Consider the following 230,686-nt stretch of genomic DNA (forward strand, 5'->3'; position numbering starts at 1 on the left):
GCGGATAACGAAAAGCTGTCCTGGCTCTTGCTGCGTAACCAGTTCTGGCACCAGACGACTGTCTGAGCAGGAGATGAAAAGTGCTTTAGGATTCTGGCTGGAGGCCAGGCTGCGAAAGAGTTCCTTACGTTGAGGGAAAATCTCTTTTTGGAAGTTGAGGAAGCCCTCAATGATATGTTGCATAGCAGTGTCTCTTTTCTCTGTTTAAGCAGGTTATGATGAAGATCACACTTTCCAGTTTAACACTCGCGCAGAGAAGAGGAAGTATTTATAGCCGGTCAGGGCATATCTTTGGGGTATTTTGCCCTGACTTAGCAGGGCAAATATTGGGTATAGCGCTACGCGTCCAGCCTCTTCTGGTATGCCTTTTTGAGTCTGTCCATGGCCTCCTCCAGTACAGAACGCGGACAACCAACGTTTAATCGCATATGGCCTTCTCCGCCAGGACCATATTGATAACCTGGCGACAGGCCAAGCCGGGCATCATGGACAAAAAAAGCGCTCAGTTGCTCATCACTGAGGCCCATTTTTTCAGCATTCAGAAACAGCAGATAGGATGCGCCGCCATACAGAATCGAGATCAAGGGGCAGTGCTTTTCAATTTCATCTTTTACATACGCTATATTGTCAGCCAGATAGGTCAATAATTTCTGGTGCCAGTCACTGCAGTGAGTATAGGCACTGTAGATGGCCGCCTGCTGTAACGAATGGGTCTCGGCGAGGTAGCAGTTATCAAGAAAATGATAGAACCGTTCGCGCAGTTCATCGTTCTTGATAATGGCGATACCGCCTTGTATCGCTGCGGTATTAAAAGTTTTGCTGATAGAGGCAAGTACGATCGATTGACTGTTTAACCTTTCATTGAGGGTGAAAAATGGGTGGTGTGTTTTGCCAGGTAAGGTCAAATCGCAGTGAACTTCATCCGCGATCACGATGACGCCCGCGTCGTGACAATAGTCACTTATTCTTTCAAGCGTCTCGCGGCGCCATACCATCCCGCCGGGATTATGCGGAGAAGGAAAAAGAAACATTTTGCATGTTTTAAGCTTCTCAGTGAAATCATGCCAGTCAAATTCGTAACCGCCATCCTTCTCAATTAGGCGAGTTTGAACCAGATTTCTGCCGCTGGTTTTGACCAGGTTGGGGTAGGGGTCATATATTGGGCTGCAGGTCAATATATTGTCCCCTGAACGGGTGAGAGCCATCAATGATAGTACGATGGTTTTGATGACCCCCGGAACAAAATGCACCCAGTGCGCCTGAACGCTACTGTCATACTGTTGCGCATACCAATGAATAACCGCTTCTTTCCACTGTGGGTAATCCAGATTATAGCCCTGAACGGGCTGTTCTATAACAGCCCGTAGCGTATTCAGAATGGGTTCTGGTGTGGCAAAATCCATATCTGCAATCCACAGCGGTAATACATCATTGGTACCGTACATCTGTTGTAATTGCCCGTACTTACGACAATTAGCATCCCTTGTGACAATATCGTCAAATAAAGACATTGCTGACTCCTGGCAGGTCTCTAAAAATAAAATTTAAGTAACACAAAATTAGCGAAGTCTATTTATGTACAGAACGAGGCTAGGATTTTTGTTCAACTCTATACTCAGCGTCGTCATTGGATTCATACTTAGCGATACCAATACCTGTCGCCGCCCACAGCAGTGCAAAGATGACCCCGCTGTAGCATAAGATTGCCCAAGGTAAATAATCGAGGGTGGCGACGCCCAGCATCGTGGCACAGTAAACACCGGAAGCAGACCAGGGAATAATGGGTTCAACGACTGTCCCGGCGTCTTCTGTTGTTCGAGAAAGGTTTTTTGCCGCAAGACCCCGTTTTTTATACTCATCTTTAAAGGCATCACCACACAACAATAGAGGTAACGTGCCGTTTGCCGTACAGGCGCAGATGGTGAACGTGGTAACAATAGTGGTGGCAACCAGACGAAATGTGGATTTAACCCCTTTCGTCAGTGCGTTAATGACGGTGTGTAGAGAGCCTGTGGCACTCATCGCCCCGGCGAAGCTAAAGGCGCTGAAAACGGTAACGAAACTGCTAAACATGGAAATTGCGCCACCGCGTTCCAGTAAGCGAGCAACATCAGCTGACAGTGCAGGGACAGTATCGCCTGTGAGCATCGCGAGCTTAAAGCCACTGACCACCGATTCGCCGACCGAGGCGGCGGTAAATACCTGAAAGACTAGCGCCAGAATCATCGACACGATAGTTGACAGAAATAACATAGGAATCGCTGGTTTCTTTGACAGCGAACCGTACAAAACGATAATCGGTGGCAGCAGTAGTAGAATGTTAAAGTGATAAATCTGGCCAATAGTATTCATCAAATGGGTAATATTTTCAGGTACGCTTGACGAGGCATCAATCCCCATTCCCATATAACTGTAAATAATACAGCAGATTACAAAACCTGGACCGGTGGTCCACAGCAGATGCCCGATATGCGAGTACAGGTTTACGCCTGCCGCCAGTGCGGCCATGTTTGTGGAGTCAGAGACGGGAGAGAGTTTATCGCCAAACCAGCAACCTGAGACGATAGCCCCTGCTGCGATGGGTAGCGATACATTAAGCCCAATCGCGACGCCAATCATGGCAATGCCAACGGTACCGATCGATCCCCAGGAAGTCCCGGTACAGACGGAGATGAGTGCACCCAGCAAAAAAGCCGAAATATAGAAATATTGTGGGTTAATCCACTTCAAACCATAATAAATCATCATGGGAATGGTGCCTGACACCATCCACGCTCCAATCAAGAAGCCGATACTCGCGACAATCAGTATGACAGGCAGCGCCTCAGATATTTTATTACAAATAGATTGTAGAATATCGTCCCACGTATAGCCGTGTGCGAGAGCGATAAATGAGGCGGTCGCCGTGCCCATTAAAATCATGGGTTCTGCACGAATATTAAAAATAAAATATCCGATACTAATTCCACCTAGCATGACGACCATCGGTAACACTGACCAAAAGAAAGATAATTCCTTCCGGTTTTTTAAAGCACAGTTTTTTGGTTCCATAATTCCATCCAAATAGTTAATGATTCTACAAATCAAATAAATTCCTGCTACAGCTCATCCAATAATTGAATGACATAGTGACTCGCGTTAATAGCGAATGTTATTTTATTAACTGCGCCAGGTTTTCTATTTTTTATTTATTTTTTTTTGACTGTCATCTCCGGGTAGTAATAGGATAAATTGTTCTGATGACTCGTTATTTCTCCACATAAGGTTAATGCTTCCGCCGCTGTTGGCTGAGTTTGCGATACTGTTGTGGTGGCATACCAACGTATTTATGAAATGAGCTATAAAAACGACTACTGGAGCGAAAGCCAGCAATCGTGGCGATGTCGAGTATGGTTTTATCGGTGTCACTCAGTAACGCGCGTACATGATTAATACGCATGGCGGTAATGTACTGTTTCATGGTCAGTTGCATCACCCGTTGAAAAATGCCCATCGCGTAGTTTGGATTGAGTTTGACGTGTTCGGCAATGGCATCAACCGTCAGCAACTTGTCGCAGTTGGCGGCAATAAACTCAAGCATCTGGCTTACGTAAAACTGTGAGTGCCGTGAAATACTGTTCTTCTGGGTACGTGATGTTTTATTACCCAATAAAGGTTGCCAGCCTGAAAGGCTAAACCGCTTGAGCATGAGGGCAATTTCATCAATGGCGAGCTGGCGAATTTGCTCGTTATCACTGTTGAGTTCATTCTGCCAGCGCTGAACTTCAAACGCGCTGAGTTGCTGTGATGCTGATGATGTAATGACCATTCCGTGAGTTACATGGTTAATCAGTTCCCTGTCCAGCGGCCAGGATAAAAACAAATGCATGGGTAAGTTAAATATTGCCATTTGTTTACAGTGCCCAGGGTCAGTGAGCTGATGAGGGGTACAGGCCCAAAATAGAGTAATGTAGCCCTGCTTACTCCGAACCACTTCATCATTGAAAAGGTATTCTACGTCGCCATCAAACGGAACATTCACCTCAACCTGGCCGTGCCAGTGGCTGTAGGTCATGGCCAACGGCGCCCGCAACTCGACGTCCATACGCTGATACTCGGAATAGAGTGCCAGTGGGCTACGCGTCTTTTTTTCATAACTGCGGCACATATGTGGGTCATGTGGCAGCTGCGGGATACTTTTAGCCATGGTGGATTAGTTCCTGGGTAGTGAGTTTGACCGGGTGGTAGCGCCAAAGCATGAACATAGCTTAACCGAAAAAAAACGCCGTTTTCTCTCCGTTTTCGCGAAGTTATTCCCAAAAACTCAGATCGCCTGTCAGTCACATGAAGATCTGAGTTATCGGGAATAGCGGGTTACGTCAACAAATCTTACATCACGATGATGCCTTTTCTGTCCGGGACAGGGACCGCTTTTTTTGCACATAAATCGGAACTATAGGGATGGCTGGCATTTACGAAGTATCGTACCTTTTAAAGGTACCTCTATATTAAGGAATCATCATGTCCAGGTTTCGTACTTTAGCAACCGCTTTGGTCGCGGTTGCTGCGATGACGATGTGCGCCATGCCTGCATTCGCTAACCCGGGTAACGGAAACGGTAACAGCGGTAATCATGGTAACAAGGGTAATAGCGGTAATAGTCAGAAAGGCAATTCAGGTTCAAAAAACAATCAGCAATCTGAACAACGTAAAAATTATGGCAAGCCGGATCATGTTGATAGCGATATTAGCTTTAATGTGGCAAGACAGTATGCGGTCAGATACGGTTTGACCGGGTATCAATCGCTTCCTCCTGGCATCGCCAAAAACCTGGCGCGTGGCAAGCCGCTGCCTCCGGGTATTGCGAAGAAGAACGTTCCGGCCTCGATGCTCAATCAATTGCCCTATTACCCCGGCTACGAATGGCAGGTGGTGGGCGACAATCTGGTGCTGATTGCGCTGAGCACCGCGATTGTGACCTCGGTGATTAACGGGGTGTTTGACTAATTGTTGATGCGGTGTGAACGCAAAAAGCCACGATAAGTCGTGGCTTTTTTATTATCTTTGACCCGTCCTGATTTCCTTCGTGGATAAGTGAGTGAGAATCAACTTAATTTAAGGGGGTTATTTCTCATCCTTATGCAGTATATAGTTAATAATTCTGATGTAGATCGCAATGCCAGCCAAATACGTTGGATTGTTGAAGCGTCTTCTCCATCATGTGTATTTTTCTTAACAAGGATTCTGTTTTATGAACATTCGGCCTCTCCTCGCCTTCACTTTCATTGGCTTATTATGGGGCGCGGGAATATCGCAAGGATATGCAAAAGAGTGGAACAAAGAGCCGATGGCTGTTTTACAGCAAGGGGCCGAGGCGGGGGATGTAAAGGCGCAGTACTACCTTGGAACCCTGTATTGCGAAGGAAAAGGTGTTGCGCGTGATGATACGAAGGCCGTTGAGTGGTTGACCCGCGCGGCTGAGCAGGGAAATCCCGACGCACGTTACGTCCTCGCCTTAGTCTATTTTGATGGTGAAGGAGCACGGTGGAATGACGGCAAGGTGATTGAGTGGTTTAACCATCAAGCCGAACAGGGTAATCAGCAAGCGATCAACTGGCTCACCCTCGCTGCCGAGCGCGGAAACTATCTGGCGATAGAGTGGTTACACCAGGCGGTTGATAAGGGGAATCCCGAAGCACAGCGTGCTCTCAACAGTAAAAAGTCGCTGTCCGAGGGTTACAACACAGTTAAAGCATTGAGTAAAGCCGCTGAACAGGGAGATGCAAAAGCGCAGGGGCTGCTGGGTCGGCGCTACTTTGAAGGGCATGGCGTCGGTATGGATCGCAACAAAGCCTTTGCGCTGTTGAGTAAGGGCGTCAGCCAGGGTGATGCGCTGTCTCAGGGCGTGCTGGGCGTGATGTATTACCTGGGAGAAAGCGTCGGCGTTACGCAGGATCACAAGAAAGCATTTGAGTTATTTCAGCAGGCGGCAGCCCAGGGGGATGTGCTGGCACAAGGGATGCTCGGCATGATGTACTCAAAAGGTGAGGGAACCGCGCAGAACGATAAAAAGGCCTTCGAATGGTATCAGAAGGCTGCCGCACAAGGCGATGCGGGATCTCACACGGACCTGGGATTGATGTACCTCGAGGGCAAAGGGGTCGCTCAGGATGACAAGAAAGCCGTCGAACATATTGAGCGCGCAGCCAAAATGGGTAGTCCGGAAGCCCAGAGATTGTTGGGCAGGATGTACCTGGAAGGGAAAGGAGTAGATAAGGACTATGCGCAAGCCTATATCTGGAATGCCGTGGCCGTTGCTAACGGAAACTTTGATGCTCAGGCCGGGCTAGATGCTTCGCGGGAAAACCTCTCTCCTGCCGCTTTAGAAGAAGCCGATGGCAGGGCGCGGAAATACTTTGAACAGTATCGATATAAACCGCAAATCTGATGCACAATGTAGCCCGCGTTATGCGTTATGCGTTATGCGTTATGCGGGCTTCTTCTTTTTTAGAGCATGGACAGATGGCTTACATTCCGTACAGCTTAATTTTTCGGTAGAGCGTGGCGATGCCGATCCCCAGCTCTGCCGCCGCCTGTTTCTTGCCCTCTACGCTTGTGCCAAAACGCTGTAAAACACGCTCAATGACTTCTCTTTCGGCTTGTTTTCCCTGACTGGCAAGCTGACGTGGTTGTGCCGATATAGCGGGTTTTCTGCTGTCCGCCGCGGTGAGCAGGTATGGAGGCAGGTGGCTGGCGTTGATCCCGGTCGCTTCCCCACGCATGACAAAAATATATTCGATGACGTTACGCAGTTCGCGGACGTTTCCGGGCCAGTGCCAGGTATACAGGCGGTTGATCACATCATCGGGCAGTTTTTGTGGTGGCCGTTGGTAGCTTGCTGAGAACTCATCGGCAAAATACTGGGCGAGGACGGCGATATCCGCACGTCGTTCCCGCAGGGAAGGGAGTACCAGCGGAACCACGTTCAGACGATAAAAAAGATCTTCGCGAAACTGATGATTCTCAACCATCGTGTGAATATTTTTGTTGGTCGCTGCGATAATGCGGACATCAATTTCGATGGTGTTATTCGAGCCTACCCGGGTAATCGCTTTTTCCTGCAGTACCCTGAGCAACTTAGCCTGCAGGTGCAGCGGCATATCGCCTATTTCATCAAGGAACAAGCTGCCGCCGTTGGCCAGTTCAAATTTGCCCATTCGTCCTTTGGGGTCCGCACCGCTGAACGCCCCACGGACGTAGCCGAACAGTTCACTTTCCAGTAACTGCTCGGGGATGGCTGCGCAGTTGATCGTCACAAAAGGCGCGGTTTTACGCGGACTGCTCTGGTGAATCGCAAATGCCACCACTTCTTTTCCCGAGCCGCTCTCCCCGGTAATTAGCACGCTGGCGTAGCTGTTAGCGATTTTCCCTACGGTATTTCTGAGTTGCTCCATTGACGGGGAATGGCCAATTAACCGTACCTGAGTATCAGACTCATAAGGCGGCATCGTCATGCTGCTCAGGTAGTCATGGGCATCGCGAAAAATAACCATGGTTAAACGATCGTTATCTTGTGATGAGAGTGAAATCTGTTTGCACAAGACATGATGCTTCTGACCTTCGAGCGTTAGCCACGCCTCTTCATCGCCATACAAACTGTCACCGGTGGTTTCAATGGTGAGGGGGAGTCCCTGGACTTCCCGGTTGAGAATGCGATCGGCCGAGTGGTTGGCATGCCAGATACGGCCATGACCATCGATCGCCACGACGCCGCGATCCATCGCATCGATCAGGCGACGGAATGCGCCCAGCGTCTCCTGGGCGCGTAAGCGTTCCAGGCACTCAAAGACCTTGCTTGAGATCATGACGGCGATTTGTTCAATGAAGGTAACGAATTTATCAATCTGACTGAGCAGCGTTTCTCGCTGTGCCTGGGTTGAACAAATAATCCCGATCACCCCAATTACGCGATTATTAAGAAAGATGGGCGCGTTCAAATCCAGCATTTCTGAACAATAGCGATGTTTTTCACACATCTGGCACAGCGGATGTTCACCGGGATTTTTGATCAGCACCGTTTCGCGCACCTGCAGAACATGGCGATAGATATAGCCATTTTTTGCCACATTCTCATTGAGCATGTGCCGGTATTTTCCGGTGCCCGCAATGCGCATTAAAGATTCATCAATGATTTCAACATCGGTCCCGGTAATACCGGAAATGGCGTCAGCATAATTGCAGATATCATCCTGAATATTACTGAGTACTGAAATCATGATCCCTCTCCGGTTGGGCAGCGAATTTATCAAGGAGAATGATAAATATATGAAATACGACCCACCCGGCTTGCGCCTAATCAATCTATTGCACTGTTTTTAGATATATTTTTTGTTTTATCTTCCGTGATCACACTATTTATCATTGGTGATAATTTATCAAAATAACGCGATAAACTCAGCACGCTGTTTATATGACATCAATCCGTTTGCTATTTTTTAATTCATTGAACTCAAAGCGATTATTTAATTATTTCTCATGATTTTGTTGTTTTATAAAAAACTGGTAAGCATTTTGCTTTTAGGGAATACCGCTCGCTTAACGCTCTCTGTATGACACCGATTACAGGGAATGAAATATCAGGACAATGAGGTTCTATGATGCAGGAAAACTTATCGTTTTTTATCAACCAGACGCCGTTTACTGAACACCCCAACGCGCCGCTGGCGCCGTTTAGTCGCCAGGAATTGGTAAAAGCGCTGAATTTTCATCGCTCTATTCCGGGTTATGCGCCGACGCCGCTGTATTCGTTACCGGTTCTTTCGCAAAAACTGGGCGTTAAAAATATTTATCTGAAGGATGAGTCTCAGCGTTTTGGTCTCAAAGCCTTTAAAGCGCTGGGAGGAGCCTATGCGATGGCATGCCACATCGCGGAATTAGTGGGTAAGGATATCAGCGAATTACCTTTTGATGTGATGACCAGCGACGAAGTGCGCCGCGACCTGAAGACCGTGACATTTGCCACCACGACCGACGGCAACCACGGGCGCGGAGTGGCATGGATGGCGCGCCAGCTTAAGCAGAATGCGGTGGTTTACATGCCGAAAGGCTCATCTGAGCAGCGTCTGACCGCGATTCGCAATGAAGGCGCGACGGCGGAGATTGTCGATATGAACTACGACGATGCCGTGCGTATGACCGCAGAACAAGCTGAAGAACATGGCTGGATCGTGGTGCAGGATACGGCCTGGGAAGGCTACGAAAAGATCCCGCTGTGGATTATGCAAGGCTACGGCACGCTGATGCTGGAAGCTCTCGATCAGCTTCACCAGGTCGCGCCGACACACGTGTTTGTTCAGGCGGGCGTAGGCTCTTTTGCCGGGATGGTGCAGGGAATGGTGACGGCGGCCTGGGGGGAAAATCGTCCGAAAGTGATTGTCGCTGAGGCGTTAATTGCCGACTGCCTCTACCGTTCTGCTCTGGCTAAAGAGGGCGAGGCGGTGGCCGTTGGGGGAGATTTGCAGACCGTTATGGCAGGACTTGCCTGCGGCGAAGCCAACAGCATCGGCTGGAAACTGTTGCGTGATTATGCCGACGCATTTGCCTCCTGCCCTGATGAAGTGGCCGCGCTGGGGATGCGCATGCTGGGTAACCCATTAACGGGCGATCCCCAAATTACGTCCGGTGAATCCGGTGCTGTGACCACCGGTCTGCTGGCATTGCTAATGACCTCGCCAGCACTGGCACAGACGCGTGAACAACTGGGGCTGGATGCGCATTCTCGCGTGCTGTTGATAAGCACAGAAGGTGATACCGACCCGCAACAATATCTGGATATTGTCTGGGGCGGTCAGTACCCCGGCATTAATTAATCCATTCCTGATTGAAGTTATAACGGAGAAAACCATGTTATCTGCAAACCGTATTGAAGAAGTGATTAAGAATTGCCAGGCACTGATCCAGCAGAAAAGTTATTCCGGTCAGGAAGGGGAAGTGGTAAATGCAATAAAAACAATGATGGAGCATTACCAGTTCGATGACATTCACGTCGATAAATACGGAAATATTGTTGGCGGTATTGTCGGCAATAAACCAGGAAAAACGCTGGTGCTGGATGGACACATTGATACTGTGCCCGTGAATCCGGAAAAGTGGACCCACAATCCGTACGGTGGCGACATTGAGGACGGTAAAATTTATGGCCGCGGCACGACGGACATGAAAGGCGCTGTGGCGGCGATGATCTCTGCCGTCGGATTTTTCGGCCAGGATAATCAGCGTGAGTTTGCCGGTAAAATCTACGTGGCCTGCATCGTACATGAAGAGTGCTTCGAAGGGATCGCCGCCCGTCTGGTCAGCGAACGCTATAAACCTGACTATGTGATTATCGGCGAAGCATCCGAATTAAACCTGAAAATTGGTCAGCGTGGCCGCGCTGAAATTGTGGTTGAAACGTTTGGCAAACCGGCGCACTCCGCTAATCCGCAGGCAGGTATTAACGCGGTGTACAAAATGGCGCAGCTGATCGACAAAATCCGCACCATTACTCCGCCAACGCATCCGGTGTTAGGGCCTGGCATTCTGGAACTGACGGACATTAAATCGTCGCCGTATCCGGGTGCATCTGTGGTGCCAGATTACTGCCGTGCGACCTACGATCGCCGTCTGCTGGTGGGCGAAACCAAAGAAAGCGTCATTGCGCCACTGGAAAGCGCATTGGCCGAGCTGGTCGCTCAGGATCCACAATTTAAGGCCAGCATTTCCTACGCTGTAGGCCAGGAGTCCTGCTACACCGGCGCCACCATTGAGGGTGAGCGTTTCTTCCCTGGGTGGGTTTACGAAGAGTCCGACGAGTTTGTGCAGGCCGCGCTGGCCGGCGTGCGTGCGGCAGGGTTTGAACCGACCATCACCCAGTATTCCTTTTGCACGAACGGTAGCCACTATGCGGGCGAAGCGGGCATCAAAACCATCGGTTTTGGCCCATCGCGTGAAAACCTGGCGCACACCATCGATGAGTTTATTGAAATCGATCAGCTAACCGGTTCGGCCAGCGGGTATTACAGCATTATCCAGACATTGTATCGCCATTAAAAAAATAAAGATAAAACCCTCTTACCCTACAGGCGGTGCAGTTTATCTGCACCGCAATGGAGAATTACGATGAAAACCATTTTCAAAAACGGAAATGTGATCGATGGGACGGGCAGCGAAGGCAGGATTGCCGATGTGATGGTTGATGACGGTCGTATTGTGGCGATCGGCCAAATTGATGCTGGTGTAAATGAACAGGTTATTGATGCAACAGGAAAAGTAATTTGTCCTGGCTTTATTGATACCCACACACATTCTGATTTGTCGGCAATTATTAATCCCGCGCTGTCGGCAAAAATTCGTCAGGGTATTACCACGGAATTACTCGGACAGGATGGCGTGGCACTTGCGCCGTTGCCTGAGGAATATATTCCGGCCTGGCGTAAAAATATTGCCGGACTGGATGGCGATACCGACAAAATTGACTGGAAATACAAAAATACGGACGGTTATCTCAATTTGTTGGCCTCTCGTCACCCGGCCACTAACCTTGCGTATCTGGTCCCGCATGGCAATGTGCGTATGGAAGCGATGGGGCTGGATGGGCGACCTTCCACCCGTGAAGACGTGGCCAAGATGTGCGAGGTCCTCGAACGGGAGTTAAAGGCTGGAGCATTTGGCCTGTCCACCGGGCTTATCTATATGCCGTGCGCTTTTGGCGATACCGCTGAGATGATTGCGCTGTGCAAGGTCACGGCGAAATACAACGGGATCTTCGTGGTGCATCAGCGCAGTGAAGCCGACGACATCATCAACTCCACCCAGGAACTGATCGATATCGCTAAAGCAACCGGCGTCTGGCTGCACATTTCGCATATGAAAGTCTGCGGCAAGAAAAACTGGACGCTGATTGATCGGATGCTGGGCATGCTGGAGCAGGCGCAGGAAGAGGGGATCCGCATCTCTTTCGATCAGTATCCCTACGTTGCGGGCAGCACCATGCTTGGTGTGATCCTGCCTCCGTGGGTCCATTCGGGTGGAACCGACAAGCTGCTTGAACGTCTGGCCTCGCCTGAACTGCGGGAGAAGATGATCGCTGATATTCAACAGGGCATTCCGGGCTGGGATAACTTTATTGATTTCGCCGGTCTGGATCAGATTTTTGTTACCAGCGTGAAGACAGAAAAAAATCAGGATGCCGTTGGCCTGAACCTCGTCGAGTTGGGTGAACTGCGTGGTAAAGATCCGTACAACGCCACCTTTGATCTGCTGTTTGAAGAAGAAAATGCCGTTGGGATGGTCGATTTCTACGGCACGGAAGAACACGTAATTAAGTTCCTCTGCCGCCCGGAACAGAACGTCTGTACCGATGGCCTGATGGGCGCAGGTAAGCCGCATCCGCGCGTGTTCGGTGCTTTCCCTCGTGTACTGGGTAAATATGTGCGGGAAGAAGGCTGTCTGACCTGGGAAGCGGCAATCCGTAAAATGACCGGAAAACCTGCCGAGGTGTTGGGCTTGCAGGAGCGAGGGCTGATTAAGATCGGTTATGCTGCGGATATTGTGATGTTCGATCCGTACACCATTACCGATAAAGGCACATTTGTTGAACCTAATCAGTATCCTGAAGGGATCGAACTGGTGATGGTCAATGGACGTATTGCTTTAATTAATGGCATAGAGAGCTATGCCTGTAGCGGTACTGTTATTAGAAAACAATACTAATAAATAACGCGCAACACGCGTTGATCTCTCGCGACCATTTATAGCTGCGAGAGATCACTACACCCCAAGGACATCACAATGAACCAACAAGCATCTTTACCTTCAGGTAAACCAAAGACATGGAAAGCAAGATATACCGTCCTGTCATTAATCTGGCTGGCATGGCTGCTTTCTTTTCTCGACCGTATGGTGATGAGCGTTTCATTACCGTATATCGGTAAAGATTTAAATCTTGATACCACGCAACAAGGTTTAATTATTAGCGCCTTCTTTATTGGTTACGCGGCATTTCAAATTCCCGGCGGTTTATTGGCGGATAAATTTGGCTCGCGTAAAATTATGGCCATTGGCATTGCCTGGTGGTCAATTTTCACCAGCTTAACCGGTGCGGTACTGACGCTTCCTCTGATGCTGGCCGTCCGCTTCTTATTTGGCATCGGTGAAGGGTGCTTCCCGTCTGCGTCCTGGAAGATGATCTCGACCTACTTCCCGTCAAAAGAGCGTGGCCGCGCAACGGCGATTCAGTCGACGGTGAATACCTTAGGCCCGGCGCTGGCGGTGGTGGTTGCGGCGAGCATCATCGGGGCATTTGGCTGGCACATGGTCTTTATCGTGCTAGGTATTCCCGGTCTGTTTATTGCGGCGGGTATCTATTTCTTTACCCGGGACAACCCGAAAGATCACCCGGCTATTACGCAGCAGGATCTGGCGGAACTGGCGGCTGACGATCAAGGTAGCCAGCAAAATACCCGTGCCGTTGCGTTCAAAGACGTGCTCAGAATGCCCGTGCTATGGCAGATGGCGGCTATCTGGTTCTTGTTTGATATTACCTTCTGGGGCTTCTCTACCTGGCTGCCAAGCTATTTGATCACCGTCCGTGAGTTCTCACTGGCGAAGACCGGTGTGATGGCGGCGATTCCATTCTTGTTTGGCGCATGTGGCACATTGATCGGTGGATATTGCTCCGACAAATACAAGTCGTTGCGTAAGATGTTCTACGTTGTGACATCTGTTATTGCCGCAGGTTTCCTGTATTTGACCTTTAGCGTAAGCAGCGCGGATATGGCGGTGGTTTACCAGTGTATTTCAGCACTGTTTATGTTCTTCGCCATGGCGACATTCTGGGGGATTTTGATGGACACTATTCCCAGCAAAATCATGGGTCGCGCATCCGGCATCGTTAACTTTGGTGGGCAAATGGCAGGGGTGGTTTCCGCACCGGTCATTGGTTGGTTAATCCAAAGCAGCGGCGGCAGCTACAACAGCGCATTTATCTTTATGATTGCGGCATTGATTTGTTCGGCAGTGGTGACGCTGACCGTGAAAAACTCCCACGCTATTGGTGCATTACCCAGTCAAGCCTGATTAATGTTTGTCTCCTGTGGCTCTGGTGTGCCAGAGTCACAGGGGGACCGGCCGCGTTCCCTACTGATGTGTTTTGTAGTTTACGCATGACGTTCACGTGCACTGGTGCACTAAATCAATCTCTTAATTGAATTCTCTAATGAAAATAACACAGGGTGTTTTAAACCACAAAAATAAGACGTAGCGTTGTTTATTTTCTCCAGGTTGGGATAGGTCATGCCGTTTCTATTTTTAGAGAAACATGCAGTATAGACATCCATATGGTTTAACACTTCAGTATTTAATGGTCTGGCCTTTGTGTATATCTCCGTGGCGAAAGCACTGCATTGACTACAGTTGCAATGACATGTGGCGTAATCAGTAGAGATGATACAATTATCATTGTCTAGGTTAAATCCTAATTTCCTTCGTCGAGTATAGGCATCCATTATTCCTCTGGCTTCATGTTTCAACAACATGTTTGCCCATTCACCTCTTTTTAAATAGGGTGATAGTATATAGCTCAGTAACAAGATAGTTCTTTCATTTACCGTAGGGTAGACGTTTACGGTGTTCATTTGTTTAGTTTTGATGATGAAATAGGAAGCTATTATAAAACCAAGACAACGGGCGGTGCCGATTTCCAGATCTCTATTTCGTTTGTGTGTAGTGTCATTACCGCTTAAGGGCATAAGTGAGTTTTCGAAAGCTAAAAAATCAGCAATAAACGCCATAGTTCTGATGTAGGACGGTTGATGTCCATTGTGCTGAAAAAACGCATGATGACTGCATATTAGATGAACCAGTTCATGAAAAAAAACAAAGTTCATAAAAGATTTTGCTGTGTTCAGTGCGACGTCTAATGATTGAGTATCAACTCTATTGGCAATCATACATAGAGCCGTATCTGCTAATGCCGTGTGCTTAAAGATCGTGGATAAATCGAGGCTGATATTTAAGTTGTAGGTTCCTGCAACAATAATTACCCAAGAGTAGAATCTCCGGTTAATTGCAATAAATGCAGTATCATCTTTGATATTTATCTGGACTAATGGTTCATTCTCATAAACAAACCCCCAAACAGATGTTCGCACAGGGATTAAGGCGTTTTGTCCTAGCCAGGCGTTGAGTGTTAAATCAAGCTCAGTAAAAGAATACCAGGTAATATCGGTGTCAATCTCTGCCGGGGAACACCAGGATTGATAAGGCCAGGAGTCAGGCATGTTATCCGGGAATATAACATTGTTTAATGATTCTCGTATTTGATTCATTTTACTCTACACCATCAATCAATTGCTTCGTTTACTACCAGCAAGGCAACATGCGTTGCAATTCTGGTATCCTGTTTCTCTCCTTAAATGATGAAAAAATGCTTGATCGAAATTGTTATCACCCGAAAGTATGAAAAAGCATATTGCTGATCTGTTTTCTGCACAACGAACGATGGTGTCCAGGCGGTTCGTTCATGGGATATTCCTGCTATATATATGCGTAAAAACAAGTGTAGGATAGTTTGTCATGGAAATAAAATTCATAAAAAATTAAACATTGGCAACATATTGAAAAATAATATTTGTTTGCATTATAAATCTTATAATATATAGGAATATGTCGTTTTCTCGTGCGGATAAGGCGCTTAACGGCTCTGGTTACCCAGCGGCGCGGTCTCGCATTCTGCGGCCCTGTGAGAGAGCCGCAGATGGCCTCATCTGCCGTTTATTTTACATGCGATATTCGATCATCCCGCTTTTGCTGGCAACCCAGTCATAAAGGCGCTGCCCGCGAAGGTTCGTTTCATGGGTGTGCCAGTATAATCTTGAAGCATGGCGTTTACGGGCGTGCCGCTGAACATGCTCGATAAGCTGCTTACCGATGTGTTTGCCCCGGGCATCTTCGCTAACAAACAAATCTTCCAGATAGCAATAATCTGACTCAGACCATGTTGAGCGATGGAAGAGATAATGTACCAGGCCGACAATTTTACCGTCAGACTTCGCGACAGCACAAAAAATGGGCTCCACGGGATTGAGAAAACGTTCCCAGGTTAATTGTGTTACCTTTTCTGAAATGTTAGTGCGATAAAAAATCTGGTAGTTTAGCCATAGAGGAAGCCAGCTGGCATAGTCTTGTTGTGTGACGGGCTCGAGAGTAATGGGTGTATCAGTATTTTGGTTACTCATAGTTCTCCTGATATATTTAGTCAGCGTGTTTTGTATTGTGGTTATCCTAAATAATGTTTGAATCACCGCAAAGAGACACTTTGTATATATTGATAGGATCCACTTTTACCGTAAGAGTGAACGTCATGAAAAAAAACACGGCACCTTTATTTCAGGAGCTTTTTTTAGCAAACGGCGTTATTAAGGAACAGGTCTATTACGCTCTGCGTAACGCTATTGTGGAAGGACGCTTAGCGTCAGGTACGAAGATACCCTCATCCCGGGCATTGTCCGAGATGATGTCAATTTCACGCAACTCGGTTATTGCCGGTTATGACCGTTTATTAGACGAAGGGTATATTCTGACGCGCAAAGGTGCTGGAACATTTGTCACACAAAATATTCCTGACCGAAGCATAAGTAATGACTATCCTAAAATGAGGCCGGAGGATGAGCTGCCGTCAGAGGGGCAGGTTAATGCCGACATCGCGGCTGTGCACGACTTGTGGCCAGGGGATTATGAAGGGCGTGAACCCAATCGACTCTTCGCCATTGGCGTGGGGTGTACCGACCTCTTCCCTCATACCTTATGGGGAAAGTTGCTGGGACGAGTCTGGAGACAATCCCGGCATCAGTTGGGTTCTCACACCAGTCCCTGTGGTTTTCATCCCTTAAGAAAAGCGGTTTGCCACTATATTAAAACGACTCGGGGCGTTAACTGCAGTGAAGATCAAATTATCATCGTCAACGGTATTCAGCAGGCATTAAATATTACTGCGCGGGCGCTGCTTTCAAAAGGAAATGAAGTTTGGCTGGATGACCCCGGGTATAAAGGTGCGCGTGGGGTATTTATGTCAACAGGGGTAATAGTAAGACCCGTGCAGGTAGATAACGAGGGAATGAATGTTCAATATGGTATTACTCATTTTCCTCACGCAAAATTGGCCTATGTCGTTCCTTCAGATCAATATCCATTGAGCGGAACGCTGAGTTCATCGCGGCGACTTGAATTACTGGAATGGGCTAAGTTGAATCGGGCATGGATATTTGAAGATGATTATAATAGTGAGTTTCGTTATGCCGAACGCTCTTTGCAAGCATTGCAAGGATTAGATCAGCATCAGCGGGTCATCTATGCCGGGACATTCTCTAAAATGATGTACCCAGAGTTTCGTTTAGGCTTTTTAGTGGTCCCACCCGGTTTAAAAGAACAGTTTGTCGTGACGAAATATTTTTCAGATATTGGAACCAGCTATCTTGAGCAGGCTGTACTGGCGAGTTTTATTGAAGATGGGCACTACGCCAGTCATGTTCGTCGAATCCGTAAGGCGTGTTACGAGAGAAGGGCCGCATTGGTCAATGCTATTCAATACTATCTTGCCGATAAAATGACTGTTCAACCTTCTGATTCCGGTGTGCATATTGTGTGCTGGCTGCATAATGCCTTGACGGGAAAGGATGTTGAGGAAAAAGCCAGAATGCTTGGCATGGGAATACAATCACTGAGCCATTATTATCATGGGGAAGCTGCTCGACAAGGGGTTATGATTGGTTTTGCAAATCATCCACCCGCGGCTATTGTTGACGGTATTCGCCGTCTGGCACAGGTCATTTAGCCGACGTTTCTGTTTTTATTATGCGAAATGAGCAACGTCGCCGTTAAGGCAAGTATGCAAAATCAGCGCGTAAGATGATTGCGCTCGCGGCGTGCCAGATACCTGTTTATTGGACAACATGCTATCCGGCATTCGTCGCGGTGGAACGGCCTGGTTGCCATACTTACCCAGCCGAACGGCTTTTTTCGTTGCTGCCATCACCTAATTTGTACGCCAGCGCTACCACTAACGATTGCACCAGACACAGCGTGGCAGACTGCGATCGAAAGGCGTCGACCTGCGCCTCTTTCACCACAAAGCAGAGATCGCTGAACGTTGCCAGCGGGCTGATCTGGCTGTCGGTAATCACAATTTGGCGAGCACCGGCATTCGCTGCCGTTTCACTGACCATGACGGTCTCTTCTGCGTAAGGCGAGAAGCTAATCGACACCACGATATCGTTCGCTTTAATGCGGTTTATCTGTTCGCGCAGCATTCCCCCCATCCCGTCGAGCAGAATAGGGCGGCACTCAAGATGGCTCAGGGCATAAGTAAGATAGGCGGCTACGCTAAATGAGCGGCGCAAACCGGCGATGTAAATCGTGTCGGCATCTGCCAACAGTTGTACTGCACGTACCAGCATTTCGGGTTCAGCGCGGGCCGCCAGCTGCTGTAAGGCCTGCGCATTCGAACGGGCAAATTCCTGCAGGATGTCCAGCGGGGTTTCCGGCACCGCTTCACTTTCCATTTCACGAAACAGTCGTGCGCGGTCGCTGTAGCTGGCGGTCTCTTCCACCAGGTTCATACGAAACAGCTGTTTCATTTCGTTGAAACCGGAGAAGTCAAAGGCATTAGCAAAGCGGATCAGCGTCGATGGTGGTACTCCGGCACGCTCGGCAATGACGGCAACCGTATCGAAGGCCACGCTATTGGTATTATCCAGCACATAGCGGGACACCTGCTGCAGCCTCTTGCTCAGGCTATCGTAGCGATCGCGGATTTGCTGCTGCAGCTCGTTCAGGCTGGTTGCTGTCGTCATTTTACCTCCTGTTACATCGTTTTATGATTCTAAACGCAAAGCCGCGTCTTTTAAATGTTGATGATTCAATTGCTGTTAAAAATGAAACAAAAGCTTCAATCCTCTCTTCGCGTGAAATACACGGATAGCCAGATTATTCTGGCAATGCTGCTCGTTAACATAAAAATCCATCCTTGATCACATTAATCAATATTTGTTTTATTTCAACTTAAAATGGAATATTTGTTTCATATATAGTACACAGAGAACAGTGTTCAGGTAACAGCCACGTATCAACAGCGAGAGGTTAAGGATGGAGACGGTAGCGAATTTTATTCACGGCGAATGTGTCACCGGTTCAGGCCAGCGTGTGCAGGCAATCTTCAACCCAGCCACCGGCGAACAAATCCGCCAGGTGGTGATGAGTACGGTACAGGAAACCGAGCAGGCCGTTGCGGCGGCGCATGACGCCTTTCCGGCATGGGCGCGGCATTCTCCGCTTAAGCGTGCGCGAGTGATGTTTCGCTTCAAGGCTTTGCTGGAAGAGAACATGACGCGACTTGCCCGATTAATCAGCGAAGAGCATGGCAAAGTGTTCTCTGATGCCGTCGGCGAAATCACCCGAGGTCTGGAAGTGGTGGAGTTTGCCTGTGGCATTCCTCACCTGCAAAAAGGTGAGCACTCAGCCAACGTGGGAACGGGCGTCGACAGCCACTCGCTGATGCAACCGCTCGGTGTGTGCGTAGGGATCACGCCGTTTAACTTCCCGGCGATGGTGCCGATGTGGATGTTCCCCATCGCGCTGGCGACCGGCAACACCTTTGTGCTGAAGCCGTCGGAAAAAGATCCTTCTCTGGTGCTCGAACTGGCAAAACTGCTGCAACAGGCGGGGCTGCCGGACGGTGTGTTCAACGTGGTTCAGGGCGATAAAGCGTCGGTAGACGTGCTGCTGACCGACCCGCGGGTTCAGGCCGTAAGCTTTGTCGGTTCAACCCCCATAGCCGAATACATTTATCAAACTGCATCGGCTCACGGTAAACGCTGTCAGGCGCTCGGTGGGGCAAAAAACCACTGTATTTTAATGCCGGATGCCGACATGGAGATGGCCACCAGCGCCATTATGGGCGCAGCTTATGGCGCGGCAGGGGAACGCTGCATGGCGCTTTCCGTCGTCCTGGCCGTCGGCGATAAAACGGCAGATGAACTCTGTGCCCGACTGGAACAACAGATTGCGGCGCTGCGCGTCGGGCCGGGCCTTGACCAGACGCCGGAAAATGAAATGGGACCGCTGATCTCCTCGGTGCACCGCAGTAAAGTACTCGGCTATATTGATAGCGGTGAATCTCAGGGTGCCCGCTTGCGCGTTGACGGTCGTGGCTTTAGCGTCAAAGGTCATGAGCAGGGCTATTTTGTCGGGCCGACGTTGTTCGACAAGGTCACGCCAGAGATGACCATCTATAAAGAAGAGATTTTTGGACCAGTACTTTCTGTGGTGCGGGTAGCAGATTACGCCAGCGCGGTGGAACTGATTAACCGTCATGAATATGGTAATGGCACGGCTATCTTCACCCGTGACGGCGGCTGCGCGCGTCGTTTCTGCGAAGAGGTTCAGGCCGGGATGGTTGGGGTAAACGTCCCGATCCCGGTGCCGATGGCGTTCCACAGTTTTGGCGGCTGGAAACGCTCTATCTTTGGTGCGCTTAACGTTCACGGCAACGACGGCGTGCGTTTCTACACCCGAATGAAAACCGTCACCGCACGCTGGCCGGAAATGCAGCAGGACACGGGCGCGGCGTTCTCCATGCCGACGCTGGGCTGACAGGAGGAGCTATGCAAACCGAACGTATGACCATGGCCCAGGCGCTGGTCAAATTCCTCAATCAACAATATGTCTGCGTTGATGGACATGAAACGCCCTTCGTGGAGGGCGTGGCGACCATCTTTGGTCACGGTAATGTACTCGGAATCGGCCAGGCGCTGGAGCAGGATGCCGGGCATCTGAAGGTGATGCAGGGATGTAATGAGCAGGGAATTGCGCATATGGCGACAGGGTTCGCCAAACAGCATCGCCGACAGCGTATTTGGGCCGTGACATCGTCGGTAGGTCCCGGAGCGGCCAATATGGTGACGGCGGCGGCGACCGCCACGGCGAACCGCATTCCGCTGCTGCTGTTGCCGGGGGATGTTTACGCCAGCCGCCAGCCGGACCCGGTATTACAGCAGATTGAGCAGTATCATGATCTTAGCATCAGCACCAACGACTGCTTCCGTCCGGTCTCTCGTTACTGGGATCGTATTAACCGTCCAGAGCAGTTAATGAGCGCAATGTTAAGTGCGATGCGAATACTTACTGACCCCGCAGATACTGGCGCAGTGACGATTTGCCTGCCGCAGGATGTGCAAGGTGAGGTCTGGGAGTATCCGCTTAGCTTCTTCGCGCGCCGTGTTCACTACATTGAACGCCGACCGCCTGACCCTCAGCGTCTGGAGAGGGCCCGGGCGCTGATTGCGCGTAAACAGCGCCCGCTGGTGGTGTGCGGTGGTGGCGTGCGTTACGCCGGCGCACATGAGGCGTTTCGTACGTTTGTCGAGACGCTGCATCTGCCGTTTGCTGAAACCCAGGCCGGAAAGGGCGCGCTGGTAAGTGACCACCCACTTAACCTGGGCGGTATCGGCGTGACGGGAGGTATGGCGGCGAATCAACTGGCAACCCAGGCCGATCTGGTTATTGGCATTGGCACACGTCTCACCGACTTTACCACCGGTTCGAAAGCCTTGTTCTCGCACCCGGACGTGGAATTTCTGCTGCTGAACGTGGCGGAATTTGACGCTTTAAAGCTGGATGCTACCGCGCTGATTGCCGATGCCCAAACCGGGTTGACCGCGTTAACGCAGGCCATGACGGCGTATCGTAGCCGTTGGGGAGATGAGATTGCTGTCGCGCAATCGGCCTGGCGCGAAGAGTGCCAGCGTTTATGGACGCGCGACTGGCGTCCTGATGATGTGCCAGAAGTGGCAGGGCATCTTGATGCGCAACTGGCGGAATATGGCGACACGCTCAACACCCGCCTGACCCAGACGCGGGTACTGGGGCTTATCAACCAGCATATTGAAGATAACGCCATTGTGGTGGGCGCGGCCGGTTCGTTACCGGGGGATTTACAGCGACTGTGGCAAGTTAAAACGCCGGACAGCTATCACCTGGAATACGGCTATTCCTGTATGGGGTACGAGATTGCCGCCGCCGTTGGGGCCAGGCTGGCAAAACCACAGCAGCCGGTGTACGCCATGGTGGGCGATGGTTCGTACATGATGCTGCACTCCGAGCTGCAAACCGCCGTGCAGGAGGGCATAAAAGTCACCATTCTGCTGTTTGATAATGCCAGCTTCGGCTGCATTAACAATCTGCAGATGGGCCATGGGATGGGCAGTTTTGCTACCGAAAATCGCCATCGCAACCCGCAAACCGGGCGACTGGACGGGCCGCTGGTGAAGGTCGATTTTGCCCAAAATGCCGAAAGCTACGGCTGTCATGCGTGGAAGGTTCATGATGAGCATAGCCTGCTGGCGGCACTGGCGGCATCACGTGCGCATCCCGGCCCGACGCTGCTGGACATCAAAGTACTGCCGAAAACTATGACCCATGATTACGCCTCATGGTGGCGAACCGGCGATGCGCAGATGGCTGAATCACCTGCGGTACGCCAGGCCGCAGAACAGACGCTAACGCAGCTGAAAAACGCCCGTCAGTACTGAGGTAGAGTCATGCCGGATGGCGCTGCGCTTACCCGGCCTACGGACTATGGTTAACGGCCGGATAAGGCATTAGCACCGCCATCCGGCAATCCGCCATAACGAAATTTTCATTTCATTTCTCCTGGTTTTTCACACGTTGCCCTCTTCCCGACCGGAAGAGGGCGAATTTCCCTATCTGGCACCCGTCGATGTTGTGATATTGATAACAGATTTTGTCTCACTTATCTCAAAAGTGTTAACCCGCACCCAAAAACATAATTTTCACTATTTATAAAAATGAAATAAATGTTTTATTTATAGTGTCGTTAGTTCATCGCATTCACCAACACCGGGAGCCGTTATGTTTAACATTGCTTTACTGGGCGCTGGCCGAATTGGCCAGGTACATGCAGCTAACATTGCCAGTCACAGTGCCACCACACTCTGGTCCGTTGTCGACCCGAATCAGGAATTTGCCACCCGTCTTGCCTCGCAATATCAGGCCCGTCTGCAGAGCCTGGATGAGGCGATGACTGACCCGAACGTTCATGCCGTGCTGATCGCCTCCGCCACGGATACCCACGCGGATCTGATTGAACTGGCTGCCCGTCACGGCAAGGCCATCTTCTGCGAGAAACCGGTACATCTGGACCTGGCCCGCGTTCGCGATTGCCTGAAAGTGGTCAAAGAGTACGACGTACCGCTGTTTATCGGTTTTAACCGCCGCTTCGATCCGCAGTTTCGCCGCGTGAAAACAGATGTGCTGGCCGGGCGTATCGGTAAGCCGGAATCCCTGCTGATCATTTCCCGCGACCCGTCACCGCCGCCGGCTGAATATGTCCGTGTGTCCGGCGGGATGTTCCGCGATATGACTATCCATGATTTTGATATGGCGCGTTTTATCATGGGAGAAGAGCCGGTCTCGGTATACGCCCATGGCAGCAACCTGGTCGACCCGGCGATTGGTGAAGCCGGGGACATCGATACCGCGTTTATCGTCCTGAAATATGCCTCTGGCGCGATGGCGACCATCGTCAACAGCCGCCGCTCTGCTTACGGTTATGACCAGCGCCTGGAGCTGCACGGCTCTGAAGGGCTGCTGTGTGCGGGCAACATTCTGGAAAATCAGGTGCAGCACTATGGCAAGACCGGCTGCACCAGTGCCCTGCCGGAACATTTCTTCCTGCAACGCTACAAATCAGCTTATGCCGCGGAATGGGAACATTTTGTGGCCGTGCTGCGTGGCGAAGCGGTCCCGGATTGCAGCGGTGATGACGGTGAGCGTGCGCTGTACCTCGCGGATAAAGCGCTGGAATCCCTGCACAGCCAGCGTGAAGTTCTCCTCTGATTGTTATACCCAACCCCCCTACACAGAGAGACATAATAATGAAAAAACTGATCTTAGCTGTCCTCATCGCCATGACCTCCGGGACAGCAATGGCTGAAAACGAACAGATCGTGTTCAGTACGCCAAACCTGGCGATGCCGTTTGAAGTCCACATGCAGCGTACGGCGGTGAAAGCCGCAAAAGAGATGGGAGTAAATCTACAGGTTCTTGACGGGCAGGGTAGCTCGCCGAAGCAGGTCGCTGACCTGGAAAACGCCATCACCCGTGGGGCGCAGGGATTTATCGTCTCCCCCAATGATGTTAACGCCGTCTCCAGCGCGGTAGATGAAATCCAGGATGCAAAACTGCCGGTTGTCACGCTTGACCGCTCCGTTGACAGCCAGAAGAAAGTGCCGCACTTCGGTGCCAACAACTACAAAGGTGGCCAGGTGATTGGCGACTTTGTGAAAACCAAATTCCCTGAAGGGGCGGACATTATTCTGCTCACCGGCCAGCCGGGATCGTCTTCCAACATTGAACGGACCAAGGGTATTCGCGACAGCCTGAAAGCGGGTGGCGAAAAGTACAAAATCGTCGCCGATCAGACGGGTAACTGGATGCGTTCTGAAGGGATGCGCATTGTTGAGAGCGTACTGCCTTCGTTGCCGAAACGTCCGCAGGTGATCCTCTCCGCTAACGACGACATGGCGCTGGGGGCCATTGAAGCGCTGCAAGCCCAGGGGATGAAACCCGGTGAAGTGCTGGTAACGGGCTTCGATGCGGTGCCGGAAGCGCTGGCGCGTGTGCGTGATGGCTGGATGGCGGTGACGGCGGATCAGCGTCCTGGCTTTGCGGTCACCACGGCGATGAGCCAACTGGTCGCCAACGTGCGTGAGAAGAAGCCGATCACCGGCGCGGACTATCCGCCAACGCTTATCACCAAAGAGACCCTGCAGCAGGCTGAGCGTATTAACGAGGCCGGTAACTAATTTATACACGTCATCCTTCAAGCTGCCTCTGTGTTGGCTGCATCTGCTCACCCCAGTCACTTACTTGAGTAAGCTCCTGGGGATTCTCAGACTTGCCGCCTTGATGCAACTTGAATGATTTTGTGTATATCTGGAGCCGCCGTTACGGCGGCTCACTCTAAAGGAGGAGCAGGCTGATGTCGCAACCCTTACTGAATGTGACCGACCTGGCAAAAAGTTTTTCCGGTGTCTGGGCGCTGAGCAGCGCGCAATTGACCGTTGGGGCAGGTGAGATTCACGCGCTGCTGGGTGAAAACGGCGCAGGAAAATCGACCTTGCTGAAGGCGCTGGCGGGCGCGCAGCCGCAAACTCGCGGTGATATCTGGTTCAACGGTGAAACGTTGCCGGTGGATGATTCCCCCGTTGAGCGGCAGAACAAGGGCATTATCACTATCTATCAGGAATTTAACCTGCTGCCGAATATGACCGTCGCCGAGAATATGTTCCTCGGACGTGAACCGCGCAAACGCAATCTGATTGTTGATGAAAAGGCGGTGAATCAGGAAGCGCAGGTGATTCTGGATTATCTGCAGTTGAACGTGGCGCCAACCACCGCAGTGGCCCGCCTGAGCGTGGCACAACAACAAATGGTGGAAATTGCCCGTGCGCTGACCCTCAATGCGAAGCTAATCATCATGGATGAGCCTTCTGCCGCACTGAGCGACAGCGAAGTGGAAAGCCTGCATCGGGTGGTGCGGGAGCTTAAAAGCCGCGGTGTGAGCATTATTTATGTCACCCACCGTCTACACGAAGTGTTCCAACTCTGCGATCGGTTTACCGTTTTCCAGGATGGCCGCTTTACCGGCAGCGGCGAGGTTGCCCAGACCACGGTAGAACAGCTGATCCGCCTGATGGTTGGGCGTGACGTGGCGTTTAATCGTCGCCCGCCGAGTGAAACCCATCATCAGGACAAACCTGTCCGCCTGGCGATCAAGGGACTAAGCCGCGTAAAACCGCCGCTGGATCCGCACGGCATTGCGCTGCATGACATCAGCTTTCACGTCCATGCCGGAGAAGTGTTAGGCATTGCCGGGCTGGTGGGCGCCGGGCGCACTGAAGTCGCGCGCTGTCTGTTTGGTGCCGACGCCTTTACCTCTGGCACCTTTGAACTGGATGGTGTGCCGTACCTGCCGCGCGATCCGCTGTATGCCCTGGATCAGGGCGTGGCGATGGTCCCTGAAGATCGCAAAAAAGAGGGCGCGGTGCTGGGGTTGTCGATTCGCGACAACCTGTCGCTCTCCAGCCTCTCTTCTCTGTTGCATTGGCGCTGGTTCGTCAACACCCGCAAAGAGGATGCGCTGATTGAGGCTTATCGCCAGGCGCTGCAGATCAAAATGGTCAATAGCGCCCAGGAAGTGCGCAAGCTCTCCGGTGGCAACCAGCAAAAAGTGATTCTGGCGCGCTGCATGGCGCTCAATCCCCGCGTACTGATCGTTGATGAGCCGACGCGTGGCATTGATGTCGGCACTAAATCAGAGGTGCATCAGGTGCTGTTTGAAATGGCGAAAAAGGGCGTGGCGGTGATTGTTATCTCCTCCGATCTGCCTGAAGTAATGGCGGTTTCCGACCGGATAATCACCCTGAGTGAAGGTCGTGTGACCGGCGAGATCCACGGCGATGACGCCAACGACGAGCGGCTGATGACGATGATGGCCATCAACCACAACGCCCTGAACGCGGCATAACGGAGTTTCTCATGACGCAGATGATTTCTAAAACGCAGGTTCCGGGTAAACGTGCCGGACGCCTCGATCCCATCGCCTTTTTTGAGCGCTTCGGCGTGCTGATTTTTATGATCCTGCTGCTGATTTTCTTCCAGTTGCAGAACAGCAATTTTCTCTCTGAACGTAATATTTTCAACATTCTGACCGAAGTGTCGATCTACGGGATCATGGCCGTAGGGATGACCTTTGTCATTCTGACCGCCGGGATCGACCTGTCGGTGGGGTCCATTCTCGCGGTCTGCGCCATGACCGCCGCGTATGTGATTAAGGGCGACAACTTTACCACCGTTGACCCGAACGCCTGGGGCGGCCTGAGCTGGCTGGTTGGGCTGGGGATTTGCCTTGCGATGGGCACCGCGATTGGTTTTCTGCACGGACTCGGCGTGACTCGCCTGCGCCTGCCGCCGTTTATCGTCACCCTCGGTGGGATGACCATCTGGCGCGGCCTGACGCTGGTGGTAAACGACGGTGCGCCGATCGCCGGTTTCGATGCGGGTTACCGCTGGTGGGGACGCGGCGAGCTGCTCGGCATTTCCATTCCTATCTGGATCTTCGCGCTGGTGGCTATCGGCGGCTATCTGGCGCTGCATAAAACCCGCTGGGGTCGCTTTGTGTACGCCATTGGCGGCAACCCGGAAGCGGCGCGTCTGGCGGGGGTCAACGTCAAACGGGTACTGGTGAGCGTGTATGTGCTGATTGGCTGTCTTGCCGGGCTGGCGGGCTTCATTCTCAGCGCGCGTCTGGGCAGCGCGGAGGCGGTGGCCGGGATCTCGTTTGAGCTGCGCGTTATCGCCTCGGTGGTGATCGGCGGAACGTCGTTAATGGGCGGATACGGGCGGATCGGCGGCACCATTATCGGCTCAATCATCATGGGTATTCTGATTAACGGCCTGGTCCTGATGAACGTCTCGGCTTACTACCAGCAAATTATTACCGGGTTAATTATCGTTCTGGCGGTGGCGTTCGACACCTATGCCAAGAGCCGTCGCGGCGCATTGTGAGGGATAAATAATGAAAGAGGTACGCATTGGATTGATTGGCACCGGGTATATCGGCAGGGCGCACGCCATTGCCTATGCCCAGGCGCCGACGGTGTTCAACTTGCGCGGCAAGCTGGTGCGCGAAATGGTCGCCGAAGTTACGCCGGAGCTGGCGGCGCAGCGGGCGCAGGCGTTTGGCTTTAACCGTTCAACCGGGGACTGGCGCGCGCTGGTGGCCGACCCGGCCATTGATGTAGTGGATATTTGTTCACCCAATCATTTGCACAAAGAGATGGCGCTGGAGGCGATTCGCCACGGCAAGCACGTCTACTCGGAAAAGCCGCTGGCGCTCAATGCGCGTGACGCTCACGAGATGGTTGAAGCGGCGAAGCGGGCCGGGGTGAAAACGCTGGTGGGGTTTAATTACATGAAAAACCCGACGGCGAAGCTGGCGAAAGAGATCGTCGAGCGCGGTGAGATTGGCGAGGTGATCCACTTCTACGGCACCCACAACGAAGACTATATGGCAGACCCACTTTCGCCCATTCACTGGCACTGTTTTAAAGAGACCGCAGGGCTGGGAGCGCTCGGCGATCTGGCTGCGCATATCGTCAACATGGCCCAGTATCTGGTCGGTGATATTCAACAGGTCTGCGGTGATTTGAAGATTGTGGTGCCGGAACGCCCGGCGCAGGCCGGTTCATCGCAAAAGGTGGCGGTGGAAAACGAAGATCAGGCGCACGCGATGGTGCGTTTTGCGGGCGGTGCACAGGGCGTGATTGAAACTTCTCGCGTCGCCTGCGGGCGCAAAATGGGACTTTCGTATGTGATAACCGGGACCAAAGGGACCATCAGTTTTACCCAGGAGCGTATGGCGGAACTGAAGCTCTATCTGCATGACGATCCGGTGAATCGCCAGGGATTTCGTACGCTGCTGGTGGGGCCTGCGCATCCGGACTATGCCGCATTTTGCCTGGGGGCGGGGCACGGTATCGGCTTTAACGACCAGAAAACGGTGGAAGTGCGTGATCTGGTCGACGGCATCGCCGCCGATGTGCCGATGTGGCCGGACTTCGAAGAGGGCTGGAAGGTGTCGCGCGTGCTGGACGCCATTGCGCTCTCACACCGGGAAGGCCGCTGGCTGAACGTGAACGATATTGTCTGAAGAGGTATCAACGTGGAAAAGCAGTTTGATGTGATATGCATGGGCCGCGTGGCGGTTGACCTCTACAGTCAGCAGATTGGTGCGCGTCTGGAGGATGTTTCCAGTTTTGCTAAATACCTTGGCGGCTCGTCAGGTAATGTGGCTTACGGCACGGCGCGCCAGGGGCTGCGCTCGTCAATGCTGGCGCGCGTGGGTGACGAGCATATGGGCCGTTTTCTGCGCGAAGAATTACACCAGGTAGGATGCGATACCAGCCACCTGATAACGGATAAAGAACGCCTGACGGCGCTGGTACTACTCGGCATTAAAGACCGGGACACCTTTCCTCTCATTTTTTACCGTGACAACTGCGCGGATATGGCGATTGTCGCCAGCGATGTGGATGAACAGTACATCGCGTCTGCCCGCTGTCTGGCCATCACCGGGACCCATCTTTCTCACCCGCAAACCCGCGACGCGGTGCTGACCGCGCTCGAATATGCCCGCCGTCACGGTGTGCGTACGGCACTGGATATCGACTATCGCCCGGTGCTATGGGGGCTGACCTCATTAGGCGACGGCGAAACCCGTTTTATTGCCGCCGAGCAGGTAACGCGTCAGTTGCAGGACGTACTGCATCTTTTTGATGTGATTGTCGGTACCGAGGAGGAGTTTCATATTGCCGGTGGCAGCACCGATACGCTGCAGGCGCTGGCTCAGGTGCGGGCAGTGAGTAAGGCGACGCTGGTCTGCAAACGTGGGGCGCTCGGCTGTTCGGTATACACCGACGCCATTCCACCGCGACTGGATGACGGTCTGACGGTGACCGGCGTACGCGTGGAGGTGCTCAATGTGCTGGGCGCGGGCGATGCGTTTATGTCCGGCCTGCTGCGTGGCTACCTTAACGATGAAGGCTGGGAGCAGGCCTGTCGCTATGCTAACGCCTGCGGCGCACTGGTGGTATCGCGCCACGGTTGCGCCCCGGCCATGCCGAGCAAACTGGAGCTGGATGATTATTTATCTCGGGCTGACACGGTGCCACGCCCGGATATCGACCCGCGTCTTAACCATCTGCACCGCGTCACCACGCGTCGTCGGGAATGGCCGGAACTGTGCGTGATGGCCTTCGATCACCGCAGCCAGCTTGAAGAGATGGCCTTGCAGTGTGGCGCTTCGCTAAAACGCATCCCGGCGCTAAAACAGCTGATCTTACAGGCCAGCCGGGAAGCGGCGAGTTGCGCCGGGCTGGATGGCAAAGCCGGGCTGTTGTGCGACGGCACGTTTGGTCAGGATGCGCTGAATGCCATCACCGGTGAAGGGTGGTGGATAGGCCGCCCCATCGAACTGCCGGGCTCGCGTCCGCTGGAGATGGAGCACGGCAATATCGGCACGCAGCTGATCAGTTGGCCGCAGGAACACGTGGTGAAATGCCTGGTCTTTTTCCATCCGGAAGATGCTCACGCCCTGCGTCTGGAGCAGGAGCAAAAAGTCGCGGAGGTGTACCACGCGTGCTGCCAGTCCGGGCATGAACTGCTGCTGGAAGTGATCCTGCCCGCCAGCATGCCACGCAGCGATGAGCTCTATCTGCGCGCCATTTCCCGCTTTTATAACCTGGGGATTTACCCCGACTGGTGGAAGCTACCGCCGCTCTCTTCTGCGGGCTGGACGGCGCTAAGCGAGATCATTGCACGTCGCGATCCACACTGCCGTGGGGTAGTCATTTTAGGGCTTGATGCGCCGGCCGATCAGCTCCGTGCTGATTTCAAAGCCGCTGCGGGTCAGGCGCTGGTGAAAGGGTTTGCCGTGGGACGGACATTATTTGGCGATGCCTCCCGCGCCTGGCTGAAACACGATATCGACGATGCGCAGCTAGTGGCGCGTATTCGGGACAACTACCTGCAGCTTATCGCCTGGTGGCGCGAGCGCGGACACGCATAATTCAGGAGAAGAGAATGACGGTACAATTAGGCATTAATCCACTGACATGGACCAACGACGATCTTCCTTCACTTGGCGCTGAGACTTCGCTTGATACCTGTCTGAGCGAAGGCAAAGAGGCCGGGTTTGCCGGGTTCGAGCTGGGTAATAAATTCCCGCGTGAAGCGCGCTTGCTGGGGCCGATCCTGCAACGCCACGATCTGCAGCTGGTTTCCGGCTGGTATTCCGGTCGCCTGCTGGAGCGCAGCGTGGAGGAGGAAATTGCCGCCGTGCAGTCACACCTGACGCTGCTACGTGAGCTGGGTGCGAAGGTGCTGGTGTTCGCTGAAGTGAGCGGCTGTATTCATGGCGAGCAGCAGACGCCGGTTCATCTGCGTCCGCGATTCCCGCAGGAGCGCTGGCAGGAATACGGCGAGAAGCTGACCGAGTTTGCCCGCTATACCCAGCAGCAGGGCGTACAGATTGCCTATCATCACCATATGGGGACAGTGATTGAGTCCGCTGAGGACGTGGATAATCTGATGACGCATACTGGCAATGAGGTGGGATTGCTGCTGGATACCGGCCATCTGACATTTGCCGGTGCAGACCCGCTGGCGGTGGCGCAGCGCTGGGCATCACGTATTAATCATGTTCACTGCAAAGATGTGCGGGCCGACGTGCTAGCCGACGTGAAAAACCGTAAAACCAGCTTCCTCGACGCGGTCCTGAGCGGCGTCTTCACCGTGCCAGGCGACGGTTGCGTGGACTACCCGCCAATAATGGCGCTGCTAAAGGCAAATCAGTATCAGGGTTGGCTGGTGGTGGAGGCAGAGCAGGATCCGGCTATTGCGCATCCGCTGACCTATGCACGTCTGGGCTATAACAATCTTAGCCGTCTGGCGCGGGATGCCGGGCTTATCTGAGGAGGCGACATGTCACGTTTATTATCACCCTGGCAGCCGCCGAACGTGCAAGGGCGTACCCAGTCGGTGACGCCGGAAGGGGCGGGCTGGGGATATGTGGGCTTTGAGGCGTATGAACTGGCGGAGGGGCAGCAGTTGACGCTGCCCGCCGTCAGCGAAGAACGTTGTCTGGTGCTGGTAGCTGGACGCGCGACCATCAGCACGCCAGGGGCAACGTTTACCGACATCGGCGAGCGCATGAGTCCCTTTGAGCGCATCAAGCCGTGGGCGGTTTACGTGACCTCTCAGGAGGCTGTGCAGGTCACCGCGCTGACGACGCTTGAGCTGGCGGTGTGCGCTGCACCGGGGAAGGGTACGTACCCGACACGACTGATCGCCCCGCAGGATATCGACGGTGAAGCGCGCGGCAAGGGAAATAACCAGCGCTATGTGCATAACATTCTGCCGCAAGACAAACCTGCCGACAGCCTGCTGGTGGTCGAGGTCTGGACCCATGAGGGATGCACCAGTTCGTACCCGAGCCATAAGCACGATACCGACAATCCCCCACAGGAAACCTATCTTGAGGAGACGTACTACCATCGCCTCAACCCGGAGCAGGGGTTCTGCATGCAGCGGGTGTATACCGACGACCGGACGCTCGATGAGTGTATGGCAGTCTACAACCGCGATGTGGTGATGGTGCCGAAGGGCTATCATCCGGTGGCCACCCTGGCAGGCTATGACAGTTACTACCTGAACGTGATGGCCGGTCCGGTGCGTCAATGGGTGTTCACCTGGGAAGATGACCATGCATGGATTAACCGCAATTATCCTGTAGCAAAATAAACGAGATGCTGGCGGCAATGAGTGCGTATTTATTGCTGCCTTCATCAACAAACAGCGGCGTTGGATTTTTATTCCGATTGGCTGACACAGATGTTCGTGGGTGAAAAGGCATTCCCTAACAGGTAAGCATTGTTAATGCTGGATATTTGCGCCCGTTTCTCGGGTGTATACGGATCATAAATATTCCGGATAAACATCTCATCAGGCATGTTATCCAGACTGTGTTTGCTCAGTTTCAGATCTTTCAAAAATACAGTGCCGTTACCTCCGTTCTGATAATTAAAACTCACCGAACGTTGCAAAATAAGTCGTAGCCCTGGACGGTTGTCTGCTTTTGGCTCGGTGGTAACAATACCGGCGAATTCGATGACTCCCGCGTTATTTTTCAGCAACTGAACCATCAGGCTACCGTCGTATTTCCCACCGGCAGGCAGTTCAGGTAATGAGAACGTCGAGACGCAATGTACGCTGAGTCCCTGGTGTACCGGGATGAGCGTCATTCCATTCATACTTAACAAGGCGCTGGTGGCCACCAGAGCGGCGGACCCCACAAGCAACAGTCTCGATTTGGTTTTAGTATTCATGGATATAGAGGTCCTTGCATCCAGCAAACTTTGTTTTTTCGGCATTACTGAAAGTACAGCGGGATAAAAATACGCGGCCTTTTTCACCGTAAATATATAAACCGTCCGGTTGAAAAATAAACGATGCACCGGTCAGGCATTTCAGGTGTAATTCTGCGAGTTTGCGTGCTTGCTCAAGTTTCGCCGGTGCCACATCCTGTGAGCCTTCAGAAAGGGTGTAAACCGGACATTGATCGATGTTGCCAATCTTATGCAGATGCGCGGCGGGAAGATGTTTCTCTGTGCTGCTAAAGAGAGTATTTATCGGAAAAACGAGCATGAACAGTGAGATTCCCCCTGCTGCCAGCAACGTCATTTTTACTCGCTTTGAAAGGGTAGAGGTCGTTTTAGGGGGGGCTGGAGACACTGCGGTCGTTGAAGGCGGTGCTTCCACGGAAGTCACCAGCCCTTCGGCAATGAAAAAACCGACTCGTGGTACTGTTTGAATGATCTCGTGTTCACAGCCGAGTTCCTGTAATCCTTTACGAATTAAGGAAATATACTGGCTCAACGAATTGTTCGATGCCTGCAGGCCATTTTTCTCCCAGACATGCGTGAACATCTCTTCTCTTGATACAACTTTCCCTTCCTGCTCTAACAGATAGGTGAAGATCCGGTTTGCTGTTATCGACAGTGTGAGTGAGTTGTCAGGCACGGCCACACTCGTCAAAACTCCATCATCGCTTCTAAATGTAACTTCATTGTTAATTAAATATTTCATTTTTTTAATCATTAACAGAGCATCACTTAATTATAAACCATAGTGGCGTTTCTTCTTCACTACAGGATCACGGGCTGTTAAAAGGTCGGTTTTGTCATTTTTTAAGTTTTATTATCGCATTGAAAAAGATATTTTAGGTATAAAAATCTATAAATGCACTCATTTTCAATATAAATATCTGACTTTTTCGGATGAGACTATAATAGGGCCGCTATTTTCAGATAGGCCTTTACCCCTGAGATATCTCATCTGCTATGCCGTTTCCTGAACCGATATCCAGAGTGTCTGAATCTATAACAGGAGTTATCGCTTTTGCCGAATCGTAATTACATCGTTCTGACTCATGATGCTTACCTGCGTTGTTCTATAGAGTCGTTAATGGAAACGCGCTATCTGGATAAGACATTGTGTTTCTGCGACGTTGACACCTTTTCTTCACTTGATGAACTATCCCGCGCAATTGAGTCCAATTGTGATGATGTTCGTGTCATTATTATCTCGCGTGGATTGTGGATCTCCCGAGTGCTTGGGTCATTAGTTGATTTAGAAATGACCGATGATTTTAACAAATGGCGCTTTTGTATAAATAAAGGGAGAAAAAATTATTCGGCTAAAATAATCGAAAAACTGCATGGCATCAAGCGCCTTAATACATTAACTCGTAGGGAACTGGATGTCTTTCATTTGTTGCAGTTAACCACTACCATTAATGATGCTGCTAAGCTCGCTAATCGCGAGGTAAAGTTTTTTCAGGCGACCACCATTTCTATTGCTCGCAAGTATAATTTGCGTAATTCGAATGAGTTGCATTTCTTTATTCGGAAATTTACATTATAGGAATAATCCCATATGAATGTATTATTTTTTAAATATATGAAAGTGAGCTAATTTGGTGTGTTAGTAGAATAAATATCTTATGCGTTTTAATTAATTTGAAATGTTTGTTAGCTGTGGCGGAATTGGGTGTGGTTTATTACATTTCCAACCCAACTCATTAACAAATTCCGGCGTGTATTTGTAGTGGTTCAGCTCTTTGAATCTATAAATTTAAAATTTTTAGTTAAATCATCTATAAATCATTGTGTTTTCGATATAAATGGATGATTCGCTGTTCCGGTAATACTATGCCTTTCGTACAGGTTGCTCAGTGTTTCAGCGGGAAAGCTCCCAGCGAAGGGGTATCAACCTGCTGTGTGTTCCTGAGTTCACTACATGCTATGTGACCACGAATTTTGCCTGTAATGGCTTTTCGTGGAATTATTCGGAAAGGTATTTATGAACAAAGTTTATAAAGTAGTATGGAGCGTGTCGCGCTCGTGCGCTGTTGTTGTTTCTGAACTGGCGAAACGTTGCGGGGTTTCAGTAGAAACCGATAGCGAAGGCTGTGTTGCATCTAATACTCATCAATTTACTATCTCACGGATAGCGCTAGGTGTAATTGGCGCTATGTTGGCTACACAGTCTATATATGCATTTGCGGCTGACTATACATTACCAGATTATTTGCCATCGACTAATGCGAATGGCGTAGGGCAGCTTGTTGTTAGTGACGGCGATACAATGAATATTATCACCGGTACTAAAGGCTATGGCAGTATTAACCCGGGAGTGTCGGGTTTTAAGACGATGACCATTCAGCAGGCGATGGATAATGGTTATATATCATCAGGTAGTGAAAATATAAACCTGACGCAGACGACGTTAGGGGGCCGTACCCATAGCATTCAATATGTTGATCCGATCACCGGGGCTTCGCGTACACTCCAGGTGTATGACAGTAATAATTTTGCCTCTAATAGTGTTGGAGATCTGACGACGTATTTGGGGGTTGCCGTCGGTGATGGGCAGTATGTGAATATGAAGCTGGCGACGGTAACGTCCGGTGGTGTACTTGATGTCAATGTCGGTTCAACGGGAAACGACTGGGCCACAAATCCAGCAAATACTTTCAATGCCGTCACTAAGGTCTCTGGGATTTATAATGTCGAGACCGGCGGCAGCGACACAAAAGACGCCGTACTGAATTACAATAGCAAAACCATCGTGCAAAGCGGTAGCGTGGGCAATGTCGCGAACAATGTCGGCAAAGATTATAACTTTGACACTGCAACCTATAATGGCACCTTCTCCAGCGCGCTGGGCGACTATACAGTCAACAATCTTGATGATTTAAAAAGCTACAATGACGCTTTAGTGAAAGCCGTAGAGTCTGGACAGATTTCGCCTGCTGACTATGAGGTTGAACTTCATAAAGCCTATACCACGGAACAGAAAAATATTCACTTCGATACCAATATCCCGGATGGCGACGCGGCCCTGCAGGCTGCAAACCGGGATGTGAATAGTTTTATTAAAGCTTCCGGTGCGCATTCTGTCGTCAATATCTCTGCTGATGCCAATATTCAGGCGGTGTTCAGCGACACTTCCGTGGTGACGTTGACCGATGGCGCGACATTGAACAATAACGGTACTCTTGGTGTTGCTGCTGGCGCGTCCGGTGGTGATTATGTCGTTTCTGCGCGTGACAGTATCGTCAATAACAACGGGATTATCGATGCAGGTACTAGTCGTGATGTGAAAAATGCCTGGGTTGGCGCCCATACCGGCATCCTCGCGACCGGGACGACGAAGGCACAGAATGATGGCGTCATCAACCTCGCTTCGCACCAGGACATCTATAACGCCTATGGCGTGCTGACGAATGACACGGCAACGTTTATTAATAACGGGGTGATGAACATTGCCACCGGAGGCGAGCCAGCGAAATCTTCCGATAGCGTCTATACCTACGGCGTATTTGTTCAGCGTAATGCTGTTGCGACCAATAACGGGACGCTGTACATCGGACGTACTGCGCAAGCGGTAAAAGATGAAGCAACCAGCGACGTTCAGGTCACGCTTCCTGCCATCGGCATGTATGTGAAGAGTGGAACCATCAATAACACCGGTAATATCACCCTCGGTGAAAAAGTCGAGAATGCGGTTGCCATTCAGGCCAACGGTAGTGCGTCCCCTACGGCAATCAAGGTTAACCAGGAGGGCGTCATTGACATCAATGGCACCGGCTCTGCGCAAAATACCGGTTTGATGGGGATTAACGGTGCGAAAGGGTTGGTAAACAGCGGCACGATCAACCTCAACGGGTACAGCGCCAGCGGTATTGAACTGCAGGGCGGAAGCGAGGCCCTTCACTCTGGCATCATCAACATCACCAACGGTAGCTCAACGGACAATACCTTAAAAAATATGGGCGCCTGGGTTGAAGGGGCAGGGTCTCGACTCACGATGAGCGGGAGTGTGAACCTTGCTGCAGATAACGCCATTGGGCTGCATGTTCGTGACGGTGGGACGATCGATATTACTGATACGGGCAACGTATCGTTTAACAGTGGCAAGAACCAGATTGGCTATTTTGTTTATGGTGAAGGTTCGAAAGTCAATGCGTCCTCTACCAACACGCAGAATGTTTCGACGGAAGGCTCGACGTTATATCGTATAGAAGGCGGCGCAACCTTCGATGGCAGCGGATCGCCTGGTACGACAATGACGGCCTCTGGAGAAGACAGCACCATTCTGCAGGTGACGGGGACGGGGAGCCATTTTGATTCCGGTTCGCAGTCGCTGAGCATCACCGGGGACGGTGCGACCGGTATTCGTGTTGAAGGTGGCGCGGATGGCGTGATTACCCAGGATGCGGTGATCGTTAAACTGTCCGGGAAAGACACCACCGCCGGGATTGTTGACGGTAATTACTATGATCTGTCCGGGAATGTCGATGAAAGTCAGAAAGGGGATTCGACGCTCACCAGTTACGCCACGCTGAATACCAGCAATACGGCGGATGGTGCCTTTGGTTATATCGCTCGTAATGGCGGTACGCTCAACCACAAAGGTAGCATCGACTTTGACCAGGCGGGCAGCACCGGCGTGCTGGTTTCCGGCGGCACGTTGAACAACGACGGTGATATTAAGGTCGATGGTGTTGCGGTCAGCATTGAAGGCGCGGATTCGGTGGTGAATAACAATGCCACGGTTACCGCGACGGACGGCACCGCAGCCTATCTTGTTGGCAATGATGCGTCATTGAGTCTGACGGGTTCAGGAGAAACCAAAGCATCGGGAGATGCACACGGCATCTTGCTGGCCAGCGGGGCGAAAGGGCTCGTCGTTGAGGGTGCCACGATTACGATGGACAGCGCCGGTAAAGGGAGCGCCATCGAAAACGTCGCCAATATTGCGGGTATCCAGTTAAAAGAGACCACCATCAGCGTGGGGAATGGCATTGGTATTCATACTGGCGCATCCCTGGCGCAGACCAACTCCGGTACGATTACCGTCACGGGCAGCGGTACGGGGATCCTGTTTGAAAATATTGATGGTAGCGAAACCAGTCAAACGCTGGATATGTCTGACTCGCGCGACCTGGTTATCAATGTCGAACAGGCCGCAGGCAAAGGGATCGTCACCCATGCGTCAACCGATCTGCAAACGGGCGTCAGCGTTAACGTGCTCGACGCTAACGGTGGTGAAGCGTTGATTGTCGGAGGCTCGACCAAAAATGTTGAGCAATCTGGCGAGCTGACCTCGAAGTCAACCAGCCACGCCGTGGTGAACGTCGATAACGGTTCTCTGGAAACGTTCATCAACAAAGGCGTGATTAAGGCGCTGGATGCGTCGCAAAAAGCGATGGAAATGCTTTCGGGGGCCGGTATCTCCTTTACTAACGCTGCCGGTGCAAGCATCGTCGGGCAGGTAAACCTGATGAGCGGTGATAACACCGTTACGCTGGAGTCAGGCAGCACCGCGACGGATGTGACGACCGGTAGTGGTAACGATCTGTACGTACTTAAAGATGTTAAAGAGACAGAAACCTCGCTGTTTACCCGTCTCAACGGTGGTGCTGGCGACGATACGCTTCAGCTGCAAAACGCGCAGTACACCCTCAATCGTGCCGATGCCATCACCGGTATGGAGCATATCGATCTCACTGCCGGTTCGGTATTTACCGTTGATAACGTCGATTTCGCGCTGGGTGATAATCAAAATGATGCGGCGGGAACGGGCTACACCCTCGATGCGAGCAGCACCCTGTCGCTGAAATCCAGTGATGCGCTGTCTTTTAACAGCCACCTGGCGGGGACGGGAACCGTTGCTGTGGATGCCAACGGTAATGCGTTTGATTTCACCCGCAATAATGCGGCAGACGGATTCAACGGTACGCTGGCACTGACTAACAGCACCTTTGAACTGGCAGGGCTGAATACTCAGGCGCTGAGCCAGGCAACATTAAAGGTGGGTACGGGCAACGTGACGCAGGTGGGATCCGGTGAGCAGAATATCGGCGGCCTGGCGTTCAACGGCGGTACCGTCAGTTTTGACGGCGTGACGCCGGGGCAGAGCAGTGCTGCCGGGACGATTCATGCCGGCGCGATGGATCTCTCCGGACGCGGCACCGTGCAGGTCGATACCGGCACCGTTGGAAACGATCGTCCGCTGGCTGATACCACGCTGTCACTGCTTGAGCAGGATGACGCGCAGTCGCTGATCCAACTGGCCACCTCAGATACCCCGGTCACCGGCGGAGCGGGCAACCTGACGCTGACGGACAGCGAGGGCAATATCATCAGCGATGGAGTGGAAGCCGGTATCAGTCAAAGCGGTGAGATCGTTGCGAACGGAACCTACGATTATCGTCTCACCGGAGGTGAGGGGGATGACGGCCTGTACATTAGTTACGGTCTGACGCAGGTGGAACTGCTGGCGTCCGGAGACAATGCGCTGATCCTGGATGCGAACGGTAAAACCGGCAATGCCGCGGATCTGAGCGCTCGTATCACCGGTAGTGGCGATCTGGCGTTTGACAGCCAGAAAGGCCAGACGGTATCGCTGTCGAATCTGGATAACGATTACACCGGCATTACCGATGTGCGTAGTGGTAACCTGCTGATGAACAACGATAACGTTTTGGGGCAGACCAGTGAACTGCGTCTGGCCGCCGATACCGGTTTTGATATGAATGGCCACAGCCAGACCCTCGGTAAGCTAACGGCAGCCGCTGACTCTTTACTGAACATTAACGGCGGCAGCCTGACTCTGGAACACGGGGGAAACGCCGACGGAGTGTTGACCGGCAGCGGTGAACTGAACATCATCGGTGACACGCTGAGCATCACCGGCGAAAACAGCACCTTAACGGCAAAAACCACCATCGCAGACGGCGCGCGCGTGCTGATGAACACCACGCTGGGTCTTGGTACTGGTGATATTGTGGCGGCGGGAACGCTGACGATGAGTAAAGCGGCTGGCGTCCTTTACAATAGCATCAGCGATGCCGGACGGGTTGAACTCACTGAAAGTGATGTCGCATTGGTGGGGAATAACAGCAGTTTTACCGGTCAGTTTTCCATTGATGCGGATTCTCAACTTACGGCTTTCAGCGCAGAGAATCTCGGTAGTGCAGAGGTGAACAATATGGGCTCTCTGGTGCTGAACAGCAACACGGACTGGCAGCTTGATAACGACGTTTATGGCAGCGGCAGCGTGACCAAGCAGGGGGCTGGAACCATTACCGTGGGTGACAACGCCGCCTGGAAGGGGCAAACGGATATTGAGCAAGGTGGCCTACAGCTGGGCAGTGAAAGCGCTCCCGTTACGCTTGCCAGCACGCAGGTCAACATTGCTGAACAAGGGATGTTGTCCGGGTTTGGCGGCGTTGCGGGCAATGTCGATAACGCCGGTGTGCTGCAGGTGGGGTCCGGAACCGGCGATAATCTGCTGTTTACGGTGGGGGGCGACCTTGTTAACAGCGGCATGCTTGCCACAGGTGTCGATGGTCAGCAGGCCGGTAATCTGCTGGTGGTTAATGGTAATTACACCGGTAATGACGGTCATCTTTCCTTAAACACCGCACTGGGGGATGACAATTCCGTAACCGATAAGCTGGTGGTGAAAGGTGACACCAGTGGTACCACTTCTGTCAGTGTTACCAACGCCGGTGGGCAAGGGGCCGCGACGATCGACGGTATTGAAGTTATCCATGTTGACGGTGAGTCAAACGGTGAGTTCACTCAGGCTGGCCGTATTGTAGCTGGCGCCTACGACTACAGCCTTGGACGCGGGCAGGATGAAAACAGCGGTAACTGGTATCTGACCAGCGGTAAAACTAACCCCGATCCTGAGCCAAACCCGGGCCCGGATCCCGATAAGGATCTGCGTCCGGAAGGGGGCAGCTACACGGCCAACCTGGCGGCGGCAAACACCCTGTTCGTCACCCGCCTGCACGATCGTCTTGGCGAAACACAGTATATCGATGCCTTAACCGGCGAGCAGAAAGTGACCAGTATGTGGATGCGTCATGTCGGTGGGCACAACCGCTGGCGTGACGGCAGCGGCCAGTTGAAAACCCAGAGCAACCGTTATGTCATGCAGCTGGGGGGCGATATTGCACAGTGGAGCCAGAACGGGCTCGATCGCTGGCACCTTGGCGTGATGGCGGGCTACGGCAACGATCACAACAGCACCCAGTCCTCGCGTACGGGTTACCGTTCAAAAGGGTCAGTCAATGGCTACAGCAGCGGCGTTTATGCCACGTGGTATGCCAACGATGACTCGCATAACGGCGTATGGCTGGACAGCTGGGCGCAGTACAGCTGGTTTGATAACCATGTTAAAGGCGATGACCTACAGGGCGAATCGTACAAATCGAAAGGGATCACCGCCTCGCTGGAAATGGGTTATGCCCAAAAAATGGGGGAATTCGCCGGTAGTCAGGGCACGCTGAACGAATGGTACATACAGCCTCAGGCCCAGGCGATATGGATGGGCGTGAAAGCGGACGATCACCGGGAAAGCAACGGTACGCGCATCAAAGGCGACGGGCACGGTAATGTGCAGACTCGTCTGGGGGTGAAAACCTGGATTAAGAGCCATCACCAGATGGATAACGGGAAAGAACGCGAGTTCCAGCCCTTTGCCGAGGTGAACTGGCTGCACAATTCACACGATTTTAGTACGCAGATGGACGGCGTGAACGTGCGTCAGGACGGCGCAAAAAATATCGCCGAGGTCAAAGTGGGCGTGGAAGGACAAGTGAGCCCGCGTCTGAATCTGTGGGGTAATGTCGGTGTTCAGGTTGGCGACAAGGGATATAACGACAGCGCTGCGATGGTCGGCGTGAAGTGGAACTTCTGAGTCGGCTTTGCTGAGCAACACCCGCCGGACTGCTGAAAGGTAGTCTGGCTATTTCCCCTTAAAATAACATCAAGAAAAGCGCCCGTATCGGCGCTTTACTCAACATTCAACAACACGAGTTAACAATGTCTGTAACCAAGAAAATCACACCCATTTTGCTGGTGTTGTTTTTTCTTCTGGCCGGTGTGCTGACGTCATGGCAGCAATGGAATAAAGAGAGGCAACTTGGCAGAGAGCACGCGATAAATAGCCTGGTAGAAGAAATCGACACGATTTTTGACGATGTAAGAACGCTGGCCATATTGGCCAGTGCGCATGTCAAAGAGAATTGCACCGACGACCTGGTACGAACGCTCAGCCGTTTGACGGCGTCTGGTGAGAAGATTCGCTCAGTCAATATCATCAGGAAGGGTGAAGTGAGCTGCTCTTCTCTTGACGGGCGAGAACCATTGGGGATTATGTCTCGGGGCGCAACCACGCACTCGTTAATGATAGAACGGGTTCATCGGCATATGACGGATATGTACGTGATCTATTTTCCGTATCAGGGCCAGGTAGTGGCTGTCGCAATATATAAAGCGGCTATTGATAAAATCCTGATGGAGTTTGCGCGTAAAGAAAAAATCGATGTGCACTTTATATTACAACCGGAAAGTCACCCTGTTTTGCAGATGGCTTCGCAAAATTATCCTTTCTGGATCGTGGCGAATTCACGCGAAGGGATTACAGATTATGTGCGGAATAATCACTATCTGCTCATTTTATTTATGCTGTTGTCTCTGTTATTTTATTTTCACTTACGCAGGTTGCAGAAGATTTCACCTATAAAAATCCTGCGCCGAGCGATTAATAATGATGAGTTTATTCCTTTTTATCAGCCTGTTGTCGATCTTGTTGCCGGGAAAATTGTTGGGGCCGAGGTCCTTGTTCGCTGGAATCATCCGATACAGGGGATCATTCCTCCTAACGAGTTTATCCATGCGGCTGAACAAAGTGGCCTGATCAATCCATTGACACTCAAACTGTTGGCGCGAGTAGAAGCCGACATGCGACGTCTCAGAGAGCAAAGTGACCTGCCATTTCATATCGGTATTAACGTTCCTCCGCTTTCACTGGAAGATGCGCAATTTACCGACGCTTGCATTGCTTTTGTTCAACGTATGTACTTGCTTGATATTGGCGTAATGTTAGAAATTACCGAGCGGCAACAGAATCTGATTCGTGAAAGTGTGCTGAAACGCCTGAAGGAGGCGAGAGCGGAGCTGGCACTTGATGACTTTGGGACGGGGTATGCAAACTATGCGGCACTACAACGCATCTCACCGCGATTTTTGAAAGTTGATAAAATGTTCATTGATTCGCTGGGGAAAGGTGGGGTGAGTGATTCCATTATCAGCAATATTGTCCACCTCTCCGAAGTAGCGCGGATCCCGTTGGTGGCGGAAGGGATAGAAACCGAAGAACAAAAGGAGATACTCCGGCAGATGGGCGTCGAACTGGGACAGGGATATCTGTTTAGCAAGCCGGTTCCCTTCAACGCGTTTCTGTATTTGCTGTGAGAACGTATCATAATAAAAAACCGCGTAGCGGTTTTTTATTATTGAATATCGGCAGGGTAATTCGCTGACTTTTTTCTCGACAGCCGTTGCACCTTCTTTAGTCTTATTCCAGCCTTTCTCTGTACCTTCAAAAGCTTTCTCACGGTGCGAATAATCGGGGGTAGAATACCGATATCTGAGATATCGGCGCTGTGTTTCTTTCCCTTAGTATGGGTATAGGTGTTCCGACCTAACGGGTTGCTCAGCTGTTTTCTGCTTTACTCCAGCGCACGCCAGTAGCCAGGCATACTTTTGCAATCATCGGCAGGGGATTTTAAACGCTACCGCCCATACCTTGCGACGTAATGATATGGTGTTCGCTGGTGTTTCTGGCATTGCATTTCTATATGTCACAGTGGCAATTCTTTCTTAACTTATTGAATTATATGTTTTTTAGTACAGGGCGACATGGTAACTTTCGTTGGAGACTCTTTTATTAACAGGCACAAAAAAGCCCGCAGGGCTTGCGCCGTGCGGGCTCTTAGGACTTCATCGGATGACTCTGGTAATCACCGATGGAGAATTTTGGTGGCTGGCGGGAGTTGAACCAGCGTCCGAAATAATTTAACTACTTGTTTTTATTGTAATCGTGTTCATTTATAAAATCTGCGTAGCTTTTGCGTATCCTTTGTAATCTTCTTTGAGTCCATCTATGTTTGTCTGCTTCAAACTCTAACATACCTGCAAATGCTATTTTATTTGTTGATTTTCTCGTATCATAGATATTTAATTTGCTTTTATAATGTATTTTATACTCATTACCATCTATGTCATTATATGATAATTTAAATAACGGTCCGTCAATAACATCAATTTTTTTATTGTTTAGTTTGTTTAAAAATAACAATTCATTCACTAGTGTTTCGATGTAGAACATTGATAAATTTATACTTACTTTATTATCATTGTTGTTTTGTGGTGGGATGTACCCAAGGCTGAAGGTAGTTTCTGCTTCCTTTAACTGACTTGTACCCATTCCGTTTAGCAAGAATTTTTTCTTGTACTCTTGAGGAGCGCTTAAATCCTCAAATAGAAAATTATACTTGCCATTAAGTTTGAATTCATTTTCTGCAAAATAAAGCATTTTAGAAAGAAAATCGAACTCTACGGTTATTGTAGTGTTTAATGCAACACCTGAGCCAACATTGATTATTTCAGGCTTGTGTTGCATAAAATATTCTATGGAAACAGGGGATGAATGATATGAATTATCGTAAATCTCCTTGCTTCTTACCGGGATGTTATTAATTACTAACTGAGGCGTTATTGCGATTTTTCTTTGTTTAATTGTTTGTTTGACTGCATAAGATGCAGCGATAGCAGAACCCATAGTGCCTAATGCAGTAAGAGTAGATAAAATAATATCAGAAGTGTTTTCCATGTTTTAATCTCTGCCATATCCCAGACAGAGATTATTAGTTATTTACTGTTATTATTCAACTGCATGATAGAACTTTTACCATCATATTCTTTAAGGTAGCGACCATAGTGTCGGAATAGCATTTCAGAGCCTTTATGACCCATTTGGGCTGCTAGCCAGAATAGGTTGGCGCCACGGCTGATATGGCTGGTGGCGAATGTATGCCTTGTCTGATATGGATTTCGGTAGCGGATGCCTGCTTTTCGTAGAGTTGGCACCCATGCTTTTTTTCTTATCGCATCAGCACTAGCCCACGGTTTAATACTTTTTGGATCTTCGAAGATAGTTTCATCTTTCATGAAAGTGAACAGTTTCTGGCTGGCTAGAGCTACCAATGCCTCTTCAGTCAGTTCTACTTTCCTCGTACCGGCTTTTGTTTTTGTTCCTTTGATGACGCCAACTACACTGGCATTTTGAACGTGCGCAGTCTTCCCTACAAAGTCGATATCACGCCAGCGAAGAGCACACAATTCGGAACTACGCAGCCCAGTTTGTATCGCGAACCGGAAAAGATTCTCCCACTGCTTATTGCCAGCAGCAGAGAGCAAAGCGTCAACTTCTGCTGGTGATAGCGGATCAACCACATAACTACTTTCTGCCTCAGATTTATCACTTTGGTATCGTGAGGCTGTTACCAGTGATACAGGGTTAATCTGAAGCACACCATCCGTCACCGCTTCATCTAAAGCTGAGCGTAGGAAGGAAAGTTGGTTTCGAATAGTCTTCAATGTTGTTTTCTGGCTCTGGATCCATGTCTTCAATGTGGCTGGAGTTAACTCACTTGCAGGAAAAATATGAAGTGATGACAGCGCGCTTCGGCATTTCTTATATCCACCAATTGTTGAAGGGGATAGTTTCCTCGTTTCGCATATCACCAGATACTCGTCCAGGTACATCTTCACCGTTTTGCCTGCGGCAGCGTTGCCGAAAATTTTTAACCGGGTAGAACGGGGAAAGTATTCCGCATAAACAAATGTTCCCCTTTCGATCTTGTTGTGGATTTCGCCGAGTGTACGCTCGGCGTATTTGATGTTTTTAGGGGTTACGTCCAGATTAGAAAGGGGCTCACGGCATTTAACCCCTTTATAAGTGAAAGTAATATTGATGGTTTCGCCGTTGCGGTGTTTCCTGATGGTTACGCCGCGCGGGAGCTTAGGCGATTCTGTCGTGCCCATTTTGCAACCTCACTAAGATCAATCCATCTTTCCTTAACGCCGTCGACCTTTAGCACCTGAACCCCTTCACGCCATACTCCACGTTGCACACGTTTGTTGATGGCATCCGGGGTTTCGCCAGTCTCTTTGCAATAAGTTGAGATGGGAACACAATCGAGGCGCAGCATATATTTCTCCATACAATCCCGACTGCACTCAGGAGGTTAATTATTCTTTGAACTGTTTTTTGATAGTTCAAATTTACCATTTTTTAGTACAATATTTGAATCCTTTATACCATTAAGCAACAATTCATATGGGTGTTTTGTAGCTTGTTCCCTCATAGAATAATTTGAATTTGTTAGTTTTAAAATTGCCACATGATTCTCAGATATATCTTTGGAAATCATGTCTTTTACTATATCAATTACATCATCTTTCTTTGACATGTCTTCTTTAAGACTAAGAATTGTTAATGTTCTTGCATTGCAAAATTTTATCATGTAAATAATAAATGCTCCAAATCCAAGATAGGCCAATGAAATTGATATTGCTAATTTCGTTGGGATCTGACTATCAGTAATTTCCGTAGAGGTCAGAATCATTGTTTTCATAAAAAAGAATAGAAGCCCAGTGAAATAAATGAAATTTATCATGATAAATAAGTTACTCATCAGTTGTTTAGTACGTTGAGATGAGTAGTATTCAGAGTCAAGATGCCGCATTAAATTTTCATTATTACGTCTCTTTTGATTTAGCCTATATTGGTCATTGATTTTAGCAAATGTTTCTGAGTTTTCTAGGTATTTATCTGCAATGGCAGATACTTCTCTTTCGATTCTCTCTGATACAATACAATTAATGTTTTCATTTTTATCATCAAGATAAGATGATATTTGGTTGTTTACTTCGTGATTTATTTTTTCTTTTGCTATTTTTATATTCTCGTTTTGATCTTCGCTGATCTTAACTATTTCCTCTCTAATTAATTCAATAATCTCGCTGTTTTTTGGTGGTGCAGTTACATCGTCATTAATCGTAATTTTTTCTGGTTCTTTTATTCCCTTGTCTAGAAAGGTATTTATGAATGAAGATGTTATTTTTCGCCCAATGGGAGTTATGGCAAATAATATTATTAGCGCAAAAGGAAGAATAGATTTTATAGTGTCAATCAATATGTATTCCATGTGGAGATTTTCCTTTATAAGATAATTATTGCAAGCATTATACATCATGCAATTACAATTTGTGGCCTTGAAAAACTAGCGGTGACTGGACAAACGTAAAAACGGAGGACCACCAGATCTGGGATGCACTTGTTATTGCGTTGGTCTGTTTTTATCCACATCAGGCGCGGTGGTAGGTAGGTGGCCAGTGGCTAGCTGGCATCCCTACGGTACTTTTCACCGACAACCGCGGGTTAGACGGTTCCGTTTCGTCGGATACCCGCACCGGCGATACGGCCACCACGCTGCTGGAACTGGTAAAGGATATCCCGCAGCCGTCTGCCGTCTATACCGCGGCGGTGATGCTGGTCGGTGACAATCTGGATGGAATAAAGGGAATGATTCATGACTTCGATCCCAACGCTGGCGCTTAACGGCGAGGCTATCCAGCTGAAAAACATGCGCGTGACCGTATCGCAGCAGTTTCAGGATAAAGACCAGTCAGGCCAGACAAGTGCGACAACCAAATCAGAACAGGGGGCAAAAGGGAAAGAACTGCGTATCAGTGGTGAAATTCCGTTTAAAAGCCCGGAGATCCTGAAGCGTATTTTTGAGCTGGCCAGCGCCACGGATGCCGGAGGCAACCGCCAGAAATACCGTGTGGCGCATGAAGTGGCCAGAGCGGTGAATTTTCGCGAGGCGACATTCAGCGGGACACTTGATGCCCCTCAGCAGGACGGGAAAATGGCCTGGCTGGTCACATTCACCCTGGCAGAACATATCAGCGTGCAGGAAAAGCGGGAAGCCAGGGCAACAGGCAAAACATCTGCCAAAAAACAGACGGCTGGTAATGCGGGACAATCCGGCGGCCAGAGTGCCGGGGAAGATGAAGAAAAACTGACGTGGTTTGAAAAACGGGTGCTGAAACCCGTCAATGATGCTTTGGGTTAATGATGAAACCAGTTAAACGCCTGTACCTTTCAACGGATGAAATTCACCTGGCTGATACCAGCCTGGTGCTGGAGCTGAACAGCTGCGGCCGGGGATTTATCACTGCACAGACAGCCACAGATTACACCGGGAAACTGGTGCGGCTGGATGTGGGGTATTCCGATCTGCTTTTGCGCTGGTTTACTGGTTATGTAGAACGCGCACAACCCGCCGAAAACGGCTTTCAGCGTCTGTTTGTGCGCGAGCTAGTTGGCGTATTTGAAAGGATGTGGCCATGTTCATTTCAGCACCCCACTTTGCGCAAGGTAGCCAGCTGGCTGGAGGAAAACAGCGGAATTGCTGTCAGTGTGCCGGATGCCCCTTACAGCGATAAACCTATCCCCCATTTTACCCATAACGGCACGGGCTATCAGCTGCTGAATAATATGGGCAGGGCGTTCAGTATCCCGGACTACATCTGGTACCAGTTGCCGGATGGTTCCCTGTATGTGGGCGGTGCGGAAAAAGCGATGTTTGCCGGTCGTCCGGTCGATATCCCGGCAGCGTTCAGCCAGGGGGCTGCTGGCGGTAATTCCATTACGCTGCCGGTGATCCAGAGTCTGCGGCCGGGTGTGGAGCTGAACGGGGAACGCGTGACCAAAGTTCATCTTACCAATGACACCATGGCTGTCACCTGGACACCCAGAAACCGCGCAACAGGTCAGCCATTACAGAAAACACCGGCACAGCGACAGATTGAAAGCCATTACCCGGAACTGGCTTCCGGGCTGCACCTGCCAAAGCTGGCCAGAGTGGTGGCAGCCAGTGAGACTGTGAAAAGCGGTAATTTCGCCGATCCGTTCCGGCCGCGTTATGCCGTTGATGTGCAGCTGCTTGATGCAGACGGCAACCCGGATAACCAGACGCCGGTTTATTCTGCGGTGCCGCTGCCGGTACCTATGGCCGGTAATGACTCCGGCATGTTCCAGTTTCCGCCTGAAGGGACGCTGGTTGAAGTTGCTTTTACCGGAGGGCGACCGGATAAACCTTTTATCAGGCAGACGCTGCCGGATGGTACCAGTCTGCCGGATGTTAAACCCGGCGAGCAGCTGCAACAGCAGCGAGCGGAGGTGTCGCAACGTGTTACCCAGGCTGGTGACTGGGTGAGGCAGACCGATCAGACCATCAGCGAAACATCGATGGCGCGGACGGTTAAAGCCGATACGGAACAGCGTGATCTGGTCAGCCGTGAAACCACGATTAAGGCTACCGATAAGACCACGGTACTGGGTACCGCCACCCTGATGGCCGGAGCCATTCAGCAGGTCAGTGCCGGCGATTTTAGCCAGGCAATGAAGGGCAACAGGCTGGCCAGCATTGAAGGGAATGACGAAGCCGATATTACCGGCAAACAATCCACGAAAGTGGCCGGAGCCATGGATGTTGATGTGGGGGGAACCCTGACTGAAAAGATTGCCGCATTGCGTAAATCGGTGGCGGCGGGCGGTCAGCAGATTATGGGGCCAACCGTCCATATTGGCAGTGAGAGCGTCAACACGTTGACCATGATGCTGGACACCATTGATTTACTGGCAGAGCTGGCGCAGCAATGTGCGAGCCATTCACACCCCAGTGTGGGTACGCCAACTAATGCCGGAGCATTTACCCTGACGGCAGAGAAGGCAGGACAGACCCGGAGTAAGTACCAGAAAATAATCGCATGATCATCCCATCAGCCCGCGCATAATGCGGGCTTTGTCGTTTGCTCAGTTCCTTGTTAGGATTGTTGCGATAGGATTATTGCTGACTCAAAGGATAGGAAAAGGGATATGAAAAATTTCATTATGTTAGCTGTAGGCGCAGCAATTTCATTCAATGTGTTAGCCGCTGAAGTTTTTACTGTGCCAACGGATACGAAGGCTAGCTATACGGTCTTAGAGAAGACGCGTACCGGTGATATGGCTACGATAACAACCAAGAGAGAGGGACCATCTGGAGTGTCATATTCTAAGCGCTTGTACGACTGTACGGCCTCGACGGTCAAGTATCTTGGAAGCGGTAACACTATCGAGCAAATGAATGGTTCAGCACCAGATCCAAATATGGCACCTATAATTGACCGTTCAATTGCATACTATGTTGGTCAGAAAGCCTGCCGATAACCATAGCTTCATATCGGTTGATATAAATTGAGTATTCCGCTAACCCGCATAATGCGGGTTTTTTTGTGCCTGTTAACAGGCGGCACAGAACGCACGCTGTACGCATTGCAATGCTCAGATACCACACGAGACACCTCAATAGGAGCGAAGCACTGACGGCTCTACATGCTGACAAAAGAAATACTTCACAGACAAAAACGGCACTACACCGCACCCGCCTGCGGTTTCTGGATCGATAAAATTTTTCAGTTTTATTTTTCTACAAACCAGACCGCCAGGTAGCGCCATTGCTGGCGACTTGTTGGAAAACTCAAACTGAAAAGATTGAAAAGAATTTCAGTGTTTTTCAGTTTTAAGGAACGATAGAAGTGCTTAATGCAAAAATATCTTCATGTTTAAAAAGAATTTTTTAAATTTTATGTCATCGTAAGTATCGGTTGATGTGAGTCTGGGGGGGGGGGCGTGGAAAGCATGACAAGGCAGGAATGGCAAGGCTTAACGGTTAATTTACAATTTGGGCATTACTGAAAAACTTCGCACATCTAAATGATGTAGTACTCTATCAATGGGCAAAAATGAAATAAGACCTAGTTCAGCTATTGAATGCGATATAAACATGATTACTTCGGAGAAGTAGAAAGATTTAGAATAAATCTTTCTACTTGAATTATCGTGGTTTTGCTATAAGGTTTTCCTGCTCTCCTGTATTTCTTTTATTTTTCTTATTTTTTCTGTAGTGCCGTTTTTATGACTTTTTATCATTTCTTTGAATTCGACACTTTCATCGCTAAGTGCTTCATCATTTTCATCTATGCCAAGAGCTAGTTTTTTTTGAGCAGTATCTTGTAATTTTTTAATAACTGCATCATAACTTTTATTTAGCACGAATGGTGGAATGACGGCAGCATATGCCAATATTAAATAATAATTTTCCGCGCCGGTTATCGATGATATTGTTGGTTTGCATATATAAAAAACTATTCCGGTAACCACAGTAAGGGTGAATCCCAGTGCCAACTTTATTGATTCATGATTAGTCATAGCGAGGCCTCATCACAACTCATGAACTCTTTCGTCTATATACAAAGATGCCTCAAGTACCGCAAGTTTCATATCTGTCAGTACAAATCTTATCATCTTTTCTATTCTTTCTTTTTCTTCCTTTTCTTTTTGTATCGTTGTGTTTGTCTCATGGTTGTCGCCTGGTTCATCGTCAGCGTATAACAACATTTCATAATCACTACTAAAGTCATTGTATGCAATAAATGATGCTGTTAGCACAAATACAAATCCAAACGAAGGTTTTAATGAATAGCTCACGTTTACTTTTTTGAATTTTTTATTAATTTCGTTTGCTAGTTTTTTTAATTTTTCATAATCATTGCTTAAAGGAGAGTTATATATTGAGAGGCATAAGCCAAGTCCATCAAATGAATTATCTAAAGATATAAAGGAAGTTGTTTCATTGATTTTATTTTCTTTACTCTTGATTTCACCTAATATCATGGATAATATTTCATCATCAATCCTTTCAGGGCTTTTTATTCTTACATAGTTATTTTCATCACTTAATTGAGAAATGACATAGTTGTCTAGGTTTATCATTCGCTTAAATCCTTCATATGAACTTATAGTTAGTTTATCTGATTTATGTATGTGATTCACCTACTCTCTTTTCTTTTATGCGGGAATAACGTAGTTCAGTTCCAGCCATGCTACATACTTACCTATGCGAACTTGCTTGGGCGTCTGCCAGTCTTAACTTCGTTGTACCTTTGGACTAACTCGTAACTAATTACGAGCATTAAGATTTTATCTTGTCTTACATCAGAGACCGTCATAGCTGTAGGCTGCAAGTAATCATCTGTCGCCATTTTATCGCCATAGGCATGATAAGTTGATTGTATGTGTTTGATTTTATGGTGTTTAAATTTCAGATAACAAAAAAGCATTTACTTAGAAGCAGATGGGTTTTAGTCATTCGCTAGAAATTCTCAATGTTTCCTGGCGTTAAATCAGATCGCTTCCCCGCGATTGCCTCTACGTGAGTAAAGAGTGCATCTTCTGCTCCACCTCGTTCCTTGTGTGAATCCTCTTTCACAAAGATTTTTTCCTGTTGCATACGCAAAATAGCATCGTCAATGAGCTTATATAAGTCTTGACCTGAGTGGTTCAATTCAATGAGTAAAGCCTTCAGCGCCAGTTCTGTTTGATATTTTGTGGTCATCTGCATTAAATCCTTTAACTTGGTGGACGTAAAGTGGACATGGACAAAAAAAAAGGGCTACGTTTTCACGTAACCCCTTGTTTTATTTGGTGGAGCTGGCGGAGTCTGAATTGGTTGTGTAATTCATTGAATTAATTTGAATAACTTTTAGTTCAACTTTTCTTAGGTGCCTATTTGGGTGCCTAAAAGTTTTTTCTCCCTTTGATGAGAAAGAAGACGAGATAGGGACTGTGCGTGGTGATATCTAGTTGAGTCGTCACACTGAAAAACAGATTTGACCTGGTAACCATTTCTTGCGCAGCAAACGCGCCGCGCATATACGGTTTGGGCTTACCTTTTATCAAACGCTTAGACTACTATTCGCCTGCGAAATTTTTTGGATAAAAGCCATCATCACCAATGCAGCATCGAAAAATGCTTAATTAAAAATGCTCACGCCTGCATCCCCTTACCCCGTGCCAGGTTAATTCTTTCAACGCATTCCTTAAACGCTTTAAGTTGCTCCGTAGAGAGTTCAGATTCATCAATTTTGACCAGAAGAGCGTTGAGAGAGCATTCAATATCATTTTTAATTAACCGTAAGCAGATAACCTTAACCCAACGTGGAGAGAGCTTACTGAGGCCAATTGCTCTTGTGATTTGTAATTTCATGCGATGCCTCTCAACCGCCAGTGTGCCGGTTTTCAACCTCGGTTATAACACGCAATGGACAGGACTTCTGTTATTCCTTCGCCTAAAATTTAGCATGAAGCGCTTAGCTTGGGTGCAACCAGGATTTCATTAAACATCAAAATTAGTTTTGCATCATGACGCGCAAGCGCCACGTCATAACCAGAGTTACTAGTTCACCTCAAGGTAGTTTTTCATATTCTGACACAGGATGGGATATCTCCTTTGTGCCATAGTGGATGTTATTAATCTCATGCAGTATGGATTCACGAAAAATATACGTTAAATTTTGTCCTGATTGACACGGGATGAAAGCTCCTGATAGCTCTCTTTTCTCTCGCTGTAACGATCTGCAAGATAACCAGTTTGTCCCTTAAGCAGCACCGTGATTTTAAACAGCTCCTCGGCTACATCGACGATACGGTCATACCATGACGAAGGTTTCATTCGGCCGTTTTCGTCGAACTCTTGCCATGCCTTAGCAATGGAGGACTGGTTGGGGATAGTGAACATCCGCATCCATCGGCCCAGAATGCGCATTTGGTTCACCGCATTAAAGGACTGCGAACCACCGCAGACCTGCATCACTGCAAGTGTCTTGCCCTGCGAAGGACGAACCGCGCCTTCACTTAAGGGTATCCAGTCTATTTGCGCCTTCATCACCGCGCTCATCGTCCCATGCCGCTCAGGGGAACTCCACACCATCCCGTCACACCATCTGACCAGGCCGCGTAGTTCGGTGACCTTAGGGTGCGTGTCTGGCGCATCATCAGGCAGGGGTAAACCAGAGGGGTTAAAGAATTCCACCTCCGCGCCCATTGCAGTCAGAAGACGACCGGCTTCCTCCGCGGCAAAGCGGCTGTAGGAGCGCTCTCTTACTGAGCCATACAGGATAAGAATCCGTGGTGGCGCTTGCTGGTTCATGCGTTCAGCGATGTGTTGATCAAAGAATTCAATATTAAGGGCAGGAAATTGTTCCATTTTTCTCCTCCGGAGAGAGTAGATGATTTCAAATTTAACACATATGATTTATCATATATATATTCTAAAGGGAACGGAGTGAAAAATGCTACAACCTGTTCAGCTTTTCAAAATCCTGTCGGATGAAACTCGGCTCGCCATCGTCATGATTCTCCGGGAGTCAGGAGAACTGTGCGTTTGTGATATCTGCGCAGCCATTTCCGAATCACAGCCCAAAGTCTCGCGACATATGGCTATCCTTCGTGAGGCCGGGCTGGTTCTGGACCGTCGTGAAGGCAAATGGATCCACTATCGTCTGTCACCCCACATACCGGCATGGGCAGCTGAGACAATCACGACGTCCTGGCAGTGTATGCGGGAGGATTTGTGTAAATGGCTGGATAAATCAGCCTGCACCTCCTGCTGAGAAAAGAAATCAAATTCACATAATCATATATAACGGAGTCTGAGATGCTTTTGGCGGGGAGTATATTTTTACTGACGTTGATACTGGTGATCTGGCAACCCGGAGGCCTGAGTATTGGCTGGAGTGCGAGTATCGGGGCTGTGCTGGCGCTGGTAACTGGAGTCATCCATATCGCTGATATTCCCGTTGTCTGGAATATCGTCTGGAACGCGACAGCGGCATTTATTGCGGTCATCATCATCAGCCTGCTGCTCGATGAGTCCGGCTTCTTTGAATGGGCCGCACTGCACGTCTCCCGCTGGGGTAACGGACGTGGCCGCCTTTTGTTTAGCTGGATAGTCTTGCTTGGGGCTGCTGTTGCTACACTGTTTGCCAATGACGGAGCCGCACTGATCCTGACGCCGATCGTAATTGCGATGCTGCTCGCACTGGGATTCAGTCAGGGCACGACACTGGCCTTTGTCATGGCCGCAGGATTTATTGCAGATACGGCCAGCCTGCCGCTCATTGTTTCTAACCTGGTGAATATCGTCTCGGCGGACTTTTTCGGTCTGGGCTTTACGCAGTATGCCTCCGTGATGATCCCCGTAGATGTGGCCGCGATTACGGCCACGCTGGTCATGCTGCATCTCTTCTTCCGCAGGGATATTCCGGTGACGTATGACGTTTCGCTGCTGAAGACGCCTGCCAGTGTGATAAAGGATCCGGCAACGTTCAGGGCGGGCTGGATTGTCCTGTTTTTGCTGCTTGTCGGTTTCTTTGTTCTGGAACCTCTTGGGATCCCGATAAGTGCGATAGCCGCTACTGGCGCAGCAGTACTGTTCATAGTGGCGAAAAGAGGTCACGCCATCAACACAGGAAAAGTCCTGCGCGATGCACCATGGCAGATAGTTATTTTTTCACTGGGCATGTACCTGGTGGTCTATGGCCTGCGCAATGCAGGGCTCACGGAGTCTCTGTCTGACGTGCTAAACCTGCTGGCAGAAAAGGGGTTATGGGCAGCAACGTTCGGCACCGGCTTCCTGACCGCGTTCCTGTCGTCGGTAATGAATAACATGCCGACGGTGCTGATTGGTGCGCTGTCGATTGACGGAAGTACGGCGACAGGCGTCGTCAAAGAGGCAATGATTTATGCCAACGTGATTGGCTGCGATTTAGGCCCGAAAATCACTCCGATTGGCAGTCTGGCAACCCTGCTGTGGCTACATGTGCTGGCACAGAAAAACATGACCATCACCTGGGGATATTACTTCCGCACCGGCATAATCATGACCCTGCCCGTGCTTTTCGTCACTCTGGCCGTGCTGGCGTGGCGGCTCTCTGTCACCTTGTAGCGAGATATTGATATGAGCAATATTACCATCTATCACAACCCGGCCTGTGGCACCTCACGTAACACGCTGGAGATGATCCGCAACAGCGGCAACGAACCGACAATAATTTATTATCTCGATACTCCCCCGACCCGTGATGAGCTTATTAAACTTATTTCAGATATGGGGATTACAGTGCGCGCCTTGCTGCGTAAAAACGCTGAACCTTATGAACGCCTGGGTCTTGATGAAGAGAAATTTAGTGATGAGCAGTTGATTGATTTCATGCTTCAAGATCCAATCCTGATTAATCGGCCGGTAGTCGTTACGCCGCTCGGTACTCGTCTTTGCCGCCCTTCGGAAATAGTGCTGGATATTCTTCCGGAAGGTCAGAAAGGAGCGTTTACCAAAGAGGATGGCGAGAAGGTCATTGACGAAACGGGAAAGCGGGTTAGGTAATCTGTCCACTTCAAGATATCGGACGCCTGTTTAATCTACGATGGCGTCCGCTTGCCGTTCACTAAAGACCTCCAGCCTACTAACCCCGTCCGCATTATGCTATGAGAGGAAATACTGTGGTGTTGGCTGCATTACAACTGCGTAATGTCACCATTAATACCTTCTTTACCCAGTTTATAGCGCAACATAATCTCTTCATGAAACACCTTGTTGAAGCCGGTTACGAACCAGATGCTTCTCGACGATCCTCTAAGGATGGTTGTGGGCTATCCGTAAAAAGAGCCGGGTATGCCCGGCTCTTTTTTAGCTGATTTCGAAATCTTTTAATTCCCCACCTTCAGCAATCAGATTTGAGATCCGCTTCGGCATTCGCCCCTGACCTGACCATGTTTTTGACTCTCCAGTTTCGTCAGTATATCGATACTTCGCGGGGCGGGGGGAGCGCGTCCTTTTAGCCTTACCCGGAGAGCCAATAGCAGCTAAAAGTTCGGAGGGGTCGATACCCTCATCAAGCATCATCTGACGAAGTGTTTCCAGTTTATCGCGGCGCTGACTTTCATTTGCAAGACGTAATGTCTCTTCTTCTCGTCGTTCTATAAGAATAATTTTAAACTTTTCCAGAACATCTTCCAGTACATCTAATGACATTTCACGAGTCTGAGAACGTAAGGTACGGATATTGTTTAACTGTGTAAGAGCATCTGACATAAAGAGACCTTTTAAAGTTTTTTCGTTGTTCAGCAAATACCAATGTCGACGGTTGCTCATCAACCCGATTTTTCTTACTGAGCATTTTAATCCGATTGGTACATATTGTTATTAACGAGGTTTAGACTACTTATATAAATCTCTTATCGCAAGACAAAATTAAGAAGAATGTGCAAGAACTAAATTACAACTCCTACGAAATGTCCATGCATTTTTGAAGGTACTTAAAACTATGATGCCAGGAGTCATCCGGAGAGCCTTTTTATACCCTCATAACTTATTGCTTCAGTCACACCTGATGAGATTTAAAATGAGGAGAGGCAGCGCCGCCACTTAGCAAGGTTTTTCACAAATGGCAAGATGGCACGCAGGGGGGAGACACCTGCATTTTGTCAGAGGGTAGCGAATTACTCTCTCTTTATAGAGGCGTTTCTAAAAAAGTGTAATGTAAAAAAAAGCCTGCTGTTAGCAGGCCATAAATGCTTTTAACTCATTTTTTGTTCGATTCTGATAAATAGGGTAAGCATGCAATTAAACGTGAATCAGAGAGCATAACAAAAATGCTATAAATATTTCCTGGCCGCATCAAATATCTCCTGTGACGTTAACTCCCTGTCAGTAGCCACGTAAACAATGCCATGATCGCCAGTTAAGGAAGGAAAACCTGCAGACATAATCCGAAGATGTGTTTCTTCACCGTTTGGATATTCCTGCCTGATAGAGGATATACCTTCCAGAACGGTCATGACTTTACAGGATTCAGCATTAAAGAAAACAAGGACTTTAATCATATTCTATTACCCTGTTCTCTCGTGGATATTAACTGGCAGATGCCATTAAGGTCAAAGCCATTACGCACTTCTTATTTAACATGTGGTTAGCTTGTGCTTTTAGACTTTTTATGCAGTAGTACTGCACTTCATCACATCGCTTAGCATACTCATAATTTTGAAAAATATGCTGATCAGATATTAAAAATAAACGACTTTCATCTGATTTAAGTTATGGATCTGTCTACTCAGGAATAATCCTTCATCGTTATTGCAGACCCATAATGATTTATTTATCGCAAAGTGTTACGTTTGCAGCAGCAGGACCCTTGTCTCCGCGGTGAATGGCGAATTCAACTTTCTGACCTTCAAATAAAGTTTTAAAGTTGTCGCCATTAAGTGCAGACAAATGGACAAAGATATCTTTGCTGCCATCAAGAGGAGAGATGAAGCCAAAACCTTTGTCTTCGTTAAACCATTTAACCAGGCCCATAATTCTCGAGGTCATACTGACTCCGTTATACATGATTGTATTGATAGTAAACGTATAAGATTAAACGTATGGACTCAAAAGAGGGGATATCAACGATAGCGCCTGGTAATGAGAACTGCCCGGAAAATTTCTAACTTTCATTAGTACATCGAACTGATGGGATTCATTAAGTCACAGGGAATCGATATAAGCAAATTATCTTTTAGCCGTCCAGAGGTCCTGTAGGGAAAATAAAAGTGGCTGAATGCCATTTTCAATGTATAGTCTTTACGTGTTTTAATAAGGAATTGACTTGTCCCATAAAATGACAGGAATTGTCAAAAGCTTTGATATTCTTAGTGGTAAAGGCCTCATCATCCCATCTGATGGACGAAAAGACGTTCTGCTTCACATTTCAGCCGTTAACTCTCGCTAATCAGAATTACGCATCCCTGGAAGCCGCATAGAGTTTTGCCGGATAAACGGTCTCAGGGGGCCTGTGGCTGCGAGCATTTATCTTTCCTGATTTTCAGTATGTCAAAATAGATAGATTAAAACTTAACCACATGTGGTACGGTGAAGCTCATTCATTGAAAGGTTAATGGTTATGTCTGTTATCAATTACGCAATGAAATTCTTCAGCAGTGCGTCTACTGCCACTGCTGCCTGTCCTGTTTGTGGCTTAAAATCAGTACAACCGTTGTCAAAAATCCGGCTCAACCAGACCATGCTTTGCCCCGGATGTAAGGCTCTGTTTATCTCCCGACGCTAGCTCGACCAAAATCGCAGAACAGAGCTCATGTCCCATACTTATGTTAGATTCCGGCAGCTGTTAAATCCCTGATGCCTGACGCCCATCCTGAGAGAACGTTTCTGAACTGATTTCGCAACTGCTCCTGCGCGCTAACGTCGCATCAGAGCAATGCTATGAAAATGATCCCCAGAGCGTGGTTTAACCGCTCCCGTATTCTGATTAATGCTGCCGAAAACATAACGTTTTCGGCGAACGATCCTGCCGGTGAAAGCTCGCCGCGGTCAGAACTCTTTTCGACCGTCCAGATGGAACGCTACGGCCAGAAGCTGGCGCGGACTCATAAAGTATCACCGGATAAGCATCCTTATTATCTTCTGAAACGGCTTGGCGACAATGAGGCCGTCATTACCCAAAACTGCTATGAGCTTAACGCGGGTAAAAAGACCAGTATCATGCCCGCCGGTGAATGGCTGCTGGACAATTATTATCTGATTGAAGAACAAATCCGCACTGTCCGCCAGCATCTGCCGAAAAGCTTTGGCAAAGGTCTTCCGTCGCTGGTATCGCCGTTGAATTGCCCACGAATTTATCATGTTGCATCAGAGGCCATTGCTCACGGCGATGGCCGCTGGGATGCCGCCAGCCTGACCAGCTATCTCACTGCCTATCAACAAGTGACGCCGCTGACGCTGGGTGAAGTCTGGGCGTTACCGGGAATGCTGCGCCTTGCGCTGATTGAAAATCTTCGTCGTATCAGTATGGAAGTGATAAAAGCGCAGCAGGACAGAAACCTTGCTGATACGTGGATAACAAGGATTGTCGAATGTGCAGAGAGTGCGCCTGGTGATTTAATCATGGTGGTTGCCGATATGGCGCGCTCCCGACCTCCGTTAACCAGTGCGTTTGTCGCAGAGCTGGTGCGGCGCCTGCAGGGGCATGGCAACGCGCTGTCGTTACCTCTGACCTGGGTTGATCAGTGCCTTCGGGAACAGGGGATCACCACTGATGTTCTCATACATAGTTTCAATCAGCAGCTTGCCGCCAGCCAGCTGTCCGTCAGTAACAGCATCGCGGGCCTGCGTTTATTGAGTGAAACGGACTGGGCTGATTTCGCCGAAACGATAAGCGTTGTCGAACAGGCATTACGCAATGATCCTGCCGGCATCTATCCCCGGATGCATTTCAATACCCGGGATCATTACCGGCACGTAGTTGAGGTTCTGGCCAGAGACAGCGGTCTCAGCGAGCCTGAGGTTGCTGAGAAGGCGCTGGCGTTTTCAGAGGAAAAAGCGCCTGATACACCGGAACATCATGTTGGTTATTATCTTGCGGGCGAAGGTCGACAGGCGCTGGATATTCATCTCCTGGCAGACGCCTCAAGGCTCATACGCTTGCGGCACAGTTTCAACAGAATAACCCTGCTGTCATGGCTTGGAAGCCTGGCGTTGCTGACAACCGCAGCGACCGCAGCAATATTGCACGAAACCGCCATGCAGGGCGCAGACTGGCTATTGATCGCGGTGATATTACCTCTGATTATCGCATTAACTCAGTTAATGAGCGATTTGCTCAGTGATGCAACCACCCGTTTTCGCGTTCCTCGACCCTTGCCGGGGATGGATTTTTCAGCCGGTATTCCCGCTGACAGTGCCACCATGTTAGTCATTCCCTGCATGTTGACCAGCCACGAAAGTTTCAGCCAGCTCCTCACCAGTCTTGAAGTCTGCTGGTTGGGGAATGAAAACGAAAATCTCAGGTTCGCGCTGCTCACTGATTTTGCTGATTCTGAAAATGAACCCTCGCCGGAAAGTCACGCGCTGCTCAGACAGGCTATCGCCGATACGCAGGCGCTTAATCGCCGCTACCCCTCCGGCCGACCACGTTTTTATCTGTTACATCGCCAGCCTGAATGGAACCCCTCGGAAGGCGCGTGGATGGGCTATGAACGCAAGCGGGGAAAACTGGCGTTACTGAACAGCTGGTTGCGCCATCCCGGAACGCAATTCGTCAGCGTTGCAGAGATGCCTGCCCACCTTTTACCGGGTCACATAAAATACGTCATTACCCTGGACAGCGATACGGTGCTCCCGCGCGATACGGCACACAAACTCGTCGCGACGATGGCGCATCCGCTGAATACGCCTGAGTATGATCCGGTACGCCAGAGGGTTGTCAAAGGATTCGGTATTTTACAGCCCGGTCTTGCGGAGGAGATACCACGCAACGGTCAGGGGCGTTACGCAGCCCTGCGCAGCAGCGTACCGGGCAATAACCCTTATTCGATGATGTCTTCGGATATTTATCAGGATCTCTTTGGGGAAGGCTCGTTTGTGGGCAAAGGGATTTACGATGTTGATATTTTTATGCAGGCCACTACGAACATCTGCCCGGAAAATCTGGTACTCAGCCACGATCTGCTTGAAGGATGCTATGCACGTTCGGGTCTGCTGAGCGAGGTGTTACTGTACGAACAGTACCCTAATAATTATCTGTCGGATGTTGCACGACGTTCACGCTGGATCCGGGGTGACTGGCAACTGCTTAACTGGCTAAAACCACGCGTCAGAAAAGCCGATGGAACCCGGGTCAGGAATCCGCTGACCGCGCTTTCTTACTGGAAATTACTCGATAATCTACGTCGCAGTCTGGTCGCCCCCTCCTTACTGATATTGCTGTTCTTCACTCTGCTTTGGGTACCCAATCCGGTTTACTGGCTGGGCATACTGTTGCTGATATGGTTGTTGCCAGCCATCCTCTGCATTAGCCACGACCTTCTGCATAAACCTCTGCGTCGCCGCGTGAAGCCGCATCTGTTACTGGTGGGGGCGGGCGTGCTAAAGCGTCTGTCAGGTATCAGCCTTAATTTTGCGATACTGCCGCACGAAGCCGGATATTCGCTGAAAGCGATCGCCGTGACGCTATGGCGACTGGGGATAAGCAGGCGTCACCTCAGCCAGTGGGTCAGCCACAGCCAGGACAGCAGTCAGGCCAGACCCACTGTTGCACGTTTTTATCAGGCGATGTGGCTGAACGCTGCCGGTGGCGTGGCGCTGACAATACTGACCGGACAATTTGCCCCACAGCTGCTGGGGATTGCGTTACCGATCGGTTTGGTATGGTGTGTGGCACCGCTGCTGATGAGCTGGCTGAGTCGCCAGCCCGTGCGAAAGGTTTTTTCGCCTAATCAGGAACAAAAACAGCTGTTACGCCAGACAAGCCGTGAAATCTGGGCTTTTTTTGAAACATTTGCCACAGCAAAAGAGAACTGGCTTCCGCCTGATAATTATCAGGAAATACCACAACCGACGGTGGCACACCGAACTTCTCCTACCAATATTGGTCTTTCACTTATGGCTAACCTGACGGCATGGGACTTTGGCTACCTGCCTGGCGGAGAGGTGCTCCGGCGCGTGTCGCTCACGCTCGACACGATGGATAAAATGGAGCACTACCGGGGCCATCTCTACAACTGGTATGACACCCGTACGCTGGTCCCCCTCAGTCCACGCTATATCTCCAGCGTCGACAGCGGCAATATGGCCGGGCATTTATTGACCCTGCGTGCAGGCCTGTCCGCCATGCGTCATCAGCCTGTTTTAAGCAACCAACAGATACTGGCAGGACTGAACGATACGCTGGATATTCTGGAAAAACAGTGGGGTAAGAACCCACCTGACAGCCTGAGACTGCTGCGCAAGCATTGCCTGAACGCGGTGTCGCTCTCTCCGCAGGCGCTTTTCAGCGAACTGAAAAGCATGCGCACCCAGTGCAACCATCTGACCAGCGCATGTCATCAGGGATCTCCTCTTCAGATGCGCTGGGCTGGACATCTGGAGCATCAACTGGTTCAGCTTTGCCATGAGTGGTCTCTGTTGCTTGGCTGGTTGCCTGCATCCTGGAATGAACAGATGCTGCCGACGCTGAGCGAGCTTGCCCGTCCGACATTAACCGGTACAGGAACGCCTCCGGCGTCAGTGGCGGAGCAGGCCCGAATGCGACTCAATATTATCACCGAGCTGGAACAGCGGCTGGATGAGCATGCCCGGATGGATTTCGCCTTTCTGTACAGTGAAGCAACCAGTCTGCTCAGCGTCGGTTATAACTGTGACACCAATATGCCTGACAAGAGCCACTACGATCTCCTGCCGTCTGAAATCCGCCTGACCAGTTTTCTTGCCATTGCGACTAATCAGCTGCCTCTTAAAAGCTGGTACGCGCTGGGTCGATTGTTTACCACGATTGATAATGAAACTGCCCTGATGTCATGGAGCGGATCCATGTTTGAATATCTGATGCCGAATCTGGTGATGCCCACCTGGCCCGGCAGCCTGCTCGATGAAATGAGTCAGTCGGCGGTTATGCGCCAGATTCACTGGGGGAAAGAACGCGGGGTACCATGGGGTGTTTCAGAGTCTGGCTATCATGCTTTTGATGTTCAGCATAATTATCAGTATCAGGCATTTGGCGTACCGGGGCTCGGTCTACGCAGGGGACTTGCCGATGACATGGTTGTCGCTCCTTACGCCACGCTGCTGGCGCTGATGGTTTCCCCGCAGAAAGCCTGTGAGAACCTGTTCAGGCTGCAAAAAAATGGTGCATGCGGAGAATACGGTTTTTATGAAGCGCTGGACTATACCCCCTCACGTCTTGCAACCGGTCAGCTCTATGCGGTGGTACAGTCCTGGATGGCGCATCACCAGGGTATGGCATTTCAGGCGCTGGCTCATGTGCTGCTTGATGCCCCCATGACTGAACGCTTTATGTCCAGTACGGTATTCCGGTCAGCGAGTCTGCTGTTACAGGAGCGCGTGCCGGATGCGGTCGATCTGTACAGTCCGCGCCGTCATTTTGAATCTCATGAGGGCATGGTCAAACCCGTTCGCTATGAACCCCGTATTTTCTATAGCGTGGATACCCCCGCCCCGGATATTCAACTCCTGTCCAACGGCCATTATCATCTGATGTTGACCGCGGGCGGCGGCGGTTACAGTCGCTGGAATGATATTGCACTAACGCGCTGGCGCAGTGATACCACCCGTGATAACTGGGGAGCATTCTGCTACATCCGCGATATCCAGACGGGAGATGTGTGGAGCAATACCTGGCAACCAACAGGCTACACCAGCGGACAAGACGAGGAAGTGTTGTTCACCGATGCGGGGGCAGAATTCAGACGCAGCTTAGGGGGACTCAGCGTCAAAACTCAGGTGGTGATCTCTCCGGAGGATGATGTTGAATTGCGACGGCTCACACTGATTCATCGTGGTCGCAAGCCTCGCTCTCTGGAGCTGACAACCTATGCTGAAGTGGTACTGGCACCTGATGCCAGCGATCTGGCACACCCGGCATTCAGCAATTTGTTTATTCAGACTGAGCTGGCTCCTGAGCGTGACGCTATTCTTTGCCACCGGCGCCCGCGCTCACCGGATGAACCGGGCCCTTGCCTGTTTCACATGATGGTGGTGCACGGCGATAACCGACATAACGTGTCGTTTGAAACGGACAGGGCAAGGTTTATTGGACGTGGCAGAAACCCTGCGAATGCACAGGCAATAGAGACGGGAGGGATGCTAGGCAACACGTCGGGCTCGGTGCTGGATCCGATACTGGCAATTCGCAACGCCATTATTCTGCAGCCGGGGCAGCCGGTTACGATTGATATCATTTATGGCATCAGCGAGACCCGTCAGCAGAGCCTGGCGTTGCTGGAGAAATATCGCGATTACCCTATCGCCGATCGCGTCTTTGAACTGGCCTGGTCTCACAGTCTGGTGGTATTGCGCCAGATGAACGCCAGTGAAGATGATGCCACGTTGTTCAATAGTCTCGCCAGCGCTGTGCTTTACCCTGTCCAGGAGCTGCGCGCCGAAGGCCAGGCGATCGGCCGCAACCGGCGTGGCCAGTCCGGACTGTGGGGCTGGGCAATTTCAGGGGATCTGCCGATAGTGCTGCTGACTATAACCAGCGAGGAAAGTATCACCTCAGTGACCACACTGATTCAGGCACACCGTTACTGGAGACAGAAAGGGCTGGATGTTGATTTAGTTATCCTGAATAACAGCCCCGGCGGCTACCAGCAGGGATTACAAAATCAGATTATGGAGTTAATTTATGCCGGGTCTGAAGCCAGTCTGCTGGATAAAAAGGGCGGGCTTTTTGTCCGCAACGGTGAGCATCTCTCCGCTGAGGATAAGTTGCTTTTGATGAGCGTGGCCTGTCTTTATCTTGATGACCGCGCAGGGGGTATTAATGAGCAGCTTAACCAGCGTATTCATACCCTGAAATCGCCGGCAAGGGCATTCATTCCGCGTGCTGTGCGCGAGCGTAATCAACATACGGACTGGAGCCCTGATACCAGTCAGTTATGCCATTTCAATGGGTACGGTGGATTTTCTCAGGATGGGCGGGAGTATCAGATCGTCCTTCGGGAAAATGCGCTTACACCGGCTCCCTGGTCGAACATACTGGCAAATTCTCGTTTTGGCAGTGTGATCTCAGAGGCAGGGCAGGCCTATACCTGGTATGAGAATGCCCATGAATACCGGTTGACGCCGTGGGAGAACGATCCGGTGAGCGATCGCAGCGGCGAGGCATTTTACCTGCGCGATGAAGAGAGCGGGGAGTGCTGGTCGCCGACGGCTTTACCTGTTCGCGGACACGGTGATTACCTGACCCGCCATGGTTTTGGCTACAGCGTTTTTGCCCATCGTGAGAGTGGTATAGACAGCGAGTTGACGGTCCTGGTTGCTGAAGAAGATCCGGTTAAACTGGTGCTCCTGACGCTCAGTAACTCTTCGGGACGGACACGTCAACTTTCCGTCACAGGCTATGTAGAGTGGACGCTCGGAGAAACACGAACGCGCTCAGCCCCTCACATTGTGACACATGTGGCCAGAACGCCCGGCGGCTGCGGGATACTTGCGAATAACTTTTATGGTGATAATGGTGGCGGCCGAACTACATTTTTTGCCGTCAGCGGTAATGACTGTTCTCTGACAGGGGACCGCCGGGAGTTTATTGGCCGTAATGGTTCCCTTCACGCCCCTTCGGCTATGAAACTGCAAAAGCTTTCTGGTAAGACGGGGGCCGGTCTGGATCCCTGCGGAGCGGTGCAATCGGCGGTTACATTAATTGACGGGGACCAGAGGACGTTTATTTTTATCCTCGGCGCAGAGGAGAATGATGTCTGTGCTCAGGAGACGCTGGCCCGCTACATGAACGAGGATACGGTCCGCCAGGAGCTGAACCGGATTCATAATCACTGGCACAATGTTCTCGATAAAATCGTAGTTAACACCCCCGACACGTCCGTAAATTTACTGGTTAATGGCTGGCTGTTGTATCAGACGGTCGCCTGCCGTCTTATGGCCCGGAGTGGCTACTATCAGTCTGGCGGTGCATTTGGTTTTCGCGATCAGCTGCAGGATACGCTGGCTCTGAGCCACGCTGCTCCGGACCGGATGCGTGAACAGATAATACTCTGTGCATCACGGCAGTTTATCGAGGGGGATGTGCAGCACTGGTGGCACCCGCCACACGGCAACGGTGTGCGTACCCGCTGTTCCGATGACTATCTTTGGCTGCCGCTTGCTGTTTGCCACTATGTTGAAACGACGGGGGATATGGATGCACTGGAAATACGCATTCCTTATCTGGAGGGACGCTCGCTTCAGCCTGGTGAAGAGTCTGTCTATGACACGCCGGTCATCAGCGGCACCGAAGAGACACTCTGGTTACACTGCGTCAAAGCTATTCACTATGGACTTCGCTTCGGGGAGCATGGCCTGCCGCTGATGGGGGCTGGTGACTGGAATGACGGGATGAACCGGGTGGGTATCGAAGGCAAAGGTGAAAGCGTCTGGCTGGGCTTCTTCCTGTACGACATTTTGCAGCGGTTTGCAGCGCTGGCGGAGCGCAGGCTGGATGAAAGCGTCGCCGCGATGTGCCGTTCACAGGCTCTGCGCCTGCAAAGTAATCTCGAAGCCCACGCCTGGGATGGGGAATGGTACCGGCGCGGGTATTTTGACGATGGTACTCCCCTGGGATCGAAAACCTCACAGGACTGCCGGATTGATGCGATTGCGCAGAGCTGGTCTGTATTGTCCGGCGCCGCGAGCCCGGGACGGTGCGCAAAGGCCATGCAGGCGCTGGATAAGCACCTTGTGGATAACGAAGGAGGGCTGATCAAACTGTTAACGCCTCCTTTCGACGGACACGGTCCAAATCCGGGCTACATACAGGGGTACCTGCCCGGCGTGCGGGAAAACGGAGGGCAGTATACGCATGGCGCCATCTGGGCAGTGATGGCCTTTGCCCGAATGGGGAATGCCGGACGAGCCTGGCAACTCTGGTCAATGCTCAACCCTATAAATCATACCCTGAATGCGGACTCTGTCGGGATTTATAAAGCTGAGCCTTATGTCATGAGTGCTGATGTCTACAGCGTCGCTCCCCATACCGGACGTGCAGGGTGGAGCTGGTATACCGGTTCCGCAGGCTGGGCCTGGCGTTTACTTACCGAGGAATTACTGGGGATAAAACGTTCCGGCACTGACTTTAGTGTTCATGCCAGGTTACCGGATGAGTGGTCGTCTTTTTCTATGGCATATCAATATGGTGAAAGCCATTATCAGATTAGTGTTTCACGCGGCGATGCAGAATATTGCGTGACGCTGGATGGTGTTCTCCTCCCTGATGACAGAATACCGCTGAAGGATGATGGACAAAACCATACGGTTGAGATCATTCAGAACTGACACTGATCCCGGAGGTGCATTAACGTCTGCCGTTAATGCGCTGATTATCCCTGAGAACATCAATCGCAGTCTGCATGGCGATTTTGTCATCCCGCCTTTTTTGTTTGTCCTGCATGACCTGAAGGTATTCCAGCAAGGTGCGGGTATTAATCGGTCGGCCCTGTTTACCCACAGCCAGCACGGCTTCGCCAAGAATAATTTTCACAGGCGGTAGTTGTGCCGGATACCAGTCAAGGGTGTCTTCTGATTTCATCTTAAATTTCTCACGGAAGGGTAGTGTATCATAAATAAGACGTTCAATTTTCAATATCTGATATCCTGATTCAGACACAACTTAACATAACTTATGCCAGTTATTTTTATATTAAAGCGTATAATAATTACTGTATTCCTCAGAGAATTATTTATGTCTTATACAAATGGGCTCAGGTATTTTAAAGAAAGACCGGTTCATGTTGCCTGCCCGGTATGTGCACACAGAGCCGATCAGAAAGCAGGTAAACTAAGAAAAGATGCGGTTCTTGAGTGCCCTGCCTGCGGACTGTTGTTCAGACCTTCAGAATGCTGGTGTATCGGCGGCTGATCAGCTTCTGCCACTTAACGTCAGTGATGTCGGAAAATGACAACATTCCTCCTGTACTGCTGTTGTCGAGGGTATGATAATGAAATCTAAAAAATCTGTTTTTATTGAAGGGCATATCATGTCGAACAGCTGTCACGGACAGCCTGGCCAACCTTTCTGTATTCACCGGGTCAGGTTTAGTAATGGTAAATATGCGATTATTCGGGTGGCATCCGGGATATGTTTCAAACCAGGCGAAATTATTCAACGAAACGATTGTGAGTGGTTTTATAAACTTACCAAAATTCGGCTTCTTTCTTTTGAGTACCTTGATGATGATGAATCAAGAAGACAATTCCTTGAGTATCAATGATAAAACCATGGATTTATAACAGAATAAATTTTCTGGCTTACAATTCACCCCTGGCTCTTTAAATTATTCTCCAGTCATTGGAAAATATTTTTTCCTGAATTTAGATGAATTTAAATTATCTAAAACAAAATGTATCGCTAAAGACGAATTGCCTCATTGTTTTCCTTTTGCGTTATAACCTTCATTAGCATTAAGGAAATTTATGGCACAGACTTTTACTCATAATTTACTTCATCCTCGCCACTGGCTTACCTGGTCTGGTTTGGGTCTGCTGTGGCTTCTCGTTCAACTTCCTTACCCGATTTTACATATTCTGGGCTCTGGCCTTGGAAAAATTTCCAGACCCTTTCTGAAACGCCGGGAACGGATTGCGATTAGAAATATCGAACTGTGCTTTCCCGAGATGACACCGTTTGCCCGGAGCCAGATGGTCAATAAAAACTTTGTTTCTCTCGGGCTGGGACTGATGGAAACAGGAATGGCCTGGTTCTGGAGCGATGCGAGAGTCAAAAAATGGTTTGATGTCGAAGGGCTTGAAAACCTGACCGGTGCGACAAGAGGAGTAATGGTCGTCGGGATTCATTTTATGTCCCTTGAGTTGTGTGGAAGAGTAATGGGGTTATGCCATCCTATGATGGCAACGTATCGCCCACACAATGATCCATTAATGGAATGGGTACAGACAAAAGGGCGTATGCGTTCAAATAAGGCTATGATTAATCGACGTAATTTATCAGGTTTTGTTCATGCGCTAAAAGCAGGTGAAGCCGTTTGGTTTGCACCAGACCAGGATTATGGGTCTAAAGGAAGCGTTTTTGCACCTTTTTTCTCGGTAAAAAAAGCAGCCACGACGAACGGAACGTATGCTCTGTCAAAACTCGCTGGTGCACACTTGATCACACTTAGCATGATTCGACGTAGCGATAAAAAAGGTTATCACATGTATATCAGCAATCCGTTGTCAGGCTATCCAGGGGAAGACAAGATCGCCGCAGCGGCTTATATGAACAAGATCATCGAGCGTGAAATTCTCCGTGCTCCTGAGCAATACCTGTGGATGCATCGCAGGTTCAAAACGCGTCCTGAAGGCGAAGTCTCTTTATACAAATGAACAACTCTTCTTGTCATGAGCCAGAATCTATCTTTCTTGCCACTGCGTATTTGTAAAAAATGGGACAGGGGATTATTCGATCGGCTTCATGTTAACGATGGCGTAACTGACAACCAAGGTTAATCAATTGAACCTGCTCGGATTTGAAGGTCCGCTTCTCGCTTATAGCTGCCATTCAAAGCGATAATAATTTTTGTATATTTTCTCTTCCACATGATGTCAGTTATCGGGAATGGTTTGACTATCCAGCAGGCATAGCATCCTTTACAGCTCGACAAACCGAACGCTCCGATAGGGTATGCAGGCACACGGATGGCGTGTAAAGCAGAGTGAAAAAGATGATCGATTAAACCGATCGATTTTATAAAATTGATCTGCAAAATGAATTATCCGGCACGCTAGTGCCTGTGCTAAATTCCCAACAATTCATTTAACGTATTGTTTATTAATTTATTTCCTGTCTTCTGGTGGGCGCCCTTCTTTTGTCCTGCGGGCACGGCATGGGAATGCGACAGCAGGTGATGGAATGAAAAGATGTGCCAGATGTAACAAGAAAAGAAGCATTCTGGACCGGATATTCGGGCTTGATAAAGAATTTTGCGATGGCTGTCTGATGGTGGTTAACCAGCAAATCAGAGAAAAACGAGTGGTATCCACACCTGTACAAAAATCACCTGAACGCTCTTCCTGATAATGTTTCTTACCCGGCAGGTTATTGCCCCTGATGGGGTGACAACTCTGAACCTTCCCTCTGTTTACATTCCCTTAGTGCAATGAAAATCAACATCGATATCAGCGTCATCATTCCTGCCTTCAATGCGGCTGACAGCATCGGGGTTCTGGTCCATACACTGCTTTGCGAAACAACGCTCAGTACTGAAATCATTGTTGTGGATGATGGCTCAACCGACGAAACATGGACGGTACTCAGCGCCATTACAGATGAACGACTTATTCTCATTCGTCAGGAAAATCAGGGGGTGTATGCTGCCCGTAATGCAGCACTGGCGATTCACCGTGGCGAATGGGTGGTGTTCCTGGATGCGGATGACCGGGTTGCGGCAGATTTTCTGCAGGAGCGGCTGCGCACAGCCCGCGAAGCACTGGCCGATGTCGTCCTTTTCAATGCCCGGCATACAGACAGCGGCGGACATCTGCGGCATACCGTTCACCGCAGACAGTCTTATGGTCAGACGCTGACGGGTCAGCAGTGGATACGCCATTGCGTCAGGCAGAGGGAATGGCCGCATTATCTGTGGCTGCAGATAATCCGTTCATCGTACATTCGCGAGCATGACCTGAGATTCCAGGAAGGGAAAAGCCACAAGGACATTCTCTGGACGATACAGCTTGCCGCCGCAGATGGCCGGTTTTATTTCTCTGACAGACAGGATTACCTGTGGGCGAATAACCCGGCGTCAATTACCCACCGCCCGGATTATTACGATATCCGCGCGTTCAGCTATAGCGACGTGATTGCAGATATTCTGACACTCAGTACACAGACGCAGTACCGGTCTGTCAGACGAGCGCTGGTCAGGCATGCACTGGTGGAAAGCCGCCATTTTCTGGGCCTGTACCGGCGCAGGGTGAATGACAGGCAGGCGGTCCGGGCGCGTTTTCGTGCGCGGATAGCCTTTCGCCATCTGGTACCCGGCGTGAGCAACCTGAGCGATGTCTTTTTCCTCCTGAAGCTGGCCCGCAATATTTATCTGCCTGGTGTCCGCAATACTCCCGCAGCCGTTTCGCAGACGCGACGTTAACCCATGAATATCTCAACGCTTCTGGCACGGTCATGGCAAACTGCGACAACAGGTGATGGCTCTATTCGCTCTGCCAGGGATATCGCCGAACACTGGTATGACAAAGGCGGTGACCTCACCCGACGGACCCGGCGATTTATGCTGCGGGAATGCCTGTGGATAGCCGCACATTACCGGGACACCGAAGCGGTACTCACCCGACAGTTCCGGCTTCTGGCCGTGTTACTGTATCTGGGCGGTTATTTCCCGAAAGGGAATGCCGGTGGCATTCTCCCGGAGAAATGTTTCATTTTACTGAACGCCCCGGAATTAAGCCCCTTCCTGACAGACGATACGGCCCCCGATGTTCTCGCCGCATCCTGCCGTACCCTCTTCTACTGCAGACAGATATCTCCGTTAAGGTGTTACCGCCATACGCGCTGTCTGAGCGAACATCTGTATCAGCTGATGGAGATCTGATAAAAGCGCCAGTCGTTGTACTGGCGCCTGAGGGACTGATCGTTGACGGCGCCGTCAACGATCAGGGCTAACGTCATTATTTCCCTCCGCTGAATTTGCCACCAGTGATGTCAGTAACGGTTTTATATCCCTTGCGGGTCATCAGCCCGGTAGCCTTCCGGGCGCGGAGCATATCAATGCTGCCGATAAACGGAGACTGCTCTTTCACGCTGAAGCCGTGACGGTCAGTACGCACCAGGTCGTACTTTTCCACGATAAAATTCACCGCGTCACACAGTGAGATTCCCGCATCAATGTGCTTCTGGATCACTTCGTCGTTGCCAAACGGTGTGTCGTTCAGCATCAGACCGTAGTGTTGTTTCAGCAGATACTTCAGTAATTTTCGCCAGATTTCGACTGACGACGGACGTGACGATGCCGCCCTTTGAAGGGACTGGGAATGTATTTGCATGGTTTGCGCTCTTTGTTGGCTAGTTTGACTAAGGAAAAGCGTCCGGGGTTTATTCGGTTGTTGCAGACGACGGATAAATTACGATGTACAAATAACCGCAGGAGCCGAGTGTATCGGCCTCACATATCAGCCCTTTTACGTGGAGCGTGATGCAGCGCTGAATGCGGGGCGTGAGTTCGCTGCTGGCCAGCATAAGCTCCATCTGCTTCATCAGTACCGGAAATACCTGGTCCAGATGGCGTAAATCTGCGTCATTAAATGTCCCGGCAATGCTGGCGCGGTCAGCAAGGTAATGCAGGTGGTTACCTTCCTGTACCAGCCGTGCACCAAAACACGGCGTGATGTTGCGTCTGAGGCCCCACCAGGGTTCCGTGATGTTATGGTTGATTACACGTGTTGCTTTCTGCATGTAAGTACTCCTTAACGGTAAGTCAGTTCAGGATGACGCTGCGCAGGATCACATACGGACCATTGCGGTCCTGTCGGCGTTCAGCAAACACGGCCAGCACACCCCGGATATCCTGCACTTCCCTGCCGTGGTAATGGCAGATACTGCCGGACCACTTATATTTCCCGGTACAGAAACGAAACAGCCGGGACTCAGAATGCTGGCGGTATATCGCCATTGCCTGACGTTTGCTGATGATTTTCATCGTAATTCTCTCCCTAAAGCCAGCCACGCTCGGCAAACGAGACGATGTCCATGCCTCCCACGACCAGGTGGTCCAGCAGGCAGATATCCACGAGTTTAAGTGCCTGTTTCAGATGGTCAGTGAGCAGTCGGTCGGCATGGCCGGGTTCCGCATAACCTGAAGGATGATTGTGTGAAAGTACGATGGCAGCCGCATTGTGTTTCAGTGCTGCCTTTATCACTTCACGGGGATGTACCTGCGTATGGTTGATGGTGCCAGTAAAGAGCGTTTCATGAGCAATAAGCCGATGCTGGTTATCAAGGAAGAGCACCATGAAGACTTCACGCTCCAGCGTGGCGAGCTGCAGACGGAGCCAGTCGCGGACCGACTGGCTGGAGGTGAATGCCTCGCCGGGTTCGCGTAACTGGCGTTCCAGTAAGGTCAGTGCGCGTCTGATGGAACGCTGTGCTGCGGGAGATATTCCCCCGCGATCAGGGGAACAAGTGGTGGCATTCATTTGCTTTTCCTGTCTGTTGACGTGTCGGGAGGGGATGTGTTGTACAGTTTCACGGCAACGACGAACCCGTCGTGCAGGGATTCAAACCATGACCAGATATGGAAGAGAGGGGTACCCGTCGGGAAATGCAGGAAGGGGTCGTCGGTCACAACGTCACCGTCCTCATCCCTGACCGTTGTTTTCCCCAGCGCATCCCACAGGGCATTCAGGTGAGACAGTTCATACGGCATGGCAGGACGCTCAGTCGATAATGCGCATGATGGCGCTGCATTCTGCGTGGTTCAGCGCATAGTCACGCAGACGCCAGTAATGTTCCGTCATGGCGTCGCATTCCGTGCGGCAAGCGTGATGACTGTAAGCGACAAGACAGACTGCAATCCCGGCGGCTTCGGCGCTCATGTCTGCGGCGTTGCCATTCATAGTGTTGAACAGCGACCAGAAGGCATCGTTGTCCGTTTCCGGAACCATGAAGGCCCCGCCGTTGCTGAGAGAATAAAAACTCCAGATACCGCCGCTGTAGTCAGCACAGAACCGGTCCATCCACGCAAAGACCTGCGGTTCAAGGGTTATCCACTGTGGAATGTTGCCAAAGTGCTGCGGCCAGAATTCCACACGCTGTTCGTCCAGCACAGGCGTGGCAGCCAGAGCAGGTGCAGAACCGTTATCGCCAGCCTGGTGAGGTATCTGATTGTTATCGTAGACATTAATAATATCGGTCATGTTAATTTTTCCTTATGCATGTAGATGTCGAATGGAGGTCTCGGGCCGGGGATTGATTTCGGTGGCGGGGCGCGGGTGATTACCTGTCCAACAGGTTCAGCATGTTCTCCGCCATCACCCAGAGCGCACGGTTTAACTTAACGTCGCCATCAATCCCGTTTACTGGGCGGGTGTGGGTACGTTTCCCCTGCGCGGTACGGCCACTTAGTCCGCCTTTCAGCAGATTTTCCTGGATGCGCTGGTAAGTGGTCCACAGGTCATCGCTCTCGTCCTGCCAGCGGCGAGGTGCAAGAATTTGCGATTCAGTCACTGGCTGGTACTCTTCCCCAAAACGATATGTGAGCGCCGCTTTAGCCAGTGCATGTTGTGCGGGTGACGGGAGTTGCACGGACTGCATGGCGTCACGTTTCTCTTCCACCCGCTCAAAGACGCTGAGAACCTCATAGGCCCCCTCAATCACCTTCCCGACAACGTCGCCCCTGTGTGGCACGCGGATCTCGCCAAACGACTGTCCGCAAACGAGCGAATTGGTGCAGACGCTTCGGAATATCCCCGGCAGCAACTGAAAACTTGATGCGCCATCGTGCGAATTCAGAATGATGATTTCCGGTACCTGCTGACCGTTTATCTGACCGGCACGACGCAGGCGCAGCATATGCTTTGTATGTTCCCGTCGGCTCTGGTCGCGCACTCGTGACTGACAGGCAAAGAATGGCTGGAACCCTTCACGTTTAAGGTTCTCCAGCAGGGTAATGGTGGGTATGTAGGTGTACTTTTCGCTTCTGGAGTCGTGCTTGTCTTCCCCGAAGACGCTGGGGACATGCTGCATCAGTTCTTCGCGGGTTAAGGGGCGGTCGCGGCGAATCTGGTTCACCCGACCAAAACGGCTGGCTAATCGCATAGTTGATTCCTCATCTGATTAATCTGAAGGCATAAAAGCAAAAGCCCCTGCTCCGTGAGGAGGCAGGGGCAGATATGTTGTTCACTGTGGGAGGGCTATGGCGGGCAGGACTACAGCGTATCCAGAATCTTCAGTATCTGCGCCATCAGGGCGGTGATAAGTGCAGTGACCAGCAACGTGACTGCTTCCCGGGCTGTATCAATACTGTTGTCATCGTAGCCTGCCTGACGCAGGCGAATTTCAATAAACTGCCGGGCCTGATGCCCGCCGCACCAGGTCAGTGCCTGGCTCAGGGCCGTCACCAGCATTTTCAGAAAGATCATAGGGTTTGCTCTGGACTGCGCAGCGGCAGCCCGTTGGTCATGTGGCATTTTTTAGGTTGAGAAACGTTAATCAGGGGCGGGGGACTCAGTGGTAAGTGTAACGCCATCCCCCCTTATCAGTAGTGACGACGACTTCTGAAGCCACGCAGTTATTATAAAAACTCACGCTGACGGACTGCCCGTAACGCAGGGTGGCAGGCAAAATAGTTTCTTTATTGCTGGAGTACAGATATTTCTGGTTGGCAATGCGACAGTTTCCCCGGTTCACGTCAATATTTTCGACTTTCACGGTGTTATCCAGTGCAGTGACCACGACCGTGACGTAGCGTGTTCCGGCAGGGTGAACCTGGTTACTGGTTTCCACTTTAACGGGTGAGGTTGGCTCTGCCAGCGCCAGGGCTGACAGAACAAGTAGTGCGGGTACCAGCATGTGTTTAAATTTCATAATCTGTTCCTTTTATAAATCACGTAATCAGCAGACGTTAAATTCAGATACAGGCTAGAGTGCATCTTTACCCACACAGCCGTGTGTCCCGAATGCCGGTAGTACCTTAGCCGCCCCGGCCAGCGTGAAAGTGGCAGGCTTAGCACCGTCTCCTGTCACTGAGACCTGTTTGCCATTACGTAACTGATCCCAGGCCCGCGCCAGGTTATTACCGCCCACGCGACTGCCAGATTCGCTGATATCAATAAGTGCTCCACCGTCGATACTGACCTGAAGGCTTTTATCTTCATCCATACTGACCTGATGCCCGCTGGCGTCAGTAAATATGACCGTGGCCGGTTGCGAGCCATAATCCTCACAGCTCAGAGACAGTTGTGACTGACCTTCCCCGTTGATAACAAACTCTGATACTCCCTGCCCCCATCCACGGGTCCAGGTGGTTTGATTACCGAAGGCCATTGCCACTGCCGGTACCAGCGCACAGGTCAGTAATAAAGGGTGAATCATTTTTCTGTTCATTTTTGTGCACCTCTGGTTTTCGTAAAACTCTACCCGGAAAGGGTATCTGCATGTTTTTTAGTAGAAGACAGACAGTCATAAGCATCCCGTTGGGATTTTATAGCTGCAAAAAAGAAGGGGATAACGATGAAATTCGATCGAACCGATCGACAAAATTGATCGTGGTTCAGTAAATATATTTACCGTAAACCTCGCCCGAGTTTATCGATGGTCCGGTTTCACTTCGGAAGGGTGATATATATCTGAGATTTTATTGAACACAGGCTGAGGAAATGCATCACTGAGGCGGTATGGCGCAGACACCGTCCTCTGTGACAGGAGGAACACTAAAAAAGCGGTTATAGAAGAGATTACAGGCTCTGTGGTCGCTGGTGTCAATGTGAAAATATTTTGCCATGTACTGGCTGAGTATATGCTGAAATTCGTCGTAGATTTGTTGAGACCCCCGCTTGTGCTTCACCCTGATTTCATCGACTAAACGATAACATTGCTCCAGCAGGTGGTCGGCGTCGCCGTTCAGCAACGCATGAAACGCGGCAACGGCAAATAATTCATTCGCAGGCCCGGCATTAAGCCAGACGCTGACTTCGGTACAAACCAGCGTTTCCCATAGTGACATCAAATTCAGGCGTAAGGCTTCCTCTTTTAACAGACGGGTTAGTGGAGGGAATGCGTAAATATCAGTGTCAAATAGCCTGCGTGACAGACTTAAATCAGCAAAGGCAAGATGCTTAACTCCGTACAATGCTTCCTGTACAGCATCTGAACCGTATTTATCCGTTAACGCTTTCAGTAAGGTCGATTTAACCGGTTGAGGTGTTTCCATTGCTTTTATGCCACTCAGCACTCCTGACTGACAGCAGGGGATAAAATCCTTCATCATCCGGTTTATAGCAGCAGGTGCGATGATAATGTTTCTGGCGATATTTGCACCGCCCTTAGAGTTAGGGTAAATGTGGCATAGCTCAAGATCCAGCCAGGGGATTAACCTTTTTGTCGTATCAGCAACTCTGTGCCCGTTCAGCATATTATACGTTTTTTGGTGGACAGCTTTGCGCTGATATAACCGAATGAGGTCTGCAATATCCGTCGGACCGGTGATACTCCCCAGTCCAAGGGAATTATTTTTTAGCATAGCTTCCAGATTGAGCCAGTAAGAGTGCTTAACCAGTCTTATAATAGCATCGTCATCGATTAACCTCCGGGCTTTATCCCGATGTTCCTTACAACAATAAAACTGATTGCGGGTTTCAGATATACTGATACCACAGGCGGGATACTGGCATATTAATGCTGCTCTTTCCGTTCGTCTGGCTGCATTTAACTGTCTGCCCTGATAATGTACCGGGCATAGCCGTAATATCCGTTCGGCGGGTGAATGGCCGATCTGTGCCATGCAGTTATTTCTTTTACATACGGCCATAATTAAACTCTTATTTAATGTGATAATGTCTTTGCTTTTGTTGTTAATAACAATGATGCTATTTTTATATGTCATTAAATATATTTATTAATCAACATTAATTAAATGTTAATGTATTTGTCTCAAATGAGTAAGAAATACACTAGCAAAACACATTGTGTGAAATTACATGTTTTGATGGCTGTTAATGGTTCATATCCACAGAGCTTTCCACCAGTCGTCATTATCTGTTTTTTAGCACTGTATTCTGAGAAAACCCCGCGCGGATTGCGACCAGTCGCGACTGGCGCGGGGTTTTTGCCTCTGTGGCTGTTTTTCCAAGACGTTTAACCGGTTTACGCTCTGGCCATTCGGGTCTCTGTAGTGAGGTGTCCCGATTAATATTCCAGCCTGTTAAAGTCAAAGTATTCAAAACCATACCTGCCAGTGACATTCTCTGGCGATGCAATAATCGGATTATGTCCGTTCTCCAGGAATGCCGGTGGAATACACCATGAGTGGCGACATTCCAGGGAGGGCATGGCAATATACACCGCAGAATGACGGCCGGGACGAATAAAACAAATCAGACCCAGTGCGATTAACTGCTCAAGAACAGATTGTGATTTACTGGCGTCACGCAGCCGGTTCGGGCCGTTCCGGTTTACCTCATTTTTCCTGAGTGGATATCCCTCATTATCGAGAAATTTCTCCTTAAGCCACCTGAACATCTCGTAAACGTCCTCCATAAATGCATTCCGTTCAGAAGAAGGGAAAAACAGCCTTTCCGCTTCTTCAAGATGCCATTCCACAATTTTGAAGGCGGCCTGGATGACCCCCCGCGAAATACATAAACTCTCAGGTGAATACATATATGTCAGAATGGCCGCAACCCTGAGGGCATTCGCCCCCGCTTTGGCTGCAATTTCACTGATATGCTCCATCTGCTGTCCGGGGGCTGTTTTACGGCTGAGCTCTGACTGTTTATCTGCCCAGTAAGTGGTCGCATCATCAGATAATCTGAGCGTTTGTTTCTGCGTATCGTGACTATAAAAACGCGCCTTTTGCTTATCAAGTAACTGGTTAATTTTACTGTGGAACACATTTAATGCTTCATCAGAATGAGCATGGTCCGTATTTGTGCGGCGACGTCCCAGCGTGCTGATGGTATTGATATAAAGAAACCGCGACAGAAAACCACTTCCCTTGCTGAGTTCACCGTGGTTACGGCGGTAATTTTCAAAGACCGGGGGCTGAACCATTAATGCCAGGGTCAGGCAGGCGTTGATATCGTACTCCTCACCGCCCGGGCGGTGGTATTCATAGGTCTCCCCGTCCCAGGCTTTATTCAGTAAACCGAGGTTGTTTTTCAGATACCCTTTAAAAAAGGTAATTGCCTCATCTGAGAGCACCCCGGCTTCAGAATACCGGCTCAAACCTTCCAGGAGCGCCTTTGCGGTGGTGTCGTCATAAAGCATCGCCAGGCGGGTCGGAGGCTGCTGCCGGGTTTCTGCATGTTCATCTAACAGCCGTTCTTCCTCCGTCCCCTCAGAACCGCTTTTGATGGCAGTGTACAGATTACTGGTCAATGCTTTCTGGTGTATTTTCCAGATATTATCAGCACGCAGGTGTGCCTTCATCAGACTGTCGTGCTGCTGCTTCATTTGCTCAGCGAACCGGTAAAAAGGCTTCATCACTTTTTTGCTGATACTGGTCTTACCTTCACCGGAGACCGCCAACGTCAGTAAATACAGTGCACAGTGCATCGGATCCGATGAGTGTGGTGGTACCACCTCAATATGAGCCTGACAGGCGAGGGAAGAGGCTGCCAGTACGGCCCCCGCTATCAGTTCCGCCGGGATACCCGTCTCGTTATAAAGAGCATCAATGACATCCCGCATCACCGGCGGGAACGCGCAGACAGGGTAACCCTCCGGGGTTCTATTTTGTACGGGAATATAAGGCTCCGGCATTTTCGGAATGACAGTGTGTGGCAGTATATTCTGCATGTAATATTCTCCTTGGTTACTGTTTTCAGTAACGGGTAGTTGTGAATATAATAAAATAGCCAAGCGTCAAAATTTATTTAAAGTAATAATCTTACCCAATAAATAATCGTATTCAGTTTCCTTGCAACTGGCAAAAATATGTCGCAGCGAGCACATATTTAAATCAGAGACGTTGTTATATAACCTGCGTATCCTCCTTTAATTTTTACCAATACTATCTCATCGCTTATGATGCCTGCTGGCGTTCCAGCAGCCATGCATCCAGCTCTGACTCAAGCCAGCCGACGGACTGCATACCCAGCCTGCGCTGTTTCGGGAAGGTCGGGTCGTAACGCGGTGACTTCGGGTTGATCCAGTCATAGATGGTTGAGCGGGCGATGCCCGTTTTGTTAACAACGGCGCGTATGCGCAGTATCCTGATACCTTGTACAGACATATCTGTTAATTCCCCCTGTTCTTTCGATATGGACGCAATTGTATGGTGCCGGAACAGGTAATGGCACCCGCCTGGTGGCTGTAGCAAAAAAGGCATTTTATAACAATGAGATAGGAGGTTTTTTTTTAGGTTTTTTCCCGTTTTTTGTTGGTGACAGAATGTTTTTTTTCGAGAATGGTGTCGGAAGCGTCTGGCTAAGGGCAAGAATGAGTCGTTCCAGGTGTCAGGCAAGGAAATTTACTGGAGTATAGAAATTGTCATTCGAAAAGAGGGACTTCATGGCTGATTTAGACAGGGATTTTACCCCTGATGAGTTACTCATCGTATTTCGTAAAAAGAGGAAAGCGTTACGTTTTCATCTCGGGGTCAGACAGAAACATATCGCCAGGCAATGGCTGAATAAAGATACTGAAATTGTTATCGTGCTACAAACAGGGAGACAAACGAAGGATGAAGATTTAGCGCGGCGACTTGCTGATGAGCACGGAGAGAAAAAATGGCGGCGTTATCTGAAAATTTTCAGTCTTTCAGAATGGATGATAAAGGGGATCAGGAACGATATGTCTGAGGCTGAACAATACTGGGAGCAGGGAACATCGGCTCTCGAATCTGATCCAGATCATGCGGTGCAATTAATGCTGAAGGCTATCGCGTTGTTGGATCGCGGTCTGAAACGCAGTGAATCCGCAGCAGGTAAAAGAATCAAGGAACGGCATAAACTCAATTCTGCTTATGGCGGAAAGGTCAAAGCGACACGTTTTGATGGCGTTAAAGACGAAGTGATAAAACACCTGGAAGCGCAACCTGAGGGCTGGGAAACTAAAACCGATGCCATCAACGCAATTATTAAAGCGTTAAGGCCCTATATTGAGGAGCATGGATGGCCTTCCGCACAGGATAAAAACGACTCACGGGACGCGGCAATGGTGGAGGCAAGCCAGAGCAAGTTGTTGGCTGAATGGTCAGTCAAAGACAAAAGAGTGAAGGCGGCGTTCGCGAAGGCAGTACAAAAACGTATCGGGGTGTCGCAAAATCGATAGCCCGGTACCTTGAGAGCGCGTACGTGATTCCATGTGACTGCTTTTTCTCAGATGTGGCTGTGCAGAAGAGCATAGAGCTGATAATAAGACGATACGAGCTCCCCTGAACATCATCGTCTTTTTAGCGATACTGACAGGGTTGATAGCGATACAACTTTTTAATGAGTAATCTGTCGGGAGTACCTTGCACTTTTTAATGGTATGCCGGATCACACTGTCCAATCTGGCAATGGTATTCGTCGTGTAAAACCGCCTCTGCCGCTGGTACCCCAGGTCATGGGTTAATGCTTTGTAGTCCTTCTAAGATACGAGCCGCAGGCTATTACGCACCATGTGAATGATACAGAACTTAATCCGCTCTCCGGATAAACTGCATTAATGGCGTCAGAGATGCTCTTCAGCTCATCAACGTAGGTGATGAGGATATCTTAACTTCGGCACAACTCAGCTCATAGCTTAATTAGTTGATAAAAATCAGCGTGGGGCCCCTCGCTATATCTGCTCATAGATCAGGTTTGACCTGACGCAGCTATTACACAAAACTAAACCAGCTACTCTTAAAATCCGAGAATGTACAGTCTCTAACGGCTTTCCAATAGTTACCGAAATTCTCAACGACTAGGTAAATGTCATCATACAGCGGTCAGTTCTGCATCCGCAGTATATTTGCTCGTATGTTAACCTAGCATTAGTACAACATCATTCTTAGGCGAATGGCCCAGCAGGCTTTTTACTCCTTAAAAATTCACTTCTGGTTGAGTAAATTATTCAATGATTTTTGTTATTTAAATCAATTGGTTAATTTTAATTGCGATTTGCTTTTAACCCTAGCGATTTAGACGTATTATTTTGAGATTAATCCACTTGCCATGCATTCCCTACCACATTTCAAATGTGAATGGAGAATGATTTTAAGGTTATATATCATGGAGTTATTGAAGTTTCTGGCGGCGATTTTAGTAATTTACTTGTTGTTTTTTAGAAAGAAAAAACGTAAATCTCCAAAGTCTTATGCTTCAAGCCCCGTGAAAGCACCGCCAAAAGAATGGCTCGCTGACATCAAGAAAAAAGAGGCGGTTGTGCGAAACGATGATAGTGAAGACGATAACCTTGCAACTTTTACATTGAGCGGTGGTCGGGGTGTTGAACTTCGGGTGACAACCAATCATTACCGGAACACCTCAAAGTCAGCAGGTGCACTAGCTCGATGGGTACTTCCGGGTGAGATGATAACTGTAGCTGGTGTAGCAATTAGCGGTGGCCACATTTACTTGGGGCAACGTATGAAGCCCTCCGGTCAGGAATCAGGCGGCTATTATGACGATGGAAATGAGGCATCATTAATTGATGACACATGTAAGATAAAACCTACTTCTTATCTTTACGAGGACAGTTCATTAGGATACTGGCCCAGTTTTTCCTCTCTTTCCCCAGAAGCACGCGGTGCGTATGTCAGTTGGCTCGCCAGCGATAGGTCTGATCCATCGTGTCCTATCGGCTATGTTTTTATCTACCTCTACGGCCTGGAAAGAAAAGCGCTCATAGATTCCACTGACCCAAAATTCCCTGATGCTGAGTTCCGTAATCTGTTCAAAGAAGTCGCTCGGTTAAGATCCGTATTCATTGAGAACCGCTCATTCCGTGGATATTCGGCCCAGTTACTCGAAGCCATGTCTATTCTGCGCCCGAACATGGGCTTAGCCACTGAGCTCGATAGCAATTCAGGTTTCAGCAACAGCATGCAATTTAAGCTGGCTCTGGCAAAAACTGTACATGAAGGAGTTCCTGTATCAGCTGAACTGGCGTTGAACTGGTTAATAAACCACACCGAGTATTCGCTGCGTACCCCGGCTCGCCGCTGTGCTAAAGAGTTTGCTGCGCTTTTCAAACGGCGTTACACCCTCAAATATGGTGAAGGGATGGTCGTTAAGGCGAATAAAACGCGCCTAAGGTTAGATTACACACCAGCAAGTCCTAGTTTGCGAGGTGTTCGACTCCCTGTTCCCGACCTGCCTGATCCAAGTGCGTTGAAGAGCCCTGTCCAGAAAATTATGGCTCTTGCCGACATATGTACGGATGAACTTGATGCTTATAGTCGCTACCTTGGTAGGAAAGGTACGTCAGTCAATGATACGGCTGCAATTATGTTGCTCCCTTCAGAGATCGTTAATGAAAGCGCAGAAAAAATATTAAGCTCATTCAAACGCTGGGCTGATGAGGCGATCCTCGTCAAGGAGGGGTTAGTCTCAGTTGCTGACTTTTGGGCACATATGAATGCCAGTTGCCCCAATAAGATCAATAAAAAAGAGGCCGATTTGATGCAGGCCTTTGCTCTGAAGATGGGCTACGGTCTGGCACCTGACCCGTATTATCACCATGTGAAGGCGGATGTTGATGGGACACTTGTTCTATTCCCTGCCGCCGAAGGTGGACGCTTCTCACCTTCTTCTGAATTTATCTCAGCAGTAATGACGCTCAGATTAGGGGCGATGGTCGCCTTGATTGACGATTCTCTTGATCAAGCTGAACAGAAAGTGCTTGAGAATGCCATCAACAACAATACTGGCTTCACCGATGATGAAAAACGCTCTCTACATGCGTATTTAACGTGGCAACTTCATACCCCAGCCAATATGACAGGAATGAAAAGCAGGATTGAGTTGATGGGGGCCGCGGAAAAAGCTGCTGTGGGTAAAGTTATCGTTAGTGTTGCCTGTTCGGATAGGACAATAGCGCCTGCCGAAATCAAACAGCTTGAGAAGATTTATTCAAGTTTGGGGCTGGATCCCTCATCTGTCTCGAGCAATATCCATCAGCATTCCGCAACTGAACATGATCTCGTCTCGTCTGTACCAACTGATCAGCCAGCAGTAGGGTTCACACTGGATGCTAATGTACTTGCCCGCCACGAATCTGCCACGGATGATGTTCGTAAATTGCTGAACACAATTTTCACCGAAGAAGAACCGGAAGAGCCAGAAAGCGCTCCAGCCTCATTAACGGAGGCGGGGGGGCTAGACTCCGCACATAGCCAGCTTTATCGCAGTTTGCTGGAGAAAGAACAGTGGTCCCGGAAAGAGGCGACAGAATTGTGCGGAAATTTGAATTTGATGCTCGGCGGTGCGCTTGAGGTGATTAATGACTGGTCCTATGCGGTGGTTGATGCTCCGGTACTGGACGATGCCGATGATGATATCTGGGTTGACCTGGAAATTGCCAAAGAATTAGAGGGATAGTGAATGTCTGTAACACGTATAAGAGTGAAAGAACGCGACGCTATTATTCAGTCACTTAAGTCAGGTGTAACGCCAAGGATAGGCATTCAGCATATCCAGGTTGGCCGCGTGAATGAGATCACCGCTCTCCACCAGGATATTGAGAGGATTGCTGACGGTGGTGCAAGCTTCAGACTTATCATCGGTGAATATGGTTCTGGTAAAACGTTCTTTCTGAGTGTTGTGCGCTCTATTGCGCTAGAGAAGAAGCTGGTGTCAATCAGTGCAGACCTTTCTCCTGACAGACGCATTCACTCATCGGGAGGTCAGGCTCGTAATCTCTATTCTGAGCTTATGAAAAACATGTCCACCAGAAACAAGCCGGATGGTAATGCGTTACTTAGCGTTGTTGAAAGATTCGTTACGGAGGCAAGGAAGGAAGCTGACACGAACGGCTCCGAGGTTTCATCAGTTATTCATAAACGCTTGGCAGCACTATCAGATATGGTCGGCGGATATGACTTTGCGAAGGTCATTGATGCATTCTGGCGCGGGCATGAGCAGGATAACGAAACACTAAAATCCAATGCTATTCGCTGGTTGCGGGGAGAATACACCACTAAAACTGATGCCCGTAACGATCTCGACGTTCGGACTATTATCTCAGACGCTTCATTCTATGACTCTTTGAAGCTGATGAGCCTTTTTGTCCGCCAGGCAGGCTATGCCGGTCTTTTGGTCAGCCTCGACGAAATGGTGAACCTCTTTAAACTGAATAATACGCAAGCAAGAACAGCGAACTACGAACAGGTTTTGCGGATCCTGAATGACTGCCTGCAAGGCTCAGCCGAGAATATTGGTTTTATCCTCGGGGGGACGCCAGAGTTCCTTTTCGATCCTCGCAAAGGTCTTTACAGCTATCAGGCGCTCCAATCACGTCTGGCGGAAAATCGGTTCGCGCAAAAAGCAGGAGTGATTGACTACTCGTCTCCCACTTTGCATCTTGCCAGCCTCACCCCTGAGGAACTGTATATTTTACTGAGAAATCTTCGTCATGTTTATGCAGGCGGAGATCCAGAGAATTATCTGGTTCCAGATGAGGCACTGACTGGATTTCTGCATCACTGTAGTAAAACCATTGGAGACGCTTACTTCCGTACCCCCCGTAATACCATAAAAGGTTTCCTGGACATGCTGGCCGTGCTGGAACAAAACAGAACGATGAACTGGCAAACACTAATCGAGGGTGTGGCGATTGAAGAGGACAGGCCCAGCGGAATGGATGACGCCATTATAGAGGAAAGCGATGACGACGACGGACTGGCGAACTTCAAATTATGAGCAGTGCCTATGATAGTCTCGATCCCCGCGTCCGTAAGTGGGTTTACAAGCAGGGGTGGTCTACATTAAGGCCCTTGCAGGAGAGTTCTATCCCGGCAATTTTAGCCCGTGATCGAGACGTGCTAATCAGTGCAGGCACAGCAGCGGGTAAAACAGAGGCTTTCTTTCTTCCTGCCTGTTCGGCAGTTGCAGATCTCACTAATGGATTTGGCATCGTCTATATCAGTCCGTTGAAGGCATTGATTAACGATCAGTACCGTCGTCTTGAGAGCCTTGGAGATGCATTGGAAATGCCAGTGACTCCTTGGCACGGGGATGTACCACAAAGCAAAAAGAAGAAGGCTCGGACAAACCCTGCTGGCATTTTACTGATTACACCTGAGTCACTTGAGTCTTTGCTCATAAATTCAATGGGCTGGCTCAAACAGGCGTTTTCGTCAGTCGCATACATCGTTATTGATGAGTTTCATGCTTTCATTGGCTCAGAGCGTGGTGTACAGCTGCTTTCTCTGCTCAATAGAATTGACCATGTGTTAGGACGCCTGGTAAATCCAATTCCCCGCGTTGCGTTGAGTGCCACGCTGGGGGAACTGGAGAAAGTACCCGAACTTTTGCGCCCGGACAAACGACTACCCTGCGTAACTGTTACAGATAGTAAGAGCGAGGCCACTCTTCAGGTACAGGTCAAAGGTTATCTGGAGCGAGTGCTCCAAAAAGAAGAAGAACTTCAGAGTTCAGCTGAACATGACGTTTGCGCTGACATTTTTAGACTTTGCCGTGGCGATTCTCATTTGGTCTTTGCAAACAGTCGAAAGCGGACTGAAAGCATTGCTGCCACGCTGAGCGACATGTGTGAGGAACATATTGTTCCCAATGAATTCTTTCCCCACCATGGTTCCCTTGCCAAGGAATTGCGGGAAGCGCTTGAAACTCGTCTTCAGAAAGGAAATTTGCCCACAACAGCTGTTTGTACAATGACGCTTGAGTTGGGAATTGATATCGGTAAGGTTAAGTCGGTTATCCAAGTTACGCCTCCGCATACTGTTTCCAGTCTGCGTCAGCGTATGGGACGTTCTGGGCGACGCGACTCCCCATCAGTTCTAAGAATGCTAATTACAGAAAATGAGCTCACTGTGACTGGCAGTATCGTTGACCACCTACGGCTGCATTTGGTCCAGTCGATGGCAATGATCAGATTGATGATCTCTAAACAATGGTTTGAGCCTGCCGATTCCCAGCAGATGCATTACTCCACGCTGCTACACCAGATTCTTGCAATTACCGCGCAATGGGGCGGAGTTCGTGCTGATCAACTCTGGTCACAGCTATGTCAAACAGGCCCGTTCCGTAATGTGGATATAGGCGATTTCAAAAGCCTGCTTAAACATATGGGGGCATGTGGCTTGCTCACTCAACTCGCTAGTGGAGAAATGGTTGTTGGGGCAGAGGGGGAGAAACTGACTAACCATTACACGTTTTATGCCGTGTTCAACACACCAGAAGAGTTCCGCATTGTCACCGGAAACAGAACCCTTGGAACAGTGCCTGTGGATTCCCCACTGCTACCAGATCAACACATCATCTTCGGTGGGCGGCGCTGGAGAGTGACAGAGATCGAGACAGAGAAAAAAGTTATCTATGTAGAGGCGACCAAAGGCGGTCAGCCACCACAATTTAGTGGGGGGGGAATGTCTGTTCATGATGCCGTTCGTCAGGAAATGCTCGCTATCTATAGGGAAGGTGATTACCGCATAGCAATAGGTAGCAAGAGAGTAGATTATGCCGATTCTGCCGCCAGAAGCCTATTTGCGGAAGGCAGTCGTAACTTCCAGAGTTATAACCTGCAAAATGAGTATTTTCTTACGAGCGGCCAATACTGTTACATCCTCCCATGGATGGGAGATAAGGTTGTCAATACGATTACAGCCTTGCTCATACGTTGTGGCTTTAAAGCTAATTCATTGGCTGGAGTTATAGAAATTGACGGCTCAAGTATCACTTCTGTTCAACAGGCCCTTAAAGACCTGCTGCTGTCAGGCTTGCCCTCAGCGTTTGATCTTGCTGTAAATGTTCCAGAAAAGTACTTAGATAAATATGATGAATATTTACCAGAGTTTCTGCTTGCGAAAGGTTTTGGGGAAAAAGCGTATGACATTGAAGGCGCGTGTACCTGGCTGAAAGAACATCTTCAGTAAACTGGTTACATAAAAAGGGGGAGATGTTCCCCCTTAAGCTTGAGGCCGATTGATGATATCAATTTTTGCTCTTGGCTCGGATCTGCCAGAAATCGAGGTCATAAGGTCTGCTTTGAGCGAGGAGCGGACATTAGCCTTACAAGCATAACTGAACTGTACGCAGGATCTCTAAAATCGAATGGTTCGGTTAAGTGCAGTGCTTACAAGACAAGCATCGCGTGTAGTCTAGGGTGAGATTGATTAAATTATTTTGTGGGGATATGATTCAAACAAAAGATCCTTAAATGAGGTTGTTATGTCATACATTCGAGTAGAGAAAGATGGCCTGCAGTATGAAGGTGAGTATTTCTGTGAAGAGAATATGGTTACAGTCTTTGGGGTTAGAGGAGGACAGTCCAGCGTGGTTCTTAATGGGATGACAGAAATCGCTGCTGCTCGTACTGCGTTGCGAAATCTTATTAGAGAAAATCAGATTGATCCTCTAACTGATTAACAATGGTCCATATTTACTAACGGCCTATTTGAGATATTTTAGATCAAATTTATTCTGAAAGTTAGATTGGAGTGAGAAGCGGGCATCAAACCGTTATCACTAACAATAAGTTGTTTAAATTAAATAATGAAATAATCAGGTGGTAACATAATGGATGAGAACACTGCAAGTGGAACAATAAAAATGGATATCACTTAATAAGTGTAGTAAAGTCCATTTTATATATCCCTGTAAATTTATGAGATACTTCCATGAGAACCGACAACTTAAGAATGATTGAGAGTGGGGAATATGTTTTCGATATGTTATTGGATAGTGGTGAATTATACTATACAAGTCACTCTTTTGACACGAAGGAAGATGCAAATAGCTGGATGGAAGAGTGGCAAACTTGGGCAAATAGTGTATCGAGTGGAAAAGTAAGTAGTATTTATTATATTTTACAAGTACCTGATACTTGGGCCGGTTCTTCAGATAAAAATAATCCTTATTCGGGGCTTTATGTGAAAATAGGACGTTCCAATAATGTGCTAAAAAGATTATCTAACTTACAAACAGGTACCTTTGGTCAATTAATATTACACGCTTTGGAACCTGGCGGATCAGAAAAAGAAAATTATCTACATGAAAAATTTAGCAACGAAAGACGTCAAGGCGAATGGTTTATATGTACTAAAGAACTTACTAAGCATATATTTACAACATGGTTTAGAAATAAGATGCTCCCACCAGAACATCAAATGAAACTAATGCAACTCGCAGAAAGAATTGGTATTTATTCGCACGTACATAGTCTAATGGGGGGGAAGCCCGATTTAGTAAACCCATCAATTAGTGAACCTTGGGAATGCGAAAAATATGTTTTCGTTGATTTGGTTTATAGCTCTTTAGCAAAGCAAGTTAATAATAAAAAATAAGTTTTTATCTTTTAACCATACAGTTAATGATTCATTAATGAATGAGTGTAAGTATCCCGCATAATCGTGCCATTCACATTTAGAGATCCTCCGGCATAATCAATCTGCCAACAAAGGAGATCGCTATGCGTAAAGCCCGTTTTACTGAGCATCAGATCATTGCCGTAATTAAATCGGTTGAAGCCGGACGAACTGTTAAAGATGTCTGCCGGGAGGCCGGTATCTCTGAGGCCACCTACTACAACTGGAAGTCCAGATACGGCGGCATGGAGGCTTCTGATATTAAAAAGATCAAGGATCTTGAGGACGAGAATCGGCGTCTCAAACAGATGTTTGCCGACCTGAGCCTTGAGAACCGGGCGCTGAAAGACGTTATCGAAAAAAAGCTTTAAAACCAGCCTTTAAGCGTGAGCTGGTCACTCATCTGATAACAACATTTGGACTCAGTATCCGTCAGGCCTGCCGGAGTCTGAACCTGAGCAGAACGGTTTACCATTACCGTCCGGATACCACGCGTGACGAACCCGTTATTGTCGCGTTGCAGGCAATGGCAGAGCGATACCCACGGTACGGTTTTCCAAAACTTTTCCAGGTTCTGCGGCGGCAGGGATACCCGTGGAATCACAAAAGGATCCATCGTATTTATTGTCTGCTGAAGCTGAATTTTCGCCGTAAAGGCAAACAACGGTTGCCAGTGCGTAATCCCTCGCCACTGGCCACACCGGAAGCGCTGAACCAGAGCTGGTCTGTCGATTTTATGCATGATGCCCTGGTCTGTGGTCGTCGTTTTCGCACGTTCAATGTCGTTGATGACTTTAACCGTGAGGCGTTGTCGATTGAAATCGATCTGAATCTGCCAGCTCTGCGCGTGGTCCGTGTATTCGACAGGATCGCGGCAAATCGCGGCTATCCGGTCATGCTACGCATGGATAATGGTCCGGAATTTATCTCACTTGTACTGGCTGAATGGGCAGAGCAACATGCAGTAAAACTGGAATTTATTCAGCCGGGTAAGCCGACGCAGAATGCTTTTATTGAGCGCTTTAACCGAACATACCGTACAGAAATACTCGATTTTTATCTGTTCAGAACACTGAATGAAGTGCGGGAAATCACGGCAAGATGGGTGTCAGAATATAACTGTGAACGCCCTCATCAATCACTGAACAATATGACGCCGGAGGAATATCGGCAACACAATCATTTGGCCGGGATCTCAAAAAATGCCTGGAACTAAAACGGGTCTATTTACATGAGGTGATTTAAAGTTATGAAGTTTTAATAAGTTCCAGAATTTTTCCTCATCCATTGGTTAAAGAATTATATAATAATATCTGCTTCTGGCACACAGCAGACAAGTACCTGCCGATAAAGGTCTGCTGAGAGCGAAGAGCGGACGTTATGAGTAGCTTGCTAGTTCAGTTTTTTAAGTTAAGATATTGTGTTGCCGCAGTAGCTTGCTCAAGTGAGGAACGTAAAGTTCCTGCTCGAAATGCTGGGAACAAGGCTTTAGTAGGTTAACCATATAAACTAAAAAAATTTAACGAGGTTAGAATGAGGCGGTTTTGTACTGTACTGGTTTTGTTAAGCATGGCTTATTTCATTATAGGTGGTTTATTTGCGTATTTAAATAAATTGGAACTGCCAATTTATTTAAATGGGATGGCTGTTGTAGGTTTTGTAATGACTATTGTTTGCATCTATTCATTGTCGAAGCCTGCTATTACACAGTCAGATTTAGAACAGCTTGAGGCCACTTCATTAGAGTCCATAACTAAGACTATTAGTGAGTTAAAATCCCTAAAAACGAATAAAAACTCAACTCAAGAAGAAATCTTAGATCTTGAGAAAAAAAGAAAGGAAATGGAGCTTTTAGTAAAGAAAGCCAGTATGGCATTGTTTTTCCGTGAGCAACTTAATTACCATGAAAGACGTATACTTTCAGAAATAAAGGGAAGTGAAACCCTCAACCATAGTTTGTCAGAGATAAAAGAAATAAAAGGCAAACTTAAGGCATTGGATGAAGAAATTGCATGTGATCCAGAAGTTGAGTTTCTGCGTTCAATACTTTTGGAAGCAAGCAGGCGAACGCCAACACTCGATGAGCTAACAGAGGGTATGCCATTTATATTTAGAATTATGGCTCGCTCAACACAGTTAATACTTGGGAATAAGATATAAAAACCTGTTGCATACATTTACATCACAATTGCTCATGGTTTCACATCGAGCAATTGTGGGTGAAAGTTATTCACAATCAATTGGTTATTGAGCGTGGGAATCTTGAGCCTTACACTCTGCTAACCAGATAAATCTCTAATTCATCGGTCATTTTTTAGTACATTCCAGTCAAGATGATTATTCGGCGTTAGAATTTTTGAGGGCTCAACATAATCGGCATCAATCCCCTCATCACCAATTCCAGTACGGCAAAATTCAATCCCCATCGAGTTGCATATTATATTCATGGCTTCAAATAATGCCGAAGGCATTCTATGCCCTGCTATTACTCGTCGAACTGGTTTATCTAAGTAAAACCACTCATTCGTTTGCAAAATCCTAACTTCCTGTTCGTATTCCCATTCTCGATATTTAGAGGATAAAACTTGGTTAGCAAGTTCATCAGGACTAGAAATATTGGGCATTGCTAAATTTGCAAATACACCTCTATATTCAATTTGTTTAATACTGTGATGATTGTCTGGGATTTCAATTTCGATAGCGCAACCATCAAACCCCCCAGCATAGTGAGCCCAAAGTAAATGAGACTCATATGTAGCTGAAAGAGAACAAACCTTAAGCCGTTTCTTTTCTTCTATTATCTGCTGAATTTCTTTTTTATAGTCGTAACCATCAGATGTTTGATGAGAGAAAACAAACATCCCTTCCATTGGGTCATTCAACATTTTCCAGTCAGAGCAAAAAAGCCTACGATTAAAAATTATATCTAGGGTAAATGCTATTTGAGAAGCCGACCTAAATTTATATGCTCTCATGATTTTTTGATTCCTTATCTAACACTAATAACCGAGACAGGTGGGGAATTTAAAAGACAGTAGATGATATCATATAGACTGACATTTTTTGTTGTGTATTAGATAATGTTAGCAATGTCCGCTATTGGCACTAAACGGGCTAAAGCAGACTGATTTGATGAGATAAGGGTATAGATGAATTCTCCATACCCTTGAACGATTACTTCCCAGTTGATTTGCTTGGTTTCAGTCCTGGGGTATTGCCGGGTGTATCCTTATTATCACGTCTGCGTTGATCGGGTTTTCCTGTTGATTTTGCGATTGGTTTTGGACCAGGTTTAAGCCCCATAATCATACTCCTTAGCCATGTCAGAGGTTATTCCTCAGTGTGGATATAAGGGGAGCGGTAAGAATTATCAAGCTTGGATGGGCGGTGAAAAGTGACTGCTTGATTATTATGTGAGCAATGTCAGATTTTAACACATAGCGGCCAGCCCATTACTGAAGTTAGCCAAAAATGAGTCGCGATGAGCCCTCAATAATGAGGGCCACCTCGGAGATTGTTAGGCTGATTTCGCCAATTGCCGATGCAGGACCTGAAGGCTAGTTCCCGCCCCTGTCCATGCAGCAGCCGAGCCGACCACATACAGGTTTTGCTTGGCGCGTGAGACGGCTACATTGATTATGTTTGGTGGGCTTGCCGCCCACTGACGTGCTCTTTGCTGACTCGCTTTCGGCGCACCCAGCAACAGGATTACCGTGTCCGCCTCTCGGCCCTGGAACGTGTGGATTGTGCCTACACGATCACGGCACCATTCATCCAGCTTTACGCCGAACGTTCGCAGCAGATCAGTTTCACTGTCGAGACGCCGACGCATGTTCTGCTCTACGATCTTGAATGGTGTGATGATAAATACGTCCGGATTTGTAATGCCCGATGCTGCCAGCTCTTTGAGCATTCGCACAACCGCTTCGCCCTCGTCGGGACACCACTTCGTCTCAGCATCGCCATTGATATCCACCCAGTGAGATCTCCCCAAAGCCGAGCCTATAGATCCGGGTTTTTTAGGCCCGACAGCATGGACCATCTGCCCGGCATAGGCGATGGAGTTAGAAACATCAAACATTGGGTTCTGGCAACGCCTGTGAACGAGCAATGGCAGCCCGACTTCTCGATCACCTACGTCCATGACGAAGGTGGATTTGAAGCGCGATGCCTGATCAGCAAGGGTCTGCGTAGATGCTGCGGGGGCAGACCATTCGACTTGGTCAATGTCAAAGAACTTGCAGATTTCGGCGTTCAGCTTTTCAGGAAGTGAAACTACAGGTGGGATTTGCAACGGGTCACCTACCACAATGGAGCGCTTTGCCCGCATGATAGCTCCAACTGCTGCCTGAGGAACGGCTTGGCCCGCTTCATCTACCAGAAGCCAACCAATGCTCTCTGGTGGCAGATCCCCGAACATCGTCCGAACAGAGGCGAATGTCGTGGACACGGTCGGCACAACCACGAAAAGGCTTGACCAAAGGTCGGGGAGAAGTTCACGGTGAGCGGAAGACTGGAAGGCACCAGCTACCATGCCTGACATCAATAACCCAAGATTGTGTTGCAAGCGGCTGGCCGAAGCATCGATGAACGTTTTATGCACAGTCAGGGCAGCGGCGAAAAGATCCTCCCGCAGGCGATGAACCTCATCGGGAAGCCATGGCGCAGTGAGGTGGATAGCCTCGTGCTCGCGCTCGAAGAACCTCTCATCAACGACCCTGTCTCCCATACGGTTTCGTGCCTGTGCCTCGGTTGCCTTCAATTTCGAGACAGCCTGACATTTGCTGGAAATTTCCTGGTCGAGTTGCTGTAACTGGGACTCAGTATTGCTCCACTCAGCCCTTGCAAGCTCTAGGGCACCGTCCGTCCCCTGCGCCCGTATGACTGATTGCTGCAAGGTCGTCGAGAGCTTCTGCAGTGTCGATCTCCACGACTTCCAGGCCGCAGTCGCAAACAAACGGGAGAAGAAACCTGGACGGCAAGCAAGATGGCTGTCGAGCATGATCTTGTCCTGCTCGATCTGCGATTTTGCCTTCTCATGCTCTCGTTGGCAGGATTCAGCAGTCTTGTGTGCCTCTTCGACGGCTTCATTCAGACTCGGTCGACGCTGTTCAGCCCTTTGAAGTTCGGTGATCGCTCCCTTGAGCGCCTGGATATCCCGTCGCATCTCTTCGATGCTGGCGATTTCGGCGTCTACCGTCTCCTTAAGTTTAAGAAAGGCGGTTCGCGCTTTCAGCCAGGCCGCAGCAGCATCCGCTTCGTTGGTGCTGGGCCGCTCATTGACAACCACGCTGGGCATCACACGATCGATGGTTTCGCCAGTTCGCTCGTCCTTGATCTCACGCATGACATTTATGCCGCGAGCTGCTTTCAGGTAGGTAAGGAAACCACCGTCTTCATTCCACCAGAAACCTTGCTGAAACGCGCCTCGGTTGCTGCTCTTGCCGAGAGCAGCGGCGATCAGCCCCCAGGTTTCGACAGTGTCGGAGGGGATGTCCCCCTCGGCCTCGGCTTCGAAATAGCCGGCGCGTTTGGGATTCGCAATCAGGTCGCTGATGGACCGGAAGTAGGCGATCTGTTCATGGCGACCATTGGCTTCCTTGAGAGGAAGCTCTTTACTGACGTTTTCGACCGCTTTGTTATTGGAGGAGGCTACGACGATCTCATGGCCCCTCAAGGATGCATGTAACTTGTAGAAGTGCAGGAATGCATTGGAACCGAATGCCAGCTTCTCGCCTGTTGTGGAAAAGGCATCCTGCGGTTTGTTGAAGCCGGACATCGCCGTGGCCCGATCGAGAATGCATCCAACGACGATATCCCGGAGAAGAGTGGTCTTACCGGTTCCCGGAGGCCCATTGACGCCGATGATACCTGGAGCATCATTCAGCTCAGCACGCGCCGCATTCACGGCAGCCTGTTGAAGCAACACCAGTGGATGGCCGCCTTTCGAAGGCCAACGAGCCTGCGGCATGAGCGACGGTGCGACGAACGGCTCAACTGCGGAAATGGGCGATAGCACGTCGATTTTCTGGTCAGGTCTGCCAATTCCCATGTAGCGGCGCAAACCGGTTCCGGCTTTGCCCGTCTCGAGCAATTTGGTTGCTTCACCGAGATCTTCAAGATAGAAGGAATTCAGTAACGAAGGTTCAGGCGGCGCCTTAGCCTTGAAATGATGAAACACCTTAATCGCGAATGTGGGTGGCTCAACCAAATGCTCGGGTACACTGAACTGCGATACAAGCCATTTATAAGCGTTATGAACAACATTCAGATCGATCGGTATGGGTTCTCCATCTTTGTTGTGGTGGCGAATCATTCGATCCAGATGCTCGATAATGCGCGGCTCAACATTCGGCCAATTCCCTAAACTCCCAAGCTTCAGATCGAGAGCCGGCTTGAGTGCCCAGGCAAAACTGGACACGGCAACGCCTTTTTCCTCAAGCACATAGCCTTCTTTGTCGATCAGGATCGAGCCGATGGCCGCTTTCTTACCGTCCGGGCGTGAACGCTCCTCATCCTCGCCAAAAACCTTGACCAGCTCGTCCGTCGCCTTGTCGAGAGCGATGGAGCCGAGGACGACCTCGAAATAAAGCTTATAACTGGGCTTGCTGCGGGCATTTGGTCCCCATGGAACACCTCGCTCCAATAGAGCAACCCTAGAGCGGTCGCCGGTTGCCATATCCTCTGGGCGTTTATAACCTTGAGGCGACAGTGCTTCGAGGGCTGTCCATGCTGCCAGTATTGCTCGCGCATCATTCGCCTTACCTGATGGAGAAAAAGACGGGATCGGACCAAGGTCGATTTGGTCTTTGTCGAATTGCTCTCGTATGGCAGAGTCTGGGATGGCCTTCAGTTGCAGTTGCTCTTCCGCAGCAGGCGAATTGTGGGGCACAACTCGAGAAGATTGAATGGACACCGAATCGGGATGGCGTGTTGATGGGCTGGAAGCCGACATGGCGACCACGCTGTGGCCGCTAAGTGCAAATAGAGATTGCTCGATTTTAGCCGTCAGCGTCCGCGCCCTGGCAGTGTTGCGAAAGGTCAGCTCGCTCAACAACTGTTCAAGTTCGCTAACATTGTTGCTGGACTGCTCGAAGATTGCTTCCAGATCGAAGATTGATTTTTGCGCATACTGCCGTGTCTTCATTTATTTCTGCGGCTCCATATCCCTTCAATTAAGAGATATTATGCTAATTAGCTTTATTTCTAAAACTATTAGCTTTCGCTTGAAATATAAATTCTCATCTGGCCCACTACTAAAGTGGGAACTGTCATTAATTATCCGTCATCCCGCTAAACGCTCTCCCCTCATACCTCCCTCAATCATACTTCCGCGATCAGCAGCCATAACAAAATCAGCCCACCATTGCATCATCGGTCGCCGTTGCTCAAGGTAATCACTGCGGTTATAAGCGCGACGTACCTCATTTTTGTCTACATGAGCCAGTGCTGCTTCAATGACATCAGGCAGAAATCCTTCCTCATTGAGTGCCGTACTAGCGATAGAACGTAAACCGTGTGATACGAGTATGCCTCCTAAGCCAGCACGCTTGAGTGCAGCATTCACTGTCTGGCTGTTCATCGGCTGGGTAGGCTTAATGCGACTGGGAAAGATAAATTCTCGATTACCACTTAACGGCTTCATCATCTCCAGTATCGCAATTGCTTCATCTGACAATGGAACAGTATGGTCGCGGTTCATTTTCATGCGTGCTGCAGGAATCTTCCACTCTCGCGCTTCTATGTCTACCTCTTCCCAGCGAGCTTCAGCCGCTTCGGCAGGGCGGGTAATAGTAAGAAGTTGCCACATGAACAGGCAGCGTGTGGAAAGGCTAATGCTGGCTGTTCGCATTGTCTGCATCAGTTGAGGTAGCTGGTCCGGTCGAATGCTGGGCATGTTCTTTTTCTGAGGCTTCTCGAAGGCTTTACCGATATTAACGCTGGGAACAGCATCAATCAGCCCTGTGTTTTGGGCATAGATCATGACCTCATTAATGCGTTGGCACAGTCGACGAACGGTTTCCAGTGCTCCTCTGGCCTGAACAGGTTGAACGGCCTGAACCAGTGTGTGAGCTTTAATATCTGTAACGCTAACGTCCCCAATTGCAGGAAAGACATCTCTCTCAAGAGAGCGCCAGATATCTTCTGCATAGTCCGCTGTCACGCTTGCTTTCTTCACATTCCACCAACGTTCAGCTACGAGCTGGAAAGTATTGGTTTTGGCTTCAATTGAACTGCGCAGTTGTTCCTGCTGATGTTCCTGGGGATCAATTTGTTTCGCCAGAAGAGAGCGGGACTCTGCCCGATAGTTTCGGGCATCGGCAAGGGTAACTGACGGGTAGGGACCTATGCTCTTCTTCGCACGTTTCTTAGTGACAGGGCGAATGTAGCGAAACTGCCAGATTTTACTTCCGCTGGATTTGATGAGTAGCTCAAGGCCATCACCATCATAGAGAACGTAGTCCGCTTCTTTGGGGTTGGCGGATTCGATTTCTTTAACGGATAGAGGTTTGGTTTGTCTTGCCATTGCCGGGTTTCCATAGTTTTAGGCACCTCAAAAACAATAAAGCTTTATGAGGTGCCTAACAAGGTGCCTAAAAGGTTCGGATTTAATTAGTTCTCTTCGGACTTCGCGGGACAATTTGAGGGCACAAAAAAGCCCGCAGGGCTTGCGCCGTGCGGGCTCTTAGGACTTCATCGGATGACTCTGGTAATCACCGATGGAGAATTTTGGTGGAGCTGGCGGGAGTTGAACCCGCGTCCGAAATTCCTACATCCTCGGCACTACATGCTTAGTCAGTCTTTACATTCGCACGCCAGCTGCGGACAGACACGCCACTAACGAACTAGCCTGATTAGTTTTAGCACTTCAGCCCCAGGCAGGACATCCGCGCGATCTCTTTTGGGTTTGACCTCTCTTTATCCCCGTCTTAAGAGCGGAAGCTAGGGAGAGAGGGCTCTTAGCAGGTTATTAAGCTGCTAAAGCGTAGTTTTCGTCGTTTGCGACTATTTTTTTGCGGCTTTTTACGAGGCCAACCGCCCCTCGGCATGCACCTTGGGTTTCGCAAATCCCGTCGAATCCAGAATCAGCCCCAATGTGTTAAGGCAAGTATAACAGACTTGTGACACGCGTGACCAGCCCCTGCAACCCCTTATCCTCAACGATTTAGCGCTCCCGTAGCGCTTCTTTTGCGCGATTAAACGGTTTGATTAAATAGTCGACGATGGTTTTTTCACCGGTTTTGATATCCACGGTGGCAATCATGCCCGGAACGATCGAGAAATGACGCCCCAGTTTGTTCTGCAAATAGTCCTGATGGGTGCGGATAAACACGCGGTAGTAGAAGACTTCTGGCTTTACTTTGTCCTGAATGGTGTCCGGGGAGATGGTTTCGACCACGCCTTCCAGTCCGCCGTAAATGGCGTAGTCATAGGCGGTAATTTTCACCAGTGCTCGCTGTCCGGGGTGAATAAAGGCGATATCGCGCGGTGACAGGCGTGTTTCTATCAGCAGGTGATCGTCGACCGGTACAATCTCCATCATCTCGCCGTTGGGCGGGATCACGCCGCCAATGGTGGTGACCTGGATGTTTTTCACGATGCCGCGCATCGGGGCGCGGACGGTCAGACGGGTGACGGAATCTTCACGCCCTTTCAAAATGGCCGCCAGCATATCCACTTCGGCGTTGGCTTTTGACAGTGCTTCCCGCGCCTGCACGTAATACTGCGAGCGCAGGTCGGTGATTTTTAGTCCGAGGTCGCTTTTTTGTCGCTGCAGGCGCAGCACTTCCACATGGCTGGCGGCGCCGCTTTTCTCCAGCCGCTGGGTGATTGCCAGCTCTTTATTTACCGAGACCAGCGCATCCTGGAGTTCGACCATCGCGTCGGCAAGCTGCGCCCGACGGCTTTTATACAGCCGGGTTTCGGAGGCGATAAGGTCGGGCCAGGCGTTCAGTGCATCGGGAAAGGTCAGCGGCAGATCGTTGACTTCGGCATTGAGTCGCGCGCTGGAGGCCAGCGAGGCGCGGTATCGGGCGGCGCTTTCGCCGACGTTAGATTCCGAGCGGGTCGGGTCGAGACGGGCCACTACCTGATTGGCCTGTACTTTGTCTCCTTCGCGCACCGTCAGTTCGGCGAGGATCCCGCCGTCAAGCGACTGCAACACCTGTTCGCGCGAGCTGGGGATCACTTTGCCGCTGCCGGTGGAGACTTCATCCAGCGTCCCGAAGTATGCCCAAATGCCCAGGATGGCAAACAGCAGCGTGCTGAGCAGGATAATACGGCTGGCACCGGAAAAGCGCTGTTCGTGGCGGATGTCGAGGTCGTCCATGGCGGCATCATGCGGATTGGTTTTCATTTTTCCACTCCCGACCGTGAGTCTGTGCAGGCGCGCGACTCGCGTTCAGCGCCTGTGCTTTCGGGGCATCCATCACCAGTTGACCTTCTTTTAACACCACCACGCGCTCGACCAGTTCCAGAACCGGCACGCGATGGGTGGCGACGATCAGCGTGCGGTTGCCGAGCCACTGGTTTAGCCGTTGAATAAACTCCCGCTCGGTATGTTCATCCAGCGAGGCGCTGGGTTCGTCGAGCAGCACAATATTGGGCGAGCGCAGCAGCATTCTTGCCAGCAGAATGGATTGCCGCTGCCCGCCGGAGAGGCCGTTACCGCCTTCCATAATCGGGTGTCCCAGCCCTTTGGCGAGGTGTTTAACAAAGGTGGCTGCGCCGCTGACTTCCAGCGCGTCGAATATCTGAGCATCGCTGACATGCGGGGCGCCGAGGGTCAGGTTCTCACGCAGCGTGCCAAAAAACAGGCGTGCATTTTGGCTGAGAAAGCCGATGTTACGGCGTAAATCGGCCATGTCGATCTGTGCCAGGCTCAGGTTATCGAGCCGGACGTCGCCCTGAATCAGCTCCACACCGCCCGCCATGGCCTGTAGTAGGGTGGATTTCCCCGCGCCGTTACGCCCGAGGATGGCGATGCGTTCCCCTGGCATCACCTCGAGGCGGGCGATGCGCAGCGGCACCTGTTGATCGTCGCTGTGGTAGCGAAAGTGGGCGTTCTCAAACAGATAGTGCCCGCGAAAGATTTCCTGATGTACCCGATTCTCATCGTGCTGGGTTTCGGTGGGGAGCTGCATAATGCTGTCCAGCCCCGTCTTCGCTGCCTTGACCTGCTGCCAGCGCGCCAAAACGCCGCACAGATTTGCCATCGGGGCAATCATTCTTGAGCCGAGCATTGAGGCCGCCACGACCGCGCCGGTAGTCATGGTGCCTTCGATGACCATCGGCGCACCGAACATAATAATCGCAGCGTAGACCAGACTTTGTACCGACATGCCCCAGCCAATCAGCCCCTGAGTCAGCTTGCGCGTGCGCAGTCCGGACTCGCCGGTAATGCGGATGTAGCTGTTCCACTGCTGCAAAAAGCGGTTCTCCGCCTGCATCAGCTTGATGTCCTCCAGCCCCTGGACGCTTTCGACCAGCACCGCGTTACGCAGCGTGGACTCGTGTGCAGCCTGGTTGGCGAGCATAGCCAGCTTCTTCTGTAACAGCAGGCCAGGCAGGATCATCAGGATCGCAGCGACGGGCGCTATCCACGCCAGCTGCGGGGCGATGCAGGCCATCACGACGATAAACAAAAAGAAAAAGGGCAGATCGACAAGGGTCGACAGGGTTGAGGAGGTGATCATCTCCCGCACCTGCTCCAGTTCGCGGAGCTGGGAAATAAAGCTGCCGGTGGAGCGGGGGATGGCGCTGTTACGCAGGCGCAGTGCGTGGCTGAACACGCGATCGGAAATGCGCATGTCGGCGCGCTTGCCGAGCACATCCATGATATGGGTACGGGCTTCGCGCAGTAAAAAGCCGAACAGCACCGCCACCAGCACGCCGGTCGAGAGCACATACAGCGTGGGATACGACTGGGCCGGGATCACCCGGTCGTAAACCTGCATCGAGAAGATAATCCCGGCGAGCGACAGAACGTTAATCAGGAACGCGGCTACCATCACCGGCAGGTAAGGCCGGATGTCCTGTAGCACCAGGTCGCGCATCCAGTCCGGCTTAAAGCGCGAAACATAGCGGTCGACCCGACTGTCTTTGAGCGCCGACAGCGGGCGCAGGGCGGTAATGGTGTGGATCTCCGGCAGCAGCTCGGCAATCGCCAGCCGGTTGCGCTGGCCTTCTTCGGCGATGATAAACACATCCAGCGCATCGTTACCGTTGAAGTGCTCTATTACCATAATTTGGCCGTCGCGTAGCTCCGCCACAACCGGTAAACGCCACTGGCTGAACAGCTGTTTTGTGGTATCCAGCGTATGAAACGACAGCCCCGCCTGGCGCGCGAGTTGCGTCAGGGCGAGGGGCTTATTTTTTCCGGCAAACCACGGAGCGTTGGCCTGAATCGCGCCGGGCGAGCAGGTGACGCGATAGTGGCTGGCAATGTGGCTAATGGCCTGCGCCCACAGGTTCAGGGCGGACTCGCTAATCGTCTGTTCTACACCCGGCTCGACGTGGCTCATAGCTGGATCTCCACTGACTGGATGCTGCGATTGTTGAGGGCGAACGCCTGGCGCAGCGTGCCGGTATTGTAGAGGCAGTTCAGCTGGAGTTGACGAAGCTGGCTTTGGGTTTGCAGTTCGGCAAAGCGGGCCTGATATACCTCCTGCTCGGCGTTAAGCACGTCGAGCAGCGGACGAGAGCCGAGATCCAGATATTGCTGTTGATACAGTTCGCGCGTGCGTTCGCTCAGTCGTTGCTGGCGGCGCAGGATCTGCAGGGCGGTGGCAAGACTCATCGCCTGGCTGCGGGATTCGAGCAGTTTCTGGCGCACGTCAAGGCGGGTGCGCTGGATGGAATACTGTGCCGAGTCTACCGCATGACCTGCGGCGTTGCGTCGGGCGGTGAGTCCGCCTCCCTGATACAGCGGCATCTCGACTTTTACCCACGTGGAGTACTGCGTTTTGTCGAGCACCTCATGGCTGGGATATTTGTCATTGAGATAGTGCTGCACGGAAGGCTCAAGAGAGATAGTGGGCGTCATCTGCGCGTTGGCGTAATCCAGATTGGCCTGTGCAACATTAGCCTGCGCCCAGGCTGCCAGCACGGCAGGTACCAGCCTGTCATCAGGCCTAGTGATGTCGCAGCTGCTGTCCAGTTTCACCGGGAACGCGTTGCTGACGCCGTTGAGCGAATTCCAGCCAAGAAAGCTCATCAGTGTCGCCTTGCTGCTGTCGAGGTTCGCCTGATACTGCGCCAGCTGCGAACGAGCGGATTCGATACGCGCATCGGTTTGTACAACGTCAGAGAGCGACGTGGCTCCTTCATCGTTACGTTGTCGGGTCAGCCTGCCAATGCCGTTCAGGGCGGAGAGTTGCGCTTCGGCGGCGTCGACCATTTGCTGCCAGGACTGTACCTGCACAATGGCGTTGGCAGTTTCGTGGGCGACGGTGTCAATGCTGAGTAAGACGTTAGCCTGCTGCTGGGCGGCCCCCGCAGTCTCGGCGCGTACCTGACTGGCGACTTTGCCAAAGTCATACAGCATTTGCGAGACCGAGATCACCAGCGACGGGCTGAAACCATGATCGTTATAGGTATTGCTGTAGCCGTTGTTCACCCCGGCCGTGACCTGCGGATAGTATTTGGATTTCGCCACGTCGATCTGCTCATTTTGCGAGAGCAGTTTGCCGATCGATTCACGGATCGCAGGATGCCAGCTTACGGCGCGGCTTACCGCATCGTTAAGTGTCAGGTTGCCGGGCGCGGCGGCGCTCAGCGGGAGTTCGGCCACCGATCCATCCAGAGAGGGGAGCATCTGGCTGGTGGCCAGCCCTTCCGGCGTAATGATTTGCGGTTCATCTTCGGCATTCACCTGTAAGGAACAGAGCGTGAATGCCAGCAGCAACGTAACAGAGGCGACATTTCTCATCGTATATCCCTTTCAAAATACGGCAGTGACGACTGTTATTGCCCCGGACGTCATAGTATCCGGGGCTGTTGTTATGGCGTATTGGTGCTCACGTCAGGTCACAATATGATTTTGTTGGATCAGCTCATCGAGCGTGGTGTGAACGTTCTCCAGTGTCACAAGGCTGGTTGATTGATAGGTGGCGCCCGTACCGTCGCGGTCGATGGACACCACGGTGTTGTTACCGTTGGTGGACACGGTGAGATAATTGCCGAGCGTGGCGTTCTGCCCGTTCCAGCCCACCAGCAGGTCGCCGATATCGATTTTGTCACCCTGCGCCAGCGAGAAGTTGCTCCAGGTGTCCGCGGTTCCGTTGCCGCCGGTTGCGTTATTGGCGCTGAGCAGGTGGTAAATCAGCGTATCGCCGTACGCGCTGCCGATAACCCGATCGGCCTCCGTGGTGCTGATCACCTGTGGATTCATATCGATGGTCAACGTGGCGCTATCGGTATGTCCTTTCTGGTCGTTAAGGGTGTAGTTGAATGTCTCTTTGGTCTTGATGGATTCCAGTGAGACATCGCTGTTGAGGGTATAGGTGTAATGCCCATCAATGCCCATTGTCAGTTTGCCGTACAGTCCATTGATCGTGGCGCTGGCGGTGCTGCTGCCCAGTGGATCCAGCGTGGCGGTACTGCCGCCCGCGCCGTTCACCGTCAGCAAGGTGTGCACGCTGGCGATATGGTCGCCGTCATAGATGTTGCCGGTGACGCTATTGACGCCCGCGGTTTCGAAGTTATCGAGATCGACTATTGTCCCTTTCACGCTGGGGGTGATGGTGATGGTGCCTAGCCCCAGCGCACCCGCGTTGCCGGTATAGTCGAGGCGATAGTTCCCGGCGTGCAGCACCAGTCCGTTCAGGGCAATATCAAGATTGCCGCCGATCAGGAGCCCGCCGTTGAAAGTATCCCCGGCAACTTTAACGCCATTGCTGTCGTACAGCGCCCAGGTTACGTTTAGTCCACCCAGCGTCAGTCCTGATGCCACGTTAAAATGCAGCACCACGTTTTGCACCGCTGTACCCGCTGCGACTTCAACTGTTCCGGTACCACTTTTCGAGCTGGGCCCCAGCACAGTGGTCCAACTGGCCGATCCCACGCTGGTATCACTAAAGGGCTGAGACGTATCCTGCAACGTCGTGACCGCCATCTGGCTGCTGGTGTCGTTTATCGCGTCCAGCGCCTGCGGGGTTGGTTTGATGTTCAGCGACGCGCTGCCGGTATCGCCATTTGGCGCCTTGACCGTGTACACAAAGCTGTCCGGCGTATTGATGCTGTCCGCGCCCAGTCCGCTTTTCAGCGTGTAGCTGTAGTTCCCCTTCGCATCGATAGTGAGTGTGCCGTACTGTCCCTCAATACGGGTTGTGCCTGTTAAATTGACTGCGACGCCGTTCACGTCGGTGATAACCGTACCGGCGGGCGCGGAATCATTGGCCAGAATATTACCGTTGGTTGAGGCACTCAGACTGTCCACCGCATAGGTGTGATCGGCCTGAATATTCAGGGTGTAGCTGGTCAACAGCGCCAGACCGCCGCCGGCGTTCAGCAGGAACAGGTAGTCACCGCCCGGCAGCGTGATGGTGAAATCTTTTGATTTTCCACCCAATACTGCCGTGACCCAGTTGGGTTGTACCCGATACTGCTCGTATTGCTGAATAGCGTCATTAAAACGGTAGACGTACAGATCAAAGCCGCCGAGCGTTACGCCGAGAACGTCGGCCTGAATCGTCAGCGTGCGGGTGGCGCCATCTTCAACGTTGAATTTGATGGGGTTGGTTAACCCGTCGACCAGACTGACGTCCAGCACATTCCCCAGGCCTACGCTGGCGAGCGTAAAGCCGGTTTGTTTTGATGGTCCGTGGTCGACCACGCTGACCTCGGTGCCGTAGGTCAGTGAGGCCACATCGTCTGCTGCCGTTACCGTACTGGTCGTCGGACCCTGACCCAGCGCCACCACCAGTTTTGCCGAAGAGTGGTCGTTACCGTGCGTCAGCGTATAGGTGAAGCTTTCGGAGCGACCGTATACCGAGGCGGATTTATCGGTAAGAGTGTAGGTATAACTCCCGTCCTGATTAATATGCAGAGTGCCGTATTTACCCTCTACACTAGCCCCGCCCAGCGGAATGTTCACCACATTGCCGTTGCCATCGGTAATCGACGTCACCCGCGTGCCGGATGGGGCGTTATCCTGCCCGTTGGTGGGGTCAGTATCGGTGATGATATTGCCGGATTCGCTGGTGCCGCCGGTGATCGTTCCGGCGCTGGTTTTGACCACCGCCACGTCCAGACTGGTGAAGGCTCCGGTCGCCAGCAGGCTGGTGTTGTAGCTGACGACACGGTAGTCCCCACCGGTAAGCCCGCCATAGTTGAGCGTCACGCCGGAGGCGCTGAGCGTCAGCAGGTCGGCAAAATCAGCTTTACCGGTATCGACCACCGTCACCCAGGCGTTGAGCGTGGAGTCAAAGCGCTGGATAACAATCTCCATGGTACTCAGCAGCGACAGCACAATGCCGGTTGCTGCCGCGTTGATGGTGATGGTGCCGCTGCCGCCGGTCTGGATGTTGAAGTTGACGAGGGCAGTGTTGTCTCCCAGTACCTTCAGCACATTATCCACTGCACCGACCAGCAGGAAGCCATAATCGCTTTTGTGCTCGTTGGTAACCGTGAAGTCGGTTTGTAGCGCCAGACGAGTGACGTTGTCTTCAGCCAGCAGCGGTAAGATCGGTGCGAGGATACTTGTCGGCGTTGAGGTGTTGCCTGCCGCGTCGGTCGCAGTAGCGGACAACGACTGGCCCTCAATCTGGCGTACCGGCAGGGTGACGCTGTAGACCCCGCTGCTGTTGGCGACCGCCGTAATGCTGCCGCCTCCGGGCAGGGAGATAGTGACCGTACTGCCTGCTTCGGCGATGCCGCTGACCGTGCCGCCGTCGGCGCTGATCAGCACCGATGGCGGCGGCGGTGGCGTGGTATCGACAATGACGTTAAACGCGCCAGACAATACGCCGGAACCGTTGGCGTTAGCCGCACTGGCGGTAAACGCGTGGTTGCCTTCACTGAGCGCGCCGGAGGGGGTAAAGCTCCACAGTCCGTTGCCGTCCGCGGTTGTGGTGCCCATCAATGTTCCGTTGTTGTACAGGCTGACGACGGCGTTAGCCTGTGCCGTGCCGCTGAGCATCGGACGGGTGTCATTGGTGGTTTTTCCGGCGGCGACATTGCCAGTGACCGTACCAATGTCATCAAAAACGCTGGCGATAATCGGTGCGGGTGGCACCCCGGTAAACGGGGCCAGCGCGTTGCCTGACGTGCCGGTATTCCCGGCGGCATCCTGCGCGCTAACCTGCAGCGTTTGTCCGCTGATCTGCGGCGGGTTGAGGGTAAAGGTGAAGTTGCCGGCGGCGTTGGCCGTGGCGGTGCCGAGCACGGTGCCGCTGCTTGTCGTGATGATCACCGTGCTGTTGGCTTCCGCAACGCCGGTCAGCACAGTACCGTTGGAGTTAACCGCCAGAGCGGTGGGAATACCCGGAGCGACGGTATCGACCACAATCGACGCGGCAGCCGACATGCCGCTGGTATTGCCCGCGCTGTCCGTTGCGGTAATAGTAAATGAATGGGGGCCCTGACCCAGTGCGGTTGACGGGGTGTAGTTCCAGTTGCCGCTGCCATCCGCCGTTACGCTGGTGACAAAGTTGCCGTTGTCATAAATATCAACCCGGGCATTGGCTTCCGTGGTGCCGTTTAACGTGGGGCGCGCGTCATTGGTGGGCTGGTTGTTGCCAATCGACCCGGTATTGGGACCGACATCATCAACAATGCTGCTAATTGACGGCAGCGTGGGGGCGGTGGTGTCCACGTTAATCGTAAAGCCCGCCGTTGCACCGCTGGTGTTGCCCGCGGGGTCGGTGGCGGTGACGGTAAAGGTGTGCGAACCATTCCCCAACGGTGTCGTTGGGGTAAACGACCAGCTGTTGTTACTTTGCACGAGAGCAGTGCCGAGCAGCGTGCTGCCGTCATAAATATTGACGGTGCTGCCCGCTTCGGCGGTACCGTTAAGCGTAGGGCGGGCGTCATTGGTCAGTTGCCCGTTGCTCAGTGCGGCATTAGACACGCCGCCAGTGATGTCATCCACCACCGAGGTCAGGATCGGCGTTGATGGCGCAACGGTATCAACGTTGAGAATAAATCCGCTTGACGCCGGGCCGACGTTTCCGGCCGCATCCGTGGCGATGGCGGTAAAGACATGCTGGCCGTTACCCAGCGTAGTGGACAGAAACTCCCAGGTGCCGTCTATTGTTGCGGTAACTGTCGTCAGCAGCGTGCCGTTGTCGTAAATGGCAATCCGGGCGTTGGCCTCCGCAGAACCGCTCAGCACGGGGCGGGTATCGTTGGTCCAGGCACCGCTCGACAGCGTGCCGGTGCCCGGTTGTACGTCATCAAAGGCCTGGATAATGGTGGGTGCCAGCGGGGCGACGGTATCCACAATCAGGGCAAACCCGGCAGACGACACGCTGACGTTGCCGGCCGCGTCGGTGGATGTCACCGTCAACACGTGATTGCCGTTACCCAGCGCACTCCCCGGTGTAAAATTCCATACGCCGTTTCCGTCTGCAGAAACCGTGTCGATAAGCGTGCCGTTGTCATAGATTTTGACCGTCGAATTGGCCTCCGCCGTACCGTTAAGGGTAGGGCGCGCATCGTTTGTCGCCTGACCGTTGTTTAGATTTCCTGTTAGTGGGCCGACATCATCGCTGACCTGGGTAATAACCGGCGTGTTCGGTGATACCGTATCAACCGTGAACGTAACGCCGCTGGAGGCCGGGCTGGTATTGCCCGCGCTGTCGGTGGCGGTGGCGGTCAGCGTATGCGGACCGTTACTCAGAGCGTCCGTTGGCGTAAAGCTCCAGGTGCCGCCTGCACCGACGGTGGTGGTACCAATGGGTAAACCGTCGCTCAGGATAGTAATCGTTGCGCCGATTTCACCCGTTCCACTCAGCGCTGGACGGGTTTCGTTGGTCGTCTGACCGTTACCTATTGGCCCGGTGGTGGGGGCCGTGTTGTCCTGTACGTTACCGATGACCGGCGCCAGCGGGGCAACGGAATCCAGTTCAAGGGTAAAGGCGGAGGACGCCCCACCCGTATTACCGGCCTGGTCTGTGGCTGTTGCGGTGAAGACATGCTGCCCCTGACCCAGCGCGTTTTCCGGTGTGAAGGTCCAGTTACCGGATTCGTCTACCCGCGCGGTACCTATTTCGACACCCTTATCTTTTATCGTGATAGTCGCCCCGGCTTCCCCTTTGCCGTTCAGCGTTGGCTGCGCGTCGTTAGTCAGTTGCCCGTTCGTCAGTGAGGTATTTCCCGGTTGGTCGTCAATCACCGAGGTGATGATTGGCGCGGCTGGCGCCAGTGTATCGACAACCAGCAAGAACGGCGGCGTTGCCGGACTGATGTTGCCCGCACCATCGGTGACGGTAGCGGTTAACGCGTGATTGCCTTCACCGAGAGCTGGGGCAGGTGTAAAGCTCCAGTTGCCGTCTGCGTCGCTGGTGGTGGTGCCGATTACCGTACCTTTATCAAGAATAGTGACGACCGAATTCGCCTCGGTCACGCCTTCCAGTGTTGGGGTGTTGTCGTTGGTCGACTGCCCGGAGGTGAGCGTCTGGTCCGTGCCGACGTTGTCCTTCACCGTCACAATGGACGGCGCGTCCGGGACTAAGGTATCGACAATAATGCGGAAACTGTCGGAGGCAGCGCCCTGATTGCCTGCTGCGTCCGTCGCGCGCACGGTGAAGTCATGCGGGCCTTCGCCCAGGGCATTGGTTGGGGTATAGCTCCAGAATCCGTTGCTGTTGACGGTGGTGGTGGCATAGACACCGTTGCCATCGTAGAGAGTGATGGTTGCGCCTGCTTCGCCGGTACCGTTAAAGGTTGGTCGGGAATCGTTGGTAAGTTGTCCTTTGTCTAACGTGCCCGTACCGGGCGTGACATCGTCAATAATGCTGGTAATGATCGGCGCCTGCGGGGCGAAGGTATCGATAGTGATGGTGTAATTAGGTGATTGGCCGCTCTCTGCACCACCTACTGTTTGCGACACGGTGAAGTTATACGCGGTACCGTTTGTCAGTGGCGTGGACAGTTGATAGTTCCATGCGCCGGAGGTGGCATCGGCGGTCACTGTGGTGGGCTGCAATACGCCATCAATATAAATATTCACGGTTGCGCCTGGAGTCGCTTTTCCTTGCAACAGTGGCAGGATGTCGTTGGTAGTTTTACCACTGCCAATCACGCCCATGACCGGGGCCACATCGTCCACAATTTCCAGCGTCGGCGGGTGGGGGATGCTGGACGTCGCGGCGTTAAACGGCGTGGGATCGCTCTGATTACCTGCCGGGTCCTGGGCGATAGCGTCCAGCGCCTGACCGGTTGTTTGCGCCGGTGAGAGGGTAACGGAATAATTTCCCTCGTCGTCGGCAATACCCTGACCGAGAATCGTGTTGTCGCGGCGAATGATAACGGTGCTGCCCGGTTCGGCCGTGCCGCTAACCAGCGTCCCGTTTGGATCTACGCCACTGACGGTTGGCATTGCAGGTGGCAAGGTATCGACGATTAACGTCACGGGGTTTCCTGCTGCCAGCACGTTACCGGCAGCGTCCTTCGCGCCGAACGTCAGCGGATGTGGGCCATCGCCCGTCAGGGGAACGTCTATGCTCCAACTGCCATTTGCGGCTACGGTGGTTTCGGCGACGACGGTGCCATTATCGAAAATGATGACCGTGCTGCCTGGTGTACCGGTTCCGCTGATCGTCGGGGTGGTATCGTCCGTGACGCTGTTGTTGGTTAGCGAACCGATAATAACCCCAGCGTCATCTTCAATATCCGTGACCTGGGGCAACTTCAATGCTGTGCTGTTCACCGTAAACGAGACGCTGTTTGAGGCGTCGCTGGCATTTCCTGCCGCATCGGTGGCGATGGCGGTCAGCGTGTAGCTGCCGTTGGTCAGCGCCGGGTTGGGCGTGATACTCCAGACGCCGCCTGCAACGGTAGCCGTGCCAATTACCGTACTGCCATTGTACAGGGTGATTATGTCACCGTTGGAGCCGGTTCCGCGGATGGTCGGCGTGGTGTCATCCGTCACCGCGCCGGCGGCGAGATCGCCTCTGACATCGCCGACGTCATCATTAACCGCGGTGATAACCGGCGGCGCGGACGGCGTCGTATCGATGCCCAGGGTGACGGCATCCGAACGCGGGCTGACGTTGCCCGCCGGATCGGTGGCGGTGAGGGTGACCTGATAGCTGTCTGGATTAATCGGGTCGGTTGGCGTAAAGCTCCAGGTGCCATCCGCCCCGACCGTCGCCGTGCCTAGCGGTTCGGTTCTGCCGTCAAGATAGATGGCGATAACATCTCCGGCACTCCCGGTACCGCTGAAGGTTGGCGTGGTATCGTTGGTGATGCCGTTGGTGATAATTCCCGTTATCGGATTGACGTCATCGGTTATGGTTGGCGGCTCTGGCTTCGCGGGCGGCAGGTTATCTACCGTCAGCGTAAAGCCGGCGGACGGGATCCCCGAGTTGCCAGCCACGTCCGTCGCTGTGGCGGTGAATTTGTGTGGACCGTCTGTAAGCAACGTTGGAGTAAAGGTCCAGGTGCCGTTTGGCTGCACGGTGGCCGTACCCAGACGGACGTCATTATCAAAAACGGTAATTGTCGCACCCGGCTCGCCGGTGCCTGACAGCTTGGGGTTGTCGCTTTTGGTGCTCCCGCCGTTAGCCAGCAGTTTTGTCTCACTGCCAATAAGTCCTTCCGCTGAGGTGATAACAGGGGCGGTTGGCGGCGTGGTATCAATCGTCAGCGTGAAATTACCGGCACTGCTGGCGTTACCCGCTTTATCTGTCGCAATAGCTGACAGCGCGTGTGGACCCTCACTCAGCGGTTGAGTGACCTGAAAACTCCAGCTTCCTTCCGGCGTCACTGTGGCAGTGCCTATGGGGGTAGCCCCATCGTAAATTGTGATCGTGGAATCTGCGACTCCGGTGCCTTTCAGCAGCGGCAGGGTATCGTCTGAACGTCCACCATTGGTCAGGTCGCTTTGCAAACTACCTACGTCGTCCGTGGCGCTCGAAATAATGGGGGCATCGGGCGCTTTGGTGTCGACCGTTATGATGACAGGGGGGGCGGTGACGACGTTACCGGCGGCATCCGTTGCGGTCAGCGTAAAACGGTGGGTGCCTTCGCTAAGGGCCTCATTGGCTGGCACGCTATGGCTCCAGGTGCCTGTTCTGTCGATAAGAATAACCATCATCTGCAGGCCATTATCATACAGCGTCACCAGCGAGCCGGGTTCACCGGTCCCTGAGAACGTGGGGGTTTTGTCATTGGTGACCCCGTTGTTCGCGACGTTGCCGGTGATGCTGCCGACGTCATCGTTGATAAGCGTAATGGCCGGTACGGTGGGGGCGATACTGTCGACAATGATTTTCCAGCTGGCGGCACTGCTGGTGTTACTGGCGTCATCGGTAGCCGTCACCGTAAAGACGTGCGCACCCTGCGCCAGCGCGGTGGTGGGGGTATAGTTCCAGTTGCCGTTGCTATCTGCGGTGACGGTCGCGAGCAGGTTACCGTTATCGTAAATCTTAACCTGAGAGTTGGCCTCGGCAGTGCCTTCAATTTTGGGTTTATCGTCGTTGGTCAATCCATTGTCATCAATGCGGCCAGTGTAATCCGCAACATCGTCTGTGACGGCGATAATAATCGGCTGTTCGGGTGCAGTGAGATCTGGTGCTATTGCTGAAGTTGGCAGACTTTCGTTTCCTTTGCCGTCCGTGGCGGTGACGGTAACCGTCTCACTGTTGATTTGCGCCGGTGCGATTGACACGGTGAAGTTGCCGCCGCTGTCCGCCTGGCCCTTGCCAATAATATGACCATCGCTGTCTTTGACGGTGACGGTACTTCCGGCCTCGGCGTGGCCGCTCACCGACCCTCCATTTCCAGCGACGATAACATCTGTCGGTGCATCCGGTGCCGTGGTATCCGGCGCGGTGACGGAGGCATTGCCCCCTTTGTTACCTGCTGCATCGGTCGCGTTTGCCGTCAGGATCTCACCATTCGTCTGCGGCGGTACCAGCGCTGCGGTGAAGTCCCCATCTGCAGTGGCTGTCGTTGTGCCAATGATATTGCCGCGTGGATCCAGAATATTGACCGTACTGTCAGGCTCGGCCTTGCCGGTGACCTCGTTGCCCGCGCCATTAATCACCAGGTTTGTGGGCGGTTGTGGGGCGGTGATGTCCGGCGCAACTGCCGTTTCTGGCGGACTTGAGTTTCCTGCGGGATCGGTCGAGATGGCTGTCAGCGTTTCGCCATTGGTCTGCGGCGGTTTGATGGTAATGGTAAATGAACCATCCGGCCCGGCGACGCCGCTGCCAATGGGGGTATTTTTACTGTCGGTGATCACCACGGTATTGCCGGGCTCGGTTTTCCCGGTTACGACAGCGCCATCTGCCGAGACGTTGAGATCGTCAGGCGCAGACGGCGGCAGAGTATCAATATTAATGTTGAATGCGGTCGACACTCCCCCGGTACCCGACTGGTTGGTTGCGGTGACGGTAAAGGCGTTCGGGCCGTCATCCAGCGGTGAGCTTGATGTCCAGCTCCAGTTGCCGTTGCCGTCAGCCTGTACGCTGTCGACCGCTACGCCGTTGTCGTAAATATTCACTGTGCTGTTGGCGTCAGCGGTACCGGAAAGCGTGGGCTTGTTATCGTTAGTCGCCTGATTATTGCTCAACGGCCCGGTTGACGGGGCGACGTCATCCATCACGCTGACGATAACCGGTACGCCAGGATAGCCTGAGTTCTGAGCGTTGAATGGTGTGTCTGGCCCGACGTTGCCGGCTTCGTCATGAATTTTTGCGGTAAGTGATTCACCGTGGGTCTGCGACGGTGAAATCGCGATGCTGAAAGTGCCGTCCTGGCCTACAACTGCCGAACCCAGCAGCAGATTATTACTGCCGATAATACTGACCGTGCTGCCTGGCTCTGCGCTGCCGGTGACCGTTGTCCCTTCCGGGTTGACGTTGGTAATCGCTGCCGCCGGAGGCGGGGTGATATCGACAGTGAAGGTGGGCACTGTGGTTTCTGCACTGACGTTACCTGCAGGGTCGGTTTGCGTCAGCGTCAGATTGTGAACGCCTTCGCTCAACGGCGTATCCGGTGTGAATGTCCAGTTACCATTCTCATCAACCTGCGTCATGCCAATCAGGATACCGTTGTCGTAGACGCTGATGAAATTGCCGGCAACACCGATACCGGAGAGCGTCGGCGTGTCATCGTCGATCACGGCGTTACTGGCGATAAAACCTTGAATGGATCCGACATCATCGAGTTCCTGAGAGAGAGCAGGCGCATCGGGGGCAAGGGTATCGATGATAATGACCCAGCTGTCCGACATGCCACTGCTGCCCGCGCTGTTCGACGCGCTGACTGTAAACTGGTGGGTACCATCCGCGAGAGGGGGAGATGGTGTAAATGACCAGTTACCACTGGCATCAATGGTGACCTGGCCAATCTCTTTGCCATTATCGAAAATATGCAACGTGGTATTCGCCGTTCCCGTCCCTTGAAGCGTAGGGGTATTGTCGTTGGTGGACTCCTGTTGATTGACAATGCCAGTAATCAGCTCCTGGTTATCGACTACGCTGGTGATGACGGGAACGCCGGGGAGCGCTGGCGTTGTTGGTGGGGTTCCACCGTCGCCATCGCCATTTCCACCGCCGGGGTTATTACCGTTGCCGTTTCCCGGATTATTCCCGTTTCCATTCCCGTTCCCGGGATTATCACCACCGCCACCGCCACCGCCACCGCCACCGCCCGCCGCGAGGGCAATTCCGCCCGCCGCCGCCACGCCGCCAAGAACCCACGGCCAGACTGCGCCACCGTCATGACTGCCTTCAGCCGCCATCAGCGGTGTGAGATCGTCCAGATGCTGGAAGTGGAATGCGCCATCAGTATCCTGAACCCACCACAGTGCACCGTTGCTGTCTTCGAGAACGAGTTGGCTTTTATCACTGCCGTTTGCGACATAGAAGTTTTTAATCGTAATTACGTCACCTGAGCGGAGTGTGACCACCAGATCCTGGTTAATACGGGTCAGTTGGCTGATGTCTTCACGCGAAACGGATAATTTCACGATGGACGGTGTACTGAGCGTCACTTCAGAGGCTTCAACATTCGTAGATACACCAGTCAATTTTGATACAACGGCGAGATGACGCATATGTTCACTCCTGATGGCTTGCCGGGGGAATTAATCCGCAACAGCGTTCTGGGAAAATGAGCAGACAGCTGCCCCGTTCATCGTGAAGATGAATTTACACATGTAGTTTCATTGATTAGGTCACAGAGATGTCTGTTTGGTTAGTAAATAAAAATTGGCCTCGGCGTTGAATAGTTCTTTCGTATTAGATGATATAGTCAGAAAGAAAGTATTCCGCAACTTCTGTCTGTTAAAAATATACGGCGATATTTCAGGTGGGTTAGTGTAAACGCCACATAAAATATATGTGTTTTATTATATTATTGTATTTTAAGTGATTTATTTTTGGCGTGCAGCATGATTTTATAATAAACATCAGTGATAATAATGTTATTAAAATGAAGTGAAATAGATGGAGGTAAATCTTGAAGTTTTATTTTTATTGGACTACAGACATCATGAAATAACACGGTGATTTACTTGATATTTGAACGATTCAGCAGTATTAAACTATAAGTGTGATGAATATATTGAGGGGGATTCAATAACTAAATAATAAGGACCAGTCCCATAATGAGAGACTGGTCACAAAACAAAGGTGTTATCTGCCAGCATTTTTCATAATACGTGCTTTATCCACCTGCCACTCACGCTCTTTCACATCGGAACGTTTATCGTGCTGTTTCTTACCTTTAGCGACGCCAATTTTCACTTTGCACCAGGCGTTTTTCCAGTACAGAGACAGCGCCACGACGGTGTAACCTTCGCGGTTCATTCGGCCGTACAGCGAATCGAGCTCGCGCTGGTTTAACAGCAGTTTACGGGTACGAGTGGGATCGCAGACCACGTGCGTTGAGGCCACTGCCATCGGGATAAAGTTGGCGCCAAACAGGTAAGCTTCACCGTCTTTAAGAATGACATAGCTGTCGCTGATGTTGGCTTTACCCGCGCGCAGGGATTTGACTTCCCAGCCTTGCAGAGCGAGTCCAGCTTCGAACTCTTCTTCAATAAAGTATTCGTGTCGTGCGCGCTTGTTAAGCGCGATTGTGGCTGAGCCAGGTTTGTGTGCTTTTTTCTTCGTCATAATGCCGCTCAGTATAGGTAATCTGGAATCGAAAAACACCCCATTTCATCCAGCGGGGCGCAAGGCGCTATCTTAGCACGAGTTGGGCTATAGCGTTTTTTTTAGCGGATGATAAATGGTATTATTTGCTCGATTGATATAGATGGAAATTGTTATGCCTCAGATTAGCCGGACCGCTTTAGTACCTTACAGTGCGGAACAGATGTATCAGCTAGTGAATGATGTGAAATCCTATCCCCAGTTTTTACCGGGTTGCACCGGAAGCCGCGTACTGGAGTCGACTCCTGGACAGATGACGGCAGCGGTGGATGTGTCTAAAGCAGGGATCAGCAAAACGTTCACCACGCGCAACCAGTTGACTAATAACCAGAGCATTCTGATGCATCTGGTCGATGGCCCCTTCAAAAAACTCATTGGCGGGTGGAAGTTTACGCCGCTCAGTCATGAAGCGTGCCGTATTGAGTTTCAGCTTGATTTTGAGTTCACTAACAAGCTCATTGAGCTGGCGTTTGGCCGTATCTTTAAAGAGCTGGCGTCGAACATGGTGCAAGCCTTCACGGTGCGTGCGAAAGAGGTTTACAGTGTCAGTGTCAGCTAAAATGGTCGTCGAAGTCGCGTACGCGCTACCCGAAAAGCAATATTTACAGCGCGTGACGCTGCAAGAGGGCGCGACGGTTGAAGAGGCCATTCGCGCGTCTGGATTACTGGAATTGCGCCCTGATATCGACCTCAGCAAAAACAAAGTGGGGATCTACAGCCGCCCGGTAAAACTTGCTGATGCTGTGCATGATGGGGATCGGGTAGAAATTTACCGGCCATTGATTGCCGATCCAAAAGAGTTGCGCAGGAAGCGGGCGGAGAAGTCTGCCAACAAATAGCAGGCAATAAAAAGGTGCTCAGCGAGCACCTTTTTTGCTATCTGAAGACCTACTTATTGATTACCGGTCAATGCGGGCTTGTTATCAATATTGGTCAACACGCCATTGCTGTTAAAGGTCAGCGTCAGCGTTTGCTGCGTTACGCCTTCGTGTCCTGGTTGCTGACGGAACACATAGAACCAGGTGTTGGTGCCAAAAGGATCGGACATCATCGGTGTACCCAGAGCATAAGCAACCTGCTGTTGCGTCATACCGACACGAACTTTGGACACATCGTTAGCGGTCAGATAGTTTCCCTGGTTGATGTCAGGACGGTAAACCACTCGCTCCAGAGTGGAACAGCCTGCGGTCAACATCAGTAGTACTGCTGCAGCAGCAGTCAGCGTTTTACAGCGCATAGTGATTTGATTCCTTTTCGGGCCCGAGCAGTACGCGGCTCATATGTAATATGCCGATGATAATAGACCTTTCACCACTTTAAAACCTTTTGCTGTCGGGTCGGACGGCGATTTTATGTTGAACTCAGACCGTTACAAGAGAAAAAAGTTTATGCTGCCAGCAGTTCTTTTGCATTTGCGAGGGTATTGCGCGTCACTTCGCTACCGCCAAGTAAGCGGGCGAGCTCCTGCAGGCGCGCGCGTTTATCCAGTGGTTGCATATGTGTTTCTGTCATCGCGCCGTCGGTTTCTTTGCTGACGTAGAAGTGTTGATGTCCGCAACCGGCAACCTGCGGCAGATGCGTGACGCACATAACCTGCGTGGATTCACCGAGCTGGCGCAGTAGTTTGCCGACGACCGCGGCTGTTGGACCGCTAATACCGACGTCAACCTCATCGAAAATCAGCGCCGGGGTTTCCATTTTACGTGCGGTGATCACCTGAATAGCCAGTGCGATACGCGACAGTTCCCCCCCAGATGCGACTTTTGCTATAGGCTGTAACGGCTGGCCTGGGTTGGTGGTGACCTTAAATTCAATGCGATCGGCACCGTCTACACTCAGATGGTGTTCATCAAACTTCACCTCAATGCAAAAGAGTCCGTGCGGCATAGAAAGTGCGTGCATGCTCTCTGTAATGAGCTGCCCTAACTCCTGAGCATAGTGTTGGCGCTGGTGGTGCAGCGTCTTTGCTGTTTCCAGTGCCAGCTTGTGATGAGTGTTCACCGCCAGAGTGAGGGTTTCGAGTGAATCTGCCTGATCGTCAAGTTGCTGCTGTTCGTCCAGCAGGGACTGATAGAACTGCGGGAGCGCTTCAGGTGCGACATGGTGTTTACGCGCCAGAGAGATTTGTTTTGCGATGCGCTGCTCAAGCTCGAATAACCGGTTAGGGTCCAGATCCAGCCGGTCACAATAGTGGCGCAGCTCGTCGCTGGCTTCGCTGAGTTGAATGGTTGCCTCTTCAAGCATGTCCAGAATACCGGAAAGCTTATTGTCCATACCCGCCAGTTCGCTGACCAACTGCTTTGCCGTGTACAGCTGGCTTTGCAGATTAGCGTCTTCGCCATCTGCCATGATAGCCAGCGCCTGTTGGCTGGTGGTTAGCAACTGCCCGCTGTTAGCCAGGCGCTTGTACTCTTCATCGATCTGCTCAAACTCACCCGCCTGCGGGCTAAATTCGTTTAGCTCTTTCAACTGATACTGCAACAGCTCTGCCCGGGCAGCGCGTTCCTGGCTTTGCTGCTGATGATGTGCCAGGTCGCGGCAGCTCTGATGCCACAGTTGATAGCGCGTCGCCATTTCCTGAATAAGAGATGCCTCATTGGCATAGCCGTCCAGCAGGGATTTTTGGTGTTCAGATTTCGTCAGCAGTTGATGCGCGTGCTGGCCGTGGATTTGAATTAACAACTGGCCGAGCTCGCGAAGCTGCGACAGTGGTACCGCGGTGCCGTTGATAAAGCCACGGGAACGCCCATCGCTACTGATAACGCGGCGTAGCAAGCATTCACGGCCTTCTTCAAGCTGGTTTTCTTCGAGCCATTGCAGCGCCGCTGGCGTGTCCTTCAGGGAGAAGCGGGCACACAGATCGGCACGCGTAGCGCCAGCGCGCACCATGTCGGCATCGGCACGTCCGCCAAGGCACAAACCGAGGGCATCAATGGCAATGGACTTACCCGCCCCGGTCTCACCGGTGATGACGGTCATTCCGTTCTGAAAATCGATCTCAAGTTCACGAACGATAGCAAAATTGCTGATGGTCAGTTGTGCCAACATAGCTGTTTTCCTGTATGAAAAACCATAACTGTAATTACATACAGTATAAACTGGTTTTTTATACAGTAAAGAGGCTGGGGGTAAATTAAAATAATTTTTTTGACCAGCCGAGCTTGGTGCTTAATGTATTGAAATAGCTGTAGTCTTTAGGGTGAATCAGGTTTAAATGATAATCACAGCGGCGAATCAACACGTCTTCACCTTCCTGTATAGGCAGGGCAATCTGGCTGTCGCAGCTAATTTCGAGATCGCTACGGCGGTGTGAGAAGCGCAGGCGAATGGTGCTGCTACTGTTGATCACCAGCGGTCGCGCTGAGAGCGTGTGCGGGAACATTGGTACCAGCGTAATGGCATCCAGAGAAGGCGTCAGGATTGGGCCGCCGGCAGAGAGCGAGTAGGCGGTAGAACCGGTTGGCGTGGAAATAATCAGTCCGTCTGAACGCTGGGAAAATGCAAAGACCTCATCAATATAGACTTCAAATTCAATCATGTGCGCGACTTTACCCGGGTGCAGCACCACTTCATTGATCGCGGTACTGATACGCTTCTGGCAATCTTGCTGGCACACCTGAGCTTCAAGTAAAAAGCGCTTTTCACTGATGTAATGGCCTTCCAGCACATCGGCTAACTGCTGATGGGCATTGTCCGGGTCAAGGTCGGTGAGAAAGCCCAGGTTGCCACGGTTGATCCCGATAACCTTAATGTCATAGCGTGCCAGAGTGCGCGCAGCACCGAGCATGTTGCCATCTCCGCCCACCACTACCGCGAGGTCCGCCTGCTGACCAATTTCTGCCAGCGTGCCGGTTTGCACATTTTTCAGCTGCAGTTCGCGGGCGATTTGTTGCTCCACGATAACCTGATACCCTTTGGTGCACAGCCAGCGGTAAAGCATTTCATGTGTGGTCAGTGCAGTGGGGTGGCGTGGATGCCCCACAATGCCAATACACTTGAAATGTTTATTCATTTTCTCGAGGTCCTTGTAGCGAAGATGAGTGACAATGTGAGTACTTCCCTTGAATCCCTGAATCTTATCCCCATAATAAGCCAAGTTAGCGAGATGAATGCGAAAAAACGCGGAGAAATTCATGAGTAGTAAAGAACAGAAAACGCCTGAGGGGCAAGCCCCGGAAGAAATTATCATGGATCAGCACGAAGAAGTTGAGGCGGTTGAACCAGACGCTTCTGCTGAGCAGGTGGATCCGCGCGATGAAAAAATTGCGAATCTGGAAGCTCAGCTTACTGAAGCCGAAACGCGCGAGCGTGACAGCGTGTTGCGCATGAAAGCTGAAATGGAAAACCTGCGTCGTCGTACCGAACTGGACGTAGAAAAGGCGCATAAGTTCGCGCTGGAAAAATTCGTTAACGAACTGCTGCCGGTGCTCGATAGCCTGGACCGTGCGCTGGAAGTAGCGGACAAAGACAACGATGCCATGTCGGCGATGATCGAGGGTATCGAACTGACCCGTAAATCGATGCTGGATGTGGTGGCGAAGTTTGGCGTGCAGGTGGTTGCGGATATCGATGTGCCGATGGACCCGAACGTGCATCAGGCGATTGCCATGGTTGAGTCTGACGACGTTGCGGCCGGTAACGTACTGATGGTGATGCAGAAAGGTTATACCCTGAACGGACGTACCATCCGCGCGGCGATGGTGTCTGTGGCGAAAGCCAAGGGCTAATCAGCCTGTCGCGGCGGGTAATGCAGATGCGTTACCCGCCGCGATATTATCATCCCTGGTCCGCCACGCTCTCCCGCAGCGGTTTTACCGGCAAGACCTGCACCTGTTTAATCATATTATCCTGTACGTCGAGAATATCGATATTGTACTGGCCAATGCGCACCCGCGTACCGGCCACCGGGATCTCTTCCAGCGCTTCAAGAATAATCCCGTTTACGGTTCGTGCATCGTCTTCCGGCAGGTGCCAGTTAAAGGCTTTGTTGATTTCGCGCACGTTGGCGCTGCCGTCAATTATCACTGAACCGTCATTTTGCGGGGTGACTTCCTCGGCAAGCGTAGGTGACATGGAGGTGGTGAAGTCGCCGACAATCTCTTCCAGGATATCTTCGACCGTCACCAGGCCCTGAACGTCGCCATATTCGTTAACCACCAGGCCAACTTTCTTTTTGTTGCGCTGAAATTTGATTAGCTGGGTGCTGAGCGGCGTGCCTTCCGGGACGTAATAGATCTCATCAGCGGCGCGCAGCATGGTCTCTTTGGTGAATTCTTTTTTCTCTGCCATCAGGCGCCAGGCTTCGCGTACGCGCAGCATACTAATGGTATCGTCCAGCGAGTCGCGGTAAAGCACAATGCGGCCGTGCGGGGAGTGCGACAGTTGACGCACGATTGATTTCCAGTCGTCGTTGATATCAATCCCGATGATTTCGTTTCGCGGCACCATGATGTCGTCGACGCTGATTTTTTCCAGATCCAACACCGACAGCAGCATATCCTGATTACGGCGCGAGATTTGCGAGCGCGATTCATTCACCAGCGTTCGCAGTTCGTCTTTACTCAGGGAACTGCTTATCACGATATCCGTTTTGATGCCCATCATACGCATCAGCAGACGGGTAATGGTGTTCAGTAACCACACCAGCGGCATCATCAGAATTTGGAGTGGTGCCAGTAAGAAACTGCTGGGATAGGCGACTTTTTCGGGATACAGCGCGGCGATGGTTTTTGGCAGTACTTCAGCAAAAACCAGCACCACAAAGGTCAGCACCCCGGTGGCAATCGCCACACCCGCATCGCCATACAGACGCATACCGACGATGGTGCCAAGCGCGGAGGCGAGAATGTTGACCAGGTTATTGCCGATAAGCACCAGGCTTATCAGGCGGTCCGGTTTGCGCAGGAGTTTTTCAACGCGCTTTGCCTGACGATTCCCCTGCTTGGCCCGGTGGCGCAGGCGGTAGCGGTTCAGGGTCATCATTCCGGTTTCGGAACCGGAAAAATAGGCTGAAATAACCACCATGATGAGAAGCGTAACAATGAGCGTGGTGGTGGAGATGTGTTCCACGTAGGGTTCCTTAAAGACTTAACTCACAAGCTGTTGCAGTATGCGACTACCGAAATAGGCCAGCGTCAGAATACCTGCACCTGCGACGTTAAACCAGACGACACGACGTCCGCGCCAGCCCTCATGGTAATGTCCCCATAGCAGAACGATGTAGACAAACCATGCCACGATAGAGAGCACGGCTTTATCAATATTTTCGGTACTGAACAGGTTGTGCATGTAAAACAGGCCAGTGCACAGGGTCAGCGTCAGCAGAACCACGCCTATCTGAGTGATGTGAAACATTTTGCGTTCAATGCTCATCAGCGGCGGCATTTCATTGTTGAACGCCAGTTTTTTGTTTTTCAGCTGATAATCGATCCACGCCAGCTGCAGTGCGTACAGGGCGGCAATGATCAGCGTGGCATAGGACAAGAGCGAGAGCCCGATGTGGATCATCATGCCCGGTGTGGCTTCAAGGTGGGTGATGTACTCGTTGGGCATAAACGTGGCGCAGGCCAGATTGATTAATGCAAACGCATACACGATCGGCAGCAGCAGCCAGCCGCGATTGCGTGAGGCCACAATGGTCATTACCGTACAGATCATCAGGCTAACCAGAGAACCGACGTTCAGCAGGCTCAGGTTTTGTCCATTCTCGCCACCGGGCAAAATACGTGCTTCCAGGGCAAAAGCGTGGCACACCAGCGCGATAACCGCAGAAAGGATAGCCATACGCCGCCAGCCGCTGTTTTTTTGCAGCAGAGCGGGAACGATCAGCGCAAGGCTGACGGAATAGGCGACAAGGGCGAACAAAGCAAAAACGGGCATATAGGTGTCGACAGTTGACCAGTGATAAAGAAAAGCAGTATAGCGTTACGTGACCGCTGCTCCAACCGTTGCATAACAACAAAGGCGGCTTCATGTTATACTGCGACAAAATTCTGTTGATGTGTCGTGCAAGCGACCGACCGTTTCCACCCCAGGCGAGAGACAATGTTTGATAATTTAACCGATCGTTTGTCGCGCACGCTGCGCAATATCAGTGGCCGTGGACGCCTTACTGAAGACAACGTTAAAGAAACGCTGCGCGAAGTGCGCATGGCGCTGCTGGAAGCTGACGTTGCGCTGCCGGTAGTGCGTGAGTTTATCAATCGCGTAAAAGAGAAAGCGGTTGGTCATGAAGTTAACAAAAGCCTGACCCCGGGTCAGGAATTCGTCAAAATCGTTCGCAGCGAACTGGTTGCGGCGATGGGCGAAGAGAACCAGACCCTGAATCTGGCCGCTCAGCCACCGGCCGTGGTGCTGATGGCGGGTCTGCAGGGTGCCGGTAAAACGACCAGCGTGGCGAAACTGGGTAAGTTCCTGCGCGAGAAGTACAAGAAGAAAGTGCTGGTCGTCTCTGCCGACGTTTATCGTCCGGCGGCGATCAAACAGCTGGAAACGCTGGCTGAGCAGGTTGAAGTCGACTTCTTCCCGTCTGACGTCGGCCAAAAGCCGGTCGATATCGTTAACGCTGCGCTGAAAGAAGCGAAGCTGAAATTCTACGACGTGCTGCTGGTGGATACCGCCGGTCGTCTGCACGTTGACGAAGCGATGATGGACGAAATCAAACAGGTCCACGCGTCTATCAATCCGGTAGAAACGCTGTTTGTTGTCGATGCCATGACCGGTCAGGATGCCGCGAATACCGCAAAAGCCTTCAACGAAGCGCTGCCGTTAACCGGTGTCGTGTTGACGAAAGTCGACGGTGACGCCCGCGGCGGTGCCGCACTCTCTATTCGTCATATCACTGGTAAGCCGATTAAGTTCCTCGGTGTTGGCGAGAAAACCGAAGCGCTGGAGCCATTCCATCCGGACAGGATTGCTTCGCGTATCCTCGGCATGGGCGACGTACTGTCGCTGATCGAAGATATCGAAAGCAAGGTTGACCGCGCGCAGGCTGAGAAGCTGGCGACCAAGCTGAAGAAGGGCGATGGTTTTGACCTGAACGACTTCTTAGAACAGCTTAATCAGATGAAAAACATGGGCGGCATGGCAAGCCTGATGGGCAAGCTGCCGGGCATGGGTCAGATCCCTGACAACGTGAAATCGCAGATGGATGACAAAGTGCTGGTGCGTATGGAAGCGATCATCAATTCGATGACGTTAAAAGAACGTGCCAAGCCGGAAATCATCAAAGGTTCGCGTAAGCGCCGTATCGCTCAGGGCTGCGGTATGCAGGTACAGGACGTTAACCGCCTTCTGAAACAGTTCGACGACATGCAGCGCATGATGAAGAAAATGAAGAAGGGCGGGATGGCCAAGATGATGCGCAATATGAAGGGCATGATGCCGCCAGGATTCCCTGGTAGATAAATATATCGGGCTACCTTATTTGCGATTTTGACGCCGGAGTGTGCTCGAAATGCTCACGTACTGCGTGTACGCTCCGCTTTCTGCGCGCACGCCGACGCCAAACTGGCTGCAACGGTAACGCCCTGGTATCAAGCTTCATCACATGTTGATTGCTTTTTTCTCAGAAATCAGTAAAATTTTCGGGCTTTTAATATGACACCGGGTCCCTTCCCTCGATGGGGCCCGGTGTTTTATTCACACAAGAGGATGTTATGGTTACTATTCGTTTAGCACGTCACGGCGCTAAAAAGCGTCCGTTCTACCAGGTTGTTGTTACTGACAGCCGTAATGCACGCAACGGTCGCTTCATCGAGCGCGTTGGCTTCTTTAACCCAATCGCTAGCGAAAAAGAAGAAGGCACCCGCCTGGATCTGGATCGCATCGCTCACTGGGTTGGCCAGGGCGCGACTATTTCTGATCGCGTAGCTACGCTGATCAAAGCAGCAAACAAAGCAGCTTAATCTGTCACGGTGGTCATGATGAGCAAGCAACTCGCCGCACAGGCGCCCGTAGAACCCATAGTTCTGGGGAAAATGGGGTCTCCTTACGGTATCCGTGGTTGGCTCAGAGTGTTTTCTTCCACTGAAGACGCCGAAAGCATTTTTGACTATCAGCCCTGGTTTATCCAGAAGGCGGGTCAGTGGCAGCAAGTACAGCTGGAAAGCTGGAAGCACCACAATCAGGATCTGATCATCAAGCTGAAAGGTATTGAGGATCGGGATGCGGCGAATGTACTGACGAATTGTGAAATTGTCGTAGATTCCTCGCAGTTGCCAGCGCTGGATGATGGCACTTACTACTGGAAAGACCTTATGGGTTGCCAGGTAGTGACCACTGAAGGCTACGAACTCGGTAAAGTCGTCGATATGATGGAAACCGGATCGAATGACGTCATCGTCATCAAGGCAAACCTGAAAGATGCGTTTGGTATCAAGGAACGTTTAGTACCGTTCCTCGATGGGCAGGTTATCAAGAAAGTCGATCTCGCTACTCGTACTATCGAAGTAGATTGGGATCCTGGTTTTTAAACCACCGGATAAACGGTAAAAGTCGGCGTGATGGGGATTGGCTTGTGTTTATAGGTATCGTTAGCCTGTTTCCAGAAATGTTCCGCGCAATTACCGATTACGGGGTAACTGGCCGGGCAGTAAAAAATGGCCTGCTGAACATCCAGAGCTGGAGTCCTCGTGACTTTGCTCATGACCGGCACCGTACCGTGGACGATCGTCCTTACGGCGGCGGACCGGGGATGTTAATGATGGTGCAACCTTTACGGGATGCCATTCATGCAGCAAAAGACGCGGCAGGTGAAGGCGCGAAGGTGATTTATCTGTCACCTCAGGGACGCAAGCTTGATCAAGCGGGCGTGAGCGAACTGGCAACGAATCAAAAGCTGATTCTGGTGTGTGGTCGCTATGAAGGCGTAGATGAGCGCGTAATTCAAACCGAAATTGATGAAGAATGGTCAATCGGCGATTACGTTCTCAGCGGTGGAGAATTAGCAGCGATGACGCTGATTGATTCCGTCTCCCGGTTTATTCCGGGGGTACTGGGTCATGAAGCATCGGCAACGGAGGATTCCTTTGCCGATGGGTTGCTGGACTGCCCGCACTATACCCGACCTGAAGTGTTAGAGCAGATGGAAGTACCGGCAGTTTTGCTGTCGGGGAACCACGCTGAGATACGTCGCTGGCGTTTGAAGCAGTCGCTGGGCCGTACCTGGCTTAGAAGACCTGAACTTCTGGAAAACCTGGCTCTGACTGAAGAGCAAGCAAGGTTGCTGGCGGAGTTCAAAAAGGAACACGCACAACAGCAACATAAACATGATGGGCAGGCGTAAGCCCCCAATATCAGTTTACCCAGGATAAGAGATTAAATTATGAGCAACATTATTAAGCAACTTGAACAAGAACAGATGAAGCAGGACGTACCTTCCTTCCGTCCGGGTGATACCGTGGAAGTGAAAGTATGGGTTGTTGAAGGTTCCAAAAAACGTCTGCAGGCATTCGAGGGCGTGGTTATCGCTATTCGTAACCGCGGTCTGCACTCTGCATTCACTGTTCGTAAAATCTCCAACGGCGAAGGCGTTGAGCGTGTCTTCCAGACTCACTCTCCGGTAGTTGACAGCATTGCTGTTAAACGTCGTGGTGCTGTTCGTAAAGCTAAACTGTACTACCTGCGTGAGCGCACTGGTAAGTCTGCTCGTATCAAAGAGCGTCTTAACTAAGATATCGCTCAGGCGACATCCTGTCAGAAGGGGCTGGCCAATAAGGCTGGCCCCTTTTTTTATCGCCATAAGACTCACATCATTAACTATTAATTCATAAATCATTTACAATGCCCTGTCGTTATTGGAGGGGCAGTGGTTATTGGTGCAATTTTCCGGTTTGGTCATCAGCGCTGCGCGGCATGGTTCGCGTTGTTTGCGATCCTGCTGATCGTCATCGCGCCGCTTATCTCTGTTTCTTTGCAACACGATCCTATGAATGCGATGCCGGGTATGCATCATGATATGGGCATGATGGTGGAACATGCTGAACAACATGGTGACGGCGCCTCGATGACGATGCCCGTCGATCACGGCGAAGCATGCGGCTACTGTGTGCTGCTGGCGCACGTCCCTGGGCTGATACTGACTCTGGTTATTCTGTTGTGCGGCGTGCTGCGGCTACAGAAAAAAACGCCACTACATCCTACGCTGACGTTCTGGCTCTACTTCCCCTGGCTGTATCCCAATACCCGTGCACCACCGTACCGGTCTGCTTTTTCCTGATCCTAAAAATACGTCTGTACGCGTTAGCGTGATGACGCTCTTTGGCTTTTTCTAAGGAAAAGTATGACCACCTGCACCCCGCGTGCGGCATGGGTAACCCTGCTGCGACGCCTTCATTTCTCTATCGGCCTGTTCGTGGGTCCCTTTATTTTTGTCGCGGCACTGACCGGTACGCTCTACGTTGCCACACCGCAACTGGAAGAGGCGCTTTACTCTGAGGCGCTACAGGGAACCGAACAGGGAGAACCACAATCGCTGGCTGCTCAAATTGCGCTCGCGCAGCAGGTCGTCGGCAATCATTTGCCGGTGTATGCAGTACGCCCTGCGCTTGAGCTAGGAGAGACGACCCGGGTCATGTTTGCAGACCCTGTACTGGCCCCGTCTGAACATCGGGCGATTTTTATCGACCCGGTGGCGCTTACGGTAACTGGCGATATGACTGTCTATGGCACCAGCGGGATCTTACCTCTGCGCCAGTGGATCGACTATGCGCACCGTTCCTTGCTGTTGGGGGATATTGGGCGGCTTTATAGCGAACTGGCGGCGTCCTGGATGTGGGTAGCGGCTCTGGGCGGTATTGTGCTTTGGTTTTTCACTCGACCCAGGCGTCGTCTGAATAATCGACTGCAAAAAAACCGTCGTCTGCACGTTACGCTGGGCTGGATTCTGCTAGGCGGGATGTTACTTTTTTCCGCAACCGGTTTAACCTGGTCGCAATGGGCAGGGGGCAATGTGGATAGCATGCGGGCAGCCTTTGGCTGGCTGACGCCGCAGGTAAATACACAGCTCGATGGCGTCCAGCAAATTCATGATGAGCATGCCGGACATCACGCTGGCATGGTAATGCCATCGGCAAGCGTGGTTGACGGCGGGCTTTTTGATGCGGTATTACGCACGGCGCAGACGGCGGGGATTGATGCCAGGAAGCTGGAGATCCGCCCGGCGAAAGATGCGCAGCATGGTTGGACTGTCACCGAGATTGACCGCCGCTGGCCAACCCAGGTGGATGCGGTGTCTGTTGATACAACCACGATGCGGATTATTGACCAGACGCGCTTTGTCGATTTCCCACTGATGGCGAAATTGACGCGTTGGGGCGTTGATTTCCATATGGGGATTCTGTTTGGCGTACTCAATCAGGGGCTGCTGATCGTCTTTGGTGCAGGCCTGTGCCTGATGATCGTGTTGGGCTATCGGCTGTGGTGGATACGCCGACCCGCTGGACCGGCGGTGAATCCGGCACAAACGCTGGTGCAGTGTTGGCTGATGCTCAACGGGAAGGGGCGATGTGCGGTGCTGGTAGTGGCTGGCGTGCTGGGGATGGCGATGCCGGTAGCGGGCGTAAGCCTGCTGCTGTTTATGATGATTGACTGGCTGCGCTGGTACAAAATGTCGCAAAATCTGTTGGCGCAGTCAGCCGAGTAAGACATTAAGGCGTGCTGATGACGACCGCAACGCGGCGGTTTTCGGCACGGCCTTTTGAGCTCTGGTTACTGGCAATCGGGTATTTTTTGCCTAATCCCTGAGTTGTCAGATTGGTGCGTGGGATGTTGGCACCCTGAGCCCAGGCATCTGCCACGACGTTAGCTCGCTTAAGCGACAGTGCTTCGTTATAGCTGTCTTCGCCGTAGTTATCGGTGTGACCATCCAGACGCGCATGATTCAGGCCGGTAGCCGCCAGTTTAGCTGCCATTTCCTGGATCTGTTTTTCACTTTCAGGACGCAGCTTATAGTCATTTTTATCAAACAAAATGGTATCAGACAGACCCAGCGACCAGTCGCCAGATGCTTCGGTAAAGCCGTATGATTTCATGGCTGCAACTTGCTCAGGGGTGAATTTACCCTGAGGGGCCTGACAGCCAGCCAGAATCAGTATGATAAGAATAAATGGCGATAATAGACGTTTCAGCATGTGTGTAATTCCTTATTTTTTAATAATGCGTTCAGAACGCAAATGTTTAGCCTGATACATATTGTGATCGGCGAGTTCTTGTAATTTCTCGGCAGAGGCATGTTCCCACGTCAGCGCAAACCCAATGCTTAGCGTCATGCTTGCCAGATGACCATTGTGAAGGTCAAATGGACGGTTAAACTCTTGCGATAGTGCCGCGCAGATACGCTGAACTTCATTTTCCGAATGCACGCTGTATAGCACCATCGCAAACTCATCACCTCCGAGCCGGTACGGTTGATGGTGATTGCCACCAAACTCGGCCAGCCTTTTAGCAACTTCAATCAATACCCGGTCTCCTGCTGCATGCCCCCAGGTATCATTAATAAATTTAAAATTATCGCCATCAAGGAATAACAACGCCGAGCTGCTGTGAGCGGATTCGTCGTTCATCAACGCGTTAATGCTGCTACGAAATGCGGCGCGATTAGCAAGTCCGGTCAGGGGATCGTGCAGCGCGGTGCGCAACAACTGAGCATTTTTGGCTTGCAGGCGCAGTTGCCACTCTTCCATCTCATCCAGCAGACTATTAAAGTCCTGGGCAAACAGATGAAACTCTTCAATGCGTTCTTCAGACACGCGGCGTGAGAAGTTGCGGTTGGTGCGAACGTCGTGCACCACCTCGGTAATATTTTGCAGCGCTTCAACAACGCCATTGTGCAAATAGCGGGTGAGCATTAATGCAATACCGGAGGCCAGTAAAATGCATCCGGTAAGCACAGCCAGTGACAGATAGATGAAATGGCTAATGACGCTGTCGCGGGCTGTCAGGCGCACTTCCCCAATGACGTTGCCATTGTGCAAAATAGGCTTTGTCACCGGCTGTGGGAATAGCCAGTGACTGATCAGACCGCTAATCTTTTCTGTTGTATCCTGGGCGTCATAGCGCCAGGTGGCGATCACCTTTTGATTTTTATTGCGTACTTCGGCAACGGAGAATTGCCCCTGTTGCCCTAGCGCAGCCAACGTTTCGTTTGCTGCAACGCTATCAGAAAACACCAGCGAGGCTTCAAGCGATCGGGTCATGGTCGCGGCGGTCAGATCGAGGTTTTTTTGCGCATATTGTTTGAGTGCCAGCACGGAAGAAATGCTCAGCAGCAGCCAGATCAGCGTCATAGTGACCAAAACGCTGACGATGCTGATACGCCGTAGTGTCCGTTTGAACGTTGGGCGTGTTATGGGAGAAATACCCTTATCCATCCTTATTATTCCGTGCAAGCATCAATACGTCTGGACTGACCCTTACACCACTACGTGACAGGGAATCCATATTTACCGAAAACCTCACTTCTTCATTATTTATGATGAGGCAAAAAGCGCTACCAATAACGCATTCGGTATTCTGTTCGGCAATTAATAACAATGCCTTAGTTGGAAATTGACTCTTTAATTCCACCTGAAATGTCGGGGATTCAGTGCCAAAATAAAAACCGTCACACTGAGCTACGACACTGTCTTGTTGCGTATGAACGATGACGGGAAGATAGGGTAACGCTCCGGCATGGGTATCCTGCAGCACACTGGTAAAACGTGATGAAGAGAAGATACACAGTTTGGGCGGACCGGAAAGCGCTGGCCAGCGCGTATAGCTGACGATGCCGGAAACCATGGCGCGTACGGATTTCGCCTCTTCCGTAGCGTTTTGGGCATACAGCGGTAATCCGGACAATAGCAGTGCCAGTAGAAGTATGAGTCGATAAGAAAAGCTCATGAAAAGGTACCTACCAGCGTTAGCCGTAATACGTCGAAATACACTCACGATTGTTCGCAACAAAGTAACATTATTTTACCAGAGCGTCATTATATCTGGATGAATAACATTATCGATTTAAGTTAAATCTTATTGATTTATCGGATATAACTTCTTGTTTAATTTAATCTTATAGAGGCTGCGCCTTCATTTGAACCTTTTTGCCAGGCACTGTGTAATTGGTCGACATTTTCAACGGTATCACAGCTTGGAGGGAAGGTTTTCCCGGCCAGTCCCCTGGCGTAAACAAAATCCTGCTGGCAGGTTTTACGTTGTCCTTCAGCGTAACCCTTAAGATATTCCGTACGATCGATTTCGGGGTCATTGTAGTTGTCGGCAAGAGTTTCATTATCTTTAATGACATACCCTGAAATAGCATCCTGGATCCCGGCATCGTACCAGTCGGTGCCGGTCCAGGTGGGGGCATGGGTATAGGGATCTATCTGACATCCGCTTAGCAGTAACACCAGTACCGTGTTGATAAGTCGCTTCATTGCTGATACTCCCTGGTTTTTTTAAAGCATAGCGGATCTCTTAAATGGCGTGTGTAAATTTAAATTTACGACATTCCGCACCTGTTAGGCCTGTTTATACTGGATGTAAATAAAAATTTACGTAACGTGGATTGAAATCTTTACCCGTTGTGTTATCGTAATTACCTCCTCGCTGAGGAACAACTATCGCAAACGAGCTAAACAGGATCACCACCATGCAAAAAGACGCGCTGAACAACGTACACATTACTGATGAACAGGTTCTGATGACTCCGGAACAACTTAAAATGCAATTCCCGTTGAGTCTGGCGCAAGAGGCGCAAATTGCGCAGTCGCGCAAAACCATTTCTGACATCATCGCCGGTCGCGATCCGCGTTTGCTGGTAGTGTGTGGTCCTTGCTCTATTCATGATCCTGAAATGGCGCTGGAATATGCCCGTCGATTTAAAACCCTTGCCGCAGAGGTCAGCGATAGCCTCTATCTGGTGATGCGTGTCTATTTTGAAAAACCCCGTACCACCGTCGGCTGGAAAGGGTTAATTAACGATCCTCATATGGATGGCTCTTTTGATGTTGAAGCAGGTCTGAAAATTGCGCGTCAGCTGTTGCTTGAACTGGTGAATATGGGGCTGCCGCTGGCGACAGAAGCATTGGATCCCAACAGCCCGCAGTACCTGGGCGATCTATTTAGCTGGTCCGCTATCGGTGCGCGTACGACTGAATCGCAGACTCACCGTGAAATGGCGTCGGGTCTGTCGATGCCGGTTGGTTTTAAAAATGGCACTGACGGCAGCCTGGCGACAGCGATTAACGCTATGCGCGCAGCAGCTCAGTCTCACCGCTTTGTGGGTATTAACCAGGCAGGACAGGTGGCACTGCTGCAAACGCAGGGTAATCCGGACGGTCATGTGATCCTGCGCGGCGGTAAAGCACCGAATTACAGTCCGGCAGATGTCGCTCAGTGCGAAAAAGAAATGGAGCAGGCGGGACTGCGACCGTCACTGATGGTAGATTGCAGTCATGGTAACTCCAACAAAGATTACCGTCGCCAGCCTGCCGTGGCAGAGTCAGTGGTTGCACAAATTAAAGATGGCAACCGTTCAATCATCGGCCTGATGATTGAAAGCAATATTCACGAAGGCAACCAGTCTTCCGAGCAGCCGCGCAGTGCAATGAAATACGGCGTGTCCGTAACAGATGCCTGCATTAGCTGGGAAATGACGGATGCGTTGTTGCGTGAAATTAATAAAGACTTGAACGGCCAGCTGGCGACGCGCCTGGCTTAAGAGGTGGGTTATGGTGGCTGAATTGACCGCATTACGCGATCAAATTGATGAAGTGGATAAGGCGTTGCTGGATTTGCTGGCGCGCCGTCTTGAACTGGTTGCCGAGGTTGGCGAAGTAAAAAGCCGCTTTGGGTTACCGATTTACGTGCCTGAGCGGGAGGCGTCTATGCTGGCTTCTCGCCGTGCAGAGGCGGAAGCGCTCGGCGTACCGCCTGATCTGATTGAAGATGTATTACGTCGGGTAATGCGTGAGTCGTACTCTAGCGAGAATGACAAAGGATTTAAAACGCTCTGTCCAACGTTACGCCCGGTGGTGATTGTCGGCGGTGGCGGTCAGATGGGACGGCTATTCGAGAAGATGCTTACGCTGTCAGGTTATCAGGTGCGTATTCTTGAACAGCAGGACTGGGATCGTGCCGAGGAGATCGTGGCGGATGCCGGAATGGTGATCGTTAGCGTGCCGATTCACGTTACCGAGCAGGTGATCGCGAAATTACCGCGCTTGCCTGCTGACTGTATCCTGGTCGATCTGGCCTCGGTGAAAAACGGCCCATTACAGGCGATGCTGGCGGCGCACGATGGCCCGGTAGTTGGATTGCATCCGATGTTTGGTCCGGATAGCGGCAGTTTGGCAAAGCAGGTGGTTGTCTGGTGCGATGGACGCCAGCCGGAAGCCTATCAATGGTTCCTGGAACAGATTCAGGTCTGGGGGGCGCGGCTGCATCGGATCAGTGCCGTCGAGCACGATCAGAACATGGCGTTTATCCAGGCATTACGTCACTTCGCGACTTTTGCTTACGGGTTGCACTTAGCAGAAGAGAATGTCCAACTTGAACAGTTACTGGCGCTCTCTTCGCCGATATACCGTCTTGAGCTGGCCATGGTCGGACGCCTGTTTGCCCAGGATCCGCAGTTGTATGCCGACATTATTATGTCGTCAGAAAGTAATCTCGCGTTGATCAAACGGTATTATCAGCGTTTTGGTGAAGCGATTGGTTTACTGGAGCAGGGCGATAAGCAGGCGTTTATCGACAGCTTCCGTAAGGTTGAGCACTGGTTTGGCGATTATGCCAAACGCTTCCAGAGCGAAAGCCGTACGCTACTGCGTCAGGCCAACGATAGCCGCCAGTAGCGTCGATACCGGATGGCGATGCATACGCCATCCGGTATTGTCTTACGTTAGCTCGGATCGACCGGCACCACGTTCTCACTTGGGTAACATCCCAGTACCTTCATCGAACGCGTAATTTCACCCAACTCCTTCAATGCTTTTTGCATTTCCGGCGATTCCAGGTTGGCCTGGATATCGAGATAAAACATCTCTTCCCACGGATTACCGTGAATCGGGCGCGATTCCAGCTTGGTCATAATCAGATTATGGTTGCGTAGCACCAGCAGCGCTTCAACCAGCGCACCCGCCTGTTGCCCTGTCGCTATCAACAGCGTGGTTTTCGCCGGAACCTGGTCGGAAACATTAATAGCCTTGCGTGCTAGCACGACAAAACGGGTAATGTTTTGCGTCTGATTCGCTTCAATATGTTCAAGTACCTGCAGACCGTGCAGCACGCCACCGGCTTCGCTGCCCAAGGCTGCCACGTGCGGTGAGTTCGCCTGGGCAACCTTTTCCATTGCTGCCGAGGTGCTTTCGGTATATTCGATCTTCCAGTGCGGATAACGATTGAGGAATTTGCTGCATTGCTGGAACGGTTGCGGATGGCTGTACACGGTTTCGATGCTATTCAGGTCCGTAGTACCGGAAACCAGCACGCAGTGGTCGATAATAATGGTCATCTCGCCGACGATGGAGAGGCTGGTGTGCTGCAGCAAGTCGTAAACATCGTTGATCGCGCCAGAGCTGGTGTTCTCAATAGGCACGACCGCGTAGTCCGCCTGTCCGGTTTCGACCTGATTAAAGATATCGGCAAACTTGGCGCAACCGCTTTCAATAAATTGCTCAAAATGGCGAGCGGCATACTGACGCGCAGCGAGGTGCGAATACGAGCCTTTTGGCCCCAGAAACGCGACGCGGGCGGAGTGCGGATTGATTTTATTCAGATGCTGCTGCAGGAGCGCCTGCTGGGTGAGAACGGAATCTTCAATAATGAGCTGGAACAGGCGTGTGATGTAGTGGGCATCGAGGTGATGCACTTTACCCAACTGGATCAGTCGGTCCAGCAGATCGCGCTCGCGGTCAATATCGCGCACCGGACGATGAGAAAGCAGTTTTGCTTTACCGACTTCGACGGCCAGACCACGACGCTCAGCCAGCAGGGCCAGTAATTTTTCATCCAGCGAGCTTATCTTATCGCGCAGCGCCAGTAATGGGTTTTCCGATGTCATAGTGTTGCCTTTTTTATTATCAATAAAAAAGGCCCCCCGTTGTGGGAGGCCTTATTGTTCGTCTTCGCATTATTTATCACACGACGAAACGCCTCCCATTCAGGGGAAGGTAAAAAAGAATGCGAAGAAGAACGGAATAAGTTTCATGTCAATTTCCTTTGGCTACGTCAGTTAAAGTACCTGTACTGTTTTCACCCTGTCAACAAAAAACGCGCCCGAAGGCGCGTTGGCGATACACTCAATGTAAGGGACTACTCTTCTTCTGCTTCGACGAAGTTGGCGTCTTTTACTGAAGTTGTTGCACGACGGGCTTCGCCTTTGTGCTGCACTTTATTGAGCTGCCGTTCCAGCTTGTTGATCAAATCGTTAATAGCGGTGTACATATCTTCGTGCTTAGCGCTGGCAACCAAATGTCCGTTCGGTGTATTGATGGTGGCGTCAGCAGTGAAACCCTGTGGCTCCTTGGACAGAATGATATGTGGATTAATCAGATGAGTTTGCCATTTTTCAAGTTTGGCGAGACGGTCTGCGACATGCTGGCGAATTGCCGGAGTAATTTCCATTTGTTTACTGGTAATGTTCATTGTCATAAATTTTACCTCTTGTCTTTCCCGTCTTGGTGATTCCAGCATACCTTTCCTAATGTCAAAATGTGTGATCTAAATCACATTATTTTGTCGCTTTTTGTCAAGAAAACCTTTTTGTGAGGCACCGCAGGAACAGGCGATCTTTTACTTGAGGAATACCTGAAAGCAGGCCATATTTGATAGGATGCGTTGCAGCTAAACCGCTTCAGTTACGGCGTAAACGGATAAAAAAACGGCAGCCCGAGGGCTGCCGTTTTGCATTCAGCGAGGAATCAGGTATTACTGCTGTTGGCGGCAATAATTTTCGCCACTTTTTCGGCCTGTGCAGTCATCTGCATCTGGCGATAGGCGTTTTCCATCAGCGGTAAAGCATCACGTGTTGCCTGGGTATCCGGGAAGTCACGCAGCATACCTTCTACGCGGTTCACCACAGCAACCCACGCGCCGCGTGCGGTGTAGTACTCAGCAACGGAATACTCATATTTCGCCAGGCGATCTTTCAGGAATACCAGGCGCTTGGTGGCGTCCGTTGTGTACTGGCTATTCGGGTAGCCACGTACCAGTTTGGAAAAGTCATTAAACGCAGCTCGGGCGTGCTGTGGATCGCGATCGCTGCGATCAACACCAAAGAATCCTTGCAGTGCGCTATCATCCAACGCCATATTGGTCAGGCCACGCATATACATGACATAATCAATGTTAGGGTGTGTCGGGTTCAGACGGATAAAACGATCGATGGCGGCCTGAGCGAGCGGCAGATCGGCATTTTTGTAGTAGGCGTAGATGAGATCTAATTGCACCTGCTGAGAATAAGGTCCAAATGGATAGCGATTATCCAACGCTTCCAATTGCGTTATTGCCTGTTTCCAGTTACCGTCCTGCAGCTTTTGCTGAGCAGTCGCGTAGATTTCATTTGGTGGGTTATCGGGCACCTCTTCCTTTGAACCAGAGCAACCCGCCAAAAACAGGCTCAACGTGGCTGCTGCCACCAGGTATTTCATGCGCGTCATGACGTTTTGACTTTCCTCAAAATGTTTTACGGGAGATTCTCTGTTCCTGCTCCCGGTTAAGACCAGCTACAATAGCACACTATATTAAACGGCAAAGCCGTAAAACCCAACGTTAAACGAAGAAGCAGTTTATGGCACAACGAGTAGAACTCACCGCAACAGTCTCCGATAATCAGCTCGGTCAACGCTTAGATCAGGCTTTGGCCGAATTGTTCCCTGATTATTCGCGTTCTCGCATAAAAGAATGGATCCTCGATCAGCGCGTGCTGGTAAACGGGAATCTTTGCGATAAACCGAAAGAAAAAGTTTTGGGTGGAGAACGTGTCTCCATCAATGCTGAAATTGACGAAGAAATTCGTTTTGAAGCGCAAGATATCCCGCTAGATATCGTCTATGAAGATGACGATATTCTGGTCATCAACAAACCACGTGATTTCGTGGTACATCCGGGCGCCGGTAATCCTGATGGCACGGTATTGAATGCGTTACTGCATTACTACCCGCCGATTGCGGATGTTCCTCGTGCAGGTATCGTGCACCGTCTGGATAAAGACACCACCGGATTAATGGTGGTAGCAAAAACGGTTCCGGCGCAAACGCGTTTGGTCGAGTCGCTACAGCTGCGTGAAATTACGCGTGAGTACGAAGCCGTAGCGATTGGTCATATGACAGCCGGTGGCACTGTAGAAGAGCCTATCAGCCGTCATCCCACCAAACGTACGCATATGTCCGTGCATCCTATGGGGAAACCTGCGGTGACGCATTACCGCATTATGGAGCACTTCCGTGTACACACGCGCCTTAGGCTGCGTCTGGAAACCGGACGTACGCACCAGATCCGTGTGCACATGGCGCATATTACCCATCCGCTGGTGGGCGACCAGGTCTACGGCGGCCGTCCACGTCCACCGAAAGGCGCGTCGGATGAATTTATTTCTACGCTGCGTAAGTTCGACCGCCAGGCGCTGCATGCCACCATGCTGCGCTTGTATCACCCAATCACAGGTATCGAAATGGAATGGCATGCGCCAATTCCGCAAGATATGGTTGATCTGATTGCCGTGATGCGTGCCGATTTCGAAGAGCATAAGGATGATGTGGCCTGGCTATGAGTAAGCTAATTGTCCCGCAGTGGCCGCTGCCGCAAGGCGTCGCGGCCTGTAGTTCTACCCGTATTGGTGGCGTCAGTTTGCCGCCGTACGATTCGCTGAATCTGGGGGCCCATTGCGGCGATAACCTGGAACATGTTGAAGAGAACCGCAAACGACTCTTTGCTGCGGGCAATCTGCCTTCAAAACCGGTCTGGCTCGAACAGGTGCACGGTAAAGAGGTTCTGAAACTTACCGGCGAGCCTTATTCTTCTAAGCGTGCGGATGCGTCCTACAGCAATACGCCGGGCACCGTGTGTGCAGTGATGACGGCAGACTGTTTGCCCGTGTTATTTTGTAATCGTGCTGGCACGGAAGTCGCGGCGGCTCATGCGGGCTGGCGCGGGTTATGTGCAGGCGTGCTTGAAGAGACCGTTGCGTGTTTTGCTGATAAACCCGAAAACATTATTGCCTGGTTAGGCCCGGCAATTGGTCCCCGTGCATTTGAAGTGGGGCCTGAAGTGCGTGACGCGTTTATGGTCAAAGATCCACAAGCAGACAGCGCATTTGTGCCACGTGGTGAAAAGTACCTGGCAGATATTTATCAGCTTGCTCGCCAGCGTCTGGCACATGTTGGGGTTGAGAACCTCTACGGCGGTGACCGCTGTACGTTCAGCGAAAGTGAGACTTTCTTCTCTTATCGTCGCGACAAAACCACCGGTCGTATGGCAAGTTTTATTTGGCTGATATAACCTAAAGAATCAAGACGATCCGGTACGCGTAATTTTCTTTTCACATAATTCAGGTCATTCACCTTGAATAATTGAGGGATGACCTCATTTAATCTCCAGTAGCAATTTTGACCTGTTATGGGAGGAGTTATGCGTCTGGATCGTCTTACTAATAAATTCCAGCTTGCACTCGCCGATGCCCAGTCACTCGCACTGGGGCACGACAACCAGTTTATCGAACCACTTCATCTAATGAGCGCCCTGCTTAATCAGGAAGGGGGATCGGTCCGTCCTTTGTTAACGTCTGCTGGCATAAACGCCGGCCAGTTACGCACAGCCATTGATCAGGCATTGAGCCGCTTGCCGCAGGTAGAAGGCACCGGCGGTGATGTGCAGCCTTCTCAGGAGCTGGTGCGTGTACTGAATCTTTGCGACAAGCTGGCGCAAAAACGTGGGGACAATTTTATTTCGTCGGAACTGTTCGTTCTGGCGGCGCTTGAGTCACGCGGTACGCTGACCGATTTATTAAAATCAGCGGGGGCGACGACCGCTAATATCACTCAGGCAATTGAACAGATGCGTGGAGGTGAAAGCGTGAACGACCAGGGGGCTGAAGACCAACGTCAGGCCTTGAAAAAATACACCGTCGACCTGACGGAACGTGCCGAGCAGGGTAAGCTCGATCCGGTTATCGGTCGTGATGAAGAAATTCGTCGCACCATTCAGGTGCTGCAACGCCGTACTAAAAACAATCCGGTATTAATTGGTGAGCCTGGTGTCGGTAAAACGGCCATTGTTGAAGGGCTTGCGCAGCGCATCATTAATGGCGAAGTGCCGGAGGGTTTAAAAGGCCGCCGTGTACTGGCGCTGGATATGGGCGCGCTGGTGGCCGGGGCGAAATATCGCGGTGAATTTGAAGAACGTTTAAAAGGTGTGCTGAACGATCTGTCGAAACAGGAAGGCAATGTCATTCTGTTTATCGATGAGCTGCATACTATGGTTGGCGCAGGTAAAGCCGATGGTGCCATGGATGCCGGGAACATGTTGAAACCGGCACTGGCTCGTGGCGAACTGCACTGTGTAGGGGCTACAACACTTGATGAGTACCGCCAGTACATCGAAAAAGATGCGGCACTGGAACGTCGTTTCCAGAAAGTGTTTGTTGCCGAGCCGAGCGTGGAAGACACCATCGCCATTTTGCGTGGGTTGAAAGAACGCTATGAGCTGCACCACCACGTGCAGATCACTGACCCGGCAATTGTCGCGGCAGCGACGCTATCTCATCGTTACATTGCTGACCGTCAGTTACCGGACAAAGCCATCGATCTTATCGATGAAGCGGCGTCCAGCATTCGTATGCAGATTGACTCCAAGCCGGAAGAACTGGACCGACTCGATCGCCGAATCATCCAGCTCAAACTGGAACAGCAGGCGTTAATGAAAGAGTCTGACGAGGCGAGTAAAAAGCGCCTCGATATGCTTAATGAAGAGCTGGATGACAAAGAGCGTCAGTATTCTGAGCTCGAAGAAGAGTGGAAAGCGGAAAAAGCGTCACTCTCCGGTACGCAGACGATTAAGGCTGAACTGGAGCAGGCGAAAATCGCTATCGAACAGGCTCGTCGGGTGGGTGACCTGGCGCGGATGTCTGAGCTGCAGTACGGCAAAATTCCTGAGCTGGAAAAACAGCTGGAAGCAGCCACTCAGTCTGAAGGCAAAACCATGCGCCTGTTGCGTAATAAAGTGACGGATGCGGAAATCGCCGAAGTACTGGCGCGTTGGACGGGGATCCCTGTTGCCCGCATGCTGGAAGGCGAGCGTGAAAAACTGCTGCGTATGGAGCAGGATCTGCATAACCGCGTCATTGGTCAGAACGAAGCGGTGGAAGCGGTATCCAACGCGATTCGCCGTAGCCGTGCAGGGTTGTCCGATCCGAATCGTCCGATCGGTTCGTTCTTGTTCCTTGGGCCAACCGGTGTCGGTAAAACCGAACTGTGTAAAGCGCTGGCTAACTTTATGTTCGACAGCGACGACGCGATGGTTCGTATCGATATGTCTGAGTTTATGGAGAAACACTCTGTCTCTCGTCTGGTCGGTGCGCCCCCGGGATACGTTGGCTATGAAGAGGGCGGCTACTTGACAGAAGCGGTGCGTCGTCGCCCTTATTCCGTTATCCTGCTGGATGAAGTAGAAAAGGCGCATCCGGATGTGTTCAACATTCTGTTGCAGGTGCTGGATGACGGTCGACTGACTGACGGGCAGGGGAGAACGGTCGACTTCCGTAATACGGTGGTCATCATGACTTCTAACTTGGGGTCCGATCTCATTCAGGAACGTTTTGGCGACCTGGACTACGGACACATGAAAGACATGGTGCTGGGCGTGGTCAGCCAAAACTTCCGTCCGGAATTCATTAACCGTATAGATGAAGTTGTTGTATTCCATCCGTTGGGTGAACAACACATTGCGTCTATTGCCCAGATCCAGCTGCAGCGTCTGTACAAACGTCTGGAAGATCGTGGCTATGAAATCCACATCTCTGACGAGGCGCTTAAACTGCTGAGCGCGAATGGGTACGATCCTGTCTACGGGGCGCGTCCATTGAAACGTGCTATCCAGCAACAGATCGAAAACCCGCTGGCCCAGCAAATCCTGTCGGGTGAGCTGGTTCCTGGCAAAACGATTCGTCTGGAAGTGAATGACGAACGCATTGTGGCAGTGCAGTAAGTCACAAAATACTAAAAACGGGCCCTGCGGGGCTCGTTTTTGTTTAAAAACCAGGCGAAAATAACTTTCCATTACTAGTTTTGATGGAAAAGTAATCGGTTGATAAGTTTTTTGTATTTTCTTCTTGTCAGCCTGAAATAACTCCCTATAATGCGCCTCCACTGACACGGAACAACGGATTACAAGCCGCCGGGTCAGCGGGGTTCCATTGAGAACCCTGCGGAGAAAGGCAAAATAAAAGCTTGACTTCGTAGCGGGATGGTGTAATATGCACACCCCGCGCCGCTGAGAAAAAGCGAAGCGGCACTGCTCTTTAACAATTTATCAGACAATCTGTGTGGGCACTCGAAGATACGGATTCTTAAACGTCGCAAGACGAAAAATGAATACCAAGTCTCTGAGTGAACATACGTAATTCATTACGAAGTTTAATTCACGAGCATCAAACTTAAATTGAAGAGTTTGATCATGGCTCAGATTGAACGCTGGCGGCAGGCCTAACACATGCAAGTCGAACGGTAGCACAGAGGAGCTTGCTCCTTGGGTGACGAGTGGCGGACGGGTGAGTAATGTCTGGGAAACTGCCCGATGGAGGGGGATAACTACTGGAAACGGTAGCTAATACCGCATAATGTCGCAAGACCAAAGAGGGGGACCTTCGGGCCTCTTGCCATCGGATGTGCCCAGATGGGATTAGCTAGTAGGTGGGGTAACGGCTCACCTAGGCGACGATCCCTAGCTGGTCTGAGAGGATGACCAGCCACACTGGAACTGAGACACGGTCCAGACTCCTACGGGAGGCAGCAGTGGGGAATATTGCACAATGGGCGCAAGCCTGATGCAGCCATGCCGCGTGTATGAAGAAGGCCTTCGGGTTGTAAAGTACTTTCAGCGAGGAGGAAGGCATTGTGGTTAATAACCACAGTGATTGACGTTACTCGCAGAAGAAGCACCGGCTAACTCCGTGCCAGCAGCCGCGGTAATACGGAGGGTGCAAGCGTTAATCGGAATTACTGGGCGTAAAGCGCACGCAGGCGGTCTGTCAAGTCGGATGTGAAATCCCCGGGCTCAACCTGGGAACTGCATCCGAAACTGGCAGGCTAGAGTCTTGTAGAGGGGGGTAGAATTCCAGGTGTAGCGGTGAAATGCGTAGAGATCTGGAGGAATACCGGTGGCGAAGGCGGCCCCCTGGACAAAGACTGACGCTCAGGTGCGAAAGCGTGGGGAGCAAACAGGATTAGATACCCTGGTAGTCCACGCCGTAAACGATGTCGACTTGGAGGTTGTTCCCTTGAGGAGTGGCTTCCGGAGCTAACGCGTTAAGTCGACCGCCTGGGGAGTACGGCCGCAAGGTTAAAACTCAAATGAATTGACGGGGGCCCGCACAAGCGGTGGAGCATGTGGTTTAATTCGATGCAACGCGAAGAACCTTACCTACTCTTGACATCCACGGAATTTAGCAGAGATGCTTTAGTGCCTTCGGGAACCGTGAGACAGGTGCTGCATGGCTGTCGTCAGCTCGTGTTGTGAAATGTTGGGTTAAGTCCCGCAACGAGCGCAACCCTTATCCTTTGTTGCCAGCGGTTCGGCCGGGAACTCAAAGGAGACTGCCAGTGATAAACTGGAGGAAGGTGGGGATGACGTCAAGTCATCATGGCCCTTACGAGTAGGGCTACACACGTGCTACAATGGCATATACAAAGAGAAGCGACCTCGCGAGAGCAAGCGGACCTCATAAAGTATGTCGTAGTCCGGATTGGAGTCTGCAACTCGACTCCATGAAGTCGGAATCGCTAGTAATCGTAGATCAGAATGCTACGGTGAATACGTTCCCGGGCCTTGTACACACCGCCCGTCACACCATGGGAGTGGGTTGCAAAAGAAGTAGGTAGCTTAACCTTCGGGAGGGCGCTTACCACTTTGTGATTCATGACTGGGGTGAAGTCGTAACAAGGTAACCGTAGGGGAACCTGCGGTTGGATCACCTCCTTACCTTAAAGAAACGTTCTTTGTAGTGCTCACACAGATTGTCTGATGAAAAGTAAATAGCAAGGCGTCTTGCGATTGAGACTTCAGTGTCCCCTTCGTCTAGAGGCCCAGGACACCGCCCTTTCACGGCGGTAACAGGGGTTCGAATCCCCTAGGGGACGCCACTTGCTGGTTCGTGAGTGAAAGTCACCTGCCTCAGTATCTCAAAACTGACTTTCGAGTCATGTTTGAGATATTTGCTCTTTAAAAATCTGGATCAAGCTGAAAATTGAAACGACACACTGTGTCTGTTCTCCGTAATAAGAACAGATAAGCGGTGTGTTCGAGTCTCTCAAATTTTCGCAACACGATGTGTTTTACGAAACATCTTCGGGTTGTGAGGTTAAGCGACTAAGCGTACACGGTGGATGCCCTGGCAGTCAGAGGCGATGAAGGACGTGCTAATCTGCGATAAGCGTCGGTAAGGTGATATGAACCGTTATAGCCGGCGATTTCCGAATGGGGAAACCCAGTGTGTTTCGACACACTATCATTACGTGAATACATAGCGTAATGAAGCGAACCGGGGGAACTGAAACATCTAAGTACCCCGAGGAAAAGAAATCAACCGAGATTCCCCCAGTAGCGGCGAGCGAACGGGGAGCAGCCCAGAGTCTGAATCAGCATGTGTGGTAGTGGAACGGTCTGGAAAGTCCGACGGTACAGGGTGATAGTCCCGTACACAAAATCGCATGTGTTGTGAACTCGAAGAGTAGGGCGGGACACGTGGTATCCTGTCTGAATATGGGGGGACCATCCTCCAAGGCTAAATACTCCTGACTGACCGATAGTGAACCAGTACCGTGAGGGAAAGGCGAAAAGAACCCCGGCGAGGGGAGTGAAAAAGAACCTGAAACCGTGTACGTACAAGCAGTGGGAGCCTTGATTTATCAGGGTGACTGCGTACCTTTTGTATAATGGGTCAGCGACTTATATTCTGTAGCAAGGTTAACCGTATAGGGGAGCCGAAGGGAAACCGAGTCTTAACTGGGCGTTAAGTTGCAGGGTATAGACCCGAAACCCGGTGATCTAGCCATGGGCAGGTTGAAGGTTGGGTAACACTAACTGGAGGACCGAACCGACTAATGTTGAAAAATTAGCGGATGACTTGTGGCTGGGGGTGAAAGGCCAATCAAACCGGGAGATAGCTGGTTCTCCCCGAAAGCTATTTAGGTAGCGCCTCGTGAATTCATCTTCGGGGGTAGAGCACTGTTTCGGCTAGGGGGTCATCCCGACTTACCAACCCGATGCAAACTACGAATACCGAAGAATGTTATCACGGGAGACACACGGCGGGTGCTAACGTCCGTCGTGAAGAGGGAAACAACCCAGACCGCCAGCTAAGGTCCCAAAGTCACAGTTAAGTGGGAAACGATGTGGGAAGGCACAGACAGCCAGGATGTTGGCTTAGAAGCAGCCATCATTTAAAGAAAGCGTAATAGCTCACTGGTCGAGTCGGCCTGCGCGGAAGATGTAACGGGGCTAAACTGTGCACCGAAGCTGCGGCAGCGACACTATGTGTTGTTGGGTAGGGGAGCGTTCTGTAAGCCGTTGAAGGTGTCCTGTGAGGGGTGCTGGAGGTATCAGAAGTGCGAATGCTGACATAAGTAACGATAATGCGGGTGAAAAACCCGCACGCCGGAAGACCAAGGGTTCCTGTCCAACGTTAATCGGGGCAGGGTGAGTCGACCCCTAAGGCGAGGCCGAAAGGCGTAGTCGATGGGAAACAGGTTAATATTCCTGTACTTGGTGTTACTGCGAAGGGGGGACGGAGAAGGCTATGTTAGCCGGGCGACGGTTGTCCCGGTTTAAGCATGTAGGCGGAGAGTTTAGGTAAATCCGGACTCTTATTAAACGCTGAGGTGTGATGACGAGGCACTACGGTGCTGAAGTAACAAATGCCCTGCTTCCAGGAAAAGCCTCTAAGCATCAGGTAACATCAAATCGTACCCCAAACCGACACAGGTGGTCAGGTAGAGAATACCAAGGCGCTTGAGAGAACTCGGGTGAAGGAACTAGGCAAAATGGTGCCGTAACTTCGGGAGAAGGCACGCTGATGGTAGGTGAAGCGACTTGCTCGTGGAGCTGAAATCAGTCGAAGATACCAGCTGGCTGCAACTGTTTATTAAAAACACAGCACTGTGCAAACACGAAAGTGGACGTATACGGTGTGACGCCTGCCCGGTGCCGGAAGGTTAATTGATGGGGTTATCCGTAAGGAGAAGCTCTTGATCGAAGCCCCGGTAAACGGCGGCCGTAACTATAACGGTCCTAAGGTAGCGAAATTCCTTGTCGGGTAAGTTCCGACCTGCACGAATGGCGTAATGATGGCCAGGCTGTCTCCACCCGAGACTCAGTGAAATTGAACTCGCTGTGAAGATGCAGTGTACCCGCGGCAAGACGGAAAGACCCCGTGAACCTTTACTATAGCTTGACACTGAACACTGGTCCTTGATGTGTAGGATAGGTGGGAGGCTTTGAAGTGTGGACGCCAGTCTGCATGGAGCCAACCTTGAAATACCACCCTTTAATGGCTGGTGTTCTAACGTAGACCCGTAATCCGGGTTGCGGACAGTGTCTGGTGGGTAGTTTGACTGGGGCGGTCTCCTCCTAAAGAGTAACGGAGGAGCACGAAGGTTAGCTAATCCTGGTCGGACATCAGGAGGTTAGTGCAAAGGCATAAGCTAGCTTGACTGCGAGAGTGACGGCTCGAGCAGGTGCGAAAGCAGGTCTTAGTGATCCGGTGGTTCTGAATGGAAGGGCCATCGCTCAACGGATAAAAGGTACTCCGGGGATAACAGGCTGATACCGCCCAAGAGTTCATATCGACGGCGGTGTTTGGCACCTCGATGTCGGCTCATCACATCCTGGGGCTGAAGTAGGTCCCAAGGGTATGGCTGTTCGCCATTTAAAGTGGTACGCGAGCTGGGTTTAGAACGTCGTGAGACAGTTCGGTCCCTATCTGCCGTGGGCGCTGGAGAATTGAGGGGGGCTGCTCCTAGTACGAGAGGACCGGAGTGGACGCATCACTGGTGTTCGGGTTGTCATGCCAATGGCATTGCCCGGTAGCTAAATGCGGAAGAGATAAGTGCTGAAAGCATCTAAGCACGAAACTTGCCCCGAGATGAGTTCTCCCTGACTCCTTGAGAGTCCTGAAGGAACGTTGAAGACTACGACGTTGATAGGTCGGGTGTGTAAGTGTAGCGATACATTGAGCTAACCGATACTAATGAACCGTGAGGCTTAACCTTACAACGCCAAAGATGTTTTGGCGAAAGAAAGACATCAAATTCAGCTTGATACAGATAAAATCAGAACGCAAAAGCGGTCTGATAACAGAATTTGCCTGGCGGCTGTAGCGCGGTGGTCCCACCTGACCCCATGCCGAACTCAGAAGTGAAACGCCGTAGCGCCGATGGTAGTGTGGGGTCTCCCCATGCGAGAGTAGGGAACTGCCAGGCATCAAACAGAAACAAAAGGCTCAGTCGAAAGACTGGGCCTTTTGTTTTATCTGTTGTTTGTCGGTGAGTGCTCTCCTGAGTAGGACAAATCCGCCGGGAGCGGATTTGAACGTTGCGAAGCAACGGCCCGCAGGGTGGCGGGCAGGACGCCCGCCATAAACTGCCAGGCATCAAACAAGTGAAGAAGCCCATCCTGACGGATGGGCTTTTTTGCGTCTGTTGTATGTGAAAGCGGGTGGATAGCCGCGTCAGTGCTTTATCCGTCCTGCAAAAATCTGTCCTTCCCTCCTCGTAAAAATCCGAAACCTTTCCCTGCTAATTAAAAATGTGATATATACCCCATAATAAAAAATAACAATTATATAACATCTCATTCACTAAAAATGCACTAGACATCATTGATAAATTCACAAGATCCTTGGCAGGGGTACAATTCTAATGGCTGATAGCAGTGTAACTGAGAATCGGGTGCTGACGGACAGCGACACCCGTCGTCGTATATGGGCAATCGTAGGGGCATCATCAGGGAATCTGGTCGAATGGTTTGACTTCTACATCTACTCTTTCTGTTCCCTCTATTTTGCCCATATCTTTTTTCCTTCAGGAAACACCACCACACAACTGTTACAGACTGCTGGGGTTTTCGCCGCAGGGTTTCTGATGCGGCCTATTGGCGGATGGATTTTTGGCCGGATAGCCGATAAGCACGGACGTAAAAAGTCCATGTTATTGTCAGTATGCATGATGTGTATGGGATCGCTGGTGATCGCCTGTCTGCCGGGGTATGAAACCATTGGCACTTGGGCACCTGCGCTGCTGCTGCTTGCCAGATTATTTCAGGGGCTGTCTGTTGGCGGAGAATATGGCACCAGTGCGACCTACATGAGTGAAGTCGCCGTGGAAGGTAAGAAAGGGTTCTATGCCTCATTCCAATACGTGACCTTGATTGGTGGGCAACTTTTGGCATTGCTGGTTGTGGTGATATTACAGCAAACGTTAGAAGACTCAGCGCTCAGAGCATGGGGCTGGCGTATTCCCTTTGCGCTGGGAGCCGTACTGGCGATTGTCGCGCTTTGGTTACGTCGTCAGTTAGATGAAACCTCAAAACAGGATGTGCGTGCGCTGAAAGAAGCAGGCTCTCTGAAAGGGCTATGGCGTAACCGCAAGGCCTTCGTGATGGTGCTCGGATTTACTGCTGCGGGTTCGTTGTGTTTCTATACCTTCACCACCTACATGCAGAAGTACCTGGTGAATACGGCAGGTATGCATGCCAACGTGGCCAGCGGTATAATGACGGCAGCACTGTGCGTGTTTATGCTGGTACAGCCGCTGTTCGGCGCGTTGTCAGATAAAATTGGCCGCCGTACCTCGATGCTGTGTTTTGGCGCATTAGCCACGTTGTTTACCGTTCCTATCCTGACGGCGTTGCAGAATGTGACCTCCCCGTATATGGCATTTGGTCTGGTCATGTGTGCCTTGTTGATCGTCAGTTTCTACACTTCAATCAGTGGCATTCTGAAGGCCGAAATGTTTCCGGCGCAGGTCCGCGCGTTGGGGGTAGGATTGTCTTATGCAGTGGCGAATGCCTTGTTTGGTGGATCGGCCGAATATGTTGCGCTGTCGCTGAAGTCCGTTGGTATGGAAACCACATTTTTCTGGTACGTCACCGCTCTGGCCGTGGTTGCATTCTTTGTCTCATTACTGCTGCACCGCAAAGGTAAAGGCCTGCGCCTCTAATGGTGGGCCATTTGCCAGACGGCATAGCCGGTAGATGCGCCGGCGACATCCCAGGCAAAATCTTTCCAACTCCAGCCGCTTCCTGTGGGGCGGCTGTCCCAAAGTTCTTTTGATGCGCCAAGGCTAATGGAGAACATGAAACCGATGGCAGCGCTGCGATCGGCGCTGTTTCCCTGATGCTGAGCGTACTCGTTACCGGCGGCGGCCAACATGGCTGAGGCAATAAAGTGTTGTGCTTTGTCTTGCCCACTCCAGTTGTCGTTCGCCATATGGCTACAACCAGAAAGTGTCAGGATACTGGCGAGAATAAACAGGCGCACCGTCGTCTCCATAGGAAAAACCCCGTCAGCGACGGGGTTCAGGTTACAGAATACGGCTGATTAATCTGTCGATTCGGATACGGCGGAGTCGACGGATGAGCTTACGCACTTTAACCGGATAGTCGGCAATACTCTGCAGGTCGCGATAGTGCTTAACGACGGTAGTATGTGTGCGGATGAGCTCCAGCTCTTTCTCACGCTGAAGAGTCAGTTCCTGCTTAGGATCGTGGATCAGAATGGCATTTTCCAGATCCAGGCGCCAGGCGCGAGGGTTAAGGTTGTTGCCGGTGAGCAGCATCCATTTATCATCCACCCACATGCCTTTCAGATGATAAGTATTGTCATCATCTTTCCATAAGCGTACGACCAGTTGATCGGTATTAACGTAATACTGTAGTCGGCTCAGGAAGCGGCGAAGGTTTATTTCATACAGATAGGGCAGCGCGCCGATAATCTTAAACGGCTCATCTTCCGGGATGAAAAAGTCGTTAGCGGTCTTATCGCCCACGATAATTTCAACCTTTTTCCCTTCACGCAGAAGCTGGATAATATTGCGCACCAGTATCGCTGGCAGGTTGAAATAAGGGGTACAGATTGTGAGTTTCTGCTCTGCGCAGGGCATCAGATGGAAAATGGTCTTATTCAGCAGACTGGATTTTCCGAGCCCAACCAGAGGCGTCACCGACAGCTGTTCATTATCCGCATTACCCTGGAAATGGAATGACGCATCACGTAATTCCTGACGATACAGGCGGATGTCGTTTTTAATTTCCGGGCTTTTAGGGCGATTGATATCATCAAGACGATTCACGCCGCGACCATTCATCAGGTTCTGCGTGACCCAGTCGAACATGATGTCAGCCATTTGCGCATTGCGAATCAACTGGTAGCGATCGTAGCGATATTTATCATGCTGATGTAGGTAAACGTCGTTCAGGCTGGCGCCGCTATACAGAACGCTATCATCGATGATAAAGCCTTTGAAATGCAGGACGCCAAGCGCTTCACGGGTGTTGATCGGCACGCCGTAGACCGGAATATCGATCCCTGGATTTTCTTGCGCCATTCGGCAGTACCAGTCAGCGTTGGTATTAGACGCTGCTGCGCCAATGCGTCCGCGCTGGGCACGATGCCAGTCGACAAGCACCCGGATATCAAGCTCAGGACGCTGCCGCTTAGCCGCATAAAGCGCGTCGAGGATGCCTTTGCCACCGTCGTCCTGTTCCAGATACAGGGCGATGATGCAAATACGTCGCGTCGCGCTGGCTATTTTCTCCAGCAGAGTCTCCCTGAAATTAGCGGGAGCATAAAAGAAATCTACATCATCAACTGATTGAGAAATCTTCGGTAGTTGGGCAAGGTGTTGTTGATGTTTATTACGCTTAAATTTTGACAACATCACAGTGCATTTCTTCTCTGTTCATTGAAGGGTCCTCTGTGCTATGCAGACGACATAAGCGAGCAATGATAACACCAGTACCCGTTAAAGTGGTCAACATTTCCAGTACCTTACTCACGATTCCTCATATTGGGCCAGATTAAGCGTTAGCCCAACAATTCCCTCTTCGAGCTGGACGTCTACAGCAAACCCGAGTTTTCGGGCCAGGGCGACCATCCCCCGATTGTTCGGCATCGTAATACCATTCAGACGTCTCAGTCCGTGATCTCGGGTGTAGGTAATTAATTTTTCCATCAATCGCCGCCCGAGCCCCAGCCCTTTGAGATCCGATCGTACCAGTACGGCAAATTCGGCATCGACGTTATCGGGATCGGAAATTGCGCGCGTCACGCCGAGGATCTCTTCAGTGTTATCACGGCAACGTACCGCCACAAAGGCCATTTCCCGATCGTAGTCGATCTGCGTCATATTGGCTAAATCTTCATGGGTAAATTCGTTGATCTCACTGAAATAGCGGTAATACAGATCTTCCTTCGTCACTTGTGAAATGAACTGCTGCAGATGGGGTTCATCCTCCGGCAGAATAGGGCGGAACAGGCAGCGTTCACCGTTTTTCATTTCGACCCACTCTTCAAGCTGATGAGGATAGGGACGCACGGCCAGTCTGCTTTCGTTGTCGCCCGTGAAGGGGGCAATATCTAGCGTAACATCGAGGGCGGTGAATTCACCGGCGGATGCCAGTAATGGGTGGATATCCAGACGTTGAATTTCCGGGCAATCGACGATCAAATTGGACACCTGAACCAAAAGCTGGCTTAAACCGGCGACGTCTAAAGGACGTAGCGCACTGCGGGCGCGGATCTTTTTGTTTTTGATCCCCTGGATAACCAGATATCGTGCGAGGTTCATGTTCAGCGGCGGCAATGCCACCACGGCTTGCTCTTCCGGTCGCCACTCTACGCCACCTTCCCCCAACATAATGAGTGGCCCAAATACCGGATCGTGTTCGACGACCACGCGCAGTTCCTGAGCCCCCGCGCGGTTAGCCATACTCTGGACAAGCAAACCGTGGATACGCGCCTGCGGCCAGGCCATTTTCACCCGATCAAAAATCGCATTGGCGGCCTGCTGCACTTCGGTTGCCGTTCGCAGGTAGAGCATAACCCCTTGAACTTCCGATTTATGCGGGATATCGGGAGAACGTAGCTTGAGCGCTACCGGATAACCAATTTGTTCGGCGATGTGTACGGCTTCTGCGCTGTCGCTGGCAATCCAGGTGGGCAGTGTGTGCAAGCCATAGGCGTGCAAAATAGGCTGAACTTCATGCGTATCCAGCGATGTTGCCCCGTCAGTAATCGCCTGTTGTAACAGATTATGTGCCTCGGCGGTGTTGGCCGTCAGGCTGTCAGGGAGCACTGGTGTTTCACGCAGCTGCTTCTGGTTACGCCGGTATTCAACCATATGCATAAACGCGGTGATGGTGCCTTCCGGTGTACGATAGGTGGGTAATCCCGCTTCACTAAACAACCTGCGGGCTTCCTGGGATGAAAACTCCCCGCACCAGTTAGTGAGTAAGGAGACAAACTTGCCGCGCGGATGTTGTTTCACCGCCTCAATCAGCGCCTGGGCGCTTTCGGTGCCAGGTGCGGCTGCGCTAGGCGAGTGGATGACCATCAGGGCGTCGAAATCCTGGCTGGCGAGTAAAATATTCAGCGTTTTAACGTAATGCTCACTGCTGGCATCGTCGCGCAAATCCAGTGGGTTGGCGATATCAACGTGGGTTGGTAACGCATCGCGTAGTTTCTGGCAGGTCTCTTCGCTTAGCGTGGCCAGTTTGCCGTTTCGCGACCACAGCTCATCTAAAGCCAGTGCAGCAGGGGCGGCACCATTGCTGATGATCATCAGCCTGTCGCCACGTAATGGGCGCATGTGGCTGAGGGTTTCCACCGCTGAGAAAAGCTCGTGTGTGTCCTGCACGCGCAGCAGACCGGCACGCTGAATGGCGGCGTCCCAGGCTGGGTCCATCCCCGAGCTGGTATGCAGCAAGCGCTGAGCCGCAGGGCTGCGACCGCTTTTAATCACCAAAATGGGTTTGTTACGCGATGCGCTACGTGCCGCCGAGACAAAACGGCGGGCATCGCTCAAATGTTCGAGGTAGAGCAAAATCGCACTGGTTTTACTGTCGCGGGCCAGGTAATCAAGCAGCTCATCAACGTCAATGTCCAGACTGTCACCCAGGGCAATAAACCAGGAAAACCCCATGTCGCGCTGCTGCGCCCAGTCCAGAATGGTGTTGGAAATCGCCGCCGACTGGGAAATAAATGCCAGCTTGCCGCGTTTAATCGGTACCGGTGAAAAACTGGCGTTAAGCCCCTGCCAGGGGGCGAGAAGCCCCAGGCTGTTGGGGCCGAGCAAACGTATGTTGTAGCGTGATGCGCAGGCCAGCAGTTCAGCGTGCTGCGCCTTGGGCGCTGACAAAATAATACAGGTTTTGCAGCCTTTCTCGCCTAGCGCCTCCAGCAGCGTCAGGTTGCGGCTGGCATTGGTACACAGCACGGCGAGATCGGGAGAAAAAGGCAGGCTGGCGATAGTGGGCCAGGCCAGCACGCCCAACACCGCTTTCCAGGCCGGCGTAACCGGTAAAACCGGTCCATTAAAGCCGCCGGCCAGTAAGTTACGCATCATCAGGTAACCCGCACGATTGGGCTTCATTGACGCCCCAATCACCGCAATGGATTTTGGTCGCAGTAGCGCTTCCAGACCACGTTGACTCATATCGGCTTCCTTAATGACACCAGTGACCGAATGATTTTAAACGTTTTCTGTCGAGTCTGCTGTGACGCTTCCCTGATGTTGGGTTTTTCCTGCCAGGTAGCGAGTTTTAAAAAGCGTGAAGTGCTCACTTAATCCTTCGGCTGCCTGCGTGTCTCCAGCCAGATCCAGTAAGGCAATCGCCACTTCGGCGGTGCAATACTGCCCCTCGGCATGGGCTTCGCGCAGACGGTAAGCGGAAAGACGTGATAAATCGACGGAGATAACCGGCAGGTTATCGAGGTACGGACTTTTACGGAACATTTTGCGCGCTTCTGGCCAGGTGCCATCAAGCATAATGAACAACGGTGTTTTACCCGTAGGTGGCGTGAAAATGACCTCACGGCCCTCGTCGGCATAAGATGCCGGGAAGACCACCATCGGTTGATAATCCGGATTGTTAACCAGTTCAAGCAGCGCTGACGGCGGCTCGGTGCGAGACCACTGAAACGCGGCGGTATCCGGCAGAATATCAGCAATCAAACGCCCGGTGTTGCTGGGTTTCATCGGTTCGGTGTCAAACATTACCAGGCAAAAACGACTCTTCGCCTGGGCAGGTCTCAGCGTTTCGCACAGGCACAGTTTCAGCGGCAGTAAGCAGCGCTGGCAGCGGCGAATACGGTTACCTCGGGCAAGAAAAGGGCGCGTGGCGCGCGCAAGGCGCTCGGCACGTAACTGGAGAACGGCGTTATTGGTCATCGGGAAGCACGTTGAAAAATGCTATTGTCGCAGAGGACAAAACGGGGCACAAGATGTGCCCCGTAGAGATTATAATGATTCGTTAAGCCAGCTATCAAACGGGGCTTTAGGCACTGCGCCATTGAGCATATCGACGACTTCACCTTTCTTGAATATCATAATGGTCGGAATGCTGCGGATGCCGAAACGTGCGCTGAGTTCGCGTTCAGCTTCGGTATTCACTTTAACAAAACGCACTTTACCGCTACGCTCTTCAGCGACATCTTCAAAGATGGGGGCGAAGTTACGGCATGGGCCACACCATGGCGCCCAGAAATCGACCACCACCGGAAGATCGTCTTTTAACAGCTTATCCAGCGTAGCACCGGTCGCATTGATCACCTCACCGTCAAACAGGTCGTGACCACAGCGTCCGCATTTGGCCGTATCCTGAACACGATCTTCGGGGATGCGGTTGATAGCCTGGCAGCTGGTACAAACGGTATTCATAACTAACCTCTGGATGAGTAGAGTGGACTTCGCGGCAATCACGCCGATATGTTTCTGTTATGTTACATATTATCGGGGAGACTGTTTTAAACAGCAATGCGTTTTATTCAATGAGTACAATAGTCATAAGCTTTTAAATGAAATAATGGCTAACGACGTGCACATCGGGTAATCTGCGCGCTTCGCGCAGAGCAGGTGGAGAAAAGAAATGAGCGACGAACTGAAGAACAAAAACGGCAAGGTCAAAGTGATGTACGTCCGCAGTGACGATGACTCGGACAAGCGCACCCAAAATCCACGTACCGGTAAAGGCGGCGGTCGCCCAGGTACTTCCCGAGCCGAAGGCGGTCGTCGCCCTGCCCGTGATGACAGAAAGGGTCCGAACAGTGAACGTGGCCGCGATCGTGGACGTGACCGCGATGTTGAACGCGACCGTAAACGTGAAGACTCACCGTGGCGTACCGTATCCCGCGCGCCGAGCGATGACGTAGCGGAAAAAGCCGATCACGGTGGGATCAGCGGCAAGAGCTTTATCGATCCTGAAGTATTACGTCGTCAGCGTGCGGAAGAAACCCGCGTTTACGGTGAGAATGCCTGTCAGGCGTTGTTCCAGAGCCGTCCGGACGCCATTGTCCGCGCCTGGTTTGTCCAGAGCGTGACACCACGATTTAAAGAAGCATTACGCTGGATGGCGGCAAACCGCAAAGCCTACCACGTGGTTGACGAAGCCGAACTGGCGAAAGCTTCCGGTACTGAACACCATGGCGGCGTGTGTTTCCTGATTAAAAAACGTAACGGTACAACCGTTAAGCAGTGGGTTGGCCAGGCGGGGGCGCAGGATTGCGTACTGGCGCTGGAAGATATCGCCAACCCGCATAACCTGGGCGGCATGATGCGCAGTTGCGCTCACTTCGGTGTGAAAGGCGTGGTCGTACAGGATGCCGCGCTGCTGGAATCCGGTGCAGCTATCCGTACCGCGGAAGGCGGTGCCGAGCACGTGCAACCGATCACTGGCGACAGTATTGTGGATGTGCTGGATGATTTCCGCAAAGCAGGCTACACGGTCGTGATGACCTCCAGCGACAAAGGTAAGCCGTTGTTCAACACCACGCTGCCAGAAAAAATGGTGCTGGTGTTAGGCCGCGAGCGTGATGCGCTACCGGAAGCAGCATGTTCTGCAGACGATTTGTGCGTCGCCATCGACGGTACGGGCAATGTAGAAACGCTCAATGTCTCCGTCGCGACGGGCGTCCTGCTCGCGGAGTGGTGGCGTCAGAACAAAGCCTGATAGTAAAAATGCCAGCGAATCGCTGGCATTTTTTTACTCGCTCTCAGCCGGCAGCACCGGCATCCAGTCGATCGGTTTTTCACCGCGTTTTTCCAGCCACTCATTTGCCAGAACAAAGTGATTGCAGCCAAAGAATCCGCGGTGTGCCGAGAGCGGAGACGGATGCGGCGCTTTCAGAATATGGTGACGCTGCGCGTCAATAATGGCCCCTTTCTTCTGCGCGTGCGCGCCCCAGAGTAAAAACACCACGCCTTCACGGTGCTCGTTAATCAGGCTAATGACTTTATCCGTAAAGGTTTCCCAGCCCAGACTGGCATGCGAATGTGCCTGTCCTGCCCGGACGGTAAGGACGGTGTTCAGTAACAGTACCCCCTGACGTGCCCAGCTTTCCAGATACCCGTGCGTGGGGCGTGTAAAGCCCGGGACCGTCGCTTCGAGTTCTTTATACATATTCAGTAATGACGGTGGAGTGGCTACGCCTGGGCGCACAGAAAACGCGAGGCCATGCGCCTGGCCGGGACCGTGGTAAGGGTCCTGTCCCAGGATGACAACTTTCACATCGCCAAGCTCGGTAAAGCGAAATGCGTTAAACACATCTTTTTGCGGCGGGTAAATCGTCATGCCTGACTGGCGTTCACCGGCGACGGTATGCAAAGTGTTAACAAAATAGGGTTGATGTTTTTCTTCGGTCAGCACATCGTGCCAGGTTAATTCGGTAGTCATCTCGCTCTCCTGCGAATTTCATTCCCCCTAGCTTAACTGCTTCTCTCTGGGGCACAAAATTCTCTACGATTCTCAAGGGACTACCCCTTAAAGATAGTTGAAAATTTATGTAAAAATTTTATCTACACGCATAGCGTAAGTTGATGTAAAACAATAAAATCCACTCATCACCACTTTGCGTGTGTGGTTTTTATTGATTTAAATCAAGGAATCAAGGGTGTGCGAGGGGTATATATACACTCAAGCAACAATGGTTTTACCAATTGGCCGCGCGACGGCCAACCGAAATCAAATAATTTTGCCGGGGAGGCATCAACATGATTACAGGTATCCAGATTACTAAAGCTGCAAACGACGACCTGCTGAACTCTTTCTGGCTGCTGGACAGCGAAAAAGGCGAAGCACGCTGCATCGTTGCTAAAGCAGGTTTCTCTGCTGATGAAGTCGTTGCCGTCAGCAAACTGGGCGAAATCGAATACCGTGAAGTACCGGTAGACGTACAGCCAGAAGTTCGCGTAGAAGGTGGCCAGCACCTGAACGTTAACGTTCTGCGTCGTGAAACGCTGGAAGATGCGGTTAAGCACCCGGAAAAATACCCGCAGCTGACTATTCGTGTTTCTGGTTATGCGGTGCGTTTCAACTCACTGACTCCAGAACAGCAGCGCGACGTTATTGCCCGTACCTTTACTGAGAGCCTGTAAGGCTCGCGGGGTTATACCCCCGGTAATCAGATAATAAAAAAAGCGGAACATGCACTGGCATGTTCCGCTTTTTTGTCGTTGAAAGAAGGTAAAAAAATGCCGGGTTCATTAACCCGGCATACCGTTTACTCTTTGTCAGACTGCGGCGCGGCAGCTGCGCTCGGCTTGCGACGCTTGCCGATATTTTTGGCGTCGCGGTGACGTTTCTTCACGCGCGGCTTCTCTTTATCTTTCTCTTTTTTCTCTGCACGTTTCGCCAGCACTTTCTTGGATGGCTTACCGTTAGACTTCTCACTTGGCGCGCGCGTTGTTGGACGCAGTTCGTCAACCACGCGCGGCTTTAGCTGCTCGTCGACATAGCGACTCGCTTTGCCGAGCAGCAGGTGGTCGTGCGCTTCTACCAGAGAAATGGCGGTGCCTTTACGGCCTGCGCGACCGGTACGGCCAATACGGTGCAAATAGGCATCGCCACTACGAGGCATGTCGTAGTTAAACACGTGGCTGACATCAGGAATGTCGATACCGCGTGCCGCAACGTCGGTGGCAACCAGCACATTCACACGACCATCGGTCAGGCGTTTGATCGCTTCGTTACGCTTGCTTTGTACCATCTCGCCTTCGAGATAGCAGTTGTTGATCCCCGCCTGGCGCAGCCAGCCAGCCAGCTCGTGCACGCGCTCGCGTTTACGCACAAAGACGATAGAACGCGTTGCTTCAGGCTGTTTTAACAGGTGAATCAGCAACGCTGTTTTGTGTTCGATATCATCGGCACGATAGTACCACTGATGGATCTTCTTACGTTCGCGGGTGGATGGATCCGCAGAAACCTCAACCGGATCTTCCAGCAGGCGCTCGGCAAAATCTTTAACCGCATTGCCTTCCAGAGTGGCAGAGAACAGCATGGTCTGCTTGCGCCAGCGGGTTTCACCGGCAATATGCTCGATATCCTGCGCGAAGCCCATATCCAGCATACGGTCGGCTTCATCGAGGATCAGCGTTTCAACCGCATGGCAGTCGAAGTTCTCTTCTTTAATGTATTGCAGCAGACGCCCGGTGGTCGCGACCACGATGTCCTGATTTTCGCTGAACACTTCCATATGGTTCATGTAGGCCACGCCGCCGGTGATGGTGGCGACATCCAGATGCGTATTCTTCGCCAGTTCACGGGCGTGATCGGCAACTTGCATTGCCAGTTCACGGGTCGGCGTCAGAATTAAAACGCGCGGTGGACCTGATTTTTTGCGCGGAAAGTCGAGCAGGTGCTGCAACACTGGCAGCAAATATGCCGCCGTTTTACCGGTGCCTGTCGGCGCAGAACCGAGTACATCACGGCCATCGAGCGCAGGTGGAATGGCGGCTGCCTGAATAGCTGTCGGGCGAGTGAAACCTTTTTCCTGGAGGGCATCCAGCAGGCTTTCATCGAGTTCAAGTTCGGAAAAAGTCGTTACAGTCATGTTCTACCTCTGTGTGGGGCGCTGATTATAGACGTTACGGCTGCAATCTTCATCTGTTTGTATGGATATACCTTCTCAGGTATTGTTTTTATCCTATGTTATCGTTTTTTTTCCAGGAAGGTTGTTTTTCATGCCCCAGTCTTCATCAGTACTTCGACGTAATGGGTTTACCTTTAAACAGTTTTTTGTGGCACACGATCGTTGTGCAATGAAAGTTGGGACTGACGGAATTTTATTGGGGGCCTGGGCCCCTGTCGCAGGCGTAAAGCGGATCCTTGATATCGGCACCGGGAGTGGTTTGTTAGCACTGATGCTGGCCCAGCGTACAGATAACAGCGTCCTGATTGATGCGGTGGAGCTGGATGTTGACGCCGCGCAACAGGCAGAGGAAAACATCGCGCAATCTCCGTGGGGGCAGCGTATCCGGATCCATACTGAAGATGCTCAACGGTGGATACCTCGCCAGACCGTGCGCTTTGATCTGATTATCAGTAATCCCCCTTATTATGAGCAAGGCGTGGAGTGTGGTTCGCCACAGCGCGAGCAGGCACGTTATACCACGACGCTCGATCATGCGGCGCTGATAACGCTGGCGGCGGACAGTATTACAGAAGAGGGCTTTTTTTGCGTGGTACTGCCGGAGCAGATTGGTAACGCTTTTACCCAGCAGGCATTAAACATGGGATGGCATCTGCGTCTGCGTACGGATGTGGCGGAAACCGAAGCCCGGCTGCCGCATCGGGTCCTGCTGGCTTTCTCCCCGCAGGCCGGGGAGTGCTTTAGCGACAGATTAGTGATCCGTGGGCCAGACCAGCGTTACTCAGAAGGTTACACCGCGCTGACCCAGGCATTTTATCTGTTTATGTGATGGCTAAGCGGCGAAAGAATAGAAGGGCCGGATTCAGGCAACTGCTCTGGATAATCCAGCGTGAAGTGCAGGCCCCGGCTCTCTTTACGCATCATTGCGCAGCGCACAATCAGCTCGGCAACCTGCACCAAATTGCGCAGCTCCAGTAAATTGTTCGACACGCGGAAATGGGCGTAATACTCGTCGATTTCCTGTTGCAGCATCGTGATACGCCGCAGGGCTCGCTCCAGACGTTTAGTGGTGCGTACAATGCCAACGTAATCCCACATAAATAGCCGCAGTTCATGCCAGTTATGCTGGATGACAACCAGCTCATCCGGATTTTCCACCCGGCTTTCATCCCAACCCGGAAGCGTGCTTACACTACGTGCGTAGGGCATTCTACGATCAATATCTTCAGCTGCAGACCAGCCGTAGACCAGGCACTCCAGCAGTGAGTTAGACGCCATACGATTTGCACCATGCAGCCCGGTGTAGCTCACTTCGCCGATGGCATACAGACCATCGACGTCAGTCCGTCCATAATCATCGACCATCACGCCACCGCAGGTATAGTGCGCAGCTGGCACGATAGGCACTGGCTCTTTGGTCAGGTCGATCCCCAGGCCCAGCAGCTTTTCATAAATCATCGGAAAATGCTGGCGGACAAATTCTTCCGGTTTATGACTGATGTCGATGAACATGCAGTCCGCACCCAGACGCTTCATTTCATGATCGATAGCACGCGCCACGATATCGCGCGGCGCCAGTTCACCACGCTCATCAAAGTCGGGCATAAAGCGTGAGCCGTCCGGGCGCTTCAGATGGGCACCTTCGCCACGCAGCGCTTCAGTCAGTAGAAAATTGCGCGCCTGCGGGTGATACAGCGCGGTGGGGTGAAACTGATTAAATTCGAGGTTGGCGACACGACACCCTGCGCGCCAGGCCATCGCAATTCCATCGCCGGAGGAGATATCCGGATTGGTGGTGTACTGATAGACCTTCGATGCACCACCGGTGGCCAGCACGACGGATTTGGCATGGCAGGTTTCGACGGCTTCTTTATTACGGTTCCAGATCCATGCGCCAACTACCCGGCGCGTGCCCGGCAAGCCGATTTTATCGGAGATGATCAGGTCCACGGCGTTGCTACGTTCCAGCACCTGAATGTTGGGATGATTTTGTGCCTTGCTGACCAGCGTGGTTTCGACCTCTTTGCCGGTGGCATCAGCCGCATGCAGGATACGTCGATGGCTATGGCCGCCTTCGCGGGTCAGGTGATAACTCTCTTCACCATTGGGCTGAACCTGCGTATCAAACAAAACGCCTTGATCAATGAGCCACTGGACGCACGTTCGGGCGTTGCTGGCGACGAACTCAACTGCATGGCGATCACACAATCCCGCGCCGGCAATCAGCGTATCCTCGACGTGAGAATCGATACTGTCGGTTTCATCAAAAACAGCGGCAATGCCTCCCTGGGCATAGAATGTAGAGCCTTCACTCACAGGCCCCTTACTCAGGACAATAACCCGATGTTTCTCAGCCAAGCGCAAAGCCAGTGAGAGTCCGGCAGCACCGCTGCCAATAATCAGCACATCACAGGATAATTCAGGCGTTGTATTCATGATTGTTGTTTAATTTACTAAACAGTGTTTGGTCACCATAGCACCACATTGTGCGAAACTGCACGTTATATTTTTAATTGTGTTGCAATGGCTAAACACGAAAGAAATTCATAGTGAGAGATAAAGTATGAAAAATATTTTGTGTAGCAGGCCGTTAGCGTCAGATTAGGAGATGAAATAAAGTGCCCGTTGGGTTACTCTGCAAGCGGTTTAATGGGCATTTCTGTACAGATAGTGCGTTGATCGGGTTATGTAGACTTATAATGAGAGATAAGACCTGTCTACAACATGACAAACAAAAACAAATGCGTAACGGAACTTTACGAAACTTGAGCACTCCAAGTCATTGCTTGCTCATAGTGCAGCTGATGGAGTGGCGTTTCGAAAGCGCGTGGAAATTTGGTTTGGGGAGACTTTACCTCGGATGAGCGAGCAGTTAACGGACCAGGTCCTGGTAGAACGGGTCCAGAAGGGAGATCAGAAAGCCTTTAATTTACTGGTAGTTCGCTATCAGCATAAGGTGGCGAGTCTGGTTTCCCGCTATGTACCGTCGGGCGATGTTCCCGATGTTGTACAGGAAGCATTTATTAAGGCCTATCGTGCGCTGGATTCGTTCCGGGGAGATAGTGCTTTTTATACCTGGCTGTATCGTATTGCAGTCAATACAGCGAAGAATTACCTGGTCGCTCAGGGGCGTCGTCCACCTTCCAGTGATATAGATGCGATAGAAGCAGAAAATTACGAAAGTGGCGGTGCGCTGAAAGAAATTTCGAACCCTGAGAACTTAATGTTGTCAGAAGAACTGAGACAGATAGTTTTCCGAACTATTGAGTCCCTCCCGGAAGATTTACGCATGGCAATAACCTTGCGGGAGCTGGATGGCCTGAGCTATGAAGAGATAGCCGCTATCATGGATTGTCCGGTGGGTACGGTGCGTTCTCGTATCTTCCGAGCGAGGGAAGCTATTGATAATAAAGTTCAACCGCTTATCAGGCGTTGACGGTAGCGGGATACTGGAAAAGGTATTAGGCATGCAGAAAGAAAAACTTTCCGCTTTAATGGATGGCGAAACGCTGGATACTGAGTTACTCAAAGAGCTGACTCACGACCCGGAAATGCAAAAAACCTGGGAGAGTTATCACCTGATCCGCGATTCCATGCGAGGTGATACCGCCGACGTTCTCCATTTCGATATTTCCGACCGAGTAATGGCAGCCATCGCAGATGAGCCAGTACGTCAGGCGGCGCCATTGATTCCTGAGGCCCAGCCAGCACCACATCAGTGGCAGAAAATGCCATTCTGGAAGAAAATGCGTCCGTGGGCCGCTCAGCTTACTCAAATGGGTGTGGCCGCGTGCGTATCGCTTGCAGTTATCGTTGGCGTCCAGCACTATAATGGGCAATCTGAAACGTCCCAGCAGCCCGAAACGCCGGTATTTAATACATTACCGATGATGGGTAAAGCCAGTCCGGTGAGCTTGGGTGTACCTTCTGACGCGACGGCCAGCAGCGGCGGTCAGCAACAGCAGGTGCAGGAGCAGCGTCGTCGTATCAATGCTATGTTGCAGGATTACGAACTGCAGCGCCGACTGCACTCCGAACAGCTTCAGTTTGAGAAGGCACAGACACAGCAAGCCGCTGTACAGGTGCCAGGAATTCAAACTTTAGGAACGCAATCGCAGTAATGAAGCAACTTTGGTTTGCCATGTCACTTGTGGCTGGTAGCCTGTTCTTCTCTGTCAACGCCTCGGCCACTCCTGCGTCCGGGGCGTTATTGCAGCAGATGAATCTGGCCAGCCAGTCGCTCACCTATGAGCTGTCCTTCGTCAGCATCAATAAACAGGGTGTTGAATCCCTACGTTATCGACATGCTCGTCTGGATAACCGTCCGCTTGCACAACTGTTGCAATTAGATGGACCACGCCGGGAAGTCGTACAACGTGGGAATGAGATCAGCTATTTTGAGCCGGGGCTTGAACCGTTCACGCTGAACGGTGATTATATTGTTGATTCTCTGCCATCTCTGATTTACACCGACTTTAAACGTCTCGCACCCTACTATGATTTTATCTCGGTAGGCCGAACACGTATTGCCGACAGGCTTTGTGAAGTGCTCCGCGTCGTGGCGCGTGACGGGACTCGTTACAGCTACATTGTCTGGATGGACACCGAAACTAAGCTACCGATGCGCGTCGATCTTCTTGACCGGGATGGCGAAACGCTGGAACAGTTCCGCGTGATCGCTTTTACCGTGAATAGCGGCGTCGGAGACAGCATGCAGACGCTGGCAAAAGCCAACCTGCCGCCGTTGCTATCCGTTCCCGCAGGCGAGAAAACCAACTTCAACTGGAGCCCATCGTGGTTGCCGCAAGGATTCAGTGAAGTCTCTAGCAGCCGTCGTCCACTGCCGACGATGGACAATATGCCGATTGAATCGCGTCTTTATTCTGACGGGCTGTTCAGCTTCTCTGTGAATGTGAACCGCGCGCAGCAAAACAGCGCCGATCAGCTCCTGCGTACCGGACGCCGCACGGTCAGTACCAGCGTACGAGATAATGCCGAAATCACTATCGTTGGTGAACTTCCGCCGCAAACGGCGAAGCGCATCGCGGACAATATCAAGTTCAGGGCTGCACAATGATCAAAGAGTGGGCAACGGTTGTTTCCTGGCAAAATGGCCTGGCGACAGTCAGCTGTGACGTTAAAGCGTCGTGCAGCAGCTGTGCCTCAAGGGCCGGATGCGGAAGCCGTGTGCTGAATAAACTGGGACCGCAGACAACGCACACCATTGTGGTGCCTAGCGTTGAACCGCTGGCTCCCGGTCAGAAAGTTGAGCTAGGCATTGCTGAAGGCAGCCTGTTGGGCTCGGCAATGTTAGTCTATCTGTCTCCGCTGGCGGGGCTGTTTGTTTTTGCCGCATTGTTCCAGGTATTGTTTGGCAGCGATATCGCCGCGTTAAGCGGTGCGATACTGGGCGGTGTGGGTGGATTCCTGATTGCTCGTGGTTTCTCACGCAAGCTGGCTGAACGTGAGGCCTGGCAACCGGTGATTCTCAATGTTGCTCTCCCGCCTGACCTTCTTCGCGTCGAAACACACCAGTGATATATATGCCTGATGGCGCTGCGCTTATCAGGCCTACAGGACCGTTACTACGTAGGCCAGATAGGGCACTTTCGCCGTACTTCGGTAAAAGTTTCACTGACTTTGCTAAGTTGTTTCCAGTTCCCGCTATCCTTGCTCTATGAACATTTCCTCGCCTCAGCGTTGTAGTGTAGAATGCGGCGTTTCACTTAAACCGACGTTAAGCTCAGAACAGCGACTTCTCAAAGCCTGCCCAGGCAGGCGTAAGGCACAATAATTACACTATATGAAGAACATACGTAACTTTTCAATCATAGCTCACATCGACCACGGTAAATCAACGCTGTCTGACCGTATTATCCAGATCTGCGGTGGCCTGTCTGACCGTGAAATGGAAGCGCAGGTTCTCGACTCGATGGATCTTGAGCGTGAGCGCGGTATTACTATCAAAGCGCAGAGCGTGACGCTCGATTTCAAATCATCTGATGGTGAAACCTACCAGCTTAACTTTATCGACACGCCGGGCCACGTTGACTTCTCGTATGAAGTTTCGCGCTCGCTTGCCGCCTGTGAAGGCGCTCTGCTGGTGGTTGACGCCGGACAGGGTGTTGAAGCGCAAACGCTGGCTAACTGCTATACCGCCCTGGAAATGGATCTCGAGGTGGTGCCGGTACTGAACAAAATTGACCTGCCGGCTGCCGATCCTGAGCGTGTAGCGGAAGAGATCGAAGATATCGTCGGTATCGATGCGACAGATGCGGTTCGCTGCTCGGCGAAAACCGGCGTCGGCGTGACCGATGTTCTGGAACGTCTGGTGCGCGAAATTCCGCCGCCGGAAGGTGATCCGGAAGGCCCGCTGCAGGCGCTGATCATTGACTCCTGGTTCGATAACTATCTGGGTGTGGTCTCGCTGGTACGTATTAAAAACGGCACCATGCGCAAAGGCGACAAAATCAAAGTGATGAGCACCGGGCAGGTGTATAACGCTGACCGTCTGGGGATCTTCACGCCTAAGCAGGTTGACCGTACCGAACTGAAGTGCGGCGAAGTGGGTTGGCTGGTTTGTGCGATTAAAGATATTCTCGGCGCCCCGGTCGGCGATACGCTGACTCAGGCACGTAATCCGGCAGATAAAGCGCTGCCAGGATTTAAAAAGGTGAAACCGCAGGTTTACGCCGGTCTGTTCCCGGTCAGCTCTGACGATTACGAAAACTTCCGTGATGCGTTAGGTAAGCTGAGCCTGAACGATGCCTCCCTGTTCTATGAACCGGAAAGCTCTACCGCGCTGGGCTTCGGCTTCCGCTGTGGCTTCCTTGGTTTGCTGCACATGGAGATCATTCAGGAACGTCTGGAACGTGAATACGATCTGGACCTGATCACCACTGCACCGACCGTTGTTTACGAAGTTGAAACCACGGGTAAAGAGACTATCTATGTTGATAGCCCGTCCAAACTGCCGCCGCTGAACAACATCTATGAGCTGCGCGAGCCGATCGCTGAGTGTCATATGCTGCTGCCTCAGGCATATCTCGGCAACGTTATCACGCTGTGTATCGAGAAGCGTGGCGTACAGACCAACATGGTTTACCACGGTAACCAGGTGGCGCTGACCTATGAAATCCCGATGGCAGAAGTGGTGCTCGACTTCTTCGACCGCCTGAAGTCAACGTCTCGTGGCTATGCGTCACTGGACTATAACTTCAAACGCTTCCAGGCCTCTGACATGGTGCGCGTTGATGTTCTGATCAACAACGAGCGTGTTGATGCGCTGGCGCTCATTACCCACCGTGATAACTCACAGAGCCGCGGCCGTGAGCTGGTGGAAAAGATGAAAGAACTGATCCCACGCCAGCAGTTTGATATCGCGATTCAGGCAGCCATTGGTACGCACATCATTGCGCGTTCAACGGTTAAGCAGCTGCGTAAAAACGTTCTGGCTAAGTGCTATGGCGGTGATATTAGCCGTAAGAAAAAGCTGCTGCAGAAACAGAAAGAAGGTAAAAAACGCATGAAGCAGATCGGTAACGTCGAGCTGCCTCAGGAAGCGTTCCTCGCCATTCTGCATGTCGGTAAAGACAGCAAATAATCCTAAGGAGTTGGCATGGCGAATATGTTTGCCCTGATTCTGGTGATTGCCACACTGGTGACGGGCATTTTATGGTGCGTAGATAAATTTATCTTTGCGCCAAAACGCCGGGAGCGTCAGGCAGCGGCACAAGCCGCTGCGGGTGATTCACTGGATAACGCAACGCTGAAAAAAGTCTCCCCGAAGCCGGGCTGGCTGGAAACCGGAGCATCCGTGTTCCCGGTACTGGCGATTGTACTGGTGGTGCGTTCATTTATTTATGAGCCGTTCCAGATCCCATCGGGTTCGATGATGCCGACGCTGTTAATTGGTGATTTTATTCTGGTGGAGAAATTTGCCTACGGAATTAAAGATCCGATTTATCAGAAAACACTGATCGAAACGGGCCATCCGAAACGCGGTGATGTCGTGGTGTTTAAATACCCGGAGGATCCGCGCCTGGACTACATCAAACGCGCTGTCGGTTTACCGGGAGACAAAGTGACGTACGATCCAGTGGCGAAAGAGGTCACGATCCAGCCAGGATGCCGCTCCGGTCAGGCGTGTCAAAACGCATTGCCGGTCACGTACTCTGACGTTCAGCCGAGTGATTTCGTGCAGACGTTTGCACGTCGTAACGGTGGCGAAGCGACCAGTGGTTTCTTCGAACTTCCGCTGAGCGAAACGAAAGATAACGGTATTCGCCTGACCGAACGTAAAGAGACGCTGGGCGAGGTGACGCACCGCATTCTGACCGTGCCAATCGCGCAGGATCAGGTGGGGATGTACTACCGCCAACCGGGTCAGCAACTGGCGACCTGGATTGTTCCACCGGGACACTACTTCATGATGGGTGATAACCGCGACAACAGCGCGGACAGCCGTTACTGGGGATTTGTACCGGAAGCGAATCTGGTGGGTAAAGCGACGGGCATCTGGATGAGTTTCGACAAGCAAGAAGGTGAATGGCCGACCGGTGTTCGTTTAAGCCGTATTGGTGGTATTCATTAATTGCTGATAATCGTTCACGTTGTCGTCATAATGGCGGCAACGTGAATTATTTCTCGGATAAATTCCCGCAGACTAACGACATCCCTTGTCGTTGTGTATAGAATATTCCCCCGTAGTTTTAGGTTGGCACCGTCAGGTTGCCACGGCACACGAAACAGCGTTGATTCGTATACAAGCGCATTCAGGCGACGCCGAAACGGCTAACCGAGTGATGTATATCAGGTCTGTTTCGTGTGCTGGATTGTTGACGCATTCATTTATTGGTATCGCATGAACCCCATCGTAATTAATCGGCTTCAACGGAAGCTGGGCTACACTTTTAATCATCAGGAACTGTTGCAGCAGGCATTAACTCACCGCAGTGCCAGCAGCAAACATAACGAGCGTTTAGAATTTTTAGGCGACTCTATTTTGAGCTTTGTTATTGCCAATGCGTTGTATCATCGTTTTCCGCGTGTGGACGAAGGTGATATGAGTCGCATGCGCGCCACGCTGGTGCGCGGTAATACGCTGGCTGAATTAGCCCGTGAGTTTGATCTCGGCGAATGTTTACGTTTGGGGCCGGGCGAACTGAAAAGCGGCGGCTTCCGTCGTGAATCTATTCTGGCTGATACCGTCGAAGCACTGATCGGCGGCGTCTTCCTCGACAGTGATATTCAGACTGTTGAACAACTGATCCTTAACTGGTATCAAACCCGTCTGGATGAAATTAGTCCGGGCGACAAACAAAAAGATCCGAAAACGCGTTTGCAGGAATACTTGCAGGGTCGCCACCTGCCGCTGCCGTCTTATCTGGTAGTACAGGTCCGTGGCGAAGCGCACGATCAAGAATTTACTATCCACTGCCAGGTTAGCGGCCTGAGTGAACCGGTGGTTGGCACAGGTTCGAGCCGTCGTAAGGCTGAGCAGGCTGCCGCCGAACAGGCGTTGAAAAAACTGGAGCTGGAATGAGCGAAGAAAAAACCTATTGCGGATTTATTGCCATCGTCGGTCGCCCGAACGTTGGTAAATCCACCCTGTTGAATAATCTGCTTGGGCAGAAGATTTCCATTACCTCCCGTAAGGCGCAGACGACCCGTCACCGCATTGTCGGTATTCATACCGAAGGCGCGTATCAGGCTATTTATGTTGATACCCCGGGCCTGCACATGGAAGAAAAGCGTGCCATCAACCGCCTGATGAACAAAGCGGCCAGCAGTTCTATTGGTGACGTTGAATTGATTATTTTCGTCGTAGAGGGCACGCGCTGGACGCCGGACGACGAAATGGTGCTGAACAAACTGCGTGACGGTAAAGCTCCGGTTATCCTGGCGGTCAACAAAGTGGATAACGTCCAGGAAAAAGCCGATCTGCTGCCGCACCTGCAGTTCCTGGCAAGCCAGATGAACTTCCTCGACATCGTACCGATGTCTGCCGAAACCGGCATGAATGTCGATACCGTTGCGGGCATCGTGCGTAAGCATCTGCCGGAAGCGATTCATCACTTCCCGGAAGATTACATCACCGACCGCTCGCAGCGCTTTATGGCCTCTGAAATCATCCGTGAAAAGCTGATGCGTTTCCTCGGTGCTGAACTGCCGTATTCTGTGACCGTTGAGATTGAGCGCTTTATCCCTAACGAACGTGGCGGCTACGATATCAACGGCCTGATCCTTGTCGAACGCGAAGGGCAGAAGAAGATGGTAATTGGCAACAAAGGGGCCAAAATTAAAACCATCGGTATTGAAGCACGTAAAGACATGCAGGAAATGTTCGAAGCGCCTGTGCACCTTGAACTGTGGGTGAAAGTGAAATCTGGCTGGGCCGATGACGAACGCGCGCTGCGCAGTCTCGGTTACGGCGACGACGTCTAAACCCTTCCTCTGAAAGACGACGAGTATTATGATGGATGGATGGCAACGCGCATTTGTCCTGCATAGTCGCCCCTGGAGCGAAACCAGTTTAGTGCTGGACGTTTTCACGGAAGAGTCGGGTCGCGTGCGCCTTGTGGCTAAAGGCGCACGTTCCAAACGTTCCAATCTGAAAGGCGCACTCCAGCCTTTTACCCCATTATTACTTCGCTTTGGTGGACGTGGTGAGGTCAAAACCCTACGTAGCGCTGAAGCCGTCTCTCTGGCACTCCCGCTTAGCGGAATCACGCTGTACAGCGGTCTGTATATCAACGAACTCATTTCTCGCGTGCTTGAGTACGAGACCCGCTTTTCTGAACTCTTTTTCGATTACCTGAACTGTATCCAGGCGTTGGCAGGCACATCCGGTTCACCAGAGCCCGCCCTGCGTCGCTTTGAGCTGGCGTTGCTCGGTCATCTGGGCTACGGCGTGGATTTTGCCCACTGTGCGGGCAGCGGTGAACCGGTGGACGACACCATGACCTATCGCTATCGGGAAGAAAAAGGGTTTATCGCCAGCATCGTTATTGATAACAACACCTTTACCGGACGCCATCTCAAAGCACTTGCATCGCGTGAATTTCCGGATGCCGATACGTTACGTGCCGCGAAACGCTTTACCCGCATGGCGTTAAAGCCGTATCTTGGTGGTAAGCCGTTAAAAAGCCGGGAACTGTTCCGGCAATTTTTACCAAAACGCGCAGTAAAAACAAATAATGATTAACGAGGATTGTCATGGCCGAATTACTGTTAGGCGTCAACATTGACCACATTGCCACTTTACGTAACGCACGCGGCACCGCATACCCGGACCCGGTTCAGGCGGCATTTATCGTTGAGCAAGCGGGGGCGGATGGGATCACCGTTCATCTGCGTGAAGACCGTCGTCATATTACTGACAGAGACGTGCGAATTCTGCGTCAAACGCTGGATACACGTATGAATCTGGAAATGGCGGTGACGGAAGAGATGCTGGCCATCGCGGTTGAAACCAAGCCGCATTTCTGCTGCCTGGTGCCGGAAAAACGTCAGGAAGTCACCACTGAAGGCGGCTTGGATGTGGCGGGTCAACGCGACAAAATGCGTGATGCCTGCAAGCGTCTGGCGGATGCGGGGATCCTGGTCTCGCTGTTTATCGATGCCGATGAAGAACAAATTAAAGCGGCTGCTGATGTTGGCGCGCCGTATATTGAAATTCACACCGGCTGCTATGCTGATGCGAAAACCGATGCTGAACAGGCCAGCGAACTGGCACGTATCGCCAAAGCTGCGACCTTTGCTGCCAGCCTGGGTCTGAAGGTGAACGCCGGTCACGGCCTGACTTACCATAACGTCAAAGCTATTGCGCGGATCCCGGAAATGCACGAGCTGAACATTGGTCATGCGATCATCGGACGTGCGGTGATGAGCGGTCTGAAAGACGCCGTAGTGGAAATGAAACGTCTAATGCTGGAAGCGCGTGGCTAATGGCGATTCTGGGATTAGGCACGGACATCGTGGAGATTGCGCGCATTGAAGCGGTGATCTCCCGTTCCGGCGATCGGCTGGCCAGACGCGTCCTCAGCGACAACGAATGGACCATTTGGGAAACGCATCAGCAGCCGGTGCGTTTTCTGGCGAAGCGTTTTGCGGTAAAAGAGGCGGCGGCAAAAGCCTTTGGCACCGGCATTCGTAACGGGCTGGCATTTAATCAGTTCGAAGTGTTCAACGATGAACTCGGCAAGCCGCGTTTGCGGTTATGGGGAGAGGCGTTAAAACTGGCGGAGAAGCTCGGTGTTATGCATATGCACGTGACGCTGGCCGATGAACGTCACTATGCCTGCGCCACGGTCATTATTGAGAGTTAAAGCTTGTCTGCGTGATGCATTAACACAAACTTATCCCACAGCTGTTCTTCTGTTTCGATATGTGCCGGATCTTTCAAAATAGTATTGGGGATCGGGCACACCTTTTGACAGGTTGGCGTGTCGTAATGACCTACGCATTCCGTACACTTGTCGCTGTTAATCTCGTAAATGCTGTCACCCATTGAAATGGCCTCATTCGGGCATTCGGGTTCGCACATATCGCAATTGATACACTTTTTAGTGATTAACAGGGCCATCAGGAAACTCTCAAAACATCACAAATCGGGCGGGCATTATACGCGCATTCTTTGCTCAAACCAGTTTTTTTACCAGCGCTTCGCTGTGGCGGATCCGCTCCGGGGCATGTTCGAGATCTTGCTGCACCAGCGCCATAAACAGTAAATCAGTCAACATCATTTGCGCATGCGTTGATGAAATTGCGGCACTGCGCGTGGCCTGTTCTTCGGCAATGGTGTACAGGCAACGGGTGGCTCGCTGCTGCAGGGCATTGGGAGTAAAACCAGTGATGGCGAGGATTTTTGCCCCGGTGCGTAATGTTTCATCCGCGGCCAGATTGAGTTCGCGTCGCTCTCCGCTATACGAAATGGCCAGCAGCAGATCGTTTGAATCCAGCGCCTGTACGGTCGCCAGCAGGGCATGCATATCGCGTTCAACGACCGCATTAAATCCTATCTTCAATAGCTTCCAGGCAAAATTTTGCGCCACCAGGCCCGAGGCGCCAATGCCGGTGAGGATAATGCGTCGGGCTGTGCGCAGCATCGTGACGCTTTCCATCAGTTTGTCTTCGCTATTGACGTCCAGCGTGGCATGCATCGCTGCTACGTTCTCCTTAATTAGCTTCTCACCTACCAGTCGCATAGGATCGTCACCGCGGATCTGATTGTGCACCGGAACCGAATGCGGATTGGGATTGCTGGCCAGCGCTTCGCTGATCGCCAATTTGAGGGCCGGGAAGCCTTTAAAGCCCATTTTCTGCGCGAACTTCACGACGCTGGACTGGCTAACGCCCGCTTCAAAAGCTAGCTGCTGAGAGCTGAGATGACGCACATTATCTGGTTGCGTAAGAAGATAATCCGCAAGCTTTTTATCGCTTTGTGCGAGGTCAGGGTAACGCTGACGAATGCGAATCAAACAGTTCATGCTGTCTCCTGGCGAAAACGTGATGGCGATTACAAAACAACATTTCACTCGCCTGAGTGAATATAATATTCCATTATGACGGATTATTATGAATTAAAAATTCCTAAGGAACAAAAATGAATCTCGGTGCGTTAGTGTCAGAAACCCGCAATCCACAAACGATGGATCTCGATGCGTTATCAACGCTTGAGCTGGTACATCGTTTTAATCAACAGGATACGCTGGTAGCGGAAGCAGTAAAAGCGACACTGTCTGAAGTTGCGCATGCGGTTGATGCGGCTGCGCAGGCACTTAAAGCAGGCGGGCGGATTATTTACATGGGGGCAGGGACCAGCGGACGTCTCGGCGTGCTGGATGCCTCAGAATGTCCGCCAACTTTTGGTGTACCGCACGGATTAGTGGTCGGGCTGATTGCCGGTGGGCCAGGGGCGTTATTAAAAGCGGTTGAAGGCGCAGAAGATAACTCGCAGCTTGGGGAAGATGACCTGCGGGCGCTGAATCTGACCGCGCAGGATCTGGTTGTCGGTCTGGCGGCATCGGGTCGGACACCGTATGTGATTGGCGGCCTGAAATATGCGCATGCGGTGGGCTGTACGACGGTCGCGATTTCCTGTAATCCGGACTCACCTATTGCCCGCGAAGCGGATATCGCCATCTCCGTGGTGGTTGGTCCGGAGGCGCTGACTGGTTCAACCCGTCTGAAGTCGGGCACCGCGCAGAAACTGGTGCTAAATATGATTTCCACCGGTGCGATGGTGAAGTATGGCAAGGTGTATCAGAACCTGATGGTGGATATGAAAGCGACCAACGCCAAGCTGGTCGATCGGGCCTGCCGGATGGTGGTGGAAGCTACCGGCATTTCGCGCGAAGACGCTGAAACGTTACTGAAGCAGACCGATTTTGACGTTAAGCCCGCCATTCTGATGGCGCTGACCGAGCTAGACGCGACGGCAGCCAGGGCAAAACTCTCCGCTCACCAGGGTTTTTTACGCGCGGCGTTAGAACACTAAGAGGTACATATGGACAAAACGGCGGCGCTTGCCAGCGATATTCTGCTGGGGGTTGGCGGAGAAAAAAATATTCTGCGCCTGGAAAACTGTATGACCCGCGTCAGGGTAGAAGTCCAGGATGACGACCAACTGGATATTCCCCGGCTGAAGCAGCTGCCCGGCGTCAGCGGCTATGTGAAGCAGGGGGCGCAGCATCAGATTATTGTCGGTCCCGGTAAGGCCGCCAAAGTGGTGGATGCCATGCGTTCTCTGATTGCTGATGACGGCGAACGTCCGCATGCACACGACATTGAACGCACAAAATCTCAGGTGAAAGCGAAGTACAAAGCGCCAATGAGCGATGCGCTGCGTAAACTGGCAAACGTCTTTATTCCGCTGATCCCGGCGTTTATCGCCTCCGGTTTGATTACCGGTATTATCAATATCCTCAAGCGCCCTGATATTGTGGGCGACTTTGCCACCCATTATCCCAATATGCTGGGGCTGTTAGGTATTTTCGGCAGCGCCGTTTTTGCCATCATGAATATTCTGGTGGGGGTGAATACGGCCAAAGTGTTTGGGGGTTCGCTGGCAATGGGCGGCGTAATGGCCGGCATTCTCTCCAGCCCACAGCTAGCGCAAATTACCCTGTTTGGCGAGGCGCTACAGCCCGGGCGTGGCGGGGTGATTGCGGTGCTACTGGTGGTGGCGTTAATGTGCTGGATAGAGCGCAAATTCCGCGAGGTGTTGCCGGAATCGCTGGAGTTGATCCTTAATCCGTTGCTGACCACCCTGATTACCGGGACGATTGCGATTGTGGCGCTACAACCGCTCGGTGGCTGGATCTCCGAGTCCATTGCCCACGGCGCCTCCTGGGCGATTGATCGCGGCGGTTTCCTGGTCGGCGCGGTGCTGGCGGGAACGTTCCTGCCGCTGGTGCTCACCGGACTCCATCAGGGGCTGGTGCCGATTCACGTGGAACTGGTGCAGGCGCATGGCTATAACGCGCTATTTCCCATCCTGGCGATGGCCGGGGTCGGTCAGATTGGCGCCGCAATTGCTGTTCTGATGAAAACCCGTAACGCACGACTGAAAAAAGTGATCAAAGGCGCGCTGCCGGTCGGGTTACTGGGCATTGGCGAGCCGTTGATTTTTGGCGTAACGCTGCCGCTGGGTAAACCGTTTATCGGCGCTTGCCTCGGTGGTGCGGTCGGTGGGGCGCTGATCAGCTACTGGAAAGTGGCGACGGTTATCACCTTTGGTATCTCGGGATTACCGCTGGCGCTGACGATTGTTGCCGGAAAAGTGATGTTCTATCTGTTAGGCTATCTGGTAGCGGTTATCGCCGGGTTCTTGTTTACCTGGCTATTGGGGTTCAACGATCCAGAGGACTAAGGTTTGACCAATCACGAGCGTCGCGTTGTCTTTTTTGATTTGGACGGTACGTTACACCAGCAGGATATGTTCGGTAGTTTTCTGCGTTATCTGCTGCGCCGCCAACCGTTGAATGCGCTGCTTGTACTGCCGCTGTTACCGATTATCGCGGTGGCGATGTTGATCAAAGGGCGCGCCGCCCGTTGGCCAATGAGTTTGCTCCTGTGGGGATGCACTTTTGGTCGGCGAGAAGCACGCCTTAAAGCCCACCAAGCTGATTTTGTGCGTTGGTTTCGCCATCACGTGACGGCGTTTCCGCTGGTGCAGCAGCGCCTGACCACCTATCTGTTAAGCTCTGATGCGGATATTTGGCTGATCACCGGTTCCCCGCAGTCGCTGGTCGAGCAGGTTTACTTTGACACCCCGTGGCTGCCTCGGGTGAATCTTATCGCCAGTCAAATGGCGCGCGGTTACGGTGGCTGGGTGCTGCCTTTACGCTGCCTTGGCCATGAGAAAGTCACCCAACTGGAACGCCAGATTGGCGCCCCGCTGGCGCTGTATAGCGGCTACAGCGACAGTAAGCAGGACAATCCGCTGCTTTCGTTCTGCCAGCATCGTTGGCGCGTCACGCCGCGTGGAGAGCTGCAGCAACTCGAATAGAGTAAACGATAGCGTCTGTGTATAATGCGCCCGCTTTGATTACTGGAGTTCTGCCTTTGTCTGATGTTGAATTTAGCCACGAATACTGGATGCGTCATGCGTTAACGCTAGCAAAGCGCGCCTGGGATGAGCGTGAGGTTCCGGTGGGCGCGGTTCTGGTGCATAACAATCGTGTGATTGGCGAAGGCTGGAATCGGCCGATTGGTCATCACGATCCCACCGCTCATGCTGAAATCATGGCGCTGCGTCAGGGCGGGCTGGTCCTGCAAAATTACCGTTTACTGGATGCCACACTGTACGTCACCCTTGAGCCATGCGTGATGTGTGCGGGTGCAATGGTACACAGCCGTATCGGTCGGGTGGTATTTGGTGCGCGTGATGCGAAAACGGGGGCCGCGGGTTCGTTAATGGATGTACTGCATCATCCGGGCATGAATCACCGGGTTGAGGTGACAGAAGGCATATTGCGTGATGAATGCGCCACGCTGCTCAGTGACTTCTTCCGTATGCGTCGTCAGGAAATTAAAGCCCTGAAAAAGTCCGTCACGGAGTGATTACAGCGGTAGGCCGGATAAGGCTTTTAAGCCGCCATCCGCCATCCGGCATGAGCATGCCACTACTTTTCCTCCTTCTTCTGCGGGGAAAACAGCAGTGAAGGGGTGTGAGTCAGATAGTTCGACGAGGTTTGCGAGAGAAACGCTGAGAGCGGAAATTTCTCTTTCCCTAACAACTCTGCGGGCGAAACCGCCGGATAATCCTGCGCCAGTTGCTGCGTTTCGATCGCCTGCTTTTCTTTCTCCTGCAGATATCCCACCAGACTTATCTGATACTTACGGATATTCTCTACGTAGGCATAGGCTTCGTGGCCGCGTGCATAGCCATAGGTCAGTTTTTTGTACCAGGGCTTTTGGCTGAGCAGCGGCAAGCGCTGTTTTACGTCGGCCCAACTGTCCGGGTTACCTTTGGTTTTTACCGTCAGCGCGCGGGCGTCCAGCATATGCGCATACCCCATATTATAGGCGGCAAGCGCAAACCAGATCCGTTCGCCCTCGGGGACGGTATCCGGAACTTTACTCATCATATCTTGCAGATAGCGAGCGCCCCCGCTGATGCTTTGCTCGGCGTCGGTTCGGTCCGTTAATCCCAGACTCTGGGCGGTATTTTTGGTCAGCATCATCAGACCACGTACGCCGGTCGGCGAGGTGGCCTGCGCATCCCAGTGCGATTCCTGATAAGAGATGGCCGCCAGCAATCGCCAGTCTATCTCTTGCGCATATTTCTCAAACAGCGGCTTGAGATCAGGCAATACGCTGTCGACCGCCCGTAAAAACGTGCGGGTATCAACATAGTCAAAATCATTGCCATGCCCGAGATATTTTTCTTCCAGCCGCGCCAGTAACCCGTCTTCATTGATGGTGTTAAAGAAATCCAGCAGGGCGGCGGAAAGTGTATTGTCATCGTCCAGCGGGCTAAACCAGGTCACCGGTTGTTCGTCAGAGACATCCAGTGCGACGGCCAGTTCAGGGTGTACGCGCTGATACAGACTTATCGCTACGGAATCGGCAATGGTGTAGTCCAGCTTGCCGTTGATGACATCATCGAGCAGTTCCGTGGTGCCCTTTTTATCATCGATCTTCCAGCTCAGCTCAGGAAATTTTGTTTCTTTCAGGTGTTGCAGGTCATTCACCACCACGTGCCCGGGGGCGATAGTCAACTGTTTATCTGTCACGTTGGCCAGGGTGCGTGGACGATATTGCCCGACCCGATACACCAGTTGCTGGGAAACCGAGTAGTAGGTGGGGCCTGGCTGGTAATTTTTGACCCGTTCGCTGTTATAGACCAGACCGGCGGCGAGCAGATCGGCCTTGCCGTTGTCGAGGTCGTCAAAAAGCTGGCTGATATTCTGGCGCACGGTGATTTTTAACTTCACGCCTAAATAACGGGCGAACTGTTGGGCCAGCTCATAATCCAGCCCGAAGCGTTTCCCGGTAAGAGTGGAATGCGTTAACGGAGAGTCAATGGTACTGACGCGCAGCTCTCCCCGCGATTGAATGGCGGCGATACGATTGTCGGCTTTACCGAACCAAGGAATGGATGGCCACAAGGCCGCTGCCAGCAGCAACGTCAAAATGCCGATAAACAGATAATTAATCTTTAATTTTTTCAATTAGTTAATTCTCTGAACCGTGCGTTGTTTCAGCCTGCTATGCTCGCGATTAAGAAGTGAATTCATCATCAATGAGCGGCATTTTGCTTAAACTTGCGTCAGTTGGCAACTCCTTCAGCAGGGGGGCAGCATTTGAGGATAACTGACGGTTGTGATTTTATTTCGACGCAAACGGTTTCGTCGGCGCGGCAGATTCTTTATAATGACGCCCGTTTCCCCCCTTGCGCACACTTATAAGCGCCTCAGGCGCTTCGAAGACGAGAGACTTATGATGGAAATTCTGCGTGGTTCGCCTGCACTGTCTGCATTCCGTATTAACAAATTGCTGGCGCGTTTTCAGGCGGCCAATCTTCAGGTTCACACTATTTACGCCGAGTATGTCCATTTTGCTGACCTGAATGCCCCGTTAAACGAGGATGAGCATGCGCAACTTGCACGCTTGTTGCAATACGGTCCGAGTCTCAGCAGCCACGTCCCTGAAGGCAAGCTGCTGCTGGTTACGCCTCGCCCGGGAACCATCTCCCCCTGGTCTTCTAAAGCGACTGATATTGCCCATAACTGCGGCTTGCAACAGATTAGCCGTCTGGAACGTGGTGTTGCCTACTATGTTGAAGCCTCCACGCTAAGCGCTGAACAGTGGCAGGAAGTGGCTGCCGTGTTACACGACCGCATGATGGAAACGGTTTTCTCTGCGCTGGACGATGCACAAGCGTTGTTTGCTCATCACCAACCGGCGCCGGTTTCTAGCGTTGACCTGCTGGGTACAGGTCGCCAGGCGCTGATCGACGCGAACCTGCGTTTGGGTCTGGCGCTGGCAGACGATGAAATCGACTATTTACAGGATGCGTTTATCAAACTGGGACGCAACCCGAACGACATCGAGCTGTACATGTTTGCGCAGGCCAACTCTGAGCACTGCCGCCATAAAATTTTTAACGCCGACTGGGTAATCGACGGTAAACCGCAGCCGAAGTCGCTGTTCAAGATGATTAAAAACACCTTCGAAACCACGCCGGATCACGTCTTGTCTGCCTATAAAGACAACGCGGCAGTGATGGAAGGCTCTGAGGTCGGGCGCTACTTCGCCGACCATCAAACCGGTCGTTATGATTTCCATCAGGAGCCTGCGCATATCCTGATGAAGGTCGAAACCCACAACCACCCGACCGCTATCTCTCCATGGCCGGGCGCAGCAACTGGCTCCGGCGGTGAAATCCGCGACGAGGGTGCGACCGGGCGTGGCGCGAAGCCGAAAGCTGGGCTGGTGGGTTTCTCCGTGTCCAACCTGCGTATTCCGGGCTTTGAACAGCCGTGGGAAGAAGATTTCGGCAAGCCGGATCGGATCGTTACCGCACTGGATATCATGACTGACGGCCCGCTGGGCGGCGCGGCGTTTAACAACGAATTCGGTCGCCCGGCGTTGACCGGCTATTTCCGTACCTATGAAGAAAAAGTGAATAGCCACAACGGTGAAGAGCTGCGCGGCTATCACAAACCCATCATGCTGGCCGGTGGGATCGGCAACATTCGCGCCGATCACGTGCAGAAAGGCGAGATCGTCGTCGGTGCAAAACTGATCGTCCTCGGTGGTCCGGCAATGAACATCGGGCTTGGCGGCGGGGCGGCGTCTTCAATGGCCTCCGGCCAGTCCGATGCCGATCTGGATTTTGCTTCCGTACAGCGCGACAACCCAGAAATGGAACGTCGCTGTCAGGAAGTGATCGACCGCTGCTGGCAGATGGGGGATGCGAACCCGATTCTGTTCATCCACGACGTGGGTGCGGGCGGTCTGTCTAATGCGATGCCTGAGCTGGTCAGTGACGGTGGACGCGGCGGTAAGTTTGAGCTGCGCGATATCTTAAGTGATGAGCCAGGCATGAGCCCGCTGGAGATCTGGTGTAACGAATCTCAGGAGCGTTACGTCCTGGCGGTTGCTGCAGATCAGTTGCCCCTGTTTGACGAACTGTGTAAGCGCGAGCGCGCACCGTATGCGGTAATCGGTGAGGCCACCGAAGAGCAGCATCTTTCGATGAATGACCGTCATTTCGATAATCAGCCGATCGACCTGCCGCTCGATGTGCTGCTGGGCAAAACACCAAAAATGACCCGTAATGTGCAAACGCTGAAAGCGAAGGGCGAGCAGCTTGCGCGTGAGCAGATTACGCTGGGCGATGCGGTCAACCGCGTGCTGCACCTGCCTGCCGTCGCAGAAAAAACGTTCCTCGTAACCATCGGCGACCGTACCGTCACCGGCATGGTAGCGCGCGACCAAATGGTCGGGCCGTGGCAGATCCCGGTGGCGAACTGCGCAGTGACCACCGCCAGCCTGGATAGCTATTATGGTGAAGCGATGTCTCTCGGTGAGCGTGCGCCGGTTGCGCTGCTGGACTTCTCTGCCTCTGCCCGTCTGGCAGTGGGGGAAGCGCTGACCAACATTGCGGCGACGCAGATTGGCGATATCAAACGTATCAAGCTCTCCGCAAACTGGATGGCGGCAGCCGGCCACCCTGGCGAAGATGCTGGGTTGTACGAAGCGGTCAAAGCGGTAGGGGAAGAGCTATGCCCGGCGCTTGGCCTGACTATCCCGGTGGGTAAAGACTCCATGTCGATGAAAACCCGCTGGCAGGAAGGCAACGAACAGCGTGAAATGACCTCGCCGCTGTCGCTGGTGATCACCGCGTTTGCCCGTGTGGAAGATGTCCGTCATACCATCACCCCTGAACTCTCAACCGAAGACAACGCCCTGCTGCTGATTGACCTCGGTCTGGGTCATAACGCGTTGGGTGCGACTGCACTGGCGCAGGTCTATCGCCAACTGGGCGACAAACCGGCGGATGTCCGCAACGTTGCGCAGCTGAAAGGCTTCTATGATGCCATGCAGGCGCTGGTTGCTGCGCGTAAGCTGTTGGCCTACCACGACCGTTCTGACGGTGGTCTGCTGGTGACGCTGGCGGAAATGGCCTTTACCGGTCACTGCGGTATTCAGGCGGATATCAGCACGCTCGGCGATGACCGCCTGGCGGCACTGTTTAACGAAGAGTTAGGTGCGGTGATTCAGGTTCGCGCGGCGGATCGTGAGGCGGTAGAAGCGCTGCTGGCACAGCATGGCCTCGGCGACTGCGTTCACTATGTTGGCCAGGCTGAAGCCAGCGACCGTTTTGTGATTACTGCCAACGGTCAGACGGTGTTCAGCGAAAGCCGCTCCACGCTTCGTATGTGGTGGGCAGAAACCACCTGGCAGATGCAGCGTCTGCGCGACAACCCGGAATGTGCCGATCAGGAGCATGACGCCAAAGCCAACGATGCCGATCCCGGTCTTAACGTAAAACTGTCGTTTGATATTAACGAAGACGTTGCAGCCCCGTACATCGCCACCGGCGCACGCCCCAAAGTGGCCGTGCTGCGCGAGCAGGGCGTTAACTCTCACGTTGAAATGGCTGCGGCGTTCCACCGTGCTGGCTTTGACGCCATCGACGTTCACATGAGCGATCTGCTGGGCGGGCGCATTGGTCTGGGGAATTTCCAGGCGCTGGTGGCCTGTGGTGGCTTCTCTTACGGTGACGTATTAGGTGCCGGTGAAGGTTGGGCGAAATCCATTCTATTCAACAACCGCGTGCGTGATGAGTTTGAAACCTTCTTCCATCGCCCGCAGACGCTGGCGCTCGGGGTGTGTAACGGCTGTCAGATGATGTCTAATCTGCGTGAACTGATCCCGGGTAGCGACCTGTGGCCACGTTTTGTGCGTAACCACTCCGATCGCTTTGAAGCGCGCTTTAGCCTGGTAGAAGTAACGCAAAGCCCGTCGCTGTTGCTGCAGGGTATGGTGGGTTCCATGATGCCGATTGCCGTTTCTCACGGTGAAGGGCGTGTGGAAGTCCGTGATGATGCGCATTTGGCGGCACTGGAAAGTAAAGGTTTGGTGGCGTTACGTTTCGTCGACAACTTTGGCAAGGTCACCGAAACCTATCCGGCTAACCCGAACGGTTCGCCAAACGGGATCACGGCGGTGACCACCGAAAATGGCCGCGTAACGATCATGATGCCACATCCGGAACGTGTGTTCCGCACGGTGAGCAACTCCTGGCACCCGGAAAACTGGGGCGAGGACAGCCCGTGGATGCGCATCTTCCGTAACGCGCGTAAACAACTCGGCTAACACGATCGTGTGATGTTCAAGGCCCCTCCACGTGAGGGGCTTTTTTTATGTTGTAGGTCGGATAAGGCGTTTACGCCGTCATCTGGCAATGTGCGCGATACTGCCTGATGGCGCTGCGCTTATCAGGCCTACGGGGTAGAGCGGTTGTAGGCTGGATAAGGCGTTTACGCCGCCATCTGGCAATAAACTCAGTGTTTGCGCCGCAAAATTAAAGTGTCGGGAATTCCCGACATCGATGGTAGGGTGGTGTCGTCAAAAAGAGACATTTAATTAATTGATTTATAAATGTTTTGTTTTTAAGTGCTACAGGTGTTGCTAATTAGCGACACATGGCGCAAAAAACAGCCAAAACCATTCATCGATTAAATGAATATATTTTGTATATTTATCATTGTGTTAATATAATGTTTTGAATATTGGCACGCTTGCTGCATAATACTAAGCAGTGGCTCATTCACCTTCTTATGTCAGCCCCTTCGGGACGCGCTACATAAACTTCGAATGACGCACAACAAGGTGCCTGCCGTCCAACTTCTGATATTTGCCTTGCGCATATCAAACTCCGGGCGAAACGTCGAGTTAGGCACCGCCTTATTCCATAACAAAGCCGGGTCATTCCCGGCTTTGTTGTATCTGGCGTTCCCCTCAGTTAGCATCGTCCTATCCCTTTTCGTTGAGAGTAACGCCTTGAAGCGCTGGTCTGTTTTCCCCCGGTCTTTACGTCAGTTGGTTACGCTGGCATTTTTGCTGATCCTGCTGCCTCTGTTAGTTCTGGCCTGGCAGGCATGGCAAAGTCTGAATGCCCTAAGCGCCCAGGCGGCGCTAACCAACCGCACCACGCTGATTGACGCCCGGCGGAGTGAGGCGATGACTAACGCAGCACTGGAGATGGAACGCAGCTATCGGCAATACTGCGTGCTGGATGACCCGACACTGGCGAAGGTTTATCAGGGGCAGCGTAAACGTTACAGCGATATGCTGGATGCCCATGCGGGTGTGTTGCCTGACGTCAAACTCTATCAGGCGCTTCGCCAGGATCTGAACGATCTCGCGCAGTTGCAGTGTCAAAACAGCGGCCCCGACAGTGTGGCGGCTGCACGTCTTGAGGCTTTTGCCAATGCCAATACCGAGATGGTGCAGGCCACGCGAACCGTGGTCTTCTCGCGCGGCCAGCAGCTGCAACAAGAAATTGCTGAACGTGGTCAGTTCTTTGGTTGGCAGGCGCTGGTACTGTTTCTCGTTAGCCTGGCGATGGTGCTGCTGTTCACGCGGATGATCATCGGTCCGGTAAAATCCATTGAACGAATGATCAACCGCCTGGGGGAAGGCCGCTCGCTGGGCGATACCGTATCGTTTACCGGTCCGCGAGAGCTGCGATCGGTGGGGCAGCGTATTATCTGGCTGAGTGAGCGCCTGTCGTGGCTTGAATCTCAGCGGCATCAATTTTTACGCCATCTTTCACATGAACTCAAAACGCCGCTGGCGAGCATGCGTGAGGGAACCGAACTGCTGGCCGATCAGGTCGTTGGCCCACTGACGCCGGAACAAAAAGAAGTTGTCGGCATTTTGGATGACAGCAGCCGCAATCTGCAAAAACTGATTGAGCAACTGCTTGATTACAACCGCAAGCTGGCCGATGACGCGATTCAACTGGAAAGGGTTGAAATCGCGCCGATCGTGGAGAGAGTGGTTTCTGCACATAGTCTGCCTGCGCGCGCCAAAATGATACATACTGATGTGACGCTGGCAGAAATCGCCTGTCTGGCAGAGCCGGTGCTGTTAACGAGCGTGCTGGACAATCTTTATTCCAATGCGGTGCACTATGGTGCTGAATCCGGTACCATTTGCATCCGCAGCAGCTTGCATGGTGCGACGGTGTACATTGACGTAATGAATACCGGCGAGCCGATTCCGCCAGCAGAAAAAACCATGATCTTCGAGCCTTTTTTCCAGGGAAGCCATCAGCGAAAAGGGGCGGTAAAAGGAAGCGGATTAGGACTCAGTATCGCCAGAGATTGCATCCGCCGTATGCGGGGGGAGCTGTACCTGGTCGACGATTATGCGCAAGGCGTTTGTTTTCGCATCGAACTGCCGCTATCTGCAATGAAAAACCATTAAAAATGAATCTAAGTCTGGTGAGTATGCCACACGTTGTTGTCCGAATGCTTAAACGACATTTTTTCCGCCGCGCATTATTGCTAAGCTTGCCGTGCCTGGCGCTGGTGGGGTGTGTGCCGAACGCGGTGGATCATATTATCGGCGATCCTTCACAGGAGAAAATTCCGCCCCATCAGTTGGCGGATTACCTTTCAACCGAGTGCGCAGATATCTGGTCACTGCAGGGGCAGTCTACGGACAGCAATCCGTTGTACTGGCTGCGTGCCATGGACTGTGCTGACCGCCTGATGCCAGTTCAAGCCCGTAGTGAAGCCAGTACCCAGCTCACTGACACCTGGCAGGGCGCGTTCAAGCGCGGGATCCTGCTCGCCAGTGCCAATATCACGCCGCCGGAAAGACGAGATGTGGTGACGCGACTTGATGCGCTCAGTCCGCAAATTCCGGCGCAGGTACGGCCGCTGTATCAGGTCTGGTTTAGCGGCCAAACTCTGCAGTTACAGTTGGCCGAAGAGCGCATGCGCTACAGCAAACTTCAACAGTCGTCAGACAGCGATCTTGATACGCTGCGTCAGCAGCAACAGCATTTGCAGACGCAGCTCGATCTCACTACCCGCAAACTGGAAAATCTGACCGATATTGAGCGTCAGCTTTCCACGCGCAAGCCTGCCGGCAGTTACAATCCTGATGCGCTGCACGGGAATGAAAAACTCTCCACACCTGACGATGCCGGGGGCACCGGGTCCTCGAGCGAGGAGGTAACGCCATGATAAGCCGTAAACCCGCACATTTGCTGCTGGTCGATGACGATCCGGGATTGTTGAAGTTACTCGGCATGCGTTTAACCAGTGAAGGCTACAGCGTCGTGACGGCGGAAAGCGGGCAGGAAGGGTTACGGGTGCTTAACCGTGAAAAGGTGGATCTGGTCATCAGCGATCTGCGCATGGATGAAATGGACGGCATGCAGTTGTTTACCGAAATCCAGAAAGTCCAGCCGGGTATGCCGGTTATTATCCTGACCGCGCATGGTTCAATTCCGGATGCGGTAGCTGCAACTCAGCAGGGCGTATTTAGTTTTCTGACCAAACCGGTCGATAAAGACGCGTTATACAACGCCATTGACGGGGCGCTGGAACAATCTGCCCCGGCGACCGATGACGGCTGGCGCGAATCGGTTGTCACCCGCAGCCCGTTGATGCTGCGTCTGTTAGAGCAGGCGCGTATGGTGGCGCAATCGGACGTCAGCGTGCTGATTAACGGCCAAAGCGGTACCGGCAAAGAAATTTTTGCCCAGGCTATCCATAACGCCAGCCCGCGCGGCAGCAAACCTTTTATTGCGATTAACTGCGGCGCGTTGCCGGAACAATTGCTCGAGTCCGAGCTGTTTGGTCATGCGCGTGGCGCGTTTACCGGGGCGGTGAGCAATCGTGAGGGGCTATTTCAGGCCGCCGAGGGCGGGACGCTGTTTCTGGATGAGATAGGCGATATGCCCGCTCCATTGCAGGTGAAATTGCTGCGTGTGTTGCAGGAGCGTAAAGTTCGCCCCCTTGGCAGCAACCGTGATATCGACATTGACGTGCGGATTGTCTCCGCAACGCACCGCGACTTACCCAAAGCGATGGCGCGGGGCGAATTCCGTGAGGATCTCTACTACCGCCTTAACGTGGTGAGCCTGAAGATCCCGCCGCTGGCTGAACGTACGGAAGACATTCCCTTGCTGGCAAACCATCTGCTGCGTCAGTCCGCTGAACGGCACAAACCGTTTGTGCGCGCATTCTCGACCGATGCCATGAAGCGTTTAATGACCGCCAGCTGGCCGGGCAACGTGCGTCAACTGGTCAACGTTATCGAACAATGCGTGGCGCTCACCTCATCGCCAGTGATCAGTGACGCGCTGGTAGAGCAGGCGCTGGAAGGTGAAAATACCGCCTTGCCAACCTTTGTTGAAGCGCGTAACCAGTTTGAACTGAACTACCTGCGTAAGCTGCTGCAAATAACCAAAGGCAACGTGACCCACGCAGCGCGAATGGCGGGGCGCAACCGCACCGAATTCTATAAATTGCTTTCTCGACATGAGCTGGATGCAAACGACTTTAAAGAGTAGCACCGTAAATACGACTGATTTATGATACGGTGAGCAGCCGGTTACGCGATAAAAACGACAGGAAAACCATGAAAAAGATTGATGCGATTATTAAACCCTTCAAGCTCGACGACGTCCGCGAAGCGCTGGCAGAAGTGGGCATTACCGGTATGACCGTAACGGAAGTGAAAGGCTTTGGCCGTCAGAAGGGCCATACCGAGCTGTACCGTGGTGCGGAGTACATGGTGGATTTTCTGCCGAAGGTAAAAATTGAAATTGTGGTTACCGACGACATCGTGGATACCTGTGTCGATACCATTATTCGCACGGCTCAAACGGGTAAAATTGGCGACGGTAAGATTTTTGTCTTTGACGTGGCACGCGTGGTGCGTATCCGTACTGGCGAAGAAGACGACGCAGCAATTTAAGCCGCGCCGTGCTTGCCGGATGGCGGTGTAAACACCTTATCAGGCCTACAAAACCCCGTAGGCCTGATAAGCGCAGCGCCATCAGGCATGACGTAATTACAGGACTTTATGCGGACCGAAGCATTCGTAATGAATATTCTCGTTCTTCACACCCAGACCGATCAGCTGCTTCGCGGCAAACTGCATAAAGCCGACTGGACCGCACAGATAAAACTGCATCGCCGGATCGCTGATTGCACCTTCCAGTTTATTCAGATCCATCAGGCCCACGCTGTCATACGCGCCTTTTTCACGGTCTGCTTCATTCGGTTCACGATACCAGGTGTGGGCACTAAAGCGCGGCAGTGAGTTGCCCAGCTCATTCACTTCATCAGCAAAGGCATGCACATCGCCGTTTTCTGCCGCGTGGAACCAGTTTACCTGCGCCGTGTGTCCGGCTTTCGCCAGTGTATCCAGCATTGCCAGCATCGGGGTCTGACCAACGCCTGCGGAAATCAGCGACACCGGAGTATCGGTGGCGACATCCATAAAGAAATCGCCTGCCGGTGCGGCTAAATGAACGATGTCACCGACTTTCGCATGGTTATGCAGCCAGCTTGAAACCTGACCGCCGTCTTCACGCTTAACTGCAATGCGGTAGCCCTTGCCATCCGGTTTGCGGGTCAGAGAGTACTGACGAATTTCCTGATGCGGGAAACCTTCCGGCTTAAGCCAGACGCCCAGATACTGCCCCGGATGGTATTCAGCCACCGCACCGCCGTCGACGGGCTCAAACTCAAAGCTGGTAATTAATGCGCTACGCGGTGTTTTTGCCACAATGCGGAAGGGACGAGTACCTTCCCAGCCGCCATTTTTGTTGGCGTTCTCACTGTAAATCTGCGCTTCGCGGTTGATGAAGACGTTAGCCAGCACGCCATACGCTTTACCCCACGCGTCCAGCACTTCTTGCCCTGGGCTGAACATCTCGTCCAGCGTTGCCAGCAGGTGACCGCCCACGATGTTGTACTGCTCAGGCTGAATCTGGAAGCTGGTATGCTTCTGGGCAATTTTTTCGACCGCAGGCAACAGCGCCGCCAGGTTGTCGATATTGCTGGCGTAAGCGGCGATAGCGTTAAACAACGCTTCACGCTGATCGCCATTACGCTGGTTACTCATGTTGAAAATTTCTTTGAGTTCTGGGTTATGCGTAAACATGCGATCGTAGAAATGGGCGGTCAGTTTCGGGCCGGTTTCGACCAGCAGGGGAATAGTGGCTTTCACTGTAGCGATGGTTTGTGCGTCAAGCATACGGTCTTCCTTTATCTGAGGCTTTAATGATGTATGTCAAATACATCTTATAAAAAATACCCCTGCATTGTAAATGGTTCTTTGTAACTTTGCGTTGTAAAGGTTACAACTTGAAAAATCTGCATCACAAACCTGAAAAGAAATCCGTTGAAATTTGCCATGTTATTATTCTCCAAAGCCTTGTGTGCTGTGAAGGTAATCGTTTGCGTAAAATCCTTTGTCAAGACCTGTTATCGAAGATTGATTCGGTTATACTGTTGGCCGTCGTCCAACAGGACTGCCTTTTTAGGCCGAAATTCTATTGTTAGCTGAGTCAGGAGATGCGGATGTTAAAGCGTGAAATGAACATTGCCGATTATGATGCCGAACTGTGGCAGGCTATGGAGCAGGAAAAAGTACGTCAGGAAGAGCACATCGAACTGATCGCCTCCGAAAACTACACCAGCCCGCGTGTCATGCAGGCGCAGGGTTCTCAGCTGACCAACAAATACGCTGAAGGTTATCCGGGCAAGCGCTACTACGGCGGTTGCGAGTATGTGGATATCGTTGAACAACTGGCGATTGACCGCGCGAAAGAGCTGTTTGGTGCCGACTACGCTAACGTCCAACCGCACTCGGGTTCTCAGGCTAACTTCGCGGTCTACACTGCGCTGCTGCAGCCGGGCGATACCGTTCTGGGTATGAACCTGGCGCAAGGCGGTCACCTGACTCACGGTTCCCCGGTCAACTTCTCCGGCAAACTGTACAACATCGTCCCTTACGGCATCGATGAATCCGGCAAGATTGACTACGAAGACATGGCTAAGCAGGCTCAGGCCCACAAACCGAAGATGATTATCGGTGGCTTCTCTGCGTACTCCGGTGTGGTTGACTGGGCAAAAATGCGTGAAATCGCTGACAGCATCGGTGCATACCTGTTCGTCGACATGGCACACGTTGCCGGTCTGATTGCTGCAGGCGTATACCCGAACCCGGTTCCGCATGCACACGTTGTTACCACCACGACCCACAAAACCCTGGCGGGTCCGCGCGGCGGCCTGATCCTGGCAAAAGACGGCAGCGAAGAGCTGTACAAAAAACTGAACTCCGCTGTGTTCCCAAGCGCACAGGGCGGCCCGCTGATGCACGTGATCGCGGCAAAAGCTGTGGCGCTGAAAGAAGCGATGGAGCCAGAGTTCAAAGTTTACCAGCAGCAGGTTGCGAAAAACGCCAAAGCGATGGTTGAAGTGTTCCTGAACCGCGGCTACAAAGTGGTTTCTGGCGGCACTGAAAACCACCTGTTCCTGCTGGATCTGGTCGACAAAAACTTGACCGGTAAAGAAGCCGATGCGGCGCTGGGCCGTGCGAACATCACGGTTAACAAAAACAGCGTACCGAACGATCCGAAGAGCCCGTTCGTGACCTCCGGTGTCCGTATTGGTTCTCCGGCAGTGACCCGTCGCGGCTTTAAAGAAGCGGAAGTGAAAGAACTGGCTGGCTGGATGTGTGACATTCTGGACAACATCAATGATGAAGCCACTATCGAACGCATTAAAGCCAAAGTGCTGGATATCTGCGCTCGCTTCCCGGTTTACGCATAAGTCATACGGATTGCCGGATGGCGGTGTAAACACCTTATCCGGCCTACATATGAGTTACTTGTAGGCCGGATAAACGCAGTGCCATCCGGCAGTTATATCGACTTAAGCGTCACCGTCTCATCAAGTAAAGCCGCTAACAGCGGCTTTTTCTTTGCCTGAATCCACTTGCGCAGCTGCCGCATTTCTCGTCCCTGGTTGAGCGTTACCGCGCCGACTATCACCTCGTTTTGCAGGTTAAACCAGATAGCCTTGCCGTCATCTGGACTGCCGCGCACGACCCAGCCATCACTACGCATATCGCCAATAAACTGCAGGTTGTCGCTGAACTGATCGGTCCAGAACCAGGGCGGAGGTAGCGTCGGGAGTGTCAGCCCCAGCATGGCTGCCGCGGCAGTTTGCGCCTGATTATTGGCGTTTTCCCAGCTTTCGCAACGTTGCAGCGTACCGTCTGGCGAACGCTGTACTGCCACATCTCCGGCGGCAAAAATGTTCGGATCGACGGTTCTGCACGACGCATCAATGATAATGCCGTTTGCCACATCAAGACCCGCATCACGGGCAAGCCCGTCGTTGGCGACAATCCCGATACCGTAGATCACGCTATCAACCTGAAGCTGTTCGCCACGTTGCAGCGTGAGGGCGATGCGTTCCCCGCCAGCCACCTGTTCAATCGCATTATTCAGCAGCAAATGTACGCCAGCCTGCTGGTGGCGGGCGGCCAGATAACGTTGTATCGGCGGCGGAGCGTTGCGACCCATCACCGTGGCAGCCAGTTCAATGACGGTGACCTGACAACCGCGCTGCGTGGCGCTGGCAGCCAGCTCAAGTCCGATGGTTCCGGCTCCGACAATAGCGATCGACTGCCCGGGGCTGAGCGCGTCTCGTAGACGCGCTGCATCTCCGGCGTGGCGCAGCGTGAAGCCGCGGTCACCGAGCGTATCCAGTAATGGGAACGGGCGTGCCGCTGCGCCTGTGGCAATCAGTAATTGATCCCACGGGTAGGTCTGTCCGTCAGCCAGTACCAGCGTTTGCGTTTCTCGCCCGAGCGTTTGAACGGTGACGCCCAGATGCAGCTGAACATTATTATCCCGCCACCAGTCTGCGTTCAGCACCGGCTGCAGCTGCGGCACGTCGTCCAACAGCATGGTTTTGGAAAGTGGAGGGCGTTCGTAGGGCAGATGCGGCTCATCGGAAAACAGATGGATCTCGCCGTCAAACCCCTGTTGACGCAGTGCAGCTGCCGCCATTGCCGCGGCCTGTCCGCCGCCGACAATGGCGATGATATTGTGGTACATAATGCCTCCTCAGAGATCCAGTCCGGCGGCAACGTGACGAATCCCGCGAATGCCCAGACCGGCGTCGGCATTGATCATCACGCCGCTCAGCGTGCGGTTATTGCGCCGTGACGCCAGCATCACATACGGGCCGGTAAAATCTGCCGGCTCCGGGAAAAACTGCAGCGGCAAAATGGCGGCAATTTTTTCCGGCGTTAGCGACTGCATAATCGATGTATCGCTCTGACCCAGCGCCTGCGGGCCGCGCAGATCGGTCGCCATACCGCATGGCCCCACGCCGTTGACGCGAACTTTGGGTGCCAGCTCGTAGGCTAACTGGCGAATCAGACCGGTTGCTGCATGCTTGCTGGCGGTATACAGCGGACCGCCGCCTCCGGGGTACCATGCTGCGTTGGACAGGGTAAAAATGATGCTGCCTTCGCTGGCGATAAGCGCGGGGGCGCAGGCTTTGGCCCCCAACAGATATCCCAGCACGTTGACATTGAATAACTCGTGAAAGCCGGTTTCCAGCGCCTCGGCAGAGGTGTTTACCAGCGAGGCGTTATGATCCCAAATTCCCGCATTGCCGATAAAGCAATCGAGCGTACCGTATCGCGTGAGAATGTTATCCACCGCGCGCTGATAGTCGGCGTAGCGGGTGACATTCCCCTCCACCGCCAGCACATGCTCACCAAAACGCTCGCGCAGGTAGGCGACTTTGGCAGCGGAGAGCTCCAGTGTAGCGACCCGCGCACCCTCTTCAATAAAGCGCTCGACCAGCGCCAGGCCCAGGCCGGAACCGCCGCCGGTAATAAAGACGACGTTATCGCGTAAATCGCTCATCAGGCCCCCTCAGGCATATCAATAAATACCTCGCCGCCTTCCACGTGCACCGCATAGGTGGTCAGCGGATCGGTGGCGGGCAGGCACAACGCTTTGCCGGTTTTCAGGCAGAAACTGGCGGCGTGCAGTGGGCACTCCACGGTGGCATCGTCTTCCAGATACCCTTCCGACATCGAGGCATTACCGTGGCTGCAGCGGTCGTTAATGGCATAAAATGCACCGCCAACGTTAAACAACGCGATGACCGGCGAGGTGTCGAGCCGCAGCGCTTCACCTTCCGGCAAATCCCCTACGGGGCAGGCAAATACACGATTCATCAGAACAGTACACTCAGGTTATGGGAGGAGATCACCGCCTGATCCAGCACGATCTCACGCTCCAGTAAACGCCACTCATCGCCCGGCAAGCGGCGTACTTTGTCCACGCGCATGCCAACGTATAAGGTTTCATCCCGCTCTTTTTGTGCGCGAGACAGCAGGTAGTTCAGTCGGACGCGAAACACATCGGGAACGTCGGTTTCGCTAACTTGCAGGTTGCTGATCAGATGCCGGGTGCGCGACGGCGGCTCTTCTGCCCAGGCCATGCCGGTTTCCAGACGTGCAATGCGGCGCTCGAGCTGATCTTTGTTGTCGTTGAAAATCCAGGTGGTCGGCGGCTGCACCCCTTTGCGGCGGTCGCGAGTCTGGGCATTCACCGTCGTACGCATGGTGTAACGGATCTCGTCGTCAAGCTGCGCCAGCCAGTCGCGAAACTTCCAGTCATCCAGCAAGCTGGCTTCGTGGTAGAGAAACTGGGTAATGCGATGATGCAGTTCCAGAGAAACTAACGCGCTCATTTCATTACCTCCTGCTGGTAAGCGGTGGTTTTTTCCTGCACTTCCTGCCAGCTTTCGCTGCTTAGCAAATCGGCCCAACGCTGGTACATCCCGCGTGCGGCGGTTTCCGAGAAGATGTAATTGGTGATCCCCGGAATGCCGTCTTCACGACGTTTTTCCTGACCTAAGCCCATTTCCAGACACAGCTGGCTGTTCCGCGCGCGGTGCCCTTTGAGCAGCTTCTGGATCTCGCACCAGTTTTCTGAATCATCTTGTTCAAGAAAACCGGCGGGGCCGAAGGCGCGCGTGGCGCTGTTTTCAAACGCGGCTTTCACGTCATCAGAGGCCGCTTTATCGGCAATACAGAACGCCCACACTTCGACCTGATCCGGCCCGCGCGGGTGCCAGATGCGTAGTGTGGCGGTGCCGTTCAGCCAGGACAGCGTCGGGAAAATGTTGTTATGACCCGCCAGACGCAGGGCGCGAACCTTGCCCAGACGTTGCTCGGCTTCGGCGTAGGTGTCGCGATAGTAGCTGGAGACGTCGCCGTCGACCCAGACGTTGGCATCGGGATTTTCAGTAAAGAAAAATCCGCTGCCGTGCCCATCCTGACCGAACTGCAGTGCATCTTTGGCGGTTTCCCACACCGGACGTGCGGTTTGCCCGTCGCCGAGGCGTTTGTCGCTGCCGTCATCTTTGGCGCCGAGCACCTGCACGGCAGAAGCGTGGCTGAACAACGCGTGATACTGGTCGCTGGCGAACTGCTCAGCGGGGAATTTCCAGTTGCAGTCGATCACCCATTTCTGTACGCCGCCAACGATTTCGGTGCCGCCTTCGCGACGATCCAGTACGCCGTCCAGGTACCAGGCGATGTCGCCGAGATAATCACGCAGCGCAGGCGCGGTGGTGTCCCAGTTGCCGAAGATTAGCCCCTTGTAGCTCTCGACGCCGGGCACTTCGTTCAGCCCCCAATGGGACTTGCACAGCCCTTGCGGGTAGGCGCGTGGCTCCAGCGGCACGTCAATCAGCTCGCCGTTAATGCCGTAAGACCAACCGTGATACGGACAGGTAAAAGCGCGGGTATTGCCGCAGTCGGCGTAGCTGACACGCATGGCGCGGTGTCGGCACTGATTGAGAAAGGCTTTGATGCTGCCGTCTTTTTGTCGCACGACCACCACCGCATCCTCGCCCATGTAGGTATTGAAAAAGTCACCCGGCTTCGGGATCTGACTTTCGTGAGCGAGAAACAGCCAGCAGCGTCCGAAGATGCGTTCCAGTTCCAGTTGGTAAATGTCAGGGTCGGTATAAATCCGTGGGGTTACGCGACCATTTTGCGTGTCGATCAGTGAGTAGATGTCTAAATTTGAGGGTGTGGTCATATTTTTTAATCCCGAAAGCTAAGATGTATTGACCTTCTTTTTTTGTACCCCAAGGATGTTGCTGGTTAGTTATCAATCTGTGAAATAGTAAATATCTACCAGCTGAGACGTTTTTTCGATAACAAGGAGCAGGGTATGGAACTGAGGCACTTACGCTATTTCGTCGCGGTGGCGCAGGCGCTGAATTTCACCCGTGCGGCAGAGAAGTTGCATACCTCTCAGCCGTCGTTAAGCAGCCAGATCCGCGATTTGGAAGCCTGCGTCGGAGTGACGCTGCTGGTGCGGGATAAACGCAAAGTCGCGCTGACGGCAGCAGGGGAGTGCTTTTTGCAGGATGCGCTGGCGATCCTTGAACAGGCAGAAAATGCCAAAATTCGCGCCCGTAAGGCGGTGCAGGAAGACTGTCATTTCTCGATTGGGTTTGTCCCTTCCGCGGAGGTGAATCTGCTGCCGAAGGTTCTGCCGCTGTTTCGTTTAAAACAACCGGACACGCATATTGAACTGGTGAGCCTGATAACCACTGAGCAGGAAGAGAAAATTCTGCGCGGCGAGCTGGATGTTGGCTTAATGCGCCATCCGATTTACAGCCCGGAACTCGACTATCTGGAACTGATTCATGAGCCGCTGGTCGTGGTACTGCCAGTTAACCACCCGTTAGCCAGCGAGAAAACGATTTCAGCCCAGCAGCTGAACGGCGTGAACTTTGTCAGTACCGATCCGGCCTATTCCGGCGCGTTGGCGAAGATTGTCAAAGCGTGGTTTCAACAGCAGGAAAGCCAACCCAATATTGTGCAGGTCGCCACCAATATTCTGGTGACCATGAACCTGGTTGGTATGGGGCTGGGGGTGACTTTGATACCCGGTTATATGAATAATTTTAATACCGGCCAGGTGGTTTTTCGCCCTATCGCCGGTGATGTGCCGACCATTGCGTTGCTGATGGCCTGGAAAAAGGGCGAGTTGAAGCCCGCCCTGCAGGATTTTATCGCGTTGGCTCGGCGTAGCCAGCTAGCGCAGGTTGAGACCATAGGCTGAAAACTGGCGATGTCCCGCCCAAATGCCGTTGGTTAACCCTTGATAGACGATTCGCAGAAAGCGCGTTTCTACGTCGAACTCATCCTCGTGTGTTTGTTGGGCCGTAACCTGATGGGTTTTATTCACCACGACGTCCCAGCTTTCGCCGTCAAGTGAACTCTGGATGACATAGGCGTAAACGGCGTTTTCGTTGAAGACAATTTTGGTGGACGTGACGGGCAGAACGCTGCCGAAATCCACCTGCCAGTAATGTCCTGCCTCGGCGTCGGCGGCGATCCATGATGTTGACGGGTTGCCGTCATTACCGCGTAAAGGCCCATAGTTCATCGACTTCATACTATCGGTATGCGCGGGTTGCCCTAAGGCCAGATCCGTTTTGGCTTCCTCGTCAGGGTTTGCCGTCGTGAACAGCGCGCGAATTTCCGCAATACCCAGTTGGGCGCATGGCATGAAGTCAGCAGAGGCTAGGTAACGGTAAAGCGCGCTTTTTAGCTGCTCGCTAACGCCATTATGTGAATTGGCCTCAATATTTAGCGTACATATCATCAGCCGACCCTGTCCCACCCGGCATTCGAAGAGGTTAGTGCTTTTGTGATTATGGAAAAAGTTAGGCGTCAGTAGCGTTAAGGGGTCGCAGCGACCAAGTGAATCAATATTCATCGCAAAACTATTTTCCAGCAATGATTTCCACTCCAGAGTCGCATAGTTTTCACATGGGAAATAGCGGCTAAACAATGGGTGTTGATTATCAATGATCATCCCACAGGGATCTTTACTGGCAAAATGTACCGGACTCCAGAATACCGGGAACCATGTGCTGGTTGAGAGCTGTGCCACCTGACTTGGGGAGGGTAACAACAGGATGTTTTCCCCATTCTGCAAACGTCTCTCAATGGCTTCAGACCATTCATGGCAGAGGCTTACTGAAGCGGGTAGTGAGGTTGATTCCGTTTTCCCATAGACCCAAATATCCCATTGGTTTTGGTATGGCGTGTCACGAATTTCGGCTTTGACCTGCATCGCCTGCCTTCCCGTTACGTGACTGAGAGGAGCGGCATGAATCGTCAGCGGCTGTTTCAGCAGACCAAGGGGCACTTCGTCAATAAAGACATCATGGGCAAAAAGCACCTGCTGATTTTCGCCAATTATGTGTACTTGTAGCGTCACCTGATGAAGCGGCTCTGCGCCATAATGAGCTATTTGCACCTCCGCGACAAAATCATCATCGCAGGTATAGAACAGCGTGGGCATCATCACCAGTGGTACGGTTTCACAGCAAAAATGGCGAAATGTTTCTGCGGGGACAATATTTTTACTGACATAAAATGCGTCAAGAAGACCGACGGTTGCGGTGCTCTGCCCCGGAAAATCATGCAGACTCAGCAACTGTATGCCACCCATATTTCGGGTGCGCAGTGCGGCTTCTATTTCCATTTTATACAGTAGCAAGGCCAGCTTGCCGGATGAGTGAACAAAGTCATTAAGGTACGGCAGCAGATTTTTTTGCTCGAGGTCATCGCGAATACGCTGCAAATTTACTGGTGTTAAACAGCCCGTATAACGGGGGATTTCGGCCACGTTAGGGTAAACAACATATTGTCCCACCTCGTGAGAAATCACCGGGATCTGCTGAGCCTGAATCCCGGCCGAAAAATTTAGCGTGGTGGCTTCTGCCAATTGGTCGAGGAAATATTGCCCGCGAACCCCTATTCCTGCTGATGATTGGGTGATGAAGAGATCGTCTTCTTCTGCGACCGTACGATCCCAGTTGCTGGTGAGCGTATAGAGGATCTGGGGCTGAATGTTTTTTAGCCTCTGCACGATGTCACGCAAAATCTGAAAATCACCGTTTAATTCGTTTCCATTACTGAAAATACAAAATGAAGGGTGAATGGACCATGTCCTGATAATGCGTTCTGCCTCTTCGGGAAGCCAATGGTAATGTTCGGGATGTTTACCGACCGGAAAATCCATCCAGTTATCCATCCATACCGGGCCTTCAACCTGAAGATAGAGTCCTTCGCGGTCAGCGCAGATAAAGGCCGACTCTGGTGGGCACCATGAGTGAAAGCGGACGTGGTTAAGTCCATGGTTTTTCAACTGCTTGAACACCTGTGTCCATTCAGTTTCCGTTGTTGGCGGATAGCCGGTAAGTGGGTATATACAGCAGTCGATATTGCCGCGTAAGAAACGGGGAGTGCCGTTAATTTTTAACACGCCATCGCGGGTGTTGAGTTGGCGGAATCCGGTTGTTTTTTCTACCACGGCGGTGGTGGAAGATAAGTCAGCAAGGTTCTGGATTTCAACCGCTAATCGATACTGCTGTGGTGTAAATTCGTCCCACAATATGACGCGATCGGCAAGTAAAAAATCGAGGGTGATCGTAGGTTGATCGGGCTTAGTCTGTAAAGATTGGACTTCTTGCTGAATGACGCGGCCGTTCAGTTCACGAAGGGTTAAAGTGAGCATGATATTCTGCCAGTCAGTAATGACCGGCTCCTTATCGATGCGAATTTGTGTCTGACGGCTTTGGCTATCCATGGCCACTAGCAGATGGTTCAGGCGATGGCGGTCTTGAATCTGTAGCTCAACTTTACCGACAATACCGTTCCAGATAGTTTGCGTTTGATCAGTGCGGGCGCTGGGCCAATCGCCGATATTCTGGATATCGCGATTGTCTATTCTCAGCGTAATCTGCTGCGTTTTTCCTTCGCTGATATAGCGAGTGATATCAAATTGATGCGGGGTTGAAAGACTATCCTGGCGACCCACGGCAACGCCATCGACCCACAGCTGTGTTTCACCCATAACGCGTTCGAGAAACAAAATAATGTGCTTATCGGCATGACAGTCGGTCAGGCAAATATCCGTTTGATACCAGGCCGCCCCTTGGTACGTATATTCAGTTCTCAGGCATTGTACGGCTTCTTTCGTTAGGCCTGGCGCGAGTACGCGATGCTCGCCCAGTCGGTGTTCAGCACAGGTGCCGGGAATATGGAAGCCGGCAGAGGCTACGCGGTTTTCGAACCATTTTTCATCGATTCCAGTATCCTGAGGGTCTATTTTAACGCGCCACTCGCCTTGTAGATTTACTGTCCTTCCATCATGTAGCAGCATATTTTTTCCTTAGTGGGTTGAACTCATCTGGAAAGAAAGGCGGCTTTTATCCTTTGGATAAATACCGCCTTTTGCAGGTCATTTAGCGAGTTTCTTTTAGTATCTTGTCGCATTTTTCATTGTATGCCTGACCGTTGCCGGTCATTGCCGCCTGGATGCACTCCTGATACGCCATGGGAGAGAGGGGGTCATCGTTGCTGTGTGTCTGCGGCGCAGGCGATGAACTGGCACATCCAGCAAGGAAGAGGGCGACGAACATAGGTAGGTATTTTTTCATGATTTATCCCTGTTGTTATTTTTCACTGCGATAAAGGGTGAATAACAGCGCTTGCGAAGGAATGTAATACCGCTTTTATCGCTATTGGCAGAGCGATGAAGGCAGAGTGCCTTGTCGTTGCTTTGGGGGCGTAGCTGTTTGTGCCAATCACATTGCTGGGGAATAATCATCGAACTCTCACTTTGCGTCAGGATTAGAAGATAGTGAACGGTGCGATCACGTTGAATTTGATATCAATTTCATCCTGGAACATGTTGTTGTAGCCGTTGCTGTAATTCGGGTTGCTGCTGTGGTTGTCGTAGTCGATGTAATGGAGGTTAAACAGCGTTCCTTTGAGGCGACCGGTTTGCACTGTGTGGGCGATGTTAAGCGTCCATGCGGACTCGTCGATACTCTGGTTCTGGTCTGCCAGTTCGCCGTTAATGGTACAACTGGTACATGGCTTGGCGTTCCAGCCGTAAACATAGCCGACGCCGATGGCCCAGCCGGGGAGATCGTAATTTTTTAGATCGTAGGTAACGGCGGCAAAGGCCGAGGTTTCGCCATTGGCGTCAAAGTCGGAGGCTGCATCCCACCAGATATCCAGACGACCGTTGGAGCTGGCGTAGGCCGGGGTTATACGCTGAAGGAAGAAGCCCTGATTACCTTCCGCTTTGACGGTCTGTGCTTCCAGACGGAAGTCCAGAGTATCGACGGTATAACCGAGCGTGACCCCCTGTAACCATGCCAGACCGGAGTATTCGTCATTGATGGAACCGTAGGCGCCTGGCGTGCCGTCACCCACCTTATCTTTTGCGCCATAAAACTGATAGCTGGTGCGCAGCATATTACCCGCAACCGGGAAGCTGTAAGACACTTTCCCCATATACTGATCCATAAAGCCTTCAGCCTGTGCCCATGATGCTTCCAGCAGCAGATTGTTTTTAAAGTCGTACTTCATCCCAATAGACTGAACGTAGTCGATTTTTGTTTTATTATCGGCGGCGCGAAATTCATACATTTCGGTATACCACGGGGCTTTATATTTATCCGACCATAAATAAGAACTGGAGAGTGCGCCATATTTTCCAAAATCCCAGGAACCGCCGACTTCGCTTCCCTGATAAGCGCCAGGAACAAAGCCCCAGTGCACGGCTAATAGAGTTTGTCCGGATGGCTGGATATAACCGGAGCGCATCCAGTAATCGTCATATTTTAGTTTCATCGCGGCTTTGTAGAGATTAAAACCACCCTTGTCGCCGGACCAGTCTTCGCCCCAACGCTGATTGGCTGAACTAAGACTGATTTCGTTTGGGTGAGCGCCGTTGCCGGTCGCCAGGTTAGCAGCGGCAAAACCGGCTACATCGAAACCAATAAAATCAGCCGCGTAGCCGGAAATGAAATCGAGGTTGGCGTTAAAAGTACCGTGATGGAGGTCTTCAACGTAATCGCCGTAGGTGGCGCTGCCCGGCGTCATATCACGTTTATCGCGATAACGTTGGGAATAATAGATCCCGCCGGTTAAATGTGAGTCATCCCAGAATCCTGCGGCCTGTACCGAATCAATAAAAAAAGGTGAAATGAAAACAACACTAATAAGGCTAAACAGAGGAATATTATTGTTTTTAGACATGAGGAAGTCCTTCTTCATAGCGAAGAATCAAAAGGTTGTTTTATTAGATGGGGGTGTTGCCCCCACATTTTTATATGGTTATATACGCGTCAGATGCCAGATGCGGCTGGTGTAGTCACGGCTCAGCGGCGGGTCAATCCACATCCCACGCCAGAGAAGTTCGTCACCGCCCACTGTTTTTTCGCTCGCATCGATATGGTAATAGGCATCGGGATCAAGACCCGCCAGACGCAGCAGACGTAGTGGTGCGGAGGCCTGACTGACCAGCGAAAAGGCCATTACCAGCGCTTCGCTTTGATCGGGTGCGACGAACATCCATGCGGCAAAATCGGCGTTTTCCCACGGGCTGCTCAGCCGCCAGAAGGTGCCGAACTGCAATAACTGGCGGTGCTGCTTGTAGAAGGAAATTTGCTGTTTCACCGCGTCGTCACGTTCGCTATCGCTGCGCATTAAGTCCAGCATCAGGCCGTAGTTGCCGCTCATGGCTACCGCGCCGCGCATATCCATGGTCGTACTGCGCCCCATCTGGTGATTGGGTACCTCTGAGACGTGGGCGCACTGCATAATTGGCGGGTAGAGCAGGCTGGTGGAGTACTGAATATGCACACGAGAAGCGGCATCGGTATTGTCGCTCACCCAGGCCTGTGGCATGTAGTAGAGCATTCCTGGGTCAAATCGCCCGCCACCGCCTGCACAGCATTCAAACAGAATGTGCGGGAAGCGGGTCGTTAACGCGTCAAGCAGAGCATAAACGCCGAGAATATAGCGGTGGGCCGTCTCCTGCTGGCAGGCAGGATGTGCGGTACTGGAGCCTACTTCGGTCATATTACGGTTCATGTCCCACTTGATGTAATCAATGGGATGACTGGCAAGAAACTCGCTCAATTGGGTGAGAATATTGTCGCGTACCTCTTCGCGCCCCAGATCAAGGATGTATTGGGTACGACCTTCTGACAAAGGCTGCTGACCCGCGTTAAGTATCCAGTCAGGATGCTGGCTGAACAGTTCGCTGCGTCGGGAGATCATCTCCGGCTCAAACCACAGGCCGAACTTCATTTCCATCGCGTGAACGCTATCAATCAGCGGCCTCAGCCCCTGCGGGAATTTCTGTACGTTGACAAACCAGTCACCCAGCGATGAGGTATCCCCGTTGCGCTCGCCAAACCAGCCGTCGTCCAGCATCAATAATTCCACCCCCAGTGCTTTAGCATTGGCGGCAAATTTCAGCAGCTTCTGCTCATTGAAATCAAAGTAGGTGGACTCCCAGTTATTCGCGAGGATCGGGCGCGGTTGGTGGCGATGTGGTCCGCGTGCCAGATTGTCTCGATACAGGTCATGCAGCGCCTGCGACAGGCCATTTAAGCCTTTATCGCTCCAGGCTAATATCGCCTCCGGCGTCTGGAACTGTTCGCCCGATGCTAGTTGCCAGCCGAAACCGTGTGGATTAATACCCAGCAGCAGACGAGTCTGGCTGTAGGCATCAACCTCGGTACGAGCGGTAAAGTTGCCGCTATAGACCAGATGTATCCCGCAGGCTTCACCCTGCATTTCGGTGGTTTCCGGGCGTACCAGCCCAATAAATGGCTGTTGATGGGTGCTGCTGGCACCACGCTTACTGTCGAGAACATTGATACCAGGGTTAAGTGGCTGACGGTGCCACTGGCGCTCGCGGGCCCAGGCTCCAGGAAACTGGATCTGCTGCCAACGGGCATCCGGTAAATCAATGTTGCAGCTTAGCGCCCGCAGTACACGCAGCGGTTGCTTCGAGCGATTGGTTAGCGTAGCAGAGCGGGTGATGACCGGATGCTGACGGAAAATCGTGTAGCTTAGCTCAACCTCCAGCAGTGTTACCGGGTCGGCAAGGGTGATAAACAGCGTTTCGGCATCGTTATCGTCTTCCACCCAGGTGGCTGGCAGGTCCGTTAACTCCGGTTTACCCGCGAGAATACGGTGTGAAACATAGTGTAGATTGCTGACCTGATGCCCATCGGCATAGCGCACCTCAAAGGCTGGCTCACGATAGTCTCCCGCACCGTGCCCTGGATATTCCTGAGGGGCGGTATCCAGAGAAAAGGATCGGTCTGGCCATCCGGCCGGTGTTGGCGAAAATGAGGAACGATCCAGTGCTGGATAGTCGTATCCTTGACTCCATGTGCTAAGCCGCTTGCCCCAATAGCTGTGCGTCAGATAACGACCATGGGCTATAACTATCACGTAGCTAATACAGCCATTTTGTAGGTGAAAAGTCTGTGTGTTTTCGTTCCAGCTAATCATGGCGTTACTTCCTGGGCTGTTTTATTACGGCTGTGAATATCATCGAGAATTTCGAAAAAGCGTTTTTCCGTAATTTCATATTTCGCCAGAGGGATAATACTTATGATGGTTAGAATACCAGGGATTAACGTGAAAAAAAGGCCTATCCACATGGCTGTTTGAGGTGATTGTTCAATGTGAGGGATATAACCAGCCCATGCCAAACAAAAACCACCCATCGCGCCACCAATAGCACTGGAAAGTTTGGTTTTGAATATATTAAGAGAGAAAACCATTCCCTCAGAACGATTACCGCTGACCCATTCGCCATATTCAACGCAGTCTGCAACCATCGAGTACAGTGCAATATTTCCGATGCCACCAAAGAACGGTGCGAGAGCACCAATGATGAAAATAATTGTTATGTTACTCTGAAAGAAAAATAACGCCATGCAAGCCAGTGCCATGAGTAGACTGCTGTAGATAGCTGTATTCTTTTTTCCGAATTTAGCAGAGACAAATGGAGATACGATAGCCCCTGCAACTTGTGCAACCTGAGATACCGTCAAAAAAGCCGCTAGCGCAATTTCAGCATTTAAATTGTAAATAAAGAAATATAGCTGGAATGTTCCACGAATAATACCAATGAGTTCCAGTATAAACATGCCAATTAGAAGGTATCTTAATGGCCTGTTTTTCTTGAGAAGTGACCAGAATCCTTTGAAACTCTGTTTTTCTTTGCGTGGGACAGTATATTTTTCTTTCACGCCGAAGAAAGTTATCAGCATGCAAATTAAGAAGATAGCACTAAATATTAGCGAAACGCCCCACCAGCTACCAACAAATTTGACCAGCCATAACGTAGAGGCGCTGACTGTCAAAAAGCCAAAGGTTGCAATGGTTCTTGGGATAGTAATGACTTTGGTACGCTCTGTAGGGTCCTGCGTAATGGCTGCCGAGAGTGACCAGTAAGGAATATCAATAACTGCGAAGCAAACGCTCCATAATATATATGTGGCATATGCATAAACTAATTTACCAGCCTCAGAAAAATCCGGGCTAATAAAACAGGCTACGGTTGTTAGTGAAACAAGAATACTGCCAACAAGTATCCATGGGCGAAACTTTCCCATTTTTGTGTGAGTATTGTCTACCAGGATGCCAAGAGCAATATCGGTTGCACCATCGACCAATCTGGCAACCAAGAAAAGCAAACCGACAGCTGCCGCTTTAATGCCATAGCTATCAGTGTAATAAAGCATTAAATATATAGCGATAAATGCGTACATGACGTTCGCACCATAGCTTCCCATGCCATAGGATATCGCAGTAGTCCACGATACTTTATCTCGTGGATATTGTTTTTTTTCTACAACTGCTTCTGTACCTGAACTGGTTAACTCCATTTGAGTTCCCCTGAATTGAATAAATGATCGGATTTAACGACAATGAACATCAACTTTCGGGTGGTAGCGTAGAGCAACAAGTGCAGGCGGACTTTGCGCCGAGATTTATATTTCAGTAAACAAAGATTACTAAACGTCTTTTACGTTACGATTCTGACGTCAAAATAATCAAGCTTGCGCCAGCGCCGCCTCAACAAACAGGTAGCCGATACCGGTGATTTGCTGTTGGCGCGTCAGCTTGCCAAATCCAATTTGTGTTTGTCGGGTACGCACGGCGTCACCGTGATCGAAAGGGGTAAAACCAATTTGTTGATAGATGGTCTGTAGCCACTTATCACCAAACTCACAGCTACGGCCGTAGAACCAAATTTGGTTAATGTTGAGAATGTTCAGCAGGTTATATAGCGTCAACCCGATGGCGTTAGCCGCTTGTTCCACCCACCGCACCACCTGTTCATCGCCGCTGTGCCAGGCGTCAATCAGTTGGTGGTTAGAGATGTTTTCAGGATCTAAATCTGGCGGCGTGGGTCGTGATTTCAACCAGATCCGCGCCTGTTTTTTAAGCGCCGACAGTGAGGCTACGGTTTCCAGACACCCGTAGCGGCCGCAGTCGCAGGCGATACCATCACGGTCAAAAACGGTATGACCAATCTGCCCACTGCCGTTGAGCATGCCGCGGTAGATCTGTCCGTTGATGACGAAAGATGAGCCGATACCGTAGTCGACATTAACGATGCAGAAATCCTCACGATTACTGCTGTTTTGCCACTTCTCCGCCAGCACCAACATAATGCAGTCGTTGTCCACCCGCACCGACACACGCAGGCGTTCTTCCAGAAGATATTTAATTTCTACCGGTTTTTTCCACGGTGCCTGTGGCATGGTCTGCGATACGCCAGTATCCGGGTCGACTTGCCCGTGTACTCCCAGCGCAAGATTGATCCGTCTGCCGGGGTGATTCTTGTGTTGTTGCCGCCATAGTCCTTCAATGGCTGAAAGTAACGCTTCTGGCGTAGGGGCGTTGACCTGACTATGGAGAAAATCACCGATCGGCGTCATCTGCGCATCAATCAGCTGGCTTTCAATGCTGGTGGGGGTGACGTTCATGCACAGAATCAGCGGCCCGTCGTTGGGGATCTGATAATGTCCGCTGTTCATCCCGCGCGAGCTGAGATTTTCGCTCGAGTGGCTAAGTTTCTCTTCACCGACCAGTTCATCGAGTATTTTGCTCACCGCCGGAATAGATAATCCGGTATGCGTCGCAAGCTGGGATTTACTCAAACGCTTGTAGCGCCAGACAAGCGCCATAATGGCTCGGCGGTTATGCCGCCTTACCGTTTGATTGTTCAGTCCAGCTATTTGCATATTACTAAACCTTGTTAATAGTAATGCGTGAGCATCGCGTAATTTACCGGAAAATAAGTTCTCTACACTGCCATCCTATCGTATTTCACTGTGTTTTGTTTACTGGAGAATGGTTATGTACGGAGTGGTTAAGGTCTGGCAGGAGACCCTTACGTTGCCGACATGGACAACGGGCAACGAAGACTCAAACCCGATGTTTCTCGAAAAACGTGTTTATCAAGGATCGTCCGGAGCGGTGTATCCCTATGGCGTTGTGGATACGCTGACCGGCGAGCGGGAGATGCGCGAGTATCAGGGGATCTGGATGGAGAATGATTTTATTCGCATTCTGTTGCTGCCGGAACTTGGGGGACGTATCCACCGAGCGTATGACAAGGTGAAACAGCGGGATTTTGTTTACTACAACGAGGTGGTGAAACCTGCGCTGGTAGGGTTGTTAGGGCCGTGGATCTCCGGCGGTATTGAGTTCAACTGGCCGCAGCACCATCGTCCAACGACCTTTATGCCCGTCGACTTCACTCTGCAAACGGGCGAACACGGTGAACAAACGGTATGGATGGGGGAAGTGGAACCGATGCGCGGTCTGCAAGTGATGGCGGGCTTCACGCTTTATCCGGACCGGGCACTGGTGGAGATAACCGGCAAAGTGTTCAACGGCAATGACACTCCACGCCACTTCCTGTGGTGGGCAAACCCTGCAGTGAAGGGCGGGGATGATCATCAAAGCGTTTTCCCACCTGACGTAACGGCGGTATTTGACCACGGTAAGCGTGATGTGTCGGCGTTCCCGATTGCCACTGGTACCTACTACAAAGTGGATTACTCAGCAGGCGTGGATATCTCCCGCTATAGAAACGTACCGGTGCCGACCTCCTACATGGCTGAAAAGTCAGATTATGATTTTGTTGGTGCCTGGCATCACGGTGAGCGAGGCGGTTTATTACACGTCGCGGACCACCATATTTCTCCGGGTAAAAAGCAGTGGACGTGGGGGCACGGCGAATTTGGTCAGGCCTGGGATCGTCAGTTAACCGATGAAAATGGCCCTTATATTGAACTGATGACCGGCGTCTTTACCGACAACCAGCCGGATTTCACCTGGCTTGCACCGTATGAAGAGAAAGTCTTCGTACAGAACTTCCTACCTTATAGCGAGTTATCATCGGTGCAGAATGCCAGCGCTCTGTTGGTGATGCGCCTTGAACGGCAGGCCGCGAAGCTTGTCGTGGGCCTGTATGCGGTTGCACCGCTCCATGATGTGCGGGTGGAAATTCGTGATGACCAGCAAACGCTGTGGAACACCCATGTGACCCTGGAACCAGGGCAGAGCTGGCAGGAAACATTGAGTGAATGTTGGTCACAGCGCCTGACGATGACAATCTTTGATAGCGACAACCGTCAGATGCTGCATTACGAAGAGCATATTCCTGAAGAAACGCCGCTACCCAGCGCCGCCGTTGCGCCTAAATTGCCGCAGGAACTGACGAATGGCGAAGAACTTTACTTCATTGGTCAGCATATTGAACAGTACAACCAGGCCAGTCGTTATGCTGAAGATTATTACTGCCGGGCGATTGAATTGGATCCCGAGGATTATCGCAGTAACGTGGCGTTGGGCAATCTGGCGCTGAACCGAGCCGACTGGGCGCTGGCCCAGCGTTGTGCAGAGGCCGCGCTCTCAAGAGCCCACCGGCTGAATAAAAACCCGCGTGATGGTGAAGCCAGTATGCTGCTGGGTGCAGCGCAGGAACGCCAGGGGAAAGAGAGCAAAGCGTGGGATAGCTACTACAAGGCGAGCTGGAGCGGAAACTGCCGTGACGCAGCGTTTTACTCGCTGGCGCGGCTGGCGATGAAGCAGGGTGATGACGCCGATGCGCTGACAAAAGTGGAAATTAGTCTGCAATTTAACGGTGGCAATAACCTGGCTATGGGGTTAAAAGCCCTGGCGTTGGCGACGACTCGCGGTGAACTGGCGGCAGAGGAATATATCGACCAGTCACTCAAGACGCATCCGTTGAGCTACGCGCTGCACTACGCGCGTTGGGCCATCGGAGGGGCGGCGTCTGCTCGTGACGCTTTGATTAGCGTCACCGGTCAGCGTGGCATCAACGCCAGTACGTTAGCAGGCTGGCTGGTCTCACTCGGTAAAAAACAGGATGCTCGTGAGTTGCTGGTACTGCTTGATAGCCAGGAGACGTTGCCGATGCTGTGGCTAGCCTCACTTAGCAACAATTCGCCGTCTTATCTGCAAAGTGCGCAGCGCTGTTTTGCCAACCGTGTGCGTTTCCCTAACACCCTCGACGAAGTAGTGATGTTGCAATCTCTGCAACAGGATGCTTTTGCTTGTTATTTGCTTGGCTGCTTCTGGTACAGCAAGCGTCGGTATGATGAGGCTATCGCCTGCTGGCAGCAGACGCTGGTACTTCAGCCAGATTTTGCGCCGGTACACCGCCTGCTGGGGATTTACGCCTGGAATAAACAGCATAATGCCCAACTGGCGAGCCAGTATTTACAACAAGCGGTGGCGCTGGAGCCCGATAATGCGCGTTTCCTGTTTGAACTGGATTACCTGCAAAAACAGCAGGGGCTGAGTATCGAAACGCGGCTGGCGCTGCTGACGTCGCGTCGCTGCGTGGCGTTAAAACGTGATGATCTCACCGCTGAGCTGCTTAGCCTGTGGAACGGCGTGGGTGAATATGACCTGGCTGCACAGGTGCTGCGCGACCGCGAATTTCACCCCTGGGAAGGGGGCGAAGGAAAGGTTACCGGGCAGTATTTGCTCAACCAGGCTCATCGCGCACTAGAGGCTATTCGTCAGGGGGGAACGGGGCGCGCGGTTGAGTTGCTCCAGCAGGCGCTACGTTATCCGCTAAACCTGAGTGAAGGGCGGTTGCCAGGACAAACCGATAACGATATCTGGTATCTATTGGCTTATTGTCATCAGAAACTGGGCGAAAGCGAACTCGCGGGCCAGGCGTTGGCACGTGCAATGCAGGGGGACTCCGGCCTGAGCGCGGGACGTTACTACAACGATCAGCCCGCTGACTATCTGTTCTGGCAAGGAATAGCGATGAGGAAGAGCGGTGAGCATCAGCAGGCAGATGCCCATTTCCAGGGCTTCCTTGATTGGGTAGAAGGTCATCGGGATAGCGTCCCGGAAACAGACTTTTTTGCTGTATCGTTGCCGGACCTTGTCGCGTTGGATGCGAGTTCTGTGTTGCGACATCAGCAACATTGCTTGTTTATTGAGGCGTTGGGCTACCTTGGACTGGGCAAGCGTCATGCATGTCAGAATGCCTTGACGCTACTGCTGACGCTGAACCCGGCCCATGATAAAGCGCTGCTGATAAGCCATGCGTTGGTAAGCGGTCTCTTTGACTAACCTGGCTGCCGGGTGGGAAACCGTCCGGCACTCACGAGACGTAGCAATGACGCGAATACGATTACAGAATGCGGCGCTTGAGGCTGAAATTGATGCGCAAGGCGCAAAGGTGGTGCGGCTTATCTTTCGGTCTCATCAGTCGCCGGTACTTCATGAAAACCCAGCGGGCGCAATGTTCCCCATGTTACCGCTGGCTAACCGGGTGGCAGGTAATCGCTTTCTGCTGCGGGGGGAAGAGGTGGTTTTGCCGCAGCATGAGGCGGACGATAAATTCTTCTTACACGGTGACGGCTGGCTGCGGCGCTGGGAGGTGGTTAATGCGACTCAAAGCGGCTGTTTGCTGCGCTTACGCGGCTGGCATCCGTGCGGTTACGACTATACGGCGCAGCTGTGCTATCAACTGGAAGCGTCCAGCCTGCATGCCTCGTTGACCCTCACCCACAGCGGTGAACAACCGATGTTGTACGGCTGTGGCTTCCATCCGTTTTTTGCCTTTGATGCGCGCAGTACGGCGCAGTTTTCGGCCAGCGGCTACTGGCCGGAGGGGGAGCAACACCTGCCGTTACCCTGGCAGCACGATATCCCACCAGCGGCTGATTTCACTCGCGCACAGTATGGCGAGGACGCCTGGCTGAACGTGGGGTATTCCGGCTGGGGCGGGCAGGCGGTCATTCAACGCGATGTGATGAAGCTCACGATTCTGGCGCAAACTCCGTGGCTTATGCTGTTCAGAATGTCGGGTGAGGAGTTCCTTTGCCTTGAACCGCAGACGCATCCGGTGAATGCCCACCACATGCCGGGCCAGCCGGGGTTACGCCTTTTAGCGCAGGGAGAACAGTGCCATTTTGCGCTGCAAATTCGCGTAGAATAGGGCTGTTATCATGTTATCTGCCTGTTAATACTCGCTTGCGCCAGCCGGGGTTTATCGCCAGACTATCGCCTCCAAACGGGAGGGAATCATGGTTTTGCACTCCACGCGCTGGCTGGCGCTCGGTTATTTCACCTACTTTTTTAGCTACGGGATTTTTCTGCCTTTCTGGAGCGTGTGGCTCGAAGGGTTGGGGCTGACGCCTGAAACCATCGGCCTGCTGTTAGGCGCGGGGTTAATTGCACGTTTTCTCGGTAGTTTGCTCATTGCGCCGCGCGTGAGCGATCCCTCTCGTCTGATTTCCGCTTTACGCATTTTAGCGCTGCTGACGCTGGTGTTTGCGCTGGCCTTCTGGGCGGGGACGCACGTGGCGTGGCTGATGGTGGTGATGGTCGGGTTTAACCTGTTCTTCTCGCCGCTGGTGCCGCTGACGGATGCGCTGGCGAATACCTGGCAAAAGCAAATCACCATGGACTATGGCCGGGTGCGGTTGTGGGGGTCTGTGGCCTTTGTGATTGGCTCGGCGCTGACCGGTAAGCTGGTGACCCTGTATGACTATCGGGTGATCCTGGTGCTGCTGTCACTGGCGTTGGCGTCAATGCTGCTGGGTATGATGATCCGCCCGAGCGTGCAGCCTGCGGGAGAAGTTCGCCAGCAGGAGAGTACCGGATGGCCAGCATGGCGTCAGCTGATTATGCAGAGCTGGCGCTTTCTTGCCTGCGTGAGCCTGCTGCAAGGGGCGCACGCCGCCTATTATGGTTTCAGCGCTATTTACTGGCAGTCTGCCGGGTATTCGGCGTCAGCGGTGGGCTATTTATGGTCACTGGGTGTGGTCGCGGAAGTGATTATCTTCGCACTCAGCCACAAGCTGTTCCGCCGCTTTAGCGCCCGCGATCTGTTGCTGCTCTCCGCCGTGTGTGGCGTGGTGCGCTGGGGGTTGATGGGCTGGAGCACCGAGCTGCCGTGGCTTATCGTGGTGCAAATCCTGCATTGCGGTACGTTTACCGTGTGTCACCTGGCGGCCATGCGCTACATTGCCGCACGCCAGAGCAGCGAAGTGATTCGTTTGCAGGCGGTCTATTCCGCCATTGCGATGGGCGGCAGTATTGCCATCATGACCGTGTTCGCTGGTTACCTGTACCAGAATATGGGCAGCGGTGTATTCTGGATTATGGCGCTGGTGGCGCTGCCCGCCATCGTCTTGCGGCCTAAAGTGACGGCGCAATCACCGGTGTTATGATTCGAGGATTTTGCGGATCTGCTGCTGCTGATGCAGCGTAAGTGACAGATCCGCATGAATCAACGGCGGTGAAAACAGCGGTAGCGGCGTGGTGTACGGGGTAATAATCAGCGACACGCCACGCGGCGAGCCCTGTTTCTGAAAGTCCTGCATCGGCATATGTTTTACGTTCAGCGGCAGCAGGGTCAGCTCACGTAATTGCTGCTCAATATGCGTCTCCAGTCGTTCATTATTGCCCGTCAGCAGAATGATTTGCTTCTCGTGCAGATCTTTTTCCTGCATCAGCCATGCGCCAAAAATGACGGCGACCAGCCCCGCTTCTTCTTCAGAGAAATGCACTTCGTATTCCGCTTCAAATCCCTTGAGCGCTTCTCGCGTGGTGCGCACCAGCCGGGGATAGAGCCGACTGAACTCCTCCGGCAGGGTGTTATCAATGCCAATCGCGAACACGCTACGGTTCAACGCCTGAGCAAGATGCACGTACAACTGGTCGTTCAATCCTTGTTCGTCGCTGAAGCGGACGTTGCCGCTCTCGCGAAAACGTAGCACCAGTCGGGCAATGGCCAGACGCAGGCGGCGGTCCTGCTGATGGTTATCGCGAATGGGATCGGGGATGCGGATCATCGAGAACAGCAGCGCCATAAACAGCGACTCGCCCGGTGGCGCACTTTGCATCACACGGCGCTGCCAGTGACGACCGATTTCTTCGGCGAGCGCATACTCGGCGCAGGATTGCGCCCAGCGCTGTTGTAGCGGGTTAAACTCCGGGTGGAGCCCGGCGTGATGTTGCAGCAGGCTGTACTGTAAAAACAGGCGCAGAAACTGGACATCCCGGCATTCAAACGGCTTTTGCAGTCGCCGGGAACAGAGGTTGATGAGCGCATGCAGATTGGTGTCGTCATACAGCGTGCGGGCGATGCCGCGTTGTTTGAGCTGCATTTTTAACGCTGGTGTGAACTGCCCGGTGATAAAGCCCGGGCACAGCCGCAGGCCGCGTCGTAGCCAGTGCAGAAAGCACAATCGTTGATTGAGTGCCGATCCTTCGATCTGGTAGCCACCATTCTGCGTGGCAATGATAGTAAGGCGATGATAACGCTGGATTTCAATCCCCGCGCCGATGATATCCTCGCGGACCACATCGTCTTCGACGCCATTGAGGGCGCTAAATGTCTGGGTGGTCGCGATTTGCCCCGGCTGGAACAGCGTCAGCAGCACATGGCAGCGGCGCTGGGGAGCAGAAAGTACAGATGGCGGGGCAAGCGTTGACATCATCTGTAGAGTCTCCCGAAAGTATGTTTGGTAAGAATAGCTAAAGTTTGCTCATAGAAATGAAGAATGGAATCCTTTCCGCCAGGAATGCTGGAGACCGTCACAGAATTTTTAACGCGAGGAACAGTGGGCGGGAGTTAAACGCAGCGCGTTAACACGCTTTTTCACTGTTTTATCTTTTGTTGCAATATAAAAAAACACTACCAGTGGCTGTACTGTTTGTCAGTTAAGCATTATGGAGAACATGTGATTCCGGCTCAGGGTCACGTTCACGGGTACTATCATTTCAGATAAGTGAAAAACATAAGGTGAACGTAGCAATACACCGGAGGCAACAGATCCATTACCTCCGGAACAGCTGTCTGGCGTTACTGCCCACGGCTCAGCGTTAATCCCACATCGCCGCCAGGATGCACGGCTAACAGCGTTTCTTTAGAGTAGCCACTCTCGCTCATCAGACAGGCGCAGGCGGCATCAAATATCGCCAGGACCAGAATAATGGAGGTGGTCGCCAGCATGTCCAGCGGATCGGCCTCGCGCTGTACGCCGGTGGAAATCACCAGCCGGGAGGCGCTGGCGATGGCGGAGTTTGGGTTTTCCGTCACGCTAATGATCGGCACGTTCCTCGCAGCCAGTCCCGGCAGCAGTCGGGTAAGCTCATCTGAATTCCCTCCGCGCGACAGCATAATCACCCGATCGTCTGCGCGTAAAAAACCCAGGTCGCCATGAGCGGCGTCGGTGGCATTGAGGTAAATTGCCGGGCGTTCGACGCAGGCCAGCATATGCGCCACTTTACGTGCGGCAATGCCGGACGTACCGACGCCAGTGACGACAATTTTTCCTGTGCAGTCGCGCAGTTCGGTCATTAAAGACTGCCAGGTCAGCTCTGTCAGATGCTGGCCCAATCCCGCCAGAGCCTCACTGTAGAGCTGCCATACGCCGGTCGCCTGGGACCATGAATCACTCATGCGTCCTCCTGCATCAACTGGCGGTATTTCATATGGTCCTGGTACATCTCGTGGAAAACCCGGTATTTGCGATCGTAGTACTGCTTAATACGGTTGGTTTGCGGGGTGACCGTTTTACCAATGCGGCTCATCGCTGACATCGCTTCCGGGAAGGTATCGAACACACCTGCGGCGAGGGTTCCCATCATGGCGCTGCCCAGCAGCATGGCTTCACTTTCTTCCGGTAGCAGCATCGCACAGCCGGTGGCGTTGGCATGTTCCTGCACGAAAATTGGGTTTTTCGTGCCGCCGCCGCTGGCCATAATGGTATCGATGGTATACCCGCTTTGGTTCATCGTTTCGATAATATGCCGCGTCCCCAGCGCAATGGCCTGAATGGTCGCCAGATACTGCAGCGCCATATCTTCCGGCGTCCGGGACAGCTTCAAGCCGGTAATTGCACCGGTGAGCGTAGGGTTGGCGCGCGGGGAACGGTTACCGTGGAAATAGGGCAGAATGTGCATATCGCGGGTCAGAAACGCGATATCTTCCGGTTCGCCGGCCATTTTACGCAGCAGCGCATTCAGCACTTCGTAAATGGTCTGTCCCTGTGATTTTGCCTGCGCCAGCAACGTGTCGTAGCACGGGTGTGACTGAATAACGTGGTCGATTAACGCGCCGGTGGCCGACTGTCCGCCTTCGTTGAGCCAGTATTGCGGCAGGACGGCGGAGTAGTAAGGACCCCAGACGCCGCTGATAAAGCGCGGCTCTTTAGAAATTGCCATATGACCGGTGGACGTGCCGCCAATCAGCGCGACGCGGCGGTCAAAATCAGCTACTTCGCCGGTCACACCGCTGGCGCCGAGGGTGCCCAGCGTTCCGGCGTGGGCATCAATAATCGACACGCTGACCGCGGTCCCTGGGATCAGACCCATTTCGCTGGCGGCCCGTGCAGAAAGGCCATGACCGAGCGGTTCCCCCATCGTTTTCACGTCGCGGCCAATTTTAGCGGCATCGTGCTCCAACAAGTCTTCCAGCCCAATCTGGCGGAAATAGCTGGCATCCCATTTGTCCTCATGACCCATATAGGTCCATTTACACACCGTCGAGCACAGCGAGCGCGTGTCGTCGCCGGTCGCGCGCCAGGTGAGGAAATCCGGCAGGTCAAAGTAGTAGCCCGCATTGGCCCAGGTGTTGGGCATATGCTGCTTCAGCCACAGCAGTTTTGGCGTTTGCATTTCCGGTGAGATAATCCCGCCGACGTAGTCCAGCACTCGATGATGCAGGGCGTTAATGCGCTCGGCTTGAGTAATGGCACGGTGATCCATCCACACAATAATGTTTTGTTCGCTGCGCCCGGAAGGGCTGATGGTCAGCGGTTTACCTTCTTTATCGAGCACCACCAGCGAGCAGGTGGCGTCGAAGCCCAGACCTTTCACCTGAATCGGGTTGATATCTGACTGGTTAATCGCATCACGAACCGCGTTACACACTGCCTGCCAGATGTTATCTGAGGATTGCTCAACGAAATCGGCCTGCGGACGGTAAATCTCAATCGCCCGGCTGGCCTGACCGACCATTCTACCGTTGAGATCAAACACGCCTGCACGGGCGCTACCGGTTCCGACATCCACACCAATAAAGTAACTTGCCATAATTTTTTCTCCTGGAATCAGGCTTTACGATTCTGTAATGCGATAAAGAGGATCAGCACCGCGCCCCACAGCGCCATCGTCAGATAGCTACTGACCCCCAGCAAGTTAAGGCCGCTTTCCAGCATTTGCAGCACAATGAGCGCCAGCACCAGGCCGATAATACGCCCGAAGCCGCCATCCGGGTTGATGCCACCCAGCACCGAGGCGAGGATGGTGACCAGCAGATAGGATTCGCCGTATCCGGCTTTTGCCGAGTTAAATTTCGCCATCATCAGGATGGCGGCTACCCAGCCGAGCAGGGCCGAAATGACGTACACGGAGATCTGTACCCGTACCGTATTCACGCCGCTGTAGCGGGTTGCCTGTTCGTTGGACCCGACGAGATACAGGCTGCGCCCAAGTGTGGTGTGTTCCAGCAATACCCACAGCAGGATGGCCACGAGGAAAAAGAGCAGTAGCGCCACGGGGATACCGGCAATCGTGCCGTTACCCAGGTATTGAATAGCGGTCGGGAAGCCGGAAATGACCGTGCCGTTAGAGAGCAGAATATTCAGCCCGGAGATAAGCGTCATGGTGCCGAGCGTGGCGAGGATCGGCGACACGCCGACCCAGGCGATCAGCGCGCCATTCAGCGTACCAATGGCTACCGCCACGGCAGCTCCCGCCAGCAGGGCGATGACCAGGAACAGAGGGTTATCCGGATGGGCGACAATGATTGCCGCCATTACCAGCGAGCAGGCGTTAGCTCCGGCAATAATGGACAGGTTAATGCCGCCGGTCAGCATGGTCATGCCCATTCCCAGCGCCAGCATGCCGAGGATCGGTAGCTGTGAGCTGATGGACTGGAAGTTAGCCACGCTGAAAAAACGGCTGCCAAGCAGGGCCGAGAAGACCAGCGCGACGACCACAATAATGATGCATTGCAGACGAATGATGGCATCACCGGGTAAAAATCTGGCGATTGTTTTCATCTCAAAGCTCCCTTGCCAGTTTACGTTTTTCGTTCCAGGCCGTGGCGCTAATGCTGACCAGGATAATGGCGCCGCTGAACACGGTGTGCCAGTAAGAGGAGACGCTCAGCAGCGTCAGGCCGTTTTGTAAGAAGGCCAGCAGGACAACGCCGAGCAGCGTTCCGGTCAGGGTACCGCGTCCACCGCTCATGCTGGTTCCCCCGAGCACGACCGCCGCCAGTACCGTCAACTCAAAACCGAGCAGGGAGTTGGGCGCGACGGATTGGGTGATTTGCGCCTGCACCACGGCGGCAACGCCTGCCAGAATCCCCATGTAGCCGTACACGTAGAAATGCAGCTTCAGCAAATTCAGACCCAGGCGCGACGCCGCGTCGCGGTTGCCGCCCATGGCGTAAACCTGGCGGCCGAGGCGGGTATAGTTCATCAGTACGGCAGTCACAATAATCACCGCCGCCAGACACAGCAGGGGCAGGGTCAGTCCGTAGTCGTAGCCGTCCGCTGCGGTGAACGAGAACCAGTTGATGCCGTTCATGAACCAGTCCGGGAAGCCATACAGCCAGGTACCTTTAGTGGCGTACACCAGCAGGCCGTAGTAGACGTTCAGCGTGGCGATGGTAATGATGATCGCCGGTACGCGCAGCCAGTAGACCAGAAAGCCGTTAATAAGCCCGAGCAGCAGTCCGACGGCAATGGCAATAACCAGCGCCAGCGCAAAGTTGCCGCCGTGGCCGATCACCCAACTGGCCATCGCGTACTGGGCAATGGCGGTCATCGCCGGGAATGAAATATCGATCCCACCGGAAATCAGCACCACAAACAGGCCGCAGGCCAGAATGCCGAGAATGGCGTAGCTGGTGGCGACGTCCGTAAGGTTCCCAAGCGACAGGAACTCATCGGTACTGACGCTTAGTCCTACGGCGAGTGCCACCACCAGCAGGCCCAGCCAGAATTCATGTTGCCCGAGCAAACGGGAGAAATGCAGACTATTCATTGATGACCTCGACCACTTCAGCAATCTCCTCTTCACGACACTGATGAGGATTAAATTCCGCCACCAGTTTGCCGCGACGCATCACCAGCACGCGGTGGCTGTTGTAATAAGCTTCCGGGATCTCATCGCAGATCATGAGCACCGCCATTCCCTGCTCGGCCAGATCGCGGGCAATCTGGTAAATGCCCTCTTTGTTGGCAATGTCGACGCCAACGGTGGGGGAGTCGAGGATCAGGATGCGCGGATGGGTCGCCACCCATTTGGCAATGGCGATACGCTGGGCGTTGCCGCCGGATAGCGTTTTGACCGGCAGGTGCGGATCGGACACTTTGATGTTCAGCTCGCGGATAAGATCAGCGACCAGCTTCTGTGCTTTAGCATGGTCGAGCAGGCCGCTGCGGGTGTGCAGTTGATCGAAGACCGTGACGATAGTGTTGTCGTAGATCGACTGCTCCATGATCAGTCCCTGCGTCAGGCGATCTTCTGAGACGTAGCCGATCCCGTGCTGGATGGCATCGTGGTTATTACGCAGCCGGACCGGCTGACCGTTAATGCGCATTTCACCGCTCTCTGGGTGGGTCATGCCAAACAGGCTCAGACACAGCTCGGTGCGCCCGGCGCCCAGCAGGCCGACAATCGATACAATCTCACCACCGTGCAGTGACAAATTAATATTCTGGTATTTTCCGCGACGGCTCAGGTTGCGCAGTTCCAGCAACGGTTCGTGGGAGTCGAATGACTTCTCCGGCAGCGGGCTGTAATGGAAGCGTTGCCCGGTCATCAGGAAGGCCAGTTCGTGGCTGTCCAGTTCGCTGGCAGGATACGTGCCGACCAGTTTCCCGTCGCGCATCACGCTGATCCGGTCAGCCACCTCCATCACTTCATCAAGACGATGGCTGACAAATACCACGCAAATGCCGGCGGCTTTCAGTTCGTTAACCACCCGCAGCAGGCCGTTGACTTCCTGACGGGTTAACGAGGCGGTGGGTTCATCCATGATGACCAGCCGTGCGTCGGCGGCAATCGCCCGGCAAATCGCCACCAGTTGGCGGTCGGCGATGGAGAGTTTCTCGACCTTTTTGTCCGGATCGAGGGTTACGCCAATGCGCTTCATGGCTGCCAGCGCTTGTTGTTTCATGGCGCCGCGACGTACCCAGATATCACCGCCGGGCAGGTAGCGGTTAACCGCAATATTTTCCGCGACGCTAAAATTGGGGAATAGCGACAGATCCTGATAGATGACCTGGATGCCATAGTGAGAAGAAAGCTGTGGCGTCAGGTGATGGAACAGCTTGCCATCAAGTAAAATCTGCGCGCCTTTTTCAGGGTGATAGACCCCGGAGATCACTTTAATGATGGTGCTCTTGCCACAGCCGTTTTGGCCCGCCAGACAGTGAACTTCGCCTTTTTTCAGCGTCAGATTCACGTTATCCAGCGCCAGCACGCCCGGGAATTGTTTGCTGATATTCTCAAGAGTGATAAATGCGGTGGTGTCTGCCATGGACAATACCCCTGCGAGCGTCCTGACGGACGCTGAGTGTGAGTGTGGTGGATAGCGCCGACCAGGCGGTCGGCGTTAAGGTTCCCTGGTGTTGGCTAAAGCCTTAGAAACCGAGTGATTGCGCGTTGTCTTTGGTGACTTCGAGGATCTTGTTAAAACGGATCACTTTCTTCTCCATGTCGATATCGGCTTTCCCTAAACCATCAATACTCAGAGAGTCATTGACCTCTTTGCCTTGCAGCAGTTGGTCAGCAACCGTCACCAGTGCGTAGCCCGCATCTTTCGGGTCCCACAACAGTGCTTTTTTGATATCTCCACGCATCAGGTAAGGTGCGGCCTGGGCTGGCATGGCGATACCGACGACGGCAATTTTATCCTTGGCGCGTTTTTTCTGTACGGCCTGGCCTGCCCCAATCGGACCCAGTGAACCGAAGCCGATAATCCCTTTCATTTGCGGATAGGTTTTCATCAGATCCAGCGTCGTGGAATAGGACTTATCAATACTTTCCGCTACCGGCAGACGCGAGGTCACTTCGAACATCTCCGGGTATTTTTCTTTCTGATACTTAATCGCGTAGTCGGCCCATGCGTTATGCAACGGCACGGTCAGCGAACCGACATAGATGGCATAACCCCCTTTGCCGCCCATACTTTTCGCCAGCTCATCAACGTTGGCCTGCGCATATTTTTCACTGTCGATGGTTTCGATATCCCACTGGCCGATTTGCTCGTCCGGGGATTCGTGCGTCAGGACCACAATGCCTTTCTCGCGCGCTTTTTTCAGTACCGGCTCTAGGACCTTGGCATCGTTTGGCACTACGATTATCGCATTCACGTTTTTGGCGATCAGATCTTCAATCACTTTCACCTGCTGAGCCGGGTCTGGCGTAGACGGACCGGTCTGGTAAGCGTTCACATCCAGTTTTTTTGCTGCTTCGTTAACGCCGGTCTCCATACGGTTAAACCAGGGAATACCAGTGACTTTGGCAACCACAGCAATTTCATATTTTTCCGCCGCAAAGGACGTGCCGGACAACATGCATGCAGAAACCAGGGTTGCACTGAGTAATGCGAGTTTGAATTTCATAGTTGTACCTTTAGTAGGGGGCAGGGCATGTCACGGCGTGAGGTTAACAACGAAGGGAAGAGGGGATGAATCATAAATCCTATGAATGTGATCTATGCCCATTTTTGTAAAATACAGGATCTATTTGAGTTAATTTTTAGTTAAATATGAAGGCTTTCGCGTGTGTGAAGTCAAATTTATTGTTATCAAACAATTAAAGCGAAACCAAATATTAACATTTTGTTATCATTTGCATTAAGGGGATACGGTAAATCCTCTTTTTTTCCGTTGCCGGTGATGAACAAATTTTCGAAATTGAGAACTGAATCGATACCGGAAAAGGAGGCTCAATATTTTATCGTTCAATGCTATCCTCAGCGTATTCTCGCCAACGACGTCCTTTTGATGGTGGGCTGGATTTATTGTGGAGAAATCATGCCGCGTGTTAAACACATCATTGTCACGTTGTTTCTGGTCGTCCTGTCTTTTGGCGCGGGCGCGCATCCTCACAGTTTTATTCATCTGAAAACCGAACTGGTGAGTGAAAATAACCAGTTTGTGGCGTTGAAAATGCGCTGGACGATGGATGAAATCACCTCCGCTGACCTGCTGTACGATGCGGGCAATGCCAAACCGGGGGATGAGATCTGGAAAAAACTGGCTGCGGAAGTGATGGCCAATGTCCTCGGACAGCACTATTTCACCGAAGTGTGGCACAACGGGCAAAAGGTAAAATTTAAAAATCGCCCGACGGAATATGGCATGGAGCGCGAGGAACATCAGGCGGTGCTGACGTTTGTACTGCCGTTGGCCCAACCACAGCCGCTTGCCGGACAGACTTATAGTATTTCCACGTTTGATCCCACCTACTACGTGGATATGAGTTACGACCAGGACCGCGATGCCACGCTGGCGCCGGGCTTCAGCAAGCAATGCCGGATTAGCGTGCATACCCCGACGCCTAATGAACAAATGCTGAGCTTTGCGCAGTCGCTGGATAAAGAAGACGCGCCGCCGGAGGATATGGAGTTGGGTAAACAATTTGCGCAGACGGTAACGCTACAATGTCAGTAGTTTATCAACAACGCGTAGCCAGACGCCGCTGGCTAATGCTATGGCCACTGGCGCTCTTTTTACTGCTGGCGATCGGTGGCGCGCTGTGGATCTGGCAGGCCTGGCCGCAGGTAATGGTGCAAAGTATTCTCTGGCAACGGGACGTTAACCAGCAGATGAGCGGCTTGCTGAAAGCGGTGGCTTCCAATCCCACCCGTGCGGGCGGATCGCTGCTGCTGTTTAGCTTTATTTATGGGGTATTGCACGCGCTGGGTCCGGGGCACGGAAAAATCGTCATCACCACCTGGCTGGCGACGCATCCCTCGAAGCTGAGGTCGAGCATCGGGCTGACGCTGGCCTCGTCCTTATTACAGGGGTTGGTGGCGATCGGTCTGGTCGTTGTGGTGCTCACGGTACTGCAACTGCCCGCCCGGCAACTGCATATGAGCAGTTTCTGGCTGGAGAAAGCCAGCTATGCGCTGGTCGGCGTGTTGGGGGTTTTACTGTGTTGGCGGGCGTTAAAAAAAATACGCGCGCTGCTGCGTTGCCCGACATTTACCGCTTTCACGCCGCATCATGTGCATGATGAACGCTGTGGTTGCGGGCATCAACATGTGCCCAACCCGGAACAGCTGCAAAGCGGCGATGACTGGCGCGCCCGGCTGATAATCATTCTCTCGATGGGAATGCGCCCTTGTTCCGGCGCCATAATGGTGCTGCTGTTTAGTAAAGTGGTGGGCGTCTTTGGCTGGGGCATGGCGTCGGCGCTGGCGATGGCAGCGGGAACCTCTCTGACCATTACTTCTCTGGCATTACTGGTACACAGTTTTCGGACGATGGCGCTGAAACTCAGCGGCAATAAAGCGCCGGTATTGTGGCGACAGATGGCCTGGACCACGCTGGCACTGGCCGGTGGTGCGATTTTAGTGGTTGCTGCGGTGGTGATGTGGGTGAGTGCGGTGCCGGTGGGAAAGGGATTACGACCGTTTTAGGTTAATAAGCGGTATGAGTATGAAATGTAGGCCGGACAAGACGCGTCAGCGTCGCATCCGGCACCACAACTGATTAACGCTTCAGCGCGTCGCTCAGTTCGTCACGCATGTTCGCCAGCATGGCTTTCACTACGCGCGGGTTACCTGCAACGATGTTTCCGGTTGACATGTAGTTATGACCGCCGGTGAAGTCGCATACCAGTGCGCCTGCTTCACGTGCAATCAGTTCACCTGCGGCAAAATCCCACGGCTTCAGGCCGATTTCGAAGTAACCATCAACGCGTGCGGCGGCAACATAGGCCAGATCCAGCGCAGCAGAACCGGTGCGGCGGAAGTCAGCGCATTCGGTGTACATTTTGCCGAGGATCTTCATATAAGAAGGGGCGTGCTGTTTGGCTTTGAACGGGAACCCGGTGGCGATGATGGTGCCATCCAGATCGCGAGCGGTGCTGCCACGCAGACGGTAGCCGTTCAGCTGTGCGCCCTGACCGCGCGTTGCGGTGAACAGTTCGTTACGCATTGGATCGTAAACAACGGCGACTTCAGTACGGCCTTTAATGCGTACTGCGATGGATACCGCGAAGTGCGGCAGACGTTTTACGAAGTTGGTGGTGCCATCCAGTGGATCGATAACCCATTGAACATCCAGATCTTCACCAATATGTTCACCGCTTTCTTCGGTGATGATGGTGTGCTGAGGGTAAGATTTGCGGATTGTTTCGATAATAATCGCTTCTGCGGCTTTATCGACGTTAGTCACGAAATCATTGCTGCCTTTCTGGCTGGTTTCTACAGAGTCTGGTGTTTCGTAGTGTTTGGCAATTACATTACCCGCCTTGCGCGCTGCGCGCACGGCGATGGTCAGCATCGGATGCATCGGTCTCTCTCACTGGATGTTAAAGAACGGGAAAACGGCGCAGAGTATAGCAGCGAGTTCGGTATATGTCTTCGTTTTATGATAATATGGCCGAATAATCTTTAGCCGAAGAAAGACAATGCTGCAAAATATTCGAATTGTGCTGGTGGAGACCTCTCACACCGGCAATATGGGCTCCGTTGCCCGCGCAATGAAAACCATGGGTTTAACCAATCTGTGGCTGGTGAATCCGCTGGTCAAACCTGACTCCCAGGCCATCGCCCTAGCGGCCGGTGCCAGCGACGTGATCGGTAATGCGCAAATCGTCGATACCCTCGATGAAGCGCTGGCTGGCTGTAGTCTGGTGGTCGGAACCAGCGCGCGCTCCCGTACCTTGCCGTGGCCGATGCTCGACCCGCGCGAATGCGGTTTAAAAAGCGTCGCCGAAGCGGCGAACACCCCGGTTGCGCTGGTGTTTGGTCGTGAACGTGTAGGTCTGACCAACGACGAACTGCAAAAATGCCATTATCACGTCGCGATTGCCGCGAACCCGGAATACAGTTCGCTGAACCTGGCGATGGCGGTTCAGGTCATTTCTTATGAAGTGCGAATGGCCTGGCTGGCAACGCAGGAAAGCGGTAAGACGACAGAATACGAAGAAACCGAGTATCCGCTGGTCGATGATTTAGAGCGTTTTTACGGTCATCTGGAACAGACGCTACTGTCGACGGGCTTTATCCGCGAGAACCATCCGGGGCAGGTGATGAACAAACTGCGTCGTCTGTTCACGCGTGCGCGTCCTGAGAGCCAGGAGCTGAATATTCTGCGCGGAATGCTTGCTTCTATAGAGCAGCAGAATAAAGGAAAGTAGGCGCCTTGATGCCGGATGGCTGCACGATTTGTAGGCCGGATAAGCGAAGTGCTATCCGGCAAATGAAAACGGCACTGAAGGTTAAATACCTGACTAATTTAGTCAAGTAAATAGTTGACTGATTTAGTCGGGAATGTCAGACTTGCCCCTGCTATGCAATACCCCCATTTTACAATAAAAAACCCCGGGCAGGGGCGAGTTTGAGGCTAAGTAAGACATGAGACTGACATCAAAAGGGCGTTATGCCGTGACCGCAATGTTGGACGTTGCGCTCAACTCCGAAACGGGCCCGGTACCGTTGGCTGATATTTCTGAACGTCAGGGCATTTCCCTGTCGTACCTGGAGCAGCTGTTCTCCCGTTTGCGTAAAAACGGTCTGGTTTCAAGCGTACGTGGACCAGGCGGCGGGTATCTGCTGGGTAAAGATGCAGGCAGCATCGCAGTAGGTGAAGTCATTAGCGCTGTTGACGAGTCGGTAGATGCCACCCGTTGTCAGGGCAAAGGTGGTTGTCAGGGCGGCGATAAGTGCCTGACCCATGCGCTGTGGCGCGATTTGAGCGACCGTCTGACGGGTTTTCTCAACAACATTACGTTGGGTGAACTGGTGAATAACCAGGAAGTCCTGGATGTGTCTGGTCGCCAGCACACGCATGACGCTCCACGCAGCACCCGCACGCAAGACGCGATCGACGTTAAGTTACGCGCATAATAAAAGTATTTTAGAATCAGGCCGGGGTGTTGGACACCCCGTTAACTCGGCCGTACATCCAGCCGGTTGCCTGGTTCCTTGCATTGAAGCGATGTACGGAGTTTATAGAGCAATGAAATTACCGATCTATCTCGACTACTCCGCAACCACGCCGGTGGACCCGCGTGTTGCCGAGAAAATGATGCAGTGTCTGACCCTGGACGGAAACTTTGGTAATCCAGCGTCCCGTTCTCACCGTTTTGGCTGGCATGCTGAAGAGGCGGTAGATATCGCCCGTAATCAGATTGCTGACCTGGTGGGTGCCGATCCGCGTGAAATCGTCTTTACTTCCGGCGCGACCGAATCCGACAACCTAGCGATTAAAGGTGCGGCCAACTTTTATCAGAAAAAAGGCAAGCACATCATCACCAGCAAAACGGAACACAAAGCCGTGCTGGACACCTGTCGTCAGCTGGAGCGCGAAGGGTTTGAAGTCACCTACCTCGCCCCGCAGCGTAACGGCATTATTGACCTGAAAGAACTCGAAGCGGCGATGCGTGATGACACCATCCTCGTTTCTATTATGCACGTGAACAACGAAATTGGCGTGGTGCAGGATATCGCGGCTATCGGCGAAATGTGCCGTGCGCGTGGCATCATCTATCACGTTGATGCGACCCAGAGCGTGGGCAAACTGCCTATCGACCTGAGCCAGCTGAAAGTTGACCTGATGTCCTTCTCCGGTCACAAAATCTACGGTCCGAAAGGTATCGGCGCACTGTATGTTCGTCGTAAACCGCGTATCCGCATCGAAGCACAGATGCACGGCGGTGGTCACGAGCGCGGTATGCGTTCTGGTACGCTGCCTGTCCACCAGATCGTGGGTATGGGTGAAGCTTACCGTATCGCGAAAGAAGAGATGGAAACCGAGATGGCGCGCCTGCGCAGTCTGCGTAACCGTCTGTGGAACGGCGTGAAAGACATGGAAGAGGTCTACCTGAACGGTGATCTTGAGCATGGCGCACCGAACATCCTTAACGTCAGCTTTAACTACGTTGAAGGCGAGTCGCTGATCATGGCGCTGAAAGATCTGGCCGTTTCTTCCGGTTCTGCCTGTACGTCTGCAAGCCTGGAACCTTCCTACGTGCTGCGCGCGTTGGGTATGACTGACGAGCTGGCACACAGCTCAATCCGTTTCTCTTTAGGTCGTTTCACTACCGAAGAAGAGATTGACTACACCATCGATCTGGTTCGCAAGTCTATCGGCCGTCTGCGTGAACTTTCCCCGCTGTGGGACATGTTCAAACAGGGCGTAGACATCAACAGCATCGAATGGTCACATCATTAATCGGTACCGATAAGGAGAATTCATCATGGCTTACAGCGAAAAAGTAATCGATCATTATGAGAATCCACGTAACGTGGGTTCTTTTGACAACAGCGACGAGAACGTGGGCAGCGGTATGGTGGGTGCACCGGCCTGTGGCGACGTGATGAAGTTGCAGATCAAAGTCAACAATGAAGGTATCATTGAAGACGCGCGTTTTAAGACTTATGGCTGCGGTTCCGCCATTGCCTCCAGCTCCCTGGTTACCGAATGGGTGAAAGGGAAATCGCTGGACGAAGCACAGGCGATTAAAAACACCGATATCGCAGACGAGCTTGAACTGCCACCGGTGAAAATTCACTGTTCTATTCTGGCTGAAGACGCGATTAAAGCCGCGATTGCGGATTACAAAAGCAAACGTGAAGCAAAATAATTAAGAGTTGAGGTTTTATTATGTCGATTACCTTAAGCGACAGTGCAGCAGCGCGAGTAAATACCTTCCTGGCAAACCGTGGTAAAGGGTTTGGCCTGCGCCTGGGTGTGAGAACCTCCGGCTGCTCAGGTATGGCCTATGTACTGGAATTTGTTGACGAGCCGGCGGCTGAAGATACCGTGTTTGAAGACAAAGGCGTTAAAGTCGTGATCGACGGTAAAAGCCTGCAATTTCTGGACGGTACGCAGTTAGACTTCGTCAAAGAAGGTCTGAACGAAGGGTTTAAGTTCACTAACCCTAACGTGAAAGACGAGTGTGGATGCGGCGAAAGCTTCCACGTGTAACGTGCGTCACCCGAAAACCCCACCGTAGCCTTGCTGCTACGTGTGGGGTTTGTTCTAACAGGCTACCCCTGAGAATGTTATGGACTACTTCACCCTCTTTGGCTTACCGGCCCGCTATCAGCTCGATACTCAGGCGCTGAGCCTCCGTTTTCAGGATCTACAACGTCAGTATCATCCTGATAAATTTGCCAGCGGTTCTCAGGCGGAACAACTTGCTGCAGTTTCGCAGTCCGCCACGATCAACCAGGCCTGGCAAACGCTGCGTCATCCCTTGATGCGCGCTGAATACTTACTGTCTTTACACGGCTTTGATATCAGAAACGAGCAGCACACGGTGCGCGATACCGCGTTCCTGATGGAGCAACTCGAGCTGCGCGAAGAGCTGGACGAGATTGAACAGGCTAAAGACAGTGAACGTCTGGATGCGTTGATGAAACGCATCAACGAGATGTACCAGGTTCGCCATCAGTTGATGGTCGAACAGCTGGACAGCGAAGCGTGGGACGTGGCGGCTGAGACCGTGCGTAAACTGCGTTTTCTCGATAAACTGCGAAGCAGTGCAGAACAACTCGAAGAAAAACTGCTCGATTTTTAATTTCGGAAGCGAAAATGGCCTTATTACAAATTAGTGAGCCTGGTCTGAGTGCCGCACCGCACCAGCGTCGTCTGGCGGTAGGCATTGACTTAGGCACCACCAACTCTCTGGTCGCGACCGTACGCAGCGGCCAGGCCGAAACGCTGGCTGACCACGAAGGTCGCCACCTGTTGCCGTCAGTGGTTCACTATCAGCAGCAGGGCTACGCTGTCGGCTACGATGCCCGTGCCAACGCTGCGCTGGACACTGCAAACACCGTCAGTTCGGTAAAACGTATGATGGGGCGCTCGCTCGCGGATATCCAGGCGCGTTATCCGCATCTGCCGTATACGTTCCAGGCAAGCGAAAACGGCCTGCCGATGATCGAAACCGCAGCGGGTTTGCTCAATCCGGTACGCGTGTCCGCCGATATTCTCAAAGCACTGGCCGCACGGGCGACCGAAGCGCTGTCCGGTGAACTGGACGGTGTGGTGATCACTGTTCCCGCCTATTTTGATGACGCGCAGCGTCAGGGTACCAAAGACGCTGCGCGTCTGGCGGGCCTGCACGTGCTGCGTCTGCTGAACGAACCGACCGCTGCCGCGATTGCCTATGGCCTGGATTCGGGTCAGGAAGGCGTGATTGCGGTCTATGACCTCGGCGGCGGCACGTTTGATATTTCTATTCTGCGCCTGAGCCGTGGTGTGTTTGAAGTGCTGGCGACGGGCGGCGATTCCGCGCTCGGTGGTGATGATTTCGACCATCTGCTGGCTGATTATATTCGCGAGCAGGCGGGCGTGGCCGATCGCAGCGATAACCGCGTACAGCGCGAGCTGCTCGATGCCGCGATTGCCGCAAAAATTGCACTTAGCGATGCTGAATCCGTCACGGTTAACGTGGCCGGGTGGCAGGGTGAAGTTACCCGCGAAACCTTTAACGAACTGATTTCCGCCCTGGTTAAGCGCACGCTGCTGGCCTGCCGTCGTGCACTGAAAGATGCCGGCGTTGAGGCGCAGGACGTTCTGGAAGTCGTGATGGTCGGTGGTTCAACACGCGTACCGCTGGTGCGTGAACGCGTGGGTGAGTTTTTTGGTCGCACGCCGCTGACCTCTATCGACCCGGACAAAGTGGTGGCTATCGGTGCGGCTATCCAGGCGGATATTCTTGTCGGCAACAAGCCTGACAGTGAAATGCTGCTGCTGGACGTCATCCCGCTGTCCCTGGGGCTGGAAACCATGGGCGGTCTGGTGGAGAAAGTGATCCCGCGTAACACCACCATTCCGGTGGCCCGCGCGCAGGACTTCACCACCTTCAAAGATGGCCAAACGGCGATGTCGATTCATGTGATGCAGGGCGAGCGTGAACTGGTGCAGGATTGCCGTTCTCTGGCGCGTTTTGCACTGCGCGGCATTCCGGCGCTACCGGCGGGTGGGGCGCATATTCGCGTGACCTTCCAGGTTGATGCCGATGGACTGCTGAGCGTCACGGCCATGGAGAAATCCACCGGCGTGGAATCTTCTATCCAGGTCAAACCGTCCTACGGTCTGACGGACAACGAAATCGCTTCCATGATCCAGGATTCGATGAGCTTTGCCGAGCAGGATGTAAAAGCCCGCATGCTGGCAGAGCAGAAAGTCGAAGCTGCACGCGTACTGGAGAGTTTATCCGGTGCGTTGAACGCTGATGCCGCGCTGTTAAGCGCCGCAGAACGTCAGGCCATCGACGCCGCCGCCGCGCATTTGAGCGAGGTTGCACAGGGTGACGATGTTGACGCTATCGAACAAGCCATTAAAAACGTAGACAAACAAACCCAGGAATTCGCCGCTCGCCGCATGGACAAGTCCGTCCGTAGCGCGCTGAAAGGCCATTCCGTGGACGAGGTTTAATATGCCAAAGATTGTTATTTTGCCTCATCAGGATCTCTGTCCCGATGGCGCAGTTCTGGAAGCTGAGACCGGTGAGACCATTCTCGACGTTGCCCTGCGTAACGGCATCGAGATTGAACACGCCTGTGAAAAATCCTGTGCCTGCACCACCTGTCACTGCATCGTGCGTGAAGGCTTCGATTCCCTGCCGGAAAGCACGGAAGAAGAAGATGACATGCTGGACAAAGCCTGGGGACTGGAGCCGGAGAGCCGTTTAAGCTGCCAGGCTCGCGTCACCGAAGACGATTTAGTGGTCGAAATCCCACGTTACACAATCAATCATGCGCGTGAGCATTAACAGAGGGTAGTATGGGACTGAAGTGGACCGACAGCCGTGAAATCGGCGAGGCGCTGTACGACGCGTTCCCCGATCTCGATCCCAAGACCGTTCGTTTCACCGATCTGCATCAATGGATCTGTGACCTGGAAGAGTTCGATGATGATCCGCAAGCATCGAACGAAAAAATCCTTGAGGCCATTTTGCTGGTCTGGCTGGACGAAGCTGAATAAGTCAACGGGCTGCCCACGGGTGGCCCGTTTTCCTGTATGCGCGAAAATAAGGATAAATAAAATGACAGAAGCCATGAAAATTACGCTTTCCACGCAGCCTGCTGACGCGCGCTGGGGTGAAAAAGCGACTTACAGCATTAACAGTGACGGCATTACCCTACACCTTAATGGAAAAGACGATCTGGGCCTTATCCAGCGCGCCGCGCGGAAAATCGACGGTCTGGGTATCAAACATATTCAGCTGGAAGGCGAAGGCTGGGACACCGAGCGCAGCTGGGCATTCTGGCAGGGCTACAAAGGACCTAAAGGCAGCCGTAAAGTTGAGTGGGCCCCGCTCGACGACGCGCAGCAGAAGGAACTGGATAGCCGCCTGAAAATCATTGACTGGGTACGTGACACCATCAATGCCCCGGCGGAAGAACTCGGCCCGGAACAGCTGGCGCAGCGCGCGGTTGATCTGCTGTGCAGCGTGGCGTGCGATAACGTCTCTTACCGCATCACCAAAGGCGAAGATCTGCGCGAGCAGAATTACATGGGTCTGCACACGGTAGGTCGTGGATCTGAACGTCCACCGGTACTGCTGGCGCTGGACTATAACCCAACCGGTGATAAAACCGCTCCGGTTTACGCCTGCCTGGTCGGCAAAGGGATCACCTTTGACTCCGGCGGTTACAGCATCAAGCAAAGCGCGTTTATGGACTCAATGAAGTCCGATATGGGCGGCGCGGCCACGGTAACGGGCGCACTGGCGTTTGCCATCACTCGCGGTCTGAACAAACGTGTGAAGCTGTATCTGTGCTGTGCGGATAACCTGATCAGCGGCAATGCCTTCAAGCTCGGCGATATCATTCGCTATCGCAACGGCAAAAATGTTGAAGTGATGAACACCGACGCCGAAGGCCGTTTGGTGCTGGCAGATGGCCTGATTGACGCCAGTGCGCAGAAACCGGAATTGATCATCGATGCCGCGACGTTGACCGGTGCGGCGAAAACAGCTCTGGGTAACGATTACCATGCGCTGTTTAGCTTTGATGACCAGCTGGCAGCTCGTCTGATGGCAAGCGCGGCGCAGGAGAATGAACCGTTCTGGCGCCTGCCGTTGGCGGAATTCCACCGTAACCAGTTGCCGTCCAACTTTGCCGAGCTGAACAACACCGGCAGCGCGGCCTATCCTGCGGGCGCAAGCACCGCGGCGGGCTTCCTGTCGCATTTCGTGGAAAACTATCAGCAAGGCTGGCTGCATATCGACTGCTCTGCAACCTATCGCAAGGCACCGGTTGAGCAGTGGGCCGCGGGCGCGACCGGTCTGGGTGTGCGCACAATCGCGAATCTGCTGACTGCCTGAAAGGTGTTTTTGTAGGCCGGGTAAGCGAAGCGCCACCCGGCATTTTGCCTGATGCGACGCGGTGCGTCTTATCAGGCCTACAACCCATATGTACAAAATTTGTGATCTTATGTCCGAAATAAAAAATGAATTAGAAACGTTGCTGGAAAAAGCAGCGACGGAGCCTGCGCATCGTCCGGCCTTTTTCCGCACGTTGCTGGAATCCACCGTCTGGGTTCCGGGTACGGCCGCAGAAGGCGAGGCGATAGCTGAAGACAGCGCACTGGATCTGCAGCACTGGGAAAAAGAAGACGGCACCACCGTGATCCCGTTTTTCACCTCCCTAGAAGCCCTGCAGCAGGCCGTTGAAGACGAACAGGCGTTTGTTGTGATGCCAGTACGCACGCTGTTTGAAATGACGCTGGGTGCGACGCTGTTTCTCAACGCCAAACTGCCGACCGGCAAAGAATTTATGCCGCGTGAAATCAGCCTGCTGCTCGGTGAAGAAGGCAATCCGTTGAGTACCCAGGAAGTGCTGGAAGGCGGCGAGTCGCTGATCCTCTCCGAGGTCGCGGAACCTCCGGCGCAGATGATCGACTCGCTAACGACGCTGTTTAAAACCATTAAGCCGGTAAAACGGGCGTTTATCTGCTCGATTAAAGATAGCCCGGATGCCCAGCCTAATCTGCTGATTGGCATTGAAGCCGAGGGCGATATTGAAGAGATTATTCATGCCACGGGCAGCGTAGCGACCGATACGTTACCGGGTGATGAGCCGATTGATATCTGCCAGGTGGTGAAAGGTGAGAAAGGGGTCAGCCACTTTATTACCGAACACATCGCGCCGTTCTACGAGCGCCGCTGGGGCGGTTTCCTGCGCGATTTTAAACAGAACCGGATCATCTAAAAGATCTTGCCGAATGGCCACGCATACGTCTTATCCAGCCTACGATTTACACTATTTTGTAGGCCGGATGCGCGACGCGCCATCCGGCATTTCCAGCTTTATAATATCGGTTCTACCGGTAAATCATTGCGTGCACCCCATTCGCTCCATGCCCCGTCATACAGGGCCACGTTAGGGACACCCAGCGTGGTAAGCGCCAGTACCACCACGGCGGCGGTTACGCCGGAGCCGCAACTGGCGATAATCGGTCTGTCAAAGCTCACGCCGTGGCTAAAGAAGATAGCGTCCAGTTCCTCGGTGGTTTTTAACTCGCCGTCGCGAACCAGTTCAGTCCACGGTACGTTTAGCGCACCGGGAACATGACCGCGCCTCAGGCCAGGACGTGGCTCATCAACTTCCGCATTGAAACGCGCAGCCGGACGCGCATCAACAATCTGTGCGGTTTTTTCATGGCTGGCCAGCAGGACATCGGTCACTCGCACCACGGCTTCCGGCGTAAACGTCGCGTCAAACTCGCCTTCTGACAAATCAACGTTCCCTGCCTGCAGCGGGAATTCATCACGCTGCCAGCTTGCGAAACCGCCCGCCAGAATGGAGACATTTTCCACACCAAACGTGCGCAGCATCCACCAGGCGCGCGGGGCAGAAAACAAATTGCCGTCATCGTAAATGACCAGGTGTTTATCCTGATGTACGCCCAGTTCGCGCATGGCTACGGCGAACGCCTCCGGGCGTGGCATCATATGCGGTAACGCTGAGGTATGGTCGGAGAGCGCTTCGATATCAAAAAAGACCGCGCCAGGGATATGGCCAGCGCGATACTCCTCGCCAACATCACGATCTTCCTGCCCT

189 protein-coding genes, 1 tRNA gene, 3 rRNA genes, 1 other RNA gene, 3 pseudogenes and 1 other annotated feature (2 of these 198 only partly in view) are annotated in these 230,686 nt (G+C 52.0%); of the genes and pseudogenes, 104 read left to right on the plus strand and 93 right to left on the minus strand.

The genetic code is table 11. From position 1 onward, the window contains the following. The 4 genes from AC3ITF_RS05185 to melR form a co-directional block, all read right to left on the minus strand. On the minus strand, positions 1 to 183 hold the 5' portion of the coding sequence (locus AC3ITF_RS05185) for a carbonic anhydrase (RefSeq protein ID WP_146717362.1). Its footprint begins 453 nt before the window's first position; the window shows 183 of its 636 coding nt (coding positions 1-183); it begins with the start codon at positions 181 to 183; its stop codon lies off the left edge, out of view. Positions 184 to 338: 155 nt separating this feature from the next. After that, entirely contained in the window at positions 339 to 1,511 is a 1,173-nt protein-coding gene (locus AC3ITF_RS05190; protein WP_181517923.1) for a MalY/PatB family protein, read from the minus strand. A gap of 79 nt (positions 1,512 to 1,590) precedes the next feature. Further along, positions 1,591 to 3,051: a Na+/H+ antiporter NhaC gene (gene nhaC / locus AC3ITF_RS05195; protein WP_117343215.1), complete on the minus strand. Its 1,461-nt coding sequence runs from the start codon at positions 3,049 to 3,051 to the stop codon at positions 1,591 to 1,593. 214 nt (positions 3,052 to 3,265) lie between these two features. Then, entirely contained in the window at positions 3,266 to 4,186 is a 921-nt protein-coding gene (gene melR, locus AC3ITF_RS05200) for a transcriptional regulator MelR (protein ID WP_489176189.1), read from the minus strand. 314 nt (positions 4,187 to 4,500) lie between these two features. Here melR and AC3ITF_RS05205 point away from each other — a divergent pair, with 314 nt between their 5' ends. Beyond that, a complete protein-coding gene (locus AC3ITF_RS05205; protein ID WP_135911556.1) occupies positions 4,501 to 4,986 on the plus strand; it encodes an anti-virulence regulator CigR family protein in 486 nt (161 codons plus the stop codon). Positions 4,987 to 5,230: 244 nt separating this feature from the next. Further along, positions 5,231 to 6,427: an SEL1-like repeat protein gene (locus tag AC3ITF_RS05210; protein WP_115257680.1), complete on the plus strand. Its 1,197-nt coding sequence runs from the start codon at positions 5,231 to 5,233 to the stop codon at positions 6,425 to 6,427. Between the two features lie 79 nt (positions 6,428 to 6,506). Here the strand turns inward: AC3ITF_RS05210 and AC3ITF_RS05215 are convergent, their stop codons facing one another. Then, the gene (locus tag AC3ITF_RS05215; protein WP_489176190.1) at positions 6,507 to 8,255 is read right to left on the minus strand and encodes a sigma-54 interaction domain-containing protein; all 1,749 of its coding nucleotides are present in this window, start codon (positions 8,253 to 8,255) and stop codon (positions 6,507 to 6,509) included. Between the two features lie 381 nt (positions 8,256 to 8,636). On the opposite strand from AC3ITF_RS05215, the gene dpaL reads away from it, so the two are divergent. From dpaL to AC3ITF_RS05235, 4 genes are all read left to right on the plus strand, one after another. Further along, a complete protein-coding gene (gene dpaL, locus AC3ITF_RS05220) occupies positions 8,637 to 9,848 on the plus strand; it encodes a diaminopropionate ammonia-lyase (protein WP_489176430.1) in 1,212 nt (403 codons plus the stop codon). 34 nt (positions 9,849 to 9,882) lie between these two features. Further along, on the plus strand, positions 9,883 to 11,067 hold the full coding sequence (locus tag AC3ITF_RS05225) for a YgeY family selenium metabolism-linked hydrolase (RefSeq protein ID WP_489176191.1): 1,185 nt from the start codon (positions 9,883 to 9,885) through the stop codon (positions 11,065 to 11,067). Positions 11,068 to 11,136: 69 nt separating this feature from the next. Next, positions 11,137 to 12,729, plus strand: a complete 1,593-nt coding sequence (locus AC3ITF_RS05230) for an N-acyl-D-amino-acid deacylase family protein (RefSeq protein ID WP_489176192.1) — start codon at positions 11,137 to 11,139, stop codon at positions 12,727 to 12,729. 78 nt (positions 12,730 to 12,807) lie between these two features. Then, positions 12,808 to 14,094, plus strand: a complete 1,287-nt coding sequence (locus AC3ITF_RS05235; RefSeq protein WP_181491069.1) for an MFS transporter — start codon at positions 12,808 to 12,810, stop codon at positions 14,092 to 14,094. A gap of 110 nt (positions 14,095 to 14,204) precedes the next feature. Here the strand turns inward: AC3ITF_RS05235 and AC3ITF_RS05240 are convergent, their stop codons facing one another. Both AC3ITF_RS05240 and AC3ITF_RS05245 read right to left on the minus strand, forming a co-directional pair. Beyond that, positions 14,205 to 15,344, minus strand: coding sequence for a hypothetical protein (locus AC3ITF_RS05240; protein ID WP_489176193.1), 1,140 nt, complete (start codon positions 15,342 to 15,344; stop codon positions 14,205 to 14,207). A gap of 450 nt (positions 15,345 to 15,794) precedes the next feature. Next, positions 15,795 to 16,253, minus strand: coding sequence for a GNAT family N-acetyltransferase (locus AC3ITF_RS05245; protein ID WP_181218015.1), 459 nt, complete (start codon positions 16,251 to 16,253; stop codon positions 15,795 to 15,797). 125 nt (positions 16,254 to 16,378) lie between these two features. Between AC3ITF_RS05245 and pdxR the strand changes: the two genes are divergently transcribed. After that, complete coding sequence (pdxR, locus tag AC3ITF_RS05250) at positions 16,379 to 17,848, plus strand: MocR-like pyridoxine biosynthesis transcription factor PdxR (RefSeq protein ID WP_489176194.1); 1,470 nt, start codon at positions 16,379 to 16,381, stop codon at positions 17,846 to 17,848. Between the two features lie 163 nt (positions 17,849 to 18,011). Here the strand turns inward: pdxR and AC3ITF_RS05255 are convergent, their stop codons facing one another. Beyond that, on the minus strand, positions 18,012 to 18,866 hold the full coding sequence (locus tag AC3ITF_RS05255; RefSeq protein WP_096756047.1) for a MurR/RpiR family transcriptional regulator: 855 nt from the start codon (positions 18,864 to 18,866) through the stop codon (positions 18,012 to 18,014). A gap of 292 nt (positions 18,867 to 19,158) precedes the next feature. Between AC3ITF_RS05255 and AC3ITF_RS05260 the strand changes: the two genes are divergently transcribed. The 10 genes from AC3ITF_RS05260 (at position 19,159) to iolB (ending at position 32,454) form a co-directional block, all read left to right on the plus strand. Further along, a complete protein-coding gene (locus AC3ITF_RS05260; RefSeq protein WP_489176195.1) occupies positions 19,159 to 20,664 on the plus strand; it encodes a CoA-acylating methylmalonate-semialdehyde dehydrogenase in 1,506 nt (501 codons plus the stop codon). Positions 20,665 to 20,675: 11 nt separating this feature from the next. Beyond that, a complete protein-coding gene (gene iolD, locus AC3ITF_RS05265) occupies positions 20,676 to 22,601 on the plus strand; it encodes a 3D-(3,5/4)-trihydroxycyclohexane-1,2-dione acylhydrolase (decyclizing) (RefSeq protein WP_489176196.1) in 1,926 nt (641 codons plus the stop codon). 340 nt (positions 22,602 to 22,941) lie between these two features. Continuing rightward, the gene (gene iolG / locus AC3ITF_RS05270; protein WP_489176197.1) at positions 22,942 to 23,928 is read left to right on the plus strand and encodes an inositol 2-dehydrogenase; all 987 of its coding nucleotides are present in this window, start codon (positions 22,942 to 22,944) and stop codon (positions 23,926 to 23,928) included. Between the two features lie 38 nt (positions 23,929 to 23,966). Next, entirely contained in the window at positions 23,967 to 24,896 is a 930-nt protein-coding gene (locus AC3ITF_RS05275) for a substrate-binding domain-containing protein (RefSeq protein WP_096756051.1), read from the plus strand. Positions 24,897 to 25,072: 176 nt separating this feature from the next. Further along, positions 25,073 to 26,620 (plus strand): sugar ABC transporter ATP-binding protein, encoded by a 1,548-nt coding sequence (locus AC3ITF_RS05280; protein ID WP_096756052.1) that lies wholly within the window; start codon positions 25,073 to 25,075, stop codon positions 26,618 to 26,620. 11 nt (positions 26,621 to 26,631) lie between these two features. Then, entirely contained in the window at positions 26,632 to 27,660 is a 1,029-nt protein-coding gene (locus AC3ITF_RS05285) for an ABC transporter permease (protein WP_096756053.1), read from the plus strand. Positions 27,661 to 27,670: 10 nt separating this feature from the next. Further along, a complete protein-coding gene (locus AC3ITF_RS05290; protein WP_115257694.1) occupies positions 27,671 to 28,804 on the plus strand; it encodes a Gfo/Idh/MocA family protein in 1,134 nt (377 codons plus the stop codon). Between the two features lie 12 nt (positions 28,805 to 28,816). Next, on the plus strand, positions 28,817 to 30,721 hold the full coding sequence (locus AC3ITF_RS05295) for a bifunctional 5-dehydro-2-deoxygluconokinase/5-dehydro-2-deoxyphosphogluconate aldolase (protein ID WP_096756055.1): 1,905 nt from the start codon (positions 28,817 to 28,819) through the stop codon (positions 30,719 to 30,721). Positions 30,722 to 30,735: 14 nt separating this feature from the next. After that, positions 30,736 to 31,626: a myo-inosose-2 dehydratase gene (gene iolE, locus AC3ITF_RS05300; protein ID WP_096756056.1), complete on the plus strand. Its 891-nt coding sequence runs from the start codon at positions 30,736 to 30,738 to the stop codon at positions 31,624 to 31,626. Positions 31,627 to 31,635: 9 nt separating this feature from the next. Continuing rightward, positions 31,636 to 32,454 carry a 5-deoxy-glucuronate isomerase gene (iolB, locus tag AC3ITF_RS05305; RefSeq protein WP_489176198.1) on the plus strand — a complete coding sequence of 273 codons (819 nt, stop codon included), beginning with the start codon at positions 31,636 to 31,638 and terminating at the stop codon, positions 32,452 to 32,454. 68 nt (positions 32,455 to 32,522) lie between these two features. Here the strand turns inward: iolB and AC3ITF_RS05310 are convergent, their stop codons facing one another. Beyond that, positions 32,523 to 33,038 (minus strand): hypothetical protein, encoded by a 516-nt coding sequence (locus AC3ITF_RS05310; RefSeq protein ID WP_489176199.1) that lies wholly within the window; start codon positions 33,036 to 33,038, stop codon positions 32,523 to 32,525. Beyond that, the gene (locus AC3ITF_RS05315; protein ID WP_135911566.1) at positions 33,028 to 33,798 is read right to left on the minus strand and encodes a winged helix-turn-helix domain-containing protein; all 771 of its coding nucleotides are present in this window, start codon (positions 33,796 to 33,798) and stop codon (positions 33,028 to 33,030) included. Before AC3ITF_RS05315 ends, AC3ITF_RS05310 begins: the two co-directional genes overlap by 11 nt. Before the next feature lie 378 nt (positions 33,799 to 34,176). Between AC3ITF_RS05315 and AC3ITF_RS05320 the strand changes: the two genes are divergently transcribed. From AC3ITF_RS05320 to AC3ITF_RS05330, 3 genes are all read left to right on the plus strand, one after another. Then, the gene (locus tag AC3ITF_RS05320) at positions 34,177 to 34,635 is read left to right on the plus strand and encodes a hypothetical protein (protein ID WP_135911567.1); all 459 of its coding nucleotides are present in this window, start codon (positions 34,177 to 34,179) and stop codon (positions 34,633 to 34,635) included. Between the two features lie 414 nt (positions 34,636 to 35,049). Then, the gene (locus AC3ITF_RS05325; protein WP_489176200.1) at positions 35,050 to 41,988 is read left to right on the plus strand and encodes an autotransporter outer membrane beta-barrel domain-containing protein; all 6,939 of its coding nucleotides are present in this window, start codon (positions 35,050 to 35,052) and stop codon (positions 41,986 to 41,988) included. A 125-nt stretch (positions 41,989 to 42,113) separates the two neighbouring features. Further along, the gene (locus AC3ITF_RS05330) at positions 42,114 to 43,547 is read left to right on the plus strand and encodes an EAL domain-containing protein (RefSeq protein ID WP_135911569.1); all 1,434 of its coding nucleotides are present in this window, start codon (positions 42,114 to 42,116) and stop codon (positions 43,545 to 43,547) included. A gap of 191 nt (positions 43,548 to 43,738) precedes the next feature. On the opposite strand, the pseudogene AC3ITF_RS05335 reads toward AC3ITF_RS05330, so the two are convergent. The 6 genes and pseudogenes from AC3ITF_RS05335 to AC3ITF_RS05360 form a co-directional block, all read right to left on the minus strand. Continuing rightward, positions 43,739 to 43,854 (minus strand): annotated as a pseudogene (locus tag AC3ITF_RS05335) (site-specific integrase); the annotation flags it as partial. 300 nt (positions 43,855 to 44,154) lie between these two features. Continuing rightward, the gene (locus AC3ITF_RS05340) at positions 44,155 to 44,967 is read right to left on the minus strand and encodes a hypothetical protein (protein WP_489176201.1); all 813 of its coding nucleotides are present in this window, start codon (positions 44,965 to 44,967) and stop codon (positions 44,155 to 44,157) included. Positions 44,968 to 45,005: 38 nt separating this feature from the next. Then, a complete protein-coding gene (locus AC3ITF_RS05345) occupies positions 45,006 to 46,181 on the minus strand; it encodes an Arm DNA-binding domain-containing protein (RefSeq protein ID WP_489176202.1) in 1,176 nt (391 codons plus the stop codon). Beyond that, entirely contained in the window at positions 46,142 to 46,348 is a 207-nt protein-coding gene (locus AC3ITF_RS05350) for an excisionase (protein ID WP_489176203.1), read from the minus strand. Before AC3ITF_RS05350 ends, AC3ITF_RS05345 begins: the two co-directional genes overlap by 40 nt. A gap of 36 nt (positions 46,349 to 46,384) precedes the next feature. Continuing rightward, positions 46,385 to 47,347 (minus strand): hypothetical protein, encoded by a 963-nt coding sequence (locus tag AC3ITF_RS05355; protein WP_489176204.1) that lies wholly within the window; start codon positions 47,345 to 47,347, stop codon positions 46,385 to 46,387. Between the two features lie 233 nt (positions 47,348 to 47,580). Continuing rightward, positions 47,581 to 47,733 (minus strand): hypothetical protein, encoded by a 153-nt coding sequence (locus tag AC3ITF_RS05360; RefSeq protein ID WP_489176205.1) that lies wholly within the window; start codon positions 47,731 to 47,733, stop codon positions 47,581 to 47,583. On the opposite strand from AC3ITF_RS05360, the gene AC3ITF_RS05365 reads away from it, so the two are divergent. From AC3ITF_RS05365 to AC3ITF_RS05375, 3 genes are all read left to right on the plus strand, one after another. Beyond that, positions 47,732 to 48,277, plus strand: a complete 546-nt coding sequence (locus AC3ITF_RS05365) for a baseplate complex protein (protein ID WP_001738740.1) — start codon at positions 47,732 to 47,734, stop codon at positions 48,275 to 48,277. The two genes, AC3ITF_RS05360 and AC3ITF_RS05365, sit on opposite strands and share 2 nt — an antisense overlap. Beyond that, complete coding sequence (locus AC3ITF_RS05370; RefSeq protein ID WP_489176206.1) at positions 48,277 to 49,980, plus strand: hypothetical protein; 1,704 nt, start codon at positions 48,277 to 48,279, stop codon at positions 49,978 to 49,980. Before AC3ITF_RS05365 ends, AC3ITF_RS05370 begins: the two co-directional genes overlap by 1 nt. Positions 49,981 to 50,085: 105 nt before the next feature. Next, the gene (locus AC3ITF_RS05375; protein WP_489176207.1) at positions 50,086 to 50,418 is read left to right on the plus strand and encodes a hypothetical protein; all 333 of its coding nucleotides are present in this window, start codon (positions 50,086 to 50,088) and stop codon (positions 50,416 to 50,418) included. Positions 50,419 to 51,099: 681 nt separating this feature from the next. Here AC3ITF_RS05375 and AC3ITF_RS05380 read toward each other — a convergent pair. From AC3ITF_RS05380 to arsH, 5 genes are all read right to left on the minus strand, one after another. Further along, complete coding sequence (locus tag AC3ITF_RS05380; RefSeq protein WP_489176208.1) at positions 51,100 to 51,459, minus strand: hypothetical protein; 360 nt, start codon at positions 51,457 to 51,459, stop codon at positions 51,100 to 51,102. Positions 51,460 to 51,471: 12 nt separating this feature from the next. Beyond that, positions 51,472 to 52,023 (minus strand): hypothetical protein, encoded by a 552-nt coding sequence (locus AC3ITF_RS05385; RefSeq protein WP_489176209.1) that lies wholly within the window; start codon positions 52,021 to 52,023, stop codon positions 51,472 to 51,474. 379 nt (positions 52,024 to 52,402) lie between these two features. Then, positions 52,403 to 52,645 carry a hypothetical protein gene (locus AC3ITF_RS05390; RefSeq protein WP_489176210.1) on the minus strand — a complete coding sequence of 81 codons (243 nt, stop codon included), beginning with the start codon at positions 52,643 to 52,645 and terminating at the stop codon, positions 52,403 to 52,405. A gap of 432 nt (positions 52,646 to 53,077) precedes the next feature. Then, positions 53,078 to 53,296: a hypothetical protein gene (locus AC3ITF_RS05395; protein ID WP_146717352.1), complete on the minus strand. Its 219-nt coding sequence runs from the start codon at positions 53,294 to 53,296 to the stop codon at positions 53,078 to 53,080. A gap of 300 nt (positions 53,297 to 53,596) precedes the next feature. Continuing rightward, complete coding sequence (arsH, locus tag AC3ITF_RS05400; RefSeq protein WP_146717351.1) at positions 53,597 to 54,295, minus strand: arsenical resistance protein ArsH; 699 nt, start codon at positions 54,293 to 54,295, stop codon at positions 53,597 to 53,599. Between the two features lie 85 nt (positions 54,296 to 54,380). Here arsH and AC3ITF_RS05405 point away from each other — a divergent pair, with 85 nt between their 5' ends. Genes AC3ITF_RS05405 through arsC form a run of 3 tightly spaced genes read left to right on the plus strand, consistent with a single transcriptional unit; the run spans position 54,381 to position 56,473 of the window. After that, positions 54,381 to 54,701 (plus strand): metalloregulator ArsR/SmtB family transcription factor, encoded by a 321-nt coding sequence (locus AC3ITF_RS05405; RefSeq protein WP_032938043.1) that lies wholly within the window; start codon positions 54,381 to 54,383, stop codon positions 54,699 to 54,701. Positions 54,702 to 54,745: 44 nt separating this feature from the next. Then, complete coding sequence (locus tag AC3ITF_RS05410) at positions 54,746 to 56,035, plus strand: arsenic transporter (RefSeq protein WP_024274589.1); 1,290 nt, start codon at positions 54,746 to 54,748, stop codon at positions 56,033 to 56,035. A gap of 12 nt (positions 56,036 to 56,047) precedes the next feature. Continuing rightward, on the plus strand, positions 56,048 to 56,473 hold the full coding sequence (gene arsC, locus AC3ITF_RS05415; protein ID WP_024274588.1) for a glutaredoxin-dependent arsenate reductase: 426 nt from the start codon (positions 56,048 to 56,050) through the stop codon (positions 56,471 to 56,473). 303 nt (positions 56,474 to 56,776) lie between these two features. Here the strand turns inward: arsC and AC3ITF_RS05420 are convergent, their stop codons facing one another. The 3 genes from AC3ITF_RS05420 to AC3ITF_RS05430 form a co-directional block, all read right to left on the minus strand. Further along, positions 56,777 to 57,181 (minus strand): H-NS family histone-like protein, encoded by a 405-nt coding sequence (locus AC3ITF_RS05420; RefSeq protein ID WP_024274587.1) that lies wholly within the window; start codon positions 57,179 to 57,181, stop codon positions 56,777 to 56,779. Positions 57,182 to 57,744: 563 nt separating this feature from the next. Further along, complete coding sequence (locus AC3ITF_RS05425) at positions 57,745 to 57,972, minus strand: hypothetical protein (protein ID WP_016239708.1); 228 nt, start codon at positions 57,970 to 57,972, stop codon at positions 57,745 to 57,747. A 268-nt stretch (positions 57,973 to 58,240) separates the two neighbouring features. Next, positions 58,241 to 58,459 carry a cold shock domain-containing protein gene (locus AC3ITF_RS05430; RefSeq protein ID WP_012543040.1) on the minus strand — a complete coding sequence of 73 codons (219 nt, stop codon included), beginning with the start codon at positions 58,457 to 58,459 and terminating at the stop codon, positions 58,241 to 58,243. A 277-nt stretch (positions 58,460 to 58,736) separates the two neighbouring features. Here AC3ITF_RS05430 and cspF point away from each other — a divergent pair. From cspF to AC3ITF_RS05445, 3 genes and pseudogenes are all read left to right on the plus strand, one after another. Further along, positions 58,737 to 58,949: pseudogene (cspF, locus tag AC3ITF_RS05435) on the plus strand (cold shock-like protein CspF). A 102-nt stretch (positions 58,950 to 59,051) separates the two neighbouring features. Continuing rightward, on the plus strand, positions 59,052 to 59,195 hold the full coding sequence (locus tag AC3ITF_RS05440; protein ID WP_228961026.1) for a YnfU family zinc-binding protein: 144 nt from the start codon (positions 59,052 to 59,054) through the stop codon (positions 59,193 to 59,195). A 155-nt stretch (positions 59,196 to 59,350) separates the two neighbouring features. Then, on the plus strand, positions 59,351 to 67,933 hold the full coding sequence (locus AC3ITF_RS05445; protein ID WP_146717350.1) for a GH36-type glycosyl hydrolase domain-containing protein: 8,583 nt from the start codon (positions 59,351 to 59,353) through the stop codon (positions 67,931 to 67,933). Positions 67,934 to 67,952: 19 nt separating this feature from the next. Here the strand turns inward: AC3ITF_RS05445 and AC3ITF_RS05450 are convergent, their stop codons facing one another. Further along, on the minus strand, positions 67,953 to 68,186 hold the full coding sequence (locus AC3ITF_RS05450; protein ID WP_004132711.1) for a hypothetical protein: 234 nt from the start codon (positions 68,184 to 68,186) through the stop codon (positions 67,953 to 67,955). A gap of 153 nt (positions 68,187 to 68,339) precedes the next feature. Between AC3ITF_RS05450 and AC3ITF_RS05455 the strand changes: the two genes are divergently transcribed. The 5 genes from AC3ITF_RS05455 to AC3ITF_RS05475 all read left to right on the plus strand — a co-directional run bounded on the left by AC3ITF_RS05455 (position 68,340) and on the right by AC3ITF_RS05475 (position 72,201). Next, entirely contained in the window at positions 68,340 to 68,516 is a 177-nt protein-coding gene (locus AC3ITF_RS05455) for a YnfU family zinc-binding protein (protein WP_213076229.1), read from the plus strand. 79 nt (positions 68,517 to 68,595) lie between these two features. After that, complete coding sequence (locus AC3ITF_RS05460; RefSeq protein WP_016247220.1) at positions 68,596 to 68,868, plus strand: hypothetical protein; 273 nt, start codon at positions 68,596 to 68,598, stop codon at positions 68,866 to 68,868. A gap of 202 nt (positions 68,869 to 69,070) precedes the next feature. Further along, positions 69,071 to 69,979, plus strand: a complete 909-nt coding sequence (gene lpxP / locus AC3ITF_RS05465) for a kdo(2)-lipid IV(A) palmitoleoyltransferase (protein WP_024274585.1) — start codon at positions 69,071 to 69,073, stop codon at positions 69,977 to 69,979. Positions 69,980 to 70,752: 773 nt separating this feature from the next. After that, positions 70,753 to 71,742 carry a glycosyltransferase gene (locus AC3ITF_RS05470; protein ID WP_146717349.1) on the plus strand — a complete coding sequence of 330 codons (990 nt, stop codon included), beginning with the start codon at positions 70,753 to 70,755 and terminating at the stop codon, positions 71,740 to 71,742. Between the two features lie 3 nt (positions 71,743 to 71,745). Further along, on the plus strand, positions 71,746 to 72,201 hold the full coding sequence (locus tag AC3ITF_RS05475) for a hypothetical protein (protein ID WP_228758155.1): 456 nt from the start codon (positions 71,746 to 71,748) through the stop codon (positions 72,199 to 72,201). Positions 72,202 to 72,277: 76 nt separating this feature from the next. On the opposite strand, the gene AC3ITF_RS05480 is transcribed toward AC3ITF_RS05475, so the two are convergent. The 13 genes from AC3ITF_RS05480 to AC3ITF_RS05540 form a co-directional block, all read right to left on the minus strand. After that, entirely contained in the window at positions 72,278 to 72,652 is a 375-nt protein-coding gene (locus AC3ITF_RS05480; protein ID WP_146717348.1) for a TA system toxin CbtA family protein, read from the minus strand. Positions 72,653 to 72,701: 49 nt separating this feature from the next. Continuing rightward, positions 72,702 to 73,061 (minus strand): type IV toxin-antitoxin system YeeU family antitoxin, encoded by a 360-nt coding sequence (locus tag AC3ITF_RS05485; RefSeq protein WP_146717347.1) that lies wholly within the window; start codon positions 73,059 to 73,061, stop codon positions 72,702 to 72,704. A gap of 22 nt (positions 73,062 to 73,083) precedes the next feature. Then, entirely contained in the window at positions 73,084 to 73,305 is a 222-nt protein-coding gene (locus AC3ITF_RS05490; protein WP_032755299.1) for a DUF987 domain-containing protein, read from the minus strand. A gap of 13 nt (positions 73,306 to 73,318) precedes the next feature. Next, on the minus strand, positions 73,319 to 73,801 hold the full coding sequence (radC, locus tag AC3ITF_RS05495; protein ID WP_146717346.1) for a RadC family protein: 483 nt from the start codon (positions 73,799 to 73,801) through the stop codon (positions 73,319 to 73,321). Beyond that, a complete protein-coding gene (locus tag AC3ITF_RS05500; protein WP_111965509.1) occupies positions 73,798 to 74,031 on the minus strand; it encodes a hypothetical protein in 234 nt (77 codons plus the stop codon). Before AC3ITF_RS05500 ends, radC begins: the two co-directional genes overlap by 4 nt. A 10-nt stretch (positions 74,032 to 74,041) precedes the next feature. Beyond that, a complete protein-coding gene (locus tag AC3ITF_RS05505; RefSeq protein ID WP_146717345.1) occupies positions 74,042 to 74,521 on the minus strand; it encodes an antirestriction protein in 480 nt (159 codons plus the stop codon). Between the two features lie 79 nt (positions 74,522 to 74,600). Next, positions 74,601 to 75,422, minus strand: a complete 822-nt coding sequence (locus tag AC3ITF_RS05510) for a DUF932 domain-containing protein (protein WP_146717344.1) — start codon at positions 75,420 to 75,422, stop codon at positions 74,601 to 74,603. A 110-nt stretch (positions 75,423 to 75,532) separates the two neighbouring features. Further along, entirely contained in the window at positions 75,533 to 75,745 is a 213-nt protein-coding gene (locus AC3ITF_RS05515) for a hypothetical protein (RefSeq protein ID WP_045892087.1), read from the minus strand. Positions 75,746 to 75,830: 85 nt separating this feature from the next. Further along, positions 75,831 to 76,190, minus strand: coding sequence for a hypothetical protein (locus tag AC3ITF_RS05520; protein ID WP_146717343.1), 360 nt, complete (start codon positions 76,188 to 76,190; stop codon positions 75,831 to 75,833). A 54-nt stretch (positions 76,191 to 76,244) separates the two neighbouring features. Next, positions 76,245 to 76,709 (minus strand): hypothetical protein, encoded by a 465-nt coding sequence (locus tag AC3ITF_RS05525; RefSeq protein WP_146717342.1) that lies wholly within the window; start codon positions 76,707 to 76,709, stop codon positions 76,245 to 76,247. 277 nt (positions 76,710 to 76,986) lie between these two features. Further along, a complete protein-coding gene (locus AC3ITF_RS05530) occupies positions 76,987 to 78,207 on the minus strand; it encodes a hypothetical protein (RefSeq protein WP_228758116.1) in 1,221 nt (406 codons plus the stop codon). Between the two features lie 302 nt (positions 78,208 to 78,509). After that, positions 78,510 to 80,120 (minus strand): YfjI family protein, encoded by a 1,611-nt coding sequence (locus AC3ITF_RS05535; protein WP_146717391.1) that lies wholly within the window; start codon positions 80,118 to 80,120, stop codon positions 78,510 to 78,512. 226 nt (positions 80,121 to 80,346) lie between these two features. Further along, positions 80,347 to 80,556, minus strand: a complete 210-nt coding sequence (locus AC3ITF_RS05540; protein WP_004136909.1) for a helix-turn-helix transcriptional regulator — start codon at positions 80,554 to 80,556, stop codon at positions 80,347 to 80,349. A 278-nt stretch (positions 80,557 to 80,834) separates the two neighbouring features. Here AC3ITF_RS05540 and AC3ITF_RS05545 point away from each other — a divergent pair, with 278 nt between their 5' ends. The 8 genes from AC3ITF_RS05545 (at position 80,835) to AC3ITF_RS05580 (ending at position 91,938) form a co-directional block, all read left to right on the plus strand. Beyond that, a complete protein-coding gene (locus tag AC3ITF_RS05545) occupies positions 80,835 to 81,596 on the plus strand; it encodes a hypothetical protein (RefSeq protein WP_004114617.1) in 762 nt (253 codons plus the stop codon). A 926-nt stretch (positions 81,597 to 82,522) separates the two neighbouring features. Then, on the plus strand, positions 82,523 to 84,832 hold the full coding sequence (locus tag AC3ITF_RS05550; RefSeq protein ID WP_146717341.1) for a tellurite resistance TerB family protein: 2,310 nt from the start codon (positions 82,523 to 82,525) through the stop codon (positions 84,830 to 84,832). Between the two features lie 3 nt (positions 84,833 to 84,835). Beyond that, entirely contained in the window at positions 84,836 to 86,152 is a 1,317-nt protein-coding gene (locus AC3ITF_RS05555; RefSeq protein WP_146717340.1) for an ATP-binding protein, read from the plus strand. Beyond that, entirely contained in the window at positions 86,149 to 88,347 is a 2,199-nt protein-coding gene (locus AC3ITF_RS05560) for a DEAD/DEAH box helicase (RefSeq protein WP_146717339.1), read from the plus strand. The genes AC3ITF_RS05555 and AC3ITF_RS05560 overlap by 4 nt, the downstream gene beginning before the upstream one ends. Positions 88,348 to 88,642: 295 nt before the next feature. After that, a complete protein-coding gene (locus tag AC3ITF_RS05565) occupies positions 88,643 to 88,840 on the plus strand; it encodes a hypothetical protein (RefSeq protein WP_014226449.1) in 198 nt (65 codons plus the stop codon). 251 nt (positions 88,841 to 89,091) lie between these two features. Beyond that, a complete protein-coding gene (locus AC3ITF_RS05570; RefSeq protein WP_153879345.1) occupies positions 89,092 to 89,757 on the plus strand; it encodes a GIY-YIG nuclease family protein in 666 nt (221 codons plus the stop codon). 125 nt (positions 89,758 to 89,882) lie between these two features. Next, positions 89,883 to 90,994 (plus strand): IS3 family transposase gene (locus AC3ITF_RS05575; protein ID WP_153879344.1). Its coding sequence is split into 2 segments (ribosomal slippage): positions 89,883 to 90,144 and positions 90,144 to 90,994, totalling 1,113 coding nucleotides; the frame shifts between segments, so codons are not numbered across the junction. A gap of 353 nt (positions 90,995 to 91,347) precedes the next feature. Further along, complete coding sequence (locus AC3ITF_RS05580) at positions 91,348 to 91,938, plus strand: hypothetical protein (protein ID WP_228758114.1); 591 nt, start codon at positions 91,348 to 91,350, stop codon at positions 91,936 to 91,938. 140 nt (positions 91,939 to 92,078) lie between these two features. Here AC3ITF_RS05580 and AC3ITF_RS05585 read toward each other — a convergent pair whose 3' ends face one another. From AC3ITF_RS05585 to smpB, 9 genes are all read right to left on the minus strand, one after another. Next, positions 92,079 to 92,753, minus strand: a complete 675-nt coding sequence (locus AC3ITF_RS05585; protein WP_153879342.1) for a DUF2971 domain-containing protein — start codon at positions 92,751 to 92,753, stop codon at positions 92,079 to 92,081. A 542-nt stretch (positions 92,754 to 93,295) separates the two neighbouring features. Beyond that, positions 93,296 to 96,925: a DEAD/DEAH box helicase gene (locus AC3ITF_RS05590; protein WP_146717336.1), complete on the minus strand. Its 3,630-nt coding sequence runs from the start codon at positions 96,923 to 96,925 to the stop codon at positions 93,296 to 93,298. A 138-nt stretch (positions 96,926 to 97,063) separates the two neighbouring features. Beyond that, positions 97,064 to 98,305 (minus strand): integrase, encoded by a 1,242-nt coding sequence (locus AC3ITF_RS05595; RefSeq protein WP_146717335.1) that lies wholly within the window; start codon positions 98,303 to 98,305, stop codon positions 97,064 to 97,066. A 204-nt stretch (positions 98,306 to 98,509) separates the two neighbouring features. Then, positions 98,510 to 98,872, minus strand: a transfer-messenger RNA (tmRNA) gene (ssrA, locus tag AC3ITF_RS05600). A 72-nt stretch (positions 98,873 to 98,944) separates the two neighbouring features. Beyond that, positions 98,945 to 100,108 (minus strand): beta-barrel domain-containing protein, encoded by a 1,164-nt coding sequence (locus AC3ITF_RS05605; protein WP_181820347.1) that lies wholly within the window; start codon positions 100,106 to 100,108, stop codon positions 98,945 to 98,947. 7 nt (positions 100,109 to 100,115) lie between these two features. Then, complete coding sequence (locus AC3ITF_RS05610) at positions 100,116 to 102,302, minus strand: type I secretion system permease/ATPase (protein WP_489176211.1); 2,187 nt, start codon at positions 102,300 to 102,302, stop codon at positions 100,116 to 100,118. Continuing rightward, positions 102,299 to 103,708 carry a TolC family outer membrane protein gene (locus AC3ITF_RS05615; RefSeq protein WP_181624596.1) on the minus strand — a complete coding sequence of 470 codons (1,410 nt, stop codon included), beginning with the start codon at positions 103,706 to 103,708 and terminating at the stop codon, positions 102,299 to 102,301. Before AC3ITF_RS05615 ends, AC3ITF_RS05610 begins: the two co-directional genes overlap by 4 nt. 93 nt (positions 103,709 to 103,801) lie before the next feature. Then, on the minus strand, positions 103,802 to 115,006 hold the full coding sequence (locus tag AC3ITF_RS05620) for a BapA/Bap/LapF family large adhesin (protein WP_489176212.1): 11,205 nt from the start codon (positions 115,004 to 115,006) through the stop codon (positions 103,802 to 103,804). A 580-nt stretch (positions 115,007 to 115,586) separates the two neighbouring features. Further along, complete coding sequence (smpB, locus tag AC3ITF_RS05625) at positions 115,587 to 116,069, minus strand: SsrA-binding protein SmpB (RefSeq protein ID WP_096759347.1); 483 nt, start codon at positions 116,067 to 116,069, stop codon at positions 115,587 to 115,589. 154 nt (positions 116,070 to 116,223) lie between these two features. On the opposite strand from smpB, the gene ratA reads away from it, so the two are divergent. Both ratA and AC3ITF_RS05635 read left to right on the plus strand, forming a co-directional pair. Beyond that, the gene (gene ratA, locus AC3ITF_RS05630; protein ID WP_115257733.1) at positions 116,224 to 116,667 is read left to right on the plus strand and encodes a type II toxin-antitoxin system toxin RatA; all 444 of its coding nucleotides are present in this window, start codon (positions 116,224 to 116,226) and stop codon (positions 116,665 to 116,667) included. Between the two features lies 1 nt (position 116,668). Then, positions 116,669 to 116,947, plus strand: a complete 279-nt coding sequence (locus AC3ITF_RS05635) for an RnfH family protein (RefSeq protein WP_217439082.1) — start codon at positions 116,669 to 116,671, stop codon at positions 116,945 to 116,947. A gap of 53 nt (positions 116,948 to 117,000) precedes the next feature. Here the strand turns inward: AC3ITF_RS05635 and bamE are convergent, their stop codons facing one another. The 3 genes from bamE to nadK form a co-directional block, all read right to left on the minus strand. Beyond that, entirely contained in the window at positions 117,001 to 117,345 is a 345-nt protein-coding gene (gene bamE / locus AC3ITF_RS05640; RefSeq protein WP_115257734.1) for an outer membrane protein assembly factor BamE, read from the minus strand. A 149-nt stretch (positions 117,346 to 117,494) separates the two neighbouring features. Next, positions 117,495 to 119,156 carry a DNA repair protein RecN gene (recN, locus tag AC3ITF_RS05645; protein ID WP_489176213.1) on the minus strand — a complete coding sequence of 554 codons (1,662 nt, stop codon included), beginning with the start codon at positions 119,154 to 119,156 and terminating at the stop codon, positions 117,495 to 117,497. Positions 119,157 to 119,241: 85 nt separating this feature from the next. Then, the gene (gene nadK / locus AC3ITF_RS05650; protein ID WP_096756091.1) at positions 119,242 to 120,120 is read right to left on the minus strand and encodes an NAD(+) kinase; all 879 of its coding nucleotides are present in this window, start codon (positions 120,118 to 120,120) and stop codon (positions 119,242 to 119,244) included. A gap of 121 nt (positions 120,121 to 120,241) precedes the next feature. Here nadK and grpE point away from each other — a divergent pair, with 121 nt between their 5' ends. Then, positions 120,242 to 120,835, plus strand: coding sequence for a nucleotide exchange factor GrpE (gene grpE / locus AC3ITF_RS05655; protein WP_096756092.1), 594 nt, complete (start codon positions 120,242 to 120,244; stop codon positions 120,833 to 120,835). 49 nt (positions 120,836 to 120,884) lie between these two features. Here grpE and AC3ITF_RS05660 read toward each other — a convergent pair whose 3' ends face one another. Then, entirely contained in the window at positions 120,885 to 122,177 is a 1,293-nt protein-coding gene (locus AC3ITF_RS05660; protein ID WP_489176214.1) for an HlyC/CorC family transporter, read from the minus strand. An 18-nt stretch (positions 122,178 to 122,195) separates the two neighbouring features. Next, a complete protein-coding gene (locus AC3ITF_RS05665) occupies positions 122,196 to 122,987 on the minus strand; it encodes a cytochrome C assembly family protein (protein WP_096756093.1) in 792 nt (263 codons plus the stop codon). A gap of 165 nt (positions 122,988 to 123,152) precedes the next feature. On the opposite strand from AC3ITF_RS05665, the gene ffh reads away from it, so the two are divergent. The 7 genes from ffh (at position 123,153) to AC3ITF_RS05700 (ending at position 128,751) form a co-directional block, all read left to right on the plus strand. Next, positions 123,153 to 124,514, plus strand: coding sequence for a signal recognition particle protein (gene ffh, locus AC3ITF_RS05670; protein WP_489176215.1), 1,362 nt, complete (start codon positions 123,153 to 123,155; stop codon positions 124,512 to 124,514). A 251-nt stretch (positions 124,515 to 124,765) separates the two neighbouring features. After that, on the plus strand, positions 124,766 to 125,014 hold the full coding sequence (rpsP, locus tag AC3ITF_RS05675; protein WP_003031228.1) for a 30S ribosomal protein S16: 249 nt from the start codon (positions 124,766 to 124,768) through the stop codon (positions 125,012 to 125,014). A gap of 18 nt (positions 125,015 to 125,032) precedes the next feature. Then, complete coding sequence (gene rimM / locus AC3ITF_RS05680; protein WP_115257736.1) at positions 125,033 to 125,581, plus strand: ribosome maturation factor RimM; 549 nt, start codon at positions 125,033 to 125,035, stop codon at positions 125,579 to 125,581. Positions 125,582 to 125,625: 44 nt separating this feature from the next. Then, on the plus strand, positions 125,626 to 126,393 hold the full coding sequence (gene trmD / locus AC3ITF_RS05685; RefSeq protein ID WP_115257737.1) for a tRNA (guanosine(37)-N1)-methyltransferase TrmD: 768 nt from the start codon (positions 125,626 to 125,628) through the stop codon (positions 126,391 to 126,393). A gap of 39 nt (positions 126,394 to 126,432) precedes the next feature. After that, a complete protein-coding gene (gene rplS / locus AC3ITF_RS05690) occupies positions 126,433 to 126,780 on the plus strand; it encodes a 50S ribosomal protein L19 (protein ID WP_002914145.1) in 348 nt (115 codons plus the stop codon). A gap of 141 nt (positions 126,781 to 126,921) precedes the next feature. After that, positions 126,922 to 127,326: a DUF2946 domain-containing protein gene (locus tag AC3ITF_RS05695; protein ID WP_226794659.1), complete on the plus strand. Its 405-nt coding sequence runs from the start codon at positions 126,922 to 126,924 to the stop codon at positions 127,324 to 127,326. Positions 127,327 to 127,389: 63 nt separating this feature from the next. Further along, positions 127,390 to 128,751 (plus strand): PepSY-associated TM helix domain-containing protein, encoded by a 1,362-nt coding sequence (locus tag AC3ITF_RS05700; RefSeq protein WP_489176216.1) that lies wholly within the window; start codon positions 127,390 to 127,392, stop codon positions 128,749 to 128,751. Between the two features lie 4 nt (positions 128,752 to 128,755). Here AC3ITF_RS05700 and AC3ITF_RS05705 read toward each other — a convergent pair whose 3' ends face one another. From AC3ITF_RS05705 to AC3ITF_RS05720, 4 genes are all read right to left on the minus strand, one after another. Further along, positions 128,756 to 129,238: an OmpA family protein gene (locus AC3ITF_RS05705; RefSeq protein ID WP_096756098.1), complete on the minus strand. Its 483-nt coding sequence runs from the start codon at positions 129,236 to 129,238 to the stop codon at positions 128,756 to 128,758. A gap of 12 nt (positions 129,239 to 129,250) precedes the next feature. Beyond that, complete coding sequence (gene dgcN, locus AC3ITF_RS05710; protein WP_115257739.1) at positions 129,251 to 130,477, minus strand: diguanylate cyclase DgcN/YfiN; 1,227 nt, start codon at positions 130,475 to 130,477, stop codon at positions 129,251 to 129,253. Further along, a complete protein-coding gene (gene yfiR / locus AC3ITF_RS05715; protein ID WP_096756100.1) occupies positions 130,470 to 130,988 on the minus strand; it encodes a regulatory sequestration protein YfiR in 519 nt (172 codons plus the stop codon). Before yfiR ends, dgcN begins: the two co-directional genes overlap by 8 nt. Before the next feature lie 158 nt (positions 130,989 to 131,146). Then, complete coding sequence (locus tag AC3ITF_RS05720) at positions 131,147 to 131,521, minus strand: DUF2799 domain-containing protein (protein WP_096756101.1); 375 nt, start codon at positions 131,519 to 131,521, stop codon at positions 131,147 to 131,149. A 215-nt stretch (positions 131,522 to 131,736) separates the two neighbouring features. Here AC3ITF_RS05720 and aroF point away from each other — a divergent pair, with 215 nt between their 5' ends. Beyond that, positions 131,737 to 132,807, plus strand: coding sequence for a 3-deoxy-7-phosphoheptulonate synthase AroF (aroF, locus tag AC3ITF_RS05725; RefSeq protein WP_096756102.1), 1,071 nt, complete (start codon positions 131,737 to 131,739; stop codon positions 132,805 to 132,807). Between the two features lie 10 nt (positions 132,808 to 132,817). Further along, a complete protein-coding gene (gene tyrA, locus AC3ITF_RS05730) occupies positions 132,818 to 133,939 on the plus strand; it encodes a bifunctional chorismate mutase/prephenate dehydrogenase (RefSeq protein ID WP_115257741.1) in 1,122 nt (373 codons plus the stop codon). A gap of 47 nt (positions 133,940 to 133,986) precedes the next feature. Here tyrA and pheA read toward each other — a convergent pair whose 3' ends face one another. The 4 genes from pheA to bamD form a co-directional block, all read right to left on the minus strand. Then, positions 133,987 to 135,147, minus strand: coding sequence for a bifunctional chorismate mutase/prephenate dehydratase (gene pheA, locus AC3ITF_RS05735; protein WP_096756104.1), 1,161 nt, complete (start codon positions 135,145 to 135,147; stop codon positions 133,987 to 133,989). Positions 135,148 to 135,169: 22 nt separating this feature from the next. Further along, positions 135,170 to 135,295, minus strand: a sequence feature (Phe leader region). Beyond that, positions 135,247 to 135,294 (minus strand): pheA operon leader peptide PheL, encoded by a 48-nt coding sequence (pheL, locus tag AC3ITF_RS05740; protein ID WP_101706155.1) that lies wholly within the window; start codon positions 135,292 to 135,294, stop codon positions 135,247 to 135,249. Its footprint overlaps the feature before it by 48 nt. Positions 135,296 to 135,398: 103 nt before the next feature. Then, positions 135,399 to 135,737, minus strand: a complete 339-nt coding sequence (gene raiA / locus AC3ITF_RS05745; protein WP_096756105.1) for a ribosome-associated translation inhibitor RaiA — start codon at positions 135,735 to 135,737, stop codon at positions 135,399 to 135,401. 269 nt (positions 135,738 to 136,006) lie between these two features. Next, a complete protein-coding gene (gene bamD / locus AC3ITF_RS05750; protein ID WP_096756107.1) occupies positions 136,007 to 136,744 on the minus strand; it encodes an outer membrane protein assembly factor BamD in 738 nt (245 codons plus the stop codon). Between the two features lie 131 nt (positions 136,745 to 136,875). Here bamD and rluD point away from each other — a divergent pair, with 131 nt between their 5' ends. From rluD to AC3ITF_RS05790, 8 genes are all read left to right on the plus strand, one after another. Further along, positions 136,876 to 137,856: a 23S rRNA pseudouridine(1911/1915/1917) synthase RluD gene (gene rluD / locus AC3ITF_RS05755; RefSeq protein WP_096756108.1), complete on the plus strand. Its 981-nt coding sequence runs from the start codon at positions 136,876 to 136,878 to the stop codon at positions 137,854 to 137,856. Next, a complete protein-coding gene (gene yfiH / locus AC3ITF_RS05760; RefSeq protein WP_115257743.1) occupies positions 137,853 to 138,584 on the plus strand; it encodes a purine nucleoside phosphorylase YfiH in 732 nt (243 codons plus the stop codon). Before rluD ends, yfiH begins: the two co-directional genes overlap by 4 nt. A gap of 129 nt (positions 138,585 to 138,713) precedes the next feature. Next, on the plus strand, positions 138,714 to 141,287 hold the full coding sequence (gene clpB, locus AC3ITF_RS05765) for an ATP-dependent chaperone ClpB (RefSeq protein ID WP_115257744.1): 2,574 nt from the start codon (positions 138,714 to 138,716) through the stop codon (positions 141,285 to 141,287). Between the two features lie 450 nt (positions 141,288 to 141,737). Then, positions 141,738 to 143,279: ribosomal RNA gene (locus tag AC3ITF_RS05770) — 16S ribosomal RNA — on the plus strand. 85 nt (positions 143,280 to 143,364) lie between these two features. Continuing rightward, a tRNA-Glu gene (locus AC3ITF_RS05775) sits at positions 143,365 to 143,440 on the plus strand. Between the two features lie 216 nt (positions 143,441 to 143,656). Beyond that, positions 143,657 to 146,566, plus strand: a 23S ribosomal RNA gene (locus tag AC3ITF_RS05780). Between the two features lie 94 nt (positions 146,567 to 146,660). Next, positions 146,661 to 146,776, plus strand: a 5S ribosomal RNA gene (gene rrf / locus AC3ITF_RS05785). The 16S, 23S and 5S rRNA genes sit together here with 1 tRNA gene alongside, the layout of an rRNA operon. A gap of 438 nt (positions 146,777 to 147,214) precedes the next feature. Further along, entirely contained in the window at positions 147,215 to 148,513 is a 1,299-nt protein-coding gene (locus tag AC3ITF_RS05790) for an MFS transporter (protein WP_115257745.1), read from the plus strand. Here the strand turns inward: AC3ITF_RS05790 and AC3ITF_RS05795 are convergent. The 5 genes from AC3ITF_RS05795 to trxC form a co-directional block, all read right to left on the minus strand. Beyond that, a complete protein-coding gene (locus tag AC3ITF_RS05795; protein ID WP_217438869.1) occupies positions 148,510 to 148,845 on the minus strand; it encodes a YfiM family lipoprotein in 336 nt (111 codons plus the stop codon). The genes AC3ITF_RS05790 and AC3ITF_RS05795 overlap by 4 nt on opposite strands. 31 nt (positions 148,846 to 148,876) lie before the next feature. Continuing rightward, entirely contained in the window at positions 148,877 to 150,232 is a 1,356-nt protein-coding gene (gene pssA, locus AC3ITF_RS05800; protein WP_117343486.1) for a CDP-diacylglycerol--serine O-phosphatidyltransferase, read from the minus strand. 114 nt (positions 150,233 to 150,346) lie between these two features. After that, positions 150,347 to 153,007 carry a bifunctional acetate--CoA ligase family protein/GNAT family N-acetyltransferase gene (locus tag AC3ITF_RS05805; RefSeq protein ID WP_279271656.1) on the minus strand — a complete coding sequence of 887 codons (2,661 nt, stop codon included), beginning with the start codon at positions 153,005 to 153,007 and terminating at the stop codon, positions 150,347 to 150,349. 36 nt (positions 153,008 to 153,043) lie between these two features. Beyond that, a complete protein-coding gene (gene tapT, locus AC3ITF_RS05810; protein WP_096756114.1) occupies positions 153,044 to 153,742 on the minus strand; it encodes a tRNA-uridine aminocarboxypropyltransferase in 699 nt (232 codons plus the stop codon). Positions 153,743 to 153,811: 69 nt separating this feature from the next. Further along, positions 153,812 to 154,231, minus strand: coding sequence for a thioredoxin TrxC (gene trxC / locus AC3ITF_RS05815; RefSeq protein ID WP_045446319.1), 420 nt, complete (start codon positions 154,229 to 154,231; stop codon positions 153,812 to 153,814). A gap of 208 nt (positions 154,232 to 154,439) precedes the next feature. Between trxC and AC3ITF_RS05820 the strand changes: the two genes are divergently transcribed. Next, complete coding sequence (locus AC3ITF_RS05820; RefSeq protein ID WP_096756115.1) at positions 154,440 to 155,519, plus strand: tRNA/rRNA methyltransferase; 1,080 nt, start codon at positions 154,440 to 154,442, stop codon at positions 155,517 to 155,519. A gap of 33 nt (positions 155,520 to 155,552) precedes the next feature. Here the strand turns inward: AC3ITF_RS05820 and ung are convergent, their stop codons facing one another. Next, a complete protein-coding gene (gene ung, locus AC3ITF_RS05825; RefSeq protein ID WP_489176217.1) occupies positions 155,553 to 156,242 on the minus strand; it encodes a uracil-DNA glycosylase in 690 nt (229 codons plus the stop codon). Between the two features lie 317 nt (positions 156,243 to 156,559). On the opposite strand from ung, the gene grcA reads away from it, so the two are divergent. Beyond that, complete coding sequence (gene grcA, locus AC3ITF_RS05830; RefSeq protein WP_096756118.1) at positions 156,560 to 156,943, plus strand: autonomous glycyl radical cofactor GrcA; 384 nt, start codon at positions 156,560 to 156,562, stop codon at positions 156,941 to 156,943. A 125-nt stretch (positions 156,944 to 157,068) separates the two neighbouring features. On the opposite strand, the gene srmB is transcribed toward grcA, so the two are convergent. Next, a complete protein-coding gene (gene srmB / locus AC3ITF_RS05835; protein WP_096756119.1) occupies positions 157,069 to 158,397 on the minus strand; it encodes an ATP-dependent RNA helicase SrmB in 1,329 nt (442 codons plus the stop codon). 130 nt (positions 158,398 to 158,527) lie between these two features. Between srmB and trmN the strand changes: the two genes are divergently transcribed. After that, positions 158,528 to 159,265 (plus strand): tRNA(1)(Val) (adenine(37)-N(6))-methyltransferase TrmN, encoded by a 738-nt coding sequence (trmN, locus tag AC3ITF_RS05840; protein WP_489176218.1) that lies wholly within the window; start codon positions 158,528 to 158,530, stop codon positions 159,263 to 159,265. Here trmN and nadB read toward each other — a convergent pair. Next, positions 159,250 to 160,872, minus strand: coding sequence for an L-aspartate oxidase (gene nadB, locus AC3ITF_RS05845; RefSeq protein WP_137361868.1), 1,623 nt, complete (start codon positions 160,870 to 160,872; stop codon positions 159,250 to 159,252). The genes trmN and nadB overlap by 16 nt on opposite strands. A gap of 263 nt (positions 160,873 to 161,135) precedes the next feature. On the opposite strand from nadB, the gene rseD reads away from it, so the two are divergent. The 12 genes from rseD (at position 161,136) to acpS (ending at position 170,765) form a co-directional block, all read left to right on the plus strand. Then, positions 161,136 to 161,300 carry a rpoE leader peptide RseD gene (gene rseD / locus AC3ITF_RS05850; protein WP_135911581.1) on the plus strand — a complete coding sequence of 55 codons (165 nt, stop codon included), beginning with the start codon at positions 161,136 to 161,138 and terminating at the stop codon, positions 161,298 to 161,300. Further along, positions 161,297 to 161,872 carry an RNA polymerase sigma factor RpoE gene (gene rpoE, locus AC3ITF_RS05855; protein ID WP_003037573.1) on the plus strand — a complete coding sequence of 192 codons (576 nt, stop codon included), beginning with the start codon at positions 161,297 to 161,299 and terminating at the stop codon, positions 161,870 to 161,872. The genes rseD and rpoE overlap by 4 nt, the downstream gene beginning before the upstream one ends. Before the next feature lie 31 nt (positions 161,873 to 161,903). Beyond that, entirely contained in the window at positions 161,904 to 162,557 is a 654-nt protein-coding gene (rseA, locus tag AC3ITF_RS05860) for an anti-sigma-E factor RseA (protein ID WP_489176219.1), read from the plus strand. Next, positions 162,557 to 163,513 (plus strand): sigma-E factor regulatory protein RseB, encoded by a 957-nt coding sequence (gene rseB / locus AC3ITF_RS05865; protein ID WP_117343490.1) that lies wholly within the window; start codon positions 162,557 to 162,559, stop codon positions 163,511 to 163,513. Before rseA ends, rseB begins: the two co-directional genes overlap by 1 nt. Then, a complete protein-coding gene (gene rseC / locus AC3ITF_RS05870; protein WP_115257751.1) occupies positions 163,510 to 163,974 on the plus strand; it encodes a SoxR-reducing system protein RseC in 465 nt (154 codons plus the stop codon). The genes rseB and rseC overlap by 4 nt, the downstream gene beginning before the upstream one ends. 265 nt (positions 163,975 to 164,239) lie before the next feature. Then, on the plus strand, positions 164,240 to 166,039 hold the full coding sequence (gene lepA, locus AC3ITF_RS05875; RefSeq protein WP_096756125.1) for a translation elongation factor 4: 1,800 nt from the start codon (positions 164,240 to 164,242) through the stop codon (positions 166,037 to 166,039). 15 nt (positions 166,040 to 166,054) lie between these two features. Continuing rightward, complete coding sequence (gene lepB / locus AC3ITF_RS05880; RefSeq protein ID WP_096756126.1) at positions 166,055 to 167,029, plus strand: signal peptidase I; 975 nt, start codon at positions 166,055 to 166,057, stop codon at positions 167,027 to 167,029. Between the two features lie 270 nt (positions 167,030 to 167,299). Beyond that, complete coding sequence (rnc, locus tag AC3ITF_RS05885; RefSeq protein ID WP_003037579.1) at positions 167,300 to 167,980, plus strand: ribonuclease III; 681 nt, start codon at positions 167,300 to 167,302, stop codon at positions 167,978 to 167,980. Then, a complete protein-coding gene (era, locus tag AC3ITF_RS05890; protein WP_096756127.1) occupies positions 167,977 to 168,882 on the plus strand; it encodes a GTPase Era in 906 nt (301 codons plus the stop codon). The genes rnc and era overlap by 4 nt, the downstream gene beginning before the upstream one ends. A gap of 31 nt (positions 168,883 to 168,913) precedes the next feature. Further along, positions 168,914 to 169,642 carry a DNA repair protein RecO gene (gene recO, locus AC3ITF_RS05895; RefSeq protein WP_096759353.1) on the plus strand — a complete coding sequence of 243 codons (729 nt, stop codon included), beginning with the start codon at positions 168,914 to 168,916 and terminating at the stop codon, positions 169,640 to 169,642. Positions 169,643 to 169,653: 11 nt separating this feature from the next. After that, entirely contained in the window at positions 169,654 to 170,385 is a 732-nt protein-coding gene (pdxJ, locus tag AC3ITF_RS05900) for a pyridoxine 5'-phosphate synthase (RefSeq protein WP_096756128.1), read from the plus strand. Beyond that, positions 170,385 to 170,765 (plus strand): holo-ACP synthase, encoded by a 381-nt coding sequence (gene acpS / locus AC3ITF_RS05905; RefSeq protein WP_115257753.1) that lies wholly within the window; start codon positions 170,385 to 170,387, stop codon positions 170,763 to 170,765. The genes pdxJ and acpS overlap by 1 nt, the downstream gene beginning before the upstream one ends. Here the strand turns inward: acpS and AC3ITF_RS05910 are convergent. Beyond that, entirely contained in the window at positions 170,762 to 171,022 is a 261-nt protein-coding gene (locus AC3ITF_RS05910) for a YfhL family 4Fe-4S dicluster ferredoxin (RefSeq protein WP_096756130.1), read from the minus strand. The genes acpS and AC3ITF_RS05910 overlap by 4 nt on opposite strands. A gap of 55 nt (positions 171,023 to 171,077) precedes the next feature. Next, a complete protein-coding gene (locus AC3ITF_RS05915; RefSeq protein WP_096756131.1) occupies positions 171,078 to 171,926 on the minus strand; it encodes a MurR/RpiR family transcriptional regulator in 849 nt (282 codons plus the stop codon). Between the two features lie 116 nt (positions 171,927 to 172,042). On the opposite strand from AC3ITF_RS05915, the gene murQ reads away from it, so the two are divergent. The 4 genes from murQ (at position 172,043) to tadA (ending at position 175,503) form a co-directional block, all read left to right on the plus strand. After that, positions 172,043 to 172,936: an N-acetylmuramic acid 6-phosphate etherase gene (gene murQ, locus AC3ITF_RS05920; RefSeq protein WP_489176220.1), complete on the plus strand. Its 894-nt coding sequence runs from the start codon at positions 172,043 to 172,045 to the stop codon at positions 172,934 to 172,936. A gap of 9 nt (positions 172,937 to 172,945) precedes the next feature. Then, positions 172,946 to 174,310, plus strand: coding sequence for a PTS transporter subunit EIIC (locus tag AC3ITF_RS05925; protein WP_115257755.1), 1,365 nt, complete (start codon positions 172,946 to 172,948; stop codon positions 174,308 to 174,310). 3 nt (positions 174,311 to 174,313) lie between these two features. After that, on the plus strand, positions 174,314 to 174,949 hold the full coding sequence (gene yfhb / locus AC3ITF_RS05930) for a phosphatidylglycerophosphatase C (protein ID WP_096756134.1): 636 nt from the start codon (positions 174,314 to 174,316) through the stop codon (positions 174,947 to 174,949). An 89-nt stretch (positions 174,950 to 175,038) separates the two neighbouring features. Next, the gene (tadA, locus tag AC3ITF_RS05935; RefSeq protein WP_244958374.1) at positions 175,039 to 175,503 is read left to right on the plus strand and encodes a tRNA adenosine(34) deaminase TadA; all 465 of its coding nucleotides are present in this window, start codon (positions 175,039 to 175,041) and stop codon (positions 175,501 to 175,503) included. Between the two features lie 62 nt (positions 175,504 to 175,565). Here tadA and mltF read toward each other — a convergent pair whose 3' ends face one another. Further along, entirely contained in the window at positions 175,566 to 177,116 is a 1,551-nt protein-coding gene (gene mltF / locus AC3ITF_RS05940) for a membrane-bound lytic murein transglycosylase MltF (protein ID WP_137399729.1), read from the minus strand. Positions 177,117 to 177,384: 268 nt separating this feature from the next. Here mltF and purL point away from each other — a divergent pair, with 268 nt between their 5' ends. From purL to glnB, 5 genes are all read left to right on the plus strand, one after another. Then, positions 177,385 to 181,272, plus strand: coding sequence for a phosphoribosylformylglycinamidine synthase (purL, locus tag AC3ITF_RS05945; RefSeq protein WP_489176221.1), 3,888 nt, complete (start codon positions 177,385 to 177,387; stop codon positions 181,270 to 181,272). Positions 181,273 to 181,959: 687 nt separating this feature from the next. Beyond that, positions 181,960 to 183,390 (plus strand): two component system sensor histidine kinase QseE/GlrK, encoded by a 1,431-nt coding sequence (gene qseE, locus AC3ITF_RS05950; RefSeq protein ID WP_489176431.1) that lies wholly within the window; start codon positions 181,960 to 181,962, stop codon positions 183,388 to 183,390. A 23-nt stretch (positions 183,391 to 183,413) separates the two neighbouring features. Further along, positions 183,414 to 184,157 (plus strand): two-component system QseEF-associated lipoprotein QseG, encoded by a 744-nt coding sequence (gene qseG, locus AC3ITF_RS05955; RefSeq protein WP_096759355.1) that lies wholly within the window; start codon positions 183,414 to 183,416, stop codon positions 184,155 to 184,157. After that, positions 184,157 to 185,491, plus strand: coding sequence for a two-component system response regulator GlrR (gene glrR, locus AC3ITF_RS05960; RefSeq protein WP_304571763.1), 1,335 nt, complete (start codon positions 184,157 to 184,159; stop codon positions 185,489 to 185,491). Before qseG ends, glrR begins: the two co-directional genes overlap by 1 nt. A gap of 68 nt (positions 185,492 to 185,559) precedes the next feature. Beyond that, a complete protein-coding gene (glnB, locus tag AC3ITF_RS05965) occupies positions 185,560 to 185,898 on the plus strand; it encodes a nitrogen regulatory protein P-II (RefSeq protein ID WP_002438074.1) in 339 nt (112 codons plus the stop codon). On the opposite strand, the pseudogene AC3ITF_RS05970 reads toward glnB, so the two are convergent. Together AC3ITF_RS05970 and hmpA are read right to left on the minus strand one after the other, a co-directional pair. After that, positions 185,895 to 185,990: pseudogene (locus AC3ITF_RS05970) on the minus strand (hypothetical protein); the annotation flags it as partial. The gene glnB and the pseudogene AC3ITF_RS05970 sit on opposite strands and share 4 nt — an antisense overlap. A gap of 4 nt (positions 185,991 to 185,994) precedes the next feature. Further along, positions 185,995 to 187,185, minus strand: a complete 1,191-nt coding sequence (gene hmpA, locus AC3ITF_RS05975; protein WP_115257760.1) for an NO-inducible flavohemoprotein — start codon at positions 187,183 to 187,185, stop codon at positions 185,995 to 185,997. A 326-nt stretch (positions 187,186 to 187,511) separates the two neighbouring features. Here hmpA and glyA point away from each other — a divergent pair, with 326 nt between their 5' ends. Beyond that, entirely contained in the window at positions 187,512 to 188,765 is a 1,254-nt protein-coding gene (gene glyA / locus AC3ITF_RS05980) for a serine hydroxymethyltransferase (protein ID WP_115257762.1), read from the plus strand. A gap of 92 nt (positions 188,766 to 188,857) precedes the next feature. Here glyA and hcaD read toward each other — a convergent pair whose 3' ends face one another. From hcaD to hcaE, 5 genes are read right to left on the minus strand one after another with little or no spacing between them, the layout of a single operon-like run. Then, positions 188,858 to 190,060 (minus strand): phenylpropionate dioxygenase ferredoxin reductase subunit, encoded by a 1,203-nt coding sequence (gene hcaD, locus AC3ITF_RS05985; protein WP_117343495.1) that lies wholly within the window; start codon positions 190,058 to 190,060, stop codon positions 188,858 to 188,860. 9 nt (positions 190,061 to 190,069) lie between these two features. Then, entirely contained in the window at positions 190,070 to 190,882 is an 813-nt protein-coding gene (gene hcaB, locus AC3ITF_RS05990; RefSeq protein WP_115257764.1) for a 3-phenylpropionate-dihydrodiol/cinnamic acid-dihydrodiol dehydrogenase, read from the minus strand. Beyond that, a complete protein-coding gene (gene hcaC, locus AC3ITF_RS05995) occupies positions 190,882 to 191,199 on the minus strand; it encodes a 3-phenylpropionate/cinnamic acid dioxygenase ferredoxin subunit (protein ID WP_096756145.1) in 318 nt (105 codons plus the stop codon). Before hcaC ends, hcaB begins: the two co-directional genes overlap by 1 nt. Further along, positions 191,199 to 191,717, minus strand: coding sequence for a 3-phenylpropionate/cinnamic acid dioxygenase subunit beta (gene hcaF, locus AC3ITF_RS06000; RefSeq protein ID WP_135911591.1), 519 nt, complete (start codon positions 191,715 to 191,717; stop codon positions 191,199 to 191,201). Before hcaF ends, hcaC begins: the two co-directional genes overlap by 1 nt. Next, positions 191,714 to 193,075, minus strand: coding sequence for a 3-phenylpropionate/cinnamic acid dioxygenase subunit alpha (gene hcaE, locus AC3ITF_RS06005; protein ID WP_115257767.1), 1,362 nt, complete (start codon positions 193,073 to 193,075; stop codon positions 191,714 to 191,716). Before hcaE ends, hcaF begins: the two co-directional genes overlap by 4 nt. Positions 193,076 to 193,210: 135 nt before the next feature. On the opposite strand from hcaE, the gene hcaR reads away from it, so the two are divergent. Beyond that, complete coding sequence (gene hcaR, locus AC3ITF_RS06010) at positions 193,211 to 194,110, plus strand: DNA-binding transcriptional regulator HcaR (RefSeq protein ID WP_489176222.1); 900 nt, start codon at positions 193,211 to 193,213, stop codon at positions 194,108 to 194,110. On the opposite strand, the gene AC3ITF_RS06015 is transcribed toward hcaR, so the two are convergent. From AC3ITF_RS06015 to AC3ITF_RS06040, 6 genes are all read right to left on the minus strand, one after another. Beyond that, positions 194,084 to 197,227: a DUF8487 domain-containing protein gene (locus AC3ITF_RS06015; RefSeq protein WP_489176223.1), complete on the minus strand. Its 3,144-nt coding sequence runs from the start codon at positions 197,225 to 197,227 to the stop codon at positions 194,084 to 194,086. The two genes, hcaR and AC3ITF_RS06015, sit on opposite strands and share 27 nt — an antisense overlap. Positions 197,228 to 197,309: 82 nt before the next feature. Further along, complete coding sequence (chiQ, locus tag AC3ITF_RS06020; protein WP_137363053.1) at positions 197,310 to 197,504, minus strand: ChiQ/YbfN family lipoprotein; 195 nt, start codon at positions 197,502 to 197,504, stop codon at positions 197,310 to 197,312. A gap of 193 nt (positions 197,505 to 197,697) precedes the next feature. Beyond that, complete coding sequence (locus AC3ITF_RS06025) at positions 197,698 to 199,116, minus strand: OprD family outer membrane porin (RefSeq protein WP_249360937.1); 1,419 nt, start codon at positions 199,114 to 199,116, stop codon at positions 197,698 to 197,700. A gap of 78 nt (positions 199,117 to 199,194) precedes the next feature. Beyond that, positions 199,195 to 201,390, minus strand: coding sequence for an alpha-galactosidase (locus tag AC3ITF_RS06030; RefSeq protein WP_489176224.1), 2,196 nt, complete (start codon positions 201,388 to 201,390; stop codon positions 199,195 to 199,197). Continuing rightward, positions 201,387 to 202,775 carry an MFS transporter gene (locus tag AC3ITF_RS06035; protein ID WP_153879857.1) on the minus strand — a complete coding sequence of 463 codons (1,389 nt, stop codon included), beginning with the start codon at positions 202,773 to 202,775 and terminating at the stop codon, positions 201,387 to 201,389. Before AC3ITF_RS06035 ends, AC3ITF_RS06030 begins: the two co-directional genes overlap by 4 nt. Before the next feature lie 168 nt (positions 202,776 to 202,943). Continuing rightward, positions 202,944 to 204,140 carry an ROK family transcriptional regulator gene (locus AC3ITF_RS06040; protein ID WP_489176225.1) on the minus strand — a complete coding sequence of 399 codons (1,197 nt, stop codon included), beginning with the start codon at positions 204,138 to 204,140 and terminating at the stop codon, positions 202,944 to 202,946. A gap of 115 nt (positions 204,141 to 204,255) precedes the next feature. Here AC3ITF_RS06040 and AC3ITF_RS06045 point away from each other — a divergent pair, with 115 nt between their 5' ends. From AC3ITF_RS06045 to AC3ITF_RS06055, 3 genes are all read left to right on the plus strand, one after another. Then, the gene (locus AC3ITF_RS06045) at positions 204,256 to 207,522 is read left to right on the plus strand and encodes a DUF5107 domain-containing protein (RefSeq protein ID WP_489176226.1); all 3,267 of its coding nucleotides are present in this window, start codon (positions 204,256 to 204,258) and stop codon (positions 207,520 to 207,522) included. A 46-nt stretch (positions 207,523 to 207,568) separates the two neighbouring features. Then, positions 207,569 to 208,393: an aldose 1-epimerase gene (locus AC3ITF_RS06050; RefSeq protein WP_153879854.1), complete on the plus strand. Its 825-nt coding sequence runs from the start codon at positions 207,569 to 207,571 to the stop codon at positions 208,391 to 208,393. An 88-nt stretch (positions 208,394 to 208,481) separates the two neighbouring features. After that, entirely contained in the window at positions 208,482 to 209,630 is a 1,149-nt protein-coding gene (locus tag AC3ITF_RS06055; RefSeq protein WP_137399745.1) for a 3-phenylpropionate MFS transporter, read from the plus strand. On the opposite strand, the gene csiE is transcribed toward AC3ITF_RS06055, so the two are convergent. The 7 genes from csiE to AC3ITF_RS06090 all read right to left on the minus strand — a co-directional run bounded on the left by csiE (position 209,625) and on the right by AC3ITF_RS06090 (position 218,051). After that, entirely contained in the window at positions 209,625 to 210,902 is a 1,278-nt protein-coding gene (csiE, locus tag AC3ITF_RS06060; RefSeq protein ID WP_489176227.1) for a stationary phase inducible protein CsiE, read from the minus strand. The genes AC3ITF_RS06055 and csiE overlap by 6 nt on opposite strands. A gap of 365 nt (positions 210,903 to 211,267) precedes the next feature. Further along, positions 211,268 to 211,867: an SIS domain-containing protein gene (locus AC3ITF_RS06065; protein ID WP_489176228.1), complete on the minus strand. Its 600-nt coding sequence runs from the start codon at positions 211,865 to 211,867 to the stop codon at positions 211,268 to 211,270. Continuing rightward, the gene (locus tag AC3ITF_RS06070) at positions 211,864 to 213,501 is read right to left on the minus strand and encodes an FGGY-family carbohydrate kinase (RefSeq protein WP_096756156.1); all 1,638 of its coding nucleotides are present in this window, start codon (positions 213,499 to 213,501) and stop codon (positions 211,864 to 211,866) included. The genes AC3ITF_RS06065 and AC3ITF_RS06070 overlap by 4 nt, the downstream gene beginning before the upstream one ends. Positions 213,502 to 213,518: 17 nt before the next feature. After that, the gene (locus AC3ITF_RS06075; RefSeq protein ID WP_096756157.1) at positions 213,519 to 214,472 is read right to left on the minus strand and encodes an ABC transporter permease; all 954 of its coding nucleotides are present in this window, start codon (positions 214,470 to 214,472) and stop codon (positions 213,519 to 213,521) included. 1 nt (position 214,473) lies between these two features. Then, positions 214,474 to 215,463, minus strand: a complete 990-nt coding sequence (locus AC3ITF_RS06080; protein ID WP_135911599.1) for an ABC transporter permease — start codon at positions 215,461 to 215,463, stop codon at positions 214,474 to 214,476. Beyond that, positions 215,456 to 216,964, minus strand: coding sequence for a sugar ABC transporter ATP-binding protein (locus tag AC3ITF_RS06085; RefSeq protein WP_096756159.1), 1,509 nt, complete (start codon positions 216,962 to 216,964; stop codon positions 215,456 to 215,458). The genes AC3ITF_RS06080 and AC3ITF_RS06085 overlap by 8 nt, the downstream gene beginning before the upstream one ends. Positions 216,965 to 217,067: 103 nt before the next feature. Further along, complete coding sequence (locus AC3ITF_RS06090; RefSeq protein ID WP_135911600.1) at positions 217,068 to 218,051, minus strand: autoinducer 2 ABC transporter substrate-binding protein; 984 nt, start codon at positions 218,049 to 218,051, stop codon at positions 217,068 to 217,070. Between the two features lie 414 nt (positions 218,052 to 218,465). On the opposite strand from AC3ITF_RS06090, the gene AC3ITF_RS06095 reads away from it, so the two are divergent. Together AC3ITF_RS06095 and AC3ITF_RS06100 are read left to right on the plus strand one after the other, a co-directional pair. Beyond that, positions 218,466 to 219,104, plus strand: a complete 639-nt coding sequence (locus AC3ITF_RS06095) for a DUF1007 family protein (RefSeq protein WP_489176229.1) — start codon at positions 218,466 to 218,468, stop codon at positions 219,102 to 219,104. Further along, positions 219,095 to 220,075 (plus strand): nickel/cobalt transporter, encoded by a 981-nt coding sequence (locus AC3ITF_RS06100; RefSeq protein ID WP_489176230.1) that lies wholly within the window; start codon positions 219,095 to 219,097, stop codon positions 220,073 to 220,075. The genes AC3ITF_RS06095 and AC3ITF_RS06100 overlap by 10 nt, the downstream gene beginning before the upstream one ends. A 73-nt stretch (positions 220,076 to 220,148) precedes the next feature. Here the strand turns inward: AC3ITF_RS06100 and suhB are convergent, their stop codons facing one another. Beyond that, entirely contained in the window at positions 220,149 to 220,952 is an 804-nt protein-coding gene (suhB, locus tag AC3ITF_RS06105) for an inositol-1-monophosphatase (protein ID WP_096756163.1), read from the minus strand. A gap of 118 nt (positions 220,953 to 221,070) precedes the next feature. On the opposite strand from suhB, the gene trmJ reads away from it, so the two are divergent. The 11 genes from trmJ to sseB all read left to right on the plus strand — a co-directional run bounded on the left by trmJ (position 221,071) and on the right by sseB (position 229,834). Beyond that, positions 221,071 to 221,802, plus strand: a complete 732-nt coding sequence (gene trmJ, locus AC3ITF_RS06110) for a tRNA (cytosine(32)/uridine(32)-2'-O)-methyltransferase TrmJ (RefSeq protein ID WP_096756164.1) — start codon at positions 221,071 to 221,073, stop codon at positions 221,800 to 221,802. Between the two features lie 217 nt (positions 221,803 to 222,019). Beyond that, positions 222,020 to 222,511: a Fe-S cluster assembly transcriptional regulator IscR gene (iscR, locus tag AC3ITF_RS06115; protein ID WP_005120405.1), complete on the plus strand. Its 492-nt coding sequence runs from the start codon at positions 222,020 to 222,022 to the stop codon at positions 222,509 to 222,511. A gap of 112 nt (positions 222,512 to 222,623) precedes the next feature. Beyond that, entirely contained in the window at positions 222,624 to 223,838 is a 1,215-nt protein-coding gene (iscS, locus tag AC3ITF_RS06120; RefSeq protein WP_096756165.1) for a cysteine desulfurase, read from the plus strand. 25 nt (positions 223,839 to 223,863) lie between these two features. Beyond that, positions 223,864 to 224,250, plus strand: coding sequence for a Fe-S cluster assembly scaffold IscU (gene iscU, locus AC3ITF_RS06125; RefSeq protein WP_002913991.1), 387 nt, complete (start codon positions 223,864 to 223,866; stop codon positions 224,248 to 224,250). A 20-nt stretch (positions 224,251 to 224,270) separates the two neighbouring features. Beyond that, positions 224,271 to 224,594, plus strand: coding sequence for an iron-sulfur cluster assembly protein IscA (gene iscA / locus AC3ITF_RS06130; RefSeq protein WP_003835203.1), 324 nt, complete (start codon positions 224,271 to 224,273; stop codon positions 224,592 to 224,594). A gap of 79 nt (positions 224,595 to 224,673) precedes the next feature. Further along, the gene (hscB, locus tag AC3ITF_RS06135) at positions 224,674 to 225,189 is read left to right on the plus strand and encodes a co-chaperone HscB (protein ID WP_137361844.1); all 516 of its coding nucleotides are present in this window, start codon (positions 224,674 to 224,676) and stop codon (positions 225,187 to 225,189) included. Between the two features lie 14 nt (positions 225,190 to 225,203). Then, positions 225,204 to 227,054, plus strand: a complete 1,851-nt coding sequence (gene hscA / locus AC3ITF_RS06140) for a Fe-S protein assembly chaperone HscA (protein ID WP_096756167.1) — start codon at positions 225,204 to 225,206, stop codon at positions 227,052 to 227,054. Position 227,055: 1 nt separating this feature from the next. Continuing rightward, positions 227,056 to 227,391 (plus strand): ISC system 2Fe-2S type ferredoxin, encoded by a 336-nt coding sequence (gene fdx / locus AC3ITF_RS06145; protein WP_003037690.1) that lies wholly within the window; start codon positions 227,056 to 227,058, stop codon positions 227,389 to 227,391. 11 nt (positions 227,392 to 227,402) lie between these two features. Then, positions 227,403 to 227,603, plus strand: a complete 201-nt coding sequence (gene iscX / locus AC3ITF_RS06150; protein WP_003037694.1) for a Fe-S cluster assembly protein IscX — start codon at positions 227,403 to 227,405, stop codon at positions 227,601 to 227,603. 61 nt (positions 227,604 to 227,664) lie between these two features. Further along, positions 227,665 to 228,948 (plus strand): aminopeptidase PepB, encoded by a 1,284-nt coding sequence (gene pepB / locus AC3ITF_RS06155; protein WP_181506708.1) that lies wholly within the window; start codon positions 227,665 to 227,667, stop codon positions 228,946 to 228,948. 109 nt (positions 228,949 to 229,057) lie between these two features. Then, on the plus strand, positions 229,058 to 229,834 hold the full coding sequence (gene sseB, locus AC3ITF_RS06160; RefSeq protein ID WP_115259912.1) for an enhanced serine sensitivity protein SseB: 777 nt from the start codon (positions 229,058 to 229,060) through the stop codon (positions 229,832 to 229,834). Positions 229,835 to 229,932: 98 nt separating this feature from the next. Here the strand turns inward: sseB and sseA are convergent, their stop codons facing one another. Then, on the minus strand, positions 229,933 to 230,686 hold the 3' portion of the coding sequence (gene sseA / locus AC3ITF_RS06165) for a 3-mercaptopyruvate sulfurtransferase (RefSeq protein ID WP_096756169.1). 92 nt of this gene lie beyond the right edge of the window; 754 of the gene's 846 nt are visible here — the last part of the coding sequence; its start codon lies beyond the right edge, outside the window; the stop codon is at positions 229,933 to 229,935.

The organism is Citrobacter sp. KH_055_1 (assembly GCF_057838705.1).

Bases quoted from the DNA above. Each gene is read 5' to 3' on its own strand.
- AC3ITF_RS05190 (WP_181517923.1), bottom strand. From the start codon at position 1,511: ATGTCTTTATTTGACGATATTGTCACAAGGGATGCTAATTGTCGTAAG.
- nhaC (WP_117343215.1), bottom strand. From the start codon at position 3,051: ATGGAACCAAAAAACTGTGCTTTAAAAAACCGGAAGGAATTATCTTTC.
- melR (WP_489176189.1), bottom strand. From the start codon at position 4,186: ATGGCTAAAAGTATCCCGCAGCTGCCACATGACCCACATATGTGCCGC.
- AC3ITF_RS05205 (WP_135911556.1), top strand. From the start codon at position 4,501: ATGTCCAGGTTTCGTACTTTAGCAACCGCTTTGGTCGCGGTTGCTGCG.
- AC3ITF_RS05210 (WP_115257680.1), top strand. From the start codon at position 5,231: ATGAACATTCGGCCTCTCCTCGCCTTCACTTTCATTGGCTTATTATGG.
- AC3ITF_RS05215 (WP_489176190.1), bottom strand. From the start codon at position 8,255: ATGATTTCAGTACTCAGTAATATTCAGGATGATATCTGCAATTATGCT.
- dpaL (WP_489176430.1), top strand. From the start codon at position 8,637: ATGCAGGAAAACTTATCGTTTTTTATCAACCAGACGCCGTTTACTGAA.
- AC3ITF_RS05225 (WP_489176191.1), top strand. From the start codon at position 9,883: ATGTTATCTGCAAACCGTATTGAAGAAGTGATTAAGAATTGCCAGGCA.
- AC3ITF_RS05230 (WP_489176192.1), top strand. From the start codon at position 11,137: ATGAAAACCATTTTCAAAAACGGAAATGTGATCGATGGGACGGGCAGC.
- AC3ITF_RS05235 (WP_181491069.1), top strand. From the start codon at position 12,808: ATGAACCAACAAGCATCTTTACCTTCAGGTAAACCAAAGACATGGAAA.
- AC3ITF_RS05240 (WP_489176193.1), bottom strand. From the start codon at position 15,344: ATGAATCAAATACGAGAATCATTAAACAATGTTATATTCCCGGATAAC.
- AC3ITF_RS05245 (WP_181218015.1), bottom strand. From the start codon at position 16,253: ATGAGTAACCAAAATACTGATACACCCATTACTCTCGAGCCCGTCACA.
- pdxR (WP_489176194.1), top strand. From the start codon at position 16,379: ATGAAAAAAAACACGGCACCTTTATTTCAGGAGCTTTTTTTAGCAAAC.
- AC3ITF_RS05255 (WP_096756047.1), bottom strand. From the start codon at position 18,866: ATGACGACAGCAACCAGCCTGAACGAGCTGCAGCAGCAAATCCGCGAT.
- AC3ITF_RS05260 (WP_489176195.1), top strand. From the start codon at position 19,159: ATGGAGACGGTAGCGAATTTTATTCACGGCGAATGTGTCACCGGTTCA.
- iolD (WP_489176196.1), top strand. From the start codon at position 20,676: ATGCAAACCGAACGTATGACCATGGCCCAGGCGCTGGTCAAATTCCTC.
- iolG (WP_489176197.1), top strand. From the start codon at position 22,942: ATGTTTAACATTGCTTTACTGGGCGCTGGCCGAATTGGCCAGGTACAT.
- AC3ITF_RS05275 (WP_096756051.1), top strand. From the start codon at position 23,967: ATGAAAAAACTGATCTTAGCTGTCCTCATCGCCATGACCTCCGGGACA.
- AC3ITF_RS05280 (WP_096756052.1), top strand. From the start codon at position 25,073: ATGTCGCAACCCTTACTGAATGTGACCGACCTGGCAAAAAGTTTTTCC.
- AC3ITF_RS05285 (WP_096756053.1), top strand. From the start codon at position 26,632: ATGACGCAGATGATTTCTAAAACGCAGGTTCCGGGTAAACGTGCCGGA.
- AC3ITF_RS05290 (WP_115257694.1), top strand. From the start codon at position 27,671: ATGAAAGAGGTACGCATTGGATTGATTGGCACCGGGTATATCGGCAGG.
- iolE (WP_096756056.1), top strand. From the start codon at position 30,736: ATGACGGTACAATTAGGCATTAATCCACTGACATGGACCAACGACGAT.
- iolB (WP_489176198.1), top strand. From the start codon at position 31,636: ATGTCACGTTTATTATCACCCTGGCAGCCGCCGAACGTGCAAGGGCGT.
- AC3ITF_RS05310 (WP_489176199.1), bottom strand. From the start codon at position 33,038: ATGAATACTAAAACCAAATCGAGACTGTTGCTTGTGGGGTCCGCCGCT.
- AC3ITF_RS05315 (WP_135911566.1), bottom strand. From the start codon at position 33,798: ATGAAATATTTAATTAACAATGAAGTTACATTTAGAAGCGATGATGGA.
- AC3ITF_RS05320 (WP_135911567.1), top strand. From the start codon at position 34,177: ATGGAAACGCGCTATCTGGATAAGACATTGTGTTTCTGCGACGTTGAC.
- AC3ITF_RS05330 (WP_135911569.1), top strand. From the start codon at position 42,114: ATGTCTGTAACCAAGAAAATCACACCCATTTTGCTGGTGTTGTTTTTT.
- AC3ITF_RS05340 (WP_489176201.1), bottom strand. From the start codon at position 44,967: ATGGAAAACACTTCTGATATTATTTTATCTACTCTTACTGCATTAGGC.
- AC3ITF_RS05345 (WP_489176202.1), bottom strand. From the start codon at position 46,181: ATGGGCACGACAGAATCGCCTAAGCTCCCGCGCGGCGTAACCATCAGG.
- AC3ITF_RS05350 (WP_489176203.1), bottom strand. From the start codon at position 46,348: ATGCTGCGCCTCGATTGTGTTCCCATCTCAACTTATTGCAAAGAGACT.
- AC3ITF_RS05355 (WP_489176204.1), bottom strand. From the start codon at position 47,347: ATGGAATACATATTGATTGACACTATAAAATCTATTCTTCCTTTTGCG.
- AC3ITF_RS05365 (WP_001738740.1), top strand. From the start codon at position 47,732: ATGACTTCGATCCCAACGCTGGCGCTTAACGGCGAGGCTATCCAGCTG.
- AC3ITF_RS05360 (WP_489176205.1), bottom strand. From the start codon at position 47,733: ATGAATCATTCCCTTTATTCCATCCAGATTGTCACCGACCAGCATCAC.
- AC3ITF_RS05370 (WP_489176206.1), top strand. From the start codon at position 48,277: ATGATGAAACCAGTTAAACGCCTGTACCTTTCAACGGATGAAATTCAC.
- AC3ITF_RS05375 (WP_489176207.1), top strand. From the start codon at position 50,086: ATGAAAAATTTCATTATGTTAGCTGTAGGCGCAGCAATTTCATTCAAT.
- AC3ITF_RS05380 (WP_489176208.1), bottom strand. From the start codon at position 51,459: ATGACTAATCATGAATCAATAAAGTTGGCACTGGGATTCACCCTTACT.
- AC3ITF_RS05385 (WP_489176209.1), bottom strand. From the start codon at position 52,023: ATGATAAACCTAGACAACTATGTCATTTCTCAATTAAGTGATGAAAAT.
- AC3ITF_RS05390 (WP_489176210.1), bottom strand. From the start codon at position 52,645: ATGACCACAAAATATCAAACAGAACTGGCGCTGAAGGCTTTACTCATT.
- AC3ITF_RS05395 (WP_146717352.1), bottom strand. From the start codon at position 53,296: ATGAAATTACAAATCACAAGAGCAATTGGCCTCAGTAAGCTCTCTCCA.
- arsH (WP_146717351.1), bottom strand. From the start codon at position 54,295: ATGGAACAATTTCCTGCCCTTAATATTGAATTCTTTGATCAACACATC.
- AC3ITF_RS05405 (WP_032938043.1), top strand. From the start codon at position 54,381: ATGCTACAACCTGTTCAGCTTTTCAAAATCCTGTCGGATGAAACTCGG.
- AC3ITF_RS05410 (WP_024274589.1), top strand. From the start codon at position 54,746: ATGCTTTTGGCGGGGAGTATATTTTTACTGACGTTGATACTGGTGATC.
- arsC (WP_024274588.1), top strand. From the start codon at position 56,048: ATGAGCAATATTACCATCTATCACAACCCGGCCTGTGGCACCTCACGT.
- AC3ITF_RS05420 (WP_024274587.1), bottom strand. From the start codon at position 57,181: ATGTCAGATGCTCTTACACAGTTAAACAATATCCGTACCTTACGTTCT.
- AC3ITF_RS05425 (WP_016239708.1), bottom strand. From the start codon at position 57,972: ATGATTAAAGTCCTTGTTTTCTTTAATGCTGAATCCTGTAAAGTCATG.
- AC3ITF_RS05430 (WP_012543040.1), bottom strand. From the start codon at position 58,459: ATGACCTCGAGAATTATGGGCCTGGTTAAATGGTTTAACGAAGACAAA.
- AC3ITF_RS05440 (WP_228961026.1), top strand. From the start codon at position 59,052: ATGAAATTCTTCAGCAGTGCGTCTACTGCCACTGCTGCCTGTCCTGTT.
- AC3ITF_RS05445 (WP_146717350.1), top strand. From the start codon at position 59,351: ATGAAAATGATCCCCAGAGCGTGGTTTAACCGCTCCCGTATTCTGATT.
- AC3ITF_RS05450 (WP_004132711.1), bottom strand. From the start codon at position 68,186: ATGAAATCAGAAGACACCCTTGACTGGTATCCGGCACAACTACCGCCT.
- AC3ITF_RS05455 (WP_213076229.1), top strand. From the start codon at position 68,340: ATGTCTTATACAAATGGGCTCAGGTATTTTAAAGAAAGACCGGTTCAT.
- AC3ITF_RS05460 (WP_016247220.1), top strand. From the start codon at position 68,596: ATGAAATCTAAAAAATCTGTTTTTATTGAAGGGCATATCATGTCGAAC.
- lpxP (WP_024274585.1), top strand. From the start codon at position 69,071: ATGGCACAGACTTTTACTCATAATTTACTTCATCCTCGCCACTGGCTT.
- AC3ITF_RS05470 (WP_146717349.1), top strand. From the start codon at position 70,753: ATGAAAATCAACATCGATATCAGCGTCATCATTCCTGCCTTCAATGCG.
- AC3ITF_RS05475 (WP_228758155.1), top strand. From the start codon at position 71,746: ATGAATATCTCAACGCTTCTGGCACGGTCATGGCAAACTGCGACAACA.
- AC3ITF_RS05480 (WP_146717348.1), bottom strand. From the start codon at position 72,652: ATGCAAATACATTCCCAGTCCCTTCAAAGGGCGGCATCGTCACGTCCG.
- AC3ITF_RS05485 (WP_146717347.1), bottom strand. From the start codon at position 73,061: ATGCAGAAAGCAACACGTGTAATCAACCATAACATCACGGAACCCTGG.
- AC3ITF_RS05490 (WP_032755299.1), bottom strand. From the start codon at position 73,305: ATGAAAATCATCAGCAAACGTCAGGCAATGGCGATATACCGCCAGCAT.
- radC (WP_146717346.1), bottom strand. From the start codon at position 73,801: ATGAATGCCACCACTTGTTCCCCTGATCGCGGGGGAATATCTCCCGCA.
- AC3ITF_RS05500 (WP_111965509.1), bottom strand. From the start codon at position 74,031: ATGCCGTATGAACTGTCTCACCTGAATGCCCTGTGGGATGCGCTGGGG.
- AC3ITF_RS05505 (WP_146717345.1), bottom strand. From the start codon at position 74,521: ATGACCGATATTATTAATGTCTACGATAACAATCAGATACCTCACCAG.
- AC3ITF_RS05510 (WP_146717344.1), bottom strand. From the start codon at position 75,422: ATGCGATTAGCCAGCCGTTTTGGTCGGGTGAACCAGATTCGCCGCGAC.
- AC3ITF_RS05515 (WP_045892087.1), bottom strand. From the start codon at position 75,745: ATGATCTTTCTGAAAATGCTGGTGACGGCCCTGAGCCAGGCACTGACC.
- AC3ITF_RS05520 (WP_146717343.1), bottom strand. From the start codon at position 76,190: ATGAAATTTAAACACATGCTGGTACCCGCACTACTTGTTCTGTCAGCC.
- AC3ITF_RS05525 (WP_146717342.1), bottom strand. From the start codon at position 76,709: ATGAACAGAAAAATGATTCACCCTTTATTACTGACCTGTGCGCTGGTA.
- AC3ITF_RS05530 (WP_228758116.1), bottom strand. From the start codon at position 78,207: ATGACATATAAAAATAGCATCATTGTTATTAACAACAAAAGCAAAGAC.
- AC3ITF_RS05535 (WP_146717391.1), bottom strand. From the start codon at position 80,120: ATGCAGAATATACTGCCACACACTGTCATTCCGAAAATGCCGGAGCCT.
- AC3ITF_RS05540 (WP_004136909.1), bottom strand. From the start codon at position 80,556: ATGTCTGTACAAGGTATCAGGATACTGCGCATACGCGCCGTTGTTAAC.
- AC3ITF_RS05545 (WP_004114617.1), top strand. From the start codon at position 80,835: ATGGCTGATTTAGACAGGGATTTTACCCCTGATGAGTTACTCATCGTA.
- AC3ITF_RS05550 (WP_146717341.1), top strand. From the start codon at position 82,523: ATGGAGTTATTGAAGTTTCTGGCGGCGATTTTAGTAATTTACTTGTTG.
- AC3ITF_RS05555 (WP_146717340.1), top strand. From the start codon at position 84,836: ATGTCTGTAACACGTATAAGAGTGAAAGAACGCGACGCTATTATTCAG.
- AC3ITF_RS05560 (WP_146717339.1), top strand. From the start codon at position 86,149: ATGAGCAGTGCCTATGATAGTCTCGATCCCCGCGTCCGTAAGTGGGTT.
- AC3ITF_RS05565 (WP_014226449.1), top strand. From the start codon at position 88,643: ATGTCATACATTCGAGTAGAGAAAGATGGCCTGCAGTATGAAGGTGAG.
- AC3ITF_RS05570 (WP_153879345.1), top strand. From the start codon at position 89,092: ATGAGAACCGACAACTTAAGAATGATTGAGAGTGGGGAATATGTTTTC.
- AC3ITF_RS05580 (WP_228758114.1), top strand. From the start codon at position 91,348: ATGGCTTATTTCATTATAGGTGGTTTATTTGCGTATTTAAATAAATTG.
- AC3ITF_RS05585 (WP_153879342.1), bottom strand. From the start codon at position 92,753: ATGAGAGCATATAAATTTAGGTCGGCTTCTCAAATAGCATTTACCCTA.
- AC3ITF_RS05590 (WP_146717336.1), bottom strand. From the start codon at position 96,925: ATGAAGACACGGCAGTATGCGCAAAAATCAATCTTCGATCTGGAAGCA.
- AC3ITF_RS05595 (WP_146717335.1), bottom strand. From the start codon at position 98,305: ATGGCAAGACAAACCAAACCTCTATCCGTTAAAGAAATCGAATCCGCC.
- AC3ITF_RS05605 (WP_181820347.1), bottom strand. From the start codon at position 100,108: ATGGACGACCTCGACATCCGCCACGAACAGCGCTTTTCCGGTGCCAGC.
- AC3ITF_RS05610 (WP_489176211.1), bottom strand. From the start codon at position 102,302: ATGAGCCACGTCGAGCCGGGTGTAGAACAGACGATTAGCGAGTCCGCC.
- AC3ITF_RS05615 (WP_181624596.1), bottom strand. From the start codon at position 103,708: ATGAGAAATGTCGCCTCTGTTACGTTGCTGCTGGCATTCACGCTCTGT.
- AC3ITF_RS05620 (WP_489176212.1), bottom strand. From the start codon at position 115,006: ATGCGTCATCTCGCCGTTGTATCAAAATTGACTGGTGTATCTACGAAT.
- smpB (WP_096759347.1), bottom strand. From the start codon at position 116,069: ATGACGAAGAAAAAAGCACACAAACCTGGCTCAGCCACAATCGCGCTT.
- ratA (WP_115257733.1), top strand. From the start codon at position 116,224: ATGCCTCAGATTAGCCGGACCGCTTTAGTACCTTACAGTGCGGAACAG.
- AC3ITF_RS05635 (WP_217439082.1), top strand. From the start codon at position 116,669: ATGGTCGTCGAAGTCGCGTACGCGCTACCCGAAAAGCAATATTTACAG.
- bamE (WP_115257734.1), bottom strand. From the start codon at position 117,345: ATGCGCTGTAAAACGCTGACTGCTGCTGCAGCAGTACTACTGATGTTG.
- recN (WP_489176213.1), bottom strand. From the start codon at position 119,156: ATGTTGGCACAACTGACCATCAGCAATTTTGCTATCGTTCGTGAACTT.
- nadK (WP_096756091.1), bottom strand. From the start codon at position 120,120: ATGAATAAACATTTCAAGTGTATTGGCATTGTGGGGCATCCACGCCAC.
- grpE (WP_096756092.1), top strand. From the start codon at position 120,242: ATGAGTAGTAAAGAACAGAAAACGCCTGAGGGGCAAGCCCCGGAAGAA.
- AC3ITF_RS05665 (WP_096756093.1), bottom strand. From the start codon at position 122,987: ATGCCCGTTTTTGCTTTGTTCGCCCTTGTCGCCTATTCCGTCAGCCTT.
- ffh (WP_489176215.1), top strand. From the start codon at position 123,153: ATGTTTGATAATTTAACCGATCGTTTGTCGCGCACGCTGCGCAATATC.
- rpsP (WP_003031228.1), top strand. From the start codon at position 124,766: ATGGTTACTATTCGTTTAGCACGTCACGGCGCTAAAAAGCGTCCGTTC.
- rimM (WP_115257736.1), top strand. From the start codon at position 125,033: ATGAGCAAGCAACTCGCCGCACAGGCGCCCGTAGAACCCATAGTTCTG.
- rplS (WP_002914145.1), top strand. From the start codon at position 126,433: ATGAGCAACATTATTAAGCAACTTGAACAAGAACAGATGAAGCAGGAC.
- AC3ITF_RS05700 (WP_489176216.1), top strand. From the start codon at position 127,390: ATGACCACCTGCACCCCGCGTGCGGCATGGGTAACCCTGCTGCGACGC.
- AC3ITF_RS05705 (WP_096756098.1), bottom strand. From the start codon at position 129,238: ATGCTGAAACGTCTATTATCGCCATTTATTCTTATCATACTGATTCTG.
- dgcN (WP_115257739.1), bottom strand. From the start codon at position 130,477: ATGGATAAGGGTATTTCTCCCATAACACGCCCAACGTTCAAACGGACA.
- yfiR (WP_096756100.1), bottom strand. From the start codon at position 130,988: ATGAGCTTTTCTTATCGACTCATACTTCTACTGGCACTGCTATTGTCC.
- AC3ITF_RS05720 (WP_096756101.1), bottom strand. From the start codon at position 131,521: ATGAAGCGACTTATCAACACGGTACTGGTGTTACTGCTAAGCGGATGT.
- aroF (WP_096756102.1), top strand. From the start codon at position 131,737: ATGCAAAAAGACGCGCTGAACAACGTACACATTACTGATGAACAGGTT.
- tyrA (WP_115257741.1), top strand. From the start codon at position 132,818: ATGGTGGCTGAATTGACCGCATTACGCGATCAAATTGATGAAGTGGAT.
- pheA (WP_096756104.1), bottom strand. From the start codon at position 135,147: ATGACATCGGAAAACCCATTACTGGCGCTGCGCGATAAGATAAGCTCG.
- raiA (WP_096756105.1), bottom strand. From the start codon at position 135,737: ATGACAATGAACATTACCAGTAAACAAATGGAAATTACTCCGGCAATT.
- bamD (WP_096756107.1), bottom strand. From the start codon at position 136,744: ATGACGCGCATGAAATACCTGGTGGCAGCAGCCACGTTGAGCCTGTTT.
- rluD (WP_096756108.1), top strand. From the start codon at position 136,876: ATGGCACAACGAGTAGAACTCACCGCAACAGTCTCCGATAATCAGCTC.
- yfiH (WP_115257743.1), top strand. From the start codon at position 137,853: ATGAGTAAGCTAATTGTCCCGCAGTGGCCGCTGCCGCAAGGCGTCGCG.
- clpB (WP_115257744.1), top strand. From the start codon at position 138,714: ATGCGTCTGGATCGTCTTACTAATAAATTCCAGCTTGCACTCGCCGAT.
- AC3ITF_RS05790 (WP_115257745.1), top strand. From the start codon at position 147,215: ATGGCTGATAGCAGTGTAACTGAGAATCGGGTGCTGACGGACAGCGAC.
- AC3ITF_RS05795 (WP_217438869.1), bottom strand. From the start codon at position 148,845: ATGGAGACGACGGTGCGCCTGTTTATTCTCGCCAGTATCCTGACACTT.
- pssA (WP_117343486.1), bottom strand. From the start codon at position 150,232: ATGTTGTCAAAATTTAAGCGTAATAAACATCAACAACACCTTGCCCAA.
- AC3ITF_RS05805 (WP_279271656.1), bottom strand. From the start codon at position 153,007: ATGAGTCAACGTGGTCTGGAAGCGCTACTGCGACCAAAATCCATTGCG.
- tapT (WP_096756114.1), bottom strand. From the start codon at position 153,742: ATGACCAATAACGCCGTTCTCCAGTTACGTGCCGAGCGCCTTGCGCGC.
- trxC (WP_045446319.1), bottom strand. From the start codon at position 154,231: ATGAATACCGTTTGTACCAGCTGCCAGGCTATCAACCGCATCCCCGAA.
- AC3ITF_RS05820 (WP_096756115.1), top strand. From the start codon at position 154,440: ATGAGCGACGAACTGAAGAACAAAAACGGCAAGGTCAAAGTGATGTAC.
- ung (WP_489176217.1), bottom strand. From the start codon at position 156,242: ATGACTACCGAATTAACCTGGCACGATGTGCTGACCGAAGAAAAACAT.
- grcA (WP_096756118.1), top strand. From the start codon at position 156,560: ATGATTACAGGTATCCAGATTACTAAAGCTGCAAACGACGACCTGCTG.
- srmB (WP_096756119.1), bottom strand. From the start codon at position 158,397: ATGACTGTAACGACTTTTTCCGAACTTGAACTCGATGAAAGCCTGCTG.
- trmN (WP_489176218.1), top strand. From the start codon at position 158,528: ATGCCCCAGTCTTCATCAGTACTTCGACGTAATGGGTTTACCTTTAAA.
- nadB (WP_137361868.1), bottom strand. From the start codon at position 160,872: ATGAATACAACGCCTGAATTATCCTGTGATGTGCTGATTATTGGCAGC.
- rseD (WP_135911581.1), top strand. From the start codon at position 161,136: ATGAGAGATAAGACCTGTCTACAACATGACAAACAAAAACAAATGCGT.
- rpoE (WP_003037573.1), top strand. From the start codon at position 161,297: ATGAGCGAGCAGTTAACGGACCAGGTCCTGGTAGAACGGGTCCAGAAG.
- rseA (WP_489176219.1), top strand. From the start codon at position 161,904: ATGCAGAAAGAAAAACTTTCCGCTTTAATGGATGGCGAAACGCTGGAT.
- rseB (WP_117343490.1), top strand. From the start codon at position 162,557: ATGAAGCAACTTTGGTTTGCCATGTCACTTGTGGCTGGTAGCCTGTTC.
- rseC (WP_115257751.1), top strand. From the start codon at position 163,510: ATGATCAAAGAGTGGGCAACGGTTGTTTCCTGGCAAAATGGCCTGGCG.
- lepA (WP_096756125.1), top strand. From the start codon at position 164,240: ATGAAGAACATACGTAACTTTTCAATCATAGCTCACATCGACCACGGT.
- lepB (WP_096756126.1), top strand. From the start codon at position 166,055: ATGGCGAATATGTTTGCCCTGATTCTGGTGATTGCCACACTGGTGACG.
- rnc (WP_003037579.1), top strand. From the start codon at position 167,300: ATGAACCCCATCGTAATTAATCGGCTTCAACGGAAGCTGGGCTACACT.
- era (WP_096756127.1), top strand. From the start codon at position 167,977: ATGAGCGAAGAAAAAACCTATTGCGGATTTATTGCCATCGTCGGTCGC.
- recO (WP_096759353.1), top strand. From the start codon at position 168,914: ATGGATGGATGGCAACGCGCATTTGTCCTGCATAGTCGCCCCTGGAGC.
- pdxJ (WP_096756128.1), top strand. From the start codon at position 169,654: ATGGCCGAATTACTGTTAGGCGTCAACATTGACCACATTGCCACTTTA.
- acpS (WP_115257753.1), top strand. From the start codon at position 170,385: ATGGCGATTCTGGGATTAGGCACGGACATCGTGGAGATTGCGCGCATT.
- AC3ITF_RS05910 (WP_096756130.1), bottom strand. From the start codon at position 171,022: ATGGCCCTGTTAATCACTAAAAAGTGTATCAATTGCGATATGTGCGAA.
- AC3ITF_RS05915 (WP_096756131.1), bottom strand. From the start codon at position 171,926: ATGAACTGTTTGATTCGCATTCGTCAGCGTTACCCTGACCTCGCACAA.
- murQ (WP_489176220.1), top strand. From the start codon at position 172,043: ATGAATCTCGGTGCGTTAGTGTCAGAAACCCGCAATCCACAAACGATG.
- AC3ITF_RS05925 (WP_115257755.1), top strand. From the start codon at position 172,946: ATGGACAAAACGGCGGCGCTTGCCAGCGATATTCTGCTGGGGGTTGGC.
- tadA (WP_244958374.1), top strand. From the start codon at position 175,039: ATGCGTCATGCGTTAACGCTAGCAAAGCGCGCCTGGGATGAGCGTGAG.
- purL (WP_489176221.1), top strand. From the start codon at position 177,385: ATGATGGAAATTCTGCGTGGTTCGCCTGCACTGTCTGCATTCCGTATT.
- qseG (WP_096759355.1), top strand. From the start codon at position 183,414: ATGCCACACGTTGTTGTCCGAATGCTTAAACGACATTTTTTCCGCCGC.
- glnB (WP_002438074.1), top strand. From the start codon at position 185,560: ATGAAAAAGATTGATGCGATTATTAAACCCTTCAAGCTCGACGACGTC.
- hmpA (WP_115257760.1), bottom strand. From the start codon at position 187,185: ATGCTTGACGCACAAACCATCGCTACAGTGAAAGCCACTATTCCCCTG.
- glyA (WP_115257762.1), top strand. From the start codon at position 187,512: ATGTTAAAGCGTGAAATGAACATTGCCGATTATGATGCCGAACTGTGG.
- hcaD (WP_117343495.1), bottom strand. From the start codon at position 190,060: ATGTACCACAATATCATCGCCATTGTCGGCGGCGGACAGGCCGCGGCA.
- hcaB (WP_115257764.1), bottom strand. From the start codon at position 190,882: ATGAGCGATTTACGCGATAACGTCGTCTTTATTACCGGCGGCGGTTCC.
- hcaC (WP_096756145.1), bottom strand. From the start codon at position 191,199: ATGAATCGTGTATTTGCCTGCCCCGTAGGGGATTTGCCGGAAGGTGAA.
- hcaF (WP_135911591.1), bottom strand. From the start codon at position 191,717: ATGAGCGCGTTAGTTTCTCTGGAACTGCATCATCGCATTACCCAGTTT.
- hcaE (WP_115257767.1), bottom strand. From the start codon at position 193,075: ATGACCACACCCTCAAATTTAGACATCTACTCACTGATCGACACGCAA.
- hcaR (WP_489176222.1), top strand. From the start codon at position 193,211: ATGGAACTGAGGCACTTACGCTATTTCGTCGCGGTGGCGCAGGCGCTG.
- AC3ITF_RS06015 (WP_489176223.1), bottom strand. From the start codon at position 197,227: ATGCTGCTACATGATGGAAGGACAGTAAATCTACAAGGCGAGTGGCGC.
- chiQ (WP_137363053.1), bottom strand. From the start codon at position 197,504: ATGAAAAAATACCTACCTATGTTCGTCGCCCTCTTCCTTGCTGGATGT.
- AC3ITF_RS06025 (WP_249360937.1), bottom strand. From the start codon at position 199,116: ATGTCTAAAAACAATAATATTCCTCTGTTTAGCCTTATTAGTGTTGTT.
- AC3ITF_RS06030 (WP_489176224.1), bottom strand. From the start codon at position 201,390: ATGATTAGCTGGAACGAAAACACACAGACTTTTCACCTACAAAATGGC.
- AC3ITF_RS06035 (WP_153879857.1), bottom strand. From the start codon at position 202,775: ATGGAGTTAACCAGTTCAGGTACAGAAGCAGTTGTAGAAAAAAAACAA.
- AC3ITF_RS06040 (WP_489176225.1), bottom strand. From the start codon at position 204,140: ATGCAAATAGCTGGACTGAACAATCAAACGGTAAGGCGGCATAACCGC.
- AC3ITF_RS06045 (WP_489176226.1), top strand. From the start codon at position 204,256: ATGTACGGAGTGGTTAAGGTCTGGCAGGAGACCCTTACGTTGCCGACA.
- AC3ITF_RS06050 (WP_153879854.1), top strand. From the start codon at position 207,569: ATGACGCGAATACGATTACAGAATGCGGCGCTTGAGGCTGAAATTGAT.
- AC3ITF_RS06055 (WP_137399745.1), top strand. From the start codon at position 208,482: ATGGTTTTGCACTCCACGCGCTGGCTGGCGCTCGGTTATTTCACCTAC.
- csiE (WP_489176227.1), bottom strand. From the start codon at position 210,902: ATGATGTCAACGCTTGCCCCGCCATCTGTACTTTCTGCTCCCCAGCGC.
- AC3ITF_RS06065 (WP_489176228.1), bottom strand. From the start codon at position 211,867: ATGAGTGATTCATGGTCCCAGGCGACCGGCGTATGGCAGCTCTACAGT.
- AC3ITF_RS06070 (WP_096756156.1), bottom strand. From the start codon at position 213,501: ATGGCAAGTTACTTTATTGGTGTGGATGTCGGAACCGGTAGCGCCCGT.
- AC3ITF_RS06075 (WP_096756157.1), bottom strand. From the start codon at position 214,472: ATGAAAACAATCGCCAGATTTTTACCCGGTGATGCCATCATTCGTCTG.
- AC3ITF_RS06080 (WP_135911599.1), bottom strand. From the start codon at position 215,463: ATGAATAGTCTGCATTTCTCCCGTTTGCTCGGGCAACATGAATTCTGG.
- AC3ITF_RS06085 (WP_096756159.1), bottom strand. From the start codon at position 216,964: ATGGCAGACACCACCGCATTTATCACTCTTGAGAATATCAGCAAACAA.
- AC3ITF_RS06090 (WP_135911600.1), bottom strand. From the start codon at position 218,051: ATGAAATTCAAACTCGCATTACTCAGTGCAACCCTGGTTTCTGCATGC.
- AC3ITF_RS06095 (WP_489176229.1), top strand. From the start codon at position 218,466: ATGCCGCGTGTTAAACACATCATTGTCACGTTGTTTCTGGTCGTCCTG.
- AC3ITF_RS06100 (WP_489176230.1), top strand. From the start codon at position 219,095: ATGTCAGTAGTTTATCAACAACGCGTAGCCAGACGCCGCTGGCTAATG.
- suhB (WP_096756163.1), bottom strand. From the start codon at position 220,952: ATGCATCCGATGCTGACCATCGCCGTGCGCGCAGCGCGCAAGGCGGGT.
- trmJ (WP_096756164.1), top strand. From the start codon at position 221,071: ATGCTGCAAAATATTCGAATTGTGCTGGTGGAGACCTCTCACACCGGC.
- iscR (WP_005120405.1), top strand. From the start codon at position 222,020: ATGAGACTGACATCAAAAGGGCGTTATGCCGTGACCGCAATGTTGGAC.
- iscS (WP_096756165.1), top strand. From the start codon at position 222,624: ATGAAATTACCGATCTATCTCGACTACTCCGCAACCACGCCGGTGGAC.
- iscU (WP_002913991.1), top strand. From the start codon at position 223,864: ATGGCTTACAGCGAAAAAGTAATCGATCATTATGAGAATCCACGTAAC.
- iscA (WP_003835203.1), top strand. From the start codon at position 224,271: ATGTCGATTACCTTAAGCGACAGTGCAGCAGCGCGAGTAAATACCTTC.
- hscB (WP_137361844.1), top strand. From the start codon at position 224,674: ATGGACTACTTCACCCTCTTTGGCTTACCGGCCCGCTATCAGCTCGAT.
- hscA (WP_096756167.1), top strand. From the start codon at position 225,204: ATGGCCTTATTACAAATTAGTGAGCCTGGTCTGAGTGCCGCACCGCAC.
- fdx (WP_003037690.1), top strand. From the start codon at position 227,056: ATGCCAAAGATTGTTATTTTGCCTCATCAGGATCTCTGTCCCGATGGC.
- iscX (WP_003037694.1), top strand. From the start codon at position 227,403: ATGGGACTGAAGTGGACCGACAGCCGTGAAATCGGCGAGGCGCTGTAC.
- pepB (WP_181506708.1), top strand. From the start codon at position 227,665: ATGACAGAAGCCATGAAAATTACGCTTTCCACGCAGCCTGCTGACGCG.
- sseB (WP_115259912.1), top strand. From the start codon at position 229,058: ATGTCCGAAATAAAAAATGAATTAGAAACGTTGCTGGAAAAAGCAGCG.